This window comes from Pedobacter insulae, assembly GCF_900113525.1.
GTDB lineage: Bacteria > Bacteroidota > Bacteroidia > Sphingobacteriales > Sphingobacteriaceae > Pedobacter > Pedobacter insulae.
Genome location: NZ_FOPP01000002.1, coordinates 1 through 230,686, shown reverse-complemented (window position 1 = coordinate 230,686; position 230,686 = coordinate 1). Strand labels below are relative to the sequence as shown.

Genomic DNA, 230,686 nt, shown 5'->3' with positions numbered 1-230,686 from the left:
TTGCTCCATAGCACTCCAGCCAGTAGCCTTCGTCAAGAAAATTATTGATAGGCCAATTATAGGTTAATTCGTCACCGGGAACCACACAGAAGTTCCACTGGTTCATCTGCACTACTTCAGGCTCTCCACCCTTCTCTAGCTTAAATTTACCTGGTGCATATACCTGAAATGCGCCGGCAGCACTCTTACTTCCAAATAATGACTTACCTGCGGCAAAAATCATTTCCACATTGCCATTCGAAAGCTGCTTTAAATTTACGTCATGTTGATAAGGAAGCGCATTAGCAGGTTTTGTACCTGGTTCTTGCAAGGGGTGCAATTTCTTAAAACTCCCCTCTTTTTTTGCTTCCTCGAGCTGTTGTTGTGTAAGGGCATTGAAGTTTCCTGGTAGTGGCTTAAAGCGGGCAGCATAGATGCTTTCAATAACCTTGTTCCGTTCTAAGGGCTTAAGATCATGAGGCAGTTCGTTGGCGGGTCTGAATACAGATGTTAAATCTCCGCATATCTGTCTTCTCCAATGACTGATATTTGTTTCTTTTACCACCTTACCTGTTTTAGCCAATATAAAATGTTCTAAAAATTGCAGGCAAGAAGTATGATCAAATATCTGGGAATTTACATACCCTCCTTTTGTCCACGGTGAAGCGATAACCATTGGCACTCTAAACCCTAAACCTATCGGACTATCAGTTCCTTCTTGCTGAGGTTCTTTTGGATCCATACCCGAAAATTCGGTAGCGGTGTGGATCCCTGCCGATGCCTTACCGGTATGGGGCCTTTCAGTATGCGGAGGTACAAATGGCGATTGATGATCAAAATAACCGTCGCTTTCATCGTAGGTAAGTACAAAAATGGTCTTTTTCCAAACTTCTTCATTTTTGGTTAAAATATCCAGTACCTCAGAAATATACCATGCACCATGCCATGGCGAACCTGGGTGATCAGAAAAACGGCAAGGTGCAACCAACCAGGAAACCATCGGCAGGTTTCCAGTGGCTACGTCTTGTCTAAACTGATAGAGTACATCACCTTTCGGAACCACCATTTGCCTTTCAGTACCTTCGTCATCATAGCTAATGTTTGCTGTTTTATGATAATCAGGATCAGCTACATTGGTCACAAATGCCTTTTGATGAATGCTTTTTTCAAAAGAAGTAAGGGCTGCAAACCCCTCTTCATTCCAAGTTTTGATGGCTTCATTTGCTTTTTCAAGCGTTTGCTTTTTTTCAAGTAATTTTTTCTCCTCTTCTGGTGTTTTGGGTAACTTAGCTTGGAGGTGGTTGATTTCTGAAGGTAGCTCAGCAATTTGCTTTTGTATAAAAGCCACATGAGCTGGATGGAACCTCACGTTATATTGTTTAAAAAACTCTAAACTATTATCGGTGAAGTTCGCCAGCCAATCATCCTCTTCACCTTTAAAACCGACAGGCAGGCTTAATTCATTTTGATAAACTTTCCAAGGAATTTGTGCTTCTTCCAAGCGTTCGGGATAGGTTTTCCAGCTTATATCTTTATAGTCGATCTGCCCATTTAAAACATGGGGCAATGATTTGTCGTCGTGTGGATTTTCTCTCACCGCTCCAGACCAGAATGAAGTTCTGTTAGCACTCGTACCGGTTAAAGTTGAACAAAAATGTTGATCACATATGGTAAAAGCATCCGCAAACGCATAATAGAATGGAATATCTTCTCTATCAAAATAACCCATCGTCAGTGGCATTTTCTCATACGCTCTAGCTGCTTTTTTTGCTTCCAGCCAGGTATCCATCTTTCCATTGTTTCTCGCCGCTACCATATCTGCCCAAGAATGTGGTAAAGAACCCATCCAGGTAATTTTAGAATTTTTGATATCCAGCCTAAATGGAGCATACGTTTCTCCTGCCCTATTTTTTTGAAGCCAAACAGGAGTTCCATCAGTCTGTTTTAACACCCTGGGATCATTAAACCCTCTTACCCCTTTTAAAGCTCCAAAGGCATGATCAAAAGACCGGTTTTCTTGCATTAAAAAAACGACATGCGCTGCATCTTTGTAAGTACTACCCGGAGTTGGGTCAATAGACATTGCTTTAAGTAGCGATTCAGGAACCATATTTGCCATAGTTGTCATGCCGGCAAACAAACTGGTTTTTTTTAAAAAGTCTCTTCTCGAATCCATGGGGTGAATTTAGTTTTTAATTATTTAATCCACCAAGTTGGCTGATTAATTTGATCATTATTTGCGCCAAACTGGTTTGAAATCGCCTTATTAACATTTACCGTATTGTTGTTATATTCTGCTTGTGGATAAATCCATCTGAAAGGAAGGTTCACACCTGGAGCTCTGCGGAAGCTTGGATATCCTGTACGCAAATTACTAAAAAAGGCCGTCCATCCGTTTTGAAAATAAGTTTGAAAATATTTTTGCGTAATGATCAATTCAATTTTCTGATCGCTATTTAAGGCATTAGCAAAATTATTGAGTGGTTTGTTAAGGTAATTCGTTGCTGCTATTTCATTTACATGGGAAGAAAGGCTGGCAACATTGAGTTCGTAAAATTTGAAGTTTGCTTTTACGCCGCTTTCATATAAAGTTTTTGCATCTGCAGCAATCCAGCCTCTTACCGCAGCCTCTGCTAAAATTAATTGTTGTTCCGCATAACCAATCAATACCCTGGGCTCATTTACGGGATCCGAATAATACCGTTCGTGTACTTTTGATACTCTCCCTGCCACCGCTTTAACGTTAGTTTCGGCATAGGGTGCAGCAGGATCTCCACCTTCGTAAGAGCTAAAGTCGGAAATGGATTTACCTGCTTCTTTACCTAATCTAGTTTGTGTACAGAAAAGGAAAAGGCGGGGATCTTCTCGTTCTTTTAATCGCTCCACAAAAGTCATATCCATATACATACCAGACCCAAAGCTACTTGAGTTAAATTCAGGGTATCTATTATTTTGTTGATTGAGGAAAACCAGCTTAGCACTTTCATCTTTCGCAAACAATAGCTCTGAAGCATAAATATCGGCAAATTGACTGGAGATGTTAAGATCTGCTTCCGCGGTTTTTTTTGAAAGTGTAAGCAATACCTTTAAGCGGAGTGCATTTACTGCCTTACGCCAGTTTGATACCGACCCTGCAAAAATAATATCTCCTTGAATAATCGTGTTCTCTGATTTTAAAATCGTATTTGCTTCACTTAATTCGGTCAAAATACCTTTGAAAACTTCCTTTTGGGTATCATATACCGGAGTAAATATAGGTGTACTACTTTCTGCTTTTAAAGCCTCGCTATAAGGGATGTCGCCAAAAGTTAACGTAAGATTATAGAAATAGTAGGCTCTAAAGAATTTTGCCAATGCACGGTAGGCTTTAAGATTTAATTTGGCAGCTTCTTCATCCATTTTGGTAACCACACGGAGATTATTGAACGAATCAAAACTGGCGCGGTTCCATTTGTAATATTGTTCTAAATTTTCTCCATCACTCTGCACCAACATTTTATTAGCATACAATGGGCCAGTTCCACCAAATTCTTGAAAAGCTGTCCATTCCACTTTGGTCAACAATAACTGCGGATGAGTTTCCTGCGGTCTATTCGGATCTGTATTTAATGTCTCAAGTTCTTTCTTGCACGAAACCGCAATGAGGCAGCTTACCATTAAACATATATTGATTAATTTTCTCATTTTTTTATCTTTATAAATAATTAAAACTTAAGGTTTATAGCACAGCCGAGATACCTGGAAGACGGATCTTGCAAATCGGTGTCGGTTCCAAAGTCAGGATCTAGGTATGGCATTTTCTTCCACATGGCCAGATTATAACCATACACACTTACATCAAGTGCCTTGATTTTGTTTATCTTCACTATTTTAGTAATATCATAACCAATTGAAACGCGGCGCAATTTCACGAAAGAGCGGTCAAATGTATTCGCAAATTCTTCACTCTCAGCTTCTGTAACCCTTGCTCTATAGGGATATTGCTGGCTCCAAGTTTGCCAGCTCACCGCTTTGGTATTTGGCGCATAGGTACGTGTATCAGATACTACCGCTCCATTGATATCACGGGTTAAACTACCACCGGTTACTACCACACCAGTTGGCACATAAATTGGTTTCCCGGCAGCATACTCTGCATCACGATGGGTGGTTGAAGAGGGATGTTTACCGCCCCACCACATTTTCTCTATCGTGGTAGAGTTCATCAATCCACCAAAAGCACCATCGAGGTCTATATTTACGACAAAATCTTTGATCTTAAACCTATTTTGGAAACCAAATCTCCAGGTTGGGTCGATATTGCCGACTTTTCTTTGAAATGGATCTCTGATCGGAAGACCGCTATTTGCATCAAGTATCAGTTGTCCGTCTGCACTTTTTTCCCATACCGTACTAAAATAGCTGTCCGCTCTATCTCCTGCTACCAAATTGCCGAACTTAGCATTGTTATTGTAGATTTCTTTTAATTTACGGATAGAAGACGACCAGTTAATGTTCATATCCCATGCAAAATTTCTGTTTGCAATAGGTTTCACACCTAATACCACCTCATAGCCGTTAGTTTGATATTTATTACCGTTAACTTTACGGGTAGCAAAGCCGGATGCTTGAGAAACATTTAAGTCGATGATTTGATTTTCATCAATGATATTGTAATAAGTTAAATCGACACTTAGTTTATTTTTAAATAAGCCAGAAGAAAGACCTAACTCATAGGAGGTGGATTTTTCGGGATTGATCAGTGGGTTAACTAATCCACTTCCATAACCAACAGACGGTGTACTACCGTAAGTAACATCTTTTGTGTAAACAGATTGAATGCTATAAGGTGCTAAATCATTAGACACCTGCGCCCAGGAGGCATTTATTTTTACGTAATCTACTTCTTTCGGCATTTTAATATATTGAGATAAAATGGTGCTGATAGACGCCGAAGGATAGAAATATGAATTAGAAACCGAGGGCAAGGTAGACGACCAGTCGTTACGCGCCGTAAAGTTTAAATACACCGAGTTGAATAAATCAAGATTAGCAGCTCCGTAAACACTTTGAATTTCCTTTTGTTCTAAATAATTACTGGCTTGTACAGGCCCTTGGGTATTATTTAAACTGTAAACAAAAGGTACAATAATCCCATCGGTACTTTGATATTGTTGCCTATAATTTCTGGCGAATTTAGAGGTACCACCATTAACGGTTAAGGCAATGCTATTACTAAGCTCTTTGGTATATGTCGCTAAGAAATCCGCATCAAAATTGGTTTGGTTGGAATTCCAATTTTTATAATCGCCATTTCTTGAATCACCATAGTTCATATAAGACTTTGGACTTTGCATATCTTCAAAAAGACTTGTATTTCTTAAATTGGCTCTGGCTTGCAAAGTTAGTCCCGGTGTAACCGTCCAGGCTAAACGCATTAATCCATCAATTGTATTTTTATTGTGCAGCTGGTTTAATTCATAAGCGGCAAAGTATGGGTTATTATACCAGGCATAGTTGTAATTTGCCTGGCGATATCCTTCTGCACCTAGCACATACATATGCTCTTTTAACTCTTTACCATTTACATCGTCACCCATCCAGATCAAGATCGTGTACATATGGTTTTTAGGCCCATATCCATACCGCGGAAAATTAGGTGAGTACACTTTATTATAAGATAGGCTCGCTTCGGCGACTAAATTTTTGGTCAAATTATAATTGCCGCTAAAATTTAATCCTCCAGTAGATAATGAGGTATTAGGCACTTGCCCTTTCTGATGGGCATGCTTACCAGAGAAATATAGTTGTGCTTTCTCGCTTTTATAAGCCATTGATAAATGGTTATCTGTGACTATACCCGTACTTAAAAAATCTTTTAGGTTATTATGGTACACCCAATCGGTAGGAACCCGTTCATACCGCGCTTTATCATTGTAAATTGTCCCATTTACATCACCCCACCATGGGATTTCTGTTCCCGTTTGTTTGTCTCGGATCGGGCTATTCCATTGTCTTACCTTTATACCTGTACCAAATTTAGGTCCCCAAATCATATCTCCATCAGAGATACCCCCATCGGCACCATCCCAGAATTCATATTTCCCTTCAGATCCATTGCCATACTCCGTTTGTGTTTCAGGAAAGACCGTGAAACCAGCGGTAACCATATTATTGGTACCTACATTAATTTCCAGCCCATCAACTTTAGCTCTTTTGGTGGTGATAATGATCGCACCATTTTTTCCTCTCGAACCATATAGTGCCGATGCTGTTACCCCTTTTAACACGTTGATATTCTCAATATCAGCGGATGACACGTCGTAAAGATTGCTTTCTACCGGAATACCATCTATAACCAATAGTGGGGTTTTTCCTCTAAGGCTGATTTGTGGACTTTGAAATATACCTGTTGGATTATTCACCGTCAATCCCGCTACCTGTCCGCTTAATGCATTTCCAAGGTTCATGGTTTTCGACTTCTCCAGAACCTCAGTATTTACCTCCTGTGTAGCGTATCCAAGCTTTCTTTTCTGTTGTTTGATACCAATTGCGGTTACCACTACTTCATTTAAGCTAACTGTTTCAGCTACTAATATCACCTCAAACCGGGTTCTCGTACCAACTGTTATCTCTTGCGTTAGGTAGCCTATCATTGAAAAAATCAATATATCGGTGGGTTCTGCGATGATATTGAACTTTCCATCACCATTGGATGTTACTCCCCTTTTGGAGCCTTTAACAGTGACACTAACACCAGGAAGCGCCTGTCCCTTGGCATCCTTGATGGAGCCTTCAATTCCGGTTTCCATCCTTGATCTTACTGTCAAATTTTTTACATAATTAGTTGCCGAAGCATTGCCAACACCCATTAATAGCATAAACAGCAACAGTACGCCACTGAATTCATTTCTGAACTTCATAATAATTTTTAGTTTTAGTTTTCTTTTGAGAAGCATTTTTCTGTTCTTAAATTTCGTTGCAATGTTACACGGCTAACATGAAGTGGAAACTAAGTTTAGGTTAACGAATTCTAAACAAAGGGTGTCGTTGGGTTATCAAATTGTTAAAATCGATTTGGGTGATCTTGTTTATTCTAGGAACGGAGAAAATATATAGGTTGCATTTTTAACACTAAACCGTTATCATTGTTAGCTAAATATAAATTTGTAACCCACCATGGTAGCATTCAACGAATTTTCTACTGTCCCTAGCTTGTTAAGAAATGTTGTCGAAAACATTCATAAACCTGAAGAAACTTTCTTAATCCATAAAAAAGGCGCTGCATGGGAGGAAATATCTTTTAAAGAAACCCTGGAAAGAGCAGATTCAATTGCCGCTTTTTTTCTGGAAAAAGGAATTGCCAAAGGCGACCGGCTAGGCTTGATGATAGAAAACTCGCCAGAATATGTTTATTATGACCAGGGGATTCAACAGATCGGGGCAATCAATGTTTCTATCTACCCTACGCTGTCAGAACATGAGGTAGCTTATATCATCAACGATTCGGGAATTAAAGCCTTATTGATAGGCAATCCTTTTCTGTTTAAAAAAATCTTAAAAATTGCTGCAAATTGCTGTGAGCTGCAATATATCATTCCAACGTTTAACGATTTTGAAAAAATTCCAGTTCCTGCCGATGTAAAGGCTAACGTTATTCCTTTTAAAACTTTATTGGCAAAGACGGTTAGTGAGCGTGAACAGAAACAGATTAATCAACGTAGACGCGAAGTGCTACCTGCCGATATTTCTTCTTTAATCTATACATCGGGTACTACCGGAACTCCAAAGGGTGTGATGCTCACCCACAATAATTTTGTAGAGAACGTAAATGTTTGTCTACAACAGATTCCGGTAATTGATGAAACCGAAACCTTCTTGTCATTTTTGCCGTTATCACACGTATTTGAACGTACAGCAACTTATCATGTATGCTGCGCCCAGGGTTGTAAAATGGCCTTTGCCCAAAGTCTAGAACTGCTGGCGAAAAATATGGGGGAAGTAAGGCCCACTGTGATGTCATGCGTACCAAGATTATTGGAACGCATCCATGACAAAGCTATTAAATCGGGAACGGCGGCAGGTGGAATGAAAGCTAATATATTTAACTGGGCGTTAGAAACAGGAAAGAATTACCGCGAAGCTAAAGAAGCTGGAAAAGGTGCTGGATTAATTTTAGGCGCAAAAAAAGCGATTGCAGAGAAATTAGTTTTTAGTAAAATTAAGGAGAAAACTGGTGGCCGGTTAAAATTTATGCTATCAGGTGGAGCGGCACTTCCCCGAAATGTTGGGGAGTTTTTTGGTGACTTGGGAATTAAAGTATTGGAGGGATTTGGCCTCACGGAAACATCGCCAGTTATGGCGGTAACGGAATACCATCGTCAGGTTTATGGCACAGTGGGCCGCATTATTCCGGGAATCGAAGTCGCCATTCAGGATGTAGAAACCAAAGAAATGATTACCATCCAAACCCATCATACATTTAGAGAGGATTTTGAGTGCGCTGAAGGGGAAATTATTGTACGGGGACATTGCGTAATGAAAGGCTATTTTAACAAACCTGCCGAAACTGCCGAGGCGATTGATAAAGATAAATGGTTTCATACCGGAGATATAGGCCGCTATTATAAAGGCAACCTGCAAATAACCGATCGCCTCAAAAATATGATCGTAAACGCTTACGGTAAAAATGTGTATCCGACACCTGTTGAAAATATCTATTTAAAAAGTCCTAAAATAGATCAACTCTTTTTAATCGGCGATAAGCGAGAATACATTACGGCCATTATTATCCCCAATAGAGAAACCCTTCAAGAAACATTCCAGCTTACAGACTCTTTTTTTCAAGAAGAGGCTCCTTTCATCGACAATCCAGAAATCAAAGAATGGATGGATAAGGATATCAAAAAGATTTCTGGTGAACTGGCAAAGTTCGAGCGCATTAAAAACTTCCTCATTAAAAGAAATCCGTTTGATATAGATGAAGGTGAGATTACTCCTACCATGAAGGTGAAGCGCCGTGTAGTAGAGAAGAAGTATGTAGAGGCCATTAATGCGATGTACCATGAAGCAGTAGAAGCAGAGTAACAAAGGATTAAAAAAGCAAAAAAATTCGGGTGGGCGACAAGTATTGATTTGCACATTAAAAACACGGCAAAATTCATTACTTTTGCAAAAAAATACCACGAATGAGTACAGGATTATCAGAACAGGAAATATTACGTCGCGATTCATTAAAGCAACTGCGAGCATTAGGAATTAACCCTTACCCTGCAGAAGCATATAGGATTAATGCTAATGCGGCCGATATATTAGCCAACTACGAAAAAGATAAAACAGCTTATAAAACCATCAGCATAGCTGGCCGTATTATGAGCAGGAATATTATGGGGGCTGCCTCTTTTGCAGAATTGCAGGATTCAACCGGCCGGATACAAATTTATTTGAAACGTGATGAACTTTGTCCTGGTGATGATAAAACCTTATACAATACCGTATTTAAGAAATTATTGGATATTGGTGATTTTATTGGCGTAGAAGGCTATGTTTTTACTACCCAAACTGGTGAAATCTCAATCCATGTAATTAAATTCACTGTACTTTCTAAATCTTTACGCCCATTACCTATCGTAAAACGGGATGATGAAGGCAATGTATATGATGGATTTACCAATCCTGAGTTGCGCTATAGAATGCGCTATGTAGATTTAACAGTTAACCCTGATTATAAGCAGATTTTCATTAAGCGCAGCAAAGTAATTAATAGCATGCGAAGCTATTTCGACGATCATGGTTGGATGGAGGTTGAAACTCCTATTTTACAACCTATCCACGGCGGTGCAGCTGCTCGTCCTTTTACTACCCACCATAACACCTTGGATATGCCTCTTTATTTGCGTATAGCAAATGAATTATATTTAAAAAGGTTAATTGTTGCTGGTTTTGATGGAGTTTATGAGTTTGGTAAAATGTTTAGGAATGAGGGGATGGACCGCACGCATAATCCGGAGTATACTTCCATGGAAATTTATGTAGCCTATAAAGATTATATCTGGATGATGGCTATGGTTGAAGAATGTTTAGAAAAAGTTGCTATTGCAACCAATGGTAGTGCAGTGGTTACGGTTGGCGAAAATGAAATCAATTTCGCTGGACCTTATGAAAAATTAACCATGTATGAGTCTATTCAAAAATATACAGGCATAGATGTTTCGGCAATGACCGAGGATGAACTATTGCAAACCTGTAAAGATTTAAATATTGAAACGGATTCGACCATGGGTCGCGGCAAATTAGTTGATGAGATTTTTAGCGATAAGGTGGAAGCTAATTTAATCCAACCTACTTTCATTACCGACTATCCAATTGAAATGACACCTTTAGCCAAAAAACACCGTTCGGTAGCGGGCTTGGTTGAACGCTTTGAAATATTTGTAAATGGTAAAGAAATAGGCAATGCTTATTCGGAATTGAATGATCCTATTGATCAAAAAGAACGTTTCGAAGACCAATTGAAACTGGCCGACCGAGGTGATGCAGAGGCGATGGCAATGGACGATGATTTCGTTCGCGCTTTAGAATATGGCATGCCCCCTACTTCTGGTTTAGGCTTTGGTATCGACCGTATAGTAATGCTAATGACTAATCAATCGACCATTCAGGAAGTATTATTCTTCCCACAAATGCGTGCGGAGAAAAAGAAAATAGAAATGAACGCAGAAGAAACAGCGTTATTCTCATTGGTTGCAGAAGGTCAACAACATCTGCTAACTGATGTGAAAGAAAAATTGGCAGATTGGAGCAACAAAAAATGGGATACTACCTTAAAGTCTTTAACAGGCAAGGGAATTTTAAAAGTTTCGAAAACTGACGAGGGCCTCTTTGTATCGCATAAATAATATCGTCATTGCGAGGTACAAAGCAATCTCATTTAACATAAACATAACAAAAACTTAAAGGCTTATTGCAGAAATTGCGATAAGCCTTTTTTAATTTTAAGCCGTAAAAAAAATCTTTATATTATGACTAACTCGAGCTTAGAAATTACCGACAATCAATATTGCATCAAATTAAGTAAAGATACTTTTGACCTATCGCTCGTTCGCCAGCTTATCAAGCGTATACAGGCAGAAGAATTGTTTTTCATTCGTACACAGGCAGAGCTGGATGAAGATATTATCAGTAGGCAATCTTCCTCAGTGTATCATGAGAATTATGATCACTTGGACGAGAAATAATTAAAATTTTAGCGTGTATATCTTACCTGTTGCTGCTTATCCATCATTCCCATCTGATCTTTGATCTGTTTGATCTGATCAGCCAACAATTTATTTTTGTCAGCTTTTTTCGCTTCGGTTAAATACATCTGCGCTTCGCGCTTGTTTCTTTTGCCGATTGCAATACCTGCTAAGCTTAGTTTAGCCAAAGCTATATTATGACTCATCTGTAAACCAAATGAAAGTGCCTGTTTAAAGTGTTTTTCAGACTTCATTGGTGCTTTTCTCGACTCAATTAATCCAATTAACAAACTATAGTATCCGTATTGTGGTTTATAAAGTTCTTTCTCGAAATTTTTTATTCTCGCTAAAGCCTGAGCGGCTTTCTCCATATTGTCTTTACGCAAGTACCACTGGGCAAGAAGCATATGCTCATTATAAAAGAAAGTGACAAAAATTAGGATGCTTAAAAAGACCAATAATATTCCCCAACCCCAAAAGCTAAAAACCATTAGCGCAACAGCTGCACCAAGAAAAGCAAATCCTATAATTAAACGTAAAAAGTTCGGCATGATTTTATAATATATTTGCAAATATCGTGTTTATATACCAAAAAATATATTTAAAATTTATATTTTACACAAAAAATCTACCACGTTCTACCAATTCACAATTAAAAAAATAAATGCATGAAAAGTATAATTTCGGCTATCTTATTACTATTTGCAATGAACACAAGCGCACAAGAATTCAATAAAAAAGTACAGGATCAATATAGAAATCAGGAAGTATTACTAAACTCTTGTACGAGAGAGGGTTTAACTACTTTCCCAGAGTTTAAAGCTGGTTATGATTCTTACTACGCAGCCTATAAACCTGATTCGGTAGTTTTGAGTGAGTTAACCAAATTAGTTAAAGGAAAAAAGATGACCATCGTTCTTGGCACCTGGTGCGGCGACAGTAAATATCAAGTACCAAATTTCTTAAAAGTAGCTGATGCGCTTAAGTTAAGCGAAAATGACATTACTTTCTTAGCAGTTGACGGAGCGAAAAAAACTGAAAATGGCCTGATCGATAAATTAAAGATCGAGCGTGTTCCAACCTTTATTTTTACCGACAAAAGTGGTACCGAAATAGGTCGCATTACTGAAAGGCCTCACGAAACGCTTGAAAAAGATATGTTAATAGCCTTATCAACGAAACCTGCTTTACCTGGAAAACCGGAGAAAAAATTCTAACAATATGCCTGCCGCTTTACCACCCGACTGGTTACACCATCTTGGCCAGGAATTCGAAAAGCCTTACATGAAAACATTGAAATCCTTTTTGCTCGAAGAAAAGCAGCAAGGATTTACCATTTACCCCAAATCTGGCGATATTTTTAACGCCTTTAATCACACCCCTTTTGAGAAGGTTAAGGTTGTTATTTTGGGGCAAGATCCCTACCATGGGGCCGGACAAGCGCACGGGTTATCGTTCAGTGTTCAGAAAGGAATGGTTGTTCCTCCATCGCTTAAAAACATGTATAAGGAATTGGCCAATGAATTCCCTGATTTTAAAATTCCGAGCCATGGCAATCTGACCAGCTGGGCAGATCAAGGTGTTTTATTGTTAAATGCCACCTTAACCGTTCGCGCGCAGGAAGCAGGTTCACATCAAAAAAAAGGCTGGGAAATTTTTACCGACAGGGTGATTTCAGCACTTTCTGAGCAGCGCAGCGGATTGATTTTTTTACTCTGGGGTAGATATGCCCAACAAAAAGAGAGCTTAATAGATCAACAAAAACATCACATTCTTAAAGCGGCACACCCTTCTCCCTTCTCGGCTTATAATGGATTTTTTGGATCAGGTCATTTTGCGAAGGCGAATGAACTTTTGGTTAAAGAGGGATTGAAACCTATTAACTGGCAGTTAGAAGATTGATTACCTCACTATCAGCACCGGAATCGTCACCCTATGCCTCACTGAATTTACCGTAGTACCAAATATTAAATCTTTAAGACCTTGATGTCCATGGGCACCCATCACTAATAGTTCGATGCTGTTTTGCTTACTAATTTCGGCGATGGCCTTTGCAGTACTTCCAAATCCAATATGTACACTAGCTTGATAGCCCAAATCGGATAAGTTTAATTGGTACTTCTCTAAATTTTCCGTATCCGTCTGCGTTTCATGATCCATTGCAGTTTTGCCATGATAGCGCGCTGCTGCTGTTTCTACAATATGAATTAAATAATAATTAGCTTCCTTACCGCCTTGAATGAGGGCATGCCGAATAGTATTTCTATCGTTCGCGGAGAAGTCGACCGTAATCCCGATTTTTTTATAGTTAATTTTCTCGATGTTCTCTATAGCCAAGGCATTACCATGCGGTACATTCCCAATTCCTTGTTTTTTATGTATTAACGGATAAATAAAAATATATAACAACAATAATCCGACTAAAATCGCCAATGGAATCACGATTACATAGATATACCAGCCATTAGCTTCAGCCATCCAACCACTAATTTCTTCCACAACAAGTTTAATATTTAAGCTCACAATGGCTACCGCACTCATCCAAGCCAATACCTTTACCCAAGTTTTGATTGTAAAATCTTTCATCTCCTTTTTATCAGAAGTAAGGTGTATTAAAGGAATTATAGCAAAGCCAAGTTGTAAACTTAGCACCACCTGACTTAAAATTAATAGTCCACCAAGGGCGTTTTCTCCAAAAAATAAAATCGTACAAAATGCGGGAATAATCGCTAATAAACGTGTAATTAGTCGTCTTAGCCAAGGCTGTATCCTCAAGTTAAGATGGCCTTCCATAATAATCTGGCCAGCTAAAGTACCAGTAACCGTTGAGCTTTGTCCGGCTGCAATTAAAGCGATGGCAAATAAAGCTGGGGCTATATTCCCGAAAATATTGCTTAATAAACGATGAGCATCCTGGATTTCAGCTACTTCATGGAAGCCATTTTTAAAAAATGCTGCTGCCGCCAAGATTAGAATAGCAGCATTTACAAAAAAAGCCAAATTCAGGGCCACTGCTGTGTCAATAAAGTTAAACTTAATCGCTTCCTTAATTCCTTTGTGATCCCGCTCAAACTTCCGAGTTTGCACTAAAGAGGAATGTAGATAAAGGTTGTGCGGCATTACTGTTGCGCCTATAATACCAATAGCAATATATAAAGCCTCTCCTGTAAGCATAGAAGGCTCGAAACCCTTTACGATTTCTTTAAGCGAAGGCTCTACGATAAACATTTCCACCAGAAAGGAAATCCCCACAATAAATACCATAGAAACGATAAAAGCCTCCATTTTGCGCATTCCCTTATTTAAAAGAAACAGCAACAGTACCGTGTCAAAAATCGTGATGGAGACACCCCAAATTAAGGGTAGCCCAAAAAGCAGGTTTAAACCGATAGCCATTCCAATAATCTCAGCTAGATCACAAGCTATAATCGCAGTTTGGGCCAAAAGAAACAGCGGAAAATTCACCCATTTCGGGTAAGCATTCCGTGAGGCCTGCGCTAAATCTAATCCCCTAACAATTCCTAAGCGGGCACTTAATGACTGCAAAAGCAAGGCAATTAAATTGGACATCAATAGCACCCAAATTAATTGATACCCAAATTTGCTACCCCCTGCAATATCTGTGGCCCAATTTCCAGGATCCATGTAACCCACGCTTACCAAATAAGCCGGGCCAATAAAAGCGAGTATCCTTCTCCATCCTGTGCGCTTATCGGTTGCTACGCTTTTATGTACTTCGCTTAAAGATTGCTTTTGATTTACGCTCATTTGCTAATTAAAATATGTTTAGCCACTTCCTTGCTTATGTTTATTTTTCTATCCTCAATCAGAAGTTCAACCGAGCCATCAAAATCAATGATTTCAGAGACTTCGATTCTTTTACCTAAGGTTAATCCCAATTTCTCCAAATGTTTTAAAAAAGGTGAGGAATGTTCACTAACGCCCGTTATAGTGCCTTTCTCATTTGTTTTAAGCTTACTCAACTTTAAAAAAGATAAATCCGCAAAGTTGCCATATTGATCGGGTATCGGATCTCCATGCGGATCCACTTTGGGAAATTCTAAAAATTCGTCTAACCGTTCTACCAATAATATAGATTTGATATGTTCAAGTTCTTCAGCAACTTCATGGACTTGATCCCACTTAAAATTTAACTTTTCAACTAAAAATACTTCCCAAAGGCGGTGTCGTCTTACAATATTGATCGCAGTTAACTTTCCCTTTTCGGTTAGGGTTACACCTTGATACTTGACGTAATTAACTAATTCTTTCTCCGAAAGCTTCTTAATCATATCGGTTACAGAAGCCGCTTTTGTCTGGATACGTTCTGCAATGGCGTTGGTTTGAACAGGATTACTAATTACCGATAAATGATAAATAATCTTCAAGTAATTCTCTTCTGTAAAGGACTGCATTTTTGTATGTCTAATTTTTAATTTAGACAAATCTAAAAAATAATCGGTAAAATAAAAAGTATTTTTTTTCTTCGTTTATAAAATAAAATTTGGCAAATAACCGTTAGTATGCTACCTTTGACAATAATCCCTAAATTATGGCATCAGAACTAGATAAAACAGATTTTAAAATTCTTAAGCTTTTACAGGAGAATGGTAGAATTACCAATTTACTTTTATCGCAAGAAATTGGTTTATCTCCTGCGCCCACCCTGGAGCGTGTACGTAAGTTAGAGATGTCGGGATACATCAAAAGTTACCATGCCCTGGTTGATGAAGAGAAACTAGGTTTAGGGATTAAGACTTTTATACAGGTTCAACTAGACTTTCATAAGAATAATACTATTCAGATCTTCTTAGATGAGGTAAATCAAATTAATGAGATCACAGAATGTCATCATGTTACGGGCCAGGCAGATTTCCTGTTGAAGGTTTATGTAAATGACATTAAAGCATATGAAAGGTTAATTATGGATAAGATCAGCAAGATATCGGTTGTTAAAACATTTCAAACTATGATGATCATGTCTACTACCAAGAAAGAGCCCATCGTACCTCTGGAATACTAGCCTCCTTATTTAATCAATAACCTAACTCCAAAAAATACTCTAATTCCTTGATTTGGAGCATAGATGTAATTAGGATCAAAAGTGAGTCCATAGGGATTATTCGAGGTTGCCATGACCTGTCCATTGGTATCATACTGTACATTTTTATCAAAAGGATCGTTTGCGCCCGCGATGAGAAAAGGAGTTCCTTTATTTGGTGTAAAATTTAGTAGGTTTTTAACACCCCCATAAAGTTCCATCCTTCTGAAGCCATCATAAACCAATTGGATATTCTGTATGCTCCAAACCGGCGAATAAGCTCGTCGAGGATCCATCTTTCCCAACAATGGTAAACGCATTGGGCCGTAAATATTCCCCGTATAATCAATCCCCAAATTCAGCTTGTTAATTTTATAGGATACCGCCCAGGTTCCTGACAATTTCTCGGTTAAGATTTGTTGCTGTTTAACGCCTTCTGAAACGAAACCTACATCTTGATAAGTTAATCCGGTAGTTATTTTTAACCCTGAGCTAAATGCCATATCTACGTTAGCCGTTAAACCTTTGCTCACAGCATAACCATCCAGGTTATTATAAATAAGCTGATTTGGGTTCGAATCAAAGTCGCCAATAATTCGGTTGTTGAAATAGGTATAAAATCCAGAAAAATCTAGTCCTAAAAAGGACCCGTTATTTAAATGAACCTTTTTTAAATAATTCAAATTTACGTTGTAGGTACGTTCGGGCTTTAATTCATTTTCAATTATTATTTGGCGTGCCCCGGTTAAGGCGGCATGATCCTCTGTAAAGATATTTACCACCCTAAATCCTGTTCCCGCATTTAAGCGGATGATATTATTTTGATCTAACGCCCATTTGTATGCGAATCTGGGTGTAAAAATGTTTCCGTGAGTTGAATTATAATCAAATCTTAATCCTGCTAAAACCGAATGTCTCTCACTTAATTTGATTTCATCTTGGATAAACAAACCCGGCAATAACGTTCGCTCCGGATTATTCGATGGATTGCTTAAATCAGCACCTGCAGTTGCTGGAGTATTATCGTCGTAGTAAGTATAGCGAAATGCGGCTCCGAAAAGAAGATCGTTATTGCCCATTTTTTTATCCCAGGTTAACTGTGAAAATGCGATTTGCTGCTTTGCAATATAAGCGGTAGTTCCATATCTACTATCTTGCTGATGATCGGTTAGCGAAAAGGATAAAAACATTTTCTCGTTAACCGGAAGTTGATAATTACCGATCAATTCCATTCTTTTGGTATAAATACTTTCTCCATACCTAATATCACCACCCCGAAATGTTTTGGTCCAATTCATCTCCCCTCCCCATCTATCTTCATACAAATAGCGTCCTGCCAAAGAAAAGACCCGACCTTGTTTCCTGCTAATGCTCCATTTTTGAAACACAGAAATCCGGTCTTGCAGGGTAACATCGGTAAAGCCATCATGATTATGATCTACTTTGTTCCCATATTTAAAATAGTTCAATCCCGTTAAAATGGCAATTTTTTGATTTAAATTTACCTTAAATCCAATATCTGTATTGTGTTCCCCGTAGCCTGTGCTCATCACATCGGCAGATAAACTTCCCGCATGTTCCACCTTTTTAGTGATAATATTGATCAATCCACCAACTGCTTCACTTCCATATAATGATGATGCAGGTCCTTTTACTACTTCGATCCGCTCTACCAATGCATTTGGAATACCAGATAGTCCGTATACCGTAGACAAGCTACTAACAATTGGCATTCCGTCGATCAGCACCATTGTATAAGGGCCTTCCAAACCATTAATGTGAATATCGCCAGTGTTGCAAATATTACAGTTAAGCTGTGGCCTCACACCATTTACATTTTGCAAGGCTTCAAAAATACTAGGCGTTGGATTTTTCTTGAAAAATTTAGCCGTATAAATTTCCACTGGAACAGGGCTTTCCAGTCTATTTACCTCTTTTTGAGTGCCCGTTATTACCACTTCATTTAGTCTCTCATCTAAAGGCTCGAGCATTATCTGCAATAAAGTAGTATCCTTTTCAAGGTTCACTTTTACATTTAAAGATCTATATCCCAACAAACTAATCTTTAACTGATAGACTCCTGGCATTAATCCGACGAAACTGAAATTACCCAAGCTATCTGTTGAAATCGTTCTTTTCTGTTCAGTCATAGATATGGTTGCCAGTGGATCTCCAGCCATTCTTTTAACAGAACCGTTTATTACAAGTTGCTGTGCCTTAGCGGCATGACACATGAGTAGTACAGCTACAAATAGAATTAGTCGATGCATGGTATATGAATTAGTTAAACAAAAATATAAATTTAGATTAATCTAAAAAAATATTTAGAGATATTTATTTCTAATTATTCTTTAACTGATGCATGATTAAAAAGAATTACCGATATTTGTTTTATGGCTAACGATATCCAGATAAAGAACAAGAGAGCATATTTTGACTACCATGTACTAGAAAGTTTTGTTGCAGGGATAGCTTTATTAGGCACTGAAATTAAAGCGATTAGACAAGGCAAAGCAAATATGACAGATGCCTTTTGTATGTTTATTGGCAATACTTTATACGTTCGGAATTTGCATATTTCCGAGTATAGCCACAGTTCATTTCATCACCACGACATTAAAAGGGATCGGGTTTTACTTCTAAAAAAGAAAGAACTTAAAAAGTTAAAGGTAAAAGGCGAAGAAAAGGGATACACAATTGTTCCTTTGAGAATTTTCACCAACGAAAGAGGATTTGCCAAAATTGAAATTGCCTTAGCTCAAGGTAAAAAAGAATTCGATAAAAGAGATAGCATTAAAGATCGTGAAAGTAAACGGGAGATGGATCGTGCGATGAAAATTTAGTTCATTACCAGGCCTGATCTCCTACCAGGGGAACAAATCTAAACGTATCTAATTCTATTTTATCATAATCGTTTTCACTAACCCGGATAACCGTGATCATTTTTTGAGATTTCTCATCGCCCACTGGAATAACTAAAATACCGCCGATTTTTAATTGTTTTAAAAGTATTTCTGGCACAAATGGGGCACCGGCAGTGACGATAATTTTATCATAAGGCGCATGCTTTTCGATTCCTTTGGACCCGTCGCCGAGAAAGAAATTTGCTTTATAGCCCATACCAGGCAATACTTTAAGCGTATGGCTATAAATACTTGGCTGACGCTCGATAGTATATACTGTTGCTCCCAGCTCCATTAGAATGCATGTTTGATATCCGGAGCCTGTACCAATCTCCAATACTACATCTCCTTTCTGAATATGCAACAGTTCAGTTTGGTAAGCAACGGTATAAGGTTGTGAAATTGTTTGTCCATCCCCAATCGGAAAGGCAATGTCTTTATATGCCTGGTTCCAAAAAGTTTCGTCGAAGAAAAAATGACGCGGCACTTTGCCAATTGCCTTTAATACTCTTTCATCTGCGATGCCCCTTTCTCTAAGCAAAACGACTAACTTTTTCCTTGCGCCTCGCTCCCGATAATTATCTATAAACTTATAAGCCATTACGTCCAAAAATAGCTTTTTAACTGCATATCTAAGCCTATTTATTCCTAACAATTCTCCCTTGAATGTTTAAATAATTAAGTTTCAATACTAATGGAAATAAATTTCTATTTTAGATAAGGTTTTAATTGCGGTTATGAGGAGAATAATTTATTGCTTTTTATTAGTTAGCTGTTTTCATCCTGCATTTTCACAGGTTGAGGGAGATTACAGTTACAGTGTCGGCTTAAGGGGGTACAGTATTGTTCAGATGCCTAAGATCTTGAATCAAACTAATGCGCAGGCTTACGAACATGTTTACCTTAATGGATTGATCATTAAATTCAACGACAATCAGATTAACTATAGAATTAATGCGAACTACTATAGAAAACCTATCTCTTTTTACAACTCATGTGCGAATTGCGAGCTGGCTAAAGGCTATAATACAGATTATTCTTTTAAAATCGGCTTTGAAAAGAACATCAATTATGCCAAAATCCAACCCTATTTTGGCTCTGATATAGGTTTTAGAACTAATAATTTTACCGGAGAGGTGAAATCAACCAATGGCATAGCAAAGGCAACTCCCTACAATGTAGACGCGGATAAAACCGGCTTTATGATTAGTCCGATTATGGGCATTAAATTTACGCCTGTAAAACAAGTTTCTATTTTTGCAGAAACAAATGTAGATTTTTATTATTCTTATGAAAGGCAGGAAATTATACTCCAAGACGCTGCAAATACGAGAACGCAAACAAATTACAATAAATGGCAATTTTTGTTAAATCCTATGTCATTTGGTATTCTAATCCATTTAATTGACAAGAATTAATACGGGTCCACATCTATTTGCACCCATACACTTTTAAATTCTTTTTGGGTATTGAATTCAGCAATGGTTTCTTTCAAAACATTTTTTACCTTTTGTATAGGGGCGTTTTTTTCAACTTTTACGCTAATTTGCTTTAAATAATAGTTCCTTATTCTAGCCACCAGCGGTTGCTCCGGACCTAAAATTCGATGACCTAGCTGTGTCCTTAAGGCCTGGGCCAAAGCTTGTGAGGCAACATTTAGTACATTGGCATCCTTATGTTTTACGTTGATAAAAATTAAGCGTGCAAAGGGTGGATAGAGGTATTTTTTTCGCTCCTCGAGCTCATCAGTATACATGGCTAAATAATCATTGGTAAGAACCTGATTAAGAATACGATGCGAATCACTATAAGCTTGAATAATGGCCATTCCCTGCTTCTCTCGCCTGCCAGCCCTGCCGGCTACCTGTGCCAATAATTGATAACTTCTTTCGAATGCCCTGAAATCAGGATAGTTTAACAAGGTATCTGCGTTAATTACTCCTATTAAACTCACATTATCGAAATCAAGCCCTTTGGCCACCATTTGCGTACCAATTAAAACCTGTGTTTTTTTGTCCTGAAAATCGGCAATGAGCTGCTGCATCCCGTTCTTAGAGCGAGTGCTATCTAAATCTAGCCTGGCGATTTTAATATCCGGGAAAATGAGCGCCAGTTCTTCCTCTATCCTTTCCGTACCAAACCCTTTCTGCTCGATATGTACCGAGCCGCAAGCCGGACAACTATTTATGCTGTTCTGATGAAAGCCACAATAGTGACAGTGGAGCTTCCCGCTGGTTTTATGAAAAGTTAAGCTCACATCACAATTGACGCATTTGGGAGCATAGCCACACGTGGCACAAATGAGGATCGTTGCATATCCTCTTCGATTTTGAAACAGAATAATTTGTTCCTTATTTTCAAGTGCTAGTTGCATTTGCGCTAACAAAACACTTGTAAAATAAGCAGTCATCTTTTTCTGCTTGGTTGCCTCAGCTATACTTACTACTTCTTGGATGGGTAATTGGACACCCCCGAACCTTTCTTCCAGTTTTACCAAACCGTATTTGTTGGAACTTGCATTATAGTAACTTTCGATTGAGGGTGTCGCAGAGCCTAAAACTACTTTGGCATCATGCAGATGTGCCAAATAAATTGCTGCATCTCTTGCCTGGTACCTTGGAGCAGGGTCATGTTGTTTATAGGATGATTCATGTTCTTCATCAACAACAACTAGCTTCAACTCGCCAAACGGCAAGAAAATAGCTGACCTGGCTCCTAGCACTACCTGATAGGAGCCGTTTAATACTTTATTCCAAATTTCTACTCTTTCGTTATCGTTAAATTTGGAGTGGTATACACCTATTTTATCCCCAAAATACAATTTTATTCTTTCAACAATTTGCGTAGTAAGCGCAATTTCCGGCAGCAAAAACAGTACTTGTCCACCCTCAGAAATCACTTGTTCAATTATCTTTATATAAAGCTGTGTTTTTCCTGAAGCCGTTATTCCGTGTAGTAGCACCACATCTTTTTGCAAAAATTGGGCTTTAATTTCGTTTAATGCATTTTGTTGGGCTATACTAAGGGTAAAATTAACTTCAAATTCGTCCTTTGAGTCAGATAGTCTGCTTACCTGCTTCTTTTCAACTATAAAAACCTCTTTCTCAACTAAAGCCTTTAATGCCGCTTGTCCACTCCCACTTAATTCCAATAATCGCTGTTTGGCGATTGCAGTTTCGGTTTTGGCTATTTGTAGATAGGCCAACAATGCATCAAGTTGTTTAGGAGCCTTTTCCAATAGGGTGAAAAGTTCTTTTAAATGCACCTCTTCTTTATAAAAAGGATTGAGGCGAATAAAAGACTTTAGCAGCGGCTTATATTTTTCGACAACCTCTTCCTCAATATAAATTAACTCTTTACTTATCATAGAGTTAATTGTAGGGTAAACTGTTTTCTGCCCTAAAAGTGTTACAACTTCATCAATGCTCATTCTCTGTTGCTTTAAAAGCACTTCCAAAATCAGCGTTTCTTTCGCAGTTAATTCTAACTCTTCAGGCAACTCTTCTCTTAAGACTAAAATAGTTTCACTTGCTAGTTTCAAACCAGTAGGCAATGCCGCCGCCATTACGTCGCCTTCATTACAGAGGTAATACGACGTAATCCAATCCCAAAACTTAAACTGCTTAGGGGTAATTACCGGAATTTCATCAACAACGTCTATAATATATTTCGCTTCATAAAATTCTGGCGGTGTTTGTCCGATTGCTTTTACTAAAGCCGTATAAATTTTATGCTTTCCGAATTGGATGACTACTCGTTTGCCAACAGCTACTTTTTCATTGAGCTCAAAAGGAACTCTGTAAGTATAATTTATCGTTAATGATAAAGGTAGTATCACTTCTACAAAAAGTGTTTCTCTTTCAGTATAGTTCGATGTGTTCGCGAATAACATTATTTATCCCGTAAAGCTGCTAGAAACAAAGAAATCCAGCCGAATATCAAACACAAGCCACCAATTGGCGTAACGAGGCCTAAAATAGTTGTAAAAGGTAAATTATAAGCGATTTTCAGCGACAAATAATAGAGCGAACCTGAGAACAAAATAATTCCAACTGAAAAAAACACAAAGGATAACCCAATTAATTTATGTTTATACCGGGCAAAGGTTGAAAGATATAACAGTGCGAAGGTGTGATAAAACTGATATTCCACTCCCTTTTGCCAAATCGCCAAAGAATCAGCTGCTAGTATTTTCTTAAGGCTATGTGCTCCAAAAGCTCCTAAAACTACCGCCATCGCCCCAAAAAAAGCAGCTGTCAAAATAATTCGTTTATTCATACGTTTCGGCTATAAAAGATGCTAATTTAAGAAAATACACGTATAAACTGAGCTAATCTCAACTATTAAATTAAATTTGTAAGGAAAGATGCGGATGAACAAAATTACAACTACAATTGGGATTTTATTAGTTGGGATGATCGGGATGAGCTATCTCTATTTTTCCGAACTCAAACAAAGTACAAATGCGAATGATTTTTCATTAAACGCCATTTCGGCTAATGCCGGAATAGTTTATAGTTTCGATCATGATAAAAGCTTTTATGAAATTTTAAGCGGACAGGATTTGTTGCAACGCATTTTAGGTACCACAAAGTCCAGTCAGCTGAAGTCATTAAAAGATAACCTATTTAACAAACCCAAACTAGCTGATTTACTAGATGGCCAAAAAATCTACATTGGCTTCATCCCTAATTCGACGAACCAAATTGATTTCCTAATATGTACGCAAGTTAAACAGGAACTTGATTTACAGCAATTCTTAACAAATCCTACCTTAAAAGCATTAAACCCAGTGCCAATGATGGGGTTATACAAACTTACTTTTGCCGACACTAACAGCGTTTATATTGGCGTGAAAGATAAACTGGTGGCAATTTCCAATGCGGCCGAACAGGTTCAAAAAGCGATAGGCACCAAAACAAATAAGAACTCCGGTTTTGCGACTTACATGAAAGCCAATAGTGGTTACAACAAAAATAGTTTGGCCAACCTCTACCTCAACTTTGATGTACTTCCTAAGTTTTTAAAAAATATATTAAATAACAATGGTGGTGGTGAACTAGCTGTGCTACATCAACAGCGTAGTTATGCAACATTAAGCTATAACTTTAGTAAGGAGAAATTATTGTTTAATGGGAATACCGAGCTAGGAAATACCAATAGTTATTTTAGCTTATTCACCCATCTACCAAGCCAAAAAATAACAATTGATAATATCTTGCCTCAAAAAACCGCTAACTATACCACTTACGCTGTTACCGATTATAAAAATTGGCATATTGACCTGCTAAAATGGCTGGAAGCGCAAAAAGGGAGTGAACGCATTTTAAAAATCAAAGAAAATATTTCGAATAAATATGGCTTAGACCTGGAAAAGATATTTCCGATCTACTTTAAAAATCAATTTATAACTTTTCAGTTATCAACAGGTGAAAAATTTGGCGGTATCGCCTTGAGCAATGGCGACAAAGTAGGTCAGTTATTATTAGATTTAAGCACCGAATACGCGCCAGACATTAAAGTTTTCCGGGAAGCCAACATCCCCTATACCTATTTCGGCGAACCGTTCAAAAAATTTGAAAAACCTTTTTATACGATCATAGATAATTATTTAGTGATGGCGAACTATCCCAGTAGCATTCAGGTTTTCTTGAATAACTATCGGAATAATGATTTGTTAATCAATGACCAAGGGTATCAGCATTTTAATGATCAATTATCCTCAGCTACTATTTCCTTCTACATTAACAATAAAAACTCCAATACGATCTTTAGAAGGAATTTAAAACCTTCTTATTACAAGCAATATCAAGCTAGCGACGGTTTTAACACATTCGAAGCCTTTTCATACCAGCTTTCGGGAGATAAAGGCAAGTTTTTAAGTAATGTGTTACTCTTAAACAAGCAAGAGGAAGTGACAGACACAGTGCAAATAGGAAATTAATTCTTTTTCTTAGGGGTAGTAAAAACAAAATCTTTTAAATAAAACGGCTCAAAGTAAGCAACGTTTTCAAACTTTTTATCCGCAAAACTTAGGTGCGCCAAAGTACTCATGTGACTGGCGGAGTTAAAATTGGCTGGTAGAAATATGGCGTTTGGATGGTTGATTACAGCACTACATTTCGCTGCCCCATTACCGATAAATGCGATCTTATAGTTGGCTAGCAGTGCTGAAAAACTAGTTTCATCTACGATTTTTGCATTCGTTGCCTCTACCTCGTTCAGTTCAGCATCAAATACCGCAGTAAATACCTCCATTCTTCTTGCATCTATCATCGGACAAACCAGGCCTGTGTAACCTGGATTTTGCTTCAAATAACCATCGGCCATCATCAGTAAGGTATTGATTGCAATTAGGGGTTTGTCAAGCGCAAAACATAAACCTTTTGCCGTCGACACGCCTATCCTTAATCCGGTGTAAGAGCCCGGACCTTTACTCACTGCAATCGCATCTAAATTTTCGAATGTTAATTTTGCTTCCTCCATTACCTCTTTGATAAATAAAGTTAGCTTGGCCGCATGTATATTCTGAGCACTTTCTTCTTTTTGTACAACTGTTTTTCCATTAATAGATAACGCTACGGCACAAACCTCGGTAGCAGTTTCAATTTGAAGTATGGTAGGCATATGGGCAAATATAATTACAAATTAGCCAATTAGCTAATTAGCTAATTCTTTAAATTATGGAACCGGATCGTGACCGTGCCTACCCCAGGGGTGGCAGCTCCCGATGCGCTTTAGCGTAAGCCAGCCCCCTTTAAAGGGACCGTGTTTTTTAATGGCTTCTATACCATACTGAGAACAGGTTGGGGTAAATCTGCAACTTGCACCTAATAAGGGAGAAAGCAATAGCTGATATAAACGAATAATACCTAAAAACAATAAAGTAAAAGGGAGTTTAATGTACTTCATCGTTGTTAAGTTGAGTAATTAACTTCTTAAACGCTAAGCCAAGTTTCTTTTCAAAGAAAGCGTATGCATACTTTTCTTTTCCCACAAATTGTAAGGAAAGTAACAGTAAATCTTTTTGGTTATTCAAATGTGAATACAACAACGATTCCTTTTGCAAACGATAAGCTTCGCGGGTTCGACGTTTAATAAGGTTGCGATCTACTGCACGCTTATAACGTTTTTTGGCAACATTAATAACCACCTGAGCTGGAAATTGGTGTACTTCATCAATGAACAGGTAAGTAACACGGAAGGGATATAATAAAAAAGAAGAACCGTTCTTAAATAGTAAGTCTAGCGACTTTTTACTACATAACCGTTCTTCTTTATTAAATGTGTTCATGATTTTGATTGTAATTAAGCAGCGGTTGTTAGGCTGCCAACAACCAAAAATTATGCTTTATGACGACGCTCGTCAGAAACTGATAATCTTTTTCTTCCTTTTGCACGGCGAGAAGCTAATACTCTTCTACCGTTTGCTGTAGCCATTCTTTCGCGGAAGCCATGTTTGTTTCTTCTCTTTCTTTGCGAAGGTTGGAATGTTCTTTTCATAACTGTATAATATCTTAACTAGAGTTTTTTAAATAAGAGGTGCAAATATAACGTGATTTTTTTATAAATGCAAGGAAGATATAGAATTATTTTAAAGTCCTAAGGAAGTTTTCAACTTCACATATCCTGTTTTACTTACGGGTAGCCATATGCCCGATTTTAACAGCACCACATAACTATCTTTTTCTTTAAGTTCTATTTTAGTAACCTGAGCCAGGTTAATAATATATGAGCGATGAATTCTAATAAATTGTGAAGGATCTAAAGTTTGCTCAAAGAAACTCATTGTTTTATTTTTATGAAAAATCCCCTCAGTGGTGCTCAATTTTACGTAGTCATCATCCGCTTCCAGATAATTTAGCTCACTAACCGGAATAATTTTAATTACCCCAGCATTCTTCACTACGATGCGATTATTTTGCGCTGGAGATAACGAGGCTGTCTCCAGGAGCTCGCTGCTACCTTCTTCATTCGCTAACTTTGCCGGTAGTTTTTGCATCGCTTGATCAAAGCGGGATTTTTCAATAGGCTTGAGCAAGTAATCTACTGCATTAACTTCAAAAGCTTTGATTGCATACTCATCAAATGCAGTGGTAAAAATAACGGCGGGATGCTTTTCTACCAATTCCAGCATCTCAAATCCACTGATCTTAGGCATTTGAATATCCAAAAAAATAAAGTCTGGTTTGTGTTGGGCAATCGCTTTTAATCCTTCAAAACCATCACAACATTCTGCAACAATTTCTATATTCGGATAATCTTTAAGATAATGTTTAACTACATCCCTTGCTAACGCTTCGTCATCAATTAGTATTGTTCTTATCATCTTTCTGTGGAATTTTAAGCGTAGTAATATACAAATTATTGTTTTGAGTTTCTGTTTGTAAGAGATTGCTATCAGCAAATAACAGATATAACCTTCGGCGAATGGCGGACAAACCAAAACCAGTTCCCTTAGTAGCATTCATTTCAGGGTCGTATGGATTGGCTACACAAATAACCAGTATATTTTTTTCTAATTTAACGCTAATGGTTATGGTAATTGCTGCTGAGGTATTATATAGACCAAATTTAATCGCGTTTTCTACAATCGGTTGTAATAAAGTTCCTGGCAAACACAATCCTAGGGTTTCTTCCTCGATTTTAACATCGAGCGATAAGCGGTGACTAAACCTTACTTTTTCAATATCGAGGTATAACTGAATATATTCCATCTCGTCAGCCACGCTTACCCACACCTCATCATCTCGTTTTAAAGTACCTCTTAAAAAAGCAGCTAGCTTCGTAATCATCGTTCCCGCCTCGGTAGGGTTCACAATCGTAAGCGCATATACTGAGTTTAAGCTATTGAATAAAAAATGAGGTTGCAATTGATGTCTCAGTTTATTCAACTCAGCTTCCTTAGCTAAGTTTTGCGCAGCTAAAAAACGTCCTTGTGTTTCTGATTGTTCTTCTAGCCTATACCATAAAACATTTGCAAGACCGCACCAACCTAAACACAAAAACATCACGATCGATCTGAATGGCAGAGAAGAATCTAAAAAGGACTGATAGGCTGTGTGACTATTGAAAAGATAATTTAAACTATATTTCGTGGCAAAAACTACTATCACGGTTAATACAGCTGTTAGCAGTAAGAGCGAAAACAAACGTTCATTTTTAGGTTGGTAATAGCCTAGCATATTGCTAAGTATAATACATCCAATAGCTAATATCCCATTTGTAAGGAGACTATCGGCCAGCGCAACCTGCCAGCTAAAACTCGCAACATCATAAATTAAGTAGGCATAAACAAGCATCCAGCACATCAGAATGCTACTGGATACGAGTTGAATTTGCCTTACTGATAATGGGGTTGTCGTCAAAGCCTAATAGTTTCTAATGTCTATGCCTCCAAATAATGCAATACCCTTGATAATTACCAGCTTATGAATTCCTTCGGTAACCGGCTGAATACTTCTTTTATCATCGAGACCTCCAAATATTGCCGTAACTTCCGATTTCACTTCCCATCCTGGTGGAATGATAATTTTTGCTCCTCCAAATATCGCTGTAACATCTATGACCACCTCTCCTTCAAAATCTGCCTGAGTTAAATTAAGATCACATCCTCCAAATACAGCCGTAATCTCCCCTCCTTTAAAATTCTTAGAATAAATGGTTTGGTGACTTCCACCGAAAACATTCACTGAATCTATGTAATCATTGCTATTCGTTTTTTTTTTCTCTTCTGCTGGCGGGGCATCAGCTGTCGTATAGTCCGTAAATGTAGCTGACTCATTAAAGTTTTTCCACTTTGCTTTATGGCTATAGCTGCCCTTTGGTTTTAGAATTAAATAAGCCCCAAGCACAACTAATCCAACTGGAAAAAGCACTTGCTTCATTTCGAGTTCTGGAATTGCTCTATTTATCGTAAAGATTAATCCAACCAACGTGATTACAAACCATCCACTATTTCTAAAATTGTGCTTAACTCCAATAAATAAACCGAGTACTATTAAAAAGGTATGCCATCTAAATATCCAGTTTGGCAAACCAAGCCAAATATTATCTATTAATAAAAGGGCACCTATCGCTATGATGATTAATCCTGCGATAACTTTGCCAGATTGATTGGCTATATTTCCATTGTTATGATATTCTTTCATCTTGTGTATTTTTATTTGTTATCCAAATGTATCACTAAATAAGCCCTTCCAAAATAACCCTTTGCTCTTTAGGGGCTATTTCTCGGTAAAAGCCATTAATTAGTCGGTAAAATATGATATTTTTTTTTCTTACGAGAAATTGATGCGATAATAAACACAATAATGCTCAATTTAAGCCTAGTATTGGTTAAATTTAATCAGCTTCAGCTTAATAATTAGTAGTATTCTTGACCATTAAAAAATTAACTGATGAAACTAAAGCCCCTTTTTCTATTCCTCCTTTTATCCTATGCGCTAACAACTGCTGCACAAGGGAAAAAGGAAGACTACCAACGTGCGGAACTTTTAAATGGCACAATCCAAAACAAAATTTACCATTCGCCAAATGCCTTTAATTGGTTAAATGCTAAACAACAATACTTCTACAGTGTGCTAACAGCAAGGGGAACAGAATTTTTTACTGTAAATGCCAAAGACTATCAAAAAAATGAAGCATTTGACCAACAAAAACTTGCGCAAAGTTTAACTGACTTCTTTAAAAAACCTTTCAAACCTTACGAGCTTCCTGTTACCAGGCTAACGATGGATAATAGCGGTACTGTGCTTGAATTTAGTTATGATCAAAAAACATGGAATTATGACCTCGCCACCTCGGTGATTAAAGCGCATAACAATGTAGACAACTTTAGACCGCAAGGTTATTGGGGTGATCAAGGAAATGAGTTTCTAAACCGAAAAACTAAATCTCCTGATGGTAAATGGCTTGCCTATATTAAAAATTTCAACGTTTATATCCAGGCTATTGACTCGAATGAAGAATTCCAACTTAGTTTTGATGGCTCAGAAGGCGAATATTATCAAAGTAACATGGCTTGGTCTCCCGATTCTAAAAAACTTGCTACCAATAAAGTCCGTCCAAACAAACCGCATCTCATTTATTTTGTCGAATCGTCCCCTACTACACAACTGCAACCGATACTTCAATCGCGCAACTATTTAAAACCGGGCGATGCCTTACCTCAAATGCAGCCTTCCTTATTTCTAATAGATGGTAAAAAGCAAATCCAAGTCGACCATAGCCTTATCCCGTCACAATATAACTTAACAAATTTAACCTGGCGAAAAGATAGCAGGGCATTTACGTTCGAATATAATCAGCGCGGGCATCAAAAATATGCCGTACTTGAAGTAACTTCAAAAGGCACAATTAAGGAACTTATTTCCGAAAAGAGCAAAACTTTCATCAGTTATAGTGGAAAAAAGTATAGATACGATGTGCGCGATGGGCAAGAGATTATATGGGCATCAGAAAGAGACGGATGGAACCACTTATATCTTTATGACGGAAACGGAACGTTGAAAAACCAAATTACCAAAGGAAATTGGGTAGTTCGAAATGTTGTACGCGTAAACGAAAGTGAAAGATTTTTAATCTTTGAAGGAAGTGGGATGGAGAAAAATCAAGATCCCTATTTTATCCACTACTATAAAATAAACTTTGATGGAACGGGCATAGTGAAACTAACCACTGAAAATGGCAACCATAAAGCCACTTTCTCAAGCGATTTCACCACTTTTATCGATGCCTATTCTACACTTGAAAAGCCACAGACTACCCTGTTAAGGGATGCCAGGACTGGCAAAGTGTTAAAAAAACTAGAAGAAGCTACTATTGAGCCTTTATTAGCTACAGGCTGGAAGTTGCCAGAAATTTTCACCGCAAAAGGAAGGGATGGCGAAACAGACATTTGGGGAATGATTATTAGGCCAAGCAATTTTGATCCCGCTAAGAAATATCCGGTTATTGAATATATTTATGCGGGTCCGCACGACTCGTTTGTACCGAAAAGCTTTGTAAACGATTCAAGAGGATCTTTACATGAATTGGCAGAGCTAGGCTTTATTGTTGTTCAATGCGATGGCATGGGAACTTCCAATCGCTCGAAGGCTTTTCACGATGTAGCATGGAAAAACCTAAAGGACGGAGGATTTCCAGATCGGATAGCCTGGATTAAGGCTGCCGCAAAAAAATATAGTTATATGGATTTAAGTAGGGTTGGCATTTTTGGGAATTCAGCGGGTGGCCAAAGTTCTTTAGGCGCCCTACTTTTTCATCCTGATTTTTATAAAGTAGCAGTTTCATCATCAGGTTGCCATGATAATAGAATGGACAAAATGTGGTGGAATGAGCAATGGATGGGCTATCCGATTGGTGTTGAATATGCGGAATCCTCTAATGTAGATAATGCTTACAAACTTCAAGGGAAATTGTTATTAATTTTAGGTGAGCTTGATGATAATGTAGATCCTTCATCTACTATGCAAGTAATCAACCAATTAATTAAGGCCAATAAGAACTTTGACTTTTTAATGGTTCCAGGCATGAAGCACTCTTTAGGGGGTGATTATGGAGAGCATAAAAGAAGAGACTTTTTCGTTAAACATCTTCTCAATGTTGACCCGCCTGAGTGGGACTGGAAAACGAATATTACGGTTCCTAAACCATAAAGTCTTAATTTGTCCCAAAATTATTGATACTTTCGCTTTAAAAGGAACCAATATGAACTTAAGAAAAACTATAATTTTTGTCGCCTTACTTTGTCCAATCATAACTTTAGCGCAAGATATTGCCAGGCATTACAAAGTTTATGATGTTAAAAACGATAAGACTATTGCTATTGATGCCATTGTTAGCGACTTAAAAAACGCTGATGTGCTCTTTTTTGGCGAAGAGCATAATGATTCCATTGGTCACTATTTGGAGACCGAGCTTTTTAAGAAAATTGCTTTTGCCTATCCAAATAAAGCTGCTTTAACAATGGAAATGTTCCATAGTGATATTCAGCTGGTGATTAACGAATATTTAAAAGGTATTATTTCTGAGAAGAATTTTATCAAAGAGGCTCGTGCGTGGAATAATTACAAGGATTATAAGGCAATGGTTGAATTGGCTAAAGCAAATCAGCTTGATGTTATCGGAGCAAATGCTGCCGCAAGATATAGCAATGCAGTTACAAGAAGCGGTTTGGAAATACTCCATCAGCTGCCTGAAAGTTCTAAGCAATTTTTAGCTCCCTTACCGATCGACACGGCAACGGGTCGCTATTACGACAAGTTTATAGAGACTCTTGGCGGCCATAGCATGGGAGGCATGAAGGTTTATCAAACCCAAAACTTTTGGGATGCAACCATGGCATGGTCTATTGCGAGATACCTTAAAAAGAACAAAAGCAAAAAGATTTTTCAAGTCAACGGCCGCTTCCATAGCGATGAAAAATTAGGCACTTTAGCAAAACTCCAGCGTTATGCCCCAAAAGTAAAAATCCTAAATATTTCTTGCTTCTCTGCTGAAGATTTTGACAATCCAGATTGGAGCAAATACAAGCATCTTGGAGATTATGTTATTGTAACAGATCCAAAGGTTAAAAGGAGTTTTTAACTACGCGATTTGTGTAGGTGTCGTTGTGTAAAGCGTCATTGCGAGGAGCGTAGCGACGAAGCAATCTCGCGTTAGATTGCTTCGTCGCTACGCTCCTCGCAATGACGGGTACCTCGCAATGACGAACTTCATCTATTATTTCTTTAACAAATCTCTGATTTCAGTTAACAAAATTTCTTCTTTTGTCGGCGCTGGAGGTGCGATTACTGCTTTTGCTTCTTCCTTGCGTTTTAATGAGTTAATTGCTTTAACCATCATAAAAATAACAAGGGCTAATAGAATAAAATTAATTGCTACGGTAATAAAACTCCCGTAGGCAAAAATCGCCGCACCGTCTACTTTCCTTGCATCAACCAAAGCAGTACCATCCGCTACCGTCCCTCTCAATACAACATACATATTGCTAAAATCCGGCTTACCGATAATAGCGGCAACTACTGGCATCACCAGATCGTTTACAACGCTATCTATTATCTTACCAAATGCAGCACCAATAATTACCCCCACAGCAAGATCCATCACATTGCCTTTTACAGCAAATTCTTTAAATTCCTTTACAAATCCCATAAATTTTAGTTTTAGTTAAGTTATACAATTAAAAGTATTAAAAATAATACATTCAACAAATAAAAAGTTGAATTAAAAATTTAAATGAAGAATAGTCCCAACATAATTATTTTAATATAAAGCAATTGCTTAATTTTGATCATTAAACTACAATCTACAATATGCTAAAGCAACATTTACAGCAAAAGCTACTTCAAAAACTATCGCCCCAACAAATACAATTCATCAAATTGTTGCAAGTGCCTACTGTTGCTTTAGATACCCGTATCAAAGAAGAATTAGAAGATAATCCAGCTTTGGAAGACCCTAGTTTAATGACTGCTGATGAACCGGTTAACGAATATGATGATTTAAATGATAATCAGGATGATTTTAACCAAGAGGCAAAAGATGACTCAAATACAGATGAATTTAATGTAGAAGATTATCTTCAGGATGATAATACCAATGATTATGGCAACTCCTACAACAATAGCGATGATGATGAGGATAAAAAGGAAACCCCTATTGCTATCGAGAGTACATTTTTCGAAAGTCTTCAACAGCAATTAGATTTAGTACCCTTATCTGACAGCGATTTCATTGTTGGCAAGCAAATTATCGGCAGTTTAGACGATGATGGGTATTTACGCCGTCCAATTACCTCGATGATTGATGATTTAGCTTTCTCTCAAAATGTGATGGTTGAAGAAGAGGATGTACTAGATATGTTAAAGGTCATTCAGGGCTTTGATCCTCCAGGAATTGCCGCCCGCGATTTACAAGAATGCCTTTCGTTGCAGTTAAGGCGAAAAGATCTACATAATCCAATCGTTATGAAAGCCATTACGATTGTTGAACATCATCTTGATGAGTTTACAAGAAAACACTACGATAAATTAGAAAAATCTGTCGGCTTAAATAGTGAAGAATTAAAAGAAGTAGTTGCCGAGATTTTACGTTTAAACCCAAAACCGGGTGATTCAAACCAGGTAACTACTAAACAGCTGCAAATCATTCCCGATTTTCATATCAGTAACAATGACGGCATATTAATATTAACCCTTAATTCAAAAAATGCTCCAGAATTAAGAGTTAGCAGATCCTATATGGATATGTTTGATCATTATGACAAAGCTTCACAAAAAGATAAAAAGTTAAAAGAAGCCGTTCAATTTGTAAAGCAAAAATTGGATTCTGCCAAGTGGTTTATTGATGCTATTAAGCAAAGGCAACAAACCTTGCTAAAAACGATGAATGCTATCATGCATTACCAATATGAGTATTTCTTGACAGCTGATGAGCGTAAAATGCGCCCGATGATCTTAAAGGATATTGCCGACAAGATAGGCATGGATATTTCTACGGTTTCCAGGGTGGCTAATTCTAAATATGTACAAACAGAATTTGGTACATTTTTATTAAAATCATTCTTCTCTGAAGCTATTCAAACCGAAAATGGAGAAGAAGTATCGAATAAAGAGGTTAAAAAGATTTTAGAAGATTGTATCGGTAATGAAGATAAACGCAAGCCTTTGGCCGATGAAAAATTAACTGATATTTTAAAGGAAAGAGGCTATAATATCGCGAGAAGAACAGTAGCGAAATACCGAGAACAAATGAATATTCCAGTTGCCAGATTACGTAAGGAACTATAAATTAGTAATAGTTACCACATACTCATCTTGCTTACTGCTTGATAAACATTGTTAAGCTGAATACCCAACACAATTTCGTGACTACCGTAGCTCACTCTGTTAATTGTTGAGGTGGTAAAATCATAGGAATAAGTTAGGTTAATTAGTTTACTAAAATTAAAACCAGCCAAGCCCGCATACGAATCATTTAACCTATAGCTACCACCGAGCCAAAACCGATCTTTAAACGAAAACTTAACATTTGCATCGAAGGAAAGTGGAGTTGGCCTTACATACTTCACCATTACCGAGGGGATAAATGAGATTTCATCATCGATAAACAATTTATAGCCAACTGTTGCAAATCCATGTGGTATTGCTTTTCCCGAAGTAAAGCCAGGAGCATCGGTAAAAGCCAATGTTTGCGGTAAGATTTGCTGAACAGAAGCTCCCGCAAAAAAACGAGCTCCGTATAACCACAGTCCCATCGCCAAGTCGGGCTTAAACTGGGTAATAATGGTGTTGTTAAGTGCTGGATCACCTTCCTCTTCTAGTTTAAGTTGGGAAGCATCTAAACCAAACCGTGTGATCCCTGCAGCCACGCCGACTGCTAGGTTTAAGGTTCCGCCCAGCTGTAAATGATAGGCATAAGTTAAGTGAGCATCTAACCTTGTTAAGGGTCCAGCCTTATCTAAAATAACCATGGCACCCACACCATGATGGGCTGGTGAAGCCGTATAATTTTGCATGTAGTTATCACTCATCGGATCATTCCCTTTTTCGGGTAGAGACAATGGATTACGCCACAAATAATCACTTCCCAGGCTCCAATGTGCCGCAGCAAAAGTAGTTTGAGGTGCCCCATTAATACCAGCCCATTGCTTTCTGAAGCCAGCCTTAAAATCAGTGTAATTCTCAATCCCGCTCAAGGCAGGGTTTAATAAGTAATTATTAAATATATACTGGGTGTACTGCGGTCTCTGCTGCGCAAAACCTTGCGTGCATGCTAACGTTATGAATAGGAGGATGTATCTTCTCAATTTATCTAATTATCGTTAAAGGTCCAGTAATTGTTTTTCGACCGTTCTTTGGGTTAATGATATAGTAATACACACCAACCGGTAGCGGACTACCCCTAAAATTCCCATCAAATGGTTTTGCATATCCTATGCTTGAAAAAACTTTTTGACCATTTCTATTAAAAACTGATATTTCAGCATTCGGATATGAATCTAGTGATAAAATATTCCACACATCGTTGGTGCCATCGCCATTCGGACTAAAAGTATTGGGAGGTTTTACCTGCTCGAGGACTTTGACTAATACTTTTTCAGAAACGTCGCAGAAACCGTCAATAGACACTGTTAAAGTGTATTCGGTGTCTTGATCTGGAAAAGCTATGGGATTTAAGATTGCAGGATTACTTAAGCCTGTCGCTGGCGTCCATTTATACTTGTAATGATAGGCAGAATTTACATTTTTAATTCTTGCTGGGATCACCCGTTCCCCTCCAGCAAGAATATAAACCGTTCTAGGTGCGTCAATTAAAGTTTTAGCATACACCTCAATGCTTTGAGTTATTGAATCGGTACAGCCGGCATTTGAAGAAAAGACATAAGTAATTTCATGTATCCCGACGCCGGCGATAGTTGGATTGAAGAGACCAGTCACACTCGTACCTTTACCCTTAAAAATCTTTGTTGATGCAGTTAACCCCATTTTTTCATTCACTACAAGCTGTGATGGACTATCGTTAATACAAACTGGATTGGGTTTCAAAAATTCCAATTGAGGGAAATCTTTGGTTACTTCAATATTTTTTACAAATACATCAGACCAACATCCCGAAGCGTTGGCCACTGATAGTTTAACCGTATGCATCCCTTTGGTAAAAGTGTGAGTTGGATTTTGCGCTGTTTTTATGACCCCATCAAATTCCCATTTCCATTCTGCAATAATGTTACCTGTTATATTGCTCTTGTCGAGAAATTGGATGGGCGTACCTGCACAAATATCCGGGTATTCAAAATTAGCAACTCCAAGCGGAACAACTTCGATTTCGAAATTGAATGTTAACTCATTTCCCGTAACACAAGGAGGCAGGTCTTCCTTTAATACGATTGCCTTAGCAGAAACAATATGAGTGCCTTCCTCAGTAAATACTTTACGAACTGGTGAAGTATAGGTATATAATTTCACCCCTATGTTATCAACACTTTCCACTGGCACCCCTAGGTTCGAGTCTTCGAACCTTGTACCATCATCAAAATTCCAGGTAATTTTTGATAGGCGATAAGGTACGGTAAGAGTAGGATTGGTTTGCTGTCCTAAACAGGCAGAAGACAAGCTTTTTAGTCCACTTTGCAGATTTACCAAATTCAACGTACTCGTAGAGTATAAATTAGTCCCAGCAGAATAAGCATAAGATTCTGTTTGTCCAAACCCATAAGCAATCGCATTAAAGCCATCATCAGCGGTCAACGTCAAACTTTCCTCATAAACTTGGATTTGAATGTAAGAATAAGTTGGATCAGAAGCCATTACAGTCCAGCCTGCCGATGGTGGTGTACCATTCAGCTTGAAGGTTGAGGTTTTAGAGGTTTTCATGAACACATTGACATACTTCTCCAAAATCCTATTAGCATCCGATGAAAACACAGTGATGTCTTTTATATTAAACTCTATCGGATTAAGTAAAACCATTTCCGGATCTCCTCGTAAAGAACCGCCTCCAATTGCGGAGCAGGCCTCTGTTAACGAATATTGAGCAACACTTATTAATTTATCTGCACTTACAATCCCCGCGTCACTTAAAGTTGGATGTTCATAAAACATCCCTTTATTTAAGACAGTGATAACGTTGCCATCTAATTTTACTACCGTATTATCTTCTTGGGCCACCACCCTAAAAATATGCCTCCTACTTTTAAATGGAACTATACCATAACTTTTCCCCCAACTATTCACTGAATACAATTGCTGAAGCAAAGGGTCGCTCGAATTACCGCAAGAAATAACCATAGTGGTGGCACCTGAAAATGCAGCAAAGCGTTTGCAGGATGATAAGTTCTGGTTTACCTCGACAAATGTTCCAGTAAAATCTTCTTTACTTGATGATAGATATTCATAAACATCACCAGCTTTCTGTAACTCAATCGCTAATTTACTTCCGTCTTTTTTATGCAAAATTAAATGTGTATCATCCTCTACTGCTACTATGGTTAAATAATTTTGACCTATGGCACTATTTCCCGATTGCGTATAGTTCATGGAAAAATACTTTTGCCCCAAGGACTCTATAGGTAGAATCAAGGTGGCTGCAGATCTGTTCGCGGCAAATACATGACTAAAAGCCACTACTTTTGGCATTCCCGGGGCCACTACAATATGAATGCCCCGATTTGGCAATCGCATATTTCCTTCGGTATAATCAATGTAAGATTGAGAACGATCTACCAAAAAAGTAACCACTTGATTTTTTGGGATGGCTCGCGATTCGCTATAAGTGCCACAGCTTACTGTAACGTACGAATCGGCACTTGAAGTGATATTCACATTCATCGTGGCCAGTGTAGAGCTAGGATCGTGCGTAGGGAATACAGTCCAAAAATCAGTTCCTTCGTTAGAAATATTCTGCGCCCAAGCATTTTCTGCAAATCCTGTAAACAGCAATATTAGTACAAACCAAAAGAAATTCTTCATTGGAGCTCAAAATGTCAGGTTAATTAACTGAATATTAAATATAAACAGTTAATCTAATAATAACAATTTATTCACCTAACAATACTGCTTCTAAGGGATTTTTCTGGAACAATACCAGGAAGATTGAGAAAACTTCCTTGCAGGGCAAACACATTGCCCGATGAGGTGTGAGGTTTAAGAGAGCAAATTTTGTCTTGCTATAAACTCCAGTTGCGTATTAGCAACCTTAAGTTGTTCGGTAAGTTCTCTGTTTTCTTTTCTAAGCGTATAAATTTCAATGGCTTTGTCAATATTGATTCGCAAATCATCTTCTGCCCAAGGCTTTTGAATATATCGATAAACCTGCCCTTTATTGATCGCATCAATAACAGCATCAATATCGGTGTAACCCGTCAAAATCATTCTAATGGGCTCAGGATGAACTTCTAAAATAGATGCTAAAAATTCAACACCCGTTGTCTTAGGCATTCTTTGATCGGTAATGACTACATGAATATCTTCTTGATCTAAAATCCTTCTTCCCTCATCAGCAGATTCTGCAGTAAAAATCTTATATAACCTACGATAGGTAGCAGCAAACGCACTTAAATTGTGCGGCTCGTCATCAACATATAATATATTTGCGCTCATCGTTCAATAATAAAAGTTAAAAATACTCTTTTATTATTACTCTTAAAAGAGTAATTTAGTTCTTTTAACTTTTGATTGTAATTTTATCATTAACACCCTCTTATTTAACTTGAATAATGCAGTCTAAATCTAGTTTAGCGCTAAAGATAGCTCAACTTGTTGATCAAACCCAGGAGTTAAAAAATGTTTGTAAACCACTCTTTTTTAAACTCATACATCCTGAACAAAAAAGAGCGTTTAAATTACTCCTTCAAACAAAAGAAAATCTACAAGTTTTCGACCATATCTACTCGCAGGTTGAAGAATTAATTAAATGCTTACAGCCAACTATCGTTTTTTCACCTCCTTCAGCGTTAGCGAAAGCTGTAGAAAATCAATTTCAGGGAAATTCTTCTGATGAGTATGGAGTTTGGGTCTATTATCCATGGTGTGCTAAACTTGTTCACTTATTAGATGAAAATGAATTTACTATTGTTCGTACCAATAGAAATAAGCATAAGATTACAGCCTCAGAACAGGATCAATTAGCTAATAAGAAAATTGGAGTGATGGGGCTTTCGGTTGGCCAATCTGTTTCGTTAACGCTTGCGATGGAACGAAGCTTTGGAGAGTTGAGGATTGCAGACTTTGACGAACTCGACCTGAGTAATATCAATAGGATTAGAACTGGCGTACAGAATTTAAAAATAAAGAAAACGGTTATTGTTGCAAGAGAGATCGCTGAGATAGATCCGTTCTTAAAAGTTGTTTGTTTTGACGAGGGTATAACTGCTGATAATTTAGGGGAGTTCTTAGAAGGAAACGGCAAATTAGATCTGCTTATTGATGAATGTGATAGTTTCGACATTAAAATAAATTCCCGCAAAAAAGCAAAATCATTGGGCATTCCGGTATTAATGGAAGGCAGTGATCGCGGAACGATTGATATTGAACGGTTTGACTTGGAGCCGGAACGCTTGGTATTACATGGAATGGTTGAACACCTGGATATGGAAAAGTACAGCACTTTAACCACCATGGATGAACAAATCCCTTACATAACCGCGGTAACAGGTGTTGAAACCTTATCGCCCCGAATGAAAGGCTCTGCAATTGAAATTATGAGCACCATTTCTACCTGGCCGCAATTAGCCAGTGCGGTAACTTATGGTGGTGGTATTACGGCAGATGTAGCAAGAAAAATATTATTAGGAAATTTAAGTATTTCAGGTCGCTTTTTTCTTGACCTAGATGAGCTGATAACGGATACATTAAAAAAGGAAGAAAAACCAGCACCTAAAAGCTCTCCATTAATAACTACAAAAGAAATTCAAGACTTTATCACTGATAAAGCTTTTCTTTCACCCGAAAATAGTGAAGAAATACCGGAAACTATGCTAATTGCCCTGGTTAATGATGCCAATAAAGCCCCTTCTGGGGGGAATAATCAACCATGGCGTTTTCACTATCAAAACCGCTTACTTCACCTTTTTTTAGAAGAAAGTGTAGCTCAAGCCTATTTAGATCCAGCTTATATTTCATCTTATGTTTCAATTGGTGCAGCTATAGAAAATTTACTACTATCCGCAGCAAACCATAATTTAAAAGTTAACTGGGAATTAACCCCTGACTTAGCACCAAGACATATTGCTTGGTTTAGCTTTTCTTCTGGGTACGAGCCAACAAATGAGGAGACACATTTAGCAGCGCAAATTGAGGCACGTCACACCAATAGAAAAGTTTCAGCTAAACAAATCGTTGAGCCTGCTACCCTACTTGAACTGGCCAAAGTAACTTCAAGTATCAAAGGTGCTCAATTAAAATGGATCACGGACCCTGCAAAAATACATTCCTTGGCCGATATCGCCGCCTATACCGATCTGTTGCGTATGTTCATTCCAGAAGCGCATGCGGACTTCATTCATAAGGAGATGCGATGGAGTTTAGCGGAAGTTGATCAAACCCAGGATGGTATTGGAATCCACACCCTTGATTTGAATAATAACGATCACGTAGGCATACGCTTGATAAAGGATCGTAGAACCATAGATTTTTTACAACAAATTAACGGTGGAAATGGCTACAAAAGATTAACATTGCAGCAATTTATGTCATCATCAGCAATCGGTTTAATTACAATGCCTAAATCTTCGTCCACTGCGATGATTGATGGGGGAAGAGCAGCAGAAAAATTATGGCTTGCTAGTACTGGATTAAATTTGCAAATTCACCCTGTGAATGTTGCCTTATTATTCTTCTATAAAAATAGTATTGAGCAGGCCTTAAACATCCCACAAGATGATAAAGCCGACTTAACGCAAATGGAACAAACTTTTAATTCAATTTTTGAAAATAATGAACATGAAACCGCAGTTTTCATGTTTAGACTTTTCAAGGCTTCACCATCGCCAGAAAGAACTATCAGAAAATCAACCGCTAAAATATTTTCCATTGGAAGAGCATAAACCCCATATTGAAAACTTATATTTCAAGGCATTTCGAGCAATTGATGATAGAGCTCTATGCATGAAATTTATCGAGGGGCATACCCATGTATTAGAAATATTTGGGATTACTAAGATTACTTCTGCTAAAATCGATTGGGTACTTAATCCGAACGTTTATGTAATTCTCGTTACTGCCGAAGAAGATGGAAGAGCTTTGGCTGGAAGTAGGATTCATGTTGCGGACGGAAAAACATTATTGCCCATAGAAGAGGCTGTAGGAGAATTGGATGAGCGAATATTTAACATGGTTGAAGAAAGGAGGATGGATGGGACAGGTGAATTATGTGGGTTATGGAACTCATGGGAAATTGCAGGACTCGGTATCGGAAGTATGCAGTTAAGCATTGCCTGTGTTGCCTATGCTGGTTTAATTAAGTTAAATACCTTATTCGGCCTGTGCGCACCTGCAACCTATAGAAATTCCATCCGGGGTGGCTTTAGGGTAATTAAAGAAATTGGCATAAATGGAAAATTTTATTATCCAAAAGAAGATTTAACAGCAACATCTATCTTGATAGATGATATCGAAAACTTACCTCTTACTTATGATGATGTTAAAGCGGATATAATGACATTGAGAAATAATCCAATATCTACACGACAAATTTTATCTAAAAACGGCGAACCAGTTAACTTGCATTTTGATTTAACCTTGAAATAAGATGAAACGGATATTTGGTTTTCTTTTATGCTTTGTCTTTTTCAGCCAATTTCAAGCGTTCAGCTCTGCCTTTCAAAATGATATTATTCATGAAGATTTTAACCTTGCTGTATACAGAGATTTAACACATCATGTAACAATAGATCAGGTAATAAAGAAAGAATTTACACCTGTTAAAACGAATATTTTCAATTATGGGGTTGATCACTCAATTTTCTGGATTAGATTAACTTCAAAAAGGAATTTAAGCTTCGTTAATCATGTCGTATTCATCGATCAATCACGGCTCGATATTACAGAGATGTATATTGAACAACAAGGGAACCTCACTGAGAAAACATCTTACAATCCCTTTTCTTATGCAGAAAGAAAATTTACACAAGGCAAGGTTTTTCAAATTCCGGATAGTTTAGATCAAGGTACTAATATTTATTTGAGGTTAAAAGGCAAAGAAAATTTTTTAACTCCCATAAGTATTATCTCAGAAAAATCAATCTTAAGTACACTGTCTTTGAGGGGTACCATATTTGGCTTTTATACAGGTATAATGGCCATTATGTTCATCTATAACCTGTTTTTATTCATCATTATCCGAGATAAAAGCTACCTATATTACATTTTTTATATTTTTGCTATTTGGCTTACACAGGTTACTATACAAGGCTATTCTTCTCAGTATTTTTGGGATGAAGATTCTGCTATAAACAAGTATTCAGTCGTCCTATTTTCTTGCATAGGCCTCATATTTGCCAGTTTTTTTACGCTTTCATTCTTAAATACGAAGGTGTTTTCCAAACTATGGAACACGTTAATTACCATCCTATATATTTTAACTTTTTTAGACCTCATTGTTCTATTTGCATTCAGTATAAATATTGCATTTATTGTGATGCAGGTCCTCACCCTTACAGGCGCCATATTCGCACTTTCTGCGGCTTATTTTGTGTATTTTAAGAAACATTTTAAGCCTGCAGGGTATTATCTTGTAGCTTGGTCTATTTTACTTTTCGGAGTAATCTTATTTATCATGAAAGATTATAGCATTATACCTTATAATAACTTCACCATCTATCTTTTACAATTTACTTCATCCATAGAAGTAATGCTGTTATCTTTCGCGCTAGCTGATAAAATAAATTTCTTTAAAAAAGAAAATGAAATTGCTCAGGCACAAGCCCTTAATGCATCACTTGAAAATCAGAAATTAATTAAAGAGCAGAATATCATCCTAGAGAAAAGTGTAAAAGAACGAACAGAAGAACTGCAAAGTGCAAATGAAACACTCAATCTCACTTTAACCAACTTAAAGGACACACAATCTCAATTGGTAGATGCAGAAAAAATGGCCGCATTAGGTCAGCTTACCGCCGGCATTGCCCATGAAATCAACAACCCTATTAATTTTGTAACCTCGAATATTAAACCGCTACAACTAGATATAAACGACCTTAAAGAAGTTATTGCTAAATATGAAGAAATTGACCTGAATAAAGATTTAAAGCCACAATTAGAGGAAATCAACTCCTTTAAAAACCAGATAGACTTAAATTTTGTTAACAATGAAATAAACTCTCTCCTTTCTGGCATTAGCGAAGGGGCCAAAAGGACAGCTGAGATTATTAGAAGTTTACGGAATTTTAGTCGCCTGGATGAAACTGATACAAAACCCATCGATTTAAATGAGGGGCTCGAATCGACCATCGTTTTGGTCCGGAACAATATACCTGACAATGTTAAGGTGATTAAGGAACTCGGAAACTTACCGAAAGTAGAGTGTCAGCCTGGTAAAATTAACCAAATATTTATGAACTTGATTTCAAATGCTATTCAGGCAATTAAATCAAAAGAAGTACAGGAAGAAGAAGAATATTTAACAATTAAAAGCTGGTACCTCGACCAACAGGTAAAGGTGAGTATCAAAGACTCGGGGATAGGTATGACGGAGGAAGTTAAACATCGTATCTTTGAACCGTTTTTTACTACAAAAGACGTAGGTGAGGGTACTGGATTAGGGCTTTCCATTGTTTTCAGCATTATCGAAACACACAAAGGTAATATTGAAGTTATCAGTAAACCTAATGAGGGAACTGAATTTATTATTACCTTGAACGTAAATTTACCCTAATAGTTAATTATGAGTTTTCAAAGCATTAAAGTACTCTATATCGATGATGAAGAAAACAATCTTCAGGCATTTAAGGCTAGCTTTAGAAGGCTATATGAAATCTATACAGCTATTTCCGCCGCTGATGGTCTAAAAATTCTAGAAAGTGTAAATATTCATGTAGTAATTGCCGATCAAAAAATGCCCAATATCACGGGAGTAGAATTTTTTAAGAGCATTGCGGAGACTTTTCCTGATCCTATTCGGATATTATTAACCGGCTATACTGATATAGAAGCATTAGCGGATGCAATTAACCATGGCGACATTTACAGATACGTTACAAAGCCATGGAACGACTTAGAGCTACATAATTCTATAAAGAATGCGTACGACGCCTATCGGTCTAAAATAGATTTAAGAAATAAAATTGCCGAACTTGAGAAAACCAATGATGAACTGAATAGATTTATCTATAGCATATCGCACGAATTAAGGGCACCATTGGTATCGGTTATTGGGATTGTAAACTTAGTAAAGATGGAGAATCTTTATCACTCAAGCGGCGAATACTGGAGCTTGATAGAAAGCTGCTCGAATAAGTTAGATTACTATATTCAAAAAACGCTTCAGTATTATAAAAATAATAAAACGCAGTCTGAAGAATCAAATGTAGACTTCAAATTATTAGTGGCCGACTTGATTAATCTTTATGCTTATGCAAATAAGGATACTCAATTTGATGTAAATGTAGATCAGCCCGTTCCATTTAAAGGAGATTTGTTTAGAATAGAAGTCATCTTAGGGAATTTAATTTCGAATGCTATAAAGTATCAAAAAACAAATGAACCGAATAAGAAGGTAAATATCGAAATAGCAGTGAGTATAGAATGTGTGGAGATTAACATAACGGACAATGGTGTTGGTATTTTAAACGAGCATCTGGAAAAGATATTTACACAGTTCTTTAGGAGTAAAGATCATCATGGAAGCGGATTAGGACTGTTTATTGTGAAAGAAGCTTTAAACAAAATCAATGGCCGCATTTCGGTTAAATCGAATATAGATTATGGCACAACATTTAAAATAACAATTCCGAATGCCAAATGAGCTAAAAAAAATAATGTTGATAGATGATAACGAGATTGATTTAAAAATCAATGCAAGGATCATTACTTTGACTAAGCTTTTTGAAGAGATTATCATTTGCCAATCAGGTGAAGAAAGCCTGGATTACCTAAATAAGCATATGGATAATCCTGAAAAACTACCTAATTTTATTTTACTCGATATACAAATGCCTGAAATGGACGGTTTTGACTATCTGGATCATTATAAACAGCTTCCTGCAACTTTTACTGGTAGCTGTCCTGTTGCCATGCTCTCTTCAACATTGGATTTTGGCGACATTAAAAAAGCCGAAGCAAATGTATATGTAGTTAAACTCTTGAAAAAACCCTTGATGCCAATGGAATTGGCAGAACTGATCAATAAAAAAGCTCCATGAGACGAATCTCATGGAGCTTTTTAGCATCTTAAACTATTTATTAAAGTTTAAAGCCATAGGCTAAACGTAAGCCAAAGTACCCAGTATTAAAACCCGATTCATTAAAGCCTTCATATTTTGCTGCAAGATCTAATCCATTGCTCCAAGCATATCCTAAGGCAGGAGAATAGATAAAATTTGTTCCACTTGAATTACCAACTCCAAAGCCAGCTCCAGCTTCTGCTAAACCATATACACCTGCACCAGTATCATTAAAGAAGTATTTTAATCCTGCTTTTACTGGGATATAAGAAATATCAGGCGCATCAACTCCTGTATTACCTATTTCAGCACCCATAAAACGGGTATAGCCAGCTGTAATCGGAACAGATAATTGTTTACTTAGATCAAACTGATACCGTAAATCTCCGCCGATGGCAAAGCTATGGCTATTTTTTGTGGGCACCCCCACATTTAAACCAATACCGAATTTAGGTGAAGACTGAGCATTAACATTCGTTGAGAAAAATAAAGCTACTGCAGCTACTGCAGAGGCTAAAAATTTAGTAGACTGTTTCATTTTTATTTATTTTAGTCAAATTCAAATTTCTATAGACTTCATTGTCTATGCCGGTACATAAACAAAATGTATGCCATTACGGAAACAGAAGGTCAAAAATCAATAATTCATGATAATCAAATGTGTTACACCACGTTTATTTCTTCCCCGAACATTATAGGCATAATTCTTCTCAAAAACCTTTATATTGATATTAGGACGACTATATAAATTACGGATGAAAGAAGTCTCTTTAATAACAAGCATCCATTTTGCAGGCGTTTTAATCAAAAAGCTAGCCAATCGCTCTTGATCCTTCTGGGTGAAGGCACTTCGGTCATATTCAGAAAATTCTGTGTCGTAAGGAGGATCAACAAAAATAAAGTCACGCTCATTTAAGTTCGAATTATTTAAAAAGTATTCAAAATCTTCATTGCTAAAAACACTCTTCCCAAACAATTTGGCAACCTCGTCCGTAAAAATCCGCTCTATCTTTCCCCTAAACTTTTTCTTATTATAGGTTATGCCTCCATACGGAATATTAAACTCTCCTCTGGCATTAAACCTAAACATCGCTGCATAACAAAACTCCCGTATAAAATACCAGTTCGCTGCTGCCCTTGCTGCCGACAACTGTATACCTTTCTGGGCATGGAGGTTGAGAATCTTTCTAAAAAACAGGTAAATACCACCTCTTATACCCGTTTCAAAATGCGAAAACAATTCAATTTTAGTAAAGTGTCTATTTTCTTTAGCGGAAATTGTTTTAATCCGCTTTGCCTTATCCACAAGACTGTCCAACAACATTTTTTTAAACAAGTCAAAATCCAAGATAAAGTGTTCATCCTTCAATAAAGATTTATTCTTCAAATATAAATTGAGGCTATGCTCTAACCCTTTAATTAATTGTGTTAATTCAACTTTATGTGTAATATACTTCGAAAAAGCACCTGCACAATCTCCCCATAAAAAACTTGCCAGCTTCTCCAGCTCATCCCACATATCGGCATACAGCAATAACGCTGTTTTAAACTCAACTTGATTAATTTGTCGGTAAAAATTAATTAAATCGGTACTCTTATCGTTGATTAAAATTGCTCCCTTCGGCTGTAGGGCAAAGAACACTCCACCACCACCAAAAAAAGGCTCTATATAACGTTCGAAGCCAGGAACATACTTTTCAAATAGGATGTATTCATCAAACTTGCCTCCTGTCCATTTCAATAAAGGCCGCAATTTCTTCTTCATGGCACCGAATATGCAACTATTTTAATTGAATATGATGATTAATAAGTTCCAAAGCTTCTGCTTTCAAGCTAAATAACTCTTTATCAGCCTTTAGCCAATGAATTTTAACCCCATCTTTTTCCATTTTTCTAAAAAAAGTCATTTGTCTTTTTGCAAATTGGAAAATAGCTACCGTTAATCTTTCCTTTAAAGTTTGGTAATCGATTTGCTTCATTAAATATAACGCAACAAATTTATATTCCAATCCATAGAAGATGAGCTTGTCTAGCGATACTCCCCTGGCGATTAGCATTTCAACTTCTTCTATCAGGCCCTCTTTGAGCCTAAGATCTAACCGATTGCTAATTTTGGCTCTTCGTGTCGACAATTCATCAACCAAACCAATTACCAATGGATTTATACTTGGTTTTGCAAACGTTTTTAGCGTATTTCCCTTTAAGTAATCGGCAACTTCAATTGCCCTTATCAGTCTTTTTGTGGAAGATAGATCTGCATGGGCAACCAAATTCGCAGGATACGATTTAATCTGCTCTAACAATTGAATTCTATCAAAATCTTGCAGAGCCAACCTCAATTCCTCATTCTTGGGAACCGCGGTATACTCATAATTTTGCAGCAAGCTATGTATATACATTCCCGTACCCCCCACTAATATCGGTATTTTCTCCCGCTCAGAGATTTGTCTGAATGCAGCGTAAAAGTCTTCTTTGAATGCATTTACATGATAGCTTTCTCCCGCCTCACGGATATCAATTAAATGAAAAGGAATTTTTGCCTGGTTAAATTCTGCTAGATCCTTGCCTGTCCCAATATCCATACCTCTAAAAACTTGTCGGCTATCGGCACTTATGATTTCAGTAGCCAATGTTTCAGCTAATGCGATTGCTAGTCGAGTTTTACCCGAGGCAGTAGCCCCTAAAATTACCAACAGTGGATCTTGTTCCATTAAACATAAAGATGATATTTTAAATTACCAGTATTAAACACTTTCTCAAAACCGTTTTTTACTAAATAAGTTTCCAAATTTACTTCTTTTTGTTCATGGAAGCCCGTTAAAATGTTTTTTGGTAGTCGATGCGGAAAATATCTTCTTAAAGTAGTTAATTCTACATATAAATAAGCTGGACCAGTTACACCGCTTAACTCAAAACCCAATTGGTGGTATCCGCTGCCTAACGACCAATCCCGATCAGCATACGACATTAAGTCGTTCGGATTTTTAATCTTCAGGAAATGCTTTATTAATTTACTTAAGCCTCCAGTAATCGTAAAACCATCTTTGGATGCAAAGCGGATTAACTCGGCAGAGGTATATCCGACACCCTTTAGTTTCATTGGTCTTAAATCGCTGAAACTGGCCATTGCAATTAGTTCATTATTAACTAGCAGGCCATAGTAATGCTTCGCTTTTACATAACCCTGTAAGTGGGTGTCATTAAAAAAATTGACCGCCTGTGTCGAATCTAATTCTACTAATACGGCTTTACGTGCATGTAAAGTGCAGTTTAAGCCTAAAAAGGATTTTATCCTACTTAGCACTCGCTTTTGATTTAACTGCCAGACATCTTCCCAAAGGTGAACCAATAGCTTTCCTTCATTTTGAAAATTTTCTTGAAGATTTATTAACTCGTCGGGATGAAAATGATTACGAAGTGAAACTAAATTCAGATATAATTTGGGACTGCATTCAAGGATGTCGTAAGCATCATCATTGATAAAAAAGACAGGATGAGTGAGCGTAGTAAGCGCAGATAACACACTCCTGTGCCATGCTAACTTTACACCCACCCGTTTTTCTTATATAATTTAAACCCCGCGGCCAAAGCATCAGAAATCTGATTTAAAAGAATTTCATCGAGGGCTTTAATATGGAAGCATGATTTTCCTTTCAACAATTTAAGTAATGAAGGATGAAAAATGGTCTTAATTTCCGGCTCTGCATATACTGGCATATAGTAAAACCCTACATACCCCTTTCTAATAACTACTCCGGCAAAATAAACTTCAGATCTCTTTTTCCCATCAATTACAACCTCTTTTTCGCTCCAAAGATCATATGCGGTTTCAGAATTTATTCTAGCATCAAAGCCCGTTGCGGCATAGGCTTGCATTTCTGCTCTAATCGTTTGAAATATTTCTACAAGATCCGTTTTCATCACTTAAAGTTTTGTATGCTATAACAATAATTAAAATTACTTGTTCACTAAATCAGTTCAAAGATAGGGTACCTTTTTATTTTTTCTATATTCTAGCGTACAAAAACCTCATGCATAAAGAAAGCCAGTATCTGACTTTCTTTATGCTTTAGTTCTTAGGCTGAACCCTACCACTTTTTTTGTCCCTCTCTCTACCAATCACATAACCTGCTCCGGCACCAGCTAAACCGCCGATGATTGCGCCACGGCCATCTTTTTTATCGATTAAAATACCACCTAATGCACCAACTCCGGCGCCGATTGCGGTTCCTTTAGCGGCAGAACTCCAACCTTCTTTCCTAATGCTAGTTGAAGTGCCTGCGTTAGTATTAGTAGTAGAGCCACTTGATGAATAATTAGTATTGCTTCTTCTCGCAGCTGCAAGTTCAGCCTGATGCCTTTCTTCTACCAGTCTTTCTTTCTCCGCAGCTTCTGCTCTTTTAAAGCTATCTAATTTTAAACTATCTCTAACGGCAACCATAGCTTGTTGCTTCGCTAATGCTTCCTCTTTTGCTTTGTTATTACATGATGCAAATACGGCAACCATTGTAATCATTATAAATATACGTTTCATTTTAATTTAATTTTTATAGTGATAACCATGTAAAAATGATGCCAAAGATTAATTGTGTGGATAAACAAAGTCTTACATCAAATTCATTATTACACTATTTAGATAATAATATGGGTCATTTTACGTACATTTGCACCAACGGAATATCAATGTGCTATTCTCTATTTAATCACCTACTGAACAATAGCCTATTGTTCAGCATTTCAAATCATTAGCCGCTTACCGTTGCTGTGCTAAGATAAAATATAAAGTTTTGACCATTCATGTTAACATTTACGATGTTAAAGGTCGACGAAAGGTAACCGAAGAGAGCAGTCAGTTTTTAATTTATACGATATTATTATGGCAAAGTCGCAGGCTACTTTCATGAAGAAACAATTAGAAAAAAATAGACAGAAGAAAAAAGAAGAAAAATTAGAACGTAAGCAAGAACGTCAACAAAATTCTACAGGAGGAGATTTGGAAAGTATGATGGCTTATGTGAATGAATTTGGAGAAATCGTTTCCACTCCTCCAGAAAAAAAATAACTTTTAAGTTACGAACTCAAAACACTATTCGCCTTACGCTTTGCGCTTCCCAAAAAAGTAGTATCTTGTTACCTTAGCTCATTATTAATATAAATTGATGAAACTAACCGTTTGGGGAGCAGCACAGCAGGTAACTGGCAGTATGCATTTATTGCAGATAACTGGCTACACCATCTTAATCGATTGTGGCTTGGATTACGAAAAAGGCACATATCAGGAAGAAAATCAATATTTCCCATTTAACCCTGCCGAAGTTGATGTGGTTATTTTAACACATGCCCACATTGATCACTCGGGGAATTTACCAACCTTAGTTAGAATGGGGTTCGAAGGACAGATTCTATGCACGGCTCCGACTGCTGATCTGAGCGAATTGCTCTTGCTTGATTCCGTAAATATTTTCTTAAGTAAGCTACATAAAAACGCTAGAAGCAAAAGAGGCAGGCAAGGTCCTAAGCCACTTTATCTACAAAAGGATGTAATGGAAACTGTCGATCGATTTGTCAGTATTAGTTTTCATAAACCCTTTAAAATTAACGGCAGTATTGCAGTAACCTTCATTCCAGTTGGTCATTTGCTAGGTGCGGCAGCGGTTGTACTATCGGTTACAGAAAACGGTAGAACGCAAGAAATAGGTTTTACAGGAGATATTGGAAGGAAAGGTTATCCCGTTCTTATAGATCCGCATCCCCTACCTCCCTTAGATTATCTGGTATGTGAATCTACTTATGGAGGTCGCTTTCACAGTAAAGAAGCTACTCTGCAAGAAACCCTGATCAAAACCATTAACGAAAGCTGCATTAAAAGTCCCGGCAGACTGATCATCCCAGCCTTCAGCATTGGGCGGACGCAAGCTTTAGTCTTTGCCTTAAATCAGATTTTCTCGAAAGGATTACTGCCTCCTGTGCAGATTTTTGTAGATAGTCCTTTAGCCAATTACGCAACAGACGTCTATCGGAAATACCATAATCTTGTTAATGAAGAGGCAAAAGAATTCTACCAATTAAAGGGCGATGAATTTGAGTTCGACAACCTGACTTATGTACACGACAAGAAAGAAAGCATTTCAGTAAGCAACTATCTTGAACCCTGTATTATCATCTCTTCCGCTGGAATGCTGGAAGGAGGGCGCATCCAAGATCATCTTTATCACAATATACAGAACTACTACTGCACAATTCTATTTATTGGTTATTGCGCAAAAGGCACGCTGGGCGATAGGTTATTAAGAGGTGATCCAATCGTTAGGCTACGCAACAGAGATTTGATGGTTTATGCTTCGATTAAAAAAACTGACCTGTTAAGTGGACACGGAGATCACTTCGACCTGATGAATACGGTAACACATCAAGATAAACAAAGGCTTAAAAAGATCTTCTTGGTACACGGCGAGCTCAAAAGCATGAATGCACTAGCTTCGGCAATCGCTGATGTGGGCTACGAAGTAGGCATTCCTGCTAAAGGTGAAAGTATCGAGTTATAGTTTCAAATGCGCTATGCTGTTACAAGTTTATCTTTTCTCTTTAAAATTAAAGCCGTTATCAAAGAAATCAATATGCCTAAGGGAAGTATTTCCATATAGGTTAGTAAAATTACACCGAAAGGAGTTTTGTACATGCCTTTATAAAATTCTATGCCCTCAATTTGCTCTTTTAATTTAACAGGGTCGGTATGCTCAGCCTTTAAGTTATTTATCGTAAGCTCCGTAAATCTTTCCATAAAATCTGGGATAAACAGATAATAACAGATAAGCCATACCAACACATAAAATGAGGCCGCTATTCCTGTAATGATAATTCCAATCTTAAAAGCCTTTCCAAAACTTATCATCCCATCACTAAATTTATCTCGGTAGTTCTTCACCCCGACAAACACAAAAGAAAAGGCTACCAGCATAAAGGTGTAGCCCAGCCACATGTTCCCTTCAACTTTACCACTGTTATAACAAATCACTGTCATAGCGATTAACATAGAGCTCGCAATTAAGCCTGAAATTAATCCAAAAATTAAAATGTTCTTCTTCATCTGTTTAATATTTTAAGTTTATAATTCCACAAAGAAATTATATTTCGCTACAAAAAGCCTCATACTTTAGGGTGATTTTGGGGTAAAAAGATCGATTTAAGGGATTAAAGATAATTTTTTTCCTAATTCAACTGCTTGAGTTCGACGTTTAACATCCATTTTTTCGAATAAGCGACTGCTATGTGTTTTGATCGTATTAAGGGATACGAATAATTGATCGGCTATTTCCTGGTTGCTTTTCCCCAAAGCCATCAGTGCTAACACTTCTAGTTCTCTCGCGCTTAATTTGAGTGCAATTAGGTTTTGCTCATTTAAAACAAAGTTTGCTGTTTGGGTGATAAAAACTTCCTTCTCTATTACTTTGGTCAAAACCTTTGGGTTGTTTAGTTTCAAAGCTAACCAAATTCCTAAGGCGGTAAATAGCAATGCAATAGCGCCTGCATAAATTTCAAATGAATGGGCTAAAATAACATATCGCAATTCAAGCCAGCGCAACAGCAGCAATAATATTGCTAATGATATCCCATACAGAATGGTCTGCCTGTAATTGCCAATATTTTTAATCATCTTACAAAACCAATTGCCGGGTTAATTTTTCAAATGTTTCTTCCGCATTCTTACAAAAGCCCGGATGTACTTTAGAGGGCTGCACCACAGTACTTCTGGTTGCTGTAAGCCACCTAAAACGAGAGGCATTGTCTAGCCGGCCAATAGGGCCAGCATCGTCGCCTCCTTCACAAATAGTAACAATTGCGTTCAGATTTTTCTCTAGAAAATCAATTTCTATTTGGGGCGCAAAAGCCAACAATCTATCTTGATCAATGACAATGGCTGCCCGTAAAAATTTTTGCTTAGCACAGTACAAAATTATCCCTACATTGATAAATTCTTCACGTTCTACCCTTGGCACAACTCGAATAACGGCATATTCAAATAAATGTTTCTCTGGCATTTTGAGCTTCCTTTACAAAAATTGATGAATTTGCTATGCGAGTGTTCAAAAATTTAGCATACGAATCGCGTTGCTGTTGACTACTTGAAAACATATCTTCGTCTAGCCACTCATCTGGTATTAAATTCAATACCGAAGAGATTATTGCCGGAGTAAATAGTTGACTTAATTCCGCATCGACAGTTGCTAATTCGCTTGCTTCTGGCAATAAAACATGATCCTTCACTAAAGTAAATGGTCTGAGCGCTTGCTCTTCCCAATTTTGCCAGGAATGATGAAAATAAAGTGATGCGCCATGGTCGATTAGCCAAAGTTCTTTATGCCAGTACAACATGTTCGTATTTCGCGGAGTCCGATCCATGTTGGTTAATAAACAATCTAACCAAACTATTTTCGAAGCCAAGACAGGATCAATGCTACTCACGGTAGGATCGTAGGTTATCGCTCCAGAAAGATAATGTAAAGCCAGGTTTAAACCAACACTAGCTTTTAACAGATCCTGGATTTCCTCATCCGGCTCCGTCCTTCCGAAAGCTTCATCAAGCTCGGCAAACACTAGTTCTGGGACTTTTAGCCCCGCGATTCTTGCTAATTCTCCCCCGATAATTTCGGAAATCAGCGCTTTGTGACCCTGACCTGCTCCCCGAAATTTAAGTACATATAGAAATCCATCATCAGCTTCTGCGATAGCAGGCATCGACCCGCCTTCACGCAAGGGAGTAACATATCGAGTAACATTTACAGTTCGTAATTGCAATTGCATTGTTTCTACTTTTACTTCAAATATATCATTATACTTTCAGTAATTTGAAACATGCTTAAAAACCCAACACTTTTTGTTGCCTAGTTTTGCGCAACGATATGATACTGAGCAGTAGTGGTATTTGCTGCATCAAACCATACGGTATAAGTTTTACCACTCTGAAATGAAGAACCAGGAATAACGGTGGACGACACCGAACCCACCAATGAAAACTTCAGGTCTACGTTAGCGTCAATGGCGCCATAATTAGATATCTTTCCAAAAGCAAGACCCGTTAATAACTCTTGCCCGCTATTAACGCTGATATTTATCGCATTTGTTAAAACTCCGCCGAGGTTCAAAAATCTAACATGTGCCTTTCCAGATGCAGGTTGAGCATTACTATCTGCAAAACCAATTATTTCCCCAGAACCATTTAAATTGTTCACATAAAATAGGGTATAATTTATATCTGTATTAGCACCAACAGTGTTTGAGGCATTAACAGTTTGGGTTCCAGCAGTTTTGAAGGAAATGGTACTCGTTCCCGCCTTAACTGTCAAATAATCAGACACCTCGCCATAAGCTACTGCAGTAGTAGTAACTTTTGTGTCACCCTGATAAAAATCTTGTGCGCTCGAACCTTGAACTGCATTTACGACTTTAAATTTCGCATCTCCATATACAATAACCTCGTCTTCGTTCTTTTTACAAGACAAAAATAAAGTAGTTGAAAGAATAGTGATCAAGAGCAATTTAGTTGCGATTTGGAAATTATTTGTTTTCATAAAAAAACACACTCAAATACCACGCCAATTCGTCAAATTTATGATTGAATTAATTCGTTTACTAAGAGCTAAAATATTTTTAGGTGTTTTTTTTTCTCTTTGACGACCTCTGTTAAAGTTTTAACCGCAGCTTTAGAGTCATGCCCAAATATTAAACTCGGCATTTAACACTATTTCGTTATTCGATTGAAATAGGAGGAAATAAAAATTAACTAGAAGTAAACTCCAATAAATCAAAATATTATTTCAAATAACAACCATATAACAATTATTATTTTGCATAGCTTAGGTTTATGATTAAGCCTATCTACCTTTTTTATGTATTCATTTTTAGCACACCACTTGTATTTGCACAAAGCCAACAGGGAGGCAGGTTAGCAGCAATGGGCAACAACGGAGCCGCAGTGAAAGATATATGGGGTACCTCTACCAATCCCGCTTCCATCAGCGAATTAAAAGTCCCCGCCCTCCAACTAAATTATGAAAAACACTTCTTGGCTGATGATTTAAGTAGCGCTGCACTAGCGTTTGTTTTCCCTTGCAACCGTTACTCGTTTGGCATCAACATACAACGATACGGTATTCCAGAATTTAGCACCATAAAAACCGGATTGATAGTCGCCAAACAATTTGGCCAAAAGCTTTCTATTGGACTAAGAGCCAATTACCATCAAATCAAAATCTCGAATTATGGCACCACAAAAGGAATTTCGGTAGATATAGGCGTTTTTTTTCAATTAAATGAAAAACTCTTCGTTGGTGCCTATATTAACAATCCCTCCCAAGAATCATACAACACTAGAGTAATTAATATTGCCGTACTCACTAGTGCACATATAGGTTTGGCCTATCAAACAAGTGCTAAGGTTTTAATTGCGACTACGCTTAGTAAAGAACTCGATTTACCTTGGAACGTTGCGATGGGAATAGATTATCAACTTATTAAATCTTTGAGTATACGATCTGGTGTGAGTGTAGCTCCATTCAAGCACCATATAGGAATCGGGCTTAGCTCCCTGCATTTCCTCACTGACGTCACCTTTATAAAGGATCCAAACTTGGGCTATTCACCTCAAATCACCATCGGTTATGTTTTTTAGAATTTTAATAACTTTTTTAATGCTTTCTTTTACGGTTAAAGCTCAGGAAGACTTACTTATTAAAGAGCTACTGGAAGATTTAGCTGAGGATTTACCTGAAGATTTTGATCTTTCAGAGTTAACAGAACGTTTAATTTTTCTTAGGAAGCATCCGATAAACTTAAATCGTACCGAGGCAGACGAGTTGAAAGAATTATTTTTCCTATCTCCACTTCAAATCTCGAACTTCTGTAACTATTTATCAGTAAATGGTAAATTGATCGACGTTTTAGAATTACAGGCAATTGATGGTTTCGACAGCCTAACGGTACGAAGAATATTACCATTTGTGCAAATTAATGAAGTTGACCTAAAACCTCGAATATCACTAGCGAATTTGACCAGTTTGGGTGAAAGTGATCTAGTTATTCGATATGCAAGAACATTGGAAAAACAAAAAGGCTTCAGAAATTTAACTGGAAGCCGATACCTCGGAACGCCAGAAAAAACTTTGCTCCGATACAAATACAACTTATTTAACAGATTAATGCTTTCACTCGTGTTAGAAAAAGATGCGGGAGAAAAGTTGATCGCTAAGCCAACAGATTTTATATCGGCTAATTTGACTATCCATAACCTCGGTATATTTAAAAAGTTAATTGTTGGAGATTATAGCTTACAATTTGGGCAAGGCCTGTCTTTGTGGTCGGGCTTTGGTTTCGGCAAAGGCCCCGATGTTACAAGCGCTGCGAAAAAAGATGTTGGTCTAAAACCTTATGCCTCAGCCAATGAATACTCTTTTTTTAGAGGATTAGCCACTAAGATCTCTCTATCAAAAAAACTTGAGGCCACTACCTTTTGGTCACTGCGAAGACATGACGCCGCGCTCAAGGCGAACACTTTCCTCACCACCCTCAATGAAACGGGCTATCATCGAACGGCAACAGAACTGAGGAATGCGCGAACGGTAACACAACAGAGTTACGGTTTAGCCTTAACGTACCAGCACCGCTATTTAAATCTCGGTGCAGTACTCTATCAGTCTCATTACAGCAAAACATTTATAACTAATGATATTACTTACAGGTTGTTTAATTTCACTGGAGAGCGATTAACAAACTTTGGGTTCAATTATGATTATACGTATAAAAATATCTATTTCTTTGGTGAAATTGCCAAAAGCCTAAAAAGTGGAACAGCACTGATGAATGCGATGCTCATTAGTTTTTCCAATCAAGTATCCGGTGTTTTCTTATACCGTAAATACCAAAAAAATTACCATAATTTCTTTAATCAAGCCCCCGGAGAGTCTGATGGAGCCAATGAAAATGGATTCTACACTGGCTTAAATATTAGTCCTTCAAAGCAATGGTTGATTTCTTTATATACTGATTACTTCAAGTTTCCATGGTTAAAGTTTAGGATAGATGCACCTTCAAAAGGGTATGAAACACTGGTACAAGCTGCTTATACCCCCACTAAAACTTTTAAGGCGCGATTAAGATATAAAAGGGAATTGAAGCAACAAAACACCTCCTTAACCGTGCCCATCAACTATTTGGAAGACGTAAAAAAGGAATCCTTTAGCATAGACGTAAACTGGAAGCTTAATAAGCTCATAAAACTTCAGAACAGACTTGAAGTAGCTCATTATCGGAAAGGAACAGCAAAATCTGAACTTGGTTATTTGGCTTACCAGGATCTGGCGATTGCTCCAATTAACTCAAAATTTACGGCTAATTTAAGACTAGCCTATTTTACTACTCCTTCTTATGATAGCCGACTATATGCCTATGAAGACGATATTTTGTACAATTTTAGCTTTGGTATGTATCATGGGTCAGGTTTCAGGAGCTATGTGAATGTTAAATATAAACTCCGCAAAAACATAGACATGTGGTTAAGATATGCACTCTTCTATTATCAACACACCACAACAATAGGCGCTGGCTTGGATGAAATAAATGGGAATAAAAAAACCGAGGTAAAGCTTCAACTCCGCTATCAATTCTAGTGATGTGACTCATAGCGCCGAAATTCTTTTTGTAAGAATGTTAATTCCATTAACAGCTGGAATGTGCTGGTCATACCCCATCGAAAGCGCAGACTATAAGGATATTATATTTTTTATCACTGGAGGTTTATTTTTAACCCTATGTGGGATTAATGTTTTTTACACATCATTAAGGGCATATCGTTTTAAACATTTAACCGGAATTTTATTTTCCTTTTTCCTTTTTGCTTTTGGGAGCACCTTAAGTCTCTTAAACAATAACACCTTAGCGACTAACTATTTCGCTAAATATACCGGCAACCAACTAAAAATATGGATTGATAACGAGCCTCAGGTTGGAAATACAACAGTAAGATTTACTGCAAATGTTACTGGGATAGGGAATGGCAAAAATTTTGAAAAAACAATAGGCAAGCTATTGGTTATCATCAATATAGACACAGTAATCCCCAGTAAGTATTACTATGGGGAAGAGCTGTTGCTAATCGCTGAGCATAGCCCCATCGCTCCTCCCTATAATCCAGCTGAGTTCGACTTTCAGGGGTGGCTTAAAGCTAAAAAGGTTTACCGACAAGTATTCATTCAACAAAAGAGTGTTGTAAAAACTGGTTTTAGTAGCGGAAACCCACTCATAAAATATGCTTTACTTCTTAGGAAGGCCCAGATTGCACACTATAATAGACTTCTCAAAAATAAAGAGGCATTTGCGGTCGCATCAACCTTAATATTAGGCTACAGAGCTGATCTTAGCGAGGAAACGTTGTCCGCCTATAGTAAAACCGGCACCATCCACGCGCTCTCTGTTTCGGGAATGCATGTGGGGATTATTTATTTGGTTTTGAATTGGTTACTCGGTTTTCTGGAAAGAAAAAGAAGCTTACGTATATTGAAAATCATTCTCATTTGCGTCCTCATCTGGTTTTATGCGCTGTTAACCGGATTTTCGCCGTCCGTACTCAGATCGGCAATTATGCTAACCGTATACATTGCAGCAAGATCTTTTAACCAATATATAAACAGTTATAATATATTAGCCTTTACCGCCTTTTGTTTATTAATCTATAACCCCTTTTTTATTTGGGATGTAGGCTTTCAGCTTTCCTTTTTAGCGGTTATAGGTTTAATTTATCTTCAGCCCAAAATTTATAAGTGCTTATATTTTAAATACCGTTGGGCAAACTGGTTATGGTCATCTATTTCGCTGAGTGTGGCCGCCCAAATTGCAACTTTTCCCCTTAGTATTTATTATTTTCATCAATTCCCGGTATATTTTATGGTGAGCAATCTTTTTATCTTGATACCCATAACCTTATTGATGTATCTGGGAATTAGCATATTATTATTCAAATTATATTTTCTTGCTCCAATTTTTGAGTGGATTATCATTTTTATGAACCGTGGATTGAACTGGATTGCCAATCTACCATTTTCGGGAGTTAATCAGATATGGATCAGTAAATTTGAGCTGTGCCTGTTAGGTACAGCACTAGCATTTGGGATCCTTGCATTAGTGGGAAGAAAGAAATACAATCTAATAAGTGCGCTTTTACTATGCTTGAGCTTACACCTATCATTTACATTAAGTACCATACGCGCTAAAGAGCAGCGAAAAATATTGTTTTTTACACTGCGCAATGGCTATGCAACAGCATTTATTAATAGGCAAGAGGCCATTGTAGTGACCAACTTATCGGCAAAAGACAAAAACTTTACCTTTTTTATACAGCCTGCTTTAGATCAACTAAAGATAAAGAACAGCCACTTAATAAAATGGCAGACCGACCTTGATTATAAGTTTTTTAGGAAGAAACATCATCAGATTAAGTTTTTCAACCATGATATCTTATTAATAGATAGTTCATTTAACTACAAATCCATCGCCAAAAACCCAGCTTTCGATATGGTATGGCTCCATCAAAATCCGAGAATCAAATTAGCCGATCTGAGAAAAACAATTAACTTTAATGGTTTGGTTGTTGATGGGAGTAACACTACGTTCAATATTAAAAAATATGTGGATGGTGCAAAGAAAATTAACATCGTACCAACTGTTTTAAAGAAAAATAAAGCATATTTGATCGACTTAAATTAAAAGCCACCATGAGCGAGCCTATTGTTTTATATGAAGTAAGGAACAGAATAGCGAGCATTATAATCAATAGGGTTGAAAAAAGAAATGCTTTAAATCCTGAATTGGTAAATTTATTAACACATTATCTGGTAAAGGCGGGCGAAGATGTTGATGTTAAAGTTGTTATTTTGAAAGCAAATGGACCAGTATTTAGTGCTGGAGCTGATTTAGCATATTTACAACAATTGCAACGGAATAGCTATGAAGAGAACCTAGCGGATTCGAAGAACCTCAAAGAACTTTTTACCACAATTCTCTATTTACCAAAAATTGTAATTGCACAAGTAGAAGGACATGCGATAGCCGGTGGATGTGGATTAGCAACGGTTTGTGATGTTATTTTTGCAGTTCCTGAGGCCAATTTCGGCTATACTGAGGTGAAACTTGGATTTGTCCCAGCCATTGTTTCTTGTTTATTAATGCGTAAGACGAGTGAAACAATTGCTAAACAAATTTTACTAACAGGCGAATTATTCAGTGCCGAAACTGCTTTAAATTATAATTTGATTTCCTTTGTAACAAACCAAGCAGAAATTGCTCAAAAGGTAAATGATTTTGCTTTAAATTTGTGTGCTAACTCCTCTACTAGTTCATTAAGTGTAACAAAACAATTAATAAATGAAGTTACTTACGATGGATTAGAGAAAAGTCTCGAGTCAGCGGTACAAATTAATGCAAGGGTTAGGGAAAGTGAGGATTTCAAAAAGGGAATAGCCTCCTTTATTAATAAGGAAAAAATAAAATGGTAAACTAATTTTAAAACTAATACTATGTTCAAATCTATCAAAACTGGCGTTTTAGCCGCAATTTTAATTAGCACAGCTATCGTTGCCCATGCACAAAAGAAAATAGCAGAAGGAACAATTACCTACACTTCAGAATATCATCCAACGGCCGAACAAGAGGGAGCTATTGCTATGCTGCCAACTGAAGTAAAAACTAAATTAAATGGTAATTTAATGAAATTCTCATTTGAAACTGGCCCCGCTACTATTACCATCGTACAAAATTTTGTTGAACACAATGGTTTAACTTTAATTGACGTTCCAGTAGCGCAAATGCAGTTGGCCGTTAAAATGGATAAAGCCGCATTTGAAAAAGAAATGGCTAAAGCTCCTAAGTTCAGCGACTTTAAAGCAACAGGCGAGAAAAAAATGATGGGTGCTTACAATGCTGAAAAATACACGTATAAAGATGACAAAGGAACTGCTTATGAATTATGGACAACGAATGACGTTGAATTACCAGCAGGTTATTTTGGTGAACAATTTAAAGATGTAAAAGGTACGCTTGTTAAGTATACCACATTTCAACAAACTGTTAAAACAACTTATACCTTAAAAGGAATTACGGAAGAAAAAGTTGGCGCCCTATCGTTGGAAGTACCTAAAGGATATGAGCTTAAAACAATGGAAGAAATTATGGCCATGCAAGGTGGTGGCGAGTAAGTTTTAAGCAACCGGACAATCAGGCTTTTATCATGGCTTTTTATTAAATTAGCAGCCAATGTTTAAAAGCCTGATTTTTTTTGTCCGATTTTTTGCTTTTTGGATACTATTTTTCTTAATAGAGCGCCTTGCCTTTCTATTCATTTTCCATCGAAAACTTAGAGACATTCCCTTTACGGAACGAATATTGACACTTTACCATGGGCTTCGATTAGACCTCTCTATGACGGCTTATTTGTGTACTATTCCCCTACTAGCCTTCTTTTTTTGGTTTTTAAGCAACCGGTCAGCCCTAAATCTGCGCTGGATTAACAGCTACAATAGGTTTTTCATTGTATGTTTTAGCTTATTAGCAGTCATTAATTTTAATATTTACAGGGAATGGGGAAGTAAGGTAAATGAACGCGCTTTCGGCTTTCTAATCGAAACCCCCAATGAAGCGCTGGCGTCGAGCGCATCTTCACCTATCTTGCTCAGCATACTTACTTTTTTAGTGCTGGTAGCCGTTTCATTTTACTTAAACGCTAAAATCACAAAAACCGAATATCAGTTAAAAAAAGGGCGGACTTGGTTAAAAATAGTGATCGCATTGCTTTTCTTAGGTATTAATTTTATCTGTATCAGAGGTGGCACCGGTGTAGCCCCAAATAACCAAAGTATGGCCTATTTTAGCGAACATCCAATACTCAATCATGCAGCAGTTAATACAGAATGGAACTTGATATCAAGCCTGTTAGCTTCAAAAAAAACCAATAAAAATCCTTATCGTTATTTTAATGAAACGGAGGCAGCTAAAAATGTAGCCCAACTATATCAAGTTAAAAAAGACAGCACCCTCAACATCCTTAAGACTAAAACACCCAATGTGGTTATTTTTCTCCTCGAGAGCTTTACGGCAAACCTCACCAAAACGCTTGGCAATGAAGATGGTATTAGTCCCCACCTCGATAGCTTAATGCAAAAAGGCTTCTTATTTAGCAAAATTTATGCTGCAGGAAACCGAACCGACAAAGGTTTAATTGGCACCTTAACCGGCTTCCCCACCTTGGGAACTGGCAGCATTGTAAAGTGGCCTGAAAAGATGCAGAAAATACCTGCGATTAGTCAGTCCCTTGCCAGAAAAAACTATCATACCTCTTTCTTTTACGGAGGAGAATCGGAGTTTGATAATTATAAAGCATTTATTTTAAGTCACGATTACAGTGTTTTAACAGATAAGAATAGCTTCGATAAAAAAGATATGAATTCAAAATGGGGAGCCTATGATGATCTTGTTTTCGATAAGCAATTACAAGCCGCAAGTAACACCCCACAGCCGTTTTTTGCTACAATTTTATCATTAACAAACCACGAGCCATTTGAACTGCCTACCGCTTACAAGTTTGGTAAATCGGATCCTGTGCAGCGCTTTAAAAGCACTGCCTATTATACTGATTCGTGTATGAACGCTTATTTAACAAAAGCTAAAAAGCAAGATTGGTATAAAAATACGTTGTTTATCGTCATAGCCGACCATGGTCATCTTTATCCTAAAAACAAATACGATATCTTTATGCCGCAACGTTATCACATACCCCTTTTATTTTTCGGAGAGGTGATAAAAGAGGAATATAGGGGTCAAAGTTCTGATATCATCGGCAGTCAGCAAGACCTCGCTTCAACATTGCTTGCCCAATTAAATATTTCCGCTAAAGAATTTACCTGGAGCAAAAATCTATTAAACCCTTACACTAACGGATTTGCGTTCTTTAGTTGGGATAACGGATTTGGTTTTATCAACCAACAACAAAGTGTTACATTTGACAATGTGGGCAAGAGCATACTCTACGAAGCGGATGCAAATAACGCTAGTGCTACCCAAACTAATTTAAAACTTGGAAAATCCTACCTACAAACTGTTTATCAACAATTTATAAAACTATAAAACCAATGAAAATAACCAAAATTTTAATCGCTATCGCAGTTTTCATCGGAAGCTACAGCCAAGCCTACGCACAAAGAGGAGGGCTAAACTGGACCAAGGAAGGAAATGCTTACTACCTCAATTCGGGTGGAGAAATTATCACGGTAACTTTACCTAAAAACGAACGGAAAGTGATCATTAGTAGCGCCCTGCTTACTCCGCCAAATGCTGGCTCCCCCCTATCGGTACGAAGCTTCCAACTAACCGATGATGGTAAAAAAGCATTAATTTATACCAATACAAGGAGAGTTTGGCGTCAGGACAGTCGCGGAGATTACTGGGTAGCCGACATCGGTAACGGCACGCTTACTCAAATTGGTAAGGATAAACCTGCATCTTCTTTGATGTTTGCGAAATTCTCACCAGATGGCAGCAAGGTAGCCTATGTTAGCGGTCACAATATTTATGTGGAAGATTTGGCCACACATAGTTCAAAGGCACTTACTACGGATGGCACCAGCAGAATGATCAATGGCACATTTGATTGGGTTTACGAAGAGGAATTCAATTGTTTGGATGGCTTCAGATGGAGCCCTGACGGAAAATCTATTGCCTATTGGCAAATAGATGCAACCAGGATCAAAAACTTTTTGATGATGAACAATACCGATTCGATCTATTCTTTTACCGTTCCGGTTGAATATCCTAAAGTTGGCCAGGACCCGTCTTCTTGCAAGATAGGCATCGTAGATCTGCAAACTGCTAAAACGAATTGGCTTGCTGTTCCGGGCGACAATGTGCAACATTATATTCCACGCATGGAGTGGATACCGAATACCAATGAGGTAATTTTACAACAGTTAAACCGTGAACAAAACGAAAGCAAGGTATTTGTTGCCAATATAAATTCGGGTAACATAACCGAAATTTTGAAAGAGAACAGTCAGGCTTGGATTGATCCAAATGATGGCTGGACTTGGTTAAACGGCAATAAAGAATTTATTTGGGAGAGTGAGAAAGACGGTTGGCGACATCTATATAGAATAAGTAAAGATGGCAAAAAGCAGACGCTCATTAACAATGGCCAGTATGATATAATGGACGTTAATTTAATTGACGAAAAGAACAATCTGGTTTATTTTAGCGCGTCGCCCAATAATGCGACCCAAAAATACCTTTATAAAACAAGATTAGATGGGAAAGGTAAATTAGAAATGGTAACGCCATCAGTGTTACCCGGCACACATAGTTATACCATTTCTCCGAATGGTTTATTTGCGAGACACAGCTATAACAGTTCCATTGTGAGTCCGGTTACCGAGTGGATGAATTTTACGACAAAGAATCCATTAACCATGGAGGGAAGTATTACCAATCAGCTTGCAAAGCAACAACCGCCAAAAAACAAAGTGGAGTTTTTTAAAGTAACAACCGAAGATGGTGTTGAAATGGATGGATGGATGAAAAAACCGGATAATTTTGACAGCACTAAAAAGTATCCGGTGGTATTTTATGTGTATGGCGAACCGGCATCGCAAACTGCTGCTGATGTTTTCGGTGCGGGTAGAAATAGTTTATATCATGGCGATATGGCAGCGGATGGCTACATTTATATATCGATGGATAATAGAGGTGCTCCTGTACCAAAGGGTGCCGCATGGCGTAAAAGCATTTATAAAAATATAGGGGTAATTAATATCCGGGATCAGGCAATGGCCACTAAAAAGCTACTGGCAACCTATCCCTTTATGGATAAAGATCGCGTAGCAGTACATGGATGGAGCGGCGGTGGTTCCTCAACGCTAAACTTGCTGTTCCAATATCCAGAAATTTATAAAACCGGGATTGCTGTAGCTGCAGTCGCTAACCAGCTAACCTATGATAATATTTATCAGGAGCGTTACATGGGCACTCCATTCCCAAGTACAGAGGCGTATATAAAAGGTTCGCCCATTACTTATGCCAAAAACCTGGTTGGTAACTTGTTATATATTCATGGTACCGGTGATGATAATGTTCATTATCAAAATGCGGAGATGTTGATTAATGAGTTGATTAAAAACAAAAAGGTTTTCCAGATGATGAGCTATCCTAACCGTACACATGGTATTGCAGAAGGCGCCGGAACCAGAGAACACTTATCGCTAGTCTTTACCAAGTTCTTGAAAGAGAATTGTCCGCCAGGAGGCAGGTAATAGTCACCATATATCCCATAAAGGCCCCAAAGCTTAACGTTAAGCTTTGGGGCCTTTATATAGGGAGTGACAAGGGAGGTACAAGCTTGGAACAAGCTTACTACCCTGGATTTAATGTGGACATAGCGTGGACTTAGTGCGGACTTGGGGTGGACTCGAGTTAAGTGCGGTTGGGTTTGAATATTGGCCAGTGAATGATGCCAGGAAGCTAAATATGAAAGCCTTTGACTATCTTAGCTTTACACATCGGTTGATGTTATGTAAAGGTACGAAAAATATGGCAACACAAGGAGGAATAATTCAACTTTCTGGCAAGCTTGGGGATTTAATTTTTTCCAAGAAAAAAGGGAGAAATGCGGTGAGGTCTAAGTCATCCAAGCCCATTAACCAAACGGAGGCCTCCAAGAAAAGTAGCGCTGATTTTGGAGCGGCAAGCAGCGCCGCAGCCAAGATTAGAAAAGCTTTTAAGCCATTGTTTGTCTATGGCGCTGATGACACGATCATTAATCGCCTTAACAAACAAATCCTAGCAGTTTTTAAGACTATATCTCAAGATTTTTCGGGCAATAAAAAACTGATGCAGGGAGATATAAAGCTCCTCACTGGCTTTCAATTTAGTAGTTTTATACAATTGGACACCCTGTTATTTACGTATCCAACTATAGCGGTGCTGTTACCAAACCAACTTAATATCGCATTTGGAGAAAGCACAGGGATTAAGCAGATTGAAAGGGCGACGACCGCAGTGATAGAATTGATGTGCTATAATATGGATTTGAATGGTGATGAACACCAGACCATCCCGGTTAATCCACTTACCATCCCATTGATCAGCAAATTTCGTGGAGCAAAATTAAATATCCCTTTAGTTTTAGGAGGTGATCGCGCAGTATTAGTGGCTATTGCAATTCATTATTTAGACGATAAATGCAATATAAATTCTAGAAGAGCAAGGGCAGGATCTATTGTATTTGCATCAAAATATAAAGATGGAATTGAAGTGCCATTTTTACCAATGGAAATAGTGGAAACTATAATTGAAGAAAAACCAGAAGGTTTAGCTTGGGAACTGGGATAGTGTAAAAACTTAACAATTAATTTAGGGAAGTCGATATTGTTTTACTATTTTTAAAAATCTAATCGTTTTCAATTGGCTACGCTATTTAATTACCAAACACCATCGAGGTTCTCAGCCGCTTTCCAGGATTTTTACGTCCTCTCTAATGTGAGACAAGTAAGGGTGCTAAGTGCTGTTTTCTTTATTTTTTCAGTGTTGTTTAGGCTCTTATCACTTTTTTATTACGACGAGATTATCAAAGTACAAAATTATAACGCGTATTCTACCCTTAATTGGACGCAAATGTGCGGTACTTTCTTCTTATTGGTCAGTAGCAGCGTTACCTTAAAATTCTACCAAAACAACCAACTACTGAAGAAGGGTATTACCATTTTATTTATTGTCTTTTTGCTTTTGGTTTCTTTCAGTGCCAGTTACACGGTTTCTATGCATAACACCAAAAATACTTTAACACTGTTTTTGATAGGTATTGCGACTGTTAGTTTGTTTTTTGCACTTGAATATATTGAAATAACGCTCATAGCCATCTTCATCACGCTTGTTTACTGGCTCAGTATGATTTCAGCCACCATCAGCTTTGAGGATAAGATGATGAATGTTTTTGCGGGGGTTATATTGGGTTTTATATTACTTTGCTTTTCGAGGTACAGTTATTTTTTCAAATCACAGCATTTTGTTAGGCTTAAACAACTCGAAGAAAAAAATCTAGAAGTGGAAAAACTACACGCCCAACAGGGAGAGATTTTGGGATTTGTGGCGCATGATTTAAGAAATCCATTGCATAACATCGAAGCTTTAAGTACCCTACTATATAATGAGGATCCTAAGGAAGAGCTAAAGCATATCTTAACTGCTTCCCAACAGGCCAAAAACATTATCAATGATTTGTTGGAAGCCATAAAAACGGATAAAATCCAGTTAGATACTCAGGCGTTAAACCTGAACTCTTTTCTCACATCGACGGTTGAAAAATGGAAAACAAATAGTAAAAGGGATCTGATTCTTCATTTAGATGAGGACAAAATTTATGCCCATGCAAATGCCTCTAAATTAGAGCGGGTGTTAGATAATTTAATCAGTAATGCTATTAAATTCTCTTCAGATGATAAAATCATCAATATAAGCTTAAGAAAAATTGCAAAGCGTATTGAAATAAAAGTTAAAGATGATGGAATTGGAATTCCAAAAGAGCTGTTGTCTTATATTTTTCAGCAATTCTCGCAAGCGGGAAGAAAAGGTTTACATGGAGAACAATCCATTGGACTTGGCTTACACATTTCACAAAAAATAATGCAACAGCATGGAGGTGAACTACTGGTGGAAAGCGAAGAAAATAAAGGGACGACTTTCACCGTGCTATTTCCCTAAAAGCTTAGAAATCTTCCTCGATGTGATTATTTACAAATAAATTAGAGGCAAAGTTCACCAAAAAGAGTTCTTTTTTAGCCCGCGTTACGGCGGTATATAGCCATCTTAAAAAGTCCAGATCAATCATTTCATCTGTCAGGTAACCCTGATCTACAAAAACAGCATCCCATTGTCCGCCCTGAGCCTTATGACAAGTAACTGCGTAAGCAAATTTAATTTGTAAAGCATTGTAATAAGGATCTTCTTTAATGGCCTGCATCCGCTCTTTTTTGTTGCTGATATGTTCGTAATCAACTAACAGGCCTTCAAATAACTGTTTACCCTGACTATAAGACAAATTTGGTGTTTCGGCCTGGAGGGTATCTAGTATGACTTTGCAAGTAATGGTGCCCGCTTCCGGAAAATCTAAAAACTCTAAGTTAACTTCCGCAAACCTAAATCCATAACGCTCTTCCTCTCTTCGTACGCGAACAACTTTAGCCATATCACCATTTGCTATAAAGGCTGCATTTGCATTATCGGGAAGCCAAAAATAATTATTACGAACCACCATAATTTGGTCGCCCCCGCTTAATTCTTCATCTCTATATAACAGCCTGGCTCTAATTTGGTTATTGTAAACATTGGCTGATTTATTAGAACGGCACACTACCAAAGAATTTTCTATTCCGAACTTACCATAGGCATATTCCAATCCTTCCACTAATTTGGCTCCAGTCATCCTAAATAAATCCTTGTAACCTTTCGATTTAAATTGGGGTAATGTTTTGCTGTCGGCTGCGTAATGATGAATGAGTTTGCGTAGCATCGTTGCATTGGTTAATATACCAGATTTTTTTTCTTGCCTAACGACTTCTTTTAATTCTACTGCAGTTACCTGTAAGTTAAAATGGTCTTTAAGATATTTCTCATTTAATGCTGGGCTTTCGATACTCCCTACCGGAGGTAATTGCGCAGTATCGCCAACAAATAACAGGCTGCAATTTTTATTCTCTCCGGTGGGTGATGGTTGATAAACAAATTCAATAAGGTCTTTTAGAAATGATGATCCGTTTTGTTGATTCCATTCATCTGCAATCATCGAGGCCTCATCCACAATAAACAAAGTTTGCTCTGCTAAATTGGGAGCTAGCTGAAAAGCCATCTCTAAGGATACAGCTGATCGCTTTCTATAGATTTTTTTATGGATCGTTAAAGCTCTTTTTCCGGTATAATTGCTGATTACTTTGGCGGCGCGACCTGTTGGTGCCAGCAACACTACCTTTAATTTAAAGTGCGGTAAAGCTCCCACAAGAGCTGCAATGGACGTGGTTTTACCAGTTCCAGCATAACCTCGCAAAATAAAACAGCTGTGATGCTGCTGCTGGGTTAAAAACGTTGCAACTTTCTGACAAAATATTAACTGCTCGTTTGTAGGCGGAAATTGATAGGTTTGTGCAATTAAACTAGCTTTATCCATTTAGCAAAGATGCAATGGTAATGTTATAGAAAAAAGAATTATTTTTGTAAAACATGAATAGACAAAACAGCATCCTATTAATCGACCCTAAATTTGACCCCGGCACTGCTGTGCACTGCAGTTTATTAGTTAGCATAGGAATGGATAGTTTTTCATATGCCATTGTAAACAACGAATTGAAGAAGGTGGTTGCGGTTTATGATGAGCAGGAAATAACCGATGTTTCAAAAAATTTAGGAAGTAGGATTAAAAATGATGTTTATTTAGGATTATCATTTGCCGAAATCAAGATTGCTGTTTGTACAGAAAATCATCTTGCTGTACCCAATGAGCTTTATCAGAACGAGGAACCGAATTTATATACCAAATTTTTCCCTGCGCATAGTTCAGCAGATATTTACACGGCCTCACATGCCAATTTTGGCTTTACCTCCATGTATTCTTTCTCAAAGGACACAGATGAAATCATTAACCAGTGGTTCGCCAATAGTAAAAAATATCAGCCGTATTCGCCGCTCCTTAAACTAGCCGAAAATAATACCGGCTCTTCTTTATACATCGACTTTACTGCAGGTTCGATGCACGTTTTATTTGTAGCGGATAAAAATGTTATCTTCCAACAATGTTATGAAATAGAGTCGGCCGAGGAGTTTAATTATTATATACTATTGATATCAAATCAATTATCAATTAATTTTGATAATACCCAGGTTTATATTACCGGTATTATTGTACAGGAAGATCTGCATTATGGTTGTCTGAAAAAATACTTTAAGGCTATCCATTTTCTTGATTTTGTAGATTCTACGTTAGATCGACAAGTTTTAGAAGACATGCCTTCACATTATTATACCACTTTATTAGCATTAACCCAATGCGTATAATTGGCGGAAAATTAAAAGGTAAGCAATTTAATGCGCCTGCAAAATTACCGGTAAGGCCTACCACCGATATGGCCAAGGAGGCCTTATTCAATATCCTTTACAATACCTATGATTTTGAGCATTGCAATGTATTGGATTTATTTAGTGGAACTGGCAGTATCAGCATCGAGTTTGCGTCAAGAGGTATACAGCACGTAACTTCGGTGGATAAGCATCCTGGCTGTGTTCATTGGTTAAAAACAACAGCCGAAAAATATGATTTGAACGAAATTGATGCACAAAAGGGCGATACTTTTAAGTTTTTAACCCAAGACAATAATCAATACCATATTATCTTTGCCGATCCTCCTTACGATTTGCCGAATATTCCGATGATTCCAGTATTAGTGATGCAGCACAATTTGTTAGAAGATAATGGTACTTTAATAGTCGAGCATCCTCCATTTTTAAAATTACATACCCTGCCTGGCTTTACTGAAGTTAGAAAATACGGAAATTCATCCTTTAGCTTTTTTGAAAAGGTGAGTGTTTAAACCTTAATTCCCTATATTTGATTATGAAGATTGCTTTATTTCCTGGATCATTCGACCCAATTACGATAGCGCATGTTGATATTTTAAACAGGTCGCTTCCATTATTCGATAAAATAGTGATCGGGATTGGACTAAATAGTGCTAAGCAAAATTTTCTGTCTAGCGATCAGCGTGAAGAAATGGTCAAAACAATTTTTGCTGACAACGCCAAGGTTGAAGTTCAGCTTTATGAGGGGCTCACGGTAGATTTCTGTAGAAAAATTAATGCGAAATATATGGTAAGGGGTATCCGGTCCGCATCCGATTTTGAATACGAACGTGCTATTGCACAAATTAATCAGACCATGATGCCTGAAGTAGAAACTATTTTATTGTTAAGCAAACCAGAGTATTCTGCCATTAGCTCTACCATTGTTCGTGACATTTTAAGAAATAATGGAAATGTAAGTCCTTTTGTTCCTAAAGAGGCTTTGACTTTTTTATAGTTCCTTTATACTAGTCCGCCTTCTTTCAAGACCTCTATGATCAATGGGTAGGTGTTTTTAACTTTATTTTTAATCCCCGATTCATTTACCCAGGAAGCAGAAGTGATACCCTCCTCCTTTTGGGGAACCAATTTTGGAGAACCTTTTACTTCCATGTTATACCAATTAGTTCTTTTCAAAATCACCTTCCCGTTCATTTCATAAATGTGGTAAGTTTTACACACGAGTTTTCTTCGCTTCTCTATTTTCACCCCACACTCTTCTTCCACTTCCCTTACTGCTGTAACCTTTACTTTTTCGTCCTTTTCCACTTTTCCTTTAGGCAAATCCCATTTCTTATTCCTAAAAATAAATAAGATCTCACCTTTGCTATTCGCTACCAGTCCCCCAGCCGCCTTGATAACTGTACATTGCTTCTTAAGCATCTTAAATAGCATTTTTGGGTCCTTATCAACTAAAACATAATTTTTTTTACCCTCTTTCGGAAGGTTTTTATAAAATGTTTGAAAATCAAAATTCTGTGTATCAATATGTTGTATTTTTTCCAATTGTTTAGGAATGCGATCTGCTATAAACAAAGCGTTATCGTTGATATAAATTCTGTATTTTTGGGCCATGTATAATAAAAGTGATATTGAATTAAAGGTAGCTGAATTTTTATTACAAATTAAAGCAATTAAATTACAACCTAATAATCCATTTACATGGGCTTCGGGCTGGAAATCTCCAATTTATTGCGATAATCGCATCACATTATCGCATCCTTCGGTAAGGACCTACATCCGTCAGAAACTGTCTCAACTTATCCAGGAAGAGTTTGGTGCGGTTGACGTAATTGCTGGTGTAGCAACAGCTGGTATTCCTCAGGGTGCTTTAGTAGCACAAGAATTGGGATTACCTTTCATTTATGTTCGCTCTAAAGCGAAAGAGCACGGTACGGGTAGTTTAATTGAAGGCGAGATTATTGACGGGCAACGTGTGGTAGTTATTGAGGATCTAATCTCGACCGGAAAAAGCAGCTTACAGGCCGTGGAGGCGTTACGTGCTGCTGGTTTATCGGTAGCAGGTTTAGTGGCTATCTTTACCTATGGCTTTGATAAAGCCGATGAGAACTTTGCAGCTGCAAAATGTCGCTATTCAACTTTATCAAATTATCCCGCTTTAATTAAATATGCCGCAGAGCACAGTTTTATTGCTCAAAACGATATCGATTTATTAAACAAATGGCGTCAAAACCCGGCAGAATGGGGCAAAGATAGCGAGCTAAAGGAATCATAACTATGACAATTATAGAAAGTGCGGTAGAAATAAATTTACCTATAGAGAAAGTATATGCATTTCTTTCGGATTTGAACAACTACCAGGAGTTAATGCCTGAGAATATCTATAATTGGTCTTCCACTACCAATGAGGCTAGTTTTACTATTCAGAATATGGCTAAGCTTGCTATTAAAATTTCAAGCCGCATTGAAAACCAAGAAATCATTGCATTACCCACCGAAAAACCACCTTTCGACATTGAGCTAAAGTGGACCGTTACGGCCAATGAAAATGGTTCAACAACTGCAAAGCATATCATTTCGGCAGATTTGAATATGATGATGAAAATGTTGGCGGCTGGCCCACTTCAAAAATTGGTTGATTACCAAACCCAGAAACTCAAAGAGATTTTAGGCTAAGAATCCGACTTCGTAAGTTGGCCCTTGGAGGGCCGACTTACGAAGTCGTCGGTCATTTCGTCATTTAATTTTTTTACCTAGCGACAAAATTTCCGATTAGTGATTGGAAGTTGGCTTGGCATTTGTTTTGATTTAAGGCAAGTATGAACTTCAACAACTTTACAATCAAAGCACAAGAGGCCATACAAAAAGCTTCTGAAATAGTACAGGGCAATCAGCAACAAGCAATTGAGACCGCTCACTTGCTAAAAGGCTTGCTGAGTGTTGACGAAAATGTAGTTTCTTATGTACTAAAGAAACTTAATATAAACTTAAATACGGTTGAGCAAAACTTAACCACAGCGATAGACAAATTACCCAAGGTAAGCGGTGGAAACCCGTATTTATCTGCTAGTGCGAACACAGCATTACAGAAAGCCCAATCTTATTTAAAAGAATTTAAAGACGAATTTGTTGCCGTAGAACATCTTTTGCTCGGGATACTAGCAGCAAATGATGCAACTTCCAAGTTATTAAAGGAGCAGGGCGCAACCGAACAAGATCTTAAAAAGGCCATTAAAGAATTACGTGGAGATAATCACGTTACCGATCAGAATGCGGAAGCCACTTACCAGGCCTTGAGCAAATATGCCCGCAACTTGAACGAATATGCAGAAAGTGGGAAACTAGATCCTGTAATTGGTAGAGATGAAGAAATACGTCGCGTTATTCAGATTTTATCCCGAAGAACAAAAAACAATCCTATCTTAATTGGAGAGCCCGGGGTAGGTAAAACTGCCATTGCCGAAGGGATTGCGTTTAGGGTAATTAAAGGTGATGTTCCTGAAAACCTGAAAACCAAAACAGTTTTCTCTTTAGATATGGGCGCTTTAATTGCCGGTGCAAAGTATAAAGGAGAATTTGAGGAGCGTTTGAAAGCAGTAGTTAAAGAAGTATCGCAAAGTGATGGAGACATTATTTTATTTATAGATGAAATTCACACCTTGGTAGGTGCTGGTGGTGGCGAAGGGGCTATGGATGCCGCAAATATTTTAAAACCCGCATTAGCAAGGGGCGAGCTACGCGCCATCGGTGCAACGACCTTAGATGAATACCAGAAGTATTTAGAAAAGGACAAGGCTTTAGAGCGTCGTTTTCAAAAAGTATTTGTTGATGAACCTGATACCCAGGATGCCATCTCCATTTTACGCGGATTGAAAGAGCGTTATGAGACGCACCACAAGGTGAGCATCAAGGATGAAGCCATTATTGCAGCCGTAGAAATGTCGCAGCGCTATATATCAGATCGGTTTTTGCCAGATAAGGCAATCGATTTAATGGATGAAGCCGCTTCTAAATTAAGAATGGAGATGGACAGCGTGCCCGAGAACGTGGATGCACTGGATCGCGAGATTATGCGTTTAGAAATAGAGCGAGAAGCCATTAAGCGAGAGAACGATGACAAAAAGGTAAAAGAATTATCTAAAGAAATCGCCAATTTATCTGCCGAGAGAGATCAATTGAAGGCAAAGTGGCAGGGCGAAAAGGATTTGGTAGATAGTGTAAACTCCCAGCTGGAACAAATTGAAAACTACAAATTAGAGGCTGAGCAGGCCGAACGTGCTGGCGATTATGGACGCGTTGCTGAAATACGCTATGGAAAAATCAAAGAGGCACAGGATAAAGTAGAGAAACTGAAAGTTGAACTCGAAAGTCAGCAAAGTGAAAGCAGAATGCTTAAGGAAGAGGTAACCGCTGATGATATTGCAGGGGTTGTAGCTCGTTGGACAGGTATTCCGGTAACTAAATTGATTGCAAGCGAACGCGAAAAACTTCTTCACTTAGAGACTGAGTTACATAAACGTGTTGCCGGACAGGATGAGGCGATAGAAGCTATTTCTGATGCCATCCGCCGATCTAGGGCTGGTTTGCAAGACAAACGTAAACCGATTGGTTCTTTTATCTTTTTAGGAACTACTGGTGTAGGTAAAACTGAGCTTGCAAAAGCTTTAGCTGAATTTCTCTTTAACGATGAAAATGCGATGACCAGGATTGATATGAGCGAATATCAGGAGCGACATGCTGTTTCGAGATTAATTGGTGCCCCTCCGGGATATGTAGGTTATGATGAAGGCGGGCAATTAACAGAAGCAGTGAGAAGGAAACCATATTCGGTAGTATTGTTGGATGAAATCGAAAAAGCACATCCTGATGTATTTAATATCTTATTGCAGGTGCTGGATGATGGGCGTTTAACTGACAACAAGGGTCGTGTAGTAAATTTTAAGAACACGATCATTATCATGACTTCGAACATTGGTTCGCATTTGATACAGGATAATTTTAAAGTGTTGGATGACGAAAACCGCGATGAAGTGATTGCTAAAACTAAAAATGAGTTGTTCGAGCTGCTAAAACAAACCATTCGTCCAGAGTTTTTAAATAGAATAGATGAGTTGATTATGTTCACCCCTCTTAACCGAAGTGAGATAAGAAGCATTGTTAACTTACAGTTTAAACATGTTCAGGATACCCTAGCGGAAATGGGAATTACGATGGATGCAAGCGTTGAAGCGCTAGATTGGTTAGCAGAACTGGGTTATGATCCTCAATTTGGAGCCCGACCGTTGAAGCGTGTCATTCAGAAAAGAATTCTGAATGAACTATCGAAGTCCATATTAGCCGGAACGGTTGATAAAGAAAGCAAGATCAAATTGGATATGTTCGACAACCAGTTTGTGTTTTTGAACGAAAACAAATAGAAATATCATATAAGCTCACTGCTCTGCTTTGAGCTTATAATTTCATCTGTTTATCAAATATTTACGAGTAAAATTTAATTTCATCTACTTGTTTTCTGTGATTTAATTAATTAATATTGATTACACACAAAACAAGATTATGAAACCTAAATTATTTATCCTGGCTTCCCTATTGGCCCTCGGCTTTGCAGCAGGTGCGCAAACCGAAAAAGGAAATACTTTTCTAGGAGGGAGTATAAGTTTCGGTACTTCTAATGAAAACACGAATGCCATCCATGTAAATTCATTGGCAATTGGCCCGAAGATTGGCTATTTTGTCGGGAACAAATTTGCTATTGGCATGGAGATCTCTTACAATTTATCCCAACTAAAGGGCGAATCTTATAATTATTTTAATAGAACGACGCAACTGGTTGAGAGGGGTTTTGGTTTCAAAGAGGAAAACTTTGTTTTGGCACCCTTTACCAGATATTATTTTCCTTTAGCCAACAATTTCCTGTTCTTTGGTCAGGCTAGCATTGCCGTTGAGGGTAATACCTACAAAAACATTGATGGCAATGGCTATTTATACCGAACCGATTACACCTATAAAGGTTTTGGTGCAAGTTTAAATCCTGGCTTTGTGTATTATCCTTCTGAGCATTGGATGATTGAATTTTCGTTTCCGGTAGTGCGTTATTTTAAGCCCAGACGTACGGAAGCTATGCAAGACGAATACTTTAGCCCCACTAAAAACTTTCATTTAGTACTCGATAATTTCATCCCTTCTATTGGCGTAAATATTAATATCTGGTAAATATCAAAGACTTGAACTGATGAAAATACGCATTATATTTTTGCTGCTAATTATTTATTACTTCCCTGTACAGGCACAGCTAACTGATTCAAAGCAAAAAATAATTGCGCAATACGACAGCATTCTAACTCGCACACCGAGAGAAAAAATTTACGCGCATTTTGATAAAGCTACTTATCTACCCTCCGATACGATCTGGTTTAAGGCTTACTTGATGAATGCTTCCATTCATACGCCTTCAACCATCAGCAATTTAATTTATACAGAAATTATCAATGAAAAAGGAGAAGTTGTAGAACGCCTGAGTTTACCCACCGCAATAGGTTTAACTTGGGGAAGCTTTGCTTTAAAACAAGAAAAACACAAACCCGGAAATTATACTTTTAGAGCATATACCAATTGGATGCAGAACTTTGGCGATAGTCATTTCTTCAAAAAAGAATTTAAAATATTACCTCTTACAGATAGCCCCATTTCGTCACTAAACAATCGGCCCAATAGCGCAGCTAAAACTAACAATGCAAATTTATCAGCCAGAGAGCGAAGCCTCGATATTGATGTCCAGTTTTTACCTGAAGGAGGCAATTATTTAGTGATTAGAAACCAGAAGATAGCTTTTAAAGCCTTAAATAGCAGCGGAAAAGGAATTCCCATAACAGGAGAAATCATCAATTCGAGCCAACGCGTGGTCAGTCAGCTCGTATCAAATGACAAAGGGATGGGCTATTTTAAATTTTCACCGGAACTGGGAGAGACTTATAGCGCAAAGGTTACCTACAATGGTTTATCAAAAACATTTCAGCTCCCAAAAGTAACAGGTGAAGGTACTGCGCTAAAGGTTGAAAATGAATACCTAAGTGATTCAATTACCATTACTGCTTTTTCATCAAGAGACGAACAAAACTACACGATAGTTGGGCAGGCAAGAGGGATCATGTGTTTCGTAGCAGATTTAAAATTTAATGCGAATGCTAGGACCTTCAAAATAGCCAAAAACATCTTCCCCACGGGAGTTTGTCAGGTAATATTACTCAATGAGCAGCAAAAAATCATCAATGAACGTAATTTTTTCATTAACCATAGCGATGAGTTAAAAATAAATATCAGCACTCCCAGTCTGTCGTACAAATTAAGGGATAGCGTACCGCTGCACTTAAAAGTTGTAAATGCGGCAGGTATACCCCTTACCAGTTCACTTTCAATAGCGGTAACCGACAACCATCAGGTGGCTAAGGATTCTGTGAATGATTCGCATATCCTTTCCTACCTTTTATTACAAGCCGATTTAAAAGGTGAAATAGAAACCCCAGGGTACTATTTTACTCAGCCCAATAAGCAAAAGCACGATGACCTCGAAGCATTGATGTTAACTCAGGGTTGGGTTAGCTACAACTGGGACATTTTAAAAAAACCCATATTTAAAGCCGAAAAGGAATATACATTTAGTGGCAAAGTTACTAATGCATTAAATAAACCTATCTCGAAAGCAAAAATCATTCTAATGGGAAATAACAGAGGCTTTGTGATGATGGATACCTTAGCCAATGAAAAAGGAGAATTTACTTTCGATAAATTACCGAGAATGGACAGCGCATCTTTCGTGATTCAAGCGATGAACGCAAAGGGGAAAAAAGGTACCATAGGAATAGAAATGAATGAATTTAAACCACCGGCCTTTATCGTTGGACAAAAAAAGCCCGTGGCCAACACAGAACCATTAGACAGTATATCAACAAATCTGATAAAGACTAAAGTTGAAGCCTATAAACTGACCCAGCGTGATGGACTACTTTTAAACGAGGTAACGATTGTTGGAAAAAGGACTATTAAAGGTTCCAAAAACTTAAATGGGCCTGGTGAAGCAGATTTAATCATAACGGAAGAAGATTTAAGCCCAATTGCTAAAAAGACCCTTCACGATGTACTGGTTGAAAAGGTAAAGGGCTTTAGAGATGCGATGGTGCCTAAAACTTTTAAGAGAATGTTTTTTGTGAATTTTAACCCTTTAAAATTTGTGATTGACGGCATGGAAGTTGATTTCTTTTATACAGAGGATTCGACCCCAGATAGTTATTACAATTATGTTAAAGGCATTCTCGACTATTATAATGCAGAAGATATCAAAGGAATAGAGGTAATGGATAGACAGCGATTTAGCGCTAGGTATAAAAGTCAATTTATGCACCCTATGGATTCGACAATCTATACTTTTATAGAGATTACCACTCAAACAGGTCAGGGCCCGTTCCTAAAAAAAGCGGCGAATTTATATATCCTTAAACCCACAAATTATGGTGATTACAAAACCTTTTATCACCCCAAATATTCGAAGGAAAATAAAAATGATAAGAAACCCGATTTCAGATCAACTATTTATTGGAACCCAAACTTTTTAACCAGTGAGAAAGGAGAAGGCGACTTTTCTTTCTTTACAGCTGATAAACCGGGGAGTTATACTGTTTGGGTAGAAGGCACTGACTTGCAGGGAAATTTTGGTTTCAAAACTATGACAATAAAAATCAATTAATTACTTCATTCCTTTATCTCGTATCGCCTTAAATTCTGATCCTGCTTTCCAACCCGGAAAAGTAGTTTCATTACTTAAACGATAACCAACATCGAATAACAAGCTTAAGTCTGCTACCATTCCGGAGAAATCCCATTTATCCGGCTCAAAATTATCTGCCGGAGCATGATAGCGATTTGCGGTATAATCTTCTTTCTGGGCCTTGCCAAAAGCCAGACCTTTAGCTACGTGATCATCACCAGTTTCGGTGTATAGTGCCGGAATACCTACCTTGGCAAAGTTAAAATGATCTGATCTAAAATAAAACCCTGCCGATGGATTGCTATCTTTCACCACTACCCTCCCTTGTTTTTTTGCAGCTGTTTCCAGGTAATCTTCTAACTCAGACTGTCCGTAACCCACTGCAATGATATCCTTTGTTTTACCAAAAGCTTGCATCGCATCGATATTTATATTTGCCACTGTTTTAGTAACTGGAACCAACGGATTTGATGCATAATACTCGGAACCCAATAAACCTTGTTCTTCCGCTGTAACAGCTAAAAACATAATGGAACGTTCAGGTTGCTGCACTGCCTTTTTAAAAGCATTAGCCAATACTAACAGTGCTGCTGTTCCTGTAGCGTTATCAACAGCGCCATTGTAAATTGAATCGCCATTTACTGCTTCCCCTTTCCCTAAATGATCCCAATGCCCAGAGTAGATAATGAACTCGTCTGGTCTCTTCGTCCCAGGTAACACGGCAACAACGTTATTTGATTTGGATCGCTGTATGGTATTATCGATCGTAGTTGATAATTTTAAACTTAGGTCGACCGGTTTAAATCCCTTTTTACCTGCTTGTACCATTAGGTCTGCAGATTTATGTGCCATTTTAAATAATTCTCTCGCAACATCTTGGGTAATCCAACCTTCTAACAGGGCCCTCGACTTATTATCATCTTCGGCGGCCAAATACAGTTTTGATTTAGACCATCCGCTTCTAACTACCGCCCAGGGGTAACTTGCCGCTTTATCTTCATGAATAATGATCACTCCCGTTGCGCCTTGTCGGGCAGCTTCCTCGAATTTATAGGTCCACCTACCATAATAGGTCATTGTTTTACCCTTAAACAAGGTAGAATCCAAAAATCCCGGGTCATTCACCATCACCACAACGGTTTTGCCCTTTACATCTAATCCTTCATAATCGTTCCATTTGTATTCGGGAGCTACAATTCCATACCCTGCAAAAACTAGTTGAGAATTGTCGACTTTAACCTGGCTAACCAAATGGCGGCTGGCAGCAACAAAATCATCTAAATACTTTAGGTTCATGGTAGCATCACCTGTGGCAGATCTTATCATCAAATCTGTAGGCGTTGATTTAACATCAACCATGGGAACTTCCTGGAAATAACTTTCGCCATTTCCAGGTTTTAATCCCATTTTTTCGAACTCATCCTTAAGGTAATTTATCGTTTTCATTTCGCCAGCTGTAAAAGGCTTTCTTCCTTCATACTCATCTGAAGCTAAGATTGCAATATGTTTAGAAAGTGCAGTTTCATTAATTGCCTTTAAAGCAACAGAATCTGCTTCAGCTACTTCGTTTTGATTAACATTACATGCCGAAAAGCCTAAAGCTACGGCGGTCAAAAGGATTAGTTGTTTTTTCATTATTTTTTTCTTTCTATTTCTCTATCCATTTCTGTAATATTCACATTTACAGATTGTGAGAAATCTCCAAGTAAATAATTATTAAAATAGTCGGCTAAGCGCCAGAACATATACTCGGTCATATCTCCAAAACCATGGCGTTGACCAGGGACTACCATATAATCAAATCTCTTTCCTGCTCTGATTAGCGCATTTGCAACTCTCACAGAGTTTGCCGGATGCACGTTATTGTCTATATCGCCATGCATCAACAGTAGATGTCCTTTAAGATTTTTAGCAAGATCAGGATTTTTATCGATTGAATACTTAAATGTGGTATCCCCTTTAGCAGAAACGACTTCGGTTACACCATGGTGTTTTTCACTCCACCAGCGATTATATATGCTATTATCGTGGTTACCCGCAGCAGAAACCGCCACTTTAAAGAAATCGGGGTAAACCAATAAGGCAGCGGTCGACATAAATCCACCTCCTGAGTGCCCTGTTATACCAACTTTATTTGCATCAATAAAAGAATGTCTGTCTGCCAACTGTTCAATTGCTGCTTTTTTATCGGCCAACCCGTAGTCTCTTAAATTGCCATAACCATAGGTATGGTACCATTTAGAGCGAGCTGGGTGCCCCCCTCTATTACCCACCGTAATCACAATATAGCCTAATTGTGCTAGGCGATCCATTCTGTCCATGCTCCTTCCAAAGCTTTTATTTACCGCTTCAGTTTGTGGACCCGGATAAACATACTCGATAATTGGATATTTTTTATTGGGGTTAAAATCAAATGGCTTATACATTACTCCATAAATATCTGTCACACCATCATCGGCTTTAACTTTAAAAGGCTCTGGAAATTTATAGCCTGTAGCCATTAACAATGATAAATCTGCTGTTTCCAAATCCATAACTACATTCCCCAAATTATCTTTTAGCACAGCTTTTGGAACTGTATTTACTCTAGAGAAATTATCGACAAAGAACTTTGCTTCATCATTCATGTTTATTGCGTGGTCAAAATCGCCACCGTTTAGCAATTTCATTCCACTGCCGTCGAAATTAATGCGGTATAGGTGCATGAAATATGGATCTTCCTTGGCCTCACGGCCATTTGCAGTAAAATAAAGCACCCGGTTTTTCTCATCAATATTGACAATGTTTTCAGCGTGAAAGGCACCTTTGGTGATTTGATTTTTTAATTTACCCTTCTCATCAAACAGGTAAAAATGTCCCCAACCGTCTCTCTCGCTCCAGTGAATAATTTCGTTGCCGCCATTTACAAGACCAGGACGCTGTACTTCAACATAAGTATTGAAACGCTCGTCAATTAACTGCGTTACTACCCCAGTATTGATATCTATTGTGCAAATATCAATTCTTTTTAAATCGCGACTGGTTCTAGAAAAATAGAATTTTTGATTATCGCCCAACCAAATTGACGGACGAAATTCGTTGTCTCTATCTTTATTCAATACCGGTTTACCCCATGTAGAGATACTCTGGTCCTTAAATGCCGTGGTATTAATTGTTTTATAAGTTTTTGCGGCGAAATTAAATAGCACAAACTCGTCTATTGGAGATTCCTTTTCGCCTGGCATTTGATATTTATATGTCTCTAGTGTTGGTCGGCCTGCGCTTACACTATTAATTACCCATAAATCTTTAACCTTTCTTGAGTCGGTACGGTCTAGTACAAAATATTTTGAGTCGGGCGACCATAAAACATATGCACCTCTTCTTTTCTTGTTGTTCTTGATGTTTTCCTCATTGTTTTCTCCGTCACCATCACTTCCATATGAATAAAACTTTACCCCGTCTTTGGTTAGTTGATGTTCAACAATTGTGCTATCCTCATCGTTTTTTATTGCTTTTTGGTAATTTGCTTTATCCATCCAGTACAAATTATAATTCTTAGAGAAAATAATAGCTGATGAATCTGGTGCTACGGAGCCCCAGTTTGGTTTTGCCTTTGGCTTAGAAAAATTTTTCACTTCTGTTAACTTTCCCGAAGCAATTTCGTAGTTAAATGAAAAGATTTTCTTCTGCATTGAGTCTGCAGCCTTTTTGTCTTTCCTATCTTTTTTTAACTCATCAATTGTACTTTTTATTTCGAAGTTGATGCTTTTTTCGTCCTTTGCAAATTTCAAATTTTCTATCGGTAAATGCTGCGCATCGAATGGATCCCGAATTACCAAAGTAATTTCCGCAGCCATTTTCTCCGGATCAAATAATTTGCTTTTAGTTTTAAGTGCAGGATCTACAATGTACCATTGCTTACCATTTGGAGTTTCATATTGGTACCAAAAACGGTTACTTAACTTTAGCCAATGGGGATCCACGGAGGTAGAGTAAATAATTTTCCTGAGCTTACTCGGAGAGAACCGTGCAGCTGCTTGATAATTTGCTTTCTCGGCCAATGATGTTGTTTCAGTTAACGAAATTGTTTTAGTCTGGGCTACAGCTTGCACACCTGCTATCACAACAAGAGCGAATAAAAAGTAGAGTTTCTTCATTGATGATTTTAATTGATAAATAAACTCCTAATTTATTTAAAATGTGGAGCTCTTGATGAATTTTATTGTAATAATGAGGAGACACTTTTGTCAATCTTTAAAGATTGACAAAAGTGTCTCCTCATTATTGGCCATAGTGGCGAATTATCAATAAAAGCAGCAAGTAGATCAATTTTTTTATAGTTTTGTAACAAAACACATACCTATGAACAAAATCTTCTTTCCTATCATCGCTGTAGCGATGATTTTAATATCTGGGTGCCAATCCAAATCAAGCCCAACGGCTAACGCAATGACCGATAGCACTGATGTTAAAGCTACGACAACGACTAGTACGGCTAAAATTGACATCAATCAGATTAAGGTGGCAGACCCGAAAACTATTTTAGCTCGGAAACAAGTTCCCATTTTGTGTTACCACCAAGTAAGGAATTGGAAAGAAAGGGACGGCAAAGTAGGAAAAGATTACATTGTAGAGGTGCAAAATTTTAAAGATCAAATTCAGATGCTGGTTGATAGTGGTTATCACACCATTTTACCTGATCAGCTTTATGCCTATTTAAATAATGGTGCCGAACTTCCTTCCAAGCCAATTATGTTAACTTTTGACGACACAGATTTAGATCAATTTACAACGGTTAATCCTATTTTAAAGAAACATGGTTACAAGGCTGTATATTTTATCATGACGGTATCAATTGGCAAGAAAGGTAAATTTGTTGATTATATGAGTAAAGAACAGATCAAGCAATTATCAGACGAGGGGAATGTAATCGGAAGTCATACCTACGACCATAAAAATTTTAAAAAATATACTGGTAAAGATTGGGAAGAGCAATTAGATAAACCTACCAAAAAACTAGAAGAAATTACGGGCAAACAAATAACCGAGTTTGCTTATCCATTCGGTTTATGGAACGCTGAAGGCATACCTGAATTGAAGAAAAGAGGGTTCAGAATGGCCTATCAGCTCGCCACAAAAAGAGATGAAAAAGATCCGCTGTTTACGATAAGAAGGATAATTGCAAGTGGTTATTGGAGTCCTAAGACATTAAGCAATAGCATTAAGAATAGTTTTTAGAACAGCTTGGTGAGATTGCTTCGTACCTCGCAATGACGCTTTACTAAGCTTCTCTCTCAATAACGAATTTACCTTAGTTTTTCTAGCAATGAGGGTTAGCTGATTTCATTGATGATGTATTTCTTTCCGTTGAAATCGAACTGATCTCCTTTGGCTTTGCCCAATAGGAGTTTGCCAATAGGTGAAAATGCTGAAATGGCAAAAAATATATCTTTCCCTAAGTGGAGTTGTCCGGCACTAATGCTCAGATAAAAATTACCTTGGTTGGTATAAACCAAGCTCCCATTTCTAGCAACGTTAGTCGGTACCACCTCCTTTATGGAATTGAGCAACATCAAGTTTTCTTCTGCATCAATCAGCAGCCGTTTGTTTCTATCTATATCTTGCTGCATCATTTCCCGACTGGTTTCATATTTATCGCCGGCGCTGCTTTTTGTATCATCGTTACTTGCTTCGCGCGCCTGCTTCAATGCTATGGTGGCCGTTTGAATACGTTCTTCGATAAAATTCTGACAAAGTTTATATAATGATGCTTTTAATTCTTGCATATAAGGTAATTTGAATAGGTATTACCTAATATACACTTTTTTCCAAATTATTGATCCATCCAAATAACTTTATCTGCCATGGACGTACGGTTAGCTTTACGAGGTTTTTCGTTATGATAGCCCATATAAAAAAGACCGAAACATTTTTCGTTTTCTCCTAAATTTAAAAATTGCCCTAAATCATCAATTAACGGAGGAGAGCTCCAATACGCCCCAATATTTAAAGACTCCGCCGTTAACGCTACATTTTGCACTGCACATGCTACAGCAGCGATTTCTTCCCAGGCGGGCACCTGATCTGGATGAAATTTAATGTTAATCGCTAAAATACAATCTGCCTGACTAGTTTTCTGAGGAAAGCTTTCGTATTTCTTTTGTAAGAACTTAGTCGGCTCAACCTTCTCCTGATATAGTTGCGCCAGGACTTTACCTAATTTAGTTTTCGCCTCTTTTCTGATAACCACAAAGCGCCAGGGCTGAGTTAATTTATGCGTTGGCGCATAATTGGCACTTTCTAATACCTGCTCAATTAATGAAACAGGAATTTCCTTCTCAATATAACTGGCAGGAAAAATGCTTCTCCTATTTTTGATGATTTTAGTAAGCGTTTCGAAATTGCTGTTCATGCTTCAAAAATAAGTGATAATAATAAGATTGAATGTTCTGTTGTACTTTATTGCTTTATTCTTGCAATCAACTGCTTTCTTATTTGTTTTGCTTTAGCATAAAAGGCAATACTCTCTCTGTCTACCAAGAAATCCATAGTTTCTACTAGTTCTTCTTTGATCCAGTCGTGTTTCCAACTCAAGTTTGCCAAAATATTGAGACAATGAGATTTTACCGCCACTGGAACATCATCATCTATGAGCCAACTAAAAACAACTTCAACAATTGTATCCGTTTTATAGGTTTGAATAACTTCTGTGATATAAAAATGGGCTTTTTTGGAGGTCATTAAGGCCAGAATCTTACCAAAATGCCTTCTTGAGGATAGATTGTTCTGTTGGTGAAATCGTTCTAAAAAATACTTGGCTTGTGGCCAGAAATAAAAGGTACTACCGATATAGAGATTTTCCAAAATCCAAGATGCTCTAAAACCTATCTGTTCTTCCTTATGAAATGTTAAATCGATAAGCTCCGATACGGGAAATTTATGCTCAACAAGTTTTTTAGCCAAGTCATCCACTTTTGCTTTTGAGACAGGTGCGCTTAAGATTTCTAAAAGTATAGCAGCTTGCATAGCTCAAAACTAATGATTTATTTTTACAGTTAGCCGTCTAAAACCCTCACCAACACTAGCATTTAAGCAATAATTTCACTACCTTTGCATTTTATTCAACACGCATGATTTCAGTTTCAAACCTATCCCTACGTTATGGGAAACGCACACTTTTCGAAGATGTTAACCTTAAATTTACTCCAGGCAATTGCTATGGTGTAATTGGAGCCAATGGCGCAGGTAAGTCTACTTTTTTAAAGATTTTGAGCGGTGAGGTGAACCAAACTAGTGGTTCTATTGCCTTTACTCCAGGCGAGCGAATGGCGGTTCTAAAACAAAATCATTATGAATTTGATGAGTTTCCGGTAATTGAGACAGTGATGATCGGTCATAAAGAACTTTATGACATCATGAAAGAAAAGGATGCCATTTATTTAAAAGAAGATTTTACCGACAAAGATGGGGAACGAGCCGGGGAATTGGAAAATCTCTTTGCAGAAAAAGATGGCTGGAATATGGAAAGTAATGCGGCAACCTTACTCAGTAATTTGGGCATTAAAGAAGAGCATCACTATAAACAGCTTAAAGAATTGGATGGGAACCAGAAAGTACGCGTGTTATTAGCGCAAGCGCTGTTTGGCAATCCAGACATTTTATTGCTGGATGAGCCCACCAATGATTTGGATATTGATACGATCGCATGGTTAGAGAATTTTTTAGCTGATTATGAAGCAATTGTTTTGGTTGTTAGTCACGATAGGCACTTTTTAGATGCAGTGTGTACACATATCGTGGATATCGACTTCAGTAAAATGAGTATTTATACAGGTAACTATACTTTCTGGTATGAATCGAGCCAGTTAGCTTTAAAGCAACGGAGTGATCAAAATAAGAAATTAGAGGAAAAAGTAAAAGAATTACAGGAATTTATCCAACGCTTCAGTGCGAATGCTTCAAAATCAAAGCAGGCTACCTCACGGAAAAAAGCTTTGGATAAAATCGATATCTCTGAGATCAAGGCTTCGAGCCGAAAATATCCAGCAATCTTATTTAATAATTTAGGTAGAGAAGCTGGCGACCAAATTTTACAAGTGGAGGGTTTAAGTAAAACCTTAAATGGTGAAACACTGTTCTCGAATGTGAACTTTATGATAAATAAAGGAGATAAAGTTGCTATTTTATCTCAGAATAGCTTAGCCACTACCGCATTTTATAATATCTTGTCAGGCAGAGATCAAGATTATAAGGGAGAATTCAAATTTGGTGTAACGATCAGTACCGCTGATATCCCAAATGATAATTCTGAATACTTTGAAGGAAAAGACGAAAACCTGGTAGATTGGTTACGTGAATATTCTGGAACCGATGCTGATGAACAATTTGTGAGAAGCTTTTTAGGCAGGATGCTTTTCTCGGGCGACGAAGTACTTAAAAATGTCAAAGTGCTTTCAGGAGGTGAGAAAATGCGTTGTATGTTCTCGAGAATGATGCTTCAATTGGCAAACTTTCTCATGTTTGACGAGCCTACCAATCACTTAGACTTGGAATCAATCACTGCGCTGAACAATGGGATGAAGGATTTCAAAGGTACTATTCTATTTACTTCCCGAGATCATGCGCTAACCGAATCTATTGCTACAAGAATTATTGAACTTACCCCTAAAGGTATTATTGATAGAATGATGACTTATGATGACTACATCAATAATGAAGATGTAGCAAAACTTAGAGAAGAAATGTATAAATAGGCCGATAATTTTCTTTAATTTTAAATTTAAGAAAATTAGTAATGATCATTATAGTGTATGGGCGGTAAACAAACAACAATTAAGGAAATTGCTTCACTTCTCAATATATCGGTCTCAACGGTTTCGAGAGCGTTGCATAAACATCCGAGCATTGGTATTACAACCCAATTGAGAGTTCAAAAATTAGCCGAAGAGCTAAATTATGAACCCAATCAAGCAGCAATTTTTTTCCAAAAGGGAAAGAGCTATACGATAGGACTTATTTTGCCTGAACTTTCAGAAGCATTTTTTTCATCCGTTGTAAATGCGGTGGAAGATATGGCCTATAAAAAAAATTATACAGTTTTATTGGCTCAATCTCATGACAACGAGGATAGGGAGAAGCAAATTATACAGATGATGAAAAACCACAGAGTGGATGGTTTAGTTGTCTCTGTCGCAAAAACCACTACCAATTTTGACCATTTCCATATGCTGGAAAAGTATAATATTCCTATTGTCTTTTTTGATAGGATCCCCCCATTAAAAAATATACATTCTGTGGCTTGTAATATTGAAACTGGTAGCTTTGAAGCAGTAAATTATTTATTAAAAAAAGGACATAGATGTATTGGCCTTATCAATGGTCCAGCAGCATTAACGGCAAGTGAAGAACGTAAAAAAGGCTATTTCAATGCTATTACAAAAAATCGTTTAAAGTTTGACCCTTCTTTAATTGTAAGTTGCGATTTAACAGAAAAGGGAACACAGGAGGCATTAACTGCTTTAATGGAAAACAAGCGTAACCTAACAGCAATTGTAACCTTTAATGATTATGTTGCCTTATACGCTATTAAATATGCTCGTAAATTAAATATCGATCTAAAAAATGATTTACAATTTATTAGTTATTCAAATCTACCACTGATTAATTATATGGATCATGTTCCGATAGCTTCGGTAGAGCAATTTCCTTACAAACAAGGAGAAAAGGCGGTGGAGATTTTATTCGATTTGATTAATAATAAAGATTCTTCTACCCCTGAAACGATGTATTACAATAAGGTTGTTGTAGAGTCTGAACTTGTAGAAAATCAATCTTACCATACAGATTAGATACATTACAAATCTAAGAAATTTAGCGCAAACGTTTGTGCTGAAAAAATAGCATTGTAATAATTAGCTTTGGTAAAGCTAAAAAAGAGTGTTAGTAATGTTAGAGAAAGTAATACACAAATATGGTCTACAATTTCAAGATTTTGATATCCAAAATTTTGGTTCTGGACTAATTAATAAAACCTGGAAACTGAATGCAGTTATTGGCGAAAAGTCATATGTACTACAACAAATCAATAAAAGTGTTTTCAAATCACCTGTACAAATAAGCGAGAACCTTAATAAGATTGGTAATTACCTAGCAAAGAATCATCCGAATTATCTTTTCGTATCCTCGCTACCATCAAAAGATAACGATTTTGTTATTAAAGATGATGAAGAAGAGTATTATAAACTTTCAAATTATATTAATGGTTCTATTGCAGTTAATACGGTAATGGATAAAAAGGCAGCTTATGAAGCGGCAAGAAAGTTTGCCGAATTCACGAAGCTTCTGGTAAACTTTGATATTTCCAAGCTAAATTATCCCCTTCCAAATTTTCATAATCTGACTTTAAGATTCATTGAGCTTGAAAATCAACTTCAAGTTGCTGATAAAGATCGATTGGAAAAGGCACTTACCGTAATTCATTTGGTTTATAAAAATAAGGATATTGTTGATACCTATGACCAGATTGTTACTAAAAAAATGATCCCTCTCCGCGTAATCCACCACGATACAAAAATAAACAATGTATTATTTGATGATCAATATAATGGCATTTGCGTAATAGATCTAGATACAGTTATGCCAGGCTACTTTATAAGTGACGTGGGTGATATGATGAGAACCTACCTCTCTCCTGTTGACGAGGAAGAACAAGATCTAAGTAAAATTGAAATAAGAGAAGGTGTTTTTAAAGCAATTGTTGAGGGCTACTTTAAAGAGATGGGAAATGTTTTGTCGTCTACTGAAAAGCAGTTATTTGTGTACGCCGGTAAATTCTTAATTTACATGCAAGCAGTCCGGTTTTTAACAGACTATCTTAATAATGATCGTTATTATGGGGCAAAATATGAAGAACACAATCTTACAAGGGCAAAAAATCAAATAACCTTGCTAGAAAAATACAATGACCTGGAGCATAAATTTCAATCGATTGTAGCTGACTACAGCAAATAAAAAAGGCCGCAATTGCGGCCTTTTTTATTAATATCCACTATCGTCAAGCGCAAAAGTATTCTTTTTAGTCTTCCATTTTCCTCTGGTAAAATCTGGGAAATCTTGTGGGGCATTGCCCTCTTTTAGTGACTTAGTTGATAGTGGCGTAATCGCACTCATGGTAACTGAATCATAAACATCTATCGGCGTTTGTTTTTTATCCTTAACAGCCGTGATAAAAGCATTAAATACAAACCAGTCCATTCCGCCATGTCCAGCGCCAACAGCTTCTGCTTCATACTTTTTCCACAGTGGGTGATCATATTTCTTATACCATTCATCAGCACTATCCCATGCATGTCCCTTGGTTTTTCCTTCTATATGTATGGATTTATTTACATCCATCCACAGTCCGTCTGTACCCTGTACTCTAAAACCTAAAGAATAAGGTCTCGGTAAATGTACGTCATGTGATAAAAGTACCGTCTCTCCATTTGCACAATTAATTAATGTTGTAGTCACATCTCCATTTTTATAGTTTAATTTAGCATTCGGGTGTCCAGGAGCCAATTTTTCTACATAAGCGGCTAAGCCTCTCGCTTTTGAACTAAATGAAACGAGATTGGTAAATCTATTACCTTTATTAATGCTAGCATAATTGATAATCGGCCCAGCACCATGTGTTGGATATAAATCGCCATCTTGATCAATATTAAACTGAGTTCTCCATTGTGCTTCGCTTGTTGCAGTTGGACCGTATTCAACTCCACCTTTTCCATTGAATAAAATACCTCTCAAATCATGTTGGTATCCACCTTCCAAATGAATAAGCTCTCCAAATAGGTTCTGCTGTACCATATTTAACACTGCCATTACATCTCTACGATAACACACATTCTCTAAGGTCATATAAGGCATGCCCGTTTTTTCAGATGTATTCACAATATCCCAATGCTCTTTGATTGTTAACCCAGCAATAACTTCACATCCCACATATTTACCGGCATTCATCGCATCAACTGCTTGCTTGTGGTGAAACTGCCATGGAGTAGAAATAATAACTGCGTCAATGTCTTTTCTTTCTAATAATGCTTTGTAAGCATCCACACCTCCCGTGTATTCCTTTGCTGCAGGTTTACCTTTTTTTTCAATAAAAGCCCTGCATCTTTTTAAGGAGCTCTCTTGTGTATCACAAATTGCTACGATTTCAACATCGTCTCTTAAACAACCTTCACTAATGTGACTCATACCTCTGGCACCTACACCAATGTATCCTAATCTAACCTTTGCATTTGTTGAAGCAAACAAGCTTCCTGTCGGTAAAATAGTAATACCAGCAGCGGTAATTGCACCCGTTTGTAAAAAATCTCTTCTTTTCATTTATTTTTGTGTTTAGCTTTTTTATCTAATTATTTGGTTCTCGATAAATTTTTAAACCTTGATTTAGTTACAAGATAAGGGCATCTAATTAAAAAACAATCAAAGATCATTACACAAACGATTGCATAAAGTGCTGATTGCGTATATCCATCAACCAGTTAAATTTAAGGAATAATTAAATATTTCAATATCCTTTTCACATCAATTTAGCAAATTTCCATGCGTAGATTGAGATGTAAAACGTTTGCGTGAAAATTGCACTGGTAGCAAATACTTTACAAGATTTTAATGCAATTGGATTGCATCTTCTTTACTTTTGCATTTCATTTATTTAATTAAGTATGATTTCAATTCAATCGGTCGCCCATCGATACAATGGATCCCCGTTGATAAGTTTTAAAGATTGGCAAATTAATGATGGTGAGCAATGGCTCTTATTAGGAGATTCGGGAAGTGGAAAAACTACGTTGCTTCACATACTAACAGGAATTCTAAAACCGGAGCAAGGTGAAATAACCCTTAACGGAACAGCTATCTATAACCTTTCATCTAAAAAATTAGATCAATTTAGAGGACGCAATATCGGGATCATTTTTCAAAAGCCCCATCTAATCAAAAGCTTAACCATTTCTGAAAATCTTACTTTAGCGCAAAGTTTTGCCAACCTTCCGCAAAACCAAGGAAGAATAGACGAAGTATTAACCTCGCTGGGAATTGCTGATAAAAAGAAATCGTACCCAAATGAATTAAGTCAGGGCCAATTACAACGTGTATCCATTGCCAGGGCAGTCATTAATAAACCCACTTTACTAATTGCTGATGAACCCACCTCCAGCCTGGATGATAAAAACGCAGCCGCAGTATTGAGTCTATTAATGCAGCAATCTGACATTAACCGGGCTACTTTAGTGGTAGCTACCCATGATAAAAGAGTTAAAGACGCTTTCACCAATACCTATAACCTAGCATGAGCCCATTAAAAATTAGTTGGAAAAGTTTATGGTCAAAACCATTATCCGCATCCTTGAACATTATGCTCATTGCATTTGGGACTGGTATTTTAACCATTTTGCTATTGGCTTCAACGCAGATTGAAGAGAAATTAAACAATAACTCAAAAGATATTGATTTAGTGGTTGGTGCAAAGGGTTCTCCCTTGCAGTTAATCTTAAGCAGCATTTATTACATAGATTTCCCTACAGGTAACATTCCCTTGAAGGAGGCGAATGAACTCTCTCGCAGTCCATTTGTTAAAAGAGCCACCCCCTTAGCACTTGGAGATAATTACAATGGTGTACGGATTGTTGGAACGGATAGTAATTTCGTAAGCCTATATGGCTTAAAAGTGGATCAGGGAAAACTCTGGGTAGAAGATCTAGAAGCCACAATAGGAGTAAATGTTGCTAAAGAGCAGAAACTAAAGGTGGGTGACACTTTTAATGGCTCCCATGGATTAACCAACAACTCGGATGTTCACAAGGCTCACACTTATAAAGTTGTTGGAATTTTATCACCGCAAGGCAACGTTACTGATAATTTAATTTTAACAAATGTAGCTAGTGTTTGGAAAATGCATGAAGAACCTCATGAACATCAGGAAGGAGAAGTACATGATCATGAAAAAGAGGAGGAAATGGCAATAAAAAACAGAGAGATAACTTCCCTACTGATCCAATATCGATCCCCAATGTCGGTTGCAATGTTTCCGCGCATGGTAAATCAAATGACAAGTTTGCAATCCGCATCCCCGGCTATGGAAAGTACAAGATTGTTTTCACTTATCGGTGTTGGAGTTGACACCTTGCAATGGTTCGCTATATTAATTATGTTAATTGCCGCAATTAGCGTTTTCGTAAACCTTTACAATTCTTTAAAAGAAAGAAGTTATGATTTAGCTATTATGCGAACCTTAGGCGCTTCGAGAACTAAATTATTTATCATTGTGATACTTGAAGGATTATGGTTAACATTGGCTGGGACAATTATTGGATTATTTTTAGGACACAGTATCTTAGAGCTGATTGGATATTACCAAGAAAGCACACAAGCCAAATTAACGGGGAAAATTTTTGTAACAGGAGAATTATACTTATTAATTGCAGGGTTGGTAGTTGGAATTATTGCATCCCTTATTCCAGCAATGCAGGCTTATCGATCGAATATTTCCAAAATTTTAGCTAAAAATTAATTTTCGAGTCGACTATTCAACCTTTTAAAGTAATAAGAAAGTCCTATTAATCACCAAGGAGTATCATTTTTGTGAAAAAGTGCATAAAAATTGAACGTATTGGTATATTTGTGTTAAGCAGAAAAAAATTATTTTTATATGAAAAAATTAAGCCTGATACTTTTGATACTCGTTGGCTTTGGTTTTACCGCGCAGGCACAGCACGATCCAAATGATCAAATCATGTCTGCCAATTGGGATGTGATTGGCAATGTTGACTTTAAAACAGTTAAGGAAACCGAAATGTATGCTATTTTTAACAATGAAATTAAAAAGTACGCAGGCAAACCTTTCGAATTAGAAGGCTATATTGTACCTATCAAAGATGGCATGAAACAGAGCAAATTTATGTTATCTACCCTACCCATCAATCAATGTTTCTTCTGTGGAAAAAATGGCGTACCTATTATGGTAATGGTTGAATTGGTTGAACCGATAAAATTCACCTATCAAACAGTAAAAGTGAAAGGTATTTTGAAATTGAGTACAGCAAACGCTATGGACAACCCTCCCATTAGTTTGCTTAGCGGAAAAGCCCTTTAAAAATGACAAACACAAGTCCTATTGAAATTTTAAAACAAAATCATCTTAAACACACGAAACAAAGGATTCGTGTGCTGGAAGATATTTCTGCCAATACGACTGCTGTTTCGCAGCCAACCCTCGAAAAAAAATTAGGTAAAGAAATTGATCGGGTAACGTTATATAGAATTTTAAATACTTATGTAGAAAAAGGCATTCTTCATAGAATTGTTGATTTAAATGGAACTGCAAACTATGCGATCTGCTCGTCTGCGTGTTCAGCCGACCAACACCATGATGAGCATGTTCATTTTAACTGCACTCAATGCAATAAAGTATTTTGTTTAGCGACTAAAGTACCAGAAATTAGCATAGCCGAAGGATTTAAAGCAGAGGCAATTAGCTTAATTGCGTATGGAATTTGTAAAGAATGTAGTAAAGCTTAACACTTTGACAAACTTCCAAAGTTTATCAAAGTGTTAAATACTTAATTAGTGACCTTCATGCCCATCCACGCCGTGTGCATGTCCATGACTTAGTTCATCAGCAGTGGCTTCACGAACTGTTAATATTTTACCGGCGAAAATCAAGTTTTTTCCAGCCATCGGGTGATTTAAATCGACTGAAACAATAGTCTCAGAAACACCTGTCACACCCGCACGAAATTGGTTTCCATTATTATCTTGCAAAGGAATAACATCACCTACTTTTGGCAACTCCCCTGCTTCTTTAAACATATCAACAGGAAGATCTACATGGGCCGTCGCATCTAATTCTCCATAACCATCTGCTGGTGAAAGCTCAAAACTATACTCATCTCCTGCTTTTAAACCTAATAAATGCTCCTCAAATTTAGGCAACATCATACCTACACCAAACAAAAACACTAATGGTTGATCTTCATTTGCTTTTTCAACAAAAACTTGCTGACCTTCTGGAGTGGTAGTGTGCAGTTCATAAGTTAGGGACACTACTGTGTTAGAATTAATATTCATCTATTTTCTTTTAATTAATAAATTTTACTGCCTCGGCTATCGTACTTACAGGCAGCTGGCAAGTTTTATTTCGGCAAATATAAATCTTTGTTTGTTGGCTTTGCTTATTTTTTAACAAAGGAAGTTGACTTTTTGTTCCGCCTAATGTAATTTTATTTGGAATGTACAGTTCATGAAGCTTCTTTTTTTCAATTTTTAAGTCCTCGCCTACTAGTGCCACCTCATTGATACCAAAAACTTCATTTAATAATTGAATACTCCAATTTGAATACGCAGATCCATAACTTTTAATATTAGGTAATACAACACTGAGCATCTGTCGAGCCTTTTCAACATAACCTTCATCGTCAAAGTATAAACCTAGCTTTTGTAAGTTTTGTGCCATCACAGAATTCGATGCGGAAATAACATTATCCATTATTTCATGCTTTCGCGCTATCAAGGATTCGCTTGTTGAAGATGTATAAAACAACATTGGACTGTTTTCATCCTTAAAATTTGTTAAAACATAATCCGTTAACATCTTAGCTTCTTCTAACCATTCATCATCGAAATCCGCTTCATACAAAGCAATCAACGCCTCTATAAAAAATGCGTAGTCATCTAAGAAGGCAGTTATACTAGCCTTTCCATCTTTGTAGTTTCGAAGCATCCCCTGTCCATCAATGATTAAATTTGCTAGTATAAATGTTGCTGCTTCTTTTGCATCCCGATAATAAGAATTATTTCCAAATACCAATGCAGCTTCTGCCAATGCTTTAATCATCATACCATTCCAAGCTACTAAACATTTATCATCTAAACCTGGCCTTATTCGTTCCTTTCTCTTGGTTAATAACTTATGTTTTGCCTCTTGGACAATCCTTCGCACCTCTTCTACCTTCAAATTATTCGCCTCTGCAAATTCCTCATCGGTAAACTTCCTTTGCAAAACATTGCTTTTCTCTTCTTCCCAATTACCTTCTTGGGTAACGTTATAATAAGCAGTCATTAAGCCTCCGTTCTCTCCCACAACGCTTTTAAACTCTGCCTTCCCCCAAATATAGAACTTACCTTCAACCCCCTCGCTATCAGCATCTAATGCAGCATAAAACAAACCATCAGGCGACCTCATCTCTCTATTTACCCATTCAATAGTTTCTACTACTACTTCTTTATATAAGGGAATTTTTAAATACTGATAAGCTTCTGTGTACAATGAAATTAATTGTGCGTTATCATAAAGCATTTTCTCAAAATGTGGAACATGCCAACGTTCATCAACCGAATAACGGGCAAAACCACCCCCTATCTGATCATAAATTCCGCCAAATGCTATTTTTTCCAGAGTAAGCATAGCCGATATTGCAGTAGCCTCATCTTTCATAAGATAACTAAAGCGCAGCATAAAAACCCAGTTATTAGGTAATGGGAATTTCGGAGCCCTGTTATACCCTCCTTCAGCCATATCAAAATGACGTTTCCAAGGCTCAACAATCTCTATAAGCTGCTCATTGGTAAATATTGGCTCTACCGCTGCTCCAATAATTTTTTCTGCTTGATTAATGCCGTCTGTTAGCCGGCTAGCATAACCAATTGCTTTTTCTGGCTCATTTTTCCAAAGATTAGCCACATTCAATAAGATGTTTATCCAATCATTTTTTCTAAAATAGGTACCCCCATAGATAGGCCGCTGATCTGGTAAGCAAATTGCATTGAGTGGCCATCCGCCGTTCCCATTCATCAACTGAACCGCCAACATATAAATCTGGTCAATATCGGGCCGTTCTTCCCTATCTACCTTAATGCAAATAAAATGCTTGTTCATCACCTCCGCAACTTCAAAACTCTCGAAACTTTCATGCTCCATCACATGGCACCAGTGACAGGCGGAATATCCAATGCTTACTAAAATCAATTTATTTTCTTGCTTTGCCTTTTCCAATGTAGCTGAGTTCCATTCGTGCCATTCAACTGGATTGTAAGCATGCTGCAATAAATATGGAGAAGAAGCGTGGATAAGATTATTAGGTTCTGTCATGGAGGTAGGATATGAATGTTTGAAGCTATAAAGCTATAAATAACTACAAACCTAATTAAATTTAGTTTTTCCTTTTTATACTTAACTTTACGATAATTAACTAACCGTAACGCAAGAATGAAAATCACCCACACCGAAATCTATCGCTTCAGCATTCCGATGGAACCCTTTGTAATAGCCACAGGCACCATGCACTTTGCACAAAATGTATTCATTAAAATTTATACAGATAAAGGAATTTACGGGGTTGGTGAATGCTCTGCCTTTCCCATGATCGTAGGGGAAACGCAAGAAACCTGCTTAGCTATGGCGAAAGACTTTGCCCAGATATGGAAAGGCAAAAACCCGTTGGAAATACCTGAACGGATGGCAGATTTATTAGCTTATGCAGATCATAATGCAACCATTAAGAGTGCATTTGACATGGCATTATTTGACATAGCAGCAAAAAATGCGCAGTTGCCACTATATCAATTTTTAGGTGGAAGCAAAAGAGTTATCGAAACTGATATGACAATTGGTATTGATACCCCTGAGGGAATGGCGGCTACCGCAGTTAAATATCAAAAAAACGGGTGCAACATTATCAAAATAAAACTCGGGAAAAAAGTAAATGAAGATATAGAAAGGGTTAAAAAAATTAGGGAAGCAGTTGGCGAGCACATGACGTTACGTTTAGATGCAAACCAAGGCTGGAGTTTTGATGATGCTTTATTTGCTTTGGGTGAGCTTGAATCTCAAAACATAGAATTTTGTGAGCAACCTATGCGCACTTGGTACGATGACCGATTACCCGAACTTGCCCTAAATTCTCCAATTAAGTTAATGGCCGATGAGAGTTGCTATAACCATCATGATGCCAGAAAACTTATCCAAAGTAAAGCCTGTGAGTACTTAAATATCAAATTCGCAAAATCTGGAGGCATACTTGAGGCTCAAAAAATACACGAAGAAGCCTTGCAAACTGGGGTTAAGTGCATGATTGGGAGCATGCTGGAAAGTAGGATTGCACTAAGTGCCAACCTACATTTTGCCTTGGCAAGTCCGAATGTTATATATTTCGACTTAGACACTTGTTTATTAGGTCATTTGGTTGATCCGGTGGTAGGCGGCCTCACATACGAAGGTTATTCTTTAACGGTACCAGATGAACTTGGAATTGGAGCAGATGCTGATGAAGCATTTTTAAAAACTTGCGGGAAATGGATTGTTTAACAAAGAATTTTCGTCTAACTTAAATGCCAGTTGGTCGATAATTACGAAGTTTTCGTATAAAATACAAGAGATCTGTGCAACTTTTTTCTGATTTGATCGTCCTATCTACAAATCAAATCACACAAAAAACTTAAATTATGAGAACCTCAATTAAAACAATCATTGCTACAGGCTTATTGACTTTAGCAATCTCAATTTCAAGTGTTTACGCCGTTAATGTACCAGCACTAAAATCCATATCGACATACGGCGCTGATATTTCATCTATCAAAAAGATCATTGTTAGTGGCAATGTGTATGTTAATCTGGTGCAAGCATCTAAATCTAAAATCTTATACGAAAATAAAAATAACGCAAATGTTGTAATCAAGAGAGTTAACAATTCGTTAATTATTGAGGGGGGTGATGCTTCTCTAGCAGGGGAAATCACAGTGTATGTTAATGATATTTACAGGATTGATGCTTCTGGAAATGCAATGGTAAGCACAAAAGATCCATTTACATTAAAAAACCTCCAAATTTTCGTAAAAGAAAATGCCAAGGTAGATGTTAACGCTAAAACAGAAAGCTTATACACTGTAATACATGACGGTGCGGAGTTAAAACTACAAGGTCATACAAAAAATCATATATTGACTATGGATAACCTTTCTAAAATTACATTAGCGAATTTCAGCGCGATAAAAACAGATAAAAACAATTCAGAAATCGCTTACGCGACGGTTAAATTTTAATACACCAAACAAACATATAATAGCTAGCAAACTTTAACGTAAGTTTTCTAGCTATTTTTATGGAATAAACATTTGCTGAAATTGCAAACTATCGCCATTAAAAGCATTAAAATCTACCACATGGTTAATGCCATTTATGCGAGCCTTATCTGAATGTTGCCAGAATTTCCAAGCTTTATCTTCCAGCTTTAACTTAGGTTGATGATAATGCGCAACCCAAAATGGATGATGTGGATAATACTTCTCGAGATACCGCTGATAAAACGTAAGTCCAGTATAAATGATAGGCCTAACTTTTGCGCGTTCCTCAACCCTCACTACAAAGGCATTTAACTCCTTTCTCATCTTTTCCGGACTTACTCCATCTAAACTTTCCACATCAACTACGGGTGGTAAATCTCCTTTTTCTATAGTTATCGTTTGTAAAAAGAAGTTTGCCTGCCATAAACCAGACTTCTGAGGTCTGAAAAAATGATAAGCGCCAACTTTTATTCCTGATTTTGGTGCCTCTCGCCAATTGCGCTGAAAATATGGGTCGACACTTAAAATACCTTCTGTCGCTTTGATAAAGGCAAAATCAATTTTAACGCCATCATCTTCCATAGCGCTTACTTTCTGCCAATCTATTTTACCCTGATAATAAGAAACATCGATACCGTGGATCGTGTATTTCTTTGGAATTTTAATCTCGTAACTTTCGTAGGTTCTATAGTTTTTATCATCATCAGGATGCCGCAACCAAAACCAAGCAGATGAAGCTATTTTTAACACATAACCATAATAAAATGGGGATAAAAGCACTAGCAAAATACTAGCTATAGCAAATTTCAGCTGTAAGGATAAACCTTTGCTTTTCTTCCGAGACGGTTTGCGTTTGCGAACAGGCATCTTTTAAATAATTAAACCACCTAAGATTAGGTTTCCTAGGTGGTAAAAATTATATAATTACTTACTTAATTCAGCAAAGTATTTATGGAATAACGGCAGAGTCTCAATGCCTTTATAGTAGTTATAAATATCATACTTTTCATTTGGTGAATGTAAAGCATCGCTATCTAAGCCAAAACCAAATAATACTGATTTAATGCCTAATACATCTTCAAATAAGGCAACAATAGGAATACTTCCGCCTCCACGTGTTGGAATAGGTTTTTTACCAAAACTTATTTCGATCGCTTTTTCTGCTGCCTTATAAGCGATGCTATCAGTAGGTGTAACTACGGGCTCACCGCCATGGTGTGGTGTTACTTTAACTTTCACATAATCAGGTGCAATACTTTCAAAATGTTTAGTAAAAATTTCACTTATTTCTTCTGAACTTTGGTTCGGCACAAGGCGCATCGATATTTTAGCATTTGCTTTACTTGGTAAAACGGTTTTCGCCCCCTCACCTATGTAACCGCTCCAAATACCATTCACTTCAAGTGTAGGCCGGGTTCCAGTTCGCTCTAAAGTAGTATAGCCTTTTTCTCCCCATTCAGAATTGATTTCGAGATCTTCCTTATATTCCTTTAGATCAAACGGAGCAGTATTAAGTGCTTGTCTTTCTTGTTCGCTTAGGTCGACTACCTTATCATAAAATGCCGGGATAGTAATATGATTATTTTCGTCGTGCAAAGAAGCTATCATTTTACATAATATTGTAGCTGGATTAGCTACGGCACCACCGTATACACCAGAATGTAAATCTCTGTTAGGCCCTACTACTTCCACCTCCATGTAAGCCAAACCACGCAAACCTGTTTCAATGGAAGGATTTTCCATGCTAATCATAGATGTATCCGAAATTAATACTACATCAGCCTTTAAACGTGCTAAATTCGCATTCACAAAAATGCCTAAATTAGCCGATCCTACTTCCTCTTCCCCCTCGATCATAAATTTCACATTACAGGCCAACGTATTGGTCTGCATCATCAATTCAAATGCCTTTACATGCATGTAAAACTGTCCCTTGTCATCGCAGGCGCCACGTGCGTAAATTTTTCCGTCCCTTACTGTAGGTTCAAATGGAGGTGTTTTCCACAGTTCTAAAGGATCTGCCGGTTGCACATCGTAATGCCCATATATTAATACAGTTGGCAATTTTGGATCAATGATTTTTTCTCCATATACGATTGGATATCCAGCTGTCTCACAGATTTCAACTTTGTCGGCCCCAGCATCTTTCAATTTCTGAGCAACAAATTCAGCGGTTTTTAATACATCACCTTTATATTTTGGGTCAGCACTTACAGATGGGAATCGCAACAATTCAAACAATTCATCTAAAAAACGCTGCTTATTGTCTTCAACATATTTTTTTATCTCTTGCATAACTAATAGATTTTAGACAAATATAGCTATTTTGGCACCTTTAACGAATAGAATGATGTCTGACTTTACAAATAATGCTATTGAAATTGATCAGCTTCCGAAATATCAGGAAGTTAGATTAAACAGCCTTCACCCAAACTATTGGAAAGTTATTTTAATTAATATTTCCATTTCTTTTCTTCTATGCGGAGTCGGCCTAGCTGCCTTCATCTACTTCAACGAACGGGTTAGGCCCTATGCACCCTACCTTATCGGCACATTTGTATTAGTTTTAATCCTAGTTATTCTTTTATATCGTGCAAGTTTTAAAAAACGGGGATTTTCATTAAGAGAAAAAGATATTATCTACAAAAGCGGAATTATAGCGGAAACAACCTCCGTAATTCCATTCAATAGAATTCAACATGTTGCTTTAAACGAAGGAATGTTTTCCAGAATGTATAGATTAGCTACCCTTCAAATTTATACTGCAGGCGGTTCTTCAGGGCATATGAGTATAGCTGGCATTCCCGCGGACCAAGCGAAGCCGATGAAAGAAGCATTACTTAAAAAACTAAGCTTAGTGGAGCAGTAATGAATAACGATTTCAGCAAACCTCAACGACAATCGATCGCAGGCGTAGTGATTATGGCTGCAGCCTACTTATATAAAATCATCAAAGCTTCCATTATTCCAATTATACTTTTATTGGTCAAGCTGCAAGCCGAAAAGTTAACCTATATATTCATTGCAATGGGAGCGATATTAATTATTGCTTTATTTTTTTCGTACTTAAGCTACCGAAAGTTCACATTTTTCCTAGACGACGCCAAACAAGAATTTGTGATCAACAAAGGGATATTTAATCGTTCATTACTTACGATCCAACTGGACAAGATCCAACAGGTAAACATTAATCAATCGCTATTACAGAAAACAATCGGTGTATACAGTTTGAGTATTGATACTCCGGGTGGCGAAAATAACGAAGTGATGATCCAGGCAATCGACGAGCAAATAGCCTATAATTTAAAAGAACATCTATTAAATGGACAAAAAATATCTTTTGGAGAGCCGGCTAGCTTAGCCGAAAACACCCCGTTTTTCAAATTAAGTGCCATTACTTTATTTAAAGTTGGCCTTACTTCAAATTACGGGAGTAGCATAGCATTACTTGCAGGCTTTTTATTTGCGCTTTTCCATAATACCAAAGAAATATTGCAGGCGTTTGATACCGACAACGGGCAAGTTGAGGAAGCGATTAAAACTGGATTTTCAGTAGTTTCAGCGGGGATACTAACGACTATATTTCTATTTTTATTACTTGCAATCAACATCATTAGAACTTTTGTAATTTATTTCGATTTTAATATTAGCAAACATAAATTATCCCTCTTACTCTCTTCAGGCCTGCTTGCCAAAAAGAATACATTGGTTAGCCCCAACAAGGTGCAAATGACCCGCTATAGCCAGAATTACTTTCAAAAAAAGTTCAACATCATAAACTTGAAGTTAAGGCAAGTGGGCTCAGAGAATCTAAACAAAGATGATGATATACCTAAATCCAATTTACAGATCCCAGGATGTAGCCCTGCTGAAAAAGATGAGCTATTAATGATGATTTTGGGGAAATTACCCGAACCATCCAACACCTATCTTCCAAATTACCGGTTTTTGAATATCCCGATAATTTTAATGGCGATTATTCCTACTGGCATATTTTATATTTTTTGGTTTAACTTTCGAGAATTACATAATTATTATCCATTAAGTATTGTTTATTTCCTAGTTACTTGCTGTATGATTTACTTTAGTTACAAAAGACATCGTCTTTTAGTAGATCAAGAGTTTATCATTAAAAGAAGTGGTATTTGGGATGTTTCTCACGAAATTATCGTTCCTCATAAAATTCAAGCTATTACTACTTTTCAGTATCCATGGCATAAAAGAGCAGACATTGGGCACATTAACTTACATACCGCAGCTGGAATTATTCATTTTCGGTACGGAAACTACACCGAAATTAAAAGATTGGCTAACTACTGGTTATATCAAGTTGAAAGTGGCAGTGATGAATGGATGTAGGTATTTACCAACACTCTTTTTATAAGCACATAGAATTTCCTATTTTTGGGCTTTAAAAGACAGGACAGATTTGGATTATTTAGCAGGATTAAACCCCCAACAAAGAGCAGCAGTAGAAAACACCCAAGGACCAGTAATGATTGTTGCAGGCGCAGGTTCTGGTAAAACAAGAGTTATTACTTATAGGGTGGCACATTTGATACAAAAAGGTGTTGATCCATTTAATATTTTAGTACTCACGTTCACCAATAAAGCGAGTAAAGACATGCGAGAGCGAATAAGCAAAGTGGTGGGTGGTGAAGCCAAAAACATTTGGATGGGGACTTTTCACTCTGTATTTGCTAAAATTTTACGCGTAGAGGCGGAGAAAATAGGTTATCCATCTAATTTTACGATCTACGACACTGACGATAGCAAAAGCCTAATCCGTACAATTTTGAAAGAAATGCAGTTGGATGACAAACTGTACGCCGCAAACATCGTTTTTAATCGCATTTCCTCCGCTAAAAACAACTTGGTTTCTGCTACTGAATATTTAGAAAATGATCAAATCCAAGCAGAAGACATCGGCAACAAGCGTCCCCTTTTAGGCTTAATTTATGAAACCTATGCTAAACGCTGCTACAAAGCAGGGGCGATGGATTTTGATGATCTATTATTTAAAACCAACGTTCTGTTAAAAAACCACCCTGATGTACTAAATAAGTATCAGCAAAAGTTTAGGTATTTAATGGTCGATGAGTATCAGGATACCAATTTTTCTCAATACACTATAGTAAAAAAGTTAGCAGCCGCCTACCAAAATATTTGTGTAGTAGGTGATGATGCCCAAAGTATCTATGCTTTCCGGGGGGCAAACATTCAAAATATCCTAAACTTTGAAAGGGATTACCCTGATTTAAAAGTATATAAGTTAGAACAGAATTACCGTTCCACTCAAAACATCGTCGAAGTTGCAAATAGCATTATTGCGAACAACAAGAACCAGCTCGAGAAAAATGTATTTTCTGATAATGAGAAAGGTGATCGTATTAAGGTTTCACGTGCCTTTACGGATAATGAAGAGGGAAAATTAGTTGCTGAGGCAATTGTTCAAGATCGGTTAAATAAAGGGCTCGCGCATAAAGATTTTGCCATCTTATATCGCACCAATGCCCAAAGCAGGGCAATGGAAGAAGCCTTGAGAAAATTAAATGTGCCGTACAAAATTTATGGTGGGCTGTCATTTTATCAACGAAAAGAGGTAAAAGATCTCATTGCTTATTTCCGGTTAACCTTTAATCCTGCTGATGAAGAAGCGATAAAAAGAGTTATTAATTATCCCCGTCGTGGCTTAGGTGATACCACGGTTGAGAAAATTTCCGCGGCGGCCGACCAACATGATACAACCATGTGGCAGGTAATTTGTCATCCGCAACAATATGTCCAAGGTAGAATTGCAAATCAGTTAAATGATTTTGCAGTTATGATCCAAAGTTTTGCAGCTGAATCTAAAAAATTGGACGCTTATGACACTGCGTTATATATTGCCCAACATTCGGGAATTTTAAAAGAATTACACATCGATGATAGCGTGGAAGGCCGAAGTAGATATGAGAATATACAGGAGCTACTGAATGGGATTAAAGAATTTGCTGAACGCGAAGATATAGAAGACCGTAGCTTGGCCATTTTTATGCAAGACATTGCTTTATTAACAAACGATGACCGCCAGAACGATAAAGATGCAGATACTGTCTCATTAATGACGATTCACTCTGCTAAAGGTCTGGAGTTTAAAAATGTATTTGTTGTGGGTTTGGAAGAAAATCTTTTTCCCTCGCAGATGTCGTTAACCTCCAGAACAGATTTAGAAGAAGAAAGACGATTGTTTTATGTAGCAATAACCCGTGCAGAAAAAAAATTAACCTTAACCTACGCTACCTCACGATATCGTTGGGGAACATTAACTTCTTGTGAACCTAGTCGTTTTATCAATGAAATTAACCCATCCTACCTGGAACTCGAGGTTGTAAAACCAGCGAGAAGCAGTTTTGGCGAAAATAGTTTTGACAATGAACGTAAAAGTTGGACCCAGCAACGTGAATCCGTCGGGAAACCAAAAATTACTAGTCCCGCCAGCAGCGCGGCCATCATTAGACCAAAAACAACTTCCATTCTTCCAAAAGCCCACATACCAACTGCCGGTTTCACACCGAATGCAGCTAATGAGTTTCAGAATGGAATGGATGTTGAACATGAAAAATTCGGTTTTGGGAAGATTGTTAACTTAGAAGGTATGTTGCCAGATGTTAAGGCTACTGTATTCTTCCAGGGCTTGGGGAACAAACAATTGCTATTGAAATTTGCAAAGTTGAGAATTGTGAAGTAAAAAATGCTTTCTTTATAAGTAAATTAACCGTATATTTGTAATGCAATTGTTCATTTCGATGAACTCTTAACCGTAATATTCCTTGAGAAAACATAGATTTAGTTCTCCTAACAAGCTATTTTTCTATTCCGGTTAATTCATAATGCTTTTGCAATAGATTTTTAATTTTATATTTAAGCAAAATCCATCATGAATTTCGATTATAATACTACACGAAGTGATTTAATTTTGGCAGAGTATGGCCGTAATGTACAAAACATGGTTAAGTACATTATCGACTTGCCAACAAAAGAAGAACGCAATAAATACGCGCAAGCCGTTATAGATTTAATGGGTTTTTTGAACCCTCATTTACGGGATGTGGCCGATTTTAAGCATAAACTCTGGGACCATTTGCATATTATTTCTGATTATAAAATTGACGTAGACAGTCCCTACCCTAAACCCTTACCGGAAGCCGCTCAATTTAAGCCTGAGCACATCGGTTATCCACAGCAAAGAATTACCTATAAACATTATGGTAAAACTGTTGAGAAGCTGATTGCCAAAACAATGGAAGAAGAACATCCTGAACGTAAAGCAGCGATGGTTCAAGGTATTGCCAATTTCATGAAAATGGCCTACGTGCAATGGAATAAGGACAATGTTGCTGATGAGGTTATTCTTAAAAACCTACGTGAGCTTTCGGGAGGAAATTTAGTATTGGAAGAAAACGTAAACTTGCAAAAAGTTGAGTTTAGACCAGCTCCAGCACGTTCGAATAACAATAATCGAGGCAGGAATAACAATAAAGGTCGCCAAAACAATAATGGCCGTCCGCAACAAAGAAATAATCCAAAACAAAGACATTAAAAACCTGTTCGTCTCTACGATCTTATTTAAAAAACATGAATGCATTCGAAATTATAGGTGGCAAGAAATTAAAAGGTGAAATTACTCCACAAGGGGCAAAAAATGAAGCTTTACAGATAATTTCAGCGGTGTTATTAACAGATAAGAAAATTACCATCAGTAATATTCCAGATATTAAAGATGTAAATAAACTTATTGAGCTTTTGGGTGATTTAGGTGTAGCAATTGAACGTTTGAATAAGGACACTTATACCTTTGAAGCAAAAAACATTAACCTGGACTTTTTTCAATCTGATGTTTTCAAGACAAAAGGAGGAGGCTTAAGAGGTTCGATTATGATCGTTGGCCCGCTTTTGGCACGTTTTGGAAAAGCCGCTATCCCTAAGCCAGGCGGTGATAAAATTGGCCGTCGTCGACTAGACACTCACTTTTTAGGATTTGAAAAATTAGGCGCTAAATTTGTATACGATTCGAAAAAAGCCTTTTTTAATGTAGATGCTACAAATCTGAAAGGAGCTTATATCTTATTGGATGAAGCTTCGGTAACTGGGACAGCAAATATTGTAATGGCTGCAGTGCTGGCAAAAGGAACAACAACCATTTACAATGCTGCTTGTGAACCTTACTTACAGCAATTATGTAAAATGTTAAATAGAATGGGTGCTCAAATTTCGGGCATCGGCTCTAACCTTTTAACAATAGAGGGTGTTAAAAAATTGGATGGTACCGAGCATAAAATGTTACCTGACATGATCGAAATTGGTTCATTTATCGGTCTTGCGGCGATGACCGAATCGGAGATTACCATTAAAAATGTACAATATGACGAGCTTGGCGTTATACCTGAAGTATTTAAAAAGTTAGGAATAAAACTGGAACGGAGAGGTGATGACATTTTTGTTCCTTCTCAAAAACATTATGAACTCGACACCTTTATTGATGGCTCTATTTTAACGCTCGCTGATGCACCATGGCCAGGTTTTACACCAGATTTATTAAGCATCATTCTAGTTGTAGCTACCCAGGCTAGAGGAAACGTATTAATTCATCAAAAAATGTTCGAAAGCCGCCTATTTTTTGTTGATAAACTGATAGATATGGGAGCTCAAATTATCCTATGCGACCCGCATCGTGCAACGGTAAATGGAATCGACAAGAAGTATAAATTAAGAGGTATCAGCATGACATCTCCCGATATTAGAGCAGGAGTTTCATTGCTCATCGCTGCTCTATCAGCAGAAGGAACCTCAACGATTTACAATATTGAGCAAATTGAACGGGGTTATCAAGATATTGATACGAGGTTAAGAGCTTTAGGGGCCCAAATAAAACGCGTTGAGGGCTCTGGGCCTAGTCACTAAATGACTAGCCCGAGATTGCTTCAATAATATCATATTGGGTAATAATACCGAATTTACCCTGCTCATCTTCCACTAAAACGGCACTGTTATCTTTATTGATCATTGCCGAGATTTTATCAATTGAAGTGTTTAAGTCTACAAACGGTAGAGAAGCCGTCATGATTTCTCTTACGGCACTTGACTTCAATGAAGGATTTTCTAAAAGAGATTCTAAGATATTGCTCTCTGTTACCTTCCCAACTACCATCCCCTGTTGGGTAATTGGTAACTGTGAAATACTAAGGGTCTTCATCACATTGATAGCCTCAGTGATAGTCTTCTCACAATCCAAAGTTACCACTTCGTGATTGGATTGTTTAGCTAAAATAGTGCGGGCCGTGAGTTTTTTATCTTTTAAAAAGCCTCTTTCTCTTAACCAGTCTTCGTTATACATTTTGCCCATATACCGACTACCATGATCATGAAAAATCACCACCACCACATCCTCAGGTTTTAATTTGTCTTTAAGCTGCAATAATCCGGCAATAGCCGAACCAGCAGAATTTCCCGCAAATATCCCCTCTTTGCGCGCAATCTCCCGGGTCATTAATGCAGCATCTTTGTCAGTTACCTTCTCAAATAAGTCAATTACGTCAAAGTTTACATTTTGTGGCAAGAAATCTTCACCTATCCCTTCTGTAATATATGGATAAATTTCATTCTTATCCAGTATTCCAGTTTCCTTATACTTCTTAAATACCGAACCATAAGTATCTATGCCCCAAACTTTGATGTTCGGGTTCTGCTCTTTTAAATATTTGCCTGCTCCAGAAATGGTACCTCCTGTACCTACTCCAACTACGAGATGCGTTATTTTACCCTCAGTCTGCTCCCAAATCTCCGGACCGGTTTGCTCATAATGAGCCATGGAGTTGGATAAATTATCGTATTGATTTGGTTTCCATGAATTGGGAACTTCACGTTCTAGCCGTGAAGAAACAGTATAATAAGAACGAGGGTCTTCGGGATCTACGTTTGTGGGACAAACAATTACTTCGGCTCCAAATGCACGGAGCGCATCAACTTTCTCTTTCGATTGTTTATCTGTAGTGGTAAAAATACACTTGTAGCCCTTGATAATCGCTGCCATAGCAAGTCCCATTCCAGTATTGCCCGAGGTTCCCTCAATAATGGTTCCACCAGGCTTTAAAACTCCACTCTTCTCAGCATCTTCAATCATTTTTACCGCCATACGGTCTTTAATTGAATTGCCGGGGTTAGTCGTTTCGATCTTGGCTAAAACCGTTGCAGGAATAGCAGAAGTAATGTTGTTTAATTTTACCAATGGTGTGTTACCAATGGTTTCCAGAATATTATTATACCACATACTACAAAAGTACAAATTGACGATAAGTATTCTATGATTTAAAATTTATTCAGAATAAAGTTTTAATATATTAAGAAAATTATAATTATATTCTTTAAACTACCATATAAGTATACTTTAAAGACTATAAAATTAGGTTAATTGATATCTCTTGCCTGGAAGGATTGTTATTATCCCTTGGATTTCGAGCGTTAATAAAGCCATTGTGAGCTTGCTCTGCGAAAGGTTTGTCCGATAACTTAATTCATCAACATCCATAACATTGGCTTTTAATGAATCGACTATGAATTTCTCTACTGCTGTTAAGTTGAGTGGCAGCTGTGCTTGTACATTAACTTTTTTATCTGCTTCATCCCAAGCCAGGTAATAAATAAGATCACGTGGATGATTAATAAGACCTGCCCTATTTGTTTTGATAAGAAAGTTACAACCTGCTGAATATTCATCATTCACTCTCCCAGGAAAGGCATAAACATCTCTAGCATATGAATTTGCTATATCTGCAGTGATCAATGCTCCTCCTTTGCTTGAAGCTTCAACCACAACAAGCACATCGCATAGACCAGCAATAATCCTGTTTCTTTTTGGAAAATTTTCTTTGTCGGGCATTGTCCCAGGCAAAAACTCTGTTAATAAACCCCCATTCCCAATCATTTTACGGGCAACATCTGCATGCGCCGGTGGATAGATGCGATCCAGTCCATGCCCTAAAACGCCAATGGTGGGTATCTCAGCAACTAAGCTTTCTTTATGCGCCGCTACGTCAATGCCATAAGCTAGTCCACTCACCACCAAAACATTATAGCACATCAGTGTTTCGATCAGCTGCTTGCACAGTGCTTTACCATAAGGAGTGGCATTGCGGGTACCTACAATACTTACTACCCGTTTTTGATTAAAATTTGCTTTCCCTTTAAAATAAAGCAATACTGGTGCATCATAGCAATTACGCAATCTATTTGGGTAGTTTGCATCTGTATAAAATAATACTTCTATCTTATTTTTCTTGATGAAAGCTATTTCCTTTTCAGCTTTTATCAAGGCATCCGTATTCAAAATTGATGAGGCGATCTTTTCTCCGATACCGTCAATCTTGAGTAACATATCCTTTTTAGCAGCAAACACAGATTCGGCATCTCCAAATGCTAGCAATAGTTTTTTTGCTTGCCTTGAGCCAATATTTTTAATTAGGGTAAGTGCTATTTTGTGAACTAAACTCATTGATTCAAAGGTAAAACATTATGTGGATTGGCATCTTACAATAATTTTATCTTCCTATAAATCAATTAATTAAATACCTAACTATAAAAATAGTTTGATAACTATAAAAATAGTAGTAAATTTAATTTAACAAAAAGAAAATATTACTATGAGAGAGTTAACAAAAGCCGAAGAGCAAGTCATGTTGATCCTATGGGAAATGAAGGAGGGACTAGTAAAAGATGTAATTGATAAAATGGATCCTCCTAAGCCTGCCTACAATACCGTTTCTACAGTGATAAGAGTTCTGGAAGGAAAAGGTTTCCTATCTCATAAGGCAATTGGGAATACCCATATTTATTTTCCTCTTATTACCGAAGATGAGTATAAGCATTTTGCATTTGATAAAGTGATGAACAATTATTTCGAGAACAATTATCAAAGTCTAGTTTCCTTTTTGGTGAAAGAGAAGAACATGGATATGGAGGAGCTTGATGAATTAATTGCCTTGGCTGAAAAACTTAAAAACGCAAAATGATGAGCTGGTTGTATTATTTACTCGAAGCAAACCTGTATTTGATCCTGTTCTACGGTTTTTACCGTCTGCTTTTGCAAAATGAAACTTTTTATAGCTTAAATCGCTACTTCCTCTTGGCTTCTACCTTTATATCATTTGTTTTACCCGTTTTTCAATTAGGATTTTTAAAGCCTTCCCAATATCAGTATCACGGAGATATGCTATATGAGATACCTCCACCCCCTATGGAACCACCCAGCTCTGCTGACATTAGTAGTTCATTTGCAGTTATAAATTGGTTATATCTGTTTTACCTCCTTGTCGCTTTCTTTTTTGCCCTTAAGCTAAGTTTTAGCATTTATAAAATCATAAAAATCTGGCTTAAGGCTAAGAAGCATACTGCTGGCGATATCACTTTGGTGGAAGTGAATGGAGAATCAACCGCATTTTCTTTTTTTAATCTGTTGTTTATACATCCGGGATTAGCCCATCAACCGGCAGTTTTAAAGCATGAAATGGTCCATATCAAACAGAAGCACAGTTTTGATGTCCTATTCTTTGAACTAGTACAAATTATTAGTTGGTTCAATCCTGTTCTTTATTTCATTAAAAAAGACATCAAGCTCTTGCATGAATATATTGCTGATGAACTGACCACCAGCACTGACATGCACAAGCATGAATATGCCTTATTTTTGATCCAAAACTCATTTGGATTAAGGGCACAACCAATTACGAATCAAATTTTCAATCAATCAATATTAAAAAGGAGAATTAACATGTTAAACAAAAAGAGAACAGCGAGCGGGGCAAGGCTCAGGCTGCTGTTGGTGCTACCCCTAACGGCAGCAATGCTTTGTGCATCTACACTGGCATTTACAAAGGATTATGGCTATATTGATTTGCTTCCGGAGAAAAGCATTGCAATAGCGCCATTCCAGGAAAAACCAAAAGCACAGGGCATTAAAAAGGAGCAATCACCAAAAGCTAAGTATGCCACGCAAGCAAAAACTAATCAAATTAAGTTTCCACCACCAATTGTGAAAGAGGTACCCGCTACTACCAAGCCAAAAGTTCAAAATCGATATATTGTAGCGTATAGAACCAATCGTAAGACCGGCAAGCCCTTTCGAGTGTACAATATGTATGTTGTGATAAATGGCAAACCGGTTGAAAATCAAGACAAATTTTATGGCGCTACCAACACTGAAAGTGTAACTATATTAAGCCAACAGGAAACTAAAAAAAGATATGGTATTGAAGGTGTATCTGGTGGGGTGGAAATTACAGGATCAAATATTAACTATTTAGCTGACATCGTACCCCCACCCCCAGTACAAGATATGGTAAAATTTCCTCCACCAATTGTAAAAACCGTACAACGGTACTTCACACCGAGCCTTAAACAAGATAAAGCTACTGGCAACTTTGTTGGGGTAGATAGTAGATATATCGTTGTGAATGGAGCCCCAGTTGAGGACAATAGTAAATTTTTAGGAATTACCCAAGCTGAAACAGTTACTTATTTGAGTCCGGCACAAGCTACACGAGTTTACGGGGAAGAAAAAGGCAAATATGGTGCAGTGGAGATTACGGGAACCAATATTGAATTTAATACACAAACAGATCAAATTAAGTTTCCTCCACCAATTATAAAGCTAGATGCACCAAAAACAAGTCCATCGCCTCCAAATCTCAAACTAAAAAAAGCAATACCACCTCCACAGGTAGAACCTCCTTCACAAAATAAAAAGACACAAAAATTCCCTCCGCTTATTGTAAAACCAGAGAAGGTTAAAGCGAAATATAAAATGGTTGAGGGCGATCCACTTACGGAAGTGAGAATAACTGGAGATCCGGCTACTTCTAGTAAACTAAATAGTGAAATCAAGGAATTGACTATCAAATTACTTGATACAGCTAAAGAAAAGACAAAAAATAAGTTTTAATCCTCTCTACTGAGGAATATAAACCACGAATTTGGTTTCAAAAAAATCTTCCTCAAAATAAGCTGAAAGCGGATGCAATTCTGCTTTCAGCTTTGATTCTTTAATCTCTTCGGTTAGATCCCCTCCCTTGAGATATAAAATACCATTGGGAATTGCATTGATATGCTCTTTTGCAAACTTTCCCCTAATCCATGGGTAAAAATCTACTAGGCGAGTTACCGCTCTAGAGACCACAAAATTATACTTTTCGTTAACCTGTTCAGCCCTTAAATGGCTAGCTTTTACGTTCGTTAAACCCAGAGAAGCTGCTACTTCAGTTACCACTTTAATTTTCTTACCAATTGAATCGACCAAATGAAAATATGTTTCTGGGAATAAAATAGCCAGTGGAATGCCTGGAAATCCTCCGCCTGTTCCAACATCTAAAACTTTCTCCCCTGGTTTAAATGTACAGAATTTCGCAATTCCTAAGGAATGTAAAATATGCCTTTCGTAAAGTTCATCAATATCCTTACGAGAGATCACATTGATCTGCGCATTCCAGAAACTATATAAATCATATAATTCAGCAAATTGTTCAAGCTGTAGCTCACTAATATTTGGAAAATATTTTAAAATAAGATCTGGGTTCACCATAACTATTTCCACTGTACTTTTTTAACAAATATAGAAACTATACCGTTAATCGTTAAAAACAAAAAATGAATAAGCTCTAAAATTGGAAACCACCATTTCAATTCCCCATAATTTAACCGGTTTAAGAGCCTCGTATATATTAAACTTCTATAAAGTATACTAAATCCGAAAATCCCCAAGGCTAAATAAAGTGTATTGCTGAAACCTAACAAGGCTATTCCAAACACATAAAATAAGAATTGAAATATAAATTGAATGGAAAGTATAATCCGATCTTTCGTTTTATAAAGCTTGCCCGCACCATAGTGACGCTTCTTTTGACGTAAATAAGCAATAAAAGAAGTCTTGGGTTCAGTCCAAACATGCGTATCGCGGTGTATTCGGATCTCCGTATTGCGGTTAGTTGCATTAGCGTTGACGAATAAATCGTCATCCCCCGATGGGATATGCATGTGCGCTGCAAAACCTTTATTTTTAAAGAACAATGATTTCTTATATGCCATATTTCTTCCTACAGCCATGTATGGCATTCCTTTTAACGCGAATGATAAGTAGTTAACCGCCGTAAAAAATGTTTCCAACCTAATGATACAATTCAATAAGGACCGCCTTTTTAAGTAAGGGGAGTACCCTAAAATAATCTCTGTATCCTCATTGATGGGTTGTTGCATCCCTTTCAACCAATTGGAAGATGCTGGAGTGCAATCCGCATCTGTAAAAACAAGCCACTCATTGCTGGCCGCTTTAATCCCCATTGTTACCGCAAACTTTTTCCCGGCAATAAACTTTTCTCCATCCGTTATCGTCACCACTTTTAATTTATCATATTTCTTCTGAAAGTCCTCGAGCAAATCCGCCGTACCGTCCCAAGACCTATCATTTACCACTATTAATTCAAATGCTGGATAATCTTGTGCTAGAAATTCAGGCAGATTTTTTTCCAAATTTGCCATTTCATTCCTAGCACATATAATTATGCTCACAGGCCGTAAGGTATTTTCCTGAATTTGATCAATTTTAAAAGAGAACAATCTTAAATGTACAAACAAGCTAAAATAGAGCTGTACAAGTAGACAAAAAATAAATGCACCTAGCAGGTAGGTTTCAATAGTGTTTAATTCCACAATGGTTTTCTAAAAGCCACAAATCTCTCATTTTTAATCTGATTTGTATCCTTTTGTTGATAAAATATATGCCGACTTCGTAAGTCGGCAGTTTTAAGGCCGACTTACGAAGTCGACCTTATTCCCTATTTCCAGAATTAAACGATTATTTTGGCTATTTTTGCATCCGATTTGATGAAGACCCATATATGAAATTTAATTTACAGGCAAACGACCCCCAATCAAAAGCAAGGGCAGGAACAATTACTACAGCCCATGGCGACATAAAAACACCTATTTTTATGCCTGTAGGTACCGCCGGAACAGTTAAAGCTGTGCATCAGCGGGAACTAAAAGAGGATATAAAGGCGCAGATTATTTTAGGTAATACTTATCATCTATACTTAAGACCGGGCTTGGATATTATTGAACCTGCAGGGGGCCTACATAAATTTATTGGCTGGGACAAACCTATATTAACTGATAGTGGTGGGTATCAAGTTTATTCTTTAAGTAAAGTTCGAAAAATAAAGGAAGAAGGTGTTACTTTCAGATCGCATATTGATGGTTCAAAGCATTTATTTACACCAGAATATGCCATGGACATTCAACGAACCATCGGGGCTGATATTATCATGGCCTTTGATGAATGCACCCCTTATCCCTGTGATTATAAGTACGCTGCCAATTCTATCAACATGACCCATAGATGGCTAAAACGTTGTTGTCATCGTTTTGATACCACAAATCCTAAATATGGCTTTGAACAAACCCTTTTTCCAATTGTACAGGGTTCTGTATATAAAGATTTGCGCATAAAATCGGCGGAATTCATTGCTAGTATGGATCGTGAAGGGAATGCAATTGGTGGTTTATCGGTCGGCGAACCGGCGGAGGAAATGTATGCGATGACAGAAGTGGTGTGTAATGTCTTACCAGCAGAGAAACCCAGATACCTGATGGGTGTAGGTACACCAGTCAATATTTTGGAGAATATTGCGTTAGGCATAGATATGTTTGACTGTGTAATGCCAACAAGAAACGCAAGAAATGGGATGCTGTTTACTAAAAATGGCATCATCAACATCACCAATAAAAAGTGGGAAAATGATTTTTCTCCAATAGACGCTGATAGCGGCTTATATGCTGATCAGGTTTATTCAAAAGCCTATTTAAGGCATTTGATGCATTCTAAAGAGATACTTGGAGCTCAGATTGCCACACTTCATAACCTTCATTTCTATTTATGGCTTGTAAATGAAGCTAGAGAGAAAATAATAGCTGGTGAATTTTACGCTTGGAAAAACAAAATGGTTGGTATATTAGGGAATAAATTATAAATGAACTTTTTTCGCAAACGCTTAAAAATTATTGACGCCTTTATTATCGGCAAATACCTGGGTACTTTCGTATATACCCTTATGCTGTTTGTGGTTATTATTGTGATTTTTGACCTCTCGGAAAAACTCGATGATTTCTTGGAAAGTAATATGAGTATTTGGGAGGTTCTTACTCAATATTACGCTGGCTCTATTCCATTTTACGTGAACATGCTGTCCCCGCTGATCAATTTCATTGCCGTAATTTTCTTTACTGCTAAAATGGCCGATCAAACTGAAATTGTACCTATACTGAGTGGTGGGGTTAGTTTTAACAGGTTCTTACGTCCATATTTTATTTCGGCATTCATCATTTTTTCAGTCAACCTTCTTTCTAATCTTTATGTACTTCCTTATACTAATAAAATCAAGAATAAGTTTGAAAATGAGGTTGTTAACAAGAAGGATCCTTATACTAAGGAAAAAATACATATGAAATTGGACAGCAATACCTATATTTTTATCAATTCATTCGACAATAAAACAAACGTGGGTTATAGCTTCACCCTTGATAAATTTAAAGGTGATGTTCTTCAAAAGAAGTTAATTGCCCAAACCATTAAATGGGATACTTTAAAACGAAAATGGACATTATCCGACTATTCGGTACGAAATATTGATGGTTTAAAAGAAAAAATGATCTATGAAACTACCGTACCTAAAGATACCACGCTAGATATGAAGCCCGACGATTTCTCGGCATATGGAAACATTTTTGAAAGCTTAAGCAATAAAGAACTATCTGATAAAATCACCAAAGAAAAAATCAGGGGCTCCGGTGTCATGAACGATTTGTTATTTGAACAATATAAGCGGTGGTTACAGCCTTTATCGGCATTTGTACTAACCTTGATTGGGGTAGCCTTATCATCTCGCAAAGTGAGGGGCGGTGTTGGCTTACCGTTAGGGATCGGTATTTTCTTAAGCTTCACCTACATAGTTTTCAATCAATTTGCAAAAATGTTTTCTACTAAAGGCGGGCTTCCACCATTAGCAGCAATCATGCTGCCAACCATTTTCTTCGGTATCTTAGGCTTTTACTTACTTAAGCGAGCTCCAAAGTAATGAACGACCTGCAAAAAGCCACAGCCGACCGCAAAAATTTAATAATACTACATTTAACGGTATTTGTGTGGGGGTTTACGGGCATCTTAGGAGCACTAATCACTATTGATGCGGTACAAATGGTTTGGTACAGGGTATTGATTGCCAGCATCAGCTTGTTTGCTTATTTTCTGTGGAGTAAAACCGATATCAAGGTTTCTAGGAAACAATTTCTTCAATTTTTCTTTACCGGAAGTATTGTAGCTATACATTGGATTTTCTTTTTTCATGCAATCAAAGTTGCGAACGTTTCTGTTAGTTTAATCTGTCTCTCCTCAGTTACCTTATTTATTGCCATTCTGGAGCCCATTATTAAAAAGCAAAGTATCTCTAAAGGCGATATATTCATCGGTCTGGTAATCATCATAGGCATCTACTTGATTTTCAAATTCGAATCTAAATATACCACGGGGATCATTTTTGGCCTCTTGTCTGCCGTGGCCGCTAGCTTCTTTTCTACCATAAATTCTACACTAGTTCAAAAAACAAACCCTAGTATTATCGGATTTTATGAGCTTTCAGGAGCTTTCTTTTGGATTACTATTTATAGGTTGTTCGACTTGAGTCTGGCACAGGAAACGTTTAATTTGAGCTTAAGTGATTGGTTCTATCTACTGGTTTTGGGTACAATATGTACGGCTTTGGCTTACGTTGCTGGCGTAGCTGTAATGCGAACTTTGTCCGCTTTTCGAGTGGCGTTAATTACGAATCTAGAGCCTGTTTATGGCATCATACTCGCCTTTATATTCTTTGGTAGCAGAGAGCAAATGACAGGTGGTTTTTACCTGGGTTCACTGCTAATTTTAGGCGCAGTATTCTTATATCCTATCTATAAAAAGCGAAAAAATAAGGTCTAAAACAATCCATGATTATTCGAGTTTTGATGATCGTTGAGGAGCCCTTATCAACAACTCTTTAGGGTAGTTTATAACTTCAAATTTTTACTCCTCTAAACATACGCTAAGCTTGCCTTCCCCTAGGGTAGGGGAAAGGATTTTCAGACCATAAAACCCTCTAAAGGCCGCCTTGTATTAGATGCAAAAAAGAAGCAAAACCGGCCGGAGTCATGCTAGTAAAATCATCTAATCCTTATACATCTTAGAATTTATTTGAATTTTTATATGCAGAAATAACGGGTAATTAGTGTATATTAACCGATAAATAAAATACTTATGTATAATTACAAAAAACCAAGCAAAAAAGGGTAAAAATAACCGAAAATACCACACAAACAAGCAATTTAACAGACTTTATATATTCTTTATATTAAATTGTTAATCAAAGCTTTAAACACAACCAAATAATCTAAAAATTAAATCAAATAAACATTACACTCCTCTTAAAAACTAATAATTTTAGCATTCCATTTTAATGACACTAAATATACCATATAACAATTTTAAAATCAGCATATTATACACATTAATATTAAGTTTAACTTCTCTCAGTGTTTTTGGACAGGTTTTTGACGCGGAGCAAAACCCACTTAGTGTAAAATGGAGACAAATCAATATTTCGGGATTTAAAATCATCTACCCTGCCGAACTCGAAAAAGAAGCTCAGCGAATGGCTAACACAATACCGAAAATTTACCCTCAGGTTGGGCACTCATTAAACCAACAAAAAACTACCATCCCAATTGTGTTTCAGAACCGCGGAATAATGGCAAATGGCTTCGTTCAACTGGCACCAAAAAAGTCGCAATTTTATACTACTCCCCCGCAGCAATTTGACAGTCAAGATTGGTTAAATAATTTAGCAGTTCACGAGTTGAGACATGTTGCTCAATTCGACAAATTAACGGGCGGAAAAGCCTATCCCTTTCCCGAGGAAATTTACTTTGCTTACCTCGGCGTTAGCGTCCCAATCTGGTTCTTTGAAGGCGATGCAGTTAGCACTGAAACTTCCTTAACCAATGCGGGTCGCGGAAGACAACCTTCCTGGATCATGCCTTTTAGAACATCCCTTCTAAACAATCAAAAACTCTCCTACTCCAAATCTTATTTTGGCTCTAGCAAAGACCAAACTCCAGGGTATTACCAACTCGGATATTTACTGACTTCCCAACTTAGGAAAGAATTTGGCAAACACAGTGTCGATAGCTTGTTCGGAGATATTCAGAAAAGACCTTTTCGGTTATATCCATTTTCGAGGAGCTTAAAAAAGCTTACGGGGAAAAATACCAATCAGTGGTACAAGTACAATCTCGAGCTTCTCAAAAACGCCTGGCTGAAACAAGATACGGAAAACAAAAGTGATGAATATGAGGTGTTAAATCAAAAAGCCAAATTTGCCACGAATTACTTTTTGCCAACAGCATTTGGAAGCAATCAGATTTTATCGTTAAAACACAGCAAAGCATCACCGCCGACTTTTGTTCTGATAGACTCTTCCAAAAACGAAAAAAAACTTTTCAGCATTGCCTATCAAGAACAACCATGGTTTAGCTACACCAACAACATTTTAGTTTGGGATGAAATCAGATTTGATCCAAGATATAAGCAACGCAGCTACAGTGTCATTTGCTCTTATAATTTTCTTACGCAACAAAAAAAACAGCTCACTTTTAAAACCAGGCTCTTCTCTCCCAGCCTTTCGACGGATGGCAACAAGTTAATTGCAGTGCAAATTGATTTAAGTAATCAAGCCAACCTTGTTGAACTCGACCCACAAAACGGAACCATCATTAAAACCCATCCAAATAAAGAAGGCGATATGCTTCAAACTCCAGCGCTAAATAACAATGGTTCAAAAATTGCATGGGTTAGCGTGAGCGAATCTGGAAAAGCATTATGGACGCGTGAAGGAGACGAAAAACCGGATAAAATAATTGACTTTACACAACAACAACTTAGCAGGCCAGTATTTAATGGCGACAGGGTCGTTTTTAATGCACATTTAAACGGCATCAACAATCTTTTTGAGGTAAACCCCATCGACAAAAAGATCGTCGCCCTGAGCGCCTCTAAATACGGAGCCTTTAATGGCAGCTTAACGAAAGAGGGAAAAAGCCTCTTGTTCAACGAATATCATTTAATGGGTTACGATATTGTCCAAGCGCCGATCGTGCGTAAAGAAGTACAGGAAAATAGTTTTATTTACTTTGGAGAGGAAGCTCAGCGACAAGAAAAGACCGAGGACGTTTTTAAAGAAATTCCTGATCAAGTACTTGAATCTAAACCTTATCGTCCTTTCGCAAACCTCTTTAATTTCCATAGCTTAAGCCCAAAATTTGAGGATTTAGACAAGCCGGGAATACAGTTAAAATCAACCGACCTGTTAAGTACCTTAGACTTCTATGCAGGAATGGACTACGATAGCGATCTTCGGAAAATTGCATATAATGCCGGCTTCACATTTAAGGCGCTGTACCCAATTTTTAGCGCAATTTATAGAAACCGGGCACGAACTGCTTTTTACAAGCTAAAAAACGCAACACAGGTCTCGCAAGCTAATTGGAGGGAAAACTACATCAACATCAAAGCGAGTTTACCTTTAAGCATTAATAGTTTTAACCACAACTACAACTTTATTGGAGAGATTGGCACTAGCTATACAGATAGAAACTTAAATGAAACGGATGCTAAAGCAATTAATAGCACATTAACTTTTCCACTAAATTATCGATTCGCTTTTACACACACCATACGCACTGCCGAAAGAGATTTGGCGCCAAAATTTGCCCAGGTCTTCAGTTTTAAGTATTTTCATCAACCGTTCGACAATAAAGTAAAGGGCAAATTATTTGCACTTGAAAGCAATCTGTATTTCCCAGGAATTCTTAAAAACCATACTTTCTCTATGGGCTTGAACTACCAAAATACAACTGGGTTATTTAATGCTAGTAGAGAAATTACCACTGTTTATGGCTACGCACAAATAAAAGCAAAAAGCAAACTACAAAACACCTTGTTGCTAAATTATAGGTTCCCCATCGCCTTTCCGGACGCAGAAATTGGGCCTTTAGCCTACATTAGAAACATTAGAGGTGGGTTATTTAGCCATTATGAAAACATTGTAAAACAAACAAATCTTGCACAACCTAAAACTTTCGGCTTCGAATTGCGTAGTAGTATGAACCTACTGCGTTATCAACCCATTGTTGATTTAGGAGCAAGGGTTATATTTGTAAATCAAAGTTATAAGCAAAACCCTATATTAGAGTTGATTTTTAACTATAGTTTTTAAATTATGAAAGCAAAAACCATATTCGTGATCCTGATCACCTGCCTACTAACCATTTTTTTAATGGTAAATCGTGATGCAGTTGAATTTAATTTTCTAATCGGAGCACCTGTTCCGGTATCAAAGCTTTTGGTCATTGGAGTTTGTATCCTAATCGGATTTATTCTCGGTTTTATTGTTGGAAGACCACGAAAAACAATCAGCAGTTACGATGCAGAGATCGAAAAAGGTTATCCAACAAATGAGAACAAATCTGCCTTAAGTGACGAAGACAGGGACTATATCAGCTAACAGTAGCCATGTTCATTCGAAAGTTAATTGGGATTTTTCGACCGCTTTTTGAATCGCCTTCGGCCATGAAGCGATCACAAGGCTTTTCTGAAGCCGTCACGAATCTTTCACGACTGCTTCAGGATAGTTTCTTGAAGAAAACATGCTTTTTTCTGAACAACTTACGAACAAGCCAGTATTAAACTTTTTGGGCGTTTTCATTAAAGCTTATCATCCAACCAATACCGAATTTATCAGTCAGCATTCCGAAATAATCACCCCAAAATGTGTCGCTTAATGGCATAGTAACATTTCCACTCTCAGCTAGGCCTTTAAACAACCTGTCGGCCTCTTCTTTGCTGTCTGCTGTAATAGAAACGGAAAAATTATTTCCAGGCACATAGCTCGACGCCCATTCGCCTCCCGTGTCGCTCCCCATTAAAATTGAAGTCCCAATTGGTAGTGATACGTGCATGATCCTGTTGCCATCTTCTTCAGACATCATATTACCTTCTTGCGGAGGCATTTCGTTAAACCTACCGATGTAATTAAATTCTCCGCCGAATACAGCTTTGTAAAAAGTAAATGCTTCTTCGCAATTGCCGTTAAAATTCAAGTAAGTGTTTGTAGTTGCCATGGTTATAAGTTTTATTTAGGGTATTTTGATTTTAAATAACTAATTCCTGCTTGGATCATTTTTGTTAGAACCGCCTCGTTGACGTCACTCAGTTTTTTAACATATAGGCAAGCTTTTGCCATTTTAAATTTACCCAAGTCTTTCAATAAGGCTTCCTGATCCGCTAAACCAGTATAAATATATAAGGAAATTGCTGCTTTACGAGGCGAAAAACCAACAAGAGGAGCATCGCCTTCATGACCGCTTTCATATTTGTAATGATAACTGCCAAAACCAATGATGGATGGTCCCCACATTTTAGGCTCATCGCCAGAAACATTTTGCATCAATGTCAATAACGCTAGGCTATCTTCTCGTTTTTGAGTTGTATCAGCAAAGGAATTGATAAACTCTACGACATCTTGAGTTGTTTCAGCAGTCTTGCTTTTAGCCATACCGGTTAACTATTAAGTGCATCTTCAATGTCTTTTAAAATATCATCTACATGCTCCAATCCAATCGATAAACGCACTGATCCTTGCTCAATACCAACCTCTAAGCGCTGCTCTTCAGTTAACTTGGAATGCGTACTTGTTGCGGGATGCGTTGCAATGGAACGTGTATCAGCCAAGTTAGCTGAAATAGAAAACATTTTCAAACCATCCATAAATTTACGAGCACCAGCTATACCTCCTTTTACCACAATCGTAACAATGCCTCCGCCTTGTTTCATTTGTTTTTTAGCGATCTCATATTGGGGATGCGACGGAAGAAACGGATATTTTACTAATTTAATTTGAGGATGGTTTTCTAAATATTCCGCCACCTTTAATGCATTTTCACAATGGCGATCCATCCGAACAGCAAGCGTCTCTAAACTTTTTGACAATATCCAAGCATTAAATGGAGACAAAGACGGACCGCTATGGCGGGCAAAAGTAATTACTTCACTAATCAAAGCCTTACTTCCTAAAATAATGCCTCCAAGCACACGACCTTGTCCGTCGATGTATTTTGTTGCCGAATGGATAGAAATATCCGCTCCCAATTTAATTGGCTGTTGCAAGTAAGGTGTTGCAAAACAATTGTCGACTACAAATAAAACTTTATGTTTTTTTGCTAATCCAGCTAAAAATTCTAGATCAATCACATCGATACCGGGGTTTGACGGTGTTTCTACAAAAATGATCCTGGTATTTGGCTTAATCAGCACTTCCCAATCTTGTGGCTTATCTAAATCTGCATAATCGAAGGTGACACCCCATTTTGAGAAAACTGTAGTTAATAGCTGATGAGTTGAACCAAATACCGAACGACTTGAAACAATATGGTCGCCACTTTTAAGAAAAGCCCCAAATGTTGTGAAAATAGAAGCCATACCTGTTGCCGTAGCAAATCCATCTTCTGCACCTTCCAATAAACACATTTTCTCTATAAACTCGGATGTGTTAGGATTAGAATAGCGACTATACACATTCCCCTCCTTTTCATTTGCAAATAAGGCACGCATTTCTTCGGCGTCGTCAAACTTATAACTCGAGGTTAAATAGATGGCTGAGGAATGTTCTTTATGACTACTTCTTTCTGTTTGGGTACGAATGGCAATGGTTTCAAAATTTTCGGACATATTATTGAGTATTAAGTATCGAGTAAGTAAACTTTATTGTCGCCGAACGACTAATTATATTGGCCACGGAACAATATTTATCGAATGTCATTTGCAAGGCTCTTTCCACCTTTGCCTCATTCAAGTTTCCGTACAAATTAAAATGAATATCGATTACATCGAATATTGGAGGCATTTCCTCTTCTTTTCTAGTGGCCTTGATGCTTATTGTAATATCAGTAAATGGCTCTTTTTGCTTGGTTAATACATTGACCATATCAATGCCACTACAACCTCCTAAACCAACAAGCATCATTTCCATTGGTCTAAAACCTTTGCCCTCTCCTCCTATTGCAGGTTTCGCGTCGAGCTCAACTGTAAATCCTGCTTCGTTGCTTGCTTCAAAATTAAATTTACCGCTTTTGCGGATAAGATTGATTTCCATTTATAACTATTTAAACATTGTAAAACACCAAGTTCTCCAATTCCAGTTCCTGCAATTTCACTGGATTTTCAAAAATACCGAAAACTGAAGAACCGCTTCCGCTCATTAATGCAAATGTAGCATCTGCATCATAAAGCTTTGCCTTTATTTCTTCAATTTGCGGATGTTTTGCAAAAACAGAGGGTTCGAAATCATTAAAAATATGAGCTCTCCAGTCCTTTAAGGGCAAATGTATCAATTTTTTCAGGGATGTAATAGGTTGCCTAACTTTTACGTCAGCATAAGCAGAGGCGGTCGACACATGGATGGGAGGTTTTACCAATACTAAAAAGTGGTTCGTTAACCTAAGTTCCATGTCTTCAAATTCGTCTCCCTTGGCATAGGCAAATACGGGCTCATTTTTAATAAAAAAAGCACAATCGGCACCTAAACTACGTGCATACCTCTCCATTTGGGATTTGCTTAAGCTCAAGTTAAACTTTTCATTAACTAATTTGATTAAAAACGCTGCATCTGATGAACCGCCTCCTAACCCAGCACCGACAGGTATATTTTTAAGAAGAATTAATTTTTGGTGGGGTAAGTTGAAATCCTTTTGAAGAACTTTAAAAGCCTTCAAGCATATATTTTCATCTACATTTCCGGGGATTTCGATTCCTTTAATTATACAAAGAGTTTCTTCAGAATCAACAAGTTCTATCACATCGTTTATTTTCACAGGATAAAAAATTGTTTCCAGATTATGAAAACCATCTGAACGCTTCTCCGTTAAATTCAACCCTAAATTAATTTTAGCATTTGCAAAAGCTAGCATAATTATACTTTATATTGATAGTGCCCAATAATTTTCCATGAAAACAAACAGTCTTCCAATACTTGACCGGCCCCTATGTTATGCACAATTAAATATCTTTTACCATCTGTTGTTCTTTTGTTACTCACTAAGCCAATGTGTGAGATATTTCCGCTTAGATTCCAGCAAACGATGTCGCCAGGTAGATAATCTGCAGGGTTTTTGGTAATGGGTTTTACTTCGCCTTTTCGCTTAAAGAAAACCATTAAATTATAAACTCTTCGGTGATCGATGTTTCTATCAGTTGTTTTACGGCCCCAGTTTTTAGGATATAAAGAGAAGTTCGGTTTCATATCTACATGCACTTCCTTTTGGAGGTCGACTTTTAACGCCATCCTATATGCCCTAATAATTACATCCGTACAAACTCCCTTACCAAAAGGCACATCACCATTTGGGTAAGGAATACTAAAGTAAGCAGGGTCGTATTTTACCTCTTGCTTGGTTAATTCAATTGCCGCTGCAGCTAATTTTAAAGCGGCAGCTGATTGTCCAAAACCAGGGAGTACTAGAATAAGGAGAATTATAAATATACAATATCGTTTATGCATAACTAAATGATCTTTTACGCAGCTGCTTTGGCACCTTGTTTTAACGCAAAGAACGAAAAGATTTTGCAAAGTTTCGTAAACCTGTGTTTTTATTTAAAGCGCTATGTGCCTTTGAAGGATTTCATAGATATTTTATTTAGTTTTGTATCTATGAAACAGTATTTAGATTTAATGCAGCATGTCCTCGATTATGGAACACAAAAACATGATCGTACTGGCACTGGAACCATTAGTGTTTTTGGACATCAAATGCGTTTTAATTTACAGGATGGTTTCCCGATGGTAACAACTAAAAAACTTCATTTAAAGTCAATTATACACGAACTTATATGGTTTTTAAGTGGTGATACCAATATCAAGTATCTTAAAGATAATGGGGTAAGAATTTGGGATGAATGGGCAGATGCGGATGGAAATCTGGGGCCGGTTTATGGTTCTCAATGGCGCTCATGGCCTAAACCCGACGGCGAAAAAATTGATCAGATTACACAGATTATCCATAATATAAAAACCAATCCGGATTCGCGCAGAATTATTGTTTCGGCCTGGAATGTAGCCGAAATAGAGAACATGGCTCTTCCTCCCTGCCATGCATTTTTTCAATTCTATGTTGCAGATGGCAAATTAAGTTGTCAGCTTTACCAACGCAGCGCGGATATATTCTTAGGTGTTCCTTTCAATATTGCTTCATACGCACTGTTAACAATGATGGTGGCACAGGTTTGTGATTTGGCTTATGGAGACTTCATACACACCCTTGGAGATGCTCATTTGTACAATAACCATATTGAGCAAGCGAATCTGCAACTAAGCAGATCGCCTAAATCACTTCCTAAAATGAAAATTAACCCTATGGTGAAAAACATCTTCGACTTTAAATTTGAGGACTTTACCTTGGAAGATTACGACCCACATCCGCACATTAAAGGTATTGTAGCGGTTTAAGTTAATTAGCTAATTGGCTAATTGGCTAATTAGCTAATTAAGAAAATGAACAAACTCTCTATAATTGTTGCCGTCTCCGAAAATAATGCAATTGGAAAAGACAACCAGTTACTATGGCATCTACCTGCCGACCTTAAACATTTCAAAGAAATTACTTCTGGGAATACTATCATCATGGGTCGCAAAACATACGATTCGATAGGCAAACCACTTCCCAACAGGAGAAATATTGTAATTACCAGAAATGCGAATTTGGTTATACCGGGAGTTGAAGTAGCTACCAGTTTAGTAAATGCCATTGAACTTTGCAAGCATGATAAGGAGGTATTTATCATCGGTGGAGCTGAGATTTACCAGCAGTCATTAGCCCACGCTACACATATCTATTTAACTCGTGTACATCGAAAATATGAAGCTGATACTTTTTTTCCGGCCATAGATTCAACAGAGTGGAAAGAATTAAATTCAATTACCCACGGGGCAGATGAAAAAAATGAAGTAGCTTACACTTTTTCGACAATGGAACGGATTTAAGTAAGGGAAATAGCTATTTTAATTTCTGCCTCGATAAAATTACAATAAGAAGGCTTATTATTTAAAAAATTAATTAGATTTGCCGACTTGTTTAAAAACAGCATACTATAGAAAAAAATAATTTACAAACAAATGCAAGGTAAAGGTTTTATTAAATTTATGGCAATACTATTAGGTATTGTCTGTCTCTATTCACTCTCGTTTAATCTAGTTACTTATAATGTAGAAAAGAACGCCAAAGAGTTTGCCAAAGGCGATTTGGTTAAGGAAAAAGCATATTTAGATTCAATGGCCACAGTTCCAGTATATCCGGGATTAGGCTTAACGTATCAGCAAGTAAAAGGAAAAGAAATTAACCTTGGTCTTGATCTAAAAGGTGGAATGAACGTAACAATGGAAATCTCTTTAGCGGAGTTAACAAAATCATTGGCGAACAATCCATCAGATGCCAATTTTAATCAGGCATTATCTAACGCACAAGCTCAAATGAATGCTGGCGGAAAAGATTTTATCGCATTGTTTGTGAGTGAATACGAAAAACTTGAACCTAATGGAAAGTTAGCAGAATTTTTCTCTACTCAAGATAACGCTCAGCAATTAAAAGCAAACGCTAGTAACGCTGATGTTAAAAATTTCTTAAGCAAAGAAGGATCTAGTGCAATTGATCGTTCATTTACCATTTTGCGCAGTCGGATTGATGGTTTTGGTGTGGTTAGTCCAAACATGCAAAAACAAGAAGGTTCTAACAGGATTTTTATTGAAATGCCAGGCGTACAAGATAAAGATCGTGTGCGTAAGTTATTACAAGGTTCTGCAGAATTGCAATTTTGGCAAGTTTATCAAAATGAAGAAGTTGTTGGCATTTTAGAAAACATCAATAAGACTTTAGCCTTAACAATTAAAGATACAACCAGTACAGTTACTAAAGCTGCTGACACCGCTAGTAAAGGCGGTAAGTTAGCCGGATTAACAAATACTAATAAAGCTAAAGATTCTACTGCTTTAAAAAATGATGCGATTAAAAACAATCCATTATTCAGCATATTAAGTATCCCAACATATCAAGCAGAAAACGGTCAACAGTCATTGCGTCCAGGTCCGGTTGTTGCTTGGGCATCTCAAAAAGATACTGCTAAAGTAAATGCACTATTTGCTAAACCAGAAATCAGACCAATAATTCCAGGCACCATGAAGTTCATGTGGGGCTTAAAACCAATGGATGGTACCAAGATTTTTGAATTATATGCAATTAAGGTAACTTCATTAGATGGCAGACCAGATTTAGGCGGCGAGGCGGTTTCTAACGCTATTCAAGGTTATGATGACAAAAATCAGCCAGATGTAACTATGTATATGACCAGCGATGGGGCTGCTAAATGGAAAAAAATGACAGCGGAAGCTGCTGCTGACCCTCAGAATAAAAAAGCAATTGCCATTGTATTAGACAATACAGTTTATTCTGCGCCTACCGTTCAGAATGAAATTCCTAATGGCGTATCGTCTATCTCTGGTAGCTTTACCCTGGAAGACACCAAAGATTTAGCTAATATTTTAAAAGCTGGTAAATTGCCTGCCCCTGCTCGTATTGTGTCCGACTTCGTAGTTGGTCCATCATTAGGTCAGGAAGCTATTGACAGTGGTTTATCTTCATTTGTGATTGCCTTTGTTGTGATTTTAGCATTCATGGCATTGTATTACAATAAAGCAGGTTGGGTTGCTAACTTAGCTTTGGTTATCAACGTATTCTTTATCATGGGTGTCCTAGCTGCCTTTGGTGCAGTCTTAACTTTACCTGGTATCGCTGGTATCGTGTTAACAATCGGTCTCTCCGTAGATGCGAACATTCTAATTTTTGAACGTGTAAGGGAAGAATTGGCACACGGAAAAAGTACTGCTGTATCAATCAAAGAAGGGTTTAAACATGCGATGTCGTCAATTATCGACTCTAACGTTACGATTTTCATCTTAGGTATTATCCTGTTTGTATTCGGTACTGGACCTGTACAAGGTTTTGCAACTACCTTGTGTGTTGGTATTGCCACCTCTTTATTTGCGGCCGTGTTAATTTCGCGTTTGGTATTCGAAGGATTACTAGCTAAAAAAGCAAGTATTTCTTTCGATAACAGTGTTACTCGTAACGCATTTAAGAATATTGCTTTCAACTTTGTTGGACACAGAAAATTATATTATGGTATATCTACAGCAATTATTGTTTTAGGTATTGGTTTCTATATTAAAAATGGAGGATTAAATCTTGGTATTGATTTCAAAGGAGGTAGAACTTATATCGTTCACTTCGATAGACCAATGGATACTGAAGATGTAAAAGGAAAGTTAGAAGCTGTTTTTGGAAGTGAGGAAGAAACGCAGGTGGTAACTGCTGGTTCAGCAAACGAATTAAAAATTACCACTACCTACCATATCCTGGATCAGGCAGAAAATGCTGATAAAGTTGTGGAAGAAGCCCTACATAAAGGATTGTCGACCACAGGTTCTAAATATACCAATGAGGGTGGAGCTAAAGTAACCCCAATTGTGGCAAGTGATATTGTATACGGAGCGTACGGAGCTATCTTATTCTCTTGTATTGTAATGTTCATTTACATCTTAGTTCGTTTTAGAAAATGGCAATATGGTTTGGGTGCAGTAATTGCACTATTTCATGATGTGCTTTTAGTATTATCATTCTATACAATATTAGATGGTGTACTACCTTTCTCATTAGAAATTGGTCAGGATTTTATCGCTGCAATTTTAACAGTAATGGGTTATACCATGACAGAAACAGTTGTTGTATTTGACCGTATTCGTGAGAAATTAGGTGAAACCGGCAAAGTTGATGTTTATGGCGAAGAACGTAATAACTTAATTAATTTCGCTTTAAATAGCACGCTAAGTCGTACTATTTTAACCTCACTAACCGTATTCTTTGTACTCTTAGTTATTTTCATCTTTGGAGGTGATAGCATTAGAGGATTTATATTTGCATTATTGATTGGTCGTATCATTGGTACTTATTCTTCACTTTGTATCTCTACACCTATCGTAATCGATTTATCAAAAAAAGAAGCGAACAAGGCTGTTAAATAAGCTCAATTTGTACCGAATTATACGCAAAGGCATTCAATTATGAATGCCTTTTTTGATTCATCTATATTTTACTTTATATATTTGCCAAACTAAATGGAGCAATATGGGTTTATCAGGTATGAAAAAAATTGTAATTGTAGGAGGTGGTTTTGGAGGTATTGAACTAGCCAAAAAACTTCGAAATCAACACGTTGACATCACCATTTTAGACAAACATAATTATCACACTTTTCAGCCCTTGCTCTATCAAGTTGCTACCGGAGGATTAGAAGCTGACTCTATTGCTTTTCCAATTCGAAAAATTTTCAAAGGGCAGAAAAATCTCAAATTTAGAGTTACTGAAGTAGAAAAAGTAATACCTGCGGAAAATAAACTAATAACCACAATTGGTATTATTACCTATGATTACTTAGTGATTGCAACAGGCTCTACCAGTAATTTTTTTGGGCAGACTGAAATTGAGCAAAATGCGATGCCAATGAAATCCATTCCTGAAGCTTTAAACTTAAGGAGTTTAATTTTACAAAATTTAGAAGCAGCACTTATTGCTAAGAACGAGGAGAATGAAAGAAAACTATTAAATTTTGTTATTGTGGGCGGCGGTCCAACAGGGGTGGAAACGGCAGGCGCTATAGCTGAACTAAAGAAACACGTCCTTAAAAATGATTATCCGGAGCTCGATATCCAAAGGGTAAATATTTACTTAATAGAAGGGTCTCCAGAATTACTTGGCCCTATGTCAAAACAGTCACAAGTTAAATCGCAAGAGTTTTTAGAAGAACTTGGAGTTGCTGTATATACCAACGCCCGTGTACAATCTTATGATGGAAATATACTTACTTTAGCAGATGGGCGTACTATTTTGTCGAGTACTGTGATATGGAGCGCCGGTGTAAAGGGGGTTGTGCTGGAAGGGCTTAATCCTGATTGTACGGTGCGAGGCAATCGTTTAAAAGTAGATTTGATCAACAGAGTTGAATGCTATCAAAATGTGTACGCCATTGGAGATGTTGCGGCAATGATTAGCGAGGAGACTCCCAACGGGCATCCGGGAGTTGCGCCAGTCGCCATCCAACAAGGCAAGTTGCTTGCAAAGAATTTGATAAATATGATAGAGGGCAAAGGAACAAGCAACTTCAAATACTTCGACAAAGGAGCAATGGCAACTGTTGGCAGAAACAGAGCAGTAGTCGATATTAATAAAATTCATTTCCAGGGTGTTTTTGCCTGGTTTACCTGGATGTTTGTCCATTTAATGACCTTGGTAGGCTTTAGGAATAAACTAGTGGTATTTGTAAACTGGGTTTGGAGCTATTTTAGCTATGATAGAGGAACGAGGTTAATTATTAGACCATTTAAAAGATGAAACTGATCGAATGTCCACGCGACGCTATGCAAGGCTTGCATGACTTTGTGCCCACTGTTGACAAAACAAGTTATATTAACCTGTTATTACAAGTAGGTTTCGATACCATCGATTTTGGAAGTTTTGTTTCTCCAAAAGCGATTCCGCAACTACGCGACACGAGTGAGGTATTAGCTAATTTAGATTTAAGTAGCACAAGGACAAAGTTACTAGCCATTGTAGCTAATTTAAGGGGGGTACAAGAGGCGATCACTCACCAATCGATAAATTATCTTGGCTTTCCCTTTTCTATCTCTGAAACGTTCCAACAAAGAAACACCAATTCAAGTATTAGCCAATCTTTAAATACTGTAGAAGAGATGCTTAATTTATGCGATAAGCATCAAAAAACGGCTGTCGTCTATTTATCGATGGGTTTCGGCAATCCGTATGGCGATGAATGGAATATTGAAATTGTAGCACATTGGGCCGATGAATTGATTAAAAGAGGCGTTGGAATTTTATCTATTTCGGATACCACAGGAGTTTCCACGCCCGAGAAAATAAACGCTATCCTACCGGGTTTGATCAAAACATTTAACAAAACCGAAATTGGTATTCATTTGCATAGTACTCCCGAAACAAGGATTGAAAAAATAGCAGCTGCCTATGCTGCTGGATGCACCCGTTTTGATAGTGCAGTTAAAGGTTTTGGAGGGTGCCCGATGGCTACTGATGATTTAACAGGAAATTTAGCAACTGAAGATCTGATTTATTTCCTGGAAAGCAGAGGAGAAAAACTTGGTTTAAACAAAGATTATTGGCAGGAAGCAATGTTGTTTTCTAGCAAAATATTTAGCTAATTTCGCGTTAAATGTCTTAACCCTTTTTCACCATTCTAAAGTGCTGAATACCCGCTTCTTCGAACTGTTCACCTTCTGCTGAGAAACCAAATTTAGCATATAAGCTCATCGCATCTAACTGTGAATTAAGATAAATGTATTCCGCATCCGCTGGTAAATCGTCAAGTGCAGTAGCAATTAATGCCCTTCCTATGCCTTTTCCTCTAAACTCCTTCAGCACAGCAAAACGTTCCAATTTATATCCTTTTTCTGTTTTACGCCATCTACAGGCACCACATGGATAGTGATCTGATATCGCTAAAAAATGCGTAGATTCTTCTTCATTTGCCCACTCGATTTCAGGAGGACAACCTTGTTCATGTACAAATACTATTTTACGGATCGCGAATACTTTTTCTAAATCTTCCTTAGTTATTGCTTTTTGTACGTGTAGTGTGTCCATAATCTATGATTTATTTATCTTCTTAGCGCCTTTTAGTTTAAATTCATTTATTTCCTTCGCCGCATCAATAGAATGGGAATTATGAATATCGTTTTCCTTTTTAGCTAGCCTAGACAGCTTGACGTAGAAGTTGTGCAAGTCATCCAATTCAGTTTCAGTTAGATCTTCAATATCCACCATTCTGTTGCTCGCACGTTCATGAGCAGCGATCAACTCGTTTAACTTCAACTGTATAGCTTTGCCGTCTTTATTTTGTGCTTTTTGTATTAAAAATACCATTAGAAACGTAATAATGGTAGTTCCAGTATTGATTACTAACTGCCATGTTTCTGAATAATTAAAAAAGGGACCGCTAGCTGCCCATAAAACTACAATGCCCGCAGCCACGAGAAACGCCGGTGAACTTCCGGTAAATTTCGTAGCTGCATTTGCAAACCGCTCAAATAAACTGCTCTTTTTTTCTCTTTGCTTATTGGATGATGCCATATCAAATATCTAACAATTAAAGATAACCAATAAACAGCAAAAAACGCCATAAGTTTTACTGATGGCGTTCTTAAAATTTTTAGCGATTTTTAAAGTTTGTCGTTTGCATTAAGGCAATTTAAATCCTCAAACGCAATTGTTAAGCGTTTTACAAATTCCTCTTCACCTTTGCGAAGCCACACCCGAGGGTCATAATATTTCTTGTTCGGTTTGTCGTCCCCATCAGGATTACCAATTTGACCTTGTAGGTAGGCCTCATTTTTTTGATAATACGCCAAAATACCTTCCCAAAAAGCCCATTGCATATCGGTATCAATATTCATCTTGATAGCTCCATAAGAAATAGCTTCTCTTATTTCTTCTTGCGAAGAACCAGAACCACCATGAAACACAAAACTAATTGGTTTCTCCGCCGGCAGGTTATACTTTTCTTTAATGTAATCTTGAGAGTTTTTTAGGATAATAGGTTGAAGTTTAACATTACCAGGCTTATAAACACCATGTACGTTTCCAAAAGCTGCCGCTATCGTAAAACGATCACTTACTTTGCTTAATTCGTCATAAGCAAAAGCAACTTCACTAGGTTGTGTATATAATTTAGAACTGTCTACATCGCTATTGTCAACCCCATCTTCCTCACCTCCAGTTACCCCTAATTCAATTTCAATTGTCATTCCCATTTTAGCCATGCGTTTGAAATATTCAACACAGACCTCCATGTTTTCTTCAATTGGTTCTTCAGAAAGATCCAACATGTGCGATGAAAATAGGGGTTTTCCCGTTTCGGCAAAGAACTTCTCGCCATGCGTTAGCAACCCGTCAATCCATGGTAGTAATTTTTTTGCAGCATGATCTGTATGTAAAACTACTGCAACACCATAATGTTCTGCTAATAAATGAACATGCTTAGCCGCAGAAACCGCACCTAAAATGCATGCATTCAAATTATCGTTATTTAAAGTCTTACCTGCGTAAAACTGTGCGCCCCCATTTGAAAGTTGAATCATGACAGGAGAATTTACTGCCTTTGCAGTTTCCATTACCGCATTAATAGTATTAGTTCCTGTAACATTTACTGCGGGTAATGCAAATTGATGTTTCTTCGCCTGTTCAAATAATTCCTGAACGGCTGCTCCGTAAATTACGCCTTTGTAGCCTTTTAAACTCATTTCTATTTAAATTTGATCTTTCGAAGTTATAAAAAAAAACAAGAAAAACTATAATTTTTACTAAGTGTACTTTTTACAATAACTAAGTGTATTTTTAACAATAACCAACTTCAATCTCCAAGTAGTTTTATAAAACACTCCCACAAAAACTCCTGCTATTGTTAAATAATTTTTCGTTTCTTTGTACTCGCATTTTTTAAAAGAAATATGGCCTGGTTTAAGAGAGAAAAAAAAGGTATTAGTACCACAACCGAAGAAAAGAAAGAAGCCCCAGATGGTTTGTGGAACAAATGTCCAAACTGTAAGAAAGCACTACATAGCGCAGACTTAATAGAGCATAAATATGTTTGCCATTATTGTGATTATCATTTAAGAGTTGGCTCTAAAGAATATTTTGAAGTTTTATTCGATCGTGATAGCTACACCGAGTTATTTGCAAATTTAACCTCAGGCGATCCTTTAAGCTTTGTGGATAGCAAGCCTTATGCGGATAGAATTGTAGAAACCACAGCAAAAACTGGCTTAAAAGATGCTATTCGTGCCGCACATGGGAAAATTGACGGCCACCCTATTATGATTGCCTGTATGGACTTTAATTTTATCGGAGGCTCAATGGGATCTGTGGTAGGAGAAAAAATTGCGCGTTCGATAGATTATAGCTTAAAAAACAATGTGCCATTTTTAATGATATCAAAATCTGGTGGTGCCAGAATGATGGAAGCCGCATTTTCATTGATGCAAATGGCCAAAACCTCAGCTAAACTAGCTTTATTGGCACAAGCGAAAATCCCTTATATTTCCTTGCTAACCGATCCAACAACTGGTGGAGTTACAGCTTCTTATGCCATGCTTGGGGATATTAATATCGCAGAACCAGGCGCTTTGATTGGTTTTGCCGGTCCACGGGTAATCAAGGAGACCATTAAAAAAGATCTTCCCAAAGGTTTTCAAACCTCTGAATTTGTGTTAGAACATGGTTTCTTAGATTTTATAGTCGATAGAAGGCAGATGAAGGCGAAACTTGCAACTTTCTTAAAGATGATGGAAAATTAATTGATCGATATTTTATGAATAAGATAATTGCCCTACTTTTAAGTTTTGTATTATTTTCAAGTTTTACGAAACCGATCATAGCAATAGACTCGAAGTCTAAAGCCATTATTGTTTGGCAACCTTCCCATCAAACAGATACTGGTAAAGATTTTAGTGAAGCCGCCACCTGTAATGCTATTGTAGAAGCCGCGATGGCTTTCAAACCCAAATTCAAAGAATTTAAGGTATGGAGCTTAAACAAACCTGATTTACATCATGCTAACGTTGGAAGCAACACCATTATCGCCCATACTACCGCAGTAGAAAATGGTAAAATTTCAGGCTATGCCTATGAAATCCAAGAATCGAATAAGAGAAAACCTGATGTATTTATTGCAGTCCATAACAATGGAGGTTCAAAAAGTAATGCCGTATGGGGATTTATTCACGATGGGGATCAGTATGAAGCCGAAAATAGAGATTTGGCGGCAAAACTTATTGCCGCAATCAGTGGAGTAACCGATCTTCAAAATCGCGGTGTATTTTTAGATAGCTCTACAGGTAGAAATGACTATAAATGCCAAAAAACAGAAAAAAGAGCCTTTTATAGTATCGACGAAAATGTAAATACAGCAAAATATAGGGTGTTGTTAGAAGTTGGCGACAATGCTGAAAGTCGCGCATTGTTAACAGACCCGGCTGGACAAAAAAGAATAGGCCAAGCAATCAAAATTGCGCTGGCAAAATGGCTGGAAGAAAAAGGATTATAAAAACTTAGCAACAAAAATCATGAAAATCGCACTTATTACTATCCTTGTAGCTTTAGGTTTAAGCGTAAATGCGCAAGAAAAAAAAATAAATCCAAACTATGACGAAGCTTTGGCTAAAAAGCTAGGGGCTGAAGACAATGGAATGAAGATTTACGTGCTTGTGATGCTAAAAACAGGGTCGAATACCACTGAAACTAAAGCAAAGAGCGACAGTTTGTTCGCTGGGCATATGGCAAATATCAGTAGGCTGGTAAGCATCAACAAATTAATTGTAGCGGGTCCTTTAGCTAAAAATGATAAAAATTACAGAGGCATATTTATTTTAAATACTAAATCTTTAGAAGAAGCAAAGGAACTATTAGCAACCGATCCGGCAGTAAAAGCTAAATTGCTAGATGCTGACTTATTTAATTGGTACGGTTCTGCCGCTCTTGCAGCCTATTTAACGGTGGAAGATAAAGTATGGAAGGCTAGACTTTAATCCAAATTATTCTTCCTTTTGTTGAAATTTATAGAACAGATAACCTAAAAAGGGCAAGATAAGCAAGCTTCCTAGGAGTAATGCCCAGCCTAAGCTTTCTACGGTTTTAACCGGAGCGATACTTTCATATAATGAAATTGTTGTACCGTTTTTAAACCTTATAAAATTTGGAAAATGTGCATAGCTAATTGTCACTAAAATCATCGTGACTTGAAAACCCGCTAGAATTCTTAAAACCTTTGTTTTGCCTTTCAATAATAAGTACCAAAGTAAAATCAACGATAAGCTTGCCAAACAAACTGCGCTTAAGCCAATGGCATCTTTAAAAACCCAGCTCGTTAAAGGCACTCCATCAACTTGCGCAGCTACGAAGACTAACATTCCTATCAAAACAGCCGCTACATTCATAAATTCAGCCTTTTTGATAAACCGTTTTTTATCTGCTTCGACCTTACTTTCCCCTATTAGATAAATTGCAGCCAAAAAACCACATAAAGCAACGGTAAATAAACCAACAGCGATCGAGAACCAATTGAACCAACCAAACACATAGGCACTCAAAAAATCATTCGCCTGATTATCTATTTGCCCAGAAATAACACTTCCTGCTATGATGCCAAGGAATAGTGGGGTTATGAAGCTCGAATAAATGAAAATCTTGTTATATACCTCTTGCATTTGATCTTTTACCGCATCATAATGTCGAAATACAAAAGCTGTACCTCTTGCTATAACCCCAACTAACATAATTGCTAAAGGAATATGCAAATAAACAGACATGGTAGTGTATATTTTGGGAAACGCTACAAATAAAATCACAATTGTAATGATTAACCACATATGATTGGCTTCCCATACGGGACCAATTGCATGATACATCGTGCTGCGGGTTTTGCTTCTATTTTTTGAAGAAGTAAATAATTCAATGATACCCGCTCCAAAGTCGGCCCCTCCCAATAAAAAATATAGCAGAATAGCTAGACATAAAAAAGAGATGATAACAAAATCCATGACTAATTTTCTTTAACTGGGTTTATCATATTCCCATTATATAACATCGGAACCATTTTTATCTGCCTGTAAAGCAAAAAGATAACAATCACACTAAGCGAAGCATAAATGGCCGAAAACAAATAGAATGACCATGCAATCCCAGGCATTGGTGTCACTGCATCCTTTGTTCGCATGATGCCATAAATAATCCATGGTTGTCTGCCTACCTCTGTTACCACCCACCCTGCTTCCAGGGCGATATAACCTAATGGAATTGCCCAAACAAATAATTTCAATAGCCATTTGTAAGCTATAAGTTCTTTCTTTTTAAGGAGCATTACTAAGTAAACCATTGAGAGCAAAACTAATAGGCTTCCAATGCCAACCATTATTTGAAACGCATAGTGCGTGATCGCTACCGGCGGATGTTCATTAACAGGTATTTGATCGAGCCCCTTCACCTCACTCTTAAAATCGCCATGCGCTAAAAAACTTAAGGCACCTGGGATTTCAATACCCATATTCACTTCCTTCTTTTTTTCATTTACAATACCACCAATTAATAAGGGAGCTGCTTTCTGTGTATGATAATGCGCCTCCATGGCAGCCAATTTTGCCGGCTGGCGCTTTGCTACGTCTTTTGCCGATATATCCCCACTTACTGGCTGTAAAAGTGCGCAGATCACAGCAAACATTGCTGCAATTTTAAATGCCTTGTAATGAAAATCTAGGTATTGATTTTTTAGAATCATTAAAGCATGTACGCCCGCAACCGCAAAGCCGGTAGCAGTAAAGGCAGCTAAACACATGTGCAATGCTTGTGTAAACCATGCTTTATTGAACATAGCTGCAATCGGATCAATATTTACATAAGCGCCATTTATAACATCAAAACCTGCCGGACTATTCATCCATGCATTGGCGGCAACCACCAAAATACCAGAAGCCAACCCACTGGCGCCAACTATTACTCCTGTAAACCAATGGAACCATTTATTTAACTTATTCCAGCCATATAAGAAAAAGCCTAATGCTATGGCTTCAATAAAAAAAGCCGTGCCTTCTAGAGAAAATGGTAACCCGAATATTGGTCCAGCATGTTCCATAAACTTCGGCCATAACAAACCTAGCTCAAATGACAGCATCGTTCCAGAAACAGCCCCAGTAGCAAAAAAAATTGCTACCCCTTTACTCCATGCCTTAGTTATATGTTTATAAACCTCGTTATTTGTTTTTAACCATTTATAATGAGATACCGCCATAAAAAAAGGCATCACCATACCAATACATGCATAAATAATATGAAAACCCAGCGAGAGGGCCATCTGTGAGCGGGCTGCTAAAAAATCATCCATAAGAATAGGATTAGAATTAAGCAAATATACCGTATATGGCTATGAGTTTTTTTTAGCCGACAAAAAAATAATAATATGGAATGTTTCTGAATTACAGCGCAATAGTTAGCGCCCGCCAAGTTCGGTGTAAGCCGCAGTTAAACTTCGCGCTATACCGTCCCCCTGCCATTCAGGAGCGCCTGGAATTGTGGTTGCTTTTAAAATGTCTTCTTTGGTTTTACCAGCTTGTATTTCCGTTTTAACAAATGCCAGCAAACTTTCTAGATAATTTTTAAAAGCTTTAACATTTTCTTTGTCGCCAACCACTTTTTCTGGATCTAAACTATGGCCCGTTACTACGATCGTATCTTTATCGAACTGATTATAGATTTTATCTAATGCCGTTATCCAATTTCCAATATGTGCCCCATTTGCTTGATCGATATAGGGAAAACGACGATTAAAAACCAAATCCCCAACATGTACAATATTTGCGTTTTCGAAATGATAAACTACGTCGCCATTTGTATGACCCGAACCATAATAATAAGCACTTATTTTTTCTTTACCTACGGGAGCTTTCCATCCTTTTCCAAAGGTTACATCTGGAAAAAGTTGCTTATCTTCATTTTTGGCTTTTTCGGCAGCTAGTTTCTGATTAATTGCCGAGTTTTGATGGGCAACTACATGATCAACCATCCCTTTAAACGCAATATTACCAGCAGTATGGTCACCATGATGATGTGTATTCAATAAATATTTAAATGGTTTTTCTCCTAGCTTTTTCAGTTCGGCGATTACATTTGGTGCAGATGCTGGAAACTGCGAATCGACCACTACAAATCCGCTAGTTCCGTTTAGCCACGCTATTGTGCCGCCTTGTTCGGTAAAAATACCAACATCATTGCGCAGTGCTTTAAATTGGTATGCACGGTGAATGGACGAATTTGCAAATACATCAGCTTTATAAAAGGCAAGCAAAGCCATGGCTAATGCTGAATTTTGGATGAAGTGTCTTCTTTGCATAGGAATGAAATTAAAAAACCACGAATAATATCGTGGTTTAAATGTAGGGAATATTTAATTATTTTTATACACCGCCTCCAGGAATGGTACCTGGTTCGTGGCTATCACCAAGTGCATGGCTTGTACGTCCATGTTTTTTTGCAAAGTTGCTGGTTACCTTTGATGAAGAGTTTTTTTCTACGTTCTCTTCATTGCGGGGTGTCTCTTGTTCTGTATCGGTTACAGTTGCATCTCGCTGCAGTGCACTGTCCTTTTCGTGTTTCTTTTCCATGATATTTGCAATTTAGTTCGCTATATCAACAACCAATACAAAAAAATTGTTTTAAACTTTCTAAGCTAATGCATTTTGCTTCACGACCATTTTCACCTTTTCCATTAAATAATCAAGCTCCTCTTTGGTAGTGTATTTGCTGAACGAAAAGCGTACTGAAGGACGGTTTGGGTCAGCGTGAATACCATTTAGCACATGAGAGCCAATATTTGATCCAGAAGAGCATGCACTACCTCCGGAAGCACAAATACCATTAATATCTAAGTTGAACAGTAACATATCTGCCATATCCATTTCTGGAAAAGAAACATTCAATACTGTATATAAGCTTTTGCCAGCCTCAGTTTCACCGTTAAATGCGATACCTGGAATCTCGGCTATCAATTGTTCTTTCAAATAGTCTTTTAACCCTTGAATATGGGTCTGATGTGCTTGCATTTCATTATAGGCAATTTCAAGGGCCTTAGCTAAACCAACAATACCATAAACATTTTCAGTTCCCCCACGCATATTACGTTCCTGAGCGCCTCCATAAATCATTGGCGGTATTTTGATGTTACTGTTTACAAACAAGAAACCTACGCCTTTTGGACCATGCAGCTTATGCGCTGCACATACAAGAAAATGCGCTTTAAGCTTACGAACATCATGCACATAATGGCCCATGGTTTGAACGGTATCTGCATGATATATAGCATCATATTTTTCACAGATATCGCCAACTTTTTCCATGTTTGTTAATGTTCCAAGCTCATTATTTGCATGCATTAACGAGACAAAACTCCGATCATTACTTTTTAGCAGCTCTTCTAAATGCTCGTAGTCAACATTGCCTTTTTGATCTACATTTACAAAACTCAACTTATCAATTTGGCCATCTTTGAGCATCATGTTTAAAGTATGCTCAACTGCATGATGCTCAATTTTCGAAGTAATTGCATGTTTAATACCATAGGCAGCAATGCCGCAGCGAATAGCTGTATTATCGGCTTCAGTACCACCTGAGGTAAAAAATATTTCTGATGGCGATGCATTTAACAACCCGGCAACATTTTTTCTAGCTTTCTCTACCAAAGTCCTAACCTCACGCCCAAGTGCATGAATTGCTGATGGATTACCAAAATAATTCTGCATTACATTTGTCATCTCAGCAATTACAGCAGGATCTAACGGAGTTGTTGCGGCATTGTCTAAATAAACTCTTTTCATTTTATGATGTTTATACCGATTTGATTAGTTTAACTTTAATATCTCTTTAATATCTGAAATGATCTTATTGGCAAGATTTTCGGCAACAGTTTCGTTCTCGGCCTCGCTATAGATGCGGATAATTGGCTCTGTATTAGAACGTCGCAAATGTACCCACTCATTGGCAAACTCAATTTTCAACCCATCGATCGTACTATTAGGCTGGTCTTTATACTTTTCTTGAACCTTGATCAGTAAAGCATCAATATCCATTTCGGGAGTTAAGGTAATTTTATTCTTCGAAATATGGTAAGCTGGATAGGTGCTACGCAATATAGAAATCGATTTACCAAATTTTGCCAAATGCGATAAAAATAAGGCAATGCCCACTAATGCATCTCGTCCGTAATGAGATTCTGGATAAATAATTCCGCCATTGCCTTCGCCACCAATAATCGCGTTACTGGCTTTCATTTGGTTCACCACATTTACCTCTCCTACCGCTGCTGCAGTATAAGTAGCGCCTGCTTTCTCTGTTACATCTCTCAATGCACGCGTTGAAGAAAGATTGGAAACAGTATTACCTGGTGTATTTTTCAATACATAATCTGCCACGGCCACTAACGTATACTCTTCGCCAAACATCGTCCCATCTTCGTTAACAAAACAAAGACGATCTACATCAGGGTCTACTACTATACCCAAATCGGCTCTCTTTTCCTGAACTACCTTTGCTATTTCAGTCAAATTCTCAGGTAAAGGTTCTGGATTGTGCGGAAATTCACCGTTAGGTGTACAATATAGTTCGTAAATTGTTTCTACCCCTAAAGCTTTTAAAAGAGCAGGAATAAATATCCCCCCAGAAGAATTAACACAATCAATGGCGATTTTAAAATTTGCCTTTTTAATGGCATCAACATCCACCAAAGGCAATGCGAGCACCGCATCAATGTGTTTTTGTAAATAAGTGTCGTTCGATACAACTTTACCCAAATCGTTTACCTCTGCAAATGAAAAATCAGCTGCTTCAGCTTTTTCTAACACCTCTTTTCCGTCTGTATCACTAATAAATTCGCCTTTTTCGTTTAATAACTTAAGCGCATTCCATTGTTTAGGGTTATGACTAGCGGTTAAAATAATACCGCCTCCCGCCTTTTCTAATGGCACTGCTATTTCTACTGTTGGTGTGGTAGACAAGCCAAGATCAATTACCTCAATACCTAAGCCCTGCAAGGTGCCAATTACTAAGTTGTTAACCATTTCACCCGAAATACGCGCATCACGGCCTAATACTATTTTTTTATTTTGTGTCTTGTCAATTACCCATGCACCATAGGCAGCTGTAAATTTTACAATGTCCATTGGAGTTAAACCATCGCCTGCTTTGCCGCCAATAGTACCCCTAATTCCCGAAATAGATTTTATTAATGTCAAGTTCTTATAGATTTTCCCAAAAATAATAAAAATTTAAGGATTAGAAGGCTAATCGAATACACAGCTGGGTAATTTTTTAATTGCAACATTATTGCATTAAATAAATTATTTAGATATTCTTGCATTACAAAGTACTATATTTGTTGATCAAAAAACGTTAAAACACTGGGATAATGCAGCGAAAATGGTTTCAATTTTGGTTTAACTCACCTTATTATCATATACTTTACAGTCAACGTAATGATGAAGAGGCTGAATTTCTAATTGACAATCTATCTGCTTATTTAGCACCGGAAAAGAATAGCAAAATACTAGATATTGCGTGTGGAAGAGGAAGACATGCAATATATTTAAATAAAAAGGGCTACGATGTTACCGGCATAGATCTGTCTGAACAGAGTATTAAATATGCGCAACAGTTTGAACAAAGAAATCTGCATTTTTATGTGCACGACATGCGCAAGTTGGCGTATATCAATTATTTTGACATTGCCCTTAATCTATTCACAAGTTTCGGCTATTTTGAAACTGAAAAGGAACATGTGAATGCCTTGAAAGCTTTTAGAAAGGGTTTGAAAATTGATGGAACATTAGTTATCGATTATTTCAACACACAGAAAATCATCAAAAACTTAACCCAGCAAGAGATAAAAACAGTTGATGGCATTGAGTTTCATCTTCATAAATTTGTTTCTGAGGGGAAGATCATAAAGCATATCAATTTCGAGCATCGCTTAAAAGCTTATGCTTTTGAAGAAAGAGTTCAGGCATTTTCATTCACCGACTTTGAACGAATGCTCACCAAAGCTGGCCTCCAAATCAATGCTACATTTGGAAGTTATGGATTAGAGGCCTTTAATGAGGAAAAGTCAGACCGATTGATTTTAGTTTGCAAAAAAGCATGATAGCAGAGTTACAACAATTTGATACGGCACTTTTTCTTAAAATCCATAAAGATTTGGGAAACGACTTTTTCGATTTCATTATGCCCTTGGCGAGAAATCGGTTTTTCTGGGCGCCTTTGTATTTATTTATCATTGTTTTTTGCATTAAACAATATAAGAAACAAGGTTATTATATCATCCTAGGAATACTTATTACATTTGCCATGGGCGATTTAATTGCTTCCCGAATAATTAAACCGAGCGTACAACGTGTTAGGCCTTGTAACGAAGTTGGTTTGGCAAATAGCATTCATAGGCGCGTGCCCTGCGGCAGCGGATATAGTTTCCCTTCTGCACACGCCACCAATCACTTCGCTATTGCAGTATTCTTAATTTGTGTTTTTTACCGAAAATGGAAATTAATTTTACCTGTTGCATTAGCGTGGGCATTACTCATTGCATTTGCTCAAATTTATGTTGGCGTACATTATCCAATCGACACGATGGCAGGGGCTATTTTGGGGACATTTATAGGCCTTACTATTTCAACAATTTATAGAAAATTACAACCTGAATTATAAATGGAAATCTGGAAATTCCTAGTTTTGTTTTTTTGCGCCTTTGTAGGAGGGCTCGCTATTTTTTTAGTAAAAAATGATAGGTCTCAAACGTTAAAATTAATTCTGTCATTTAGTGGCGCATATTTATTCGCAATCACGGTATTACATCTCATACCCGATGCTTATAGTGGAATTGATGCCCACGAAATTGGTATTTTTATCTTAATTGGGTTTCTTTTGCAAGTATTCCTCGAGCAGTTTTCTGAAGGAGTAGAGCATGGTCATATCCACAAGCACCACGAGGGGCATGCATTTCCTTATGGTATCATGATAAGTTTATGCTTACATGCATTTTTAGAGGGAATGCCATTGGTTAAAGACCAGAATAACGAGTTGATTTTTGGCATTTCACTTCACCATATCCCTGCCGCATTTGCATTAGCCAGTATTTTAGTCCAAAATCAGTTTAAAGCCCAATCAATTGTTCTATTCATTACCGTATTTGCGCTCATGGCACCATTTGGTTATTATTTTAGCGAAAGCTTAAATAATGGGCGTATTAGCGGAATGGAACCATATTTTAACAAAGTGATGGGCATTGTAATCGGCATATTTCTGCATATTTCAACTACGATACTGTTCGAATCAAATACTGATCATAAAATCAATAAAAGGAAAATGCTTGCCGTATTGGCAGGATTAGGAGTTGCATTGATTGGATTTTATAGTGCCGGACATTAGTTAGCCTCTATATTTATCTAATAGCAAGTTTAGTTGTTCTGCCTCTTCCTCAGATAGATTTGGCCTAATAAAAGCTGATAAATCTATCTCCCTATCCAATTTTTCCAACAATTTCAGGCCATCCGCAGAAATAACAATATCCAGTGCTCGCTTATCAGTGTTATTGACATTCTTATGAATATAGCCCTTTTGAACCAGTCGCTCTACAATTCTTGATACATCACTCAACTTATCTATTATCCTTGATTTTAATAAATTAATAGTGCAGGGGTGTGGATATTGACCTCTTAAAATTCTTAAAATGTTAAACTGTTGTTGGGTAATGTTATAGGGATTAAAAGCTTCCTTAACACGTTGATTGCTCCAATGGTAGGTAAAAAATATATTCACTAAGGCTTGTTGAAATACATTCTCAAATTTCGAACTCTTTACTTCCTTTTTTAGTTCCATTATTCTTCTTTAGATTGGCTGTTTTTCGTTTTTGGGATAGTTTGTTTAATTTCTCGCTTATAATTCCAGGGACAATGTTTACAACCATTTTTACAACAATAGCCTCTTTTCAGATGATATGCCGCTGTAAAAACCATCAATCCATCTTCATTAAAGTAAAAATCCACCCCCTCTTCCATTAGTTAAGCAATTTAACGACCAATTTTTCTCCAAAGTAATTTTGCAAGTGTGTTCCACTTCCATGGGTAGTCCAAACTTCACTAGGATTAACTTTCTCCACCGTTTCTAAAATAGCATCCCAATCAACATGATCAGAAATATATAATTGAATTTCATTGTTATTCTGAAGGTGCTTCCAACCTGTTGCAAAGATCCTAACGACATTTATTGCTTTAAAATAGCTATGAAAAACCATTGGGGGGACAATATAAATCAGATCTACCTGGTTGTTTTTCATAACCTTTCTATCATATACTTCGTACTTCCCTAAACGGATCCCTAATTCCTCATAAATTTTAACAAACGGCACTATGCTATGATGTACCAATATCCTTTTTTGAGTACAGTGTTGGTTAATCATGGCAATTAAACGCTGACTTTTACCCAAGGCATAAGCGCCTAGCATAATATTACTTTTAGTTTCATTTAACTTTTTGATTTCCTCAATGGCTTCAGGATGCTTCGTGTCTGGATTTGCAAAAGTTGTTTCGGTAATTAATACATCCGCCTTAACAAAAGCCATAGGCTCACAGGTATCATCAGCTTCTAACTTGTAATCGCCCGTATATAAATACCTAACGCCCTTATATTCCATTAACACTAAAGAAGAGCCCAACATGTGTCCAGCAGGATATAAACTTATGGCAACACCGTTTAACACAAAAACCGCCTCATAGTTTTTAATGAAAAAGTTGGCTGCAGCGAACTTCTTATACCTATGCTGCATGAAAGCCATTGTGGGTTTAGTACAAAATACATTTTGATTTCCTCCAACAGCATGATCGCCATGTGCATGTGAAATCACCGCTGTTACAACAGGTTCTTTGGGATCGAGGTAAAAGTTTCCATAACTGCAAAAAAGGCCTGTTTTTGTCTGGACAATAAAATCTTCTAATATCATAAGTTTGTGGATGCAGATAAAGCTAAAAACTGTTGATGCAAATTTAGCACTTGAAGAATTATTGAATCGGATAAGGAATTTGAAATGAAATAGTTTGCCATTTTTGATTTTTGGCCGTCCGTGAACTGCTTATCCATTCTGGCCATTACTTCAGCTTCGCTCACTTGATCGCGCTTCATTACCCTGGCTAACCTCAACTTCAAAGGGGCTGTTACCAAAATATTTTTATCGCATTGTTTATAAGAACCGCTTTCAAATAAAAGTGCTGCTTCTTTTAACACATAGGGCGCAGCGTAGACTTTAGTTGCTGCCCAATTTTCAAATGCCTTAAATACCGCAGGGTGAACTAATGCATTCAGCTTGTCCAGTTCTGCTTTTTGATGAAAAACTATTGCCGCAATATATTTATTGTTCAAGGTACCATCGGGGTGATAACTTTCAGTACCGAAAGTTTTTTTTATGCCCTCAACTAGTACTGGGTCGCTGGTCATCGCCAACTTAGCTGCTATATCTGCATAAAAAATTGGCACCCCTAAAGTTTCAAACACCTTACAAACAGTCGTTTTGCCGCTTCCTATACCTCCAGTTATCCCTATCTTAAGCATTACTTTTCGATAATAAAATTTATTTTCCGTGGTTTAATGCTCACTAATTTACAATACTCCGGAAAGCGGGACAAGCTTACGGTAAGCTGCTCATGATTTAACATCCTCCATTCGTTTATATCAACGTTGGCGACAATAAAATCCTCATCAACTTCATCGTATCTTGATAGGGCAACTGTAAAAGTTACTTTTACTTTTTTCGGATAAAGTTGAACGTTATGAAAATCATGGTTATTGATGATGTTCAATGGCACCTCAACAGTTTTTTCGGTAAACTCATCAACTGGCACTTTCACATCAACCGTAGTTGGGTAGATACTCACATTAACAATATTGTTTGTTTTTACGCCTATTTTGGTGTGCACCGATCCTTTCAAGTCTGTGAGCTTAAGGGTGTCGGTATACCACTCTTTAATCTTAACGAGTTCTTCTTGTGGACCCGATATATTTACGTATGAAGGTTTTAACTGAATCTCGCTGGCCAGTCCGAACTGCTTTTCAAAAGAAAAATTATACTTTAATTTAACTGGAACGCGTTTATTTGTTCGTTTAGAAAAATCAAAATACAAGGTATCTGGTTTAACGGAGATGATTTTTTGTGAGGTTTCCAATTGCTTATTTATCTGCGACAACTGTTCGGTAAACAAGATAAAATTGCGGTTATTTAATTTTTCCAGACTGATGGCAATCGACTGAGGGTTAATCCTTAGTCGCGCAAACAACAATTGCCAGCCCGTACCCTCCACTTGTAAATCAACTGTATCTGTTTGCAGTGCTTTAAATGCTTTCTTTTGAGGAAAATCTTTATATATTAAAACCGTTTTTGCATTATATACATACTTATGATTAAGGGCCATAAACAACCAGGCTCCAATTGCACAGAATAGGCAAAGTATGAGTACAAGAAATCGCTTTCTTTCTACCTTGGTTAGTTTAATAAATGGCATATTGTAAAACTACAAAAAAAAGCCGCTCTCCCGAAATTACAGAAGAGCGGCCTATTTAATTCTTTGTTATGCTTTTGGTAATGCAGCCGTTGTAGCAGCCTTCGTTGCATCAAGAGAGATGGCAGATTTATCAAAACGAATTTTGGTACCGCCTTCTACTTCAATTAAGAAAGTAGTATCGTTAGATCCAACTATTTTACCGTGAATACCCGCAGTAGTTACAATTTTGTCTCCAATTTTTAACTCCTCTACTAGTTTTTTATGGTCTTTTGCTTTCTTCATCTGAGGTCTGATCATGAAAAAATAAAAAACGATCATAATTAATACCATTGGTACTATTGTGCCCAACATATTATTGCCAGCCGCTTGTAAGATTACTGAATTCATTATATTTTATTTAATTGTTTAATTGGTTAACTGAAAAACTACTTCTTCGCCTTTACTTCGCCTACCACATGCAACGTAGCTAAATATGGGTTTGCATTTGAAATGATAGAAACTACCTTGTCTTGAATTCCTACTTTACCCTGGCTGTTAAAGATAACTTTTATCTTTCCTTCGTCGCCTGGTTTTATCGGTGTTGTTGGATATTCTGGCACCGTACATCCGCATGTTGCAGTAGCATTGCTAATGATTAACGGTGTTTTGCCAACATTCTTAAATTTAAATTCGTATTTAACGCTTTCACCTTCGTTGATCACCCCAAAATCATATAACTCTTCTTCAAATTTTATGACGGGGGCATCCACAGCCGAAACTGCTTTACCTGTTGAATCGAGTACTACTGCTGTTGAAGAATCTTTATTTTGACCACAAGCGGCAAGTAAAACCGAAACTAATAAACTTAAAATTAAACGCTTCATTATTTAATCCTCTATTAAACCTCTACCTAATTTTTTAATACTATTTGTTCTTTTCAGATCATTCAAAATTTTGTCCAAGATACCGTTAATAAATGAATTACTTTTCGGTGTACTGTAATCTTTTGATAATTCAAGGTACTCGTTTATGGTAACTTTCACGGGTATAGACGGGAAATTCATCAGCTCACAGATCGCCATTTTCATTAAGATCGTGTCCATTAAAGCAATACGCTCCGATTCCCAATTTTTTGTACGTTCAGCAATCAATTCTTGGTAAGCATTGTCATTCTTGATCGTATAGGCGAACAGATCTTTCACAAATCTGCTGTCCTCGTCCCAATCTGCGCTAATTGGTGTTAACTTATTTTTGAATGGATCTTCCTGAGTAAAGTTCTTAAGGGTTTTCGCAATCATACCTTTCATCACCTCACTATCAACTGGCCAATTGATAAATTTGTCTTCGAAAGCTTGAATAATATTGAGGTTTTTCAATAAAACCTTTCTGAAAATGAATTTGATAATCTCTTTTGAACTTTCAAGTGTTTCTTCTTCTTCAGCCAAATAAGCTGCATACTCCTTGGTATCTTTTAACTTTATAAAGATAGATTTCACTAACTCCGGATCCGAATGCCAGTTGATCTGATATTTATTTACTAAAGCACTATACTCCGGGTTTTGTTTTAAAACTACTGCAAACTTATTATGAAGTAGTTTCTGATTGGGACTTAAATCCTCTGCGGTAGGCAAATGCTTATTAGCTCTTTCAACTGCGTCATTGGCCGTATATTCGGTTACATCAACAATGAGTGCGAGCATTCGCACATACATTTCATAAACACTATCAATGCTTTGCATTAATGCTTTTTGACTGCTTACGCTGTCTTTCTTTTCTGTCATTTGCCAAGCAAAAATATTTTGCAAAGCTTTAATCCTTAAGTGCCTTCTATTTAACATGAAATGAATGTAAGAACGAGTAGTAAGTTTTACTGGTTGTAATTAATATGATGATTTTATTTTTTTAATGTCTGAGATCCTTTTTTCTGCGATTCTGCTGGCTGCTAAATTTGTAGGGATATTCTCGGCTTTAGACAATTTTATGACTTCTCTAGTGGCATTATAAATATTTTCTGTTAGTTGCATAGTTCTCTTTTTACCAAAGCCCGTTAACTCAGAATAACAATTTATTAACCCACCAGCATTGATTAAATAATCAGGAGCATACAAAATCCCTTTTTCCAAAAGCAGTTGACCATGGATCTGTTCGTCGCCCAACTGATTATTTGCTGAACCAGCAATGATGGCAAACTTCATTTTTTTGATTGTTTTATCATTAACTGTTGCTCCCAAAGCACATGGTGCATAAATATCGGCACCAATCGTGAAAATTTTATCAGCTTCAATTGCCTTTGCTTTATATTTTCTGGCCACTTGTTGTAGCCTTTCTTCGTTAATATCACTTACGTAAACTTCAACATTCTCTTTCCTTAGTAAATCTACGAGGTGTTCGCCCACATTTCCAATCCCTTGTACTACAACCGATCTTCCTGCAAGCATATCAGTACCATAAACTTCTTTCACACAAGCTTTAATACCTAAAAAGACACCTTTTGCTGTAATCGGCGCCGGATCTCCTGCCCCACCAATAGATTCTGGCACCCCTGTTACATGACTGGTTTCCATGCGGATATATTCCATATCCCTGGTGGTAGTACCCATATCTTCGGCAGTTACGAACTCTCCATTGAGGTTCTTAATAAATCTTCCGTAGCTCCGCATTAAGGCCTCTGTTTTGGCCATTCGCGAATCGCCGATAATTACCGCTTTACCTCCACCCAGGTTTAGACCAGCAACAGCGGCTTTGTAAGTCATGGCTTTCGATAAACGAAGCACATCTTCAAGAGCCTCAGCTTCAGTATTGTAATTCCACATTCTTGTGCCGCCCAAAGCTGGGCCTAATGTAGTGTCATGAATGGCAATAATGGCTTTAAGTCCGGTATCAGCATCATTGCAAAAAACTACTTTTTTGTGGCCTGATGCGCTTAATTGATCTAAAATGGAAGTAACTGCAGAACTATTACCAGACATACGAGTGTTGAATTGATAAGCTGCAAAATTAAGATAAAAATCCATTATTTTACCTAGTATTTTAAGGAAAATTAATAAAAGAAAAATTTAGCAACTATAGTTGGGTTTCATAAAATGAAAATTCTAAATTCTATTTTTAAAATTCGAAACTTGGGGTTATCGAATACTGTATATCATATTTGCGCTTTTCAGCTTAAGCTTTTTCATCTTCTTAATCATGAGATTTTTAGGGGGCAATCTTCGATTATCAATAGCAACTAGTTTTGCCACTTTAATCCCTCTCTTATTTTTTTTAAGAAATGATACTCAACAAAGATATCAGTATGAACTACAAAAATTTCGTCAAAGCAGCCTTCTAAAAAGAATAGTCTATTTTACCTTTGTTGCTTCATTCTTTTTAATTTTACCATTAACTTTTATGGTATATCTAATAATTAGATGGATAAATTATAGATGGTAAACACCAATTTTAGTTAACTTTACCCCTCCATGAAGCATCTTGCATTTTTAAATAAATACTTCTATAAATATAAGTGGTGGATTATTCCGGGCATATTCTTTGTAATTATTTCTAACATCTTTGGCGTAGTGCCTGCGCAGGTTGTTGGTCATGCCATTAATATCATTACCGAGAATATTTCAATTTACAGCTTGTTTAATGGTTTCGATAGACAAGAAATTGTGTACAGCATTTTTAGTTATAGCCTTTTCTTTTTCGGCTTGCTCATTTTAGCACTTTACCTACTTCGGGGCTTGTTCCTGTTTTTTATGCGTCAAACTATTATTTTAATGTCTCGTCACATTGAATATGACATGAAAAATGAGATTTATGCACACTATCAAGAATTGAGCCTGGGTTTTTATCGCCGTAATAACACAGGAGATCTAATGAACAGGGCAACCGAGGATGTTAACAGGGTGAGGATGTATGTGGGGCCGGCTATTATGTACGCCATTAATACGGCAGTGCTATTTTGCCTTATTATTTATTTCATGTTTTCGGTAAACGTTAAATTGGCGCTTTTCTGTTTACTTCCCCTTCCCGTTTTAGTGATTACAATCTATTATGTAAATACCTTGATCAATCTTAAAAGCGAAAAAATACAAGCGCAGCTGTCTAAACTTTCGAGTTTCGTACAAGAACGTTTTTCTGGTATTCGCGTTATTAAATCCTACGTAAGGGAAGCACATAATCAGGAAATATTTGCCAACGAAAGCCAGATTTATAAGCATAATGCGATGGGCTTAGTTAAGATCCAAGCATTATTTTATCCTTCCATGTTACTATTGGTTGGTTTAAGTACTATTTTAACAGTTTTTATAGGCGGAAAGCAGGTTATAGAAGGCGCAATAACCCCCGGTAATATTGCTGAGTTTATCGTCTACGTAAATCAGCTAACCTTCCCAGTAACGATGTTGGGCTGGGTTACAACCTTAATCCAGCGTGCTGCCGCCTCCCAAAAAAGAATCAATGAATTTCTACAATTAAAACCAGATATCATCTCAAGCAACACTACAACCCAAATTATTGAGGGTAAAATAAGTTTTAAAGATGTGAGCTTCACCTATCCCGACACAGGCATCACAGCTTTAAAGAACATTAATTTTGATTTAGAAAAAGGGCAATTTATCGCTATCATCGGACGCACAGGTTCAGGAAAATCTACCCTGGCAAATCTAATCATGCGTATGTACGATGTTGATTCAGGCGCTATTTTAATTGATGAACAAGAATTAAAAACAATTAACCTAAACAACTATCGAAATCAAATAGGTTTTGTTCCGCAAGAAGTGTTTTTATTTTCCGACACGATCAAGAACAATATCGCTTTCGGCTTATCAACAGTTACTGATGAAGAAGTTGAACGGGCAGCCACAAATGCAGCAGTCTATAACAATATCATCAATTTTGAAAAGAAGTTTGAAACCATGCTTGGAGAACGGGGTATTACCCTTTCAGGCGGACAAAAACAACGCGTTTCCATTGCTAGAGCATTGATCAAAGAACCAAAAATCTTGATATTTGATGATTGCCTTTCGGCAGTAGATACCAAAACCGAAGAAGAAATATTGAACAACCTGGGAAGAATAATGTTAGGAAAAACCAGCATCATTGTCGCACACCGTATTTCTACCATCAAAAATGCCGATAAAATAATTGTTTTAGACCAGGGAATGATCATTGAGCAAGGAACCCACCAGGAACTCCTAAATAAAGCCGGTATGTATGCAGAAATGTACGATAACCAATTGCTTGAAGAAGAAAATCGGTAAATTCAAGCTCATTATTCGAAGTTGTTCATAAAAAATTTACACAAATCTTAACTTAATCGAAAATCATAACGTTTTCTATTTTGAACTTTGATAATTATTCCTTTATATTTACCCCAACCTTAAACCAATACTATACACAACAATGGGAGATTTTGACAATAAAGAGAGAGAAGAGGTTTTTTCGAAGAAAGTAAGAGCTGGAAAACGTACTTATTTTTTTGATGTAAAAGCAACACGATCAGGCGACTATTACCTAACCTTAACAGAGAGTAAAAAGAGATTAGAAGATGGTGTATTTGTAAAACATAAAATTTTCTTATACAAAGAAGATTTTGAGAAATTTACGGAAGGCTTAACCGAAACGGTTGAGTATATCAAATCGCATCAAGAGGTAGTTGAAAAACGCTATGAATATTCTGAGAATGCAGAATACAGCCATAGTCCTAAAGTAGACAACGACGATTTTTCTTTCTAAGAAATAATTTAATTTAAGGAAGTCCCGATCAAATCGGGACTTTTTTTTGAACTAAGAAGTTATGGGCTTATGAAGTTCTAACAGTATGAGGTTAAACCTCTTGATCCTTCAAACAAACCTTACCTAAAATGAAATCGCTTAAACTAACTATCATTTTATTATTCACCTCAATTCAGCTTTTCGCCCAGAAAGAGACCGTAGACCATAAGCTCAACAAGATGCTAACCGAAATGGTAAAGGGGTTTAATGGGGACGTTGGCATCTACATAAAAAACTTAAAAACCGGTAAGGTAGCTAGTTTAAATGCCGATACGATTTTCCCTACGGCAAGCATGATTAAAGTACCGATAACGTGTGGCATTTTCAATAAAATTGAAAAGGGTGAATTAGCTTATCAGACAGAGTTGGTTTATAAGGATAGTTTGCTTTATGCAGGTGAAGACCTTTTGGGATCGTTTAAAAACAACGAGAAAATTGTGCTAAGCAAGGTACTTATGCTCATGATAACTACGAGCGATAATACAGCAAGTTTATGGTCGCAAAGCCTGGCAGGTACGGGAACTGTCATTAACGAATTAATGGAAAACTATGGTTTTCAACATACCCGAGTGAATTCAAGAACACCAGGAAGAGCAGACAACCAACGAAAATATGGCTGGGGCCAAACTACTCCGCGAGAAATGGCAACGCTATTGACGTTAATTAGAGATGGTAAAATGATTAACGAAGCGGCTTCCGAAAGAATTTACCGCAATTTGATCCGCATCTATTATGATCACGAAGCACTTTCAGAAATCCCACCATATGTGCAGGTTGCTTCAAAATCTGGCGCAGTGAATGCGGCCAGATCGGAAGTAGCTTTGGTAAACGCACCACATGGCGACTATGTTTTCTGCATCACCACAAAAAATCAAAAAGATACTTCATGGATCCATAAAAATGAAGGTACTACGCTTATTCGTAAGTTGAGTAAAACCTTATGGAATTACTTTGAACCAAAATCTAATTGGCAACCAGCCAAAGGCATGGAGAAGTATTATTGATAGAAAAATATAGCATTTTACAATTATTTTACGTATCTTAGTTTAAGACACTCCCCTCTTATCAATCGATAAACTAAAATCTAATTCTACCATCTTAACAAGTCCACAGTAAGCCCACCTCAGGTCCACGGTAAGTCCACGTCAAATCCGGGATAACAAAGTAGTTCCAAGCTTGTTCAAACGTTGTTCCTAAACACTTCAGCTACAACCCCTATTACCTTACATCCTCTTAACGATTTCGATTTTCATCAAAAAATAGTATCTTGGATTAACTAAATGAATCTAATGAAAGCATATTCCTTCCTAGCCTCACTTTGCCTATTATTATCTTTAAATTCCAATGCTCAAAATTGGACACCAGTTCCTGGAAAAATCGCTTCCCCTTGGGTAGCAGCTATCAATCCAGCTCATCCCCTGCCAGAATATCCTCGCCCACTCCTGGTTCGCGAAAATAACTGGAAAAATCTAAATGGTCTATGGGACTATGCCATCACCAACAAAGACGAGATCACTATTCCCAAGAAATGGGATGGAAAAATCCTAGTTCCATTTGCCATAGAATCATCATTGTCGGGCGTAGGAAAAACAGTAGGTGAAGATCATTTGCTTTGGTATCATACCACTATTGATGTCGCTAACCTAAAAAACACTATCCTTTTGCATTTCGGGGCGGTAGATTGGCGAACAGAAATTTATTTAAACGGAACGAAAGTTGGAAGTCACGAAGGCGGTTTTGATTCTTTTACAATAGACATCACCCCACACCTTAAAAAAGGAGGCAAACAAGAGCTGGTATTGAGCGTTTGGGATCCAACAGACAAAGGCTATCAGCCACGTGGCAAGCAAGTTGTTAAACCTAATGGCATTTGGTACACTCCCGTAACAGGCATTTGGCAAACAGTTTGGATAGAAAGCGTAGCGCAAACGCATATTGCAAATACTAAGCAAACCCCCGATATCGATTCAAAAAGCTTGAACATTACCACTGAGGTTAAGCATGCAAAAGCAGATGACAAACTTAAAATTACTGCTTTCGATGGACAAACGAAAGTTGCAGAAGTTGAAACTTCGCCAAACCAGGAAGCTAAACTTCACTTGAAAGAGCAAAAATTATGGTCGCCAAGTAATCCATTTCTATATAATTTAACAGTAGAACTCATGCGCGGAGGAAAGGTAATTGATAAAATCCAAAGTTATTTCGCGATGAGAAAATCATCAATGGGCAAAGACAAGGATGGGATCATGCGCATGCTGCTCAATGATGAATTTGTTTTTCAATATGGCCCGCTAGATCAGGGATGGTGGCCTGATGGTTTATATACCGCTCCAACGGATGAAGCATTGAAATTTGACATCATCAAAACCAAAGAAATGGGTTTTAATATGATCCGTAAACATATCAAAGTAGAGCCCGCACGGTGGTATTATGAATGTGACAAACAAGGTTTATTAGTTTGGCAAGATATGCCAAGTGGTGATCTGGGAAATAAGTGGGAAATGCGCGTGGGCGATTATGGAGGTACCGACAAAGATAGAACACCTGAATCTGAAGCAAGCTATAAAAAGGAATGGAACAGCATTATGGACATGCTGCACAACTATCCTTCTATTGTGGTATGGGTACCTTTTAATGAAGCCTGGGGACAATTTAAAACAAAAGAGATTACCGAGTGGACAAAGCAAAAAGATCCTTCCAGACTAGTAAATAGTGCAAGTGGCGGTAATTTTGAGATTACAGGAGATATTGTTGACCTACACAATTACCCCGAACCAAAAATGCCAAGACCAGATATATTTGGTAAAACACAAGCAATTGTACTGGGTGAGTTTGGGGGACTAGGCCTGCCTGTAGTTGATCACACTTGGCAAAACACCAATAATTGGGGATACCAAACCTTTAAAAATGCGGATGAATTATTTGCAAAATATGCTTCTTTTATGGATAGATTAGAACACCTTATTACGAAAGGGTTATCTGCCGCGGTTTATACCCAAACAACCGATGTAGAGATCGAAACCAATGGCCTGATGACTTACGATAGGAAAGTGATTAAGGTTCCGGCAGAAAAATTAAAAAGTGTAACAACCAAGCTTTATAACAAAGCCCTGGTTAAACTATAGCGCTAACTAGCGTGAGAAAGCCGAAAGAACCATTAACATAACGTAAAGGACTATAAATATCATGGTGATAATGCCCCAATATTTAAAGAGCGACTTCAGTTTGCTGAATGCCTCGTTTAAGCTCGCTTGTTCGCCATACAAAACCCCAAGTTTTGCCTTGGTTGAATATTTAAATAACAATAAACTTGGATAAAATATCGCAAATGAATAAGCTAAACAAAATATGGTAAAACCAATGGGACTTAAAGCAGATGAAGCCATTAATGCACTTAGCTCGGGATTAGTGCTCATTGCTGCGCCAATAGTGAAGGATGCAATGATCATAAATCCAGCAATAACGAACCCTACAATAGCAAGAAAGTTTGCCCATTTGGCCATATCGTACAAATAGCTACGTATATCTTCAGTGATGATAAGTTGGGGGATATTTTGTTGTTCGTTAGTTTCTTCTGAATTCTCCATGTAAGCATTTTTTTGTTAAAGATAAAAAATTGAGTTAAAACATTAACCGTGTTTTTTCTTCTTATTCATAATGGCTTTTTGTCCAATCCCATAGTTTGTAGTTTTGGTATTGCTTTCTTTTCTCTTATGGAAAGCCGCATCTTGGTGAGCTTCTTCTTCGACCTGTGCTTGTGTTAACTTTTTCTTTTGAGATGCTGTTTTGTTTACTTCTTCTACTAGTAAGCCTTCCGGAAGATCGGCAATTTCAATTCGTTGTCCTATTGCCTGCTCTATCTTTTTTACAGTCGGTAATTCCAAATCAGTAGTGAAAGTAATCGCTACTACATCGCCATCGTCCTGTTTTTTAACTACCCGATTGAGATAAATCTCCTTTTGCTCCGGTAGTTCGAAATGGAAGATGAACGGAATACCAGTCAAATCCAAACTGGGAAGATTTTCATTCGCTACAATTAACACACGGGCTTCTGCTACTTCTTTAAAATCTTCAATTGCATCAAAACCTGCCTCATCAAAAAATAAGGGTTTATATACAAAAACATCGGCTGCTTTACCATCAAAAAGATCTTTTGACAAGGTTTGAGCCGTTAAGCGGGTATTCACAAAAACAACCACTTTATCAAATACTTCTTCATCTTTTAAAAGAAGGTTTAACAAATTGAGCTTCGTTCTAAAATTGGGCACATGATACAGCAATTGTGTATGTGTTTCAGCTTGCTTCTCATTAAGCTCTTCAACTTCGATTAAAGTTGGGAGTTTCATAAAAGGATCAATCATTTTATATAAACGATCATGCATTACTTCTGTAAATATGAGGTGCTGGCATTTCTGGATGCTATTGGCTAATTCATTAATGGGCAATTGCATTCCCGATCTTACCATCTCGGCAGCATCGTCGACCACAAACATTTGAATTTTATTCGTATTCAAGCCAAGCTTCAGGTAAATAGCGCGGGCGCGAGAAGGCACAGCGACTATGATATCAACGCCATCGGTAATTTCGTTAATCTGCTGTTCCATTCCCCCGTCGGCATGAATGCCGATAATGCGGATGCTTGCATTGCGATTTAGAAGATTAAACTGTTCAACTACCTCGAGCACCCGCTCCTTGGAAGGCACTAAAATCAAAGCACGTGGGGCTTCTTCAAATCCATATTTTATCCGCATTAAAACCCCTAACACATAAGTAGTTGATTTGCCGCAGCCCTCAGGCCCTACTGCAATAATGTCTTGTCCGCCTAAAATGCGCGACATACTTCTTGCTTGTATTTCTTTTGGACTTAAATACCCTGCCGCCGTCATTGCAGATATGAGTGGCTTGCTTAATTTTAGTTGTTCTAAAGACAATTTACTTCGTATTAATGAAAAGACAAATTTAAGGAAAATTATTGGTTCGGTTATCGCCTAGTGCACGACTATATTAAACGATGGTACTGCGATTTAAGCCCCGTCATTGCGAGGCACGAAGCAATCTGCTGGAAAGATTGCTTCGTGCCTCGCAATGACGGAACAGCAGGATGTTGCGCAGCCTACTCTGAAAGTAACAAACAAGCGCTACTTACCAAATCACCAAAGGTAAGATGCAAAAAATATTTTCGACTGTAACGTAATAATCGCCAGTCTCGTATTAGTGATATAAATTCTCCAAAACACGTGAAAAGATTACTTTATTTAGCGCTTTTAACCTTAACCTTTTCGGGATGCAAAAAAGAAAGCAATCCGAATCTGCCAGATGGCACCTATGTGGGTACCTTTAGTACATTGGTAGATAATAAGGAAAAAAGAACCGATTTTGAGGTTACCTTAGAAGCTAAGCGATTTACCACTACAAAGGGAGGAGCCGGACGCGGATCTTTTGAAGTGGTAAACAGCAACCAAGTTACCTTTGTCGACGAACTTTTTTACACTGCAAATTTCGACTGGAATACTATACTGAATGGAGACTATGGCTATCAAATTAAAGGAGATAGTCTACTATTGAATAAGTACTTTTTGGTACAGTTAAAGCATAATTATTATCAATACAGATTAAAAAAAATTAAATAACGAACGTCCTATGGCTATCAAAAAAATCAAAACAATTTTACTAGGTGTTATTGTTTTTCTTTCCTGTTTAATATTTATTCAAGCTTGTGAAAAGTCGGGGTCTCTCGGATCTGCTGAGACCCTCCTATTGACCGAAAACGAAACTAAAACCGCTGCATTTGAAGGAGAAAAAATAGCTATAACCGCAACTAATTTTACAGATAGCCGTTGTCCGGTAAATGCAGATTGTGTTTGGAGCGGCTATGCCATGTTAAAAGTTAATTTTAAGGAAGAAAATAAAGAACAGGATATTACGATGTGTATTGGCGCCTGCGAAATACTATCTGTTAACCTGCCTAATACCATCATTTTAAACGGTAAAACTTATAAAATAAAACTGCAGGAGGTCACACCTTATCCAACATTAAATAAGTCAGTATCCGAACCTTCAAAAGCTAAGATAATCATTACAAAATAAAGGGGAATTAATGTAAGTTTTCTTGCTTGATATATCAAATTTTTGATACAAACCTAAATTCCATTCAAAAATACCTTAAGTTTAAATCTTAATGTATTGACATGAAGAAAATCATTTTAAATCTTTTTTTAACTGCGTCAATCACTGGCGCCTTCGCTCAGGATGCAGTAAACTATCAAACTCCTCCAAAAGCGATTGCCGACTTATTATTAGCTAAATCTACGCCTAATGTGAGCATTGACAGTAAGGCGGAATGGATGTTGTTTAGTGAACGTAATTCTTATCCCTCCATTGAAGAGCTAGCAATGCCAGAATATCGTATAGCTGGGATGCGGATTAATCCTAACAACTATTCGCCAAGCCGGCAAACGTATATCAACAGTTTTAACTTAAAGAATATTAAAACTGGAAAAACTTTGGCCGTAACCGGTTTACCCAGCCCGCTTTATGCCAGTACTGCAAATTGGAGCCCTAATGAGACTAAAATTGCAGTTACCCATACTTCGCAAAACCGTGTAGACTTATACATTATCGATGTGGCTACGGGAAAAGCCATTAAAACAAATAAACAGCCCCTGAATGTAATTATGGGTGGTGGTGCAACATGGGTTGATGAAAACACATTGCTGTATCGGGTGGCAACCAAAGCAGCTAACTTAGCTCCCGCTCGTCCGCTAGCGCCTAAGGGACCAACTGTACAACAAAGTTTAGGCAAGGCCGCTCCTAGTCCAACACTGCAAGATCTAATCAAGTCGCCTTATGATGAGCAGTTATTTGAGTTCTATGCGACCTCGCAGTTGATACAAAACAAAGGTGGTGTGGAGACCCCAATAGGTAAACCAAATATCTATAGTAGCGTTAGCTTGTCGCCTGATAAAAATTATTTAATGACGCGAACCATCAAGAAACCGTTTTCCTATCTGGTATCTGCTTATGGATTTCCCTCTACAGTAAGCATTACGGACAGAGCTGGCAAATTGGTTAAATTACTTGCTGATCTACCCTCAACAGAGGTTAGGCCATCAGGTAATGATAACGTGCAAAATGTGCCTCGTGGTTTCGATTGGAGAGATGATGAAGCGGCAACCATTACCTGGACCGTAGCGTTGGATAGTGGTCTTATAAAAAAGAATGTGGAGTATCACGATGCAGTAGTGGCCTTAACAGCCCCTTTTACTGGAACTCCCAAAGAGTTGCTCAAAACAAAAATGAGGTTCGGCGGCATAACCTGGGGCAATGCTTCCTTCGCATTGGTGAGAGAAAATTCGAGAGCCAAGCAGATGTCTAGATTAAGTCGTTTCAATCCCAGCACAGGTGATGTAGAAACGCTATATGAGTTAAATACCACCGATGCTTACAACAATCCTGGAAGCCCGGTAACAGAGAAAAATAAATTTGGCCGCCAAGTAATTTTAACAACAGACAATGGCGCTAAATTATTATTGAACAATACAACAGGAGCATCTGCTAAAGGGGATTTACCTTTCTTGGCAAAGTTTGATCTAGCGAGCAAAAAATCTGAAATTTTATGGCGCGCACAACCAGGTACATTCGAAATGGTTACTGATGTATTGGATCCTCAAAAATTAGTACTTCTTACCCGTAAAGAAAGTCAGAAAGACGTGCCTAATTACTTCATTAAAAACTTGATCCTTCGTACGGCCGATCAGCCAATTACCGCCTTTACTAACCCTTACCCACAAATGGAGGGAGTTAAAAAAGAAAAAATAGCTTATAAACGGGCTGACGGGATTGACTTAACAGGCGATTTATACTTGCCTAAAGGATATGACAAGGCAAAAGATGGACCACTACCTGTTCTGATATGGGCTTATCCACGTGAATTTAACTCGGCTGCAGATGCGGCACAAATTAGAGGATCGCAAGATAAATTTACGACGATTAGTTCCGGCGGACCTTTATTCTTTGTGACACAGGGTTATGCTGTATTGGACAATGCGGAAATGCCGATTGTGGCTAAAGAAGGTAAGAGGCCTAATGATACTTTTGTTGAACAATTGAAACTGAACGCCGAAGCTGCTATCAGCAAACTTTCTGAAATGGGAGTGGGTGATAGAAACCGCATGGCTGTTGGCGGTCATAGTTACGGAGCATTTATGACTGCGAATTTATTGGCACACACCAATTTATTCAAAGCGGGTATAGCCCGTAGTGGTGCCTATAATAGAACGCTTACCCCATTTGGCTTCCAAAACGAAGACCGCACCTATTGGCAGGCACCTCAACTGTATTATGAGATGAGTCCCTTTAGTTACGCAGATAAAATTAAAACACCGATCTTATTAATTCATGGCGAAATGGACGATAACCAGGGAACTTTTCCAATTAATAGCGAACGTTTATTCGCTGCCATTAAAGGACATGGTGGAACAACCCGTTTTGTTTATCTTCCTTACGAAGCACATGGTTACCGCGCAAAGGAAAATATTTTACACCAGTTATGGGAAATAAACACTTGGCTGGACACTTATGTGAAAAATGCTAAACCAACGGTGGCAAAGTAAAAGTTTCGCTAGTTATTTAAAATAATCACACAGGCACATAAGACACATTAAATAGCGTTCTATGTGCCTATGTGATTATATAGGCAAGGCAAAAAACAAAAATTATGTTCAAAATCAATAGACTCATTTTCTTCATAAGCTTTGTAATTAGCTTCTCCGTTTGTGCTCAAAAACCAAAATTCAGCGTAATTGCATTTTATACCGGAAAAAATGATCAAGCGCATATAAGTTTCGTTCAGGAAGCGAATAAATGGTTTACCAAAATGGCCAAAAATCATGGCTTCAATTATGATTCCACTGCCAATTGGGCTAACATGAACGCTCAATTTTTGACGAATTATGAAGTAGTTGTATTTCTTGATACCAGACCGGAAGCGCCTGAGCAAAGAACAGCCTTCGAAAATTATATAAAAAATGGTGGAGCATGGTTAGGTTTTCACTTTTCTGCTTTTGCACTTACCCCCTCTAGTTACCCACAAAACTGGAATTGGTATCATCATGAATTTTTAGGGTCTGGAGTATACGCGAGCAATACCTGGCGACCAACCTCTGCGATACTAAAGGTTGAAGATAAAAAACACCCCGTTACTAAAAATCTACCAAAAAAATTTAAGGCTCAACCAAATGAATGGTACAGATGGGAAAATGATTTACGCCAAAATGCTAATATTAAAATTCTTTTAGCAATTGATACAAGCAGCTTTCCTTTAGGGACGGGACCAAAAGCCCACGAAATATGGCAAAGTGGTTACTATCCCGTAGTTTGGAGTAACAAAAATTATAAGATGGTTTATATAAATATGGGACATAATGATATGGATTATGAACATAAATATGGTAAAACTACCACCTCCCTTTCATCAAGTTTTGGAAGTAAAAATCAAAATAAAATGATTTTGAATAGTGTAATGTGGTTGGGGAAAAGGTAACCATTCTCTATATTTGAGCCAAATACTCATACAGATGGAAAATTTTGACTGGACATCTTTTACGCTAAGAATTGCAATTAAAGCTGACATTCAGACACTTTACAATGCGTGGACCCAAAGTGCAGAGATTGAAAAATGGTTTCTAAGTGAAGCAATTTATTCCCGACCTCAGGATGGCAAAGTTAGCGGCAACGAAAGGCTACGAGAAAATGACACCTATTTTTGGCGTTGGTTTTTGTATGAAGATACCGAGAGCGGAAGAATAACGCAGGCCAATGGACAGGATATTTTTGAATTTACCTTTGCGGGAGATTGTTTGGTTACCATTAAGTTGAATGAAGAATTTGACCATACAGTAGTTACTTTAACGCACAAAAACATCCCAACAGATGAGAATAGCAAAAGAAATATTCGGTTAGGTTGTCACAATGGCTGGTCATTTTATCTGGTAAATTTAAAATCGGTTTATGAAGGTGGCCTAGATCTAAGAAATAAAGACAATCGTTTTAAACCGATGTTAAATAATTAAAAAATTTCGTGAAATGAACAAAATAATAGAAGTTATCAAAGCTTGCCGTTCAAAATGGTTAAGCATGCTAGACCAGTTAACGGTTGATCAGTTAAACGCCATCCCTCCTGGATTTAATAACAACTTGGCTTGGCAGTTAGGACACGTTATTGTGAGTCAGCAGATATTGTGCTACCGCCTGGCTGGCCAAAAATTCGTAATCAATGAGGATTTAATTGATCGTTATAAAAATGGCTCCAGACCTGAAAGCTATATCAACAAGGAGGAAATCAGTCTTTTAAAAGACTCTATGTTAAGCACCATCGACCAATTAGAAATGGACTTAAAAAATGGATTATTTGTTAATTATACACCTTATACCATCTCTACTTATGCAGGGTTTACTTTATCCAATTTAAATGATGCATTAGTCTTTATTGTGTCCCATGATGCCCTACATTATGGTTGCAGTATCTCGTTAAAAAAACTGGTATAATAAATAAATAAATAAATAAAAATAATTGAGATACTTCTTTCACATTGCCTACAATGGGCACAATTATAGCGGATGGCAAAGGCAGCCAAAAGTAAACAGCGTACAAGAAGTTATTGAAAGTAAATTAAGCCAGGCTTTTAAAATGCCATTGGCCATTAACGGGTGTGGGCGCACAGATTCGCAGGTGCATGCCAGCCAGTTCTTTTTTCATGTTGATATAGAGGAGCAGTGGGAGTTTGATCTGATTTTCCGGCTAAATAAATTGCTTCCACACAATATCTCCGTTTTTGATATCATCCCGATGGATGGAAAACCTCACGCCCGATTTGATGCCGTGCAACGGGAATACGATTATTACTTGCATACCTATAAAGACCCTTTCTTAAGCCAACTCAGCTCTTATTATAACGCTAGAAATTTAAAGCTGGATGAAATGGCCAAAGCGGCTGCACTGCTGCCAAAATACAAAGATTATAGAGCACTTTGTACTACACCAGACAAGAACGAGCATACGATTTGTTACGTGAAAGAAGCCACTCTATATAGCTCCCCAAATGGAGATAACTTGCGTTTCCATATCTCTTCTAATCGTTTTTTAGGGAAGATGATTCGAATTATTACCGGCAAGTTGTTAAAAATAGGTACTGGAAACATGAGCGTAGATGAATTTGAACATTTGCTGGTTACCAAAGAAACACCCAAGTTATTAGAACCAGCGCATCCCCATGGCTTGTATCTTTCTAAAGTTACCTATCCATATTTAAATTTACCTACCAGAACAGAATTTTGTGGCTTAAAACAAAAAGATTGGGTTCCGGTAACTATTTAAACCTGATCGCTTTTAAAGGACTAACCCTACTCACTAGCATTGATGGAATAATGAGTACCAGCGAGCAGATAAAGAGCGTAGCAAGATTGAGCAACAGCACATCCATAAAATGAATTTCTATGGGTACATAGGCAAGATAATAATTGGTTTGATCTAACTTAAAAATATGCTTGTATTGCTGTAAATAAGCCAGGCCAAGCCCCAATAAATTCCCCAAGATGAGTCCGAAGCCCACCAGGTAAATAGCATTGTATAAGAAAATTTTCATCACATTGAAATTGGAAATACCCAAAGCCTTGAGTAAACCAATCATGGTGGTCCGCTCCAATATCATAATCAACAATGCGGTTACCATATTGATTACCCCCACAATCATCATTAAAATAAGTAGAACTCTCGTATTTACATCCAACAATGAAAGCCAGGTAAAAATTTCAGGTGAACTTTCTTCAACAGATCGGGATCTAAGCTTGAGTTCTAAATTGGCATACACTTCATTCGCTACGGGCCTTAGATTTTCAAAATGCTTAATTCGTACCTCAATCCCTCCCATCTGTCCTGAATCCCAATTGTTAACGCCCCTAATGATATTGATATTTCCCAATGCGAAACTCTTATCAATGTTTTCAATGCCAATATCATAAATCCCAACAATGATAAACTTTCTTGGTTTTGGCGGATTTTGCACAAAATGCATGAGAAAACTATCACCTAGTTTTAGTTTTAAGCGGTTGGCTGTGAAAGCTGATATCAGAATTTGGTTTTTACTTTGGTCGTTAAAATTGATAACTGTACCGCTCACCAAATGCTTCTTGATAAACTCCCAATCATAAGTTTTATCAATCCCTTTAAAATTGATTCCCTCTACTTCTTCATTCGCCGCAATTATTGCAGGCTTGGTAGCAAAAGGATAGAAGGAGGCAACATCTGGATTGTTGCGCAGGTTAGCAAGCGTGGTGTCATTTGGCACGAAAGGTGCTTTTTCAAAAGAACCATTTAAATCATAGCGATAAATTTGAATATCGCCAATAAAGCCTCTTACCTTATCACGAATTTCAGTTTTAAATCCAGTGATAATGGCTACCGACAAAATCATCACCGCAAGGCTCAACATTACCCCAGCAATAGCAATGCGTACAATCAATTTAGAGAAAGTGCGTTCTGATTTAATGGCTATTCGCCTTGATATAAAATAAGCTATGTTCAAAATTTATAATAATTTGTAACTTAGCAAAAGTGCTAATTCGATTTTGATTTAACGCATAATACTTTTAAAAACCTATAAAGATGAAGAAAAAAACTATTGCGTTTGCCCTCTTACTTTCTGTTTTCGCACTAACGGCATGCGGGCAGACAGCAAAACAAAAATCCTCAACAGGCAAAACAATTTCAGGTAAGTTTAAAACCGGCGCTGAGCAAACTGAAAAATATTTTCCTTTATTAAAAGGGAAACGTGTCGCCATTTTAGCGAACCAAACTTCCATAATTGGCGATGAAACAACGGTTGATGTGCTTTTAAGGAACAAAATAAACTTGGTTAAAATATTTGGTCCTGAACATGGTTTTAGAGGGAATGCCAGTGCGGGAGTACACGTAGAAGATGCGGTTGATGCTAAAACCGGCATAAAAGAAATTTCCTTGTACGGCAAACACAATACCCCAACCAAAGAAGAGTTGGCAGACGTTGACGTTGTCATATTCGACATACAGGACGTTGGTGTTCGTTTCTATACCTATATCAACTCATTACAGCATTTAATGGAAGCCTGTGCGGTTAATAACAAAGAAGTAATGATTTTAGATCGCCCGAACCCAAATGGTTTTTACATTGATGGCCCAATTTTAGATCCGAAACATAAGTCGGGCATTGGGCTGCAGCCAATTCCTATCGTACATGGCTTAACAGTTGGCGAATATGCACACATGCTAAATGGTGAAGGATGGTTAAAAGATAAAGTAAAGTGCAAGATCACGGTGATTAAAAATGCTAATTATACACACGAAATGCCTTACGTGCTACCTGTAAAACCATCTCCAAACTTAAATACTGCACAATCTATCTTATTATACCCTAGCACTTGCCTGTTTGAAGGCATATACATCAATCACGGTCGTGGCACCCAATTTCCTTTTACCGTATTGGGCACCCCTTACTTCAAAGGAAAATATAACTTCTCTTACACGCCAACCGGAATTAAAGGAATGGCCGAAACACCCATATTTATGAACGAGGTTTGTTACGGCCTAGATTTAAGAAAATATGATACCGATATTTTTAGAAAAACCAAACAAATAAATATCTCGTGGGTTATTGAATTGTATAAAGCATCACCTCAGAAAGAGGATTTCTTTAACTCTAAATTGAGTAAACAAATGGGTACGATCGAAAAACTCGTTGGAGTGAGCGACTTTAGACAACAAATTATCGCCGGAAAATCAGAAAAAGAAATCCGTGCCAGTTGGGAACCAGGCTTGAGCGAGTACAAACAAATGCGTAAAAAGTACTTACTCTATCCTTAAATTGGGTTGTTATGAACAAAGAAGAACATAAAAAAAGTGAAAAGCCTAGTAATTATCTGGAGCCTCAACCAAAAGGCAAAGTAGATAAGGGGGATAAGGCCGTAAAAAAACCGGAGGATAAAGTTTACAAAGGCTCTCCCAACATGGCGAAAACTAAAAACCCCGCTAAGCAAAAAGAAACTAGCGAGCAACCAGTTCACCCCGTTAAAAGTAGTTAGCATAAGGGCTAACTACTTTTAGCAGCTTCCTTTAAAAATTTCATTAAGACTTTCTCATCATTTTCTATTGCAGCTGCGCTTTTCGATTCGCGGGTATTTATCTTTTTCAAATATTTCCCTAACTCACCCTTTTCAAAACGTTCCAATAAGATGGGATAAACATAGGAACTTTTGCAAACGGCCCTTGTATTCCCTAACTTTCTGGCTACCTCATCTAAAACCTCTACGATAATTTTCTTTCTCGACATTTCAGGATATTGCTCCGTATAACAAGCCAGCTGTCGTAAAGCTTCCAATGTTCCTCCCCAGGTTCTAAAATCTTTGGCAGTAAAATCGCAGTTCGTGATCTCCCTGATGTAGTTATTGATCATTCCAGAATCAACAGGCCTATGTGCTTTTCCATTCTCTGTATAAAATTGAAATAATTCTTGGCCGGGAATATCTTTGCAGCGTTTTATCAATTGGATCAAATTTTTGTGATTTAACTCAATCTCCTGTTTCACACCCTTTTTACCCACAAAGCTCAGCATCGCTTTCGAGTTATGTTCTTTAAAATGTTGATCCTTTAAAGTACTCAGTCCATAACTTCCGTAATTTTTTTTATAACTTTCATTCCCAATTCTAATTAAAGTTTTTTGCATAACATCTGTGCAAATCGCAAGTACTTTCCGTTCGTCCAAATTCTTTCTTCTTAAATCCCTCGCAATTCGCTTTCTGGCAGTGGGCAATACCTTTCCAAATTCTAACAACCTAAAATATTTTTGATCCGATCTTCTGGATGTCCACTCTGGATGATAGCGATACTGCTTTCTTCCGGCAACATCAATCCCGGTAGCCTGCAGGTAGCCATTTTTTTTTGAGGAAATCCAAACTTCCCTCCAGGCAGGAGGCAACACTAATTTCTTTATCCGCTCTAGATCTGCTTCAGCTGAAATACGGGCACCTGTTTTATCGACATAGTAAAATGAACCCGGTTTACCTTTGCGATAAATACCTGGCATTTGAGGGTGGACAAATACTAAACTACTCGAAGCGATAATCTCGGAAGTTGGAACCATATAAATTTTAAAGAAAATGAGTTAAAATTTTAGTTATTTTGCTAAAACAACAAGCATATATGAAAATAGTTTTTATGGGTACGCCCGATTTTGCCGTAGCCTCTTTAAGTGCCTTATTACAAGCGGGTATTGAGATTGCTGGAGTGGTAACCGCAGCCGATAAACCAGCCGGACGGGGACAAAAACTACAAGAAAGCGCCGTAAAAAAATATGCAGTCGCCCAAGGCCTTAAGGTGCTGCAACCTCTAAAACTTAAAGATCCTGTTTTTGTTGAAGCATTACGAAGTTTGGAAGCTGATTTATTTGTAGTAGTAGCCTTTAGGATGTTACCGGAGCTGGTTTGGCAAATGCCCAAAATGGGGACAATCAATCTCCACGGCTCTTTATTACCGCAATACCGCGGTGCTGCACCAATCAATCATGTGATCATTAACGGTGAAAAAGAAACCGGGGTCACAACCTTTTTTTTAAAGCAGGAAATTGATACGGGTGATATTATTTTTTCTGACTCTATAGCTATTCAAGACAGTGAAACTGCTGGAAGTTTACACGACAAACTAATGGTTGTCGGCGCCAATTTATTGGTAAAAACTGTTAAAGCCATTGAAGCCAACGATTATCATGAGGTACCGCAATCGCAATCAGCCAGCGACGAATTGAAAAGCGCGCCCAAAATATTTAAAGATTTTTGTAAAGTTAATTGGAACCAAAAAAACCAAATCGTTTATAACCATATTCGAGGATTAAGTCCGTATCCCACAGCCTTTACAACGTTAAACGATAAAAACCTAAAAATATTTAAGGCAGAGATGGAAAATAAGGAGCCTGGCATTTCTACCGGAGCATTTTTATCAGACGGTAAAACATATTTGAAATTTGCAACCCAAGACGGCTTTATAAAAATTACAGATTTGCAATTCGAAGGTAAAAAGAGAATGCTTGTCGAGGAATTTCTGAGAGGAATGAGGTTGTAAGCTAGCACTAACACACTTTAAAAACTTCGCAGATCATTCAACTTTGCGCTTAAAACTTTAGCCATTTCATTAAAATAGCGCTTCTTTCCGTACCCCATTACCCACCTAATTCCAGAACTAGCATTGGTTACAAAAACCTCTTCTGCTTGTTTCAAAATTTCGGGACTAATTTGCGCTTCAATTACCGGAATATCATTCATTTTAGCAATTTTTAGCACTACACTGCGCATCACGCCCGCGACGCAACCTTCTGACAATGCAGCAGTATAAATTTGGTTCTGATATACTACAAAAACATTTGAACTTGTACTCTCACATAAAAACCCGTTTTGATTTAAGATAATTGCCTCATCCAAACGGTATTGTTTCTGATATAAACCAGCCATCACATATAAAAGTGAATTACTGGTTTTATAATTTGATAATTTATTAATGGGTTTTGTCAACTCGTCGTACACATCAATAATCAGCCCCTTTCTATTCAGTTCATAATTCCCATCAGGCAACACAACGGCCTCGAGTATGAACCCAGGTTTATTACTTAGGGGTGAATATAGACCTTCACCTTCTCTAAAAACGGAGAGTCTAAAGCGTCCGTTTCCAGTAAATTTATTCCTTCTTGCCAGTTCAACTGCTTTTTGCTTTAAAAAGTAATCGTCAAACAGCTCATAGCTATCCATCTTAAGCGCTTTCATCGCAGCTCTCAATCTATCCGCATGATTTTCAGCAAACTGTAACACCCCATTACACATTCGCATCGACTCAAAAACCCCATCGCCAAATTTAAAACCTCTATTGCTCGATTTTAAAACTGCTTGATCGGATTGAATAAACTCATCGTTAAATAAAATAAAATTCGACATCTTATTGCTGAGGCTGTAGGCTATAATTTCTCCATTTAGTTAATACAGCATCAAAATCAGCTGGCAGAGGCGCTTCAAACTCCATATATTCCTTAGTGGTGGGGTGAACGAACCCCAACGTTTTTGCATGGAGAGCCTGCCTCGGCATCATATCAAAGCAATTGCTTACAAATTGCTTATATTTTGTAAAGGTTGTACCTTTTAAGATCTTATCACCGCCATAATTCGCGTCACTAAACAAGGGATGACCAATATGTTTCATATGTGCTCTAATTTGGTGCGTACGACCTGTTTCCAATTGGCAGGTTATCAACGTTACATAGCCTAGGCGTTCTAAAATACTATAATTAGTCACAGACCATTTACCTTTTTCGTCATCGTCATACATATCCATTATAATTCGATTCTTCAAGCTACGGCCAATATAACCTTCTATCCTACCCGCTTTCTCAATATCTCCCCAAGCTAACGCAATATATTTACGTGTTATTGTATGGTCGAAAAACTGCTTTGCCAACTTCGTCATCGTAATCTCATTCTTGCTGATCAATAGCAAGCCAGAAGTATCCTTGTCTATGCGATGTACCAAACCCGGTCTACCATCATTGCCCGGTAATGTGGGTAATTGTTCAAAATGGTAAGCCAGGGCATTTACTAATGTACCAGTATAATTATTGAACCCTGGATGCACAACCATCCCAGCGGGCTTATTCACTACTAATAAATCCTCATCCTCATAAACAATGTCTATTGGAATATTTTCGGGATATACTTCAGTATCACGTGGTGGATGCGCAAATACAATAGAAATCTCATCAGCGGGCTTAACCTTATAGCTAGATTTCACTACGCCTTTATTAACCAGCACATTACCAGCATCAATCGCATTTTGAATTCTATTGCGTGAAGCATTCACTATACGGTGCATTAAAAACTTGTCAATCCTAAGCAAGGACTGTCCTTTATCTACAACAATATTGAAATGTTCAAATAAATCTTGTTCATCTTCACCTTGCTCAAAAGTTTCATTTTTCATCTTTATTTGATTTTTATTTTAATTGTTGAAGCGCTTTAAAACTATGACATATTTTGAAAAACATATTTCAATGTATCAAAACTAAGCATTTTCCTATTTAAGGTTCTCACCGCAAAAATATGATTAACAATTTGATAATTTGTAAAATTATTTTTGGCTTATTTTTTGCTCAGAAGTCCGGGTAAACACTTAACTTTATGAAAACCATTACCGAAAACTTTAAAATAGTTATTAATTTTTTTCCTTATCTGATTAGAAAAATCTATTTTAGACCCTGATAACCAATCAGGTATATGAAAGTAAAAATAAGTGCTAGCCTTAAAATATTCATCTTTCTCCTTTATCCACTTTCTGCATTCAGCCAAAATGATTTGGGCGATTTATTTCAATCGGGCCCAAATGATGCAGCAAAATTAGTAAATGCGTACATTAATCCTTTATTCAAGGGACTCGGAGTTGGTTTAAACTCCGGGTGGACCAATACCGCAAAAACAAAAAAAACACTTCGATTTGACTTAAGAATCACAGCAACTGCAGCTTTTGTTCCCAATTCAGATAAAGCTTATGATGTTAAAACATTAGGTCTGGAAAACATCAGACCAGTTGACCCTAATAGATCTATCGGACCAACTGCTTTTGGTAAAGATATAGAGGGGCCATTAATGGAGATTTACAACAGTAGCTTACCCGATCCAGATCCTGCAACTTTTCGATTGCCAGAAGGTACAGGATTAAATTTCGTGCCCTCTCCGCAAGTTCAGTTAACTGTAGGTTTGCCTAAGCACATTGATGTTTCTCTGCGATTAGTCCCGGATATAAAAATTGAAGACGGTAAACTTAATCTGTTCGGTGCAGGGGCAAAATTTGAACTATTACCACTATTAATGGGAAAAAAATATAAGGCTACTCCAGTAGACTTAGCCTTAGCCGTTGGATATACCACCCTCAACTTTAATATTCCCCTAGAAATTGACAATCAACCAACAGCAGATCAAGTTGTTGATGTTAAAATGAAAGGATACAGTGCAGAAGCAATCGTCTCAAAAAAACTATTGTTTTTTACGCCGTTTGCGAGCATTGGCATCCATCGCTCTTCATCAAAATTAAATGCCTTGGGTTATTATGAGTTTGACGTACCCGTTACCCCACAAACGCCAACTGGGAAGCAGACTTATAAAGATCCGATTTCACTAGATCAAACAGACATTAGTGGCCTAAAAGCGAGTTTAGGTTTCCAACTGAATTTAGCTTTTTTTAAGATCTTTGCATCCTATACCCAAGCAAAATATAGTTATGGCAACATCGGAATAGGTTTTGGGACCGGAAAATAATGTATATATATAGTCCGATTCATCGACTTAACTACCAAGCGCTAACCCAGATTTCCGTTAAACGTGATGATTTGATAGACCCTTATATTTCTGGCAATAAATGGAGAAAACTTAAATATGTTTTAGCTGACGTATTCGCAAATAAAAAGTCTCATCTGGTAACTTTTGGGGGCGCCTATTCCAATCACCTCGTTGCAACAGCCGCCTGTGCTGCTCGAAACGAGCTGAAGTCTACCGCATTTGTACGCGGCGAAAAAGTGACAAATGAAATGTTAGTGTTATGCCAGCTCTTCGGTATGCAACTAATTTTTGTAGACCGAGAGAGTTACCGCGACAAAAGGCTTTTATATGCGAAAGTCTTCAGTGAAGATCCTGAAAGCTACTTTATAGATGAGGGGGGCGCTAGTGAAGAAGCGGTGAAGGGATGTGCCGATATAATAAGTGAAATCACTGATACATACGATCATATTTTCTGTGCCGCTGGTACGGGTACTACTGCTGCTGGTTTATTACGGGGAATTAATGAAGCAGGACTATCAACTACTTTACACGTAATTCCTGCATTAAAAAATGGAGATTTTATAGCGGAAGAAATCAATAACTATGAAAAAGACCTAAGCAAACTTCAGTTACATGTAGACTATCACTTTGGGGGTTATGCTAAAACTACTCCTGATTTAATCGATTTTATTAAGAATTTTACGGCAAGCACTGGCTTATTGATAGATCCCGTTTATACTGGCAAAATGTTTTACGCTATTTATGATTTGATAAACATAGGCAAACTTAAAAAAGACGCAAATATCCTTGCTATCCATAGTGGGGGCCTACTCGGAATAATGGGAATGAAAGAAAAATTGTTTACTTAAGTTGGTTATCACTTCCCTTGAATACATTTAAGGTAGCGGTTTTCCAATAAATATAGCCTAAACGGGCGCAGGCATCTGCCACCATAATTTCCACTTCCTTTGATACATCGTTTGCAATTCGCCAACGAATGGTGTATTTACTGTTGTAAGATAAATAGATTACCACGTCTGCTAAAAAGGGTTCGACAAATTCTAATTCTTTCAAATGAATAGTTTGCAACTCCTCAGCAAGCCGCTTCAATCGCGCTGTCATAACCTTCTTTAAAGGTTGATCAGGCAGAACTTCGAAATCAAAAAAGGGTACAACTGTTACAATCATTTTACTAAAAATATTAGCAAATATAGGTTTTTATTTATTGGATTAGTGAAATAAATTGTCAATTTTTTTACATTTTCAGTAAGGCTTTAATTTTCAAACAGATGCATTATTAGCTATATTTAGCTAATTAATTATAAAATTATGCTTCGTAAGAAAATTTTTACCACGCTAGCTATTTTATTGGCGTCGACCCTCGCTTTTAGTCAGTTTACCAAAACAGAAGCTGAGTTACAAGCGCTTGTTGAAAAGACTAATACAGTTGGCTTAGCAGTGGCCGTTGTAAAGAATGGAAAAATAATTTATGCCCACTCGTTTGGCGCTAAAGATGTGGGAAAAAACATTCCATTAAGTAACGGGGATATTTTTAGAATTGCGTCCATTTCCAAATCATTTTCGGCAACTGCCATCATGCAATTGGCAGCAGCCAAAAAACTAACCCTTGCAGATGACTTTAGCAAATTGGTAGGTTTTAAGGTTAGAAACCCCAAGTTTCCAGAAACCATTATCACCTTAAAAATGATACTCTCTCATACTTCAAGCATTAACGACAGCGAAGGCTACTTTAATCTAGACGTAATTAATCCGGAAAAGGGTAAAAATTGGGAAAAATGTTATAATGATTATGAGCCGGGAAAAGGATATGCCTATTGTAACTTAAATTTCAATATGGTTGGTGCGGTGATTGAAAAAATAACTGGCGAGCGCTTTGATAGCTATATTAAAAACCATGTATTAAATCCTCTAGGCCTTTATGGCGGATATTGGGTCGAATCACTGAATCCAGCGCTTTTTACTACGCTGTACGAATACAATGCCTCGGAGAAAAAATTTGTTCCTTCACCAATGGCGTATGCACCTCGAACTGAAGAAATCAACAATTATGTGATGGGTTATAGTACCCCGATCTTTTCGCCTACCGGCGGAATGAAAATATCTGCAACGGACTTGGCAAAATACATGACCATGCATATGTACTACGGTAAATACGATGGCAAACGAATTATCACCAAAAAGTATGCGAAATTGATGCAGACAAAAATTTCGGATAAAGAAACTTATGGACTCGCTATTACCACCACTGATAAATTAATTAACGGAAAAACGTTAAAAGGACATACAGGTTCGGCCTACGGCCTTTTTAGCGCCATGTTTTTTGATCCTAAGGAGAAATTTGGCATGGTAGTAATTACCAATGGAACCAACGGAGGCTATACGGATGGTTTCAATAATATCATTAAGTCGAGTTTTAACGTTTTATATGAAAATTTAGTCAAATAGATTTATCCACAGATGTGTAAAAGTTTTATTCAAATTAAAACCATTAAATGCCTAGCTTGTTATCATCATAAAGGCGACAAAAAAAGTCCTGTGAACGGGTAATCCGTGTAGGGCAGGCACACCATAAATAGTTAAAAAAGGTTCATAAAAAGATATGAACCTTTTTTATTTTTCCACATTCGTTACAACTTGCAAAATATTTCCCCAAAAACATACTTTAAATCGTTTAAACCTATATTTTGAAGACGTTATCAAAATAGTGCTTAAATTTGATAATTAGGCACTTTTCACTACTTTTGAGATACCCAAATATATTGTTATGTATCAACTTAGTATATCACCAGATCAAGTAAGTAAGACCTTACAGCAACATATCCTTGCAGATGGATTCGACTTAACTTATGATATGGAAAAAAGTGAAGGAGCCTATATTTATGATTCAAAATATAAACGTAGGCTATTAGATTTTTTTACTTGCTTTGCATCAGTACCTCTCGGTTACAACCATCCAAAAATGGTGAATGATGAGAATTTTAAGAAAAACCTGCTGCTTGCAGCAATCGCCAATCCATCCAATGCTGATGTTTACACCCAACAATATGCAGAATTTGTAGCAACATTTTCAAAAATTGGTATTCCATCCTACTTGCCTCATGCCTTTTTTATTGCCGGTGGTGCATTGGCCGTTGAGAATGCTATTAAAGTGGCGATGGATTGGAAGGTTCAAAAGAATTTTGCGAAGGGTTACAAAGAAGAAAAAGGGTTTAAAGTTTTGCATTTCGAGAAAGCATTTCATGGTAGAAGTGGGTATACACTTAGTTTAACCAATACCTTACCAGATAAGACAAAATGGTTTGCCAAATTTGATTGGCCAAGGGTGATAGTACCTGAAGTGAAATTCCCTTTAGATGGTGATAATTTAGCGCAGGCAATTTCTACCGAAGAAATTTCTATTGCTCAAATTAAACAAGCATTTGCAGATCATAAAGATGATATTTGTGCGATTATTATAGAGCCTATTCAATCTGAAGGTGGTGACAATCACCTACGTGAAGAATTCTTAATTCAATTACGCCAACTTGCAGACGAAAATGAAGCATTTTTAATTTACGATGAAATTCAAACCGGAGTTGGTTTAACAGGAAAGTTCTGGTGCCATCAACATTTTAATGAACAAGCCAGGCCTGACATCATTGCATTTGGCAAGAAGATGCAGATATGTGGCATCCTTGTAGGCAGCAAGGTTGATGAAATCGAAACAAACGTATTTAAGGTTCCTTCTCGCATTAATTCTACCTGGGGAGGTAATTTGGTAGATATGGTTCGATCCACTCAAATCTTACAAATTGTTGCGGAAGATAAACTTTGTGAGAATGCAGCTACGGTGGGGAAATATTTAACCGATAAACTAAATGCCCTTGCACAAAAACATGATAAAATGATAAATGTCCGCGGCAGGGGCCTCTTAGCATCATTTGATCTTCCCAACAAAGAGATGCGAAACACCTTTATCCAAAAAGGATTGGAAAATAATGTTATGTTTTTAGGTTGTGGCAACCAAACAATCCGTTTTCGCCCAGCTTTGTGTATAGAAAAACAGCATATTGATTTAGGAATGGAAGTAATGGAGAAAATACTGCCAGGTCTTTAAACCTATTAGACACTTTAAAAAATTACGATAGCGAACGAATGGCAAAAAAATACCCTAAGATCTTAATAATCCTGCTCGTCTTAGTGATCATAACCTGGTTGATAAAAGATACCTTTACACAGCGGAATGTTACAGATCTTAATGGTAGCTTCACGCAAAAGGCAAGCTACCGTAATGAGAACAATACGGGTCCTATTCAGCGTATTTACTCGGTCACTGTTCGAGATATAGCAAATGCAGAATTTGAAACCTATGGTAACCTCATGCCGCACAGCAAATATGGAAATACTAAAGTTTATTTTTTCAAAGAGGGGGAGGCTAGCCCTACAAAACTATATCCGGGAAACTTGAATTTCGATCCTGTTTTCAAAAAAAATTGTATCGCCGTTTATGAAAAAAGTGCAATGGGTAATTTTGGTGTAATTTTAAACCCTTTTATACAAAAGCCGAAAAACCAGTAATTGCTCTTCCAACAATTAGCGTATTAATTTCTTTTGTTCCTTCGTATGAATAAATGGCTTCAGCATCTGCAACAAAGCGGGCAACATCATATTTGAGCAAAATTCCATTTCCTCCCATTACTTCTCTGGCTTTACTCACTACATCACGAGTCCTTAATGAACAAAACACTTTAGCAAGCGAAGCATGCTCATCCGTTAACAATCCTTGGTCTTGTAACTGCGACAAGCGGAAACATAAAGTTTGCATAGCCGTTAAGTTAGAAAGCATTTCCACCAAATGATTTTGTATCAATTGAAAGGAAGCAATCGGTCGGCCAAATTGCTTTCGTGTTTGTGTATAACCTAAAGCTGCCTCATAAGCACCTCTTGCACATCCAACGGCTTGCCAAGCTACACCAGCCCTTGTCATCTTTAATACCTTGGCCGTATCTTTAAATGAATTGGCATTTTGCAGTCTATCAGACTCATCAATCTCGCAATCTGTTAACGTTATAAGGCCATTCTGTACAATACGCAACGCCATCTTATCCATCATTTTCTCGACCGAAAAACCTGCCGTACCTTTTTTTACCAAAAAACCCTTCACCTCCCCATCTTCCAAGTCTCTTGCCCAAATGATTGTTACATCAGCAAACGTCGCGTTACCAATCCATTTCTTTTGTCCGTTGATGATCCATTTATCTCCATTTTTTTTACAAGTTGTCGTTAAACCTCCTGCAGCCGCTGATCCAACCTCTGGTTCTGTTAAGCCGAAAGCTCCGATAATTTTAAATTGCTGCATCGCAGGTAGCCAAAATTGCTTTTGCTCCTCAGATCCACACAAATAAATAGAACCCATTGCTAAACCACTTTGAACGCCAAAAAAGGTAGAAATTGACGTATCGATACGAGCCATTTCCATTGCTAGAATACCCTCCATCAAGTTTGATTTGCCTGGACAACCATATCCTTGATAGGTTAATCCACAAATATTAAGTTCGGCTAATTTTGGAATAATATGATGGGGAAATTCGGCTTTAAGCCAGTAATCATTTACAATTGGTTTAATTTCTGCCTCTAAAAAAGCCCGTACTTTCAATTGTAATGCCCTGTCTTCATCTTTTAGTGCCTCGTCGCCTAAGTGATAAAAATCCCCTTCTATGGGCGGCAGCTCACGCTCTTTCTCTCCTTTTCCCATCATTTTCATCATGCCCGACAATTGTTTGCCATCCAGTGCAGAAATAGTTTCTACCATTTTAGGTAAATCTACTTTTTTAGATAAGGCTTCTAATTGATTAAAATCAACATGCTTAAAAAGCTGATAGGCATTTTTTAACGAAGAGAACAAATTTGCCATAGCTTTTCGATTTATTTCAAGTTGAACAGATTATCTACCCCCAAAAGTTTACGAGAGGTAAAACCTTCTCCATATTTAGCGCCAATGTTTTTTCCAAATTCTCTGGACCTTGCAATTACCGCTTCCAAAAACTCTGGAGAAGATATATATGTTTGCGGCTCTTTTGTATCTGGACTATCAAACTGTGTTTTAAACGCCTTTATACAAGCTATTTTTCGATCAATAAAATCAGAGATATCAACGATTATATCCGGCTTAATATAACGATCTTGTATATACTGAAGCACCAATCTCGGTCTCCAGGCCTCCTGAACTGTCCCTGCAATACTTGTTTGAATTTTTATCAGACCCGATAAAAAAATCGCATCATTCGCTAAATCTCCCGCCCTCCCGTGATCAGGGTGACGATCATCCAAGGCATTCGTTAAAATAATTTCAGGTTTATATTTCCTCACCATCTTGATTACTTCAAGTTGGTGTGTTTCGTCATTTTTAAAAAACCCATCTTTAAATCGTAAATTCTCTCGTACATGTAATCCTAAAATTTCGCCTGATTCTTTTGCTTCCTGGTCTCGTGTCTCGGCGGTACCGCGGGTTCCTAATTCCCCCCTTGTAAAATCAACAATCCCAACCTTTTTCCCCTCGGCAATGTGTTTTAAAATCGTTCCCGAACAGCCAAGTTCGGCGTCATCTGGATGAACCGCAAAAACAAGTATATCTAACTTCATAACTATTTTCCCTCAGCTAATAAACGCTGAATTTTCTTTTTAACTTTTGATGAACTTGGTTTAGTAAAGGAGTAAAAGAAATCTACTACCTCTCCTTTTCTATTAATTAAGTACTTGTGAAAATTCCATTTAGGGGTGGAATTTAAATGTCCGTTTAGTTTCTTGCTCCTTAAAAATTTAAAAAGTGGGTGGGCTGCATCACCCCTAACCATCACCTTCTCAAAAACTGGAAACTGTACGCCGTAATTTACTTCACAAAATTCGTTCAGTTTACTACCGTCTAAAGGCTCTTGGGAGCCAAAATCATTTGATGGGAATCCCAAAATTTCAAAACCTTCATTAGCATATTCACTTCTTAAATCTTGTAATTCTTTTAACTGTGGGGTAAACCCACATCCTGAAGCGGTATTTACCACTAATAATACCTTATTAGCATAGGCAGCTAGGTTCTGCTCCTTGCCATTTAAAAATTTAACTTTAAACGGATAGATTGTCTGAGTAAAATCCATTATCGATTTATTGATAATATCCTGAATTTACAATGATTGTTTCAATGTCTCTATCTTCCGTAGCGCTATAAGTACTCTTCAGATTATGACCAACAACCCTTGCAATTAATTGATAAGAAAAAGCAGCAAATCCACCTTTCGTTTCTTTAACAATATCGTAAGTGGTTCTACCAACCTCCCTGTTAATCAACTTGGTTAAAATTTGCCCTTGCGTAATAGTTAGTTCCTTAATTTCAGTATTAAACATTTTCTTGATTTCATCGTCACATTGTTTAACCAATCTTTTTTGAGTTTTTTTATCTGTCGTAACCGCTAAATCCCGTTCTAATTGTTCATACCTTCTTTTTGCATACAGTGCATAAGGCATTACTTTTAATACGTTATATCTTAACCTATTAAAGGCAGCCTGATCCGCTGCAGACTTGAAAGTTCTAACGCCTATAATAACCACCTCCTTAAGTGGAAACCAAGGAATCATATAACCATTATCATTCGTTGCGGTGACACGTATTGTATCATTTTTACCGAGTACTGGATAAATTGCTTTTGACGAATTTTCTTGAGCACCGAGTTTATTGCTTGCAATGATGACAATAAATAGAATAAAGAGTTTAGAAAATTTCATAAATTTATGCCTTTACAAAGTTAAAGCTAATTTTATATATTCGTTTAACTACAATCGAATATAATCTTTTATAGCTTAATATACCACATTTTTTACCTAAAAAAAACAAATGAAGACAACTTTAGTAATTGATTTAGAAGCAGAGAAGCAAGAAATCCTCAAAAGATATCGAGCATTGCTACGGGCATCAAAATCTACATTACAAAAAGGAGATAAAAAGGAAATCCGAAAAGCATTCGAAATGGCTCTTGAAAGCCATAAAGACATGCGTCGAAAGTCCGGTGAACCCTATATTTATCATCCTATTGCCGTTGCTCAAATTGCTGCCGAAGAGATTGGCTTAGGTACAACGTCGATTGTTTGCGCTTTATTACACGATGTAGTAGAGGATACAGACATTACCCTAGATGATATCGAGAGAGAATTTGGAAAAAAAACTGCTCGAATAATAGATGGTTTAACCAAAATCTCGGGTGTATTTGACTACAATAGCTCATTACAAGCTGAGAATTTTAGAAAAATGCTGCTTACCTTAGCGGATGACGTAAGGGTAATCTTGATCAAGTTGGCTGACCGTTTGCATAATATGCGAACAATGGATTTTATGCCAAGACAAAAACAACTTAAAATTGCCTCGGAAACTATTTACTTATATGCGCCCTTGGCACACCGATTAGGTTTATATGCTATAAAGTCTGAGTTAGAAGATCTTTCCATGAAATATCTCGAACCAGACACCTATAAATACATTGCAACTCAGTTAAACGAGAAGAAAGCAGAACGAAATTTATTTATTAAAGCATTTGTTGAACCTATCAATCAAATTTTAGAAGAGCAGGGATTAGCATCTAATGTGTATGGTCGGCCAAAGTCCATCCATTCTATTTGGAATAAAATGAAAAAAAAGAATATTCCTTTTGAGGAAGTCTATGATCTTTTTGCCATTAGAATTATTTTGGATAGTGCACCCGAAAAAGAAAAGGCTGATTGTTGGAAGGCCTATTCTATCGTTACAGATTTATACCGCCCTAATCCGGATCGATTGCGTGATTGGGTTTCATCTCCTAAAGGAAACGGATACGAATCATTACATACCACGGTAATGGGTCCAAAGGGTCAATGGGTTGAAGTACAAATTCGTACCCAGCGAATGAACGAAATTGCGGAAAAAGGTTTCGCCGCTCATTGGAAATACAAAGAATCCAGCAATGACAACGGTTTGGATCAATGGATCCTGAAGGTAAGAGAAATGTTGAGCAATCCAGAAGCAAATGCACTCGATTTTCTGGATGATTTCAAGATGAATCTCTTTTCTGATGAAATCTTCATCTTTACCCCAAAAGGCGCACTATTGCAATTACCATTAGGTGCAACAGCTTTAGATTTTGCATTTGAAATTCACACCGATGTTGGCGCAAAATGTATTGGGGCAAAGGTTAATCATAAATTAGTCCCCCTTTCTTATAAGCTGCAGAATGGCGATCAGGTAGAAATTATTACGTCCGGCAAGCAAATCCCAAAAGAAGATTGGCTAAATATTGTGGTAACCGCCAAGGCCAAATCAAAGATTAAATCTTCTTTAAAAGAGGAAAAAAGAAAGATTGCTGAAAATGGCAAGGAAACACTTGAACGAAAATTAAAACAGTTGAAGATCACTTACAATACTGATAATTTAAACAAACTCACCTATTTTTTTAAGCTTCAATCTACACAAGACCTTTTTATTGGAGTTGCAACCGGAAAAATTGAGCTAAAGGATTTAAGAGAATACCTGAATAGCGAAAAAGAAATAGAAAGCAGAGGTTCAGATTATAAAAACACCGATAATCAACACATTGAAGCCTTATTAAATAAAGTAAAAGGGCCAGCATCTGATATTTTACTCATTGGTGAAGATCTTCAAAAAATAGACTACACACTTGCAGTGTGTTGTAATCCTATTCCAGGAGATGATGTATTTGGTTTCGTCACAGTGAATGAGGGTATTAAAATTCATAGGACTAATTGTCCGAACGCTGCACAACTTATGGCAAACTATGGATACCGTGTAGTGAAAGCCAAGTGGAACAGACAACAAGAACTTACTTTTTTAACAGGGTTACACATTGTAGGTATTGATGACGTAGGGTTAATCAACAATATCACCAAAGTAATTTCAAACGATTTTAAAGTTAATATGCGTTCTATTACAGTAGATACCAATGACGGGATTTTTGATGGATCAATTAAGGTATTTGTAAACGACAAGGAACATTTAGATGAACTGATCCTAAATTTACTGGAAGTTAAGGGGGTTACTGGTGTAACGAGATTTGACGCTTAAAAAACAATTTAACAATATAACATTTTATTAACATCAATCGACCCAATCCTTTAATGGGTGAAATCTTTTTAATACCTTTGAACAGGAGTTTAAAACTATGTCTGTACAGAATACCAATGAGTTAGTTAGAAAAATTTTTGAAGCTTATTTAGAGAACAAAAATTTAAGGAAAACGCCTGAAAGGTTCGCCATTTTGGAGGAAATCTATTCAAGAAATGATCATTTTGATGTAGAAACACTTTACATCCATATGAAAAACCAGAAATATCGTGTAAGTAGAGCTACGGTGTATAATACGCTGGAATTACTTGTTTCCTGTGATTTAGTTACGAAGCACCAATTTGGTAAAAACATGGCGCAATTTGAAAAGTCTTACGGCTATCACCAACATGATCATGTAATTTGTATCGACTGTGGTAAAGTTGTTGAGTTCTGCGATCCACGAATTCATCAGATTCAAAGTATGGTTGGCGATCTATTAAAATTTGACATCAAACACCATTCACTAAATCTTTATGGAGTTTGTTTTGATTGTAGTGCTGCTGCTACTATAAAATCAGCCGCAGCTCAAAAATCGCAGTCCACCTAATAATCTTAATCAAATAATATATTCTATAATTTAAAATAATGACGCAAGTAGACGTATTGCTAGGCCTTCAATGGGGCGATGAAGGAAAAGGAAAAATTGTTGATGTGCTAAGTCCTCAATATGACTTGATAGCCCGTTTCCAGGGAGGTCCGAATGCAGGTCACACTTTAGAGTTTGATGGCAAGAAATTTGTACTAAACACTATTCCTTCCGGTATTTTCAATGAAAACATCATGAACTTAATTGGTAATGGAGTAGTTATCGACCCTATTATTCTTAAGAGAGAACTAGATAATTTAAAAAAGGCCGGTCATGATCCTGTAACAACAGGAAAATTGGTACTCGCCCGTAAGGCGCACTTGATTTTACCTACCCATCAATTACTGGATGCTGCTAATGAACAAAAAATGGGCGCAGGCAAAATTGGTTCAACATTAAAAGGAATTGGACCAACCTATATGGATAAAACCGGCCGCAATGGTTTGCGTGTCGGCGACACCACTCTTCCTAACTTTAAAGAGAAATATAATAAATTAGTAGAAAAACACAAAGAAATTCTTTCTCATTACGAATATGAATATGATCTAGCAGAGAAAGAAGCCGCATTCTTTGAAGCAATTGAATTTATTAAAACTATCCCACATGTTGATAGCGAACATTTTGTAAATAACTACCTCAAGGAAGGCAAAAAAGTTTTAGCAGAGGGGGCACAGGGAACATTATTAGATGTCGACTTTGGTTCTTATCCTTTCGTAACCTCTTCAAATACTACAACTGCAGGTGCCTGTACAGGGTTGGGCATTGCCCCAAATAAAGTGGGGAGCGTGTTTGGAATTTTTAAAGCCTATTGCACCCGTGTGGGTGGTGGACCGTTTCCAACAGAGCTTGATGATGAAGTTGGAGAAAATCTTCGTCAAATTGGACATGAGTTTGGCGCTACAACAGGCCGAGCTCGCAGATGTGGATGGATTGATTTACCTGCATTAAAATATGCTATTATGTTAAATGGCGTAACCGAATTGATCATGATGAAAGCTGATGTGTTAGATAGCTTCGAGACCATATATGCCTGTACTCATTATGAATATAACGGGGAAACAATTGACTATATGCCATATGATATTATATCAATACAACCAAAACCTGTATTAAAAGCAATCGAGGGTTGGAAAAAAGGCCTAACAAAAATTACTTCAATTGATCAAATTCCAAGTCAACTCGTTAACTATATTGCATTTTTGGAAAAAGAATTAGAGGTTCCAATTAAATTTCTTTCTGTTGGACCAGATAGAACACAGACCTTAATTTTAAAATAATTTATTTAAAAATTAAGCCCCAAGAAATACTTTGACGAGCTTTTTAAAGTTTGTCAAAGTATTTCAAAATGCTTACTTCTGGTGCCGATTGAAATGAACGCGAAAGAAATGAGTGCATTTAAACAAAAGGCATTACAATGGGCCAGCAATTTCCCAGTTTGTTGCTGCCTTGATTCAAATCGGTATAGCGATCCTTATACACAATACGATTGCTTAATTGCTGTAGGTGCAACAGCTGAACTCAGCGCAAAATCGGGCGATGCTTTTGCTCAATTGCTCGAATTCTACAAAGAAAACAATAACTGGGTTTTTGGGCTATTTAGTTATGAGCTTAAAAATGAAGTGGAGCAATTAAGCTCCTCGCACAATGATCAATTAGATTTTCCCGATTTGTTTTTCTTCGTGCCAAAGTATTTAATTGCCGTAGGAGAGAAAAATATAACCGTGATAATAGGTGATTCTGATATTATCTCAATCATTTCTGAAACACCTATTTATTCCGAGTTTAGCACCCCCAAGGTAGACATTAAAACCCGCACCAGCAGGGAAGATTATATTACAACCGTTAAAAAGCTACAAGAACACATTAAAAGAGGCGATATCTATGAGGTAAACTTCTGTCAGGAGTTTTTCTCAGAAAACGCAAAAATTGATCCGTTAGCTATATATCAATCCCTAAGCCTTCTCTCTCCTACTCCTTTTGCTGGCTTTTTCAAAATTTATGATCGTTATATTTTATCGGCTACGCCCGAAAGGTTTTTATGTAAACGGGGTAATAAATTAATTTCTCAACCAATAAAAGGTACAGCTAAGCGAAGCATGGATCTTAAGGTAGATGAGCTAATCAAAGAGGGTTTAAAATCCAGCATTAAAGAGCAAGCCGAAAATGTAATGATTGTAGATTTAGTTCGAAATGATCTAACAAAAAGTGCAGTTAAAGGAACCGTTAAAGTTGATGAATTATTTGGCATTTATACCTTTCCACAGGTTCATCAAATGATTTCGACAATTAGTTGTGAGCTTCAACCCTCCATTCACTTTATCGAAGCGATTAAAAACACTTTTCCCATGGGCTCTATGACGGGTGCGCCAAAGATTAGAGCAATGGAGCTGATAGATCGGTATGAAAGCGCTAAAAGAGGTGCCTTTTCTGGTTCATTTGGCTGTATCAGTCCAACTGGAGATTTTGACTTTAACGTAATCATTCGCAGCATTTTGTACAATGAAGCCACCCGCTATTTATCTTTTCAAGTGGGTGGCGCAATTACTTATGCAGCTCAGGCGGAACAAGAATACGAAGAGTGCTTGCTTAAAGCTTCGGCAATCATGAAAGTATTGGGTAGCTAGCCGTGCGGTTTATTTCCCGTTATAATTTTTCATTGCCTCTGGCAAGTACCTCTGAATTCGTGAAATCCTAGTCTGATCTGTAGGGTGTGTGCTTAAAAACTCAGGTGGTTTTGACGCACCTTCACTCGCTGCAGCCATGCGTTGCCAAAAAGCCACTGCGGTTTGAGGATTGTAGCCTGCCATTGCCATAAACGATAAACCTAGTCTATCGGCTTCCAACTCCTGATTACGCGAATTTGGAAGGATATAACCCGCTTGCGCACCGATTCCGAACAGTTGATTTACTACGGCTTGAGTACCTTCTGACCTGCCACTGGTAGCCACACCAACCACACCACCGGCTAATTGGGCTTTAAGCATATCCGAAGCTCTTTCTACAGAATGTAGTGCAATCGCATGCGCAATTTCATGTCCCATTACGGTTGCTAATCCCGCATCATCTTTTGTTACTTTTAAAATCCCCGTATAAACGGCAACTTTACCACCTGGCATACACCAGGCGTTAATTTCAGGGCTTTCTATTAAATTGAATTCCCACTTATAGTTTTTTATCTGCTCTCCATAACCATTGGCATTCATATACCTGGTAACAGCAGCTGCGATATTAGCACCTACTCTCTTTACGCGCTGGGCGTCAGAAGAATTGTTAATGACTTTTGTTTTAGGATCGCTAAGAAACTGCGAGTAACCAATTGCTGCTTGTTGCTCTAAATCTGCAGCGCTAACGCCAAAAGTAGTTACTTTACGGCCACTTAAAGGTACAACTGAAGTTGAACAGGAGGATAATGCCAATGTAATACTGGCAATACCGATTATTATAAATTTTTTCATAATCAATGTTTGAGCGCTATCAAAATCTAATGTCCAATAAACAACTGGAACTGAACTTTAGTTTCAAAAGTCTAGATTTTAGTTTTGTTTTTTTTAAACAAGTACACCTTTGACTCCTTTCCCTTCAATAAGCGTTCTAGGTTTTTCTGATGGGTAACTAATATAAGTAGGCAAACACATATTCCATACAATACTTCAGATTTAATGGACGATTGAAGGACGAACACGGTGGCAATTGGAAAGGTAAAGCCAGCGCATATAGAACTTAATGAAACATACTTGGTACTTAAGAGTATCGTCACAAAAACCAGGACACAAAGCATGGCTGCTGAGGGATTGACAGCTAAAATCATCCCAAACAGTGTGGCCACTCCTTTTCCACCCCTAAAACCGGCAAAAATAGGGAACAAATGTCCCATCACTGCAATTACCCCTAAAGCTAATTCGTAATTAACAAATTGAGTTGAATTTTGGGGACCGGTAACAGATAGTCCGATAAAATAGGCGAGTTTGGTTGCAGTATAACCCTTAAATATATCAATCAGCATTACTGCTATACCCGCTTTTTTCCCAAGTACCCTAAATGTATTTGTAGCACCTGCATTCCCGCTTCCATACTCCCGGACATCAACACCATAAAATGCCTGCCCTAGCCAAACAGCTGTAGGAATAGAGCCTAAAAGATAAGCAGCAATCAATGCTGAAATGGAATAGATCGAAATCATAGACCTACAATTATACTAAAAAAATCAGATCCAAACACCTAGAATTTCATGATTAATATGCTTTAAGGCTTAGGTCTAAGCTTTTAACTGAGTGGGTTAAAGCTCCCATAGAAATATAATCGACCCCACAAGCAGCATAATCGGTTACGTTTTCTTCCACTATACCGCCTGATGCTTCAGTAATAAACCTCCCGTTTACAAGCGCAACTGCTTCCTTTAAGGCCGGTAGTTCAAAATTATCAAGCATAATACGCTGAACATTGCCCACAGCCAGAACTTGTTGAAGTTCATCAAGGTTCCTGACTTCAATTTCAATAGGTAAAGACTTATTCGTGTTAGCCAGATATGCATTTGCTGACTCAATCGCCTTTGCTATTCCACCCGCATAATCTACGTGATTGTCTTTAATTAAAATCATATCATATAACCCTATTCTATGATTTACGCCCCCTCCAATTTTAACCGCCCATTTTTCAAGATAGCGCAAGCCAGGGGTGGTTTTCCGTGTATCCAAGATTTTGGTATCATACGGTTCCAAGAGTTCTACAACGCGATTAGTTTTTGTTGCAATTCCACTCATTCTTTGCATGCAATTAAGCACCAACCTTTCGGCTAAAAGAATCGCATGGGTGCTTCCTGAAACCTTTAAAGCTATATCTCCTATATTAACCTTCGAACCATCAGTGAGCAAAACTGTTACGACCAAGCTTGGATCAATTTGGTGGAAAATTTCAATCGCAAGTTCCACGCCTGCTAAAATCCCATTTTCTTTAACGATTAATTTTGCCTTACCTTGGGTATTTAAAGGTATAGTTGCAAGTGAGGTATGATCGCCATCACCAACGTCCTCGGCAATAGCATTTTCAATAAAGAGATTGATTATTTTTTTATCCAAAGCACTTTTTTAAGACGCAAAATTAGCGATTAAGTCTATAAAATACTAAACTTAATCTTTTTCAATCCTTAACTCCGTGATTAAGAAAACATTGGTTGTTTTTTGACGCATTAAGGTTACCGTTACCCTATATTTTAAAGTCTTCGTTTGAAGTGAAAATATCCCGTATCGATAATTCGGATTGCTATTTAGTCGATGGATAATAGCAATTTTACTGGGTGTATTTTTACTAAAAAAATCTTTTAAAATTTGTTCTGACTGTGCTTTACTGTATACATCTTCTTGATCTATGATGAGTAATTCTATGGACGACGAGAAATTCTTAGCGATTTCCTTAGAATTACCATTTTTAAAATGCACGGCTAATTCATCCACAATATCTGCCTGAGGAGCACTATTGGTGATAAATTGAAAAAAAAGCATAAAGACGAATAGCAACGATTTCATTATTGTGTGTTAATACACAAATAATCCAGCTAAAATTATGCCATTAATAAATCATATTGAATAAATTCTTTCCATTAAAACAGCAATACCGCTATATTTGTTTTGAAGAACCAAGCATATTTTAAAATTTAATGATGAATAACAAGAAACTAGTACTATTAATACTTGATGGTTGGGGCTATGGCAATAGAGATCACTCGGACGCAGCATTCATGGCAAACACGCCTTTTTTCGACTATCTTTTAAATAACTATCCGAATAGTAAACTTGAGGCTTCGGGTGAAGCAGTTGGGCTGCCTGAAGGACAAATGGGGAATTCTGAAGTTGGCCATATGAACCTGGGTGCCGGGAGAGTTGTTTATCAAGAGCTTGGACGCATCAATAAGGCTATTAAAGACCATACTTTAAACCACAATCAAACATTAATAGATGCCCTTAATTATGCTAAAAAAAATCAGAAAGCGGTTCATTTAATAGGTCTGGCTTCCGACGGAGGAGTTCATGCTCACCTTGAGCATTTAAAAGCATTGTGTGATATTGCCCACGAAAATGATTTACAAGACGTTTTTATCCATGCGTTTTTAGATGGGAGAGATACAGATCCCAACGCAGGTTTAGGGTATATAAATGATTTGAACCAGCATCTTCAAACATCAACTGGAAAAATTGCAAGTTTAATAGGGAGATATTATGCGATGGATAGAGATAGCAGGTGGGAACGCGTAAAATTAGCCTATGATGTGATGGTTGGCGGAATAGGAACCAAAACAAGAAATGCCGAAAAAGAAATTCAAAATTCATATCAAGATGGAATAACTGATGAATTTATGAAACCTATTGTTATGACCGATGCTTTGGGTAATCCAATCGCCACAATAATGGAGGATGATGTGGTGATATGCTTCAACTACAGAACAGACAGGGGTCGCGAAATTACCTCAGCATTATGCCAGAAAGACTATCCTGAATTTGGCATGAAAAAACTACCGTTATATTATGTAACCATGACAAGTTATGATGATAATTTTGAAAATGTTAAAGTAGTTTTTACTAAAGATGACCTTTCACAAACACTGGGAGAAGTATTGGAAACTAATCATAAAAAGCAAATCAGAATTGCAGAGACCGAAAAGTATCCACACGTAACTTTCTTTTTCTCTGGTGGCCGGGAAAAGGAGTTTAACTTAGAGAAAAGAATATTGGTACCATCTCCAAAAGTTGCGACTTATGATCTTCAACCTGAAATGAGTGCAGAGGGTATTACCACCGCTATAATCGGTGAATTAGAAAAGGGCTGGCCAGATTTTGTCTGCCTTAACTTTGCAAATCCGGATATGGTTGGGCATACCGGGGTTTTTAATGCAGTAATTAAGGCGGTTGAGACAGCAGATCGATGTGCAGAAAAAGTAGTAAAAGCTGGAATTGAAAACGGTTACTCGTTTATTATTTTAGCGGATCATGGAAACTCTGAATATATGGTAAATAATGATGGATCGGTCAATACCGCCCACACGACTAATTTAGTACCCTGTATTTTAATAGATAAAGATTATAAAAGTATTGCCGATGGAAAGCTAGGTGATGTTGCACCAACAATTTTAAAAATAATGGGTATCGAAGTTCCAGAAATTATGACAGGAAATCGTTTGGTATAATGAGGTTAATAAAAATTGTTTTTTTGTTAATGATACTGAACGGATGTTCTCAAACGGACCAGCCAAAAATAACGGTTAAAGCATATTTTGACTTAAAAGGTTATTTCGAAAATGAGGCTGATCGTTTAGATCAACTCGGCTTAAAAGTTAACAAATCCGTTGCTATAAATGGAATAGAAGAGCACAAAACTATTAAAATTGAGGACTTTAACAATGAGTTAAGCTCGTTTATTGCCCTGGACATCAATAAAGCGTCTTGGAGGGGCGATTTTACCGTAAAAAAGGAAAAGGATATAACTGTTTACACCGCCAACAACGAAAAAATACCTGTTAAAAAGCTAGAAATCCAATTTCGAAACAATCATGTTTCCTCAATCTTAATCATTAATAAGGTTGATAATATTTTATATCGCTCTGCGGATACGCTAGTTTATAAACCAAATCAATTCTACGAAATAAGAAAAACCCAAAAGATAAAATTATTGAAGCAGAAAAAATATATTGTTAAAGGGAAACTTGCTACTTAAGACTTGCTACCTGCGCTTTAACGTAGTCCATTAAATCGATAATATCCCTGCGTAGGGGCTGAACTGTTAAAACCTTTTGAAAATCAGCGATCGAATTGTTAAAAACAGCAACACAGGCTGTTTTCTCAGCCGATTTTTTAATCTTATAGGATCTAAAAATCGCATAATCTTTATAGGCTATCCCCCTATTTTGCAAAATCTGAATATCTTCTTCTCCATTAATTTCAATGGCTTTCGTGAAATCTTTTATAGCAGATACGTAAAAATTTTCTCTCATTTGACTTAATGCTTGTTTAGGAGCATTTGCAATTGTCAACCTTGCTTTTCCTCTGTAGTAATAAGCAGAATAATCATTTGGCTTGATGGTGATCAACCTACTGTAAGCTGAAATAGCATTCTCAAAATCACCACATTGAAAATAAGAATAACCAAGCGCTCTAAGCACGTTTGCATTGTTGGGGTCGGCATTATCTGCCTTCTCTAATTGCGCAACCGCACCTTTGAAATCTCCCTTCATCCAAGCTTGCATCCCCATCTTTTCAAAATTATTTTGTGCATATGATGAAAAGGTTGAACTAAATAGAACAATTAATAAAATTTTATTTTTCAAGTAAGTCATTAAGCGTTTTTTTTATTTAAAACAAATCGATTTCTAATATACAACTATCATACCATTTACAAGTATTTAAGCTAAACGTTAAATCTAATTAATTATGATAACTTACAATAAAAAATTAGAGGCTGACTTTTTAACAGATATCCAAGCCTTTCTAATTTTTGGCACAGGAGTTGAAATTATAACCTTTTATACCAAATTAAGGCTTTAATACGGCAAGGCTGTCAGATTGTCGTTAACATACATTAAAAACACCCAATTGATGAGTAAAGAAGACCATTTTGATTTTAGTCAGTCATTACCTATGATAAATGAAGATACCGAATTTTTCCCATTGATGTCTCAACAAGATGAAGATGAGATGAACAGTGAAGAAACCCCAGAAATACTTGCCATACTTCCTTTACGCAATACTGTTTTATTTCCTGGGGTAGTAATTCCGATTACGGTAGGCCGTGATAAATCCATTAAGCTAATTAAAGAAGCCTACAAAGGCGATAAAATTATTGGTGTAGTTTCTCAAAAAGACGTCGCAGTAGAAGATCCGACTTTTGAACAATTGAATAATGTCGGAACGGTTGCGCAAATCATTAAAATGTTGCAGATGCCTGATGGAAATACTACTGTTATTATCCAGGGTAAACAACGCTTTCAATTAGTTGAAGAAGTACAATCTGAGCCTTATATAAAGGTTATTATCGCTAAATTCGCCGAATCAAAACATAAAAACGATAAGGAATTTAAGAACTTAGTCGCCTCTATCAGAGAGATGTCGTCACAAATAATTCAGCTTTCCCCTAATATTCCAAGTGAAGCTGCAATTGCTTTGAAGAACATAGAGAGCACCTCATTCCTGATTAACTTTATTTCTTCTAACATGAATGCCGACGTGGCTGAAAAGCAAAAGATGTTGGAAATGGGCAACCTTAGGAAACGTGCCGAACGCGTAATGGAACTTTTAACGCTTGAACTCCAAATGTTAGAGTTAAAAAATCAAATCCAGTCCAAAGTACGCACGGATCTTGATAAACAACAAAGAGACTATTTTTTAAATCAGCAGTTAAAAACTATTCAAGAAGAATTGGGTGGAAATTCTACGGATCTAGAATACGAGGCGCTGGAACTCAGAGCAAAAAAGAAAAAATGGGCAACTCACGTGGCAAACCATTTCAGCAAAGAGCTCGAAAAACTAGGTAGAATGAATCCCGCAGCCCCGGATTATTCAATTCAAATGAATTATTTGGAGTTATTGTTAGATTTACCTTGGGGTGATTTTACGAAAGATAATTTCGATCTTAAACGGGCTCAAAAGGTGTTAGATAAAGATCACTTTGGCTTAGAGAAAGTTAAACAACGAATTATAGAATACCTTGCCGTGCTAAAATTAAAGCGCGATATGAAAGCTCCTATCATCTGCTTGGTAGGACCTCCAGGAGTAGGTAAAACATCCTTAGGAAAATCTATTGCCAAAGCCCTTAACCGTAAATACGTACGCATGGCATTGGGAGGGATAAGAGATGAAGCAGAAATTAGAGGTCATCGTAAAACATACATTGGCGCAATGCCGGGAAGAATTATCCAATCTATAAAAAAAGCTGGCGCCGCCAATCCAGTATTTGTACTGGATGAGATTGACAAAGTAGGCTCCGATTTTCGCGGCGACCCTTCTTCTGCGCTATTGGAAGTATTAGACCCTGAGCAAAATAATGCCTTTAACGACCATTACGTGGAGGCTGATTATGACCTTTCCAATGTTTTATTTATTGCAACTGCAAACTCCTTAAGTAATATACAGCCAGCTTTATTAGACCGAATGGAAATTATTGAGGTTAACGGCTATACCATTGAGGAAAAAATAGAAATTGCTAAAAAATATTTGCTTCCGAAGCAAAAAGAACAACATGGTTTAAAACTTAAAGACATTGGCCTTAAGAATAACCTTATTGAAAAAGTCATCGAAGATTATACTAGAGAATCAGGTGTGAGGGGATTGGAAAAAAAGATCGGTTCATTAGTTCGTGGTGTTGCTACCAAAATAGCGATGGACGAAGCATATGAGCCAAATCTAAGTCTTGATGATGTTGAGCGTATTTTAGGTGCTCCTATTTATGACAAGGATGCGTACGAAGGTAATGAGGTTGCTGGTGTAGTAACTGGTTTAGCCTGGACCTCAGTTGGTGGCGATATCTTATTTATAGAGGCCAGTCTTAGCCCAGGAAAAGGAAAGTTAACGCTAACAGGCAACTTAGGAGATGTCATGAAAGAATCTGCTGTGATTGCTTTAGCATACCTAAGAGCACATTCTCATTTATTTGGAATCGACAATTTACTTTTCGACCAGTGGGATGTACATGTTCACGTCCCTGCTGGTGCAACACCAAAAGATGGTCCTTCTGCTGGGATCACTATGCTTACAGCCCTTACTTCTGCCTTTACCCAAAGAAAGGTAAAGTCTAATTTAGCCATGACCGGCGAGATTACCTTACGTGGGAAAGTACTACCTGTTGGTGGAATCAAAGAGAAAATTTTAGCCGCTAAACGAGCTAATATCAAAGAAATTATCCTTTGTAAATCAAACAGAAAAGACATATTAGAAATTAAAGAAGATTACATTAAAGACTTGAAATTTCATTATGTTAGTGAAATGAAAGAGGTCATTGATTTAGCTTTAACGAAAGATAAAGTAAAAAACCCTCAAAATATTACTGTTAAAAAACAAGAAGTATAATTTATGCGCACTACCATAGCTGCCTGTTTATTTTTAGTGTTTGGTTGTTCCAGCTTGAAAAGCTTCAGCCAGTCTTATAAAAATGAATTTGGTTTCAAAAGTGATAACGATGCTTACCTATTTTATGGTCAGGATCGTTATTACACTAATGGTTTAATGCTCTTTTTCCGTAGTGCTACTGATCAAAATAAGTTGGGAGATAAGCTTGAAAAGTTCATCTACGAAGTTACAGCCGGACAGAAAATGTTTAATCCGCAAAGCGGGGCTGCTGGTAAAATCAGTCAGCAAGACAGGCCTTTTGCCGGGTATTTGTATGCAGGGGGGAGTTTGAATTTTTTTTATAAAAAGGAGAATATTTTAAAAACCAGCCTGGAACTAGGAACGATAGGACCAGATGCACTTGGCGAAGATGCTCAAAAACTATTACACAACACTGTTGGCTTTTATAAAATAGACGGTTGGCAATATCAAATAGAAAATAAACTCAGCGCGAATCTCTCGGTGCAATATACCAGCTTACTTCATCGGTCTGAATACAATAAGATAGATTTTTCGTTTGAAGGCTATGCGAATGTAGGGACAACTTTCAGGGGTGCAGGGGCCGGAATACTAATGCGCACCGGAAATATCAATCAATTATTCCAATCTGCTTATACAAATTCAACAATTGGTTATCATCCTAAAACTGCCCGATTGGTGACTTCAGAAACTTTCTTTTATGCAAAACCGCAGTTAAACTTTGTGGCCTATGACGGAACGATCCAAGGAAAAACCCTCAATGAAGGCCGGCAATATGCTATCAATAAAATTGTTTTTGCGCAGCAGCTAGGGTTTAATTATAGCAGTAGGCGTTTTACTTTCGATTTTGGTTTATTATTTAAAACAAAAGAAGTAAAAGATATAATCCATACGCATCAGTTTGCTACTATTTCTATGCTTTATAGATTTAACTAATTTGTTCTAGGGTAAAGTTAATTTTTTAACCTAACCTCGCAAATCTTAATAATCAATTATTTTCCTGTTCTTCTTTTTATCGGCTGTTGAAGCTTTGTTTTTCAACCTTTTTTCGATTACTGCTTTTGGAATTTTAGTGGGCTTTCTCTTCTTCTGCACCTGAAGAGATTTAGTTAACAACGTAATTAATTTGAATACAGTCCTTTGTTTATTTAAAAGCTGGCTTCTATCTTCTTGAGAAATAATATGCAAATTACCCTCATTATCTAATCTTGTAGATAATTTTTCAGCTAACAACAGTTTTTGCTCCTCAGAGAATAAAGAAGAATCTTGAACCTTAAAGATCAGTTCAACTTTACTGGAAACTTTGTTAACGTTTTGTCCGCCTTTGCCCCCACTCCTAGATGTTTTAAAAAAACATTCTTTAACTAATTCTTCTTTACTAGGTATCATATAGCAAAGGTAATTAGAATTGTTATCTTTGTCCAATATGAGAAAAAACATAGTTGTAGCAATAGATGGCTATTCTTCATGTGGAAAAAGCACGCTTGCCAAGGCTTTGGCAAAAAAATTAGGCTTTATTTACATTGATAGCGGCGCTATGTATCGTGCTGTAACACTTTATTTCATTAGAAATGAAGTAGATATAACTAATGAAGCAGATGTGAAAGATGCCCTACAGCATATCGAACTTAATTTCCACTCGCGTGATTATGAATCTCATATTCTTTTAAACGGAGAAGAAGTTTTTGAAGAAATCAGACAGATGCCTGTTTCCGAAAGTGTAAGCGAGGTCTCCGCCCATAAGATGGTTCGCCATGATATGGTAAAGCAACAGCAACGCATGGGCAAGTCTAAGAACATAGTTATGGATGGCCGTGACATTGGCACAGCAGTATTTGAAGATGCCCAGGTAAAATTTTTCATGACAGCAGATCCCAAGATCAGAGCTGAGAGAAGATTTAATGAGCTTGTTTCAAAAGGAGATACGGTAACTACGCTAGAAGAAGTTTTCGAAAACCTTGCACATCGCGACTATGCAGATACGACAAGAGTAGAAAGCCCATTAACGAGAGCAGAAGATGCGATCATTTTAGACAATACAGAGCTCACCGAACAAGAACAATTAAATTTTGCATTGGAACGAGTAGAGCCTTTTTTAGAAAGTAGTTCAAATTAAATTGTATTTTAGTCAAAACTTTATTCCTATGACTATACCTTGTTCAGCAAAATTCCTTATTTTAAGTTTATTCATCATCTTTTCATCTACAGTTAAGGCTCAAAAAGGCTGGATTAATCTTTTTAATGGAAAAGACTTAAAAGATTGGACAGTTAAAATTGCCAAACATGAAGTTGGCGAAAATTATGCAAATACTTTTCGGGTAGAAAATGGAGTGATGAAGGTTAGTTATGATGGATATAACAATTTCGATAGGCAATATGGGCACATTCATTATAAAAAACCATTTTCATATTATTTATTGAAGGTAGAATACCGTTTTGTTGGTGAGCAGGCGAAAGGAGGTGAAGGTTGGGCTACAAGAAATAGTGGCGCCATGTTACATGGCCAGGATCCTAAAACAATGTTGAAAGATCAAGATTTTCCTATATCTGTTGAAGGACAATTGTTAGGGGGCGATGGAACTCATGAGCGCCATACCAGTAATGTATGTACTCCCGGAACAACCGTTTTTTTAAACGATAAACTGAATGAAATACATTGTTTGGAATCTAATTCAAAAACCTTCCATGGTGATCAATGGGTTACTGCAGAGTTTTTAGTTTTAGGAGATTCGATCATTAAGCACTTCGTAAATAAAGAACTAGTTTTACAATATACCAAGCCGCAAATAGGCGGCGGAAGCGTGAGCAATTTCGATCCAAAAGTTAAACAAGATGGGAAGGCTTTAACGAGCGGTTTTATTTCTTTGCAAAGCGAAAGTCACCCTGTAGAATTTAGAAAAGTTGCCTTATTTGATTTAGCACCTTACGCAAAAGATAAGGCAAAGCTCAACAAAGTTTTGGAAAAAATTAGCAAAGAAAATTAGCGCTAAATTCTTCCTTAGATACTATCATAATTATATCTCTCGATTAAAACCTTTCTTAAAAATTAACGTTAATTTTTAAATCCGCTGGAAGTTTCCGGAAAGGTTTCCTAAGTTTGCGGCTTATTATTTCTACTGGTATCGTTAATTGGATGCCATTAATATGATCATTATGAATAGATATTTTTTCTTGCTCTTTACTTTCGTTCTTTTTTCATTTAGTGTTAATGCACAGGATATTTATAGTGTTACAGCTGACAAACTGAATGTTAGGGAAACCAAGGATCCCAGTAGTAAGAAAATCGGCTTTTTACCTCAAGGCGAAAATGTAGCTGTATTAGATTCTTCAGACACAAAATTTTTCAAAATTAAGGTTACAAATGGCGAAGGATGGGTTAGCAAGGATTATTTGCGTAGAATTAGTCCGGTCCCTATCAAGAAATCAGCAGAAACAGTGGTCACTGTAACCCAAAACAACGAGGAAGGTCGAGGTAATATAGTTTTTATTATACTTGCGATCGTGGTGATGGTGATGCTGCTTTTTGTGATCATCAAATTTGTCCCGAACAAAGTATTTATGGTTTTCTCGGCGGCCATGGTACTTATCATCGGTTATTTTTTTTATCTGGGCTTTATTGTAGAAAAGGTTGTTTCAGGGAAATACACAACGGATACCGATGCCCAATATCAATCATTTGATTTTAAATCTAAAGATTCTGTTGTTATACACGACACCTACTTAGACTCTCTATCCACCGCCCATTATGTGATAGAGGGAGATGTGATTAAGTTTAAACAACAAGAAAATACCTTTCTCTTGTTGATAAGAGATGACAGTACGTTGGTTGGGGAAGGTTTCACGAAAGGAATATTTAAGAAGAATTAAATTTCTTATAAAAATCTAAAATTATCTTAGCTCTTCTATACCTAAGGCTTTGCTTTGCCGACTAAAAAAACAACAATCGAGTTACCGCTAATAACAGAAAAATGCCTCAATAGTTCGGATATCTTCACCTGTTTTTGACTATATCCTTAACAATCAGCAACATTTATTAAAAAAATGTTTCCTATTAAAAAAGAAATTTCTACCTTTGCAGTCCCTAAATAGGGAACAAAGGAGATTATTAATTAATGGCTAAAAAACAAGTAGCAGAAAAAGAACTAGAGGCTAAAACAGCCGAACTACAAGGTGCAGACGCTCGTCTAACCGAGAAAGAAACAATTGAGTCAGAAGCTGATTCGGTTTCTATCGAACAAATCAAATCATCATTAGCAACACCAGATCAAGATTTTGATTGGGATGCAGATGATAAAGTATTTGGTAACTACAGTGACGCAGACCGTAAAAAGTTTGAAGATATGTATACAGATACTTTCAATCAAATCACGCAAGGCGAGATCATTAGTGGTATCGTTGTATCGATCAACAACAAAGACGTTGTATTAAATGTTGGCTTTAAATCTGACGGTTTAGTATCAACTTCAGAGTTCCGTGATACACCTGATTTGAAAATTGGCGATTCAGTGGATGTTTTCGTAGAAGCTCCAGAAGATGCGAATGGTCAGTTGATTTTATCTCGTAAGAGAGCAAAAACCCAACGTTCATGGGAAACTATTAACGCAGCCCTTGACAATGACACAATCATTAATGGTTTTGTGAAAAGCCGTACTAAAGGTGGTTTAATTGTTGACATTATGGGTGTAGAAGCGTTCTTACCTGGTTCTCAAATTGACATTAAACCTATCCGCGATTACGATGTATACGTGGGTAAAACAATGGAGTTCAAAGTTGTTAAAATTAATCATGAGTTTAAAAACGTAGTTGTATCTCATAAAATATTAATTGAAGACGATTTAGAAAGCCAAAAAGTTGAAATCGTTTCTAAATTAGAAAAAGGACAAGTATTAGAAGGTACTGTGAAAAACATTACTGACTTTGGTGTGTTCATCGATTTAGGCGGTGTTGATGGTTTATTGCACATTACCGATATTTCTTGGGGTCGCATAGAGCATCCGAAAGAAGTGTTATCATTAGACGAAAAAATCAACGTTGTTGTTTTAGACTTTGATGATGAGAAAAAACGTATTGCTTTAGGCTTAAAACAATTAACTCCACATCCTTGGGAAAATTTAGATGCTAACTTAGCTGTTGGTTCTAAAGTAAAAGGTAAAATTGTTACTGTAGCTGATTACGGTGCTTTCTTAGAAATCATCCCTGGTGTTGAAGGTTTAATCCACGTTTCAGAAATGAGCTGGTCACAAAACCTACGTTCACCACAAGAATTCTTGAAAGTTGGTGATGAAATCGAAGCTGAAGTTTTAACTTTAGATAGAGATGAACGTAAAATGAGCTTAGGTATTAAACAATTAACTCAAGATCCTTGGGGTAATGTTGCTGAAAGATATCCAATTGGCAGCAAACACCAAGCTGTAGTTAAAAACATGACTAACTTCGGTGTATTTGTTGAAATTGAAGAAGGAATTGATGGATTAATCCACATTTCTGACCTTTCTTGGAGCAAAAAAGTTAACCACCCGAATGAGTTTACTAAAGTTGGTGATACCTTAGACGTTGTTGTTTTAGAACTTGATGTTGAAAACCGCAAATTAAGCTTAGGTCACAAACAATTAGAAGAAAACCCTTGGGATACTTTCGAAACTATCTTTACACTTGATTCAATTCATCAAGGTACTGTAGTTAAAGTAACTGATAAAGGTGCTGTTATTGCTTTACCTTATGGTGTTGAAGGTTTCGTGCCTACTAAACATATGGCTAAAGAAGATGGTTCTGTAATCAAAGCTGAAGAAACTAATGATTTCAAAATCATTGAGTTTAACAAAGATGCTAAGCGTATCGTTGTTTCTCACGCCCGTATCTGGGAAGAGGCTAAAGCAGAAGTTGCTGCTGAAGAAAGAGCTACTAAAAAGAAAGAAGCTAAAGCTTCTGTAAGTGCAGTTAAAAAAGTAAAAGATTCTGTAGAGAAATCTACTTTAGGTGATCTTGGCGTATTGGCTCAGTTAAAAGAGCAAATGGAAGGCGAAGAAAGCAAGAAAAAAGGAAAATAAGCTTTTTAATTAGCTAATAAATTAAAAGCTCTCGATGAAAGTCGGGAGCTTTTTTTGTTTTGCTATTTCGTATTTCCATCATAGCATAGTGAAAGATCTTCAACATTAGCTCTTGATCTCTCTCAAGCAGAGAAGATAATTTAGCTGTAGAATTCTTACATTTGAAGAAAATCAGACCGCTAAAAAATTATATTTCAATGAAAAAACTTGCTTTTTGCTTTTTGCTCTTCGTTTTCAACTTTAACCTTTCAGCTCAAGAAATAAATATTATTCCGCAACCTGTTGAGATCGTGAATTCAGCATCGAACAAACCCTTTTTGATCAATGAAAACACCAAAATCCTTTTTGCTGATCAATCAAATTTAAATTCAGCGAACTTCCTATCAGATTACCTAAATAAATACTACAATGTCCAATTAGAAAAAAAGGTAGCCGCACATCTTGCGGGAACTAATGTGATTACGCTTGCTATAGATAAAGGACTGAAAGGCAATGCTGGAACCTATACCCTTCAATCAAATCAGTCTTCGATTGCTATTGTTGCAAAATCTGATACAGGCATCTTTTATGGGATCCAAACACTAATTCAATTATTGCCTGCCCAAAAAACTGACAAACTTACCATCCCGTCAGTTAGTATAAACGATTATCCGAGATTCGATTATCGCGGCATGCATCTTGACGTTAGCAGACATTTTTTTGAGGTGGCTTTTGTTAAAAAGTACATCGACTATCTAGCGCTTCATAAAATGAATTATTTCCATTGGCACTTAACCGATGATCATGGCTGGCGAATTGAAATTAAGAAGTATCCAAAACTCACTGAAATTGGCGCTTGGAGAGCTGGAAGCATCATAGGACTTTGGCCGGGCAAAGGAAATGAGGAAATCCGATACCAAGTTTTACCCAACGAAGTAAAAATCAGTCCGAAAAATGCTATACTCAAAACTGACGGCATTAAACATGGAGGATTTTATACGCAGGAAGAAATTAAGGAAGTAATCGATTATGCTGCAAAAAGATACATTACGATTATCCCGGAAATTGAAATGCCCGCACATAGCATGGCCGTACTGGCAGCTTATCCTGAATTGGGAACAGAACCAAATAAAAAATACCAAGTACCTCAAACCTGGGGCATGATGAATAAATACAATAATGTGCTACAGCCTACCGAAAAGACATTTGAGTTTTTACAAGATGTGTTAACTGAAGTTATTGCATTATTTCCCTCTCCATATATCCATATTGGAGGAGATGAGGCTTCTAAAATCTGGTGGAGAGCCTCGTCAGAGACGCAGAAGATCATGAAAAACAACAACCTGAAAGATGAGAATGCCCTGCAAAGCTATTTCATCCATCGCATAGAAAAATTTGTAAACAGTAGGGGCAAAACAATTATTGGTTGGGATGAGATTTTAGATGGAGGTTTAGCTCCAAATGCTATAGTAATGAGCTGGCGAGGTGAAAAAGGTGGCATCGCTGCAGCTAAGGAAAATCATAAGGTGATTATGACACCCGAAACAAAATTATACTTTAATCATGCGCAATTTGCAAAAGAGGATAGCCTAACTGCTGCCAAAGTTTTGCCATTGGCAACAGTTTACGAATATGATCCAATACCAAGTGAGCTGAGTGAGGCGCAGCAAAAATATATTTGGGGTGCACAGGGCAATTTGTGGTCCGAATATATTACCAACCCTTCCAAAGTTGAATACATGATATTCCCTCGATTAGATGCCTTAAGCGAGATGTTATGGACACCTAAGCAAAACAAAAACTATCCTGATTTTTTAAGGCGTTTAAAGACACAATTTAAACGCTATGATTTAATGGACATAACTTATAGTCAACGATACTTAGAAAATTAAAATATATGAGGCGATTTCTTGCAATTTTATTTACCGTAGTTACCTTATTCGCAATCAAGGAGTGTGTTTATATCTTCACTTCAACCGACCCCGACATCGTGGTTAAAAAAACCCAATTAAGTATCGTAGCAATTAGTATTATTATTCCTTTAATGTTATTCACGCTCTGGCTTTGGAGCGGCAAAAGAAAACAAACATTATGAATCATCAACAACCCACTGAAGAACAATTTCGTCAAATAGCTATGCAGCTTAGTCACCCAACAGGAGACGACGGTATTCGGACTGCCGAGCAAATGCATTTCAGCAATATCGGAATGACGAGAAATACAATTTCTTCCCTAACCTTAATGCCAAATGATCGCGTTTTGGAATTAGGTCACGGAAATGGAAAACATATTGTAGAAATTTTAGACAAAGCGGAAGATATTAGCTATCAGGGACTTGAAATATCGGAGTTAATGAGCTTAGAGGCACGAAAAGTTAACACTCAAGCAAACGTATCCTTTACACTTTATGAAGGTGAAAATATCCCTTTTGAGGCCGACTGCTTTAATAAGATTTTAACGGTAAACACCCTTTATTTCTGGAAGAACCCACTACAGCTACTCAACGAGATTTACCGTGTATTAAAACCCGGCGGCAAGTTTAGCTTTGCCTTTGCACAAAGGGATTTTATGGAGAAACTGCCATTTACAAAATTCATTTTTGAACTTTATGATATCCCCAAAGTCGAAAAATTAATTCGAAATAGCTTCTTTAAAAACTTTGAGTTTAAAGAATTCACTGAACAAATAACCTCCAAAGATGGGCAGTCGATCGAAAGAGTCTACACCATAGCGACCTTAATGAAGTAATTTATAAAAATTTATCTTTTAAGGCTGGTGTAGGTACCCAACAGCTTTCTTTCTTGCCGAACCATTTGTACCGGTTTTTAGCAATAAAATTATAGATAAAGTCTCTAATAAAGCGCGGTATGATTATAAAACCGTATAACAACGGCCAAAAACCACTTAGCTTTTTTGCAACTTTTAAGGCCGCGGTTGAGCGTTCATAAACCTTCCCATTTTCCAATAATACAAAACTACTTCCATCCTCTACATCGATATTAAAGGGTGATAATTTTAATTTTGCATAATCACTTTGTAAGGAAGCGAAATGGAAAAGATTACGGTGATCTCTTTGAATGGTAAATTGTACCGCTCCATTGCACAGATTACAAAGCCCATCGAAAAAAATTACAGTCTTTTCGTTCATCATACATTAAAGTTAGTGCTTTATCTCATTTCAGCATAAAAAGCCGATTGATTTTTCAATAACATGACTCTAAAATCATAATTAAACCGCTACATTTAACTCATAAACAATTATTCTTATTTATGAAAAAATGGATTTTCATACTGTTAATTTCAATTATTCAAATTTCGGCGTATGCGCAACTTGCTAAAAGAGCACGCGATTATAAGCTAAAAATTGGTGTAATGCCAACTGGAAAATTAAATGGCATAACGGATGTTGAAGGTGTAAAAGTGGGGCATATAACCCTAAATATTGGTGATACCGTTCACACAGGGGTGACAGCAATTTTACCGCATGGAGATAATATTTTTCAGGAAAAAGTACCAGCTGCGATTTTTGCTGCAAATGGTTTTGGTAAATTAACCGGTACTACGCAAATCATTGAACTGGGCAATATCGAAACCCCAATCATATTAACCAATACCTTAAGCGTGGCCGCAGGGATTGAAGGACTCTTGGATTATACCCTTAACTACAAAGGAAACGAAAGTATAAAATCAGTAAACGCAGTAGTTGGCGAAACGAATGATAGCTACTTAAATGATATTAGAGGTCGCCATGTTACCAAGCAACATGTTTTGGAAGCAATTGAAAGTGCCCATTCCGGGCAGGTGGAAGAAGGCAATGTAGGCGCAGGGACTGGCACGGTATGCTTTGGCTACAAAGGAGGAATTGGCACCTCTTCCCGGAAATTACCAAAAAATTTGGGGGGATATACCGTTGGTGTATTAGTTCAAAGTAATTTTGGGGGCGTATTGCAAATTGATGGTGTTCCGATTGGAGCAGAACTAGGGAAATTTAGCTTTAGTAATCAATTACTGAACAATGTTGATGGTTCATGTATGGTGGTTATCGCAACAGACGCACCTTTAGATAGTCGCAATCTGGAAAGACTAGCAAAACGGGCATTCTTAGGTCTGGGCAAAACTGGCGGCATAGCATCAAATGGCAGTGGAGATTATATGATAGCCTTTTCTACGGCGAAAGATCTAAGAACTCCACATACAAGTAAAACCACCATGCTGAAAAATAGCACCCTGCACAATGATGAGACTTCCCCCCTTTTTATGGCGGCGATAGAAGCCACCGAAGAAGCTATTATCAATTCTTTATTTGCGGCAAAAACTATGACCGGAATAACAGGAAATAAAGTAAATGCCTTACCTTTAGATCAGGTTTTACCGCTATTAAAAAAGTTTAATCGTATCATCAATGAGCAATAGATATATCTCCATCAATCACCAGCTATATACCGAAGAAAATGCCAAAATTTCTGTTTCGGATCTTTCCATACAAAGGGGCTTCGGCATTTTCGATTTTTTAAAAACTGTAGATAATAAAGCAATCTTTTTAGAAGATCATTTCAATAGATTTTATAATTCGGCGAAAGAGATGAATTTAACAATTGGGGTTGATCGTGAAGGACTTAAAGCTTCCATCGATCAGTTAATGGAAAAGAACAAAATGCCAAACTCCGGTTTAAAATTCATTTTAACAGGAGGTTTTTCTGAAGATGGATATACCATGACTAAACCGAATTTGATTTTGACGCAAGTACCTTTCGAAATCGACCTTGCAGCTTTCGATAAAGGAATGAAATTAGTAACCTATCAGCATCAAAGACAACTGCCTACTATCAAAACAATAGATTATTTACAAGCTATTCGTTTACAAGGATATATTAAAGAAAATCTTTCCGACGATGTTTTGTACCATCAGCAAGGGTCGATCAGGGAATGTCCTAGAGCTAACTTTTTTATTGTTAAAGACAATAAGGTAATCACACCCAAAACTGATATTTTAAAAGGAATTACCAGAAGTAAGATTTTATCGTTGGAAATAAATAACTATACTATTTCAGAAGAAGATTTTACGCTTAACGATATTGCAACTGCCGATGAAGCATTTATCAGCAGTTCTACAAAAAATGCACTACCCGTATTAGCAGTGGACGGTAAAACTATTGGTGATGGAAGACCTGGGCCAATCACTCGAAAAATAAACAATGAGCTCTATCGGTTGATTGGCCTGCAATAGGACTTTTCAAATTCATCTTTCAACTTTCAACATTTTCGGCTATATTTGCCTAATCCTTGTTTCATGCAAAAGAGAACACTCCTAAACGGTCAAAAATTCGAGATCACAATTAAAAGACTTTGTCAGCAATTAATTGAAAATCATACCGATTTTTCTAATACCGTATTGATAGGAATTCAACCCCGAGGAACATTCTTCGCCGACCGCGTTCATCGAGAGCTTTCAAATATCTTATCTTCCTCATCAATCAAAAAAGGAAATCTAGATATTACTTTCTTTCGAGATGATTTTCGAAGAAAAGATGGCTTAGTGACTGCAAGCAGCAATACGGTCGATTTTATAATTGAGGGCAAACAGGTTATCTTAATTGATGATGTTTTATGGACAGGCCGCACAATACGAGCTGCTATGGATGCTTTGTTGGCATTTGGACGACCAGAAAAAGTGGAGTTGATGGTCTTGATCGATAGGCGTTTCTCAAGACATTTACCCATCGAACCAAACTACATCGGGCAGCAGGTAGACTGTGTGGATTCGCAAAAAGTGAAGGTTAGCTGGAAGGAAAACGAAGGGGAAGACAAGGTTATCTTATTATCAGAAAAGCAATCGTAAAAAATGGCAGCAGAAAAACTTTCAACTAGGCATCTCTTAGGAATTAAAGACATTAACCTGAATGATATTGAATTGATTTTCGAAACTGCTACTAATTTTAAAGATGTAATTAACAGACCCATCAAAAGGGTACCCTCCTTAAGAGACATTACCATCGCTAATATATTTTTCGAAAACTCTACCAGAACCAAACTTTCCTTTGAGCTTGCAGAAAAAAGGCTTTCGGCGGACGTTGTAAATTTCGCTGCCTCTTCATCGTCGGTAAGTAAAGGTGAAACGTTAATTGATACGGTTAACAATATCCTCGCCATGAAGGTAGATATGGTCGTTATGCGCCATCCTAATGCCGGAGCTGGAGTTTTCCTAAGCAAACATATTAAAGCACAGATAGTTAATGCTGGAGATGGAGCACATGAACACCCTACGCAGGCCTTATTGGATGCCTTCTCAATTCAGCAAAAGCTTGGGAGCATCGCGGGCAAAAAAGTCGTTATCGTAGGAGACATCCTTCATTCGAGAGTAGCCGTATCCAATATCCTATGTCTCCAAAAACTGGGTGCAGAAGTAATGGTTTGTGGCCCTACAACTTTAATTCCTAAGCATATTGGATCGCTTGGGGTAAAGGTAGAGCATAATTTAATTAAGGCGTTAAATTGGTGTGATGTGGCTAATATGCTCCGCATTCAGCTCGAGCGACAAGACATCAAATACTTCCCGTCATTGCGTGAATACGCCTTGATGTATGGCCTTAACAAGCAAATACTTGATAATTTGGACAAGGAAATTTTGGTAATGCACCCGGGGCCCATTAACAGGGGAGTTGAAATTACCAGTGATGTAGCTGATAGCAAACAATCGATTATTTTGGAACAAGTTGAAAACGGAGTTGCTATCAGAATGGCTGTACTCTATCTTCTTGCAAGCCAGAATGATTAGTATTTCCCTCAGCACTACCGAACTTGCCGGCTAAAGACCCTTAGAATTTTTCATATAACAATTTTTAAATCTAACCGTTAAACGTGTGTTATTAACAGATGTTAATTTCTTATGTTGATATCTACAAAATGATGCCTTACTTTAGTACCAACCATATTTGAAACCAAATGCATAAAAAATACCTTTTTATTCCTCTATTTTTAATAAGCGGTATCAGTGCTGGATTTGCACAAATAAGTCCATTGATAAAGCTAAATCAAAATTACCAAACTGGTTTAGAGCTACTTCACAATGAGAAATATGCCACGGCCGCACAACAATTTAAACTAGTAGAGCAAGCTCGAACTAAAAATAGCACACAGCCAGAAAGCAATGCGGAGTTGAGCATCCTCAAAGAAAATGCTAAATTTTATATCGCAGTTTGCGCTTTAGAGCTGGGAAATGATGATGCTGAAGCATTATTTAGCGAGTTTATCCGTGAATACCCATTAAACTCAAATACAATCCTGGCCTATTTTCATGTTGGAAAATCTTACTTTGGCCAAAAAAACTATGCGAAGGCACTAGAGTGGTTTGAAAAAACTGACCCAAGTTCGCTTTCTCAAAAACAGCGCCTAGAATATCAGTTTAAACAAGGTTATGCATATTTCGAGCGAAAAGATATAGAAAAAGCGGAGCCATTGTTTGAAGCGGTTAAAAAAGAAGAATCTCCTTTCCAAGAAAGTGCGACTTATTATTTTGCGTACATCAACTATCTTAATAAAGAATACAGAACTGCTTTAAGCAACTTTGAAAAACTGAAGGGCTCTCCTACTTATGAAGCTAGTTATCCTTATTATATCACTTCCATGTATTACTTGGACGAACGTTATGATGATGTGATTAGCTATGCAATGGCAGCAATCGCAAAAACTAAACAACAATTTGAGCCTGAAATGTTAAGCTTAATTGCCGCTTCTTATTTTGCAAAATCTGATTTTAAAAACGCTGAGAAATATTTTGCTGAGTTTTATGCTAAAGACAAGAACTCGACCAAGAACAATCTCTTTATTTATCAATATGGCTATTCACTTTTTCAAAATGAAAAATACAAGGAGGCGGTTACCCACTTAGAAAAATTGGGTGCTGATGATGTTTATTTACAGAATGGGATGTACACACTCGGAAAGGCCTTATTAAAATTAAATAACAAAGAAAAAGCAAGAAGTGCATTTTTTAGAGCCTCCCGTTTAGACCTTGATAAAATCATCCAGGAAGACGCATGGTTAAATTATGCAAAATTGAGTTATGAGTTATCGTTTAATAAACAAGCCTTAGAATCGACCCAAAATTTTTTAAAACAATTCCCAAATTCTAAGAAAATTAATGAAGTTAAAACCTTATTAGGTGAAATTTTATTAACTAGTAAAGATTACCAAACTGCCATTGATATCCTAGAACCTATCCAGAATAAAAATGAAGCAGCTAGAGAGGCTTATCAAAAAGCAACTTATTTTAGAGGATTGCAATTCTACAATGAAAGAGCTTTTCCGAATGCACTATCGATGTTCTTACGCTCTGGAAATTTTGTTGAGGATAAAGAAATTCATGCATTAAGTGTTTATTGGATGGCTGAAGCAATGTATGAACTTCGCAAATTCGGCGAGGCCGTTAAGACTTTTGAAAAATTCTTAACTATGCCGGGTGCAGATAAAACAGAAGTTTACAACTTTGCTAATTATGGATTAGGTTATGCTGCCTTCGAGGATGAAAAGTATGCCAAGGCGGCGAATTATTTCGAGCGATTTCTGAGAGGAAATGATAAAGACACTAAAACTATCAATGACGCAACCATGCGCTTAGCAGATTCTTATTTTGTAAACAAGAATTATAGCAACGCTATGGGTTACTACAATAAAATTATTAATGGCAGCTTAACAGGGGAAGATTACGCCTTATTTCAACGGGGAATGATCCAGGGTTTGGAAAGACAGGATGATGCTAAAATTGCCACGATGCAGAGCCTTTTGGATGAATTTCCACGTTCAAACTATGCAGATGATGCAGGTTTTGAAATGGCTTATACTTATTTCAATAAAGGTAATTTCGATAAATCAAAATCCGATTTAGTCGCTTTAGTAGCCAAGTATCCACGCAGTAGTTATGTGCCCAGAGCCCTTGTTACAATAGGATTGGTGCATTCTAATCAGGATCAAAATGATGAGGCACTTATATCGTTTAAAAAAGTAATTACGGAGTATGCAAGTCTACCGGAAGCCAAAGAGGCTCTTGAGGCAATTAAAAATATTTATATTGATAGAGGTGACGCTAATGGCTTTATCAGTTATGCTGCCACTACCCCTCTCGGAAATTACTCACTAAGTGAGCAGGATAATATAGTCTTTCAGGCTGCTAATAATATCTATATAAAAGGTGATGCAAAAGGGGCCTATGAAGCGATCAATGCGTACTTCGATAAGTTCCCGAAAGCGATTCACGATAAGCAAGCTAAATTTATAAGAGCCGAATCTTTAGTAAAATTGGGTAGATCTACTGAAGCTATTGCAGATTACGATTATATTTTAAACGATTGGACAAGTGATTACACCGAACGATCATTAATCAGTGTCTCAACTGTATTAATGCAAGAGAAAAAATATAATGAAGCTATCGTTTATTTAAAAAGATTAGAAACAACTGCAGATTATAAAGCAAATTATAGTTATGCAATTAAAAATTTAATCAAAGCCTATGATGCCTTACATATGGCAGACGATATGATCAAATATGCTGATTTAATAAGAACCTCCGACAAAGCATCTGAAGAAGATAAAAACAGCTCGGATCTCTACACTGGAAAAGCCTATTTAATTAAGGCAGATACGGCTCAAGCGATTAAATCATTCAACAATGTAATAGCTAAAACTAAAACAGTAGCAGCTGCCGAAGCTAAATATAATTTAGCAGCGATTCAATACGCAAAAGGCGACTATAAGGCCTCTCTAAAGACCTGTTTCGAATTAAGTAATAACATGCCTAATTATGATTATTGGGTGGCTAAATCTTTCATTTTATTAGCAGATAATTACGTAGCATTAAAGGATAAATTACAAGCCAGAAGCACATTACTTAGTATAATAGATAATTACGAAGGCAAAGATGAAATTGTAGCAACTGCTAAAGAAAAGTTAGCCAAAATAAATTAGACAAAGAAGATGAAACTATATAAAACCGTATACCTTACTTCATTGGTTATTTCAGCAGGTGTTTCTACCCTAAAAGCCCAAGAAGTTACCCCGCCAGAGAAGACCATAAGTTCGGAAATCGAAGTGATAAGACCTTATAAGCCAATTTTAGCGGAAGCAGTAAAACTTAGACGTAGCCCGGATTTAGACAACCTTAAAACATACAAGGCAAAATTTAGCTACTCGCTAACAGAACGAAAATTAGAACTTAATACCGATATACAGAAATTGCAGGCGCAACAGTTAGCGGATGAGCGTGCCGTTGAATTAATCAACAACTATGTGAAAGGTGGATTGGGCAATTTGGGTACTTTCTTAGCCGAAGGATATGTTGGGATTGGTAAAGATGAAGCGCTACAAACAGGAGCATTTTTTAAGCACTTTAGTCAATCTGGAAAATTGAACAAACAGAAAGAGGACACCCAGCAACTAAGTGTGTTCGGTCGTAGCATAGGTGACAAAGCAAATTTAAACGGCAGATTAAATTATGAGCGCCATGGTTTGTTTTTTTATGGTATTGATGACTTAAATCCTTCCTTAAACCCTGATCCAGAAAAACAAGCATTAAGTTTTATTGAATTAGAAGGTGAAGTAACCAATAAGTTTAACAATGATGAAAATGCGCTTAGCTACGCAGCAAAAGTTAATGCTTACTTTTTCAATGATAAATTTGACGCCAAAGAACAAACTTTCACGCTTTCAACTTACTTAAATAAAAGAATTGCCCATTTTAACCTGGGCTTAGCTGCATCGACAGAACTCGGCAATACGAAAGATCAGGAAACAAAAATTTCTAATAACCTATTAAGACTAAATCCTTATTTAAAATTGCAAGCCAAAGGAGTTAAAATTGTTGCGGGAATTAATTTTGTACAAGAATTCGGAGGATTTACCAGTACTAGAATTTTCCCGGCAATTACTGCAGACTTTACATTAATTCCTGATTTTCTCCAAGTATTTGGAGAAGTTAAGGGAGATGTTAATAGAAATAGCTTGAAAAACTTCACAGACGAAAATCCTTTCTTAAATTCAAATATCCATATTCAAAATACTGTAGAGAAATTGAGTATCAGTGGAGGAGTTAAAGGTACCGGCGGTCCTGGATTTGGATATAAAGCAAGATTCTATAGTAAGACCATTACAGATATGCCCTTGTTTGTCAATAATTTCGATAAGTTCAATAAGTTTGATGTGATTTACGATTTCGGAGATATGAAATTATTTGGCTTGGAAGGAGAACTCTCTGTTCAAGTAAGTGATGATTTAAAATGGACCGGCAAATTGAATATTGAAGACTATAAAACAGCTGCAGAACAAGAAAGCTATTTTAAACCTCAATTGCGTGTAAGTTCAAATCTGACTTATAATATTGATAAAAAAATTACTTTTAATGCAAATGTTATTATTCAAGATGATAGCAAAGCAAAAACATTCTTAGCAAGTCCTTTCACTGCTGGCAGTACCACCTACCCACCAGTTCCAGACTTCACTAACGAAAGAGTGATAAATATTAAAGGATTCGTAGATTTAGGGGTTGGTGCCAATTATAAAATTAATCCAAAATTTGGAGCATTTATCAAAATCAATAACTTATTAAGCACTAAGTATAGCAAATATCTCTACTATCAGGTGAACGGATTAAATGCATTTGGCGGTATCAGTTACTCCTTTTAAATAAGTTTAAAATTTATTATTGGTGCATACCGAATTAAAATTTTATTTTTACAACAATGGATACCATATCATACCTTCTAGAGCTGATAGAGACCCGGAAAATCGTCGGCATAACTGACTTGGGCACGCTGTATATAAAAAAAACGCCCGGAAGGTATGATGCAGATGCACACGCTTTTTTGCCTCCTAAACACGAAATTGCCTTTACTTCCGAAATAAAAGAAGCAGACGAGCTGAAAAACTTTATCAGTGAGAAAAGAAATGTTCCAACTGCATCTGCGGCCCATGATATAGCCGAATTTGTAACGAATATTAAGACACAACTTGCTGACCATCAATTTGCTGACTTATCTCCTTTAGGAGTTTTTAAAGTTATAAATGATCAAATCGAATTCGAATCTTCAAAGAAATTCCAAATTGGATCTGACTTTTATGGTCTACCAAAAATACCTGTACCAGTAGATAGTCCTGTTGAGAAGCTTCACTCAACGCCTGAAGCTATTCCAATACCTGATGAAACTAGGGAAGCAACTCATACCACACCCCCGCCATTACCAGATCCAGTTTGGCGGCCAACTGTTAACGATCGCTATGAATATGAGGCAGGTGATGACGATGAAGACGAAACCAGTGGTCGTGGAAAACGGATCTTCTTCAAAACCTTGATCGTCTTATTTGTCATCGCGATTGCCGGGGCAATTGTATATTTCTTTTATCCTGATCTGTTGAACAACCTCTTGCAGAAACACCCAGATCAGCAAATTGAAAGTGCTTCAGTGATTGACCTAGATACAAACTCAACTCAACAAGTCGATTCGACGTTTGCAGACACAGTTAAAAAACCTATTCAACTTACTGAAATTCAAGACACTGTGACGACAACACAAACCACTTATGAAGTAATTGGTAGTGCAATGAAAGGCAGAAAAAAAGTAGAACAGGTAATTGGTAATTTCGCAAGAAGAGGAATAAAGGCAAAAGCAATAGATGGTTTACCGGGGCGTTTAATTAAAGTTAGCCTGGGAACATTTACTGATTATAATTTGGCTAAAAAATTTCAAGATAGCCTGAAGATAAAATTGAAAAACCCAGAAATTTACATACAAACTATAAAACCTAAAAATTAAGATGATTACATTGCTATTACAGGCTACAGATACTATTAATAATGTTTTAGATACCGCAAATGCAGCAAATATCCCAGTAACTGCAGCACCAAAAGAATTACATTTTATTGATTTATTATTTAAAGGGGGTTGGGTAATGCTTCCTTTAGGCTTACTCGCTTTTTTAGGGTTGATCATTTTTGTTGAACGATATTTAACCATCCGCAAATCATCAAAAGATGAATCAAACCTCATGTTTCAAATTAAACAAAATATCCATGACGGTAGGTTAGATAGTGCAATTGCACTTTGTAAAAATACCAAATCTCCTTTGGGCAGAATGCTTGAAAAAGGTTTAAAAAGAATAGGTAGACCAATAAAAGATATTGAAGGGGCAATTGAAAACACTGGAAAACTAGAAGTTTCCAAACTAGAAAAAAATATTGGTATCTTAGGTATCATTGCGGGTATTGCCCCAATGCTTGGTTTCGTAGGTACCATTATTGGTGTAATTGCCATCTTCCATGATGTATCAATTAAAGGCGAAATCGAAATTGGAACAATCTCCGGCGGTTTATATACCAAAATGATTACCTCTGCAACTGGACTAATCATAGGTATTGTTGCTTATGTATTATACCATATCTTAAACATGATGGTTGAGAAAATTATCCTTAAAATGGAAACGGATGCAATTGAATTTATTGACTTGTTAGAAGAACCGGGTAAATAATGAATTTAAGAAAAAGAAAAAAAGGTGCGGTAGAAGTACATACTTCAGCGCTGAACGATATTATGTTCTTCTTACTTTTGTTTTTCCTATTGGCATCTGCTGTGGTAAATCCAAATGTTGTTAAATTGTTACTTCCCAAATCGGAAAGTGGACAGCAGAGCACTGCCAAGAAAGCTATTACAGTTAAAATAGACGAAAATTTAAATTATTTCGTTGATGAAAAACAAACCAGCATCGAACAAATGCAAACCGTAGTAGAAGCTTATCAGAAAATTGCACCAGATTTAACCATTATTCTATATGTAGCCAAAAGCGTACCTGCAGAAAATATAATGAAAGCCTACGATGTAGCGAACAAACTGAAGCTAAAACTTGTTTTAGCAGTAGACCCTAAAAAATAATGATTATTAACGAAGAAAATAATTATCCTAAAGCTATTGCTATTGCTACTGCAATCATGGGAGCTTTTATTGTCTTAAGTTTCTTTCTTGTAATTAGCGCCTTTAATCCAGAAGAAGAACTCGGAATGGGCGGCATGGTGGTTAATTATGGTACTGTTGTGGAGGGAATGGGGAGTGACTATACCAGTATTGAAGACCCTTCAATGGATCCCAATGCGAATAACAAAACGCCAGATAAAGTTACACCAGAAGAAAAAGTAATTCCTACCACTTCATCGGAAATAGAGGCGAAAGATATTGTGACGCAAGATCAAGAAGATGCAGTCGCTATCAAAACCAAACCCAGCAAAACTACCAAAGCTCCTACCACTGAAACGGAGGAAAAGCCTGCTCAACCTACCATTAATCCTAATGCGCTATACAAAGGCAATAAAAATAATGGGAAAGGACAGGGCGACGGCACCGGTACAACACCTGGCAACCAAGGGAGTGTAAATGGAGATCCATTGGCTCCAAACTATGGTGAAGGTGGTTCTGGTAACGGAGATAAACCCCTTCCCTTGAGCAATTTTAGTAATGTAAAACCAATCGATGACGATGGACAATTGCGAGGGAAAATTGCTATAAATGTACGTGTTAATAAAGGCGGTCGGGTAATTTCTGCACAATGGGCCGCTAACAGGTCAACGCTTTCTGATCAAAAACTAATTTCTTTGTGTAAAGATGCAATTATGGGCGCGAGTCTTGATAACATGGCTTCAGGTTTCGAGAGTAGAACATTCATGGTTATATTTAACTTCAAAGTAAAATAACTCCATTCTGTCATTCAAATGACCTACCAACAGACTTTAGCGTTTCTTTACACCAAACTTCCCATGTTTACACGGATTGGTGCTATTGCCTTAAAAAAAGACTTACACAACACCATTGCTTTATGCGAAGCATTGGCAAATCCTCAGCATAAATTTAAATCCATCCATGTTGCCGGCACCAACGGGAAAGGTTCTACGTCACATATGTTAGCTGCGATCCTACAAAAAGCCGGTTACAAAACGGGATTGTATACATCGCCCCACTTAAAAGACTTCAGAGAACGTATTCGTATAAACGGAAAGATGATACCTAAGTCAACCGTTATTGATTTTGTAAAAACCCATAAGACACTCATTCACGAAATTGAGCCATCATTTTTTGAGGTAACTGTTGGTATGGCTTTCGACTATTTTGCTAACGAAAAGGTTGATTTCGCAGTTATTGAAGTTGGCTTAGGCGGCCGATTAGACTCAACCAATATAATCACCCCCGAACTCTCAGTTATCACCAACATTAGTTTAGACCATACCAATATTCTAGGAAATACCCTGGCAGAGATTGCAAAAGAAAAGGCAGGAATTATTAAAAGAGGTGTTCCTGTGGTAATTGGCGAGCAGCAAGAAGAAACTGAAAACGTTTTCATTGAAAAGGCAAAACTTGAAAATGCTTCAATTTACTTCGCAGATAAACTACTGAAGTTAAAAGATTTAAAAGTCCAAAATTCGAAGTTAGTTGTTAGTGTACAGATGCAAGGCAATTCGACCTACCCAAAATTAAAACTGGACCTGACAGGGACTTATCAGCAAAAAAATATATTAACCGTATTAGAATCCATCCAGCAGTTAAAAAACCTAGGGTATGAAATTTCAGACTACGCCGTTTATAGTGGATTAGCAACTACTAAAAAAATAACAGGTTTACAGGGCAGATGGCAAAGATTAAGTACAAATCCTCTCGTAATATGTGATACGGGTCATAACATAGCGGGAATAACAGAGGTATTAAAAAATATTTTTGCAACCGCTCATCAAAAATTACATTTTGTAATTGGCATGGTAAAGGATAAAGATATAAGTAGTGTGTTAACGCTATTACCTAAAAATGCCAGTTATTATTTTTGTGCGCCTAAGCTCGAAAGAGCTCTTGCTGCCAACGAGCTAGCCATAGAGGCAGCTACTTTCGGTCTTAAAGGGAGTGTTTTCCCTTCTGTTAAAGAAGCCCTTGAAAAAGCCAAATATAATGCAAACAAAAACGACCTCGTTTTTATTGGAGGAAGCACTTTTGTCGTAGCAGAAATAATATAATAAATTCATGTGCTGTTCGCATAGCATTGATTACTTTTATCCCATCCTATTAAATACAAATGAAACTAAAACATTTCCCCCTGTTATTTCTACTGGTATTGAGCTTTTCTTCATATGCTCAGAAATGGACAAAGTCCAACACCCAAAATTCATCGATCACCTATCCTAAAAAAGTTGCCCGTCCAAAATTGATAGTCGGAATGGTGGTAGACCAAATGAGATGGGATTACCTATATCGTTATAATGAGCGCTATGGCAATGGAGGTTTCAAACGAATAATTAACGAAGGTTTCTCTGCTGAAAACACCTTAATCCCCTATACTCCCACACTTACAGGTTGTGGACATGCAGCCATTTATACAGGCACAGTGCCAGCTATCAATGGTATAATTGGTAATAACTGGTTCGATTCTCAAATAGGACGAGATGTATATTGCGTAGAAGATAAAAATGTTAAAACAGTAGGCAGTGTTAGCAATGAAGGACTTATGTCGCCTAAGAATCTATTGGTTACCACTGTAACAGATGAGCTTAGAATGGCCACAAATTTCAGAAGTAAAGTAATCAGTATTTCTATCAAAGATCGTGGAGCTATTTTGCCTGGCGGCCATGTTGCCAATGGGTCATATTGGTATGATGACCTGTCTGGAAATTTCATCACTAGTACGCATTACATGAACAATCTGCCGGATTGGGTAAAGCAGTTCAATGCCGAAAAATGGCCAGACAAATTCTTTGCGCAAGATTGGAATACCATCTATCCCATAGAGTCTTATATAAACAGTACAAGTGACCAAAAATCTTATGAGGGCTTATTTAAAGGTGAAACAGCCTCAGTTTTTCCTCACTTATTTAATCAATATGTAAATAAGAATTATTCGATGATGGCAAGTATGCCCCAGGGAAACACATTTACTTTGGAAATGGCTAAGGCAGCTATTGTAGGAGAAAAGCTAGGCCAGATGAACAACACAGATTTTCTAGCAGTAAGCCTATCTTCAACAGATTATGTTGGTCATCAATTTGGACCAAATTCTATTGAAGCAGAAGATACATATTTACGTCTGGATAAGGATTTGTCAGCGTTTCTTACTTATTTAGATAAAACGGTTGGCAAAGGCAATTATCTATTTTTCTTAACAGCCGATCACGGCGCTACTCATGTACCAGGTTTCTCACAAGAAAACAAACTGCCTGGCCAAGGTTTATCAACTAGAAAGCTTAAAACTGCATTGGACAGTCTTATCCTGTCTAACTTTCGAGTAAAAAAAGCAATTTTTACCATGATGAACAATCAAGTTATTTTCGATCATGAAGCGATAAAAGAAGCCAATGCAGACTTTGGGCAAATAAAGCAATTATGTCTTGACTATTTAGTTAAACAAAATGGCATATTTAATGCAGTGGACATTAAAAATCTAAACAATGCGACTATCCCCACCGAACTTAAAACTAAGATAACAAATGGATATAACGCTCGTCGCAGTGGAGATATTTACTATATCCTTGATGCAGGTTCATATCCATCAACAAGTACCGGTACTGGACATGGTGCTTGGAACCCATACGACAGTCATATTCCCGCTGTATTTATGGGCTGGGGAATAAAACCTGGTAAGACAAACAAAAAATATTATATGACAGACATTGCACCCACAGTCTCTGCTTTACTGCATATTCAGGAGCCAAGTGGGTCAATAGGCAACGTAATTACAGAATTAATTAAATAGCCGAAATTCATAAGACCTCATGAACACTCGTGCTAATCTGTAGTTTTTGCTAACTTTGTGTCACCAAATATCCTAACCTTATGGAACAAATTCTCGCTTACAAGCCTAAAAATAAAATACGTTTTGTAACAGCTGCCGCACTTTTCGATGGCCACGATGCAACAATTAATATTATGCGTCGTATTTTACAATCCTCAGGTGCCGAAGTTATCCATCTTGGGCACAACCGATCGGTAGATGAAGTTGTTAACTGTGCAATTCAAGAAGATGTACAAGGTATTGCCATGACTTCCTATCAAGGAGGACATATCGAATATTTTAAATATATGTACGATTTGTTGCAAGAAAGAGGCGCAAGACATATTAAAATTTTTGGAGGTGGTGGAGGAGTAATCCTACCCGCAGAGATTGCTGAACTTCAGGATTATGGTATTACCAGAATTTACTCGCCAGACGATGGCCGTAAAATGGGTTTGCAAGGTATGATCAATGACATGCTGGAAAAAACAGATTTTATTACTACAAAAGCAATTACCAACGAATTAGCGGCCATTCCAAATAAGGAAGTTAAAAGTATTGCCTCGGCCATTACCGTGGCAGAAAATGATCCAGAAGGAGCGCAATCATTTGTTGATGAGTTAAAAAAACTCACTTTAAAAAGCCAAGCTCCCGTTTTAGGTATTACTGGAACCGGTGGTTCGGGAAAATCATCGCTTGTTGATGAACTAGTTCGTCGATTTTTAATTGAAATAAAAGATAAATCGCTCGCTATTATTTCGGTCGACCCATCAAAACGGAAAACAGGCGGTGCACTGCTCGGCGATCGCATTCGCATGAATTCAATCAATAATCCTCGTGTATACATGCGCTCTCTCGCCACACGTCAAGCCAATTTAGCTTTATCCAAAAATGTGCAAGAAAGCATCGACATTTGTAAAGCAGCCGGTTATGACCTGATTATTGTAGAAACTTCTGGTATTGGACAGTCGGACACTGAAATTACAGAGCACTGCGATGTCTCGCTATATGTAATGACCCCAGAATTCGGAGCCGCCAGTCAGCTAGAAAAAATCGATATGTTGGATTTTGCAGACTTGGTGGCCATTAATAAATTCGATAAAAGAGGTGCTCTAGACGCTATTCGTGATGTAAGAAAACAATATAAACGCAATCATAACCTTTTTGATGCGAAGGACGACGAAATTCCAGTTTACGGAACAATGGCTTCCCAATTCAACGACCCTGGCATGAATAATTTATTTGTTGCATTAGTCACTAAATTAAAGGAAAAAACAGGATTTCATTTCGAATCGAAAATGGAAATTACTGCCAATCAATCCGAAAAAATATACATCATACCGCCAGACCGAATTCGTTATCTATCGGAAATTGCTGAGGCAAGTGAAACCTACAACGAATGGGTCGACAAACAATGCAAAATTGCCAGAAAATTATACCAACTTCAAGGAGTCATAGGTTTTGCAGAAGATTTCCAGGACTTCGGAAGCGGATTAAAAGATGCTTATGCTTTCTTAGAGGAGCAGTTAGATGGGGATTGTAAACGTTTACTACGTCAATGGCCGGATACAAAATTGAAATACAAAGCTGAATTCTTTAGTTATCAGGTACGTGATAAAGAAATTAAGCAACCATTATACTATGAGTCCCTCTCAAAACTTCAAATCCCGAAAGTTTCGCTTCCGCGGTATGAAGATTGGGGAGATATCTTACGTTGGTTATTAACTGAAAACGTACCCGGAGAATTCCCATACGCTGCTGGAGTTTTCCCGCTTAAAAGAGAGGGTGAAGATCCAACCCGTATGTTTGCTGGAGAAGGTGGACCAGAACGTACTAATAAACGTTTCCACTATGTTTCACTTGGGCAACCTGCACACCGTTTGTCAACGGCCTTTGACTCTGTAACGCTTTATGGAGAAGACCCCCATATACGTCCCGACATCTATGGTAAAATAGGTAATTCTGGAGTAAGTATCGCAACGCTGGATGATGCAAAAAAACTCTACTCCGGTTTCGATCTTTGTGCCGCCTCTACTTCAGTCTCGATGACCATTAATGGTCCTGCACCTATGCTCTTAGGATTTTTCATGAACGCGGCTATTGATCAGCAATGCGAAAAGTACATTATTGATAATGGATTAACAAAGGAAGTTGATTTAAGAATAACTAAAATTTACCAGGAAAAAGGCATTGCTCGCCCCCATTATCAAGGTGAGCTACCACAAGGTAACAACGGCTTAGGTTTGATGCTGTTAGGTGTTACGGGAGATGAGGTATTACCGGCTGAGGTTTACGCAAAAATTAAAGCATATGCGATTAGTGCTGTTCGTGGTACAGTTCAGGCAGATATTTTAAAGGAAGATCAGGCGCAAAATACCTGTATTTTTTCAACTGAATTTGCTTTAAGGATGATGGGTGATATCCAAAAATATTTTATAGATGAAAAAGTTAGAAACTTTTATTCTGTTTCTATTTCTGGATACCATATAGCAGAAGCAGGTGCAAACCCAATTTCTCAATTAGCTTTTACCTTAAGTAATGGATTTACTTTCGTCGAGTATTATTTAAGTCGTGGAATGTATATTGATGATTTCGCTCCTAACTTATCGTTCTTCTTTAGCAATGGTATCGATCCTGAATATTCAGTGATCGGACGGGTTGCCAGACGGATTTGGGCCAAGGCGATTAAAAATAAATATAAAGGGAACGACAGATCACAAAAGTTAAAATATCATATCCAAACTTCTGGGCGCTCTTTACACGCACAGGAGATAGATTTCAATGATATCCGTACCACATTACAAGCACTATATGCAATATACGACAACTGTAACTCCCTTCATACCAATGCCTATGATGAAGCGATCACTACCCCTACTGAAGAATCTGTTCGGAGAGCGATGGCTATACAACTTATCATTAATCGAGAGCTTGGGTTAGCTAAGAATGAAAATCCTTTACAGGGAGCATTTATTATAGAGGATCTGACCGACCTTGTGGAGGAAGCAGTATTAGCAGAGTTTAAACGAATCAATGATCGAGGAGGAGTTTTAGGGGCTATGGAAACTATGTATCAACGTGGTAAGATACAAGAAGAGAGCTTATATTACGAAACTCTTAAACACACCGGAGAGTTCCCTATTGTGGGTGTAAATACTTTCCTTAATAAAAATGGATCACCTACGATTGTACCAGGTGAAGTAATCAGAGCGACAGAAGAGGAGAAGCAGTTTCAAATTAGCGCTTTGCAAGCATTCCAAGATAGAAATTCAGCGAAAACAGACAGTGCTTTAAAGGGTTTACAAAAATCAGCCATTGTTGGAGCGAATATATTTGAACAGCTAATGGAGGTATGTAAAATCTGTTCTTTGGGACAGATAAGTAATGCTTTATATGAAGTTGGCGGACAATACAGAAGAAATATGTAATAAAGGAATCACTTTGACAAACTTTAAAAGTTTGTCAAAGTGATTCCTTTATGAGTTGATCCAGCTAAATTTATATTCCATGGTTGGGTTTTTCATCCTATCGGCAACCCGTAACAAACGATCAGGCAAATTCATTACATAATCCCTAGCCTTCTCGCCTGCTTCATTTAATTCTTTTATACTATCGATTTTCCATTCTTCTATCAATTGTTGCATGATCTCAACATAATCTACTGCAGTGTAAACTCCTAAGCGTTGAGCAGCATCCGTGAAATGACCAAAAGTTTGCCCGATTTTTAATCCCATTTCGCGTAAAAAGTGTGCAGGCATTACAATTTTCTTACGCATCATATCTTCAAAAGCAATCATGGCCTCACTAGGATCAACTTCAAATATTTTTGACATAAAATCTTTATAAGCTTTAGCATGGCGTGCTTCATCAGCAGCAATGACTCCACACATTTTAGATAACAGCGTATCGCCATCCTTCTTCGCTAAGGAAGCTACTCTTCTATGGGAGATATTAGTGGCGAGTTCTTGAAAGCTAGTGTAAACGAAATTACGGTATGGATCGTGACCTGTTCCAATATCAAATCCATCAGCTATTAAATATTGGGTAGATATTTCCATTTGGCGCATATCTACTCTGCCTGATAAGTATAAATATTTATTGAGTAAGTCGCCATGGCGGTTCTCTTCGGCTGTCCAGCTTCGGTTCCATTTCACCCATCCTCCTTCTTCATCGCGAGAAATATCATCCATGGTCATTAACCATGATTCATATGTTGGTAAGGCTTCCTCAGTAATTGTATCTCCGATTAGCACAGCCACTAAATCATATGAAAGGTCTTTTGCATTTTCCTTTAATGCTTTAATATCTTGATAAAAAGACTCGCTAGTAGAATCTGGCAAAAAATCGGATGGTTGCCAGTTGGTATCTATAGGTTTCAAATAGGTAGGCATCATTTCTAGCATGTATTTCTCAACATGTAACAATACTTCCTTTCTGGATCCAAAATTGATGTTCATCAGTTTTATATTTAAAATACAAAGATACGTATTATGGCTAGTTTAATGTTAGTTTATTTGTAATTAAAACGATTGAAAACCTTTAAAGTTTGAAAAATATCGCGTTGCCGGATTGAAAAATCTCTATAAACAAGAAAAGCCTGCAACATTCGTTACAGGCTTACTTTAAGATTTGGCGCCGACCTACTCTCCCACATGTTACTGCAGTACCATCGGCTCTGGCGGGCTTAACTTCTCTGTTCGGAATGGGAAGAGGTGGACACCGCCGATATAGGCACCTAAATATTTTTAATGTTAGTAGTTAGCCTTTAGCAGTTAGTAGTTAGACGAATTTATCTAAATACTATGTACTAAATACTATGTACTCAACAATTGACATATTATTGAAAGAAGTTAGTTAGGAAGAACAAACAACAGTCTATTGCTCTTGAAAGCTTCGGGTTATTAGTATCACTCGACTGTGCTGTCGCCAGCTTTACATCTATGACCTATCAACGTAGTAGTCTTCTACGGCCCTATATGGAATTCTCATCTCGTGGCTAGTTTCGCACTTAGATGCTTTCAGCGCTTATCTATTCCCAGCGTAGCTACTCTGCAATGCCCCTGGCGGAACAACAGATTCACTAGAGGCTAGTCCAACCCGGTCCTCTCGTACTAAGGTCAGCCCCACTCAAAATTCCTACGCCCACAACAGATAGGGACCGAACTGTCTCGCGACGTTCTGAACCCAGCTCGCGTGCCACTTTAATCGGCGAACAGCCGAACCCTTGGGACCTTCTCCAGCCCCAGGATGTGACGAGCCGACATCGAGGTGCCAAACCTCCCCGTCGATATGAGCTCTTGGGGGAGATCAGCCTGTTATCCCCAGCGTACCTTTTATCCTTTGAGCGATGGCCCTTCCATGCAGAACCACCGGATCACTATATCCGTCTTTCGACCCTGCTCGGCTTGTCTGCCTCACAGTCAAGCAAGCTTATGCTATTGCACTCCGCGTACGGTTACCAAGCGTACTGAGCTTACCTTTGAAAGCCTCCGTTACCTTTTTGGAGGCGACCACCCCAGTCAAACTACCCATCAAACAATGTCCCCGACTTGGTCGGGTTAGACACCGAATACAGAAAGGGTGGTATTTCAACGTTGGCTCCACGACGCCTAGCGACGCCGCTTCAAAGCCTCCCACCTATCCTACACATCCTGTATCCAATGTCAATGTTAAATTGTAGTGAAGGTGCATGGGGTCTTTCCGTCCCGTTGCGGGTACCCGGCGTCTTCACCGGGACCACAATTTCACCGAGCTCATGGCTGAGACAGCGCCCAGATCGTTACACCATTCGTGCAGGTCGGAACTTACCCGACAAGGAATTTCGCTACCTTAGGACCGTTATAGTTACGGCCGCCGTTTACTGGGGCTTCGATTCAATGCTTCGGTTTAACCCTAACATCCCCTCTTAACCTTCCAGCACCGGGCAGGTGTCAGGCCTTATACTTCATCTTTCGATTTTGCAAAGCCATGTGTTTTTGTTAAACAGTCGCCTGGGCCTTTTCACTGCGGCTGATATTGCTATCAGCGCCCCTTCTCCCGAAGTTACAGGGCCATTTTGCCGAGTTCCTTAGCCATGATTCACTCGAGCACCTTAGAATTCTCTTCCCGGATACCTGTGTCGGTTTGCGGTACGGGTTTTTATAACCTGAAGCTTAGCGGTTTTTCTTGGAAGTCTGATTACCTGCACTATCCACTTACCCGAAGGCTCGCGGTACTATCAGCGTTCAGCAGGATCGGCGGATTTGCCTACCGTTCCTATACCTACAGCCTTCAACGATCTATTCCGTCAGATCGCGGCAGTGTCACTACTCCGTCCCCACATCGCAGTTATAAAAAGTACGGTAATATTAAACCGTTGTCCATCGAATATCCCTTTCGGGTTCTCCTTAGGCCCCGACTAACCCTGATCCGATTAGCGTTGATCAGGAAACCTTATCCTTTCGGTGGGCGGGTTTCTCTCCCGCCTTATCGTTACTTATGCCTACATTTGCTTTTCCAGAAGCTCCACCATAGCTCACGCTACAACTTCGCTGCCGCTGGAATGCTCCCCTACCGTAATATAAATATTACCCATAGCTTCGGTATACCGCTTAATGCCCGTTTATTATCCATGCACGATCGCTCGACTAGTGAGCTGTTACGCACTCTTTAAATGAATGGCTGCTTCCAAGCCAACATCCTAGCTGTCTATGCAATCGCACCTCGTTAGTTCAACTTAGCGGTAATTTAGGGACCTTAGCTGATGGTCTGGGTTCTTTCCCTCTCGGCGCGTGACCTTAGCACCCCGCGCCTCACTGCAGACCATGTTACATAGCATTCGGAGTTTGTCTGGATTTGGTAGGATTTGACTCCCCCGCACCCAATCAGTAGCTCTACCTCTATGTAACTCAATGTCCACGCTGTTCCTAAAAACATTTCGGGGAGTACGAGCTATTTCCCAGTTTGATTAGCCTTTCACCCCTACCCACAGATCATCCGGAAACTTTTCAACGTTTATCGGTTCGGTCCTCCAGTACGTGTTACCGCACCTTCAACCTGTCCATGGGTAGATCACAAGGTTTCGCGTCTACCTCCCCTGACTATACGCCCTATTCAGACTCGCTTTCGCTTCGGATCCGTGTCTTAAACACTTAACCTTGCCAGAGAAGAGTAACTCGTAGGCTCATTATGCAAAAGGCACGCCGTCACGCCACCTGGACGCTCCGACCGCTTGTAAGTATACGGTTTCAGGTTCTATTTCACTCCCCTGTTCGGGGTTCTTTTCACCTTTCCCTCACGGTACTGGTTCACTATCGGTCTCTCAGGAGTATTTAGCCTTACCGGATGGTGCCGGCAGATTCCCACAAGGCGTCTCCGACCTCGCGGTACTCAGGATACTACTAGCCTAGCATTACTTTCCTGTACCGGGCTATCACCGTGTATCGCTGGGCTTCCCATCCCATTCCAGTTCATTTTGCTAATGACACATCGTAGTCCTACAACCCCAGTTATGCCGTAACATAACTGGTTTGGGCTCTTTCCCTTTCGCTCGCCACTACTTAGGAAATCATTGTTATTTTCTCTTCCTCTGCTTACTTAGATGTTTCAGTTCGGCAGGTTTGCGCACTATGTGCAACTGATCTTCAATCAGCTAGGTTTCCCCATTCAGAAATCCGCGGATCAATTCATATTTGCTAATCCCCACGGCTTATCGCAGCTTATCACGTCTTTCATCGCCTCTGAGAGCCAAGGCATCCCCCGTATACTCTTTCTTACTTTCTTCTCTATATAGCCTTTTGCGCCTATATAAATGCTTTTTTGATAATTGTTAAATCTTCATGCCCGAAAGCACTCCAAACTAACAACGTCTCTATTGTTGTTTGCTCTTCTTTTTTAACTTCTTCCAATATGTCAAAGAACTTTTCTATCCCGGTATCCCATCGCTGGAACACTATTTCCGTGCTTTTATAACAGCACCGGTGATGGTGGAGAATAACGGAGTCGAACCGTTGACCTCCTGCGTGCAAGGCAGGCGCTCTAGCCAGCTGAGCTAATCCCCCAAAAAAACTTAGCGTTTTTGTAGTCCCGTCCAGATTTGAACTGGAGACCCCTACATTATCAGTGTAGTGCTCTAACCAGGCTGAGCTACGGGACTGCTTCGATGGTGACTGTTAGTGCGATCTGTGTCCGTTTCCTTCGTAAATCGCTTCTCGCAGATCGTAATCATCTTCCAATCTCGCCGCTGTGCCGGTATGCACCAACTGGGCTTCATCTTCTGGGTTTTTCCTTAAGAGATATATATCATTATCATTTTTAGCGCATCGGGTAGTCTATCCTACTCCAGAAAGGAGGTATTCCAGCCGCACCTTCCGGTACGGCTACCTTGTTACGACTTAGCCCCAGTTATCGGTTTTACCCTAGGACGCTCCTTGCGGTTACGTACTTTAGGTACCCCCAACTTCCATGGCTTGACGGGCGGTGTGTACAAGGCCCGGGAACGTATTCACCGCATCATTGCTGATATGCGATTACTAGCGAATCCAACTTCATGGGGTCGAGTTGCAGACCCCAATCCGAACTGTGAATGGCTTTTTGAGATTTGCTTGCTGTTGCCAGCTTGCTGCCCTCTGTACCATCCATTGTAGCACGTGTGTAGCCCCGGACGTAAGGGCCATGATGACTTGACGTCGTCCCCTCCTTCCTCTCTGTTTGCACAGGCAGTCTGTTTAGAGTCCCCACCATAACGTGCTGGCAACTAAACATAGGGGTTGCGCTCGTTGCGGGACTTAACCCAACACCTCACGGCACGAGCTGACGACAGCCATGCAGCACCTAGTTTCGTGTCCTTGCGGACGCATCCATCTCTGGATACTTCACTAACTTTCAAGCCCGGGTAAGGTTCCTCGCGTATCATCGAATTAAACCACATGCTCCTCCGCTTGTGCGGGCCCCCGTCAATTCCTTTGAGTTTCACCCTTGCGGGCGTACTCCCCAGGTGGAATACTTAACGCTTTCGCTTAGCCGCTAACTGTATATCGCTAACAGCGAGTATTCATCGTTTAGGGCGTGGACTACCAGGGTATCTAATCCTGTTTGATCCCCACGCTTTCGTGCCTCAGCGTCAATGACACCATAGTAAGCTGCCTTCGCAATCGGTGTTCTGTGACATATCTATGCATTTCACCGCTACTTGTCACATTCCGCCTACCTCTAGTGTATTCAAGCCCATCAGTATCAAGGGCACTGCGATAGTTGAGCTACCGTCTTTCACCCCTGACTTAACAGGCCGCCTACGCACCCTTTAAACCCAATAAATCCGGATAACGCTTGGATCCTCCGTATTACCGCGGCTGCTGGCACGGAGTTAGCCGATCCTTATTCCTTCGGTACATTCAGCTACTTACACGTAAGTAGGTTTATTCCCGAATAAAAGCAGTTTACGACCCAGAGGGCTGTCTTCCTGCACGCGGCATGGCTGGTTCAGAGTTGCCTCCATTGACCAATATTCCTTACTGCTGCCTCCCGTAGGAGTCTGGTCCGTGTCTCAGTACCAGTGTGGGGGGTCATCCTCTCAGATCCCCTAGTCATCGCGGTCTTGGTGGGCCGTTACCCCGCCAACTAACTAATGACACGCATGCCCATCTCAATCCTATAAATATTTGATCATTGTACCATGCGGTACTGTGATTTTATGCGGTGTTAATCCGAATTTCTTCGGGCTATCCCCCAGATTAAGGTAGGTTGCATACGCGTTACGCACCCGTGCGCCGGTCTCAAGGTTGCAAGCAACCTCTACCCCTCGACTTGCATGTATTAGGCCTGCCGCTAGCGTTCATCCTGAGCCAGGATCAAACTCTCCATTGTAAAATGTTTTGTTCGAACACTGACCATTTTGTATTCTAGTGTTATTAAAATTAAATAGTCTTATTCTATTATTATGTTGTCTGATAGAAACAGACTTAAAAAACTGCAACGGTAACATGTACTTTGTTTCCGTACTGTTTGCCCCGCTGCGCTTATGTAATGATATCTCTTTAATGAACTTTTCGACCTTGCCTCACGGCGGTCTGTTATATGTGGCGACTTCCTGTTTTCCGTTCCAATGTGGTCTTGTTTAGTCCACATATTCCCTTCGGTCTTCTGTCGTTTCAATCTCGTTTTTTTCGCTTCCCCAACATCCGTTGAATGGCGCCCGTTTCGTTTGGGACTGCAAAGGTAGAAAACTTTTTATTTATTCCAAACTTTTTTTTACTTTTTTCAGAACTTTTTTTTCAGCCCCCTGTTTGATATAATCAATCCGTCTCCCATGTCAATCACCCTCACTTAATCCCCCCCTCTTTTTCCTTCTCTCGTTACCTCCGTAGCGGGTTGCAAAGGTAGAAAACTTTTTCTTTTTCGCAAACTTTATTTTGAATTATTTTCAGGTTTCAGCTAAGTAGCTGTCCACCTGATATTCCCCTCCAAAACGCTATCTCAATAACCCAATCTGCATCTTTATCCTTTTTCCCTTCCTCCGAAGCGGGATGCAAAAGTAGGAAAATTATCCGCC

206 protein-coding genes, 2 tRNA genes and 3 rRNA genes (1 of these 211 cut by a window edge) are annotated in these 230,686 nt (G+C 37.6%); 115 read left to right on the top strand and 96 right to left on the bottom strand.

The window, feature by feature from the left end; genetic code table 11:
- The 3 genes in view from BM207_RS03925 to BM207_RS03915 are tightly spaced (at most 20 nt apart) and all read right to left on the bottom strand, a layout consistent with a single transcriptional unit that may run on beyond the window.
- Positions 1–2,155: the 5' portion of a phosphocholine-specific phospholipase C gene (locus tag BM207_RS03925; protein WP_090992271.1), read on the bottom strand. It extends 362 nt beyond the left edge of the window; only the first 2,155 of its 2,517 coding nucleotides appear in the window; its start codon is at positions 2,153–2,155; its stop codon lies beyond the left edge, outside the window.
- A gap of 20 nt (positions 2,156–2,175) precedes the next feature.
- Positions 2,176–3,663, bottom strand: coding sequence for a SusD/RagB family nutrient-binding outer membrane lipoprotein (locus BM207_RS03920; protein WP_090992270.1), 1,488 nt, complete (start codon positions 3,661–3,663; stop codon positions 2,176–2,178).
- A gap of 20 nt (positions 3,664–3,683) precedes the next feature.
- Positions 3,684–6,881 (bottom strand): SusC/RagA family TonB-linked outer membrane protein, encoded by a 3,198-nt coding sequence (locus tag BM207_RS03915; RefSeq protein ID WP_218155017.1) that lies wholly within the window; start codon positions 6,879–6,881, stop codon positions 3,684–3,686.
- A 256-nt stretch (positions 6,882–7,137) separates the two neighbouring features.
- Here BM207_RS03915 and BM207_RS03910 point away from each other — a divergent pair, with 256 nt between their 5' ends.
- The 3 genes from BM207_RS03910 to BM207_RS03900 all read left to right on the top strand — a co-directional run bounded on the left by BM207_RS03910 (position 7,138) and on the right by BM207_RS03900 (position 11,195).
- Positions 7,138–9,045, top strand: a complete 1,908-nt coding sequence (locus BM207_RS03910; RefSeq protein ID WP_090992269.1) for an AMP-dependent synthetase/ligase — start codon at positions 7,138–7,140, stop codon at positions 9,043–9,045.
- A gap of 101 nt (positions 9,046–9,146) precedes the next feature.
- The gene (lysS, locus tag BM207_RS03905) at positions 9,147–10,856 is read left to right on the top strand and encodes a lysine--tRNA ligase (protein ID WP_090992268.1); all 1,710 of its coding nucleotides are present in this window, start codon (positions 9,147–9,149) and stop codon (positions 10,854–10,856) included.
- 123 nt (positions 10,857–10,979) lie between these two features.
- Positions 10,980–11,195 carry a hypothetical protein gene (locus BM207_RS03900; protein WP_090992267.1) on the top strand — a complete coding sequence of 72 codons (216 nt, stop codon included), beginning with the start codon at positions 10,980–10,982 and terminating at the stop codon, positions 11,193–11,195.
- 8 nt (positions 11,196–11,203) lie between these two features.
- Here the strand turns inward: BM207_RS03900 and BM207_RS03895 are convergent, their stop codons facing one another.
- A complete protein-coding gene (locus tag BM207_RS03895; RefSeq protein ID WP_090992266.1) occupies positions 11,204–11,746 on the bottom strand; it encodes a FoF1 ATP synthase subunit a in 543 nt (180 codons plus the stop codon).
- A 117-nt stretch (positions 11,747–11,863) separates the two neighbouring features.
- Between BM207_RS03895 and BM207_RS03890 the strand changes: the two genes are divergently transcribed.
- Positions 11,864–12,412, top strand: a complete 549-nt coding sequence (locus BM207_RS03890; RefSeq protein WP_090992265.1) for a thioredoxin family protein — start codon at positions 11,864–11,866, stop codon at positions 12,410–12,412.
- A 4-nt stretch (positions 12,413–12,416) separates the two neighbouring features.
- Entirely contained in the window at positions 12,417–13,097 is a 681-nt protein-coding gene (gene ung, locus BM207_RS03885; protein WP_090992264.1) for a uracil-DNA glycosylase, read from the top strand.
- Here ung and BM207_RS03880 read toward each other — a convergent pair whose 3' ends face one another.
- Together BM207_RS03880 and BM207_RS03875 are read right to left on the bottom strand one after the other, a co-directional pair.
- Positions 13,098–14,963: an Nramp family divalent metal transporter gene (locus tag BM207_RS03880; RefSeq protein WP_090992263.1), complete on the bottom strand. Its 1,866-nt coding sequence runs from the start codon at positions 14,961–14,963 to the stop codon at positions 13,098–13,100.
- Positions 14,960–15,610, bottom strand: a complete 651-nt coding sequence (locus tag BM207_RS03875; protein WP_090992262.1) for a metal-dependent transcriptional regulator — start codon at positions 15,608–15,610, stop codon at positions 14,960–14,962. The genes BM207_RS03880 and BM207_RS03875 overlap by 4 nt, the downstream gene beginning before the upstream one ends.
- Before the next feature lie 137 nt (positions 15,611–15,747).
- On the opposite strand from BM207_RS03875, the gene BM207_RS03870 reads away from it, so the two are divergent.
- A complete protein-coding gene (locus tag BM207_RS03870; protein WP_090992261.1) occupies positions 15,748–16,218 on the top strand; it encodes an Lrp/AsnC family transcriptional regulator in 471 nt (156 codons plus the stop codon).
- 5 nt (positions 16,219–16,223) lie between these two features.
- On the opposite strand, the gene BM207_RS03865 is transcribed toward BM207_RS03870, so the two are convergent.
- A complete protein-coding gene (locus tag BM207_RS03865; protein ID WP_090992260.1) occupies positions 16,224–18,506 on the bottom strand; it encodes a TonB-dependent receptor in 2,283 nt (760 codons plus the stop codon).
- Between the two features lie 123 nt (positions 18,507–18,629).
- On the opposite strand from BM207_RS03865, the gene smpB reads away from it, so the two are divergent.
- Positions 18,630–19,079 (top strand): SsrA-binding protein SmpB, encoded by a 450-nt coding sequence (gene smpB / locus BM207_RS03860; protein ID WP_090992259.1) that lies wholly within the window; start codon positions 18,630–18,632, stop codon positions 19,077–19,079.
- 4 nt (positions 19,080–19,083) lie between these two features.
- Here smpB and BM207_RS03855 read toward each other — a convergent pair whose 3' ends face one another.
- Complete coding sequence (locus BM207_RS03855) at positions 19,084–19,740, bottom strand: protein-L-isoaspartate(D-aspartate) O-methyltransferase (protein WP_090992258.1); 657 nt, start codon at positions 19,738–19,740, stop codon at positions 19,084–19,086.
- 136 nt (positions 19,741–19,876) lie between these two features.
- On the opposite strand from BM207_RS03855, the gene BM207_RS03850 reads away from it, so the two are divergent.
- The gene (locus tag BM207_RS03850) at positions 19,877–20,557 is read left to right on the top strand and encodes a hypothetical protein (RefSeq protein WP_090992257.1); all 681 of its coding nucleotides are present in this window, start codon (positions 19,877–19,879) and stop codon (positions 20,555–20,557) included.
- Here BM207_RS03850 and priA read toward each other — a convergent pair.
- Together priA and BM207_RS03840 are read right to left on the bottom strand one after the other, a co-directional pair.
- Positions 20,554–23,031, bottom strand: coding sequence for a replication restart helicase PriA (gene priA / locus BM207_RS03845; protein ID WP_090992256.1), 2,478 nt, complete (start codon positions 23,029–23,031; stop codon positions 20,554–20,556). The two genes, BM207_RS03850 and priA, sit on opposite strands and share 4 nt — an antisense overlap.
- A complete protein-coding gene (locus tag BM207_RS03840; RefSeq protein WP_090992255.1) occupies positions 23,031–23,417 on the bottom strand; it encodes a DUF423 domain-containing protein in 387 nt (128 codons plus the stop codon). Before BM207_RS03840 ends, priA begins: the two co-directional genes overlap by 1 nt.
- A gap of 94 nt (positions 23,418–23,511) precedes the next feature.
- On the opposite strand from BM207_RS03840, the gene BM207_RS03835 reads away from it, so the two are divergent.
- Complete coding sequence (locus BM207_RS03835; protein WP_090992254.1) at positions 23,512–25,083, top strand: hypothetical protein; 1,572 nt, start codon at positions 23,512–23,514, stop codon at positions 25,081–25,083.
- Here BM207_RS03835 and tsaB read toward each other — a convergent pair.
- The 7 genes from tsaB to BM207_RS03800 all read right to left on the bottom strand — a co-directional run bounded on the left by tsaB (position 25,080) and on the right by BM207_RS03800 (position 29,290).
- Positions 25,080–25,766, bottom strand: a complete 687-nt coding sequence (gene tsaB, locus BM207_RS03830; protein ID WP_090992253.1) for a tRNA (adenosine(37)-N6)-threonylcarbamoyltransferase complex dimerization subunit type 1 TsaB — start codon at positions 25,764–25,766, stop codon at positions 25,080–25,082. The genes BM207_RS03835 and tsaB overlap by 4 nt on opposite strands.
- A 54-nt stretch (positions 25,767–25,820) precedes the next feature.
- Positions 25,821–26,051, bottom strand: coding sequence for a membrane protein insertion efficiency factor YidD (gene yidD / locus BM207_RS03825; RefSeq protein ID WP_090992252.1), 231 nt, complete (start codon positions 26,049–26,051; stop codon positions 25,821–25,823).
- A complete protein-coding gene (gene rnpA / locus BM207_RS03820; RefSeq protein ID WP_090992251.1) occupies positions 26,038–26,433 on the bottom strand; it encodes a ribonuclease P protein component in 396 nt (131 codons plus the stop codon). Before rnpA ends, yidD begins: the two co-directional genes overlap by 14 nt.
- Positions 26,434–26,483: 50 nt before the next feature.
- Entirely contained in the window at positions 26,484–26,642 is a 159-nt protein-coding gene (gene rpmH / locus BM207_RS03815) for a 50S ribosomal protein L34 (RefSeq protein WP_055133745.1), read from the bottom strand.
- 91 nt (positions 26,643–26,733) lie between these two features.
- Positions 26,734–27,468 carry a LytR/AlgR family response regulator transcription factor gene (locus BM207_RS03810; protein WP_090992250.1) on the bottom strand — a complete coding sequence of 245 codons (735 nt, stop codon included), beginning with the start codon at positions 27,466–27,468 and terminating at the stop codon, positions 26,734–26,736.
- A complete protein-coding gene (locus BM207_RS03805; RefSeq protein WP_245768018.1) occupies positions 27,446–28,450 on the bottom strand; it encodes a sensor histidine kinase in 1,005 nt (334 codons plus the stop codon). Before BM207_RS03805 ends, BM207_RS03810 begins: the two co-directional genes overlap by 23 nt.
- 60 nt (positions 28,451–28,510) lie before the next feature.
- Entirely contained in the window at positions 28,511–29,290 is a 780-nt protein-coding gene (locus tag BM207_RS03800) for a LiaF transmembrane domain-containing protein (protein WP_090992248.1), read from the bottom strand.
- 249 nt (positions 29,291–29,539) lie between these two features.
- Here BM207_RS03800 and BM207_RS03795 point away from each other — a divergent pair, with 249 nt between their 5' ends.
- Both BM207_RS03795 and BM207_RS03790 read left to right on the top strand, forming a co-directional pair.
- A complete protein-coding gene (locus BM207_RS03795; protein WP_090992247.1) occupies positions 29,540–31,798 on the top strand; it encodes a S9 family peptidase in 2,259 nt (752 codons plus the stop codon).
- A 52-nt stretch (positions 31,799–31,850) separates the two neighbouring features.
- Entirely contained in the window at positions 31,851–32,729 is an 879-nt protein-coding gene (locus BM207_RS03790; protein WP_090992246.1) for a ChaN family lipoprotein, read from the top strand.
- Positions 32,730–32,864: 135 nt separating this feature from the next.
- Here the strand turns inward: BM207_RS03790 and mscL are convergent, their stop codons facing one another.
- Entirely contained in the window at positions 32,865–33,296 is a 432-nt protein-coding gene (gene mscL, locus BM207_RS03785) for a large conductance mechanosensitive channel protein MscL (RefSeq protein WP_090992245.1), read from the bottom strand.
- Positions 33,297–33,457: 161 nt separating this feature from the next.
- Between mscL and rpoN the strand changes: the two genes are divergently transcribed.
- The gene (gene rpoN, locus BM207_RS03780) at positions 33,458–34,933 is read left to right on the top strand and encodes an RNA polymerase factor sigma-54 (RefSeq protein WP_090992244.1); all 1,476 of its coding nucleotides are present in this window, start codon (positions 33,458–33,460) and stop codon (positions 34,931–34,933) included.
- A gap of 11 nt (positions 34,934–34,944) precedes the next feature.
- Here the strand turns inward: rpoN and BM207_RS03775 are convergent, their stop codons facing one another.
- The 3 genes from BM207_RS03775 to BM207_RS03765 all read right to left on the bottom strand — a co-directional run bounded on the left by BM207_RS03775 (position 34,945) and on the right by BM207_RS03765 (position 39,244).
- The gene (locus tag BM207_RS03775; protein ID WP_090992243.1) at positions 34,945–35,952 is read right to left on the bottom strand and encodes a PorP/SprF family type IX secretion system membrane protein; all 1,008 of its coding nucleotides are present in this window, start codon (positions 35,950–35,952) and stop codon (positions 34,945–34,947) included.
- A gap of 1 nt (position 35,953) precedes the next feature.
- Positions 35,954–38,614: a T9SS type B sorting domain-containing protein gene (locus tag BM207_RS03770; protein WP_090992242.1), complete on the bottom strand. Its 2,661-nt coding sequence runs from the start codon at positions 38,612–38,614 to the stop codon at positions 35,954–35,956.
- A gap of 174 nt (positions 38,615–38,788) precedes the next feature.
- Positions 38,789–39,244 carry a response regulator gene (locus BM207_RS03765; RefSeq protein ID WP_090992241.1) on the bottom strand — a complete coding sequence of 152 codons (456 nt, stop codon included), beginning with the start codon at positions 39,242–39,244 and terminating at the stop codon, positions 38,789–38,791.
- A gap of 116 nt (positions 39,245–39,360) precedes the next feature.
- Between BM207_RS03765 and BM207_RS03760 the strand changes: the two genes are divergently transcribed.
- The 5 genes from BM207_RS03760 (at position 39,361) to BM207_RS03740 (ending at position 46,002) form a co-directional block, all read left to right on the top strand.
- A complete protein-coding gene (locus tag BM207_RS03760) occupies positions 39,361–41,688 on the top strand; it encodes an Rv1355c family protein (RefSeq protein WP_090992240.1) in 2,328 nt (775 codons plus the stop codon).
- A 61-nt stretch (positions 41,689–41,749) separates the two neighbouring features.
- Positions 41,750–42,391, top strand: a complete 642-nt coding sequence (locus tag BM207_RS03755; RefSeq protein ID WP_143095912.1) for a hypothetical protein — start codon at positions 41,750–41,752, stop codon at positions 42,389–42,391.
- 1 nt (position 42,392) lies between these two features.
- Positions 42,393–44,516 carry a sensor histidine kinase gene (locus tag BM207_RS03750; RefSeq protein ID WP_090992238.1) on the top strand — a complete coding sequence of 708 codons (2,124 nt, stop codon included), beginning with the start codon at positions 42,393–42,395 and terminating at the stop codon, positions 44,514–44,516.
- Positions 44,517–44,525: 9 nt separating this feature from the next.
- Positions 44,526–45,605 (top strand): hybrid sensor histidine kinase/response regulator, encoded by a 1,080-nt coding sequence (locus tag BM207_RS03745; protein ID WP_090992237.1) that lies wholly within the window; start codon positions 44,526–44,528, stop codon positions 45,603–45,605.
- Positions 45,595–46,002, top strand: a complete 408-nt coding sequence (locus BM207_RS03740; RefSeq protein ID WP_090992236.1) for a response regulator — start codon at positions 45,595–45,597, stop codon at positions 46,000–46,002. Before BM207_RS03745 ends, BM207_RS03740 begins: the two co-directional genes overlap by 11 nt.
- Positions 46,003–46,042: 40 nt before the next feature.
- Here the strand turns inward: BM207_RS03740 and BM207_RS03735 are convergent, their stop codons facing one another.
- From BM207_RS03735 to BM207_RS03710, 6 genes are all read right to left on the bottom strand, one after another.
- Complete coding sequence (locus tag BM207_RS03735; RefSeq protein WP_090992235.1) at positions 46,043–46,561, bottom strand: outer membrane beta-barrel protein; 519 nt, start codon at positions 46,559–46,561, stop codon at positions 46,043–46,045.
- A 99-nt stretch (positions 46,562–46,660) separates the two neighbouring features.
- Positions 46,661–47,788: a DNA adenine methylase gene (locus BM207_RS03730; protein WP_090992234.1), complete on the bottom strand. Its 1,128-nt coding sequence runs from the start codon at positions 47,786–47,788 to the stop codon at positions 46,661–46,663.
- Positions 47,789–47,804: 16 nt separating this feature from the next.
- Positions 47,805–48,734 (bottom strand): tRNA (adenosine(37)-N6)-dimethylallyltransferase MiaA, encoded by a 930-nt coding sequence (miaA, locus tag BM207_RS03725; RefSeq protein WP_090992233.1) that lies wholly within the window; start codon positions 48,732–48,734, stop codon positions 47,805–47,807.
- On the bottom strand, positions 48,734–49,576 hold the full coding sequence (locus BM207_RS03720) for a hypothetical protein (protein ID WP_090992232.1): 843 nt from the start codon (positions 49,574–49,576) through the stop codon (positions 48,734–48,736). Before BM207_RS03720 ends, miaA begins: the two co-directional genes overlap by 1 nt.
- Positions 49,567–49,944, bottom strand: coding sequence for a hypothetical protein (locus tag BM207_RS03715; RefSeq protein WP_090992231.1), 378 nt, complete (start codon positions 49,942–49,944; stop codon positions 49,567–49,569). Before BM207_RS03715 ends, BM207_RS03720 begins: the two co-directional genes overlap by 10 nt.
- 148 nt (positions 49,945–50,092) lie before the next feature.
- Positions 50,093–50,557, bottom strand: a complete 465-nt coding sequence (locus BM207_RS03710) for a YMGG-like glycine zipper-containing protein (protein ID WP_090992230.1) — start codon at positions 50,555–50,557, stop codon at positions 50,093–50,095.
- Between the two features lie 366 nt (positions 50,558–50,923).
- Between BM207_RS03710 and BM207_RS03705 the strand changes: the two genes are divergently transcribed.
- Complete coding sequence (locus BM207_RS03705) at positions 50,924–51,085, top strand: hypothetical protein (RefSeq protein WP_245768017.1); 162 nt, start codon at positions 50,924–50,926, stop codon at positions 51,083–51,085.
- Positions 51,086–51,182: 97 nt separating this feature from the next.
- Complete coding sequence (locus tag BM207_RS03700) at positions 51,183–52,568, top strand: MBL fold metallo-hydrolase (protein ID WP_090992229.1); 1,386 nt, start codon at positions 51,183–51,185, stop codon at positions 52,566–52,568.
- Positions 52,569–52,579: 11 nt separating this feature from the next.
- Here BM207_RS03700 and BM207_RS03695 read toward each other — a convergent pair whose 3' ends face one another.
- The 5 genes from BM207_RS03695 to BM207_RS03675 all read right to left on the bottom strand — a co-directional run bounded on the left by BM207_RS03695 (position 52,580) and on the right by BM207_RS03675 (position 55,592).
- Positions 52,580–53,110, bottom strand: a complete 531-nt coding sequence (locus tag BM207_RS03695) for a DUF4199 domain-containing protein (protein ID WP_090992228.1) — start codon at positions 53,108–53,110, stop codon at positions 52,580–52,582.
- Positions 53,111–53,206: 96 nt separating this feature from the next.
- Positions 53,207–53,677 (bottom strand): response regulator transcription factor, encoded by a 471-nt coding sequence (locus BM207_RS03690; RefSeq protein WP_090992227.1) that lies wholly within the window; start codon positions 53,675–53,677, stop codon positions 53,207–53,209.
- A 1-nt stretch (position 53,678) separates the two neighbouring features.
- Positions 53,679–54,062 (bottom strand): DUF3037 domain-containing protein, encoded by a 384-nt coding sequence (locus BM207_RS03685; RefSeq protein WP_090992226.1) that lies wholly within the window; start codon positions 54,060–54,062, stop codon positions 53,679–53,681.
- Entirely contained in the window at positions 54,040–54,825 is a 786-nt protein-coding gene (locus tag BM207_RS03680; protein WP_090992225.1) for a HipA family kinase, read from the bottom strand. The genes BM207_RS03685 and BM207_RS03680 overlap by 23 nt, the downstream gene beginning before the upstream one ends.
- Positions 54,826–54,905: 80 nt before the next feature.
- The gene (locus BM207_RS03675; protein WP_090992224.1) at positions 54,906–55,592 is read right to left on the bottom strand and encodes a DUF4397 domain-containing protein; all 687 of its coding nucleotides are present in this window, start codon (positions 55,590–55,592) and stop codon (positions 54,906–54,908) included.
- Positions 55,593–55,885: 293 nt separating this feature from the next.
- Here BM207_RS03675 and BM207_RS03670 point away from each other — a divergent pair, with 293 nt between their 5' ends.
- The 9 genes from BM207_RS03670 (at position 55,886) to BM207_RS03630 (ending at position 68,808) form a co-directional block, all read left to right on the top strand.
- Positions 55,886–56,692, top strand: a complete 807-nt coding sequence (locus tag BM207_RS03670; RefSeq protein WP_090992223.1) for a hypothetical protein — start codon at positions 55,886–55,888, stop codon at positions 56,690–56,692.
- 19 nt (positions 56,693–56,711) lie between these two features.
- Positions 56,712–58,685, top strand: coding sequence for a general secretion pathway protein GspK (locus BM207_RS03665; RefSeq protein WP_245768016.1), 1,974 nt, complete (start codon positions 56,712–56,714; stop codon positions 58,683–58,685).
- Positions 58,686–58,746: 61 nt separating this feature from the next.
- Complete coding sequence (locus tag BM207_RS03660) at positions 58,747–60,777, top strand: ComEC/Rec2 family competence protein (protein WP_177217047.1); 2,031 nt, start codon at positions 58,747–58,749, stop codon at positions 60,775–60,777.
- Positions 60,778–60,785: 8 nt separating this feature from the next.
- A complete protein-coding gene (locus BM207_RS03655) occupies positions 60,786–61,565 on the top strand; it encodes an enoyl-CoA hydratase/isomerase family protein (RefSeq protein WP_090992220.1) in 780 nt (259 codons plus the stop codon).
- Between the two features lie 21 nt (positions 61,566–61,586).
- Positions 61,587–62,264 (top strand): hypothetical protein, encoded by a 678-nt coding sequence (locus BM207_RS03650; RefSeq protein WP_090992219.1) that lies wholly within the window; start codon positions 61,587–61,589, stop codon positions 62,262–62,264.
- A 223-nt stretch (positions 62,265–62,487) separates the two neighbouring features.
- Positions 62,488–64,188: an LTA synthase family protein gene (locus tag BM207_RS03645; protein WP_245768015.1), complete on the top strand. Its 1,701-nt coding sequence runs from the start codon at positions 62,488–62,490 to the stop codon at positions 64,186–64,188.
- A gap of 5 nt (positions 64,189–64,193) precedes the next feature.
- The gene (locus tag BM207_RS03640) at positions 64,194–66,362 is read left to right on the top strand and encodes a S9 family peptidase (RefSeq protein WP_090992217.1); all 2,169 of its coding nucleotides are present in this window, start codon (positions 64,194–64,196) and stop codon (positions 66,360–66,362) included.
- A 127-nt stretch (positions 66,363–66,489) separates the two neighbouring features.
- Positions 66,490–67,440: a hypothetical protein gene (locus BM207_RS03635; protein WP_090992216.1), complete on the top strand. Its 951-nt coding sequence runs from the start codon at positions 66,490–66,492 to the stop codon at positions 67,438–67,440.
- A gap of 282 nt (positions 67,441–67,722) precedes the next feature.
- Positions 67,723–68,808: a sensor histidine kinase gene (locus BM207_RS03630; RefSeq protein ID WP_143095910.1), complete on the top strand. Its 1,086-nt coding sequence runs from the start codon at positions 67,723–67,725 to the stop codon at positions 68,806–68,808.
- Positions 68,809–68,812: 4 nt separating this feature from the next.
- Here BM207_RS03630 and BM207_RS03625 read toward each other — a convergent pair whose 3' ends face one another.
- Complete coding sequence (locus tag BM207_RS03625; protein WP_090992214.1) at positions 68,813–70,267, bottom strand: ATP-dependent DNA helicase; 1,455 nt, start codon at positions 70,265–70,267, stop codon at positions 68,813–68,815.
- 53 nt (positions 70,268–70,320) lie between these two features.
- Here BM207_RS03625 and BM207_RS03620 point away from each other — a divergent pair, with 53 nt between their 5' ends.
- The 3 genes from BM207_RS03620 to coaD are packed head-to-tail and all read left to right on the top strand — an operon-like array spanning position 70,321 to position 72,169.
- The gene (locus BM207_RS03620) at positions 70,321–71,151 is read left to right on the top strand and encodes a DUF3822 family protein (protein ID WP_090992213.1); all 831 of its coding nucleotides are present in this window, start codon (positions 70,321–70,323) and stop codon (positions 71,149–71,151) included.
- Positions 71,142–71,684, top strand: a complete 543-nt coding sequence (locus BM207_RS03615) for an RsmD family RNA methyltransferase (RefSeq protein ID WP_090992212.1) — start codon at positions 71,142–71,144, stop codon at positions 71,682–71,684. Before BM207_RS03620 ends, BM207_RS03615 begins: the two co-directional genes overlap by 10 nt.
- 23 nt (positions 71,685–71,707) lie before the next feature.
- Entirely contained in the window at positions 71,708–72,169 is a 462-nt protein-coding gene (gene coaD / locus BM207_RS03610) for a pantetheine-phosphate adenylyltransferase (protein WP_090992211.1), read from the top strand.
- A gap of 5 nt (positions 72,170–72,174) precedes the next feature.
- On the opposite strand, the gene BM207_RS03605 is transcribed toward coaD, so the two are convergent.
- Positions 72,175–72,786, bottom strand: a complete 612-nt coding sequence (locus BM207_RS03605) for an NUDIX hydrolase (RefSeq protein WP_090992210.1) — start codon at positions 72,784–72,786, stop codon at positions 72,175–72,177.
- Between BM207_RS03605 and pyrE the strand changes: the two genes are divergently transcribed.
- The 5 genes from pyrE (at position 72,785) to BM207_RS03580 (ending at position 79,912) form a co-directional block, all read left to right on the top strand.
- The gene (gene pyrE / locus BM207_RS03600) at positions 72,785–73,447 is read left to right on the top strand and encodes an orotate phosphoribosyltransferase (protein WP_090992209.1); all 663 of its coding nucleotides are present in this window, start codon (positions 72,785–72,787) and stop codon (positions 73,445–73,447) included. The two genes, BM207_RS03605 and pyrE, sit on opposite strands and share 2 nt — an antisense overlap.
- 2 nt (positions 73,448–73,449) lie before the next feature.
- Positions 73,450–73,848 carry an SRPBCC family protein gene (locus BM207_RS03595; protein ID WP_090992208.1) on the top strand — a complete coding sequence of 133 codons (399 nt, stop codon included), beginning with the start codon at positions 73,450–73,452 and terminating at the stop codon, positions 73,846–73,848.
- A gap of 143 nt (positions 73,849–73,991) precedes the next feature.
- A complete protein-coding gene (gene clpB / locus BM207_RS03590; protein WP_090992207.1) occupies positions 73,992–76,589 on the top strand; it encodes an ATP-dependent chaperone ClpB in 2,598 nt (865 codons plus the stop codon).
- A 139-nt stretch (positions 76,590–76,728) separates the two neighbouring features.
- A complete protein-coding gene (locus tag BM207_RS03585) occupies positions 76,729–77,385 on the top strand; it encodes an outer membrane beta-barrel protein (RefSeq protein ID WP_090992206.1) in 657 nt (218 codons plus the stop codon).
- A gap of 19 nt (positions 77,386–77,404) precedes the next feature.
- Entirely contained in the window at positions 77,405–79,912 is a 2,508-nt protein-coding gene (locus tag BM207_RS03580; RefSeq protein WP_090992205.1) for a carboxypeptidase-like regulatory domain-containing protein, read from the top strand.
- Here the strand turns inward: BM207_RS03580 and BM207_RS03575 are convergent, their stop codons facing one another.
- Together BM207_RS03575 and BM207_RS03570 are read right to left on the bottom strand one after the other, a co-directional pair.
- On the bottom strand, positions 79,913–81,568 hold the full coding sequence (locus BM207_RS03575; protein ID WP_090992204.1) for a M28 family metallopeptidase: 1,656 nt from the start codon (positions 81,566–81,568) through the stop codon (positions 79,913–79,915). It abuts the gene before it with no gap.
- Entirely contained in the window at positions 81,568–84,072 is a 2,505-nt protein-coding gene (locus BM207_RS03570; RefSeq protein ID WP_090992203.1) for a S9 family peptidase, read from the bottom strand. Before BM207_RS03570 ends, BM207_RS03575 begins: the two co-directional genes overlap by 1 nt.
- 205 nt (positions 84,073–84,277) lie before the next feature.
- On the opposite strand from BM207_RS03570, the gene BM207_RS03565 reads away from it, so the two are divergent.
- Positions 84,278–85,153 (top strand): polysaccharide deacetylase family protein, encoded by an 876-nt coding sequence (locus BM207_RS03565; RefSeq protein ID WP_090992202.1) that lies wholly within the window; start codon positions 84,278–84,280, stop codon positions 85,151–85,153.
- A 95-nt stretch (positions 85,154–85,248) separates the two neighbouring features.
- Here the strand turns inward: BM207_RS03565 and BM207_RS03560 are convergent, their stop codons facing one another.
- From BM207_RS03560 to BM207_RS03550, 3 genes are read right to left on the bottom strand one after another with little or no spacing between them, the layout of a single operon-like run.
- Positions 85,249–85,701 carry a 3-oxoacyl-ACP synthase gene (locus BM207_RS03560; protein ID WP_090992201.1) on the bottom strand — a complete coding sequence of 151 codons (453 nt, stop codon included), beginning with the start codon at positions 85,699–85,701 and terminating at the stop codon, positions 85,249–85,251.
- A 47-nt stretch (positions 85,702–85,748) separates the two neighbouring features.
- Positions 85,749–86,327 carry a nitroreductase family protein gene (locus BM207_RS03555; RefSeq protein WP_090992200.1) on the bottom strand — a complete coding sequence of 193 codons (579 nt, stop codon included), beginning with the start codon at positions 86,325–86,327 and terminating at the stop codon, positions 85,749–85,751.
- 47 nt (positions 86,328–86,374) lie between these two features.
- Positions 86,375–86,941, bottom strand: coding sequence for a hypothetical protein (locus tag BM207_RS03550; RefSeq protein ID WP_090992199.1), 567 nt, complete (start codon positions 86,939–86,941; stop codon positions 86,375–86,377).
- 104 nt (positions 86,942–87,045) lie between these two features.
- On the opposite strand from BM207_RS03550, the gene BM207_RS03545 reads away from it, so the two are divergent.
- From BM207_RS03545 to BM207_RS03535, 3 genes are all read left to right on the top strand, one after another.
- Positions 87,046–88,668 carry an ABC-F family ATP-binding cassette domain-containing protein gene (locus tag BM207_RS03545; RefSeq protein ID WP_090992198.1) on the top strand — a complete coding sequence of 541 codons (1,623 nt, stop codon included), beginning with the start codon at positions 87,046–87,048 and terminating at the stop codon, positions 88,666–88,668.
- A 57-nt stretch (positions 88,669–88,725) separates the two neighbouring features.
- The gene (locus BM207_RS03540) at positions 88,726–89,763 is read left to right on the top strand and encodes a LacI family DNA-binding transcriptional regulator (RefSeq protein ID WP_090992197.1); all 1,038 of its coding nucleotides are present in this window, start codon (positions 88,726–88,728) and stop codon (positions 89,761–89,763) included.
- Positions 89,764–89,860: 97 nt separating this feature from the next.
- Complete coding sequence (locus BM207_RS03535) at positions 89,861–90,925, top strand: phosphotransferase enzyme family protein (RefSeq protein ID WP_090992196.1); 1,065 nt, start codon at positions 89,861–89,863, stop codon at positions 90,923–90,925.
- Between the two features lie 27 nt (positions 90,926–90,952).
- Here the strand turns inward: BM207_RS03535 and BM207_RS03530 are convergent, their stop codons facing one another.
- A complete protein-coding gene (locus BM207_RS03530) occupies positions 90,953–92,284 on the bottom strand; it encodes a Gfo/Idh/MocA family protein (RefSeq protein WP_090992195.1) in 1,332 nt (443 codons plus the stop codon).
- Positions 92,285–92,625: 341 nt separating this feature from the next.
- Between BM207_RS03530 and BM207_RS03525 the strand changes: the two genes are divergently transcribed.
- The 4 genes from BM207_RS03525 to BM207_RS03510 all read left to right on the top strand — a co-directional run bounded on the left by BM207_RS03525 (position 92,626) and on the right by BM207_RS03510 (position 95,479).
- Positions 92,626–93,255, top strand: coding sequence for an ABC transporter ATP-binding protein (locus BM207_RS03525; RefSeq protein ID WP_090992194.1), 630 nt, complete (start codon positions 92,626–92,628; stop codon positions 93,253–93,255).
- Positions 93,252–94,472, top strand: a complete 1,221-nt coding sequence (locus tag BM207_RS03520; RefSeq protein ID WP_090992193.1) for an ABC transporter permease — start codon at positions 93,252–93,254, stop codon at positions 94,470–94,472. The genes BM207_RS03525 and BM207_RS03520 overlap by 4 nt, the downstream gene beginning before the upstream one ends.
- 138 nt (positions 94,473–94,610) lie before the next feature.
- Entirely contained in the window at positions 94,611–95,054 is a 444-nt protein-coding gene (locus BM207_RS03515; RefSeq protein ID WP_090992192.1) for a hypothetical protein, read from the top strand.
- A 2-nt stretch (positions 95,055–95,056) separates the two neighbouring features.
- Entirely contained in the window at positions 95,057–95,479 is a 423-nt protein-coding gene (locus tag BM207_RS03510) for a Fur family transcriptional regulator (protein WP_090992191.1), read from the top strand.
- A gap of 45 nt (positions 95,480–95,524) precedes the next feature.
- Here the strand turns inward: BM207_RS03510 and BM207_RS03505 are convergent, their stop codons facing one another.
- Both BM207_RS03505 and BM207_RS03500 read right to left on the bottom strand, forming a co-directional pair.
- Positions 95,525–96,028, bottom strand: coding sequence for an FKBP-type peptidyl-prolyl cis-trans isomerase (locus BM207_RS03505; protein ID WP_090992190.1), 504 nt, complete (start codon positions 96,026–96,028; stop codon positions 95,525–95,527).
- A gap of 10 nt (positions 96,029–96,038) precedes the next feature.
- Positions 96,039–98,048 carry a thioredoxin domain-containing protein gene (locus tag BM207_RS03500; RefSeq protein WP_090992189.1) on the bottom strand — a complete coding sequence of 670 codons (2,010 nt, stop codon included), beginning with the start codon at positions 98,046–98,048 and terminating at the stop codon, positions 96,039–96,041.
- 117 nt (positions 98,049–98,165) lie between these two features.
- Here BM207_RS03500 and BM207_RS03495 point away from each other — a divergent pair, with 117 nt between their 5' ends.
- Positions 98,166–99,263, top strand: a complete 1,098-nt coding sequence (locus tag BM207_RS03495) for a mandelate racemase/muconate lactonizing enzyme family protein (protein WP_090992188.1) — start codon at positions 98,166–98,168, stop codon at positions 99,261–99,263.
- Between the two features lie 137 nt (positions 99,264–99,400).
- Complete coding sequence (locus BM207_RS03490) at positions 99,401–99,997, top strand: GIN domain-containing protein (RefSeq protein ID WP_090992187.1); 597 nt, start codon at positions 99,401–99,403, stop codon at positions 99,995–99,997.
- Positions 99,998–100,054: 57 nt separating this feature from the next.
- On the opposite strand, the gene BM207_RS03485 is transcribed toward BM207_RS03490, so the two are convergent.
- The gene (locus BM207_RS03485; protein ID WP_090992186.1) at positions 100,055–100,885 is read right to left on the bottom strand and encodes a glycoside hydrolase family 25 protein; all 831 of its coding nucleotides are present in this window, start codon (positions 100,883–100,885) and stop codon (positions 100,055–100,057) included.
- Between the two features lie 57 nt (positions 100,886–100,942).
- Positions 100,943–102,313, bottom strand: coding sequence for a dipeptidase (locus BM207_RS03480; RefSeq protein WP_090992185.1), 1,371 nt, complete (start codon positions 102,311–102,313; stop codon positions 100,943–100,945).
- A gap of 52 nt (positions 102,314–102,365) precedes the next feature.
- Here BM207_RS03480 and BM207_RS03475 point away from each other — a divergent pair, with 52 nt between their 5' ends.
- The 5 genes from BM207_RS03475 (at position 102,366) to murA (ending at position 108,961) form a co-directional block, all read left to right on the top strand.
- Complete coding sequence (locus tag BM207_RS03475) at positions 102,366–102,887, top strand: PH domain-containing protein (RefSeq protein WP_090992184.1); 522 nt, start codon at positions 102,366–102,368, stop codon at positions 102,885–102,887.
- Positions 102,887–104,377 (top strand): PH domain-containing protein, encoded by a 1,491-nt coding sequence (locus BM207_RS03470; protein WP_090992183.1) that lies wholly within the window; start codon positions 102,887–102,889, stop codon positions 104,375–104,377. The genes BM207_RS03475 and BM207_RS03470 overlap by 1 nt, the downstream gene beginning before the upstream one ends.
- A 70-nt stretch (positions 104,378–104,447) precedes the next feature.
- Positions 104,448–106,748 carry an ATP-dependent helicase gene (locus tag BM207_RS03465; protein WP_090992182.1) on the top strand — a complete coding sequence of 767 codons (2,301 nt, stop codon included), beginning with the start codon at positions 104,448–104,450 and terminating at the stop codon, positions 106,746–106,748.
- A 189-nt stretch (positions 106,749–106,937) separates the two neighbouring features.
- Complete coding sequence (locus tag BM207_RS03460) at positions 106,938–107,600, top strand: DUF4290 domain-containing protein (protein ID WP_090992181.1); 663 nt, start codon at positions 106,938–106,940, stop codon at positions 107,598–107,600.
- 35 nt (positions 107,601–107,635) lie between these two features.
- Positions 107,636–108,961 (top strand): UDP-N-acetylglucosamine 1-carboxyvinyltransferase, encoded by a 1,326-nt coding sequence (gene murA / locus BM207_RS03455; protein WP_090992180.1) that lies wholly within the window; start codon positions 107,636–107,638, stop codon positions 108,959–108,961.
- A gap of 4 nt (positions 108,962–108,965) precedes the next feature.
- Here murA and BM207_RS03450 read toward each other — a convergent pair whose 3' ends face one another.
- Both BM207_RS03450 and dprA read right to left on the bottom strand, forming a co-directional pair.
- Positions 108,966–110,327 (bottom strand): pyridoxal-phosphate dependent enzyme, encoded by a 1,362-nt coding sequence (locus BM207_RS03450; RefSeq protein WP_090992179.1) that lies wholly within the window; start codon positions 110,325–110,327, stop codon positions 108,966–108,968.
- Between the two features lie 132 nt (positions 110,328–110,459).
- A complete protein-coding gene (dprA, locus tag BM207_RS03445; protein ID WP_090992178.1) occupies positions 110,460–111,548 on the bottom strand; it encodes a DNA-processing protein DprA in 1,089 nt (362 codons plus the stop codon).
- 148 nt (positions 111,549–111,696) lie between these two features.
- On the opposite strand from dprA, the gene BM207_RS03440 reads away from it, so the two are divergent.
- Together BM207_RS03440 and BM207_RS03435 are read left to right on the top strand one after the other, a co-directional pair.
- On the top strand, positions 111,697–112,065 hold the full coding sequence (locus tag BM207_RS03440; protein ID WP_177217046.1) for a BlaI/MecI/CopY family transcriptional regulator: 369 nt from the start codon (positions 111,697–111,699) through the stop codon (positions 112,063–112,065).
- Positions 112,066–112,289: 224 nt separating this feature from the next.
- Positions 112,290–113,993 (top strand): M56 family metallopeptidase, encoded by a 1,704-nt coding sequence (locus tag BM207_RS03435; protein WP_177217045.1) that lies wholly within the window; start codon positions 112,290–112,292, stop codon positions 113,991–113,993.
- 6 nt (positions 113,994–113,999) lie between these two features.
- On the opposite strand, the gene rsmG is transcribed toward BM207_RS03435, so the two are convergent.
- Positions 114,000–114,629, bottom strand: a complete 630-nt coding sequence (gene rsmG / locus BM207_RS03430; protein ID WP_177217059.1) for a 16S rRNA (guanine(527)-N(7))-methyltransferase RsmG — start codon at positions 114,627–114,629, stop codon at positions 114,000–114,002.
- A gap of 2 nt (positions 114,630–114,631) precedes the next feature.
- Positions 114,632–115,753: a glycosyltransferase gene (locus BM207_RS03425; protein WP_262497194.1), complete on the bottom strand. Its 1,122-nt coding sequence runs from the start codon at positions 115,751–115,753 to the stop codon at positions 114,632–114,634.
- 188 nt (positions 115,754–115,941) lie between these two features.
- On the opposite strand from BM207_RS03425, the gene tgt reads away from it, so the two are divergent.
- The 5 genes from tgt (at position 115,942) to BM207_RS03400 (ending at position 122,691) form a co-directional block, all read left to right on the top strand.
- Positions 115,942–117,072 (top strand): tRNA guanosine(34) transglycosylase Tgt, encoded by a 1,131-nt coding sequence (tgt, locus tag BM207_RS03420; RefSeq protein WP_090992175.1) that lies wholly within the window; start codon positions 115,942–115,944, stop codon positions 117,070–117,072.
- A complete protein-coding gene (locus BM207_RS03415) occupies positions 117,073–118,176 on the top strand; it encodes an LptF/LptG family permease (protein ID WP_090992174.1) in 1,104 nt (367 codons plus the stop codon). It begins immediately after the preceding gene.
- Positions 118,176–119,072: a DMT family transporter gene (locus tag BM207_RS03410; protein ID WP_090992173.1), complete on the top strand. Its 897-nt coding sequence runs from the start codon at positions 118,176–118,178 to the stop codon at positions 119,070–119,072. Before BM207_RS03415 ends, BM207_RS03410 begins: the two co-directional genes overlap by 1 nt.
- A 514-nt stretch (positions 119,073–119,586) precedes the next feature.
- The gene (locus BM207_RS03405; protein WP_090992172.1) at positions 119,587–122,403 is read left to right on the top strand and encodes a TolB family protein; all 2,817 of its coding nucleotides are present in this window, start codon (positions 119,587–119,589) and stop codon (positions 122,401–122,403) included.
- A 3-nt stretch (positions 122,404–122,406) separates the two neighbouring features.
- Entirely contained in the window at positions 122,407–122,691 is a 285-nt protein-coding gene (locus BM207_RS03400; RefSeq protein ID WP_090992171.1) for a LapA family protein, read from the top strand.
- Positions 122,692–122,869: 178 nt separating this feature from the next.
- Here the strand turns inward: BM207_RS03400 and BM207_RS03395 are convergent, their stop codons facing one another.
- From BM207_RS03395 to BM207_RS03370, 6 genes are read right to left on the bottom strand one after another with little or no spacing between them, the layout of a single operon-like run.
- Positions 122,870–123,307 (bottom strand): VOC family protein, encoded by a 438-nt coding sequence (locus BM207_RS03395; protein WP_090992170.1) that lies wholly within the window; start codon positions 123,305–123,307, stop codon positions 122,870–122,872.
- A gap of 11 nt (positions 123,308–123,318) precedes the next feature.
- Positions 123,319–123,741, bottom strand: a complete 423-nt coding sequence (locus BM207_RS03390; RefSeq protein WP_090992169.1) for a DUF1801 domain-containing protein — start codon at positions 123,739–123,741, stop codon at positions 123,319–123,321.
- Positions 123,742–123,746: 5 nt separating this feature from the next.
- The gene (locus BM207_RS03385; protein ID WP_090992168.1) at positions 123,747–124,913 is read right to left on the bottom strand and encodes a trans-sulfuration enzyme family protein; all 1,167 of its coding nucleotides are present in this window, start codon (positions 124,911–124,913) and stop codon (positions 123,747–123,749) included.
- A gap of 1 nt (position 124,914) precedes the next feature.
- A complete protein-coding gene (locus BM207_RS03380) occupies positions 124,915–125,337 on the bottom strand; it encodes an OsmC family protein (RefSeq protein ID WP_090992167.1) in 423 nt (140 codons plus the stop codon).
- A 10-nt stretch (positions 125,338–125,347) separates the two neighbouring features.
- Positions 125,348–126,151 (bottom strand): 4-(cytidine 5'-diphospho)-2-C-methyl-D-erythritol kinase, encoded by an 804-nt coding sequence (gene ispE, locus BM207_RS03375; protein ID WP_090992166.1) that lies wholly within the window; start codon positions 126,149–126,151, stop codon positions 125,348–125,350.
- A 2-nt stretch (positions 126,152–126,153) separates the two neighbouring features.
- Positions 126,154–126,741 (bottom strand): DUF1287 domain-containing protein, encoded by a 588-nt coding sequence (locus BM207_RS03370; protein ID WP_090992165.1) that lies wholly within the window; start codon positions 126,739–126,741, stop codon positions 126,154–126,156.
- Between the two features lie 150 nt (positions 126,742–126,891).
- Between BM207_RS03370 and BM207_RS03365 the strand changes: the two genes are divergently transcribed.
- From BM207_RS03365 to BM207_RS03345, 5 genes are all read left to right on the top strand, one after another.
- Positions 126,892–127,686 (top strand): thymidylate synthase, encoded by a 795-nt coding sequence (locus BM207_RS03365; protein ID WP_090992501.1) that lies wholly within the window; start codon positions 126,892–126,894, stop codon positions 127,684–127,686.
- A 45-nt stretch (positions 127,687–127,731) separates the two neighbouring features.
- A complete protein-coding gene (locus BM207_RS03360) occupies positions 127,732–128,220 on the top strand; it encodes a dihydrofolate reductase (RefSeq protein ID WP_090992164.1) in 489 nt (162 codons plus the stop codon).
- A 132-nt stretch (positions 128,221–128,352) separates the two neighbouring features.
- Positions 128,353–131,310: a protein translocase subunit SecDF gene (gene secDF / locus BM207_RS03355; protein ID WP_090992163.1), complete on the top strand. Its 2,958-nt coding sequence runs from the start codon at positions 128,353–128,355 to the stop codon at positions 131,308–131,310.
- Positions 131,311–131,428: 118 nt separating this feature from the next.
- A complete protein-coding gene (locus BM207_RS03350; RefSeq protein ID WP_245768013.1) occupies positions 131,429–132,676 on the top strand; it encodes an NAD(P)/FAD-dependent oxidoreductase in 1,248 nt (415 codons plus the stop codon).
- The gene (locus BM207_RS03345) at positions 132,673–133,518 is read left to right on the top strand and encodes a hydroxymethylglutaryl-CoA lyase (RefSeq protein WP_090992161.1); all 846 of its coding nucleotides are present in this window, start codon (positions 132,673–132,675) and stop codon (positions 133,516–133,518) included. The genes BM207_RS03350 and BM207_RS03345 overlap by 4 nt, the downstream gene beginning before the upstream one ends.
- A 16-nt stretch (positions 133,519–133,534) precedes the next feature.
- Here BM207_RS03345 and BM207_RS03340 read toward each other — a convergent pair whose 3' ends face one another.
- The 3 genes from BM207_RS03340 to fbaA form a co-directional block, all read right to left on the bottom strand.
- A complete protein-coding gene (locus BM207_RS03340) occupies positions 133,535–133,960 on the bottom strand; it encodes a GNAT family N-acetyltransferase (protein WP_090992160.1) in 426 nt (141 codons plus the stop codon).
- A gap of 3 nt (positions 133,961–133,963) precedes the next feature.
- Positions 133,964–134,446, bottom strand: coding sequence for a low affinity iron permease family protein (locus BM207_RS03335; protein WP_090992159.1), 483 nt, complete (start codon positions 134,444–134,446; stop codon positions 133,964–133,966).
- 89 nt (positions 134,447–134,535) lie between these two features.
- The gene (fbaA, locus tag BM207_RS03330) at positions 134,536–135,615 is read right to left on the bottom strand and encodes a class II fructose-bisphosphate aldolase (RefSeq protein WP_090992158.1); all 1,080 of its coding nucleotides are present in this window, start codon (positions 135,613–135,615) and stop codon (positions 134,536–134,538) included.
- Positions 135,616–135,822: 207 nt separating this feature from the next.
- Here fbaA and accD point away from each other — a divergent pair, with 207 nt between their 5' ends.
- Genes accD through BM207_RS03315 form a run of 3 tightly spaced genes read left to right on the top strand, consistent with a single transcriptional unit; the run spans position 135,823 to position 137,898 of the window.
- Positions 135,823–136,668, top strand: a complete 846-nt coding sequence (gene accD / locus BM207_RS03325; RefSeq protein ID WP_090992157.1) for an acetyl-CoA carboxylase, carboxyltransferase subunit beta — start codon at positions 135,823–135,825, stop codon at positions 136,666–136,668.
- A gap of 14 nt (positions 136,669–136,682) precedes the next feature.
- Complete coding sequence (locus BM207_RS03320; protein WP_090992156.1) at positions 136,683–137,417, top strand: N-acetylmuramoyl-L-alanine amidase family protein; 735 nt, start codon at positions 136,683–136,685, stop codon at positions 137,415–137,417.
- Positions 137,418–137,436: 19 nt separating this feature from the next.
- Positions 137,437–137,898, top strand: coding sequence for a YciI family protein (locus BM207_RS03315; protein ID WP_090992155.1), 462 nt, complete (start codon positions 137,437–137,439; stop codon positions 137,896–137,898).
- 6 nt (positions 137,899–137,904) lie between these two features.
- On the opposite strand, the gene BM207_RS03310 is transcribed toward BM207_RS03315, so the two are convergent.
- The 6 genes from BM207_RS03310 to glmM all read right to left on the bottom strand — a co-directional run bounded on the left by BM207_RS03310 (position 137,905) and on the right by glmM (position 144,144).
- Complete coding sequence (locus tag BM207_RS03310; RefSeq protein ID WP_090992154.1) at positions 137,905–138,909, bottom strand: cytochrome d ubiquinol oxidase subunit II; 1,005 nt, start codon at positions 138,907–138,909, stop codon at positions 137,905–137,907.
- Between the two features lie 2 nt (positions 138,910–138,911).
- Positions 138,912–140,246 carry a cytochrome ubiquinol oxidase subunit I gene (locus tag BM207_RS03305; protein WP_090992153.1) on the bottom strand — a complete coding sequence of 445 codons (1,335 nt, stop codon included), beginning with the start codon at positions 140,244–140,246 and terminating at the stop codon, positions 138,912–138,914.
- Between the two features lie 105 nt (positions 140,247–140,351).
- A complete protein-coding gene (locus tag BM207_RS03300) occupies positions 140,352–141,251 on the bottom strand; it encodes an MBL fold metallo-hydrolase (protein ID WP_090992152.1) in 900 nt (299 codons plus the stop codon).
- Between the two features lie 64 nt (positions 141,252–141,315).
- Entirely contained in the window at positions 141,316–141,522 is a 207-nt protein-coding gene (locus BM207_RS03295; RefSeq protein ID WP_090992151.1) for a hypothetical protein, read from the bottom strand.
- 60 nt (positions 141,523–141,582) lie between these two features.
- Positions 141,583–142,731, bottom strand: a complete 1,149-nt coding sequence (locus BM207_RS03290) for a cysteine desulfurase family protein (protein ID WP_090992150.1) — start codon at positions 142,729–142,731, stop codon at positions 141,583–141,585.
- A 24-nt stretch (positions 142,732–142,755) separates the two neighbouring features.
- On the bottom strand, positions 142,756–144,144 hold the full coding sequence (gene glmM / locus BM207_RS03285; RefSeq protein WP_090992149.1) for a phosphoglucosamine mutase: 1,389 nt from the start codon (positions 144,142–144,144) through the stop codon (positions 142,756–142,758).
- 173 nt (positions 144,145–144,317) lie between these two features.
- On the opposite strand from glmM, the gene BM207_RS03280 reads away from it, so the two are divergent.
- The 3 genes from BM207_RS03280 to BM207_RS03270 are packed head-to-tail and all read left to right on the top strand — an operon-like array spanning position 144,318 to position 146,329.
- Positions 144,318–145,049, top strand: coding sequence for a class I SAM-dependent methyltransferase (locus tag BM207_RS03280; RefSeq protein WP_090992148.1), 732 nt, complete (start codon positions 144,318–144,320; stop codon positions 145,047–145,049).
- The gene (locus BM207_RS03275) at positions 145,046–145,609 is read left to right on the top strand and encodes a phosphatase PAP2 family protein (protein ID WP_090992147.1); all 564 of its coding nucleotides are present in this window, start codon (positions 145,046–145,048) and stop codon (positions 145,607–145,609) included. The genes BM207_RS03280 and BM207_RS03275 overlap by 4 nt, the downstream gene beginning before the upstream one ends.
- A complete protein-coding gene (locus BM207_RS03270) occupies positions 145,610–146,329 on the top strand; it encodes a ZIP family metal transporter (RefSeq protein WP_090992146.1) in 720 nt (239 codons plus the stop codon).
- Here the strand turns inward: BM207_RS03270 and BM207_RS03265 are convergent, their stop codons facing one another.
- The 9 genes from BM207_RS03265 to BM207_RS03225 form a co-directional block, all read right to left on the bottom strand.
- Positions 146,330–146,779 (bottom strand): MarR family winged helix-turn-helix transcriptional regulator, encoded by a 450-nt coding sequence (locus BM207_RS03265; RefSeq protein WP_090992145.1) that lies wholly within the window; start codon positions 146,777–146,779, stop codon positions 146,330–146,332.
- Entirely contained in the window at positions 146,779–146,958 is a 180-nt protein-coding gene (locus BM207_RS03260; RefSeq protein ID WP_090992144.1) for a C1orf53 family protein, read from the bottom strand. The genes BM207_RS03265 and BM207_RS03260 overlap by 1 nt, the downstream gene beginning before the upstream one ends.
- Positions 146,958–147,899 (bottom strand): MBL fold metallo-hydrolase, encoded by a 942-nt coding sequence (locus tag BM207_RS03255; protein ID WP_090992143.1) that lies wholly within the window; start codon positions 147,897–147,899, stop codon positions 146,958–146,960. Before BM207_RS03255 ends, BM207_RS03260 begins: the two co-directional genes overlap by 1 nt.
- Positions 147,896–148,504: a dephospho-CoA kinase gene (gene coaE / locus BM207_RS03250; protein ID WP_090992142.1), complete on the bottom strand. Its 609-nt coding sequence runs from the start codon at positions 148,502–148,504 to the stop codon at positions 147,896–147,898. Before coaE ends, BM207_RS03255 begins: the two co-directional genes overlap by 4 nt.
- Positions 148,504–149,451, bottom strand: a complete 948-nt coding sequence (locus BM207_RS03245; RefSeq protein WP_090992141.1) for a CdaR family protein — start codon at positions 149,449–149,451, stop codon at positions 148,504–148,506. The genes coaE and BM207_RS03245 overlap by 1 nt, the downstream gene beginning before the upstream one ends.
- Before the next feature lie 66 nt (positions 149,452–149,517).
- Positions 149,518–149,841 carry a preprotein translocase subunit YajC gene (gene yajC, locus BM207_RS03240; RefSeq protein ID WP_090992140.1) on the bottom strand — a complete coding sequence of 108 codons (324 nt, stop codon included), beginning with the start codon at positions 149,839–149,841 and terminating at the stop codon, positions 149,518–149,520.
- Positions 149,842–149,876: 35 nt separating this feature from the next.
- Complete coding sequence (locus BM207_RS03235) at positions 149,877–150,314, bottom strand: DUF1573 domain-containing protein (RefSeq protein WP_090992139.1); 438 nt, start codon at positions 150,312–150,314, stop codon at positions 149,877–149,879.
- 3 nt (positions 150,315–150,317) lie between these two features.
- Positions 150,318–151,268: a transcription antitermination factor NusB gene (nusB, locus tag BM207_RS03230; RefSeq protein WP_090992138.1), complete on the bottom strand. Its 951-nt coding sequence runs from the start codon at positions 151,266–151,268 to the stop codon at positions 150,318–150,320.
- A 42-nt stretch (positions 151,269–151,310) separates the two neighbouring features.
- The gene (locus BM207_RS03225; RefSeq protein ID WP_090992500.1) at positions 151,311–152,399 is read right to left on the bottom strand and encodes a Glu/Leu/Phe/Val family dehydrogenase; all 1,089 of its coding nucleotides are present in this window, start codon (positions 152,397–152,399) and stop codon (positions 151,311–151,313) included.
- Between the two features lie 489 nt (positions 152,400–152,888).
- Here BM207_RS03225 and BM207_RS03220 point away from each other — a divergent pair, with 489 nt between their 5' ends.
- The 4 genes from BM207_RS03220 to BM207_RS03205 all read left to right on the top strand — a co-directional run bounded on the left by BM207_RS03220 (position 152,889) and on the right by BM207_RS03205 (position 158,312).
- The gene (locus BM207_RS03220; RefSeq protein ID WP_090992137.1) at positions 152,889–154,673 is read left to right on the top strand and encodes an ABC transporter ATP-binding protein; all 1,785 of its coding nucleotides are present in this window, start codon (positions 152,889–152,891) and stop codon (positions 154,671–154,673) included.
- Positions 154,674–154,815: 142 nt separating this feature from the next.
- A complete protein-coding gene (locus BM207_RS03215; protein WP_090992136.1) occupies positions 154,816–155,148 on the top strand; it encodes a DUF3276 family protein in 333 nt (110 codons plus the stop codon).
- A 128-nt stretch (positions 155,149–155,276) separates the two neighbouring features.
- Entirely contained in the window at positions 155,277–156,191 is a 915-nt protein-coding gene (locus BM207_RS03210; protein ID WP_090992135.1) for a serine hydrolase, read from the top strand.
- A 285-nt stretch (positions 156,192–156,476) separates the two neighbouring features.
- Positions 156,477–158,312: a glycoside hydrolase family 2 protein gene (locus BM207_RS03205; protein ID WP_090992134.1), complete on the top strand. Its 1,836-nt coding sequence runs from the start codon at positions 156,477–156,479 to the stop codon at positions 158,310–158,312.
- Positions 158,313–158,318: 6 nt separating this feature from the next.
- Here BM207_RS03205 and BM207_RS03200 read toward each other — a convergent pair whose 3' ends face one another.
- Both BM207_RS03200 and BM207_RS03195 read right to left on the bottom strand, forming a co-directional pair.
- Positions 158,319–158,774 carry a DUF5362 family protein gene (locus BM207_RS03200; protein WP_090992133.1) on the bottom strand — a complete coding sequence of 152 codons (456 nt, stop codon included), beginning with the start codon at positions 158,772–158,774 and terminating at the stop codon, positions 158,319–158,321.
- Positions 158,775–158,816: 42 nt separating this feature from the next.
- On the bottom strand, positions 158,817–160,118 hold the full coding sequence (locus BM207_RS03195; protein WP_090992132.1) for a DEAD/DEAH box helicase: 1,302 nt from the start codon (positions 160,116–160,118) through the stop codon (positions 158,817–158,819).
- Positions 160,119–160,424: 306 nt separating this feature from the next.
- On the opposite strand from BM207_RS03195, the gene BM207_RS03190 reads away from it, so the two are divergent.
- From BM207_RS03190 to truA, 7 genes are all read left to right on the top strand, one after another.
- Entirely contained in the window at positions 160,425–160,817 is a 393-nt protein-coding gene (locus BM207_RS03190; protein WP_090992131.1) for a hypothetical protein, read from the top strand.
- 10 nt (positions 160,818–160,827) lie between these two features.
- The gene (locus tag BM207_RS03185) at positions 160,828–161,274 is read left to right on the top strand and encodes a hypothetical protein (RefSeq protein ID WP_090992130.1); all 447 of its coding nucleotides are present in this window, start codon (positions 160,828–160,830) and stop codon (positions 161,272–161,274) included.
- Between the two features lie 101 nt (positions 161,275–161,375).
- Positions 161,376–163,799 carry a S9 family peptidase gene (locus BM207_RS03180; protein WP_090992129.1) on the top strand — a complete coding sequence of 808 codons (2,424 nt, stop codon included), beginning with the start codon at positions 161,376–161,378 and terminating at the stop codon, positions 163,797–163,799.
- Positions 163,800–163,903: 104 nt separating this feature from the next.
- On the top strand, positions 163,904–164,728 hold the full coding sequence (locus tag BM207_RS03175) for a ThuA domain-containing protein (protein ID WP_090992128.1): 825 nt from the start codon (positions 163,904–163,906) through the stop codon (positions 164,726–164,728).
- A 34-nt stretch (positions 164,729–164,762) separates the two neighbouring features.
- Positions 164,763–165,257 (top strand): SRPBCC family protein, encoded by a 495-nt coding sequence (locus BM207_RS03170; RefSeq protein WP_090992127.1) that lies wholly within the window; start codon positions 164,763–164,765, stop codon positions 165,255–165,257.
- A gap of 13 nt (positions 165,258–165,270) precedes the next feature.
- Positions 165,271–165,732 (top strand): DinB family protein, encoded by a 462-nt coding sequence (locus tag BM207_RS03165; RefSeq protein WP_090992126.1) that lies wholly within the window; start codon positions 165,271–165,273, stop codon positions 165,730–165,732.
- Between the two features lie 25 nt (positions 165,733–165,757).
- The gene (gene truA, locus BM207_RS03160) at positions 165,758–166,561 is read left to right on the top strand and encodes a tRNA pseudouridine(38-40) synthase TruA (RefSeq protein WP_090992125.1); all 804 of its coding nucleotides are present in this window, start codon (positions 165,758–165,760) and stop codon (positions 166,559–166,561) included.
- On the opposite strand, the gene BM207_RS03155 is transcribed toward truA, so the two are convergent.
- Positions 166,554–167,768 carry an FtsX-like permease family protein gene (locus BM207_RS03155; RefSeq protein WP_090992124.1) on the bottom strand — a complete coding sequence of 405 codons (1,215 nt, stop codon included), beginning with the start codon at positions 167,766–167,768 and terminating at the stop codon, positions 166,554–166,556. The two genes, truA and BM207_RS03155, sit on opposite strands and share 8 nt — an antisense overlap.
- A gap of 80 nt (positions 167,769–167,848) precedes the next feature.
- Between BM207_RS03155 and BM207_RS03150 the strand changes: the two genes are divergently transcribed.
- Positions 167,849–169,081 carry a DUF1343 domain-containing protein gene (locus BM207_RS03150; protein WP_090992123.1) on the top strand — a complete coding sequence of 411 codons (1,233 nt, stop codon included), beginning with the start codon at positions 167,849–167,851 and terminating at the stop codon, positions 169,079–169,081.
- Positions 169,082–169,092: 11 nt separating this feature from the next.
- A complete protein-coding gene (locus BM207_RS03145; RefSeq protein ID WP_090992122.1) occupies positions 169,093–169,299 on the top strand; it encodes a hypothetical protein in 207 nt (68 codons plus the stop codon).
- Between the two features lie 8 nt (positions 169,300–169,307).
- Here BM207_RS03145 and BM207_RS03140 read toward each other — a convergent pair whose 3' ends face one another.
- Complete coding sequence (locus tag BM207_RS03140) at positions 169,308–170,357, bottom strand: DNA topoisomerase IB (RefSeq protein ID WP_090992121.1); 1,050 nt, start codon at positions 170,355–170,357, stop codon at positions 169,308–169,310.
- A gap of 59 nt (positions 170,358–170,416) precedes the next feature.
- Between BM207_RS03140 and fmt the strand changes: the two genes are divergently transcribed.
- A complete protein-coding gene (fmt, locus tag BM207_RS03135; RefSeq protein WP_090992120.1) occupies positions 170,417–171,331 on the top strand; it encodes a methionyl-tRNA formyltransferase in 915 nt (304 codons plus the stop codon).
- 17 nt (positions 171,332–171,348) lie between these two features.
- Here the strand turns inward: fmt and BM207_RS03130 are convergent, their stop codons facing one another.
- Both BM207_RS03130 and BM207_RS03125 read right to left on the bottom strand, forming a co-directional pair.
- Positions 171,349–172,194 (bottom strand): aminotransferase class IV, encoded by an 846-nt coding sequence (locus BM207_RS03130; protein ID WP_090992119.1) that lies wholly within the window; start codon positions 172,192–172,194, stop codon positions 171,349–171,351.
- Position 172,195: 1 nt separating this feature from the next.
- Positions 172,196–173,230 (bottom strand): RluA family pseudouridine synthase, encoded by a 1,035-nt coding sequence (locus tag BM207_RS03125; protein ID WP_090992118.1) that lies wholly within the window; start codon positions 173,228–173,230, stop codon positions 172,196–172,198.
- Between the two features lie 293 nt (positions 173,231–173,523).
- On the opposite strand from BM207_RS03125, the gene BM207_RS03120 reads away from it, so the two are divergent.
- Positions 173,524–174,561, top strand: coding sequence for a DUF6588 family protein (locus BM207_RS03120; RefSeq protein WP_090992117.1), 1,038 nt, complete (start codon positions 173,524–173,526; stop codon positions 174,559–174,561).
- On the top strand, positions 174,561–175,430 hold the full coding sequence (locus BM207_RS03115; protein WP_090992116.1) for a 1-aminocyclopropane-1-carboxylate deaminase/D-cysteine desulfhydrase: 870 nt from the start codon (positions 174,561–174,563) through the stop codon (positions 175,428–175,430). The genes BM207_RS03120 and BM207_RS03115 overlap by 1 nt, the downstream gene beginning before the upstream one ends.
- Here the strand turns inward: BM207_RS03115 and BM207_RS03110 are convergent.
- The gene (locus BM207_RS03110) at positions 175,423–175,749 is read right to left on the bottom strand and encodes a hypothetical protein (protein ID WP_090992115.1); all 327 of its coding nucleotides are present in this window, start codon (positions 175,747–175,749) and stop codon (positions 175,423–175,425) included. The two genes, BM207_RS03115 and BM207_RS03110, sit on opposite strands and share 8 nt — an antisense overlap.
- Positions 175,750–175,890: 141 nt before the next feature.
- Between BM207_RS03110 and BM207_RS03105 the strand changes: the two genes are divergently transcribed.
- The 3 genes from BM207_RS03105 to BM207_RS03095 all read left to right on the top strand — a co-directional run bounded on the left by BM207_RS03105 (position 175,891) and on the right by BM207_RS03095 (position 179,139).
- Positions 175,891–177,027 (top strand): serine hydrolase domain-containing protein, encoded by a 1,137-nt coding sequence (locus tag BM207_RS03105; protein WP_090992114.1) that lies wholly within the window; start codon positions 175,891–175,893, stop codon positions 177,025–177,027.
- Between the two features lie 319 nt (positions 177,028–177,346).
- A complete protein-coding gene (lat, locus tag BM207_RS03100; RefSeq protein WP_090992113.1) occupies positions 177,347–178,678 on the top strand; it encodes an L-lysine 6-transaminase in 1,332 nt (443 codons plus the stop codon).
- 38 nt (positions 178,679–178,716) lie between these two features.
- Positions 178,717–179,139 carry a hypothetical protein gene (locus BM207_RS03095; RefSeq protein ID WP_090992112.1) on the top strand — a complete coding sequence of 141 codons (423 nt, stop codon included), beginning with the start codon at positions 178,717–178,719 and terminating at the stop codon, positions 179,137–179,139.
- Here BM207_RS03095 and BM207_RS03090 read toward each other — a convergent pair.
- From BM207_RS03090 to BM207_RS03075, 4 genes are read right to left on the bottom strand one after another with little or no spacing between them, the layout of a single operon-like run.
- Positions 179,114–180,475 (bottom strand): acyl-CoA dehydrogenase family protein, encoded by a 1,362-nt coding sequence (locus BM207_RS03090; protein WP_090992111.1) that lies wholly within the window; start codon positions 180,473–180,475, stop codon positions 179,114–179,116. The two genes, BM207_RS03095 and BM207_RS03090, sit on opposite strands and share 26 nt — an antisense overlap.
- 11 nt (positions 180,476–180,486) lie before the next feature.
- Positions 180,487–181,203, bottom strand: coding sequence for a bacillithiol biosynthesis deacetylase BshB1 (bshB1, locus tag BM207_RS03085; RefSeq protein WP_090992110.1), 717 nt, complete (start codon positions 181,201–181,203; stop codon positions 180,487–180,489).
- Between the two features lie 2 nt (positions 181,204–181,205).
- Positions 181,206–181,712, bottom strand: coding sequence for a glutathione peroxidase (locus BM207_RS03080; RefSeq protein WP_090992109.1), 507 nt, complete (start codon positions 181,710–181,712; stop codon positions 181,206–181,208).
- 7 nt (positions 181,713–181,719) lie between these two features.
- On the bottom strand, positions 181,720–182,337 hold the full coding sequence (locus tag BM207_RS03075; RefSeq protein ID WP_090992108.1) for a DUF4294 domain-containing protein: 618 nt from the start codon (positions 182,335–182,337) through the stop codon (positions 181,720–181,722).
- Between the two features lie 109 nt (positions 182,338–182,446).
- On the opposite strand from BM207_RS03075, the gene BM207_RS03070 reads away from it, so the two are divergent.
- The 4 genes from BM207_RS03070 to BM207_RS03055 all read left to right on the top strand — a co-directional run bounded on the left by BM207_RS03070 (position 182,447) and on the right by BM207_RS03055 (position 187,912).
- On the top strand, positions 182,447–184,660 hold the full coding sequence (locus BM207_RS03070; protein ID WP_090992107.1) for a RelA/SpoT family protein: 2,214 nt from the start codon (positions 182,447–182,449) through the stop codon (positions 184,658–184,660).
- Positions 184,661–184,757: 97 nt separating this feature from the next.
- Positions 184,758–185,249: a Fur family transcriptional regulator gene (locus tag BM207_RS03065; RefSeq protein ID WP_090992106.1), complete on the top strand. Its 492-nt coding sequence runs from the start codon at positions 184,758–184,760 to the stop codon at positions 185,247–185,249.
- 38 nt (positions 185,250–185,287) lie between these two features.
- The gene (locus BM207_RS03060; RefSeq protein ID WP_090992105.1) at positions 185,288–186,565 is read left to right on the top strand and encodes an adenylosuccinate synthase; all 1,278 of its coding nucleotides are present in this window, start codon (positions 185,288–185,290) and stop codon (positions 186,563–186,565) included.
- A gap of 108 nt (positions 186,566–186,673) precedes the next feature.
- Positions 186,674–187,912: an anthranilate synthase component I family protein gene (locus BM207_RS03055; RefSeq protein WP_245768012.1), complete on the top strand. Its 1,239-nt coding sequence runs from the start codon at positions 186,674–186,676 to the stop codon at positions 187,910–187,912.
- A gap of 9 nt (positions 187,913–187,921) precedes the next feature.
- On the opposite strand, the gene BM207_RS03050 is transcribed toward BM207_RS03055, so the two are convergent.
- The 4 genes from BM207_RS03050 to BM207_RS03035 all read right to left on the bottom strand — a co-directional run bounded on the left by BM207_RS03050 (position 187,922) and on the right by BM207_RS03035 (position 190,810).
- Positions 187,922–188,743 carry a M48 family metallopeptidase gene (locus BM207_RS03050; protein WP_090992104.1) on the bottom strand — a complete coding sequence of 274 codons (822 nt, stop codon included), beginning with the start codon at positions 188,741–188,743 and terminating at the stop codon, positions 187,922–187,924.
- Positions 188,744–188,814: 71 nt separating this feature from the next.
- Complete coding sequence (gene plsY / locus BM207_RS03045; protein WP_090992103.1) at positions 188,815–189,468, bottom strand: glycerol-3-phosphate 1-O-acyltransferase PlsY; 654 nt, start codon at positions 189,466–189,468, stop codon at positions 188,815–188,817.
- 52 nt (positions 189,469–189,520) lie between these two features.
- Complete coding sequence (gene nadC, locus BM207_RS03040) at positions 189,521–190,363, bottom strand: carboxylating nicotinate-nucleotide diphosphorylase (protein ID WP_090992102.1); 843 nt, start codon at positions 190,361–190,363, stop codon at positions 189,521–189,523.
- A gap of 51 nt (positions 190,364–190,414) precedes the next feature.
- Positions 190,415–190,810 (bottom strand): DUF4783 domain-containing protein, encoded by a 396-nt coding sequence (locus tag BM207_RS03035; RefSeq protein WP_090992101.1) that lies wholly within the window; start codon positions 190,808–190,810, stop codon positions 190,415–190,417.
- Positions 190,811–190,944: 134 nt separating this feature from the next.
- Here BM207_RS03035 and gpmI point away from each other — a divergent pair, with 134 nt between their 5' ends.
- Together gpmI and BM207_RS03025 are read left to right on the top strand one after the other, a co-directional pair.
- Complete coding sequence (gene gpmI, locus BM207_RS03030) at positions 190,945–192,465, top strand: 2,3-bisphosphoglycerate-independent phosphoglycerate mutase (protein ID WP_090992498.1); 1,521 nt, start codon at positions 190,945–190,947, stop codon at positions 192,463–192,465.
- A 29-nt stretch (positions 192,466–192,494) separates the two neighbouring features.
- Positions 192,495–192,992, top strand: coding sequence for a hypothetical protein (locus BM207_RS03025; RefSeq protein WP_143095909.1), 498 nt, complete (start codon positions 192,495–192,497; stop codon positions 192,990–192,992).
- Here the strand turns inward: BM207_RS03025 and BM207_RS03020 are convergent.
- Complete coding sequence (locus BM207_RS03020; protein WP_090992099.1) at positions 192,985–193,611, bottom strand: tetratricopeptide repeat protein; 627 nt, start codon at positions 193,609–193,611, stop codon at positions 192,985–192,987. The genes BM207_RS03025 and BM207_RS03020 overlap by 8 nt on opposite strands.
- A 259-nt stretch (positions 193,612–193,870) precedes the next feature.
- Between BM207_RS03020 and lon the strand changes: the two genes are divergently transcribed.
- Both lon and BM207_RS03010 read left to right on the top strand, forming a co-directional pair.
- Positions 193,871–196,336 carry an endopeptidase La gene (gene lon, locus BM207_RS03015; protein WP_090992098.1) on the top strand — a complete coding sequence of 822 codons (2,466 nt, stop codon included), beginning with the start codon at positions 193,871–193,873 and terminating at the stop codon, positions 196,334–196,336.
- A 3-nt stretch (positions 196,337–196,339) separates the two neighbouring features.
- Positions 196,340–197,290, top strand: a complete 951-nt coding sequence (locus tag BM207_RS03010) for a lipid A deacylase LpxR family protein (RefSeq protein WP_090992097.1) — start codon at positions 196,340–196,342, stop codon at positions 197,288–197,290.
- 45 nt (positions 197,291–197,335) lie between these two features.
- Here the strand turns inward: BM207_RS03010 and arfB are convergent, their stop codons facing one another.
- The gene (arfB, locus tag BM207_RS03005) at positions 197,336–197,743 is read right to left on the bottom strand and encodes an alternative ribosome rescue aminoacyl-tRNA hydrolase ArfB (protein ID WP_090992096.1); all 408 of its coding nucleotides are present in this window, start codon (positions 197,741–197,743) and stop codon (positions 197,336–197,338) included.
- A 37-nt stretch (positions 197,744–197,780) separates the two neighbouring features.
- On the opposite strand from arfB, the gene cmk reads away from it, so the two are divergent.
- The 6 genes from cmk (at position 197,781) to BM207_RS02970 (ending at position 205,128) form a co-directional block, all read left to right on the top strand.
- Entirely contained in the window at positions 197,781–198,470 is a 690-nt protein-coding gene (gene cmk, locus BM207_RS03000; RefSeq protein ID WP_090992095.1) for a (d)CMP kinase, read from the top strand.
- Between the two features lie 28 nt (positions 198,471–198,498).
- Positions 198,499–199,338, top strand: a complete 840-nt coding sequence (locus BM207_RS02995) for a 3-keto-disaccharide hydrolase (protein ID WP_090992094.1) — start codon at positions 198,499–198,501, stop codon at positions 199,336–199,338.
- 169 nt (positions 199,339–199,507) lie between these two features.
- Positions 199,508–200,221, top strand: a complete 714-nt coding sequence (locus BM207_RS02990) for an SH3 domain-containing protein (RefSeq protein WP_177217044.1) — start codon at positions 199,508–199,510, stop codon at positions 200,219–200,221.
- A gap of 245 nt (positions 200,222–200,466) precedes the next feature.
- Complete coding sequence (rpsA, locus tag BM207_RS02985) at positions 200,467–202,401, top strand: 30S ribosomal protein S1 (protein WP_090992092.1); 1,935 nt, start codon at positions 200,467–200,469, stop codon at positions 202,399–202,401.
- A 197-nt stretch (positions 202,402–202,598) separates the two neighbouring features.
- Positions 202,599–204,272 carry a beta-N-acetylhexosaminidase gene (locus BM207_RS02980; RefSeq protein WP_090992091.1) on the top strand — a complete coding sequence of 558 codons (1,674 nt, stop codon included), beginning with the start codon at positions 202,599–202,601 and terminating at the stop codon, positions 204,270–204,272.
- Between the two features lie 199 nt (positions 204,273–204,471).
- A complete protein-coding gene (locus tag BM207_RS02970) occupies positions 204,472–205,128 on the top strand; it encodes a class I SAM-dependent methyltransferase (RefSeq protein ID WP_090992089.1) in 657 nt (218 codons plus the stop codon).
- 1 nt (position 205,129) lies between these two features.
- On the opposite strand, the gene BM207_RS02965 is transcribed toward BM207_RS02970, so the two are convergent.
- Complete coding sequence (locus tag BM207_RS02965) at positions 205,130–205,531, bottom strand: thiol-disulfide oxidoreductase DCC family protein (RefSeq protein WP_090992088.1); 402 nt, start codon at positions 205,529–205,531, stop codon at positions 205,130–205,132.
- A gap of 119 nt (positions 205,532–205,650) precedes the next feature.
- Here BM207_RS02965 and BM207_RS02960 point away from each other — a divergent pair, with 119 nt between their 5' ends.
- The 13 genes from BM207_RS02960 to BM207_RS02900 all read left to right on the top strand — a co-directional run bounded on the left by BM207_RS02960 (position 205,651) and on the right by BM207_RS02900 (position 223,586).
- The gene (locus BM207_RS02960; protein WP_090992087.1) at positions 205,651–206,793 is read left to right on the top strand and encodes a DmpA family aminopeptidase; all 1,143 of its coding nucleotides are present in this window, start codon (positions 205,651–205,653) and stop codon (positions 206,791–206,793) included.
- A complete protein-coding gene (locus BM207_RS02955) occupies positions 206,783–207,607 on the top strand; it encodes an aminotransferase class IV (protein ID WP_090992086.1) in 825 nt (274 codons plus the stop codon). The genes BM207_RS02960 and BM207_RS02955 overlap by 11 nt, the downstream gene beginning before the upstream one ends.
- A 63-nt stretch (positions 207,608–207,670) precedes the next feature.
- Positions 207,671–208,219, top strand: a complete 549-nt coding sequence (gene pyrR, locus BM207_RS02950; RefSeq protein ID WP_090992085.1) for a bifunctional pyr operon transcriptional regulator/uracil phosphoribosyltransferase PyrR — start codon at positions 207,671–207,673, stop codon at positions 208,217–208,219.
- A gap of 3 nt (positions 208,220–208,222) precedes the next feature.
- Complete coding sequence (locus tag BM207_RS02945; protein ID WP_090992084.1) at positions 208,223–209,155, top strand: aspartate carbamoyltransferase catalytic subunit; 933 nt, start codon at positions 208,223–208,225, stop codon at positions 209,153–209,155.
- Positions 209,156–209,322: 167 nt separating this feature from the next.
- Positions 209,323–212,340: a tetratricopeptide repeat protein gene (locus BM207_RS02940; protein WP_090992083.1), complete on the top strand. Its 3,018-nt coding sequence runs from the start codon at positions 209,323–209,325 to the stop codon at positions 212,338–212,340.
- Between the two features lie 9 nt (positions 212,341–212,349).
- Positions 212,350–214,053 (top strand): porin family protein, encoded by a 1,704-nt coding sequence (locus BM207_RS02935; protein ID WP_090992082.1) that lies wholly within the window; start codon positions 212,350–212,352, stop codon positions 214,051–214,053.
- Between the two features lie 56 nt (positions 214,054–214,109).
- On the top strand, positions 214,110–215,180 hold the full coding sequence (locus BM207_RS02930; protein WP_090992081.1) for an HU domain-containing protein: 1,071 nt from the start codon (positions 214,110–214,112) through the stop codon (positions 215,178–215,180).
- A gap of 1 nt (position 215,181) precedes the next feature.
- Positions 215,182–215,892, top strand: a complete 711-nt coding sequence (locus tag BM207_RS02925; RefSeq protein WP_090992080.1) for a MotA/TolQ/ExbB proton channel family protein — start codon at positions 215,182–215,184, stop codon at positions 215,890–215,892.
- Entirely contained in the window at positions 215,892–216,293 is a 402-nt protein-coding gene (locus BM207_RS02920) for an ExbD/TolR family protein (protein WP_090992079.1), read from the top strand. The genes BM207_RS02925 and BM207_RS02920 overlap by 1 nt, the downstream gene beginning before the upstream one ends.
- Positions 216,293–217,105: an energy transducer TonB gene (locus BM207_RS02915; RefSeq protein ID WP_090992078.1), complete on the top strand. Its 813-nt coding sequence runs from the start codon at positions 216,293–216,295 to the stop codon at positions 217,103–217,105. Before BM207_RS02920 ends, BM207_RS02915 begins: the two co-directional genes overlap by 1 nt.
- A gap of 18 nt (positions 217,106–217,123) precedes the next feature.
- Entirely contained in the window at positions 217,124–218,410 is a 1,287-nt protein-coding gene (locus BM207_RS02910) for a bifunctional folylpolyglutamate synthase/dihydrofolate synthase (protein ID WP_090992077.1), read from the top strand.
- Positions 218,411–218,469: 59 nt separating this feature from the next.
- Positions 218,470–220,140 carry an alkaline phosphatase PafA gene (gene pafA, locus BM207_RS02905; RefSeq protein ID WP_090992076.1) on the top strand — a complete coding sequence of 557 codons (1,671 nt, stop codon included), beginning with the start codon at positions 218,470–218,472 and terminating at the stop codon, positions 220,138–220,140.
- 80 nt (positions 220,141–220,220) lie between these two features.
- A complete protein-coding gene (locus BM207_RS02900) occupies positions 220,221–223,586 on the top strand; it encodes a methylmalonyl-CoA mutase family protein (RefSeq protein WP_090992075.1) in 3,366 nt (1,121 codons plus the stop codon).
- Positions 223,587–223,634: 48 nt separating this feature from the next.
- On the opposite strand, the gene BM207_RS02895 is transcribed toward BM207_RS02900, so the two are convergent.
- The 6 genes from BM207_RS02895 to BM207_RS02870 form a co-directional block, all read right to left on the bottom strand.
- The gene (locus BM207_RS02895) at positions 223,635–224,615 is read right to left on the bottom strand and encodes an acyl-ACP desaturase (RefSeq protein ID WP_177217043.1); all 981 of its coding nucleotides are present in this window, start codon (positions 224,613–224,615) and stop codon (positions 223,635–223,637) included.
- 170 nt (positions 224,616–224,785) lie between these two features.
- Positions 224,786–224,897, bottom strand: a 5S ribosomal RNA gene (gene rrf / locus BM207_RS02890).
- A 143-nt stretch (positions 224,898–225,040) separates the two neighbouring features.
- A 23S ribosomal RNA gene (locus tag BM207_RS02885) occupies positions 225,041–227,919 on the bottom strand.
- A gap of 201 nt (positions 227,920–228,120) precedes the next feature.
- Positions 228,121–228,197, bottom strand: a tRNA-Ala gene (locus tag BM207_RS02880).
- Positions 228,198–228,217: 20 nt separating this feature from the next.
- Positions 228,218–228,292: transfer RNA gene (locus BM207_RS02875), tRNA-Ile, on the bottom strand.
- A 189-nt stretch (positions 228,293–228,481) separates the two neighbouring features.
- Positions 228,482–230,001 (bottom strand): 16S ribosomal RNA (locus BM207_RS02870).
- Together the 16S, 23S and 5S rRNA genes with 2 tRNA genes alongside form the textbook arrangement of a ribosomal RNA operon.
- Between the last annotated feature and the right edge of the window lie 685 nt (positions 230,002–230,686).

Excerpts from the sequence above, each read along its gene's own strand:
- BM207_RS03920 (WP_090992270.1), bottom strand. The coding sequence starts at position 3,663 with ATGAGAAAATTAATCAATATATGTTTAATGGTAAGCTGCCTCATTGCG.
- BM207_RS03915 (WP_218155017.1), bottom strand. The coding sequence starts at position 6,881 with ATGAAGTTCAGAAATGAATTCAGTGGCGTACTGTTGCTGTTTATGCTA.
- BM207_RS03910 (WP_090992269.1), top strand. The coding sequence starts at position 7,138 with ATGGTAGCATTCAACGAATTTTCTACTGTCCCTAGCTTGTTAAGAAAT.
- lysS (WP_090992268.1), top strand. The coding sequence starts at position 9,147 with ATGAGTACAGGATTATCAGAACAGGAAATATTACGTCGCGATTCATTA.
- BM207_RS03900 (WP_090992267.1), top strand. The coding sequence starts at position 10,980 with ATGACTAACTCGAGCTTAGAAATTACCGACAATCAATATTGCATCAAA.
- BM207_RS03895 (WP_090992266.1), bottom strand. The coding sequence starts at position 11,746 with ATGCCGAACTTTTTACGTTTAATTATAGGATTTGCTTTTCTTGGTGCA.
- BM207_RS03890 (WP_090992265.1), top strand. The coding sequence starts at position 11,864 with ATGAAAAGTATAATTTCGGCTATCTTATTACTATTTGCAATGAACACA.
- ung (WP_090992264.1), top strand. The coding sequence starts at position 12,417 with ATGCCTGCCGCTTTACCACCCGACTGGTTACACCATCTTGGCCAGGAA.
- BM207_RS03880 (WP_090992263.1), bottom strand. The coding sequence starts at position 14,963 with ATGAGCGTAAATCAAAAGCAATCTTTAAGCGAAGTACATAAAAGCGTA.
- BM207_RS03875 (WP_090992262.1), bottom strand. The coding sequence starts at position 15,610 with ATGCAGTCCTTTACAGAAGAGAATTACTTGAAGATTATTTATCATTTA.
- BM207_RS03870 (WP_090992261.1), top strand. The coding sequence starts at position 15,748 with ATGGCATCAGAACTAGATAAAACAGATTTTAAAATTCTTAAGCTTTTA.
- BM207_RS03865 (WP_090992260.1), bottom strand. The coding sequence starts at position 18,506 with ATGCATCGACTAATTCTATTTGTAGCTGTACTACTCATGTGTCATGCC.
- smpB (WP_090992259.1), top strand. The coding sequence starts at position 18,630 with ATGGCTAACGATATCCAGATAAAGAACAAGAGAGCATATTTTGACTAC.
- BM207_RS03855 (WP_090992258.1), bottom strand. The coding sequence starts at position 19,740 with ATGGCTTATAAGTTTATAGATAATTATCGGGAGCGAGGCGCAAGGAAA.
- BM207_RS03850 (WP_090992257.1), top strand. The coding sequence starts at position 19,877 with ATGAGGAGAATAATTTATTGCTTTTTATTAGTTAGCTGTTTTCATCCT.
- priA (WP_090992256.1), bottom strand. The coding sequence starts at position 23,031 with ATGTTATTCGCGAACACATCGAACTATACTGAAAGAGAAACACTTTTT.
- BM207_RS03840 (WP_090992255.1), bottom strand. The coding sequence starts at position 23,417 with ATGAATAAACGAATTATTTTGACAGCTGCTTTTTTTGGGGCGATGGCG.
- BM207_RS03835 (WP_090992254.1), top strand. The coding sequence starts at position 23,512 with ATGAACAAAATTACAACTACAATTGGGATTTTATTAGTTGGGATGATC.
- tsaB (WP_090992253.1), bottom strand. The coding sequence starts at position 25,766 with ATGCCTACCATACTTCAAATTGAAACTGCTACCGAGGTTTGTGCCGTA.
- yidD (WP_090992252.1), bottom strand. The coding sequence starts at position 26,051 with ATGAAGTACATTAAACTCCCTTTTACTTTATTGTTTTTAGGTATTATT.
- rnpA (WP_090992251.1), bottom strand. The coding sequence starts at position 26,433 with ATGAACACATTTAATAAAGAAGAACGGTTATGTAGTAAAAAGTCGCTA.
- rpmH (WP_055133745.1), bottom strand. The coding sequence starts at position 26,642 with ATGAAAAGAACATTCCAACCTTCGCAAAGAAAGAGAAGAAACAAACAT.
- BM207_RS03810 (WP_090992250.1), bottom strand. The coding sequence starts at position 27,468 with ATGATAAGAACAATACTAATTGATGACGAAGCGTTAGCAAGGGATGTA.
- BM207_RS03805 (WP_245768018.1), bottom strand. The coding sequence starts at position 28,450 with ATGTGCTGGATGCTTGTTTATGCCTACTTAATTTATGATGTTGCGAGT.
- BM207_RS03800 (WP_090992248.1), bottom strand. The coding sequence starts at position 29,290 with ATGAAAGAATATCATAACAATGGAAATATAGCCAATCAATCTGGCAAA.
- BM207_RS03795 (WP_090992247.1), top strand. The coding sequence starts at position 29,540 with ATGAAACTAAAGCCCCTTTTTCTATTCCTCCTTTTATCCTATGCGCTA.
- BM207_RS03790 (WP_090992246.1), top strand. The coding sequence starts at position 31,851 with ATGAACTTAAGAAAAACTATAATTTTTGTCGCCTTACTTTGTCCAATC.
- mscL (WP_090992245.1), bottom strand. The coding sequence starts at position 33,296 with ATGGGATTTGTAAAGGAATTTAAAGAATTTGCTGTAAAAGGCAATGTG.
- rpoN (WP_090992244.1), top strand. The coding sequence starts at position 33,458 with ATGCTAAAGCAACATTTACAGCAAAAGCTACTTCAAAAACTATCGCCC.
- BM207_RS03770 (WP_090992242.1), bottom strand. The coding sequence starts at position 38,614 with ATGAAGAATTTCTTTTGGTTTGTACTAATATTGCTGTTTACAGGATTT.
- BM207_RS03765 (WP_090992241.1), bottom strand. The coding sequence starts at position 39,244 with ATGAGCGCAAATATATTATATGTTGATGACGAGCCGCACAATTTAAGT.
- BM207_RS03760 (WP_090992240.1), top strand. The coding sequence starts at position 39,361 with ATGCAGTCTAAATCTAGTTTAGCGCTAAAGATAGCTCAACTTGTTGAT.
- BM207_RS03755 (WP_143095912.1), top strand. The coding sequence starts at position 41,750 with ATGAAATTTATCGAGGGGCATACCCATGTATTAGAAATATTTGGGATT.
- BM207_RS03750 (WP_090992238.1), top strand. The coding sequence starts at position 42,393 with ATGAAACGGATATTTGGTTTTCTTTTATGCTTTGTCTTTTTCAGCCAA.
- BM207_RS03745 (WP_090992237.1), top strand. The coding sequence starts at position 44,526 with ATGAGTTTTCAAAGCATTAAAGTACTCTATATCGATGATGAAGAAAAC.
- BM207_RS03740 (WP_090992236.1), top strand. The coding sequence starts at position 45,595 with ATGCCAAATGAGCTAAAAAAAATAATGTTGATAGATGATAACGAGATT.
- BM207_RS03735 (WP_090992235.1), bottom strand. The coding sequence starts at position 46,561 with ATGAAACAGTCTACTAAATTTTTAGCCTCTGCAGTAGCTGCAGTAGCT.
- BM207_RS03730 (WP_090992234.1), bottom strand. The coding sequence starts at position 47,788 with ATGAAGAAGAAATTGCGGCCTTTATTGAAATGGACAGGAGGCAAGTTT.
- miaA (WP_090992233.1), bottom strand. The coding sequence starts at position 48,734 with ATGGAACAAGATCCACTGTTGGTAATTTTAGGGGCTACTGCCTCGGGT.
- BM207_RS03715 (WP_090992231.1), bottom strand. The coding sequence starts at position 49,944 with ATGAAAACGGATCTTGTAGAAATATTTCAAACGATTAGAGCAGAAATG.
- BM207_RS03710 (WP_090992230.1), bottom strand. The coding sequence starts at position 50,557 with ATGAAACGTATATTTATAATGATTACAATGGTTGCCGTATTTGCATCA.
- BM207_RS03705 (WP_245768017.1), top strand. The coding sequence starts at position 50,924 with ATGAAGAAACAATTAGAAAAAAATAGACAGAAGAAAAAAGAAGAAAAA.
- BM207_RS03700 (WP_090992229.1), top strand. The coding sequence starts at position 51,183 with ATGAAACTAACCGTTTGGGGAGCAGCACAGCAGGTAACTGGCAGTATG.
- BM207_RS03695 (WP_090992228.1), bottom strand. The coding sequence starts at position 53,110 with ATGAAGAAGAACATTTTAATTTTTGGATTAATTTCAGGCTTAATTGCG.
- BM207_RS03690 (WP_090992227.1), bottom strand. The coding sequence starts at position 53,677 with ATGATTAAAAATATTGGCAATTACAGGCAGACCATTCTGTATGGGATA.
- BM207_RS03685 (WP_090992226.1), bottom strand. The coding sequence starts at position 54,062 with ATGCCAGAGAAACATTTATTTGAATATGCCGTTATTCGAGTTGTGCCA.
- BM207_RS03680 (WP_090992225.1), bottom strand. The coding sequence starts at position 54,825 with ATGCAATTGCAATTACGAACTGTAAATGTTACTCGATATGTTACTCCC.
- BM207_RS03675 (WP_090992224.1), bottom strand. The coding sequence starts at position 55,592 with ATGAAAACAAATAATTTCCAAATCGCAACTAAATTGCTCTTGATCACT.
- BM207_RS03670 (WP_090992223.1), top strand. The coding sequence starts at position 55,886 with ATGATTAAGCCTATCTACCTTTTTTATGTATTCATTTTTAGCACACCA.
- BM207_RS03665 (WP_245768016.1), top strand. The coding sequence starts at position 56,712 with ATGCTTTCTTTTACGGTTAAAGCTCAGGAAGACTTACTTATTAAAGAG.
- BM207_RS03660 (WP_177217047.1), top strand. The coding sequence starts at position 58,747 with ATGTGCTGGTCATACCCCATCGAAAGCGCAGACTATAAGGATATTATA.
- BM207_RS03655 (WP_090992220.1), top strand. The coding sequence starts at position 60,786 with ATGAGCGAGCCTATTGTTTTATATGAAGTAAGGAACAGAATAGCGAGC.
- BM207_RS03650 (WP_090992219.1), top strand. The coding sequence starts at position 61,587 with ATGTTCAAATCTATCAAAACTGGCGTTTTAGCCGCAATTTTAATTAGC.
- BM207_RS03645 (WP_245768015.1), top strand. The coding sequence starts at position 62,488 with ATGACGGCTTATTTGTGTACTATTCCCCTACTAGCCTTCTTTTTTTGG.
- BM207_RS03640 (WP_090992217.1), top strand. The coding sequence starts at position 64,194 with ATGAAAATAACCAAAATTTTAATCGCTATCGCAGTTTTCATCGGAAGC.
- BM207_RS03630 (WP_143095910.1), top strand. The coding sequence starts at position 67,723 with ATGTGCGGTACTTTCTTCTTATTGGTCAGTAGCAGCGTTACCTTAAAA.
- BM207_RS03625 (WP_090992214.1), bottom strand. The coding sequence starts at position 70,267 with ATGGATAAAGCTAGTTTAATTGCACAAACCTATCAATTTCCGCCTACA.
- BM207_RS03620 (WP_090992213.1), top strand. The coding sequence starts at position 70,321 with ATGAATAGACAAAACAGCATCCTATTAATCGACCCTAAATTTGACCCC.
- BM207_RS03615 (WP_090992212.1), top strand. The coding sequence starts at position 71,142 with ATGCGTATAATTGGCGGAAAATTAAAAGGTAAGCAATTTAATGCGCCT.
- coaD (WP_090992211.1), top strand. The coding sequence starts at position 71,708 with ATGAAGATTGCTTTATTTCCTGGATCATTCGACCCAATTACGATAGCG.
- pyrE (WP_090992209.1), top strand. The coding sequence starts at position 72,785 with ATGTATAATAAAAGTGATATTGAATTAAAGGTAGCTGAATTTTTATTA.
- BM207_RS03605 (WP_090992210.1), bottom strand. The coding sequence starts at position 72,786 with ATGGCCCAAAAATACAGAATTTATATCAACGATAACGCTTTGTTTATA.
- BM207_RS03595 (WP_090992208.1), top strand. The coding sequence starts at position 73,450 with ATGACAATTATAGAAAGTGCGGTAGAAATAAATTTACCTATAGAGAAA.
- clpB (WP_090992207.1), top strand. The coding sequence starts at position 73,992 with ATGAACTTCAACAACTTTACAATCAAAGCACAAGAGGCCATACAAAAA.
- BM207_RS03585 (WP_090992206.1), top strand. The coding sequence starts at position 76,729 with ATGAAACCTAAATTATTTATCCTGGCTTCCCTATTGGCCCTCGGCTTT.
- BM207_RS03580 (WP_090992205.1), top strand. The coding sequence starts at position 77,405 with ATGAAAATACGCATTATATTTTTGCTGCTAATTATTTATTACTTCCCT.
- BM207_RS03575 (WP_090992204.1), bottom strand. The coding sequence starts at position 81,568 with ATGAAAAAACAACTAATCCTTTTGACCGCCGTAGCTTTAGGCTTTTCG.
- BM207_RS03570 (WP_090992203.1), bottom strand. The coding sequence starts at position 84,072 with ATGAAGAAACTCTACTTTTTATTCGCTCTTGTTGTGATAGCAGGTGTG.
- BM207_RS03565 (WP_090992202.1), top strand. The coding sequence starts at position 84,278 with ATGAACAAAATCTTCTTTCCTATCATCGCTGTAGCGATGATTTTAATA.
- BM207_RS03560 (WP_090992201.1), bottom strand. The coding sequence starts at position 85,701 with ATGCAAGAATTAAAAGCATCATTATATAAACTTTGTCAGAATTTTATC.
- BM207_RS03555 (WP_090992200.1), bottom strand. The coding sequence starts at position 86,327 with ATGAACAGCAATTTCGAAACGCTTACTAAAATCATCAAAAATAGGAGA.
- BM207_RS03550 (WP_090992199.1), bottom strand. The coding sequence starts at position 86,941 with ATGCAAGCTGCTATACTTTTAGAAATCTTAAGCGCACCTGTCTCAAAA.
- BM207_RS03545 (WP_090992198.1), top strand. The coding sequence starts at position 87,046 with ATGATTTCAGTTTCAAACCTATCCCTACGTTATGGGAAACGCACACTT.
- BM207_RS03540 (WP_090992197.1), top strand. The coding sequence starts at position 88,726 with ATGGGCGGTAAACAAACAACAATTAAGGAAATTGCTTCACTTCTCAAT.
- BM207_RS03535 (WP_090992196.1), top strand. The coding sequence starts at position 89,861 with ATGTTAGAGAAAGTAATACACAAATATGGTCTACAATTTCAAGATTTT.
- BM207_RS03530 (WP_090992195.1), bottom strand. The coding sequence starts at position 92,284 with ATGAAAAGAAGAGATTTTTTACAAACGGGTGCAATTACCGCTGCTGGT.
- BM207_RS03525 (WP_090992194.1), top strand. The coding sequence starts at position 92,626 with ATGATTTCAATTCAATCGGTCGCCCATCGATACAATGGATCCCCGTTG.
- BM207_RS03520 (WP_090992193.1), top strand. The coding sequence starts at position 93,252 with ATGAGCCCATTAAAAATTAGTTGGAAAAGTTTATGGTCAAAACCATTA.
- BM207_RS03515 (WP_090992192.1), top strand. The coding sequence starts at position 94,611 with ATGAAAAAATTAAGCCTGATACTTTTGATACTCGTTGGCTTTGGTTTT.
- BM207_RS03510 (WP_090992191.1), top strand. The coding sequence starts at position 95,057 with ATGACAAACACAAGTCCTATTGAAATTTTAAAACAAAATCATCTTAAA.
- BM207_RS03505 (WP_090992190.1), bottom strand. The coding sequence starts at position 96,028 with ATGAATATTAATTCTAACACAGTAGTGTCCCTAACTTATGAACTGCAC.
- BM207_RS03500 (WP_090992189.1), bottom strand. The coding sequence starts at position 98,048 with ATGACAGAACCTAATAATCTTATCCACGCTTCTTCTCCATATTTATTG.
- BM207_RS03495 (WP_090992188.1), top strand. The coding sequence starts at position 98,166 with ATGAAAATCACCCACACCGAAATCTATCGCTTCAGCATTCCGATGGAA.
- BM207_RS03490 (WP_090992187.1), top strand. The coding sequence starts at position 99,401 with ATGAGAACCTCAATTAAAACAATCATTGCTACAGGCTTATTGACTTTA.
- BM207_RS03485 (WP_090992186.1), bottom strand. The coding sequence starts at position 100,885 with ATGCCTGTTCGCAAACGCAAACCGTCTCGGAAGAAAAGCAAAGGTTTA.
- BM207_RS03480 (WP_090992185.1), bottom strand. The coding sequence starts at position 102,313 with ATGCAAGAGATAAAAAAATATGTTGAAGACAATAAGCAGCGTTTTTTA.
- BM207_RS03475 (WP_090992184.1), top strand. The coding sequence starts at position 102,366 with ATGATGTCTGACTTTACAAATAATGCTATTGAAATTGATCAGCTTCCG.
- BM207_RS03470 (WP_090992183.1), top strand. The coding sequence starts at position 102,887 with ATGAATAACGATTTCAGCAAACCTCAACGACAATCGATCGCAGGCGTA.
- BM207_RS03460 (WP_090992181.1), top strand. The coding sequence starts at position 106,938 with ATGAATTTCGATTATAATACTACACGAAGTGATTTAATTTTGGCAGAG.
- murA (WP_090992180.1), top strand. The coding sequence starts at position 107,636 with ATGAATGCATTCGAAATTATAGGTGGCAAGAAATTAAAAGGTGAAATT.
- BM207_RS03450 (WP_090992179.1), bottom strand. The coding sequence starts at position 110,327 with ATGTGGTATAATAATATTCTGGAAACCATTGGTAACACACCATTGGTA.
- dprA (WP_090992178.1), bottom strand. The coding sequence starts at position 111,548 with ATGAGTTTAGTTCACAAAATAGCACTTACCCTAATTAAAAATATTGGC.
- BM207_RS03440 (WP_177217046.1), top strand. The coding sequence starts at position 111,697 with ATGAGAGAGTTAACAAAAGCCGAAGAGCAAGTCATGTTGATCCTATGG.
- BM207_RS03435 (WP_177217045.1), top strand. The coding sequence starts at position 112,290 with ATGGAACCACCCAGCTCTGCTGACATTAGTAGTTCATTTGCAGTTATA.
- rsmG (WP_177217059.1), bottom strand. The coding sequence starts at position 114,629 with ATGGTGAACCCAGATCTTATTTTAAAATATTTTCCAAATATTAGTGAG.
- tgt (WP_090992175.1), top strand. The coding sequence starts at position 115,942 with ATGAAATTTAATTTACAGGCAAACGACCCCCAATCAAAAGCAAGGGCA.
- BM207_RS03415 (WP_090992174.1), top strand. The coding sequence starts at position 117,073 with ATGAACTTTTTTCGCAAACGCTTAAAAATTATTGACGCCTTTATTATC.
- BM207_RS03410 (WP_090992173.1), top strand. The coding sequence starts at position 118,176 with ATGAACGACCTGCAAAAAGCCACAGCCGACCGCAAAAATTTAATAATA.
- BM207_RS03405 (WP_090992172.1), top strand. The coding sequence starts at position 119,587 with ATGACACTAAATATACCATATAACAATTTTAAAATCAGCATATTATAC.
- BM207_RS03400 (WP_090992171.1), top strand. The coding sequence starts at position 122,407 with ATGAAAGCAAAAACCATATTCGTGATCCTGATCACCTGCCTACTAACC.
- BM207_RS03395 (WP_090992170.1), bottom strand. The coding sequence starts at position 123,307 with ATGGCAACTACAAACACTTACTTGAATTTTAACGGCAATTGCGAAGAA.
- BM207_RS03390 (WP_090992169.1), bottom strand. The coding sequence starts at position 123,741 with ATGGCTAAAAGCAAGACTGCTGAAACAACTCAAGATGTCGTAGAGTTT.
- BM207_RS03385 (WP_090992168.1), bottom strand. The coding sequence starts at position 124,913 with ATGTCCGAAAATTTTGAAACCATTGCCATTCGTACCCAAACAGAAAGA.
- BM207_RS03380 (WP_090992167.1), bottom strand. The coding sequence starts at position 125,337 with ATGGAAATCAATCTTATCCGCAAAAGCGGTAAATTTAATTTTGAAGCA.
- ispE (WP_090992166.1), bottom strand. The coding sequence starts at position 126,151 with ATGCTAGCTTTTGCAAATGCTAAAATTAATTTAGGGTTGAATTTAACG.
- BM207_RS03370 (WP_090992165.1), bottom strand. The coding sequence starts at position 126,741 with ATGCATAAACGATATTGTATATTTATAATTCTCCTTATTCTAGTACTC.
- BM207_RS03365 (WP_090992501.1), top strand. The coding sequence starts at position 126,892 with ATGAAACAGTATTTAGATTTAATGCAGCATGTCCTCGATTATGGAACA.
- BM207_RS03360 (WP_090992164.1), top strand. The coding sequence starts at position 127,732 with ATGAACAAACTCTCTATAATTGTTGCCGTCTCCGAAAATAATGCAATT.
- secDF (WP_090992163.1), top strand. The coding sequence starts at position 128,353 with ATGCAAGGTAAAGGTTTTATTAAATTTATGGCAATACTATTAGGTATT.
- BM207_RS03350 (WP_245768013.1), top strand. The coding sequence starts at position 131,429 with ATGAAAAAAATTGTAATTGTAGGAGGTGGTTTTGGAGGTATTGAACTA.
- BM207_RS03345 (WP_090992161.1), top strand. The coding sequence starts at position 132,673 with ATGAAACTGATCGAATGTCCACGCGACGCTATGCAAGGCTTGCATGAC.
- BM207_RS03340 (WP_090992160.1), bottom strand. The coding sequence starts at position 133,960 with ATGGACACACTACACGTACAAAAAGCAATAACTAAGGAAGATTTAGAA.
- BM207_RS03335 (WP_090992159.1), bottom strand. The coding sequence starts at position 134,446 with ATGGCATCATCCAATAAGCAAAGAGAAAAAAAGAGCAGTTTATTTGAG.
- fbaA (WP_090992158.1), bottom strand. The coding sequence starts at position 135,615 with ATGAGTTTAAAAGGCTACAAAGGCGTAATTTACGGAGCAGCCGTTCAG.
- accD (WP_090992157.1), top strand. The coding sequence starts at position 135,823 with ATGGCCTGGTTTAAGAGAGAAAAAAAAGGTATTAGTACCACAACCGAA.
- BM207_RS03320 (WP_090992156.1), top strand. The coding sequence starts at position 136,683 with ATGAATAAGATAATTGCCCTACTTTTAAGTTTTGTATTATTTTCAAGT.
- BM207_RS03315 (WP_090992155.1), top strand. The coding sequence starts at position 137,437 with ATGAAAATCGCACTTATTACTATCCTTGTAGCTTTAGGTTTAAGCGTA.
- BM207_RS03310 (WP_090992154.1), bottom strand. The coding sequence starts at position 138,909 with ATGGATTTTGTTATCATCTCTTTTTTATGTCTAGCTATTCTGCTATAT.
- BM207_RS03305 (WP_090992153.1), bottom strand. The coding sequence starts at position 140,246 with ATGGATGATTTTTTAGCAGCCCGCTCACAGATGGCCCTCTCGCTGGGT.
- BM207_RS03300 (WP_090992152.1), bottom strand. The coding sequence starts at position 141,251 with ATGCAAAGAAGACACTTCATCCAAAATTCAGCATTAGCCATGGCTTTG.
- BM207_RS03295 (WP_090992151.1), bottom strand. The coding sequence starts at position 141,522 with ATGGAAAAGAAACACGAAAAGGACAGTGCACTGCAGCGAGATGCAACT.
- BM207_RS03290 (WP_090992150.1), bottom strand. The coding sequence starts at position 142,731 with ATGAAAAGAGTTTATTTAGACAATGCCGCAACAACTCCGTTAGATCCT.
- BM207_RS03280 (WP_090992148.1), top strand. The coding sequence starts at position 144,318 with ATGCAGCGAAAATGGTTTCAATTTTGGTTTAACTCACCTTATTATCAT.
- BM207_RS03275 (WP_090992147.1), top strand. The coding sequence starts at position 145,046 with ATGATAGCAGAGTTACAACAATTTGATACGGCACTTTTTCTTAAAATC.
- BM207_RS03270 (WP_090992146.1), top strand. The coding sequence starts at position 145,610 with ATGGAAATCTGGAAATTCCTAGTTTTGTTTTTTTGCGCCTTTGTAGGA.
- BM207_RS03265 (WP_090992145.1), bottom strand. The coding sequence starts at position 146,779 with ATGGAACTAAAAAAGGAAGTAAAGAGTTCGAAATTTGAGAATGTATTT.
- BM207_RS03260 (WP_090992144.1), bottom strand. The coding sequence starts at position 146,958 with ATGGAAGAGGGGGTGGATTTTTACTTTAATGAAGATGGATTGATGGTT.
- BM207_RS03255 (WP_090992143.1), bottom strand. The coding sequence starts at position 147,899 with ATGATATTAGAAGATTTTATTGTCCAGACAAAAACAGGCCTTTTTTGC.
- coaE (WP_090992142.1), bottom strand. The coding sequence starts at position 148,504 with ATGCTTAAGATAGGGATAACTGGAGGTATAGGAAGCGGCAAAACGACT.
- BM207_RS03245 (WP_090992141.1), bottom strand. The coding sequence starts at position 149,451 with ATGCCATTTATTAAACTAACCAAGGTAGAAAGAAAGCGATTTCTTGTA.
- BM207_RS03235 (WP_090992139.1), bottom strand. The coding sequence starts at position 150,314 with ATGAAGCGTTTAATTTTAAGTTTATTAGTTTCGGTTTTACTTGCCGCT.
- nusB (WP_090992138.1), bottom strand. The coding sequence starts at position 151,268 with ATGTTAAATAGAAGGCACTTAAGGATTAAAGCTTTGCAAAATATTTTT.
- BM207_RS03225 (WP_090992500.1), bottom strand. The coding sequence starts at position 152,399 with ATGTCTGGTAATAGTTCTGCAGTTACTTCCATTTTAGATCAATTAAGC.
- BM207_RS03220 (WP_090992137.1), top strand. The coding sequence starts at position 152,889 with ATGAAGCATCTTGCATTTTTAAATAAATACTTCTATAAATATAAGTGG.
- BM207_RS03215 (WP_090992136.1), top strand. The coding sequence starts at position 154,816 with ATGGGAGATTTTGACAATAAAGAGAGAGAAGAGGTTTTTTCGAAGAAA.
- BM207_RS03210 (WP_090992135.1), top strand. The coding sequence starts at position 155,277 with ATGAAATCGCTTAAACTAACTATCATTTTATTATTCACCTCAATTCAG.
- BM207_RS03205 (WP_090992134.1), top strand. The coding sequence starts at position 156,477 with ATGAAAGCATATTCCTTCCTAGCCTCACTTTGCCTATTATTATCTTTA.
- BM207_RS03200 (WP_090992133.1), bottom strand. The coding sequence starts at position 158,774 with ATGGAGAATTCAGAAGAAACTAACGAACAACAAAATATCCCCCAACTT.
- BM207_RS03185 (WP_090992130.1), top strand. The coding sequence starts at position 160,828 with ATGGCTATCAAAAAAATCAAAACAATTTTACTAGGTGTTATTGTTTTT.
- BM207_RS03180 (WP_090992129.1), top strand. The coding sequence starts at position 161,376 with ATGAAGAAAATCATTTTAAATCTTTTTTTAACTGCGTCAATCACTGGC.
- BM207_RS03175 (WP_090992128.1), top strand. The coding sequence starts at position 163,904 with ATGTTCAAAATCAATAGACTCATTTTCTTCATAAGCTTTGTAATTAGC.
- BM207_RS03170 (WP_090992127.1), top strand. The coding sequence starts at position 164,763 with ATGGAAAATTTTGACTGGACATCTTTTACGCTAAGAATTGCAATTAAA.
- BM207_RS03165 (WP_090992126.1), top strand. The coding sequence starts at position 165,271 with ATGAACAAAATAATAGAAGTTATCAAAGCTTGCCGTTCAAAATGGTTA.
- BM207_RS03150 (WP_090992123.1), top strand. The coding sequence starts at position 167,849 with ATGAAGAAAAAAACTATTGCGTTTGCCCTCTTACTTTCTGTTTTCGCA.
- BM207_RS03145 (WP_090992122.1), top strand. The coding sequence starts at position 169,093 with ATGAACAAAGAAGAACATAAAAAAAGTGAAAAGCCTAGTAATTATCTG.
- BM207_RS03140 (WP_090992121.1), bottom strand. The coding sequence starts at position 170,357 with ATGGTTCCAACTTCCGAGATTATCGCTTCGAGTAGTTTAGTATTTGTC.
- fmt (WP_090992120.1), top strand. The coding sequence starts at position 170,417 with ATGAAAATAGTTTTTATGGGTACGCCCGATTTTGCCGTAGCCTCTTTA.
- BM207_RS03130 (WP_090992119.1), bottom strand. The coding sequence starts at position 172,194 with ATGTCGAATTTTATTTTATTTAACGATGAGTTTATTCAATCCGATCAA.
- BM207_RS03125 (WP_090992118.1), bottom strand. The coding sequence starts at position 173,230 with ATGAAAAATGAAACTTTTGAGCAAGGTGAAGATGAACAAGATTTATTT.
- BM207_RS03120 (WP_090992117.1), top strand. The coding sequence starts at position 173,524 with ATGAAAGTAAAAATAAGTGCTAGCCTTAAAATATTCATCTTTCTCCTT.
- BM207_RS03115 (WP_090992116.1), top strand. The coding sequence starts at position 174,561 with ATGTATATATATAGTCCGATTCATCGACTTAACTACCAAGCGCTAACC.
- BM207_RS03110 (WP_090992115.1), bottom strand. The coding sequence starts at position 175,749 with ATGATTGTAACAGTTGTACCCTTTTTTGATTTCGAAGTTCTGCCTGAT.
- BM207_RS03105 (WP_090992114.1), top strand. The coding sequence starts at position 175,891 with ATGCTTCGTAAGAAAATTTTTACCACGCTAGCTATTTTATTGGCGTCG.
- lat (WP_090992113.1), top strand. The coding sequence starts at position 177,347 with ATGTATCAACTTAGTATATCACCAGATCAAGTAAGTAAGACCTTACAG.
- BM207_RS03095 (WP_090992112.1), top strand. The coding sequence starts at position 178,717 with ATGGCAAAAAAATACCCTAAGATCTTAATAATCCTGCTCGTCTTAGTG.
- BM207_RS03090 (WP_090992111.1), bottom strand. The coding sequence starts at position 180,475 with ATGGCAAATTTGTTCTCTTCGTTAAAAAATGCCTATCAGCTTTTTAAG.
- bshB1 (WP_090992110.1), bottom strand. The coding sequence starts at position 181,203 with ATGAAGTTAGATATACTTGTTTTTGCGGTTCATCCAGATGACGCCGAA.
- BM207_RS03080 (WP_090992109.1), bottom strand. The coding sequence starts at position 181,712 with ATGGATTTTACTCAGACAATCTATCCGTTTAAAGTTAAATTTTTAAAT.
- BM207_RS03075 (WP_090992108.1), bottom strand. The coding sequence starts at position 182,337 with ATGAAATTTTCTAAACTCTTTATTCTATTTATTGTCATCATTGCAAGC.
- BM207_RS03070 (WP_090992107.1), top strand. The coding sequence starts at position 182,447 with ATGAAGACAACTTTAGTAATTGATTTAGAAGCAGAGAAGCAAGAAATC.
- BM207_RS03065 (WP_090992106.1), top strand. The coding sequence starts at position 184,758 with ATGTCTGTACAGAATACCAATGAGTTAGTTAGAAAAATTTTTGAAGCT.
- BM207_RS03060 (WP_090992105.1), top strand. The coding sequence starts at position 185,288 with ATGACGCAAGTAGACGTATTGCTAGGCCTTCAATGGGGCGATGAAGGA.
- BM207_RS03055 (WP_245768012.1), top strand. The coding sequence starts at position 186,674 with ATGAGTGCATTTAAACAAAAGGCATTACAATGGGCCAGCAATTTCCCA.
- BM207_RS03050 (WP_090992104.1), bottom strand. The coding sequence starts at position 188,743 with ATGAAAAAATTTATAATAATCGGTATTGCCAGTATTACATTGGCATTA.
- plsY (WP_090992103.1), bottom strand. The coding sequence starts at position 189,468 with ATGATTTCGATCTATTCCATTTCAGCATTGATTGCTGCTTATCTTTTA.
- BM207_RS03035 (WP_090992101.1), bottom strand. The coding sequence starts at position 190,810 with ATGAAATCGTTGCTATTCGTCTTTATGCTTTTTTTTCAATTTATCACC.
- gpmI (WP_090992498.1), top strand. The coding sequence starts at position 190,945 with ATGAATAACAAGAAACTAGTACTATTAATACTTGATGGTTGGGGCTAT.
- BM207_RS03025 (WP_143095909.1), top strand. The coding sequence starts at position 192,495 with ATGATACTGAACGGATGTTCTCAAACGGACCAGCCAAAAATAACGGTT.
- BM207_RS03020 (WP_090992099.1), bottom strand. The coding sequence starts at position 193,611 with ATGACTTACTTGAAAAATAAAATTTTATTAATTGTTCTATTTAGTTCA.
- lon (WP_090992098.1), top strand. The coding sequence starts at position 193,871 with ATGAGTAAAGAAGACCATTTTGATTTTAGTCAGTCATTACCTATGATA.
- BM207_RS03010 (WP_090992097.1), top strand. The coding sequence starts at position 196,340 with ATGCGCACTACCATAGCTGCCTGTTTATTTTTAGTGTTTGGTTGTTCC.
- arfB (WP_090992096.1), bottom strand. The coding sequence starts at position 197,743 with ATGATACCTAGTAAAGAAGAATTAGTTAAAGAATGTTTTTTTAAAACA.
- cmk (WP_090992095.1), top strand. The coding sequence starts at position 197,781 with ATGAGAAAAAACATAGTTGTAGCAATAGATGGCTATTCTTCATGTGGA.
- BM207_RS02995 (WP_090992094.1), top strand. The coding sequence starts at position 198,499 with ATGACTATACCTTGTTCAGCAAAATTCCTTATTTTAAGTTTATTCATC.
- BM207_RS02990 (WP_177217044.1), top strand. The coding sequence starts at position 199,508 with ATGAATAGATATTTTTTCTTGCTCTTTACTTTCGTTCTTTTTTCATTT.
- rpsA (WP_090992092.1), top strand. The coding sequence starts at position 200,467 with ATGGCTAAAAAACAAGTAGCAGAAAAAGAACTAGAGGCTAAAACAGCC.
- BM207_RS02980 (WP_090992091.1), top strand. The coding sequence starts at position 202,599 with ATGAAAAAACTTGCTTTTTGCTTTTTGCTCTTCGTTTTCAACTTTAAC.
- BM207_RS02970 (WP_090992089.1), top strand. The coding sequence starts at position 204,472 with ATGAATCATCAACAACCCACTGAAGAACAATTTCGTCAAATAGCTATG.
- BM207_RS02965 (WP_090992088.1), bottom strand. The coding sequence starts at position 205,531 with ATGATGAACGAAAAGACTGTAATTTTTTTCGATGGGCTTTGTAATCTG.
- BM207_RS02960 (WP_090992087.1), top strand. The coding sequence starts at position 205,651 with ATGAAAAAATGGATTTTCATACTGTTAATTTCAATTATTCAAATTTCG.
- BM207_RS02955 (WP_090992086.1), top strand. The coding sequence starts at position 206,783 with ATGAGCAATAGATATATCTCCATCAATCACCAGCTATATACCGAAGAA.
- pyrR (WP_090992085.1), top strand. The coding sequence starts at position 207,671 with ATGCAAAAGAGAACACTCCTAAACGGTCAAAAATTCGAGATCACAATT.
- BM207_RS02945 (WP_090992084.1), top strand. The coding sequence starts at position 208,223 with ATGGCAGCAGAAAAACTTTCAACTAGGCATCTCTTAGGAATTAAAGAC.
- BM207_RS02940 (WP_090992083.1), top strand. The coding sequence starts at position 209,323 with ATGCATAAAAAATACCTTTTTATTCCTCTATTTTTAATAAGCGGTATC.
- BM207_RS02935 (WP_090992082.1), top strand. The coding sequence starts at position 212,350 with ATGAAACTATATAAAACCGTATACCTTACTTCATTGGTTATTTCAGCA.
- BM207_RS02930 (WP_090992081.1), top strand. The coding sequence starts at position 214,110 with ATGGATACCATATCATACCTTCTAGAGCTGATAGAGACCCGGAAAATC.
- BM207_RS02925 (WP_090992080.1), top strand. The coding sequence starts at position 215,182 with ATGATTACATTGCTATTACAGGCTACAGATACTATTAATAATGTTTTA.
- BM207_RS02920 (WP_090992079.1), top strand. The coding sequence starts at position 215,892 with ATGAATTTAAGAAAAAGAAAAAAAGGTGCGGTAGAAGTACATACTTCA.
- BM207_RS02915 (WP_090992078.1), top strand. The coding sequence starts at position 216,293 with ATGATTATTAACGAAGAAAATAATTATCCTAAAGCTATTGCTATTGCT.
- BM207_RS02910 (WP_090992077.1), top strand. The coding sequence starts at position 217,124 with ATGACCTACCAACAGACTTTAGCGTTTCTTTACACCAAACTTCCCATG.
- pafA (WP_090992076.1), top strand. The coding sequence starts at position 218,470 with ATGAAACTAAAACATTTCCCCCTGTTATTTCTACTGGTATTGAGCTTT.
- BM207_RS02900 (WP_090992075.1), top strand. The coding sequence starts at position 220,221 with ATGGAACAAATTCTCGCTTACAAGCCTAAAAATAAAATACGTTTTGTA.
- BM207_RS02895 (WP_177217043.1), bottom strand. The coding sequence starts at position 224,615 with ATGAACATCAATTTTGGATCCAGAAAGGAAGTATTGTTACATGTTGAG.